The sequence below is a fragment of the Streptomyces sp. NPDC055955 genome (genome assembly GCF_042270245.1).
Taxonomy (GTDB): domain Bacteria; phylum Actinomycetota; class Actinomycetes; order Streptomycetales; family Streptomycetaceae; genus Streptomyces.
The window spans coordinates 1-230,686 of sequence record NZ_JBHJYS010000008.1; the positions used below are offsets into that span (position 1 = coordinate 1).

The 230,686-nt window shown below is 70.4% G+C and carries 197 protein-coding genes, 5 tRNA genes, 2 pseudogenes and 1 riboswitch (1 of these 205 cut by a window edge); of the genes and pseudogenes, 71 read left to right on the top strand and 133 right to left on the bottom strand.

Annotated elements, in window-relative coordinates:
- Positions 1-120 precede the first annotated feature (120 nt).
- From ACFC96_RS17660 to thyX, 3 genes are all read right to left on the bottom strand, one after another.
- Complete coding sequence (locus tag ACFC96_RS17660) at positions 121-1,806, bottom strand: ribonuclease J (protein WP_376258955.1); 1,686 nt, start codon at positions 1,804-1,806, stop codon at positions 121-123.
- A 135-nt stretch (positions 1,807-1,941) separates the two neighbouring features.
- A complete protein-coding gene (dapA, locus tag ACFC96_RS17665; protein ID WP_376613026.1) occupies positions 1,942-2,841 on the bottom strand; it encodes a 4-hydroxy-tetrahydrodipicolinate synthase in 900 nt (299 codons plus the stop codon).
- A gap of 208 nt (positions 2,842-3,049) precedes the next feature.
- Complete coding sequence (thyX, locus tag ACFC96_RS17670; protein WP_376258957.1) at positions 3,050-3,790, bottom strand: FAD-dependent thymidylate synthase; 741 nt, start codon at positions 3,788-3,790, stop codon at positions 3,050-3,052.
- A gap of 256 nt (positions 3,791-4,046) precedes the next feature.
- On the opposite strand from thyX, the gene ACFC96_RS17675 reads away from it, so the two are divergent.
- Together ACFC96_RS17675 and ACFC96_RS17680 are read left to right on the top strand one after the other, a co-directional pair.
- Entirely contained in the window at positions 4,047-4,286 is a 240-nt protein-coding gene (locus ACFC96_RS17675) for a hypothetical protein (RefSeq protein ID WP_376258959.1), read from the top strand.
- Positions 4,287-4,389: 103 nt separating this feature from the next.
- Entirely contained in the window at positions 4,390-4,950 is a 561-nt protein-coding gene (locus ACFC96_RS17680; protein WP_376613028.1) for a PH domain-containing protein, read from the top strand.
- A gap of 72 nt (positions 4,951-5,022) precedes the next feature.
- On the opposite strand, the gene ACFC96_RS17685 is transcribed toward ACFC96_RS17680, so the two are convergent.
- The 6 genes from ACFC96_RS17685 to eccD form a co-directional block, all read right to left on the bottom strand.
- Positions 5,023-5,475, bottom strand: a complete 453-nt coding sequence (locus tag ACFC96_RS17685) for a hypothetical protein (RefSeq protein WP_376258963.1) — start codon at positions 5,473-5,475, stop codon at positions 5,023-5,025.
- Between the two features lie 8 nt (positions 5,476-5,483).
- Positions 5,484-6,239 carry a 4-hydroxy-tetrahydrodipicolinate reductase gene (gene dapB / locus ACFC96_RS17690; protein ID WP_376258965.1) on the bottom strand — a complete coding sequence of 252 codons (756 nt, stop codon included), beginning with the start codon at positions 6,237-6,239 and terminating at the stop codon, positions 5,484-5,486.
- 36 nt (positions 6,240-6,275) lie between these two features.
- Positions 6,276-7,655: a M16 family metallopeptidase gene (locus ACFC96_RS17695; RefSeq protein ID WP_376613030.1), complete on the bottom strand. Its 1,380-nt coding sequence runs from the start codon at positions 7,653-7,655 to the stop codon at positions 6,276-6,278.
- Positions 7,652-9,868, bottom strand: coding sequence for a polyribonucleotide nucleotidyltransferase (locus ACFC96_RS17700; protein ID WP_376258969.1), 2,217 nt, complete (start codon positions 9,866-9,868; stop codon positions 7,652-7,654). Before ACFC96_RS17700 ends, ACFC96_RS17695 begins: the two co-directional genes overlap by 4 nt.
- 377 nt (positions 9,869-10,245) lie before the next feature.
- On the bottom strand, positions 10,246-10,533 hold the full coding sequence (gene rpsO / locus ACFC96_RS17705; RefSeq protein ID WP_116509164.1) for a 30S ribosomal protein S15: 288 nt from the start codon (positions 10,531-10,533) through the stop codon (positions 10,246-10,248).
- A gap of 192 nt (positions 10,534-10,725) precedes the next feature.
- A complete protein-coding gene (eccD, locus tag ACFC96_RS17710; RefSeq protein WP_376258971.1) occupies positions 10,726-12,240 on the bottom strand; it encodes a type VII secretion integral membrane protein EccD in 1,515 nt (504 codons plus the stop codon).
- Positions 12,241-12,554: 314 nt separating this feature from the next.
- Here eccD and eccCa point away from each other — a divergent pair, with 314 nt between their 5' ends.
- The 4 genes from eccCa to ACFC96_RS17730 all read left to right on the top strand — a co-directional run bounded on the left by eccCa (position 12,555) and on the right by ACFC96_RS17730 (position 18,165).
- Positions 12,555-16,523, top strand: a complete 3,969-nt coding sequence (gene eccCa, locus ACFC96_RS17715; protein ID WP_376613032.1) for a type VII secretion protein EccCa — start codon at positions 12,555-12,557, stop codon at positions 16,521-16,523.
- Between the two features lie 195 nt (positions 16,524-16,718).
- Positions 16,719-17,138: a hypothetical protein gene (locus ACFC96_RS17720; protein ID WP_376613033.1), complete on the top strand. Its 420-nt coding sequence runs from the start codon at positions 16,719-16,721 to the stop codon at positions 17,136-17,138.
- Positions 17,139-17,260: 122 nt separating this feature from the next.
- The gene (locus ACFC96_RS17725) at positions 17,261-17,674 is read left to right on the top strand and encodes a hypothetical protein (protein WP_376613035.1); all 414 of its coding nucleotides are present in this window, start codon (positions 17,261-17,263) and stop codon (positions 17,672-17,674) included.
- A 158-nt stretch (positions 17,675-17,832) separates the two neighbouring features.
- Entirely contained in the window at positions 17,833-18,165 is a 333-nt protein-coding gene (locus ACFC96_RS17730; protein ID WP_376258977.1) for a DUF397 domain-containing protein, read from the top strand.
- A 351-nt stretch (positions 18,166-18,516) separates the two neighbouring features.
- Here ACFC96_RS17730 and ACFC96_RS17735 read toward each other — a convergent pair whose 3' ends face one another.
- The 9 genes from ACFC96_RS17735 to ACFC96_RS17775 form a co-directional block, all read right to left on the bottom strand.
- Positions 18,517-19,980, bottom strand: coding sequence for a PQQ-binding-like beta-propeller repeat protein (locus ACFC96_RS17735; protein WP_376613037.1), 1,464 nt, complete (start codon positions 19,978-19,980; stop codon positions 18,517-18,519).
- A gap of 140 nt (positions 19,981-20,120) precedes the next feature.
- Entirely contained in the window at positions 20,121-20,420 is a 300-nt protein-coding gene (locus ACFC96_RS17740; RefSeq protein WP_376613039.1) for a WXG100 family type VII secretion target, read from the bottom strand.
- Between the two features lie 57 nt (positions 20,421-20,477).
- Positions 20,478-20,783 carry a WXG100 family type VII secretion target gene (locus ACFC96_RS17745; protein ID WP_376613041.1) on the bottom strand — a complete coding sequence of 102 codons (306 nt, stop codon included), beginning with the start codon at positions 20,781-20,783 and terminating at the stop codon, positions 20,478-20,480.
- A gap of 139 nt (positions 20,784-20,922) precedes the next feature.
- A complete protein-coding gene (locus ACFC96_RS17750) occupies positions 20,923-22,095 on the bottom strand; it encodes a S8 family serine peptidase (RefSeq protein WP_376613043.1) in 1,173 nt (390 codons plus the stop codon).
- A 128-nt stretch (positions 22,096-22,223) separates the two neighbouring features.
- Positions 22,224-23,954 (bottom strand): hypothetical protein, encoded by a 1,731-nt coding sequence (locus ACFC96_RS17755; protein ID WP_376613044.1) that lies wholly within the window; start codon positions 23,952-23,954, stop codon positions 22,224-22,226.
- Positions 23,951-24,427 (bottom strand): hypothetical protein, encoded by a 477-nt coding sequence (locus ACFC96_RS17760; RefSeq protein ID WP_376613046.1) that lies wholly within the window; start codon positions 24,425-24,427, stop codon positions 23,951-23,953. Before ACFC96_RS17760 ends, ACFC96_RS17755 begins: the two co-directional genes overlap by 4 nt.
- Positions 24,428-24,778: 351 nt before the next feature.
- Positions 24,779-25,345 (bottom strand): hypothetical protein, encoded by a 567-nt coding sequence (locus ACFC96_RS17765; protein ID WP_376613048.1) that lies wholly within the window; start codon positions 25,343-25,345, stop codon positions 24,779-24,781.
- Positions 25,321-27,606 (bottom strand): hypothetical protein, encoded by a 2,286-nt coding sequence (locus tag ACFC96_RS17770; RefSeq protein WP_376613049.1) that lies wholly within the window; start codon positions 27,604-27,606, stop codon positions 25,321-25,323. The genes ACFC96_RS17765 and ACFC96_RS17770 overlap by 25 nt, the downstream gene beginning before the upstream one ends.
- A gap of 12 nt (positions 27,607-27,618) precedes the next feature.
- Entirely contained in the window at positions 27,619-28,101 is a 483-nt protein-coding gene (locus ACFC96_RS17775) for a hypothetical protein (protein WP_340459770.1), read from the bottom strand.
- A gap of 411 nt (positions 28,102-28,512) precedes the next feature.
- On the opposite strand from ACFC96_RS17775, the gene ACFC96_RS17780 reads away from it, so the two are divergent.
- The 3 genes from ACFC96_RS17780 to ACFC96_RS17790 are packed head-to-tail and all read left to right on the top strand — an operon-like array spanning position 28,513 to position 31,867.
- Positions 28,513-29,016: a hypothetical protein gene (locus ACFC96_RS17780; protein WP_116509192.1), complete on the top strand. Its 504-nt coding sequence runs from the start codon at positions 28,513-28,515 to the stop codon at positions 29,014-29,016.
- Positions 29,016-31,277 (top strand): hypothetical protein, encoded by a 2,262-nt coding sequence (locus ACFC96_RS17785; protein ID WP_376613050.1) that lies wholly within the window; start codon positions 29,016-29,018, stop codon positions 31,275-31,277. Before ACFC96_RS17780 ends, ACFC96_RS17785 begins: the two co-directional genes overlap by 1 nt.
- A gap of 47 nt (positions 31,278-31,324) precedes the next feature.
- Positions 31,325-31,867, top strand: a complete 543-nt coding sequence (locus tag ACFC96_RS17790) for a hypothetical protein (RefSeq protein ID WP_376613052.1) — start codon at positions 31,325-31,327, stop codon at positions 31,865-31,867.
- Positions 31,868-32,143: 276 nt separating this feature from the next.
- On the opposite strand, the gene ACFC96_RS17795 is transcribed toward ACFC96_RS17790, so the two are convergent.
- A complete protein-coding gene (locus ACFC96_RS17795; protein WP_376613054.1) occupies positions 32,144-32,497 on the bottom strand; it encodes a DUF4333 domain-containing protein in 354 nt (117 codons plus the stop codon).
- Between the two features lie 246 nt (positions 32,498-32,743).
- Between ACFC96_RS17795 and ACFC96_RS17800 the strand changes: the two genes are divergently transcribed.
- On the top strand, positions 32,744-33,460 hold the full coding sequence (locus ACFC96_RS17800; RefSeq protein WP_376613056.1) for a hypothetical protein: 717 nt from the start codon (positions 32,744-32,746) through the stop codon (positions 33,458-33,460).
- Between the two features lie 71 nt (positions 33,461-33,531).
- Here ACFC96_RS17800 and ACFC96_RS17805 read toward each other — a convergent pair whose 3' ends face one another.
- The 6 genes from ACFC96_RS17805 to eccB all read right to left on the bottom strand — a co-directional run bounded on the left by ACFC96_RS17805 (position 33,532) and on the right by eccB (position 39,529).
- A complete protein-coding gene (locus tag ACFC96_RS17805; protein ID WP_376613058.1) occupies positions 33,532-34,056 on the bottom strand; it encodes a hypothetical protein in 525 nt (174 codons plus the stop codon).
- 35 nt (positions 34,057-34,091) lie between these two features.
- Positions 34,092-35,387, bottom strand: coding sequence for a putative T7SS-secreted protein (locus ACFC96_RS17810; RefSeq protein WP_376613059.1), 1,296 nt, complete (start codon positions 35,385-35,387; stop codon positions 34,092-34,094).
- Positions 35,388-35,449: 62 nt separating this feature from the next.
- A complete protein-coding gene (locus ACFC96_RS17815; protein WP_329569749.1) occupies positions 35,450-35,755 on the bottom strand; it encodes a hypothetical protein in 306 nt (101 codons plus the stop codon).
- A gap of 350 nt (positions 35,756-36,105) precedes the next feature.
- Complete coding sequence (locus tag ACFC96_RS17820; protein WP_376613061.1) at positions 36,106-36,708, bottom strand: hypothetical protein; 603 nt, start codon at positions 36,706-36,708, stop codon at positions 36,106-36,108.
- The gene (gene mycP / locus ACFC96_RS17825) at positions 36,705-37,979 is read right to left on the bottom strand and encodes a type VII secretion-associated serine protease mycosin (protein WP_376613063.1); all 1,275 of its coding nucleotides are present in this window, start codon (positions 37,977-37,979) and stop codon (positions 36,705-36,707) included. Before mycP ends, ACFC96_RS17820 begins: the two co-directional genes overlap by 4 nt.
- 14 nt (positions 37,980-37,993) lie before the next feature.
- Positions 37,994-39,529 carry a type VII secretion protein EccB gene (eccB, locus tag ACFC96_RS17830; RefSeq protein ID WP_376259005.1) on the bottom strand — a complete coding sequence of 512 codons (1,536 nt, stop codon included), beginning with the start codon at positions 39,527-39,529 and terminating at the stop codon, positions 37,994-37,996.
- Between the two features lie 179 nt (positions 39,530-39,708).
- On the opposite strand from eccB, the gene eccE reads away from it, so the two are divergent.
- From eccE to ACFC96_RS17870, 8 genes are all read left to right on the top strand, one after another.
- Entirely contained in the window at positions 39,709-41,070 is a 1,362-nt protein-coding gene (gene eccE / locus ACFC96_RS17835; RefSeq protein ID WP_376613065.1) for a type VII secretion protein EccE, read from the top strand.
- Positions 41,070-41,894: a hypothetical protein gene (locus ACFC96_RS17840; RefSeq protein WP_376613067.1), complete on the top strand. Its 825-nt coding sequence runs from the start codon at positions 41,070-41,072 to the stop codon at positions 41,892-41,894. The genes eccE and ACFC96_RS17840 overlap by 1 nt, the downstream gene beginning before the upstream one ends.
- 337 nt (positions 41,895-42,231) lie before the next feature.
- On the top strand, positions 42,232-45,129 hold the full coding sequence (locus ACFC96_RS17845; protein WP_376613068.1) for an SCO5717 family growth-regulating ATPase: 2,898 nt from the start codon (positions 42,232-42,234) through the stop codon (positions 45,127-45,129).
- Positions 45,130-45,459: 330 nt separating this feature from the next.
- Positions 45,460-47,361: an ABC transporter substrate-binding protein gene (locus tag ACFC96_RS17850; protein WP_376613070.1), complete on the top strand. Its 1,902-nt coding sequence runs from the start codon at positions 45,460-45,462 to the stop codon at positions 47,359-47,361.
- Between the two features lie 77 nt (positions 47,362-47,438).
- Complete coding sequence (locus tag ACFC96_RS17855; RefSeq protein WP_376259015.1) at positions 47,439-48,512, top strand: ABC transporter permease; 1,074 nt, start codon at positions 47,439-47,441, stop codon at positions 48,510-48,512.
- Positions 48,509-49,453 carry an ABC transporter permease gene (locus ACFC96_RS17860; RefSeq protein ID WP_376613072.1) on the top strand — a complete coding sequence of 315 codons (945 nt, stop codon included), beginning with the start codon at positions 48,509-48,511 and terminating at the stop codon, positions 49,451-49,453. Before ACFC96_RS17855 ends, ACFC96_RS17860 begins: the two co-directional genes overlap by 4 nt.
- Positions 49,450-50,451, top strand: coding sequence for an ABC transporter ATP-binding protein (locus tag ACFC96_RS17865; protein WP_376613073.1), 1,002 nt, complete (start codon positions 49,450-49,452; stop codon positions 50,449-50,451). Before ACFC96_RS17860 ends, ACFC96_RS17865 begins: the two co-directional genes overlap by 4 nt.
- Positions 50,448-51,452: an ABC transporter ATP-binding protein gene (locus ACFC96_RS17870; protein WP_376259024.1), complete on the top strand. Its 1,005-nt coding sequence runs from the start codon at positions 50,448-50,450 to the stop codon at positions 51,450-51,452. Before ACFC96_RS17865 ends, ACFC96_RS17870 begins: the two co-directional genes overlap by 4 nt.
- 48 nt (positions 51,453-51,500) lie before the next feature.
- On the opposite strand, the gene ACFC96_RS17875 is transcribed toward ACFC96_RS17870, so the two are convergent.
- The 9 genes and pseudogenes from ACFC96_RS17875 to rimP all read right to left on the bottom strand — a co-directional run bounded on the left by ACFC96_RS17875 (position 51,501) and on the right by rimP (position 63,205).
- Positions 51,501-52,454 carry a bifunctional riboflavin kinase/FAD synthetase gene (locus ACFC96_RS17875; protein WP_376259026.1) on the bottom strand — a complete coding sequence of 318 codons (954 nt, stop codon included), beginning with the start codon at positions 52,452-52,454 and terminating at the stop codon, positions 51,501-51,503.
- Between the two features lie 123 nt (positions 52,455-52,577).
- A pseudogene (locus ACFC96_RS17880) lies at positions 52,578-56,037 on the bottom strand (serine protease).
- Positions 56,038-56,264: 227 nt separating this feature from the next.
- The gene (truB, locus tag ACFC96_RS17885) at positions 56,265-57,173 is read right to left on the bottom strand and encodes a tRNA pseudouridine(55) synthase TruB (RefSeq protein WP_376613074.1); all 909 of its coding nucleotides are present in this window, start codon (positions 57,171-57,173) and stop codon (positions 56,265-56,267) included.
- A complete protein-coding gene (gene rbfA / locus ACFC96_RS17890) occupies positions 57,170-57,631 on the bottom strand; it encodes a 30S ribosome-binding factor RbfA (RefSeq protein ID WP_376259033.1) in 462 nt (153 codons plus the stop codon). The genes truB and rbfA overlap by 4 nt, the downstream gene beginning before the upstream one ends.
- Before the next feature lie 33 nt (positions 57,632-57,664).
- A complete protein-coding gene (locus ACFC96_RS17895) occupies positions 57,665-57,958 on the bottom strand; it encodes a DUF503 domain-containing protein (protein WP_116509238.1) in 294 nt (97 codons plus the stop codon).
- Positions 57,959-58,100: 142 nt separating this feature from the next.
- Positions 58,101-61,196 (bottom strand): translation initiation factor IF-2, encoded by a 3,096-nt coding sequence (gene infB / locus ACFC96_RS17900; protein WP_376259036.1) that lies wholly within the window; start codon positions 61,194-61,196, stop codon positions 58,101-58,103.
- Between the two features lie 146 nt (positions 61,197-61,342).
- Positions 61,343-61,621 carry a YlxR family protein gene (locus tag ACFC96_RS17905; RefSeq protein ID WP_116509242.1) on the bottom strand — a complete coding sequence of 93 codons (279 nt, stop codon included), beginning with the start codon at positions 61,619-61,621 and terminating at the stop codon, positions 61,343-61,345.
- 79 nt (positions 61,622-61,700) lie between these two features.
- Complete coding sequence (gene nusA, locus ACFC96_RS17910) at positions 61,701-62,690, bottom strand: transcription termination factor NusA (RefSeq protein ID WP_376259040.1); 990 nt, start codon at positions 62,688-62,690, stop codon at positions 61,701-61,703.
- Between the two features lie 2 nt (positions 62,691-62,692).
- Positions 62,693-63,205 carry a ribosome maturation factor RimP gene (rimP, locus tag ACFC96_RS17915; protein WP_376259041.1) on the bottom strand — a complete coding sequence of 171 codons (513 nt, stop codon included), beginning with the start codon at positions 63,203-63,205 and terminating at the stop codon, positions 62,693-62,695.
- 183 nt (positions 63,206-63,388) lie between these two features.
- On the opposite strand from rimP, the gene ACFC96_RS17920 reads away from it, so the two are divergent.
- From ACFC96_RS17920 to ACFC96_RS17930, 3 genes are all read left to right on the top strand, one after another.
- Positions 63,389-63,895 carry a hypothetical protein gene (locus tag ACFC96_RS17920; RefSeq protein ID WP_376613075.1) on the top strand — a complete coding sequence of 169 codons (507 nt, stop codon included), beginning with the start codon at positions 63,389-63,391 and terminating at the stop codon, positions 63,893-63,895.
- Position 63,896: 1 nt separating this feature from the next.
- The gene (locus ACFC96_RS17925) at positions 63,897-64,379 is read left to right on the top strand and encodes a ferritin-like domain-containing protein (RefSeq protein ID WP_376259045.1); all 483 of its coding nucleotides are present in this window, start codon (positions 63,897-63,899) and stop codon (positions 64,377-64,379) included.
- Positions 64,380-64,444: 65 nt separating this feature from the next.
- Positions 64,445-65,338, top strand: coding sequence for an aminoglycoside phosphotransferase family protein (locus tag ACFC96_RS17930; RefSeq protein ID WP_376613076.1), 894 nt, complete (start codon positions 64,445-64,447; stop codon positions 65,336-65,338).
- 84 nt (positions 65,339-65,422) lie between these two features.
- Here the strand turns inward: ACFC96_RS17930 and ACFC96_RS17935 are convergent, their stop codons facing one another.
- From ACFC96_RS17935 to ACFC96_RS18015, 17 genes are all read right to left on the bottom strand, one after another.
- Complete coding sequence (locus ACFC96_RS17935; RefSeq protein ID WP_376613078.1) at positions 65,423-67,117, bottom strand: proline--tRNA ligase; 1,695 nt, start codon at positions 67,115-67,117, stop codon at positions 65,423-65,425.
- A gap of 79 nt (positions 67,118-67,196) precedes the next feature.
- On the bottom strand, positions 67,197-67,739 hold the full coding sequence (locus ACFC96_RS17940; RefSeq protein ID WP_376259050.1) for a GNAT family N-acetyltransferase: 543 nt from the start codon (positions 67,737-67,739) through the stop codon (positions 67,197-67,199).
- Positions 67,740-67,779: 40 nt separating this feature from the next.
- Positions 67,780-68,544 carry an ABC transporter ATP-binding protein gene (locus ACFC96_RS17945; RefSeq protein ID WP_376259052.1) on the bottom strand — a complete coding sequence of 255 codons (765 nt, stop codon included), beginning with the start codon at positions 68,542-68,544 and terminating at the stop codon, positions 67,780-67,782.
- Complete coding sequence (locus ACFC96_RS17950; RefSeq protein ID WP_376613080.1) at positions 68,541-69,341, bottom strand: ATP-binding cassette domain-containing protein; 801 nt, start codon at positions 69,339-69,341, stop codon at positions 68,541-68,543. The genes ACFC96_RS17945 and ACFC96_RS17950 overlap by 4 nt, the downstream gene beginning before the upstream one ends.
- Entirely contained in the window at positions 69,338-70,156 is an 819-nt protein-coding gene (locus ACFC96_RS17955; protein WP_376259056.1) for an ABC transporter permease, read from the bottom strand. The genes ACFC96_RS17950 and ACFC96_RS17955 overlap by 4 nt, the downstream gene beginning before the upstream one ends.
- Complete coding sequence (locus ACFC96_RS17960) at positions 70,153-71,118, bottom strand: ABC transporter permease (RefSeq protein WP_376613082.1); 966 nt, start codon at positions 71,116-71,118, stop codon at positions 70,153-70,155. Before ACFC96_RS17960 ends, ACFC96_RS17955 begins: the two co-directional genes overlap by 4 nt.
- Complete coding sequence (locus tag ACFC96_RS17965; protein WP_376613083.1) at positions 71,118-72,641, bottom strand: ABC transporter substrate-binding protein; 1,524 nt, start codon at positions 72,639-72,641, stop codon at positions 71,118-71,120. Before ACFC96_RS17965 ends, ACFC96_RS17960 begins: the two co-directional genes overlap by 1 nt.
- Before the next feature lie 44 nt (positions 72,642-72,685).
- Positions 72,686-73,396 (bottom strand): DUF1684 domain-containing protein, encoded by a 711-nt coding sequence (locus ACFC96_RS17970; protein ID WP_376613085.1) that lies wholly within the window; start codon positions 73,394-73,396, stop codon positions 72,686-72,688.
- Between the two features lie 173 nt (positions 73,397-73,569).
- Complete coding sequence (locus tag ACFC96_RS17975; protein WP_376259063.1) at positions 73,570-74,418, bottom strand: GNAT family N-acetyltransferase; 849 nt, start codon at positions 74,416-74,418, stop codon at positions 73,570-73,572.
- 250 nt (positions 74,419-74,668) lie between these two features.
- The gene (gene ispG, locus ACFC96_RS17980; RefSeq protein ID WP_376259066.1) at positions 74,669-75,823 is read right to left on the bottom strand and encodes a flavodoxin-dependent (E)-4-hydroxy-3-methylbut-2-enyl-diphosphate synthase; all 1,155 of its coding nucleotides are present in this window, start codon (positions 75,821-75,823) and stop codon (positions 74,669-74,671) included.
- A 244-nt stretch (positions 75,824-76,067) separates the two neighbouring features.
- A complete protein-coding gene (locus ACFC96_RS17985) occupies positions 76,068-77,360 on the bottom strand; it encodes an RIP metalloprotease (RefSeq protein ID WP_376259427.1) in 1,293 nt (430 codons plus the stop codon).
- 8 nt (positions 77,361-77,368) lie between these two features.
- The gene (dxr, locus tag ACFC96_RS17990; protein WP_376259068.1) at positions 77,369-78,643 is read right to left on the bottom strand and encodes a 1-deoxy-D-xylulose-5-phosphate reductoisomerase; all 1,275 of its coding nucleotides are present in this window, start codon (positions 78,641-78,643) and stop codon (positions 77,369-77,371) included.
- Between the two features lie 58 nt (positions 78,644-78,701).
- Positions 78,702-81,428 carry a preprotein translocase subunit SecA gene (gene secA, locus ACFC96_RS17995; protein ID WP_376613269.1) on the bottom strand — a complete coding sequence of 909 codons (2,727 nt, stop codon included), beginning with the start codon at positions 81,426-81,428 and terminating at the stop codon, positions 78,702-78,704.
- 305 nt (positions 81,429-81,733) lie between these two features.
- Positions 81,734-83,674 carry an acyl-CoA dehydrogenase family protein gene (locus ACFC96_RS18000; protein ID WP_376613087.1) on the bottom strand — a complete coding sequence of 647 codons (1,941 nt, stop codon included), beginning with the start codon at positions 83,672-83,674 and terminating at the stop codon, positions 81,734-81,736.
- Between the two features lie 265 nt (positions 83,675-83,939).
- Positions 83,940-85,385: an aldehyde dehydrogenase family protein gene (locus ACFC96_RS18005; protein ID WP_376259073.1), complete on the bottom strand. Its 1,446-nt coding sequence runs from the start codon at positions 85,383-85,385 to the stop codon at positions 83,940-83,942.
- 170 nt (positions 85,386-85,555) lie between these two features.
- Positions 85,556-87,253: a PucR family transcriptional regulator gene (locus ACFC96_RS18010; RefSeq protein ID WP_376259075.1), complete on the bottom strand. Its 1,698-nt coding sequence runs from the start codon at positions 87,251-87,253 to the stop codon at positions 85,556-85,558.
- 140 nt (positions 87,254-87,393) lie between these two features.
- On the bottom strand, positions 87,394-89,610 hold the full coding sequence (locus tag ACFC96_RS18015; protein ID WP_376259077.1) for an ATP-binding protein: 2,217 nt from the start codon (positions 89,608-89,610) through the stop codon (positions 87,394-87,396).
- Between the two features lie 229 nt (positions 89,611-89,839).
- Here ACFC96_RS18015 and gabT point away from each other — a divergent pair, with 229 nt between their 5' ends.
- Positions 89,840-91,174, top strand: a complete 1,335-nt coding sequence (gene gabT, locus ACFC96_RS18020; protein WP_376613088.1) for a 4-aminobutyrate--2-oxoglutarate transaminase — start codon at positions 89,840-89,842, stop codon at positions 91,172-91,174.
- Between the two features lie 271 nt (positions 91,175-91,445).
- Positions 91,446-92,132, top strand: a complete 687-nt coding sequence (locus ACFC96_RS18025; RefSeq protein ID WP_376613090.1) for a phosphatase PAP2 family protein — start codon at positions 91,446-91,448, stop codon at positions 92,130-92,132.
- Between the two features lie 18 nt (positions 92,133-92,150).
- On the opposite strand, the gene ACFC96_RS18030 is transcribed toward ACFC96_RS18025, so the two are convergent.
- From ACFC96_RS18030 to ACFC96_RS18060, 7 genes are all read right to left on the bottom strand, one after another.
- Positions 92,151-92,609: a hypothetical protein gene (locus tag ACFC96_RS18030; protein ID WP_376259084.1), complete on the bottom strand. Its 459-nt coding sequence runs from the start codon at positions 92,607-92,609 to the stop codon at positions 92,151-92,153.
- A 116-nt stretch (positions 92,610-92,725) separates the two neighbouring features.
- A complete protein-coding gene (locus tag ACFC96_RS18035) occupies positions 92,726-94,153 on the bottom strand; it encodes an NAD(P)/FAD-dependent oxidoreductase (protein WP_376613091.1) in 1,428 nt (475 codons plus the stop codon).
- A gap of 13 nt (positions 94,154-94,166) precedes the next feature.
- Positions 94,167-94,964 carry an ABC transporter permease gene (locus ACFC96_RS18040; RefSeq protein WP_376259087.1) on the bottom strand — a complete coding sequence of 266 codons (798 nt, stop codon included), beginning with the start codon at positions 94,962-94,964 and terminating at the stop codon, positions 94,167-94,169.
- The gene (locus tag ACFC96_RS18045; RefSeq protein ID WP_376259089.1) at positions 94,964-95,908 is read right to left on the bottom strand and encodes an ABC transporter permease; all 945 of its coding nucleotides are present in this window, start codon (positions 95,906-95,908) and stop codon (positions 94,964-94,966) included. The genes ACFC96_RS18040 and ACFC96_RS18045 overlap by 1 nt, the downstream gene beginning before the upstream one ends.
- Entirely contained in the window at positions 95,905-97,059 is a 1,155-nt protein-coding gene (locus tag ACFC96_RS18050; protein WP_376259091.1) for an ABC transporter ATP-binding protein, read from the bottom strand. The genes ACFC96_RS18045 and ACFC96_RS18050 overlap by 4 nt, the downstream gene beginning before the upstream one ends.
- Positions 97,060-97,107: 48 nt before the next feature.
- Complete coding sequence (locus ACFC96_RS18055; protein WP_376259094.1) at positions 97,108-98,355, bottom strand: spermidine/putrescine ABC transporter substrate-binding protein; 1,248 nt, start codon at positions 98,353-98,355, stop codon at positions 97,108-97,110.
- Positions 98,356-98,425: 70 nt separating this feature from the next.
- Positions 98,426-99,955 (bottom strand): gamma-aminobutyraldehyde dehydrogenase, encoded by a 1,530-nt coding sequence (locus ACFC96_RS18060; protein WP_376613093.1) that lies wholly within the window; start codon positions 99,953-99,955, stop codon positions 98,426-98,428.
- 206 nt (positions 99,956-100,161) lie between these two features.
- Here ACFC96_RS18060 and ACFC96_RS18065 point away from each other — a divergent pair, with 206 nt between their 5' ends.
- The gene (locus ACFC96_RS18065) at positions 100,162-100,749 is read left to right on the top strand and encodes an NADAR family protein (RefSeq protein WP_376613095.1); all 588 of its coding nucleotides are present in this window, start codon (positions 100,162-100,164) and stop codon (positions 100,747-100,749) included.
- A 49-nt stretch (positions 100,750-100,798) separates the two neighbouring features.
- Here ACFC96_RS18065 and ACFC96_RS18070 read toward each other — a convergent pair whose 3' ends face one another.
- On the bottom strand, positions 100,799-101,809 hold the full coding sequence (locus tag ACFC96_RS18070) for a hypothetical protein (protein ID WP_376613097.1): 1,011 nt from the start codon (positions 101,807-101,809) through the stop codon (positions 100,799-100,801).
- A gap of 135 nt (positions 101,810-101,944) precedes the next feature.
- On the opposite strand from ACFC96_RS18070, the gene ACFC96_RS18075 reads away from it, so the two are divergent.
- From ACFC96_RS18075 to ACFC96_RS18085, 3 genes are all read left to right on the top strand, one after another.
- Positions 101,945-102,979: an adenosine deaminase gene (locus ACFC96_RS18075; RefSeq protein ID WP_376259102.1), complete on the top strand. Its 1,035-nt coding sequence runs from the start codon at positions 101,945-101,947 to the stop codon at positions 102,977-102,979.
- 21 nt (positions 102,980-103,000) lie between these two features.
- Positions 103,001-103,681, top strand: a complete 681-nt coding sequence (locus ACFC96_RS18080) for a glycerophosphodiester phosphodiesterase (protein WP_376613099.1) — start codon at positions 103,001-103,003, stop codon at positions 103,679-103,681.
- A gap of 183 nt (positions 103,682-103,864) precedes the next feature.
- The gene (locus ACFC96_RS18085) at positions 103,865-104,317 is read left to right on the top strand and encodes a hypothetical protein (protein WP_376613101.1); all 453 of its coding nucleotides are present in this window, start codon (positions 103,865-103,867) and stop codon (positions 104,315-104,317) included.
- A gap of 42 nt (positions 104,318-104,359) precedes the next feature.
- Here the strand turns inward: ACFC96_RS18085 and ACFC96_RS18090 are convergent, their stop codons facing one another.
- Both ACFC96_RS18090 and ACFC96_RS18095 read right to left on the bottom strand, forming a co-directional pair.
- Positions 104,360-105,553 carry a spermidine/putrescine ABC transporter substrate-binding protein gene (locus tag ACFC96_RS18090; RefSeq protein ID WP_376613271.1) on the bottom strand — a complete coding sequence of 398 codons (1,194 nt, stop codon included), beginning with the start codon at positions 105,551-105,553 and terminating at the stop codon, positions 104,360-104,362.
- Positions 105,554-105,751: 198 nt separating this feature from the next.
- Complete coding sequence (locus ACFC96_RS18095) at positions 105,752-107,191, bottom strand: gamma-aminobutyraldehyde dehydrogenase (RefSeq protein WP_227297499.1); 1,440 nt, start codon at positions 107,189-107,191, stop codon at positions 105,752-105,754.
- Positions 107,192-107,356: 165 nt separating this feature from the next.
- Here ACFC96_RS18095 and ACFC96_RS18100 point away from each other — a divergent pair, with 165 nt between their 5' ends.
- The 6 genes from ACFC96_RS18100 to ACFC96_RS18125 all read left to right on the top strand — a co-directional run bounded on the left by ACFC96_RS18100 (position 107,357) and on the right by ACFC96_RS18125 (position 113,053).
- Positions 107,357-107,869, top strand: a complete 513-nt coding sequence (locus tag ACFC96_RS18100; RefSeq protein WP_376259108.1) for an Lrp/AsnC family transcriptional regulator — start codon at positions 107,357-107,359, stop codon at positions 107,867-107,869.
- Complete coding sequence (locus ACFC96_RS18105) at positions 107,854-109,233, top strand: aspartate aminotransferase family protein (protein WP_116509314.1); 1,380 nt, start codon at positions 107,854-107,856, stop codon at positions 109,231-109,233. Before ACFC96_RS18100 ends, ACFC96_RS18105 begins: the two co-directional genes overlap by 16 nt.
- A 194-nt stretch (positions 109,234-109,427) precedes the next feature.
- Entirely contained in the window at positions 109,428-110,174 is a 747-nt protein-coding gene (locus ACFC96_RS18110; RefSeq protein WP_376259111.1) for an ABC transporter ATP-binding protein, read from the top strand.
- The gene (locus ACFC96_RS18115; protein ID WP_376613102.1) at positions 110,156-111,322 is read left to right on the top strand and encodes a hypothetical protein; all 1,167 of its coding nucleotides are present in this window, start codon (positions 110,156-110,158) and stop codon (positions 111,320-111,322) included. Before ACFC96_RS18110 ends, ACFC96_RS18115 begins: the two co-directional genes overlap by 19 nt.
- A 151-nt stretch (positions 111,323-111,473) precedes the next feature.
- Positions 111,474-111,881: a VOC family protein gene (locus ACFC96_RS18120; RefSeq protein WP_376613104.1), complete on the top strand. Its 408-nt coding sequence runs from the start codon at positions 111,474-111,476 to the stop codon at positions 111,879-111,881.
- A 32-nt stretch (positions 111,882-111,913) separates the two neighbouring features.
- Positions 111,914-113,053 carry an LOG family protein gene (locus ACFC96_RS18125; protein ID WP_376613105.1) on the top strand — a complete coding sequence of 380 codons (1,140 nt, stop codon included), beginning with the start codon at positions 111,914-111,916 and terminating at the stop codon, positions 113,051-113,053.
- Positions 113,054-113,155: 102 nt separating this feature from the next.
- Here ACFC96_RS18125 and ACFC96_RS18130 read toward each other — a convergent pair whose 3' ends face one another.
- The 5 genes from ACFC96_RS18130 to rlmN all read right to left on the bottom strand — a co-directional run bounded on the left by ACFC96_RS18130 (position 113,156) and on the right by rlmN (position 119,188).
- Positions 113,156-113,968: a maleylpyruvate isomerase family mycothiol-dependent enzyme gene (locus tag ACFC96_RS18130; protein WP_376613107.1), complete on the bottom strand. Its 813-nt coding sequence runs from the start codon at positions 113,966-113,968 to the stop codon at positions 113,156-113,158.
- 10 nt (positions 113,969-113,978) lie between these two features.
- Entirely contained in the window at positions 113,979-115,034 is a 1,056-nt protein-coding gene (locus ACFC96_RS18135; RefSeq protein ID WP_376613109.1) for an ABC transporter ATP-binding protein, read from the bottom strand.
- Complete coding sequence (locus ACFC96_RS18140; protein WP_376613111.1) at positions 115,034-116,644, bottom strand: ABC transporter permease; 1,611 nt, start codon at positions 116,642-116,644, stop codon at positions 115,034-115,036. The genes ACFC96_RS18135 and ACFC96_RS18140 overlap by 1 nt, the downstream gene beginning before the upstream one ends.
- 107 nt (positions 116,645-116,751) lie before the next feature.
- Positions 116,752-117,873: a thiamine ABC transporter substrate binding subunit gene (locus ACFC96_RS18145; RefSeq protein ID WP_376613113.1), complete on the bottom strand. Its 1,122-nt coding sequence runs from the start codon at positions 117,871-117,873 to the stop codon at positions 116,752-116,754.
- A 78-nt stretch (positions 117,874-117,951) separates the two neighbouring features.
- Positions 117,952-118,057, bottom strand: a riboswitch (TPP riboswitch).
- Positions 118,058-118,081: 24 nt separating this feature from the next.
- Positions 118,082-119,188, bottom strand: a complete 1,107-nt coding sequence (rlmN, locus tag ACFC96_RS18150; protein WP_376259128.1) for a 23S rRNA (adenine(2503)-C(2))-methyltransferase RlmN — start codon at positions 119,186-119,188, stop codon at positions 118,082-118,084.
- A 276-nt stretch (positions 119,189-119,464) separates the two neighbouring features.
- Between rlmN and ACFC96_RS18155 the strand changes: the two genes are divergently transcribed.
- From ACFC96_RS18155 to ACFC96_RS18165, 3 genes are all read left to right on the top strand, one after another.
- Positions 119,465-119,668 (top strand): hypothetical protein, encoded by a 204-nt coding sequence (locus tag ACFC96_RS18155; protein WP_376613115.1) that lies wholly within the window; start codon positions 119,465-119,467, stop codon positions 119,666-119,668.
- Entirely contained in the window at positions 119,665-119,880 is a 216-nt protein-coding gene (locus tag ACFC96_RS18160; protein ID WP_376227483.1) for a hypothetical protein, read from the top strand. The genes ACFC96_RS18155 and ACFC96_RS18160 overlap by 4 nt, the downstream gene beginning before the upstream one ends.
- 291 nt (positions 119,881-120,171) lie before the next feature.
- Positions 120,172-120,735, top strand: coding sequence for a hypothetical protein (locus ACFC96_RS18165; protein WP_376227481.1), 564 nt, complete (start codon positions 120,172-120,174; stop codon positions 120,733-120,735).
- Between the two features lie 362 nt (positions 120,736-121,097).
- On the opposite strand, the gene ACFC96_RS18170 is transcribed toward ACFC96_RS18165, so the two are convergent.
- From ACFC96_RS18170 to rpsB, 5 genes are all read right to left on the bottom strand, one after another.
- On the bottom strand, positions 121,098-122,399 hold the full coding sequence (locus tag ACFC96_RS18170; protein ID WP_376259130.1) for a phosphatidate cytidylyltransferase: 1,302 nt from the start codon (positions 122,397-122,399) through the stop codon (positions 121,098-121,100).
- Between the two features lie 7 nt (positions 122,400-122,406).
- Positions 122,407-122,964: a ribosome recycling factor gene (frr, locus tag ACFC96_RS18175; protein WP_093780078.1), complete on the bottom strand. Its 558-nt coding sequence runs from the start codon at positions 122,962-122,964 to the stop codon at positions 122,407-122,409.
- Between the two features lie 125 nt (positions 122,965-123,089).
- Entirely contained in the window at positions 123,090-123,860 is a 771-nt protein-coding gene (pyrH, locus tag ACFC96_RS18180) for a UMP kinase (protein ID WP_100595086.1), read from the bottom strand.
- A gap of 207 nt (positions 123,861-124,067) precedes the next feature.
- On the bottom strand, positions 124,068-124,904 hold the full coding sequence (gene tsf / locus ACFC96_RS18185) for a translation elongation factor Ts (RefSeq protein WP_376259132.1): 837 nt from the start codon (positions 124,902-124,904) through the stop codon (positions 124,068-124,070).
- A gap of 93 nt (positions 124,905-124,997) precedes the next feature.
- On the bottom strand, positions 124,998-125,900 hold the full coding sequence (rpsB, locus tag ACFC96_RS18190; RefSeq protein ID WP_376259134.1) for a 30S ribosomal protein S2: 903 nt from the start codon (positions 125,898-125,900) through the stop codon (positions 124,998-125,000).
- A gap of 284 nt (positions 125,901-126,184) precedes the next feature.
- On the opposite strand from rpsB, the pseudogene ACFC96_RS18195 reads away from it, so the two are divergent.
- Positions 126,185-126,679: pseudogene (locus ACFC96_RS18195) on the top strand (murein hydrolase activator EnvC family protein); the annotation flags it as partial.
- Positions 126,680-126,863: 184 nt separating this feature from the next.
- Here ACFC96_RS18195 and ACFC96_RS18200 read toward each other — a convergent pair.
- The 18 genes from ACFC96_RS18200 to proS form a co-directional block, all read right to left on the bottom strand.
- Entirely contained in the window at positions 126,864-127,421 is a 558-nt protein-coding gene (locus ACFC96_RS18200) for a TetR/AcrR family transcriptional regulator (RefSeq protein WP_376613272.1), read from the bottom strand.
- 104 nt (positions 127,422-127,525) lie between these two features.
- Positions 127,526-128,362 carry an RNA polymerase sigma factor WhiG gene (whiG, locus tag ACFC96_RS18205; RefSeq protein WP_376259136.1) on the bottom strand — a complete coding sequence of 279 codons (837 nt, stop codon included), beginning with the start codon at positions 128,360-128,362 and terminating at the stop codon, positions 127,526-127,528.
- Positions 128,363-128,709: 347 nt separating this feature from the next.
- Positions 128,710-129,870 carry a DNA-processing protein DprA gene (dprA, locus tag ACFC96_RS18210; protein WP_376613117.1) on the bottom strand — a complete coding sequence of 387 codons (1,161 nt, stop codon included), beginning with the start codon at positions 129,868-129,870 and terminating at the stop codon, positions 128,710-128,712.
- A complete protein-coding gene (locus ACFC96_RS18215) occupies positions 129,867-131,486 on the bottom strand; it encodes a YifB family Mg chelatase-like AAA ATPase (RefSeq protein WP_376613119.1) in 1,620 nt (539 codons plus the stop codon). The genes dprA and ACFC96_RS18215 overlap by 4 nt, the downstream gene beginning before the upstream one ends.
- Positions 131,486-131,869 (bottom strand): YraN family protein, encoded by a 384-nt coding sequence (locus tag ACFC96_RS18220; RefSeq protein WP_376259144.1) that lies wholly within the window; start codon positions 131,867-131,869, stop codon positions 131,486-131,488. The genes ACFC96_RS18215 and ACFC96_RS18220 overlap by 1 nt, the downstream gene beginning before the upstream one ends.
- A 129-nt stretch (positions 131,870-131,998) precedes the next feature.
- Positions 131,999-132,307 (bottom strand): DUF2469 domain-containing protein, encoded by a 309-nt coding sequence (locus ACFC96_RS18225; protein WP_003965949.1) that lies wholly within the window; start codon positions 132,305-132,307, stop codon positions 131,999-132,001.
- 55 nt (positions 132,308-132,362) lie between these two features.
- The gene (locus tag ACFC96_RS18230) at positions 132,363-132,884 is read right to left on the bottom strand and encodes an NUDIX hydrolase (RefSeq protein ID WP_116509352.1); all 522 of its coding nucleotides are present in this window, start codon (positions 132,882-132,884) and stop codon (positions 132,363-132,365) included.
- Entirely contained in the window at positions 132,874-133,629 is a 756-nt protein-coding gene (lepB, locus tag ACFC96_RS18235) for a signal peptidase I (protein WP_376613121.1), read from the bottom strand. Before lepB (ACFC96_RS18235) ends, ACFC96_RS18230 begins: the two co-directional genes overlap by 11 nt.
- 59 nt (positions 133,630-133,688) lie before the next feature.
- Positions 133,689-134,678, bottom strand: coding sequence for a signal peptidase I (gene lepB, locus ACFC96_RS18240; protein WP_376259147.1), 990 nt, complete (start codon positions 134,676-134,678; stop codon positions 133,689-133,691).
- Positions 134,566-135,651 carry a signal peptidase I gene (lepB, locus tag ACFC96_RS18245; protein ID WP_376613122.1) on the bottom strand — a complete coding sequence of 362 codons (1,086 nt, stop codon included), beginning with the start codon at positions 135,649-135,651 and terminating at the stop codon, positions 134,566-134,568. Before lepB (ACFC96_RS18245) ends, lepB (ACFC96_RS18240) begins: the two co-directional genes overlap by 113 nt.
- Positions 135,644-136,342, bottom strand: a complete 699-nt coding sequence (gene lepB / locus ACFC96_RS18250; RefSeq protein WP_376613124.1) for a signal peptidase I — start codon at positions 136,340-136,342, stop codon at positions 135,644-135,646. Before lepB (ACFC96_RS18250) ends, lepB (ACFC96_RS18245) begins: the two co-directional genes overlap by 8 nt.
- A 45-nt stretch (positions 136,343-136,387) precedes the next feature.
- The gene (gene rplS / locus ACFC96_RS18255) at positions 136,388-136,738 is read right to left on the bottom strand and encodes a 50S ribosomal protein L19 (RefSeq protein WP_054235359.1); all 351 of its coding nucleotides are present in this window, start codon (positions 136,736-136,738) and stop codon (positions 136,388-136,390) included.
- A gap of 133 nt (positions 136,739-136,871) precedes the next feature.
- A complete protein-coding gene (gene trmD / locus ACFC96_RS18260) occupies positions 136,872-137,693 on the bottom strand; it encodes a tRNA (guanosine(37)-N1)-methyltransferase TrmD (protein ID WP_376259154.1) in 822 nt (273 codons plus the stop codon).
- On the bottom strand, positions 137,693-138,283 hold the full coding sequence (gene rimM, locus ACFC96_RS18265; RefSeq protein ID WP_376259157.1) for a ribosome maturation factor RimM: 591 nt from the start codon (positions 138,281-138,283) through the stop codon (positions 137,693-137,695). Before rimM ends, trmD begins: the two co-directional genes overlap by 1 nt.
- Before the next feature lie 101 nt (positions 138,284-138,384).
- Positions 138,385-138,624, bottom strand: a complete 240-nt coding sequence (locus tag ACFC96_RS18270) for an RNA-binding protein (RefSeq protein ID WP_376259160.1) — start codon at positions 138,622-138,624, stop codon at positions 138,385-138,387.
- Between the two features lie 2 nt (positions 138,625-138,626).
- Positions 138,627-139,064: a 30S ribosomal protein S16 gene (gene rpsP / locus ACFC96_RS18275; RefSeq protein ID WP_116509370.1), complete on the bottom strand. Its 438-nt coding sequence runs from the start codon at positions 139,062-139,064 to the stop codon at positions 138,627-138,629.
- A 254-nt stretch (positions 139,065-139,318) separates the two neighbouring features.
- Complete coding sequence (locus ACFC96_RS18280) at positions 139,319-139,915, bottom strand: hypothetical protein (protein ID WP_266559563.1); 597 nt, start codon at positions 139,913-139,915, stop codon at positions 139,319-139,321.
- A gap of 270 nt (positions 139,916-140,185) precedes the next feature.
- Complete coding sequence (gene proS, locus ACFC96_RS18285) at positions 140,186-141,601, bottom strand: proline--tRNA ligase (RefSeq protein ID WP_376259162.1); 1,416 nt, start codon at positions 141,599-141,601, stop codon at positions 140,186-140,188.
- A 220-nt stretch (positions 141,602-141,821) separates the two neighbouring features.
- On the opposite strand from proS, the gene ACFC96_RS18290 reads away from it, so the two are divergent.
- Positions 141,822-142,685: an SAM-dependent methyltransferase gene (locus ACFC96_RS18290; protein ID WP_376259164.1), complete on the top strand. Its 864-nt coding sequence runs from the start codon at positions 141,822-141,824 to the stop codon at positions 142,683-142,685.
- A gap of 6 nt (positions 142,686-142,691) precedes the next feature.
- On the opposite strand, the gene ftsH is transcribed toward ACFC96_RS18290, so the two are convergent.
- Positions 142,692-144,710 (bottom strand): ATP-dependent zinc metalloprotease FtsH, encoded by a 2,019-nt coding sequence (gene ftsH, locus ACFC96_RS18295; protein ID WP_376613126.1) that lies wholly within the window; start codon positions 144,708-144,710, stop codon positions 142,692-142,694.
- Between the two features lie 92 nt (positions 144,711-144,802).
- On the opposite strand from ftsH, the gene yhfZ reads away from it, so the two are divergent.
- The 8 genes from yhfZ to ACFC96_RS18335 all read left to right on the top strand — a co-directional run bounded on the left by yhfZ (position 144,803) and on the right by ACFC96_RS18335 (position 152,513).
- A complete protein-coding gene (gene yhfZ, locus ACFC96_RS18300; protein ID WP_376613128.1) occupies positions 144,803-145,741 on the top strand; it encodes a GntR family transcriptional regulator YhfZ in 939 nt (312 codons plus the stop codon).
- A gap of 98 nt (positions 145,742-145,839) precedes the next feature.
- Positions 145,840-146,241 (top strand): PRD domain-containing protein, encoded by a 402-nt coding sequence (locus tag ACFC96_RS18305; protein WP_376259170.1) that lies wholly within the window; start codon positions 145,840-145,842, stop codon positions 146,239-146,241.
- Entirely contained in the window at positions 146,238-146,594 is a 357-nt protein-coding gene (locus tag ACFC96_RS18310; protein ID WP_376259171.1) for a DUF2620 domain-containing protein, read from the top strand. The genes ACFC96_RS18305 and ACFC96_RS18310 overlap by 4 nt, the downstream gene beginning before the upstream one ends.
- A 49-nt stretch (positions 146,595-146,643) precedes the next feature.
- Entirely contained in the window at positions 146,644-147,984 is a 1,341-nt protein-coding gene (locus ACFC96_RS18315) for a YhfT family protein (protein WP_376259433.1), read from the top strand.
- Between the two features lie 38 nt (positions 147,985-148,022).
- Positions 148,023-148,973 (top strand): phosphotriesterase, encoded by a 951-nt coding sequence (locus ACFC96_RS18320; RefSeq protein ID WP_376259173.1) that lies wholly within the window; start codon positions 148,023-148,025, stop codon positions 148,971-148,973.
- Positions 148,974-148,975: 2 nt separating this feature from the next.
- Entirely contained in the window at positions 148,976-150,112 is a 1,137-nt protein-coding gene (locus ACFC96_RS18325; RefSeq protein ID WP_376613130.1) for an aminotransferase class V-fold PLP-dependent enzyme, read from the top strand.
- A 2-nt stretch (positions 150,113-150,114) separates the two neighbouring features.
- Positions 150,115-151,278, top strand: coding sequence for an alanine racemase (locus ACFC96_RS18330; RefSeq protein ID WP_376613131.1), 1,164 nt, complete (start codon positions 150,115-150,117; stop codon positions 151,276-151,278).
- Positions 151,278-152,513 carry a phosphopentomutase gene (locus tag ACFC96_RS18335; protein WP_376613132.1) on the top strand — a complete coding sequence of 412 codons (1,236 nt, stop codon included), beginning with the start codon at positions 151,278-151,280 and terminating at the stop codon, positions 152,511-152,513. Before ACFC96_RS18330 ends, ACFC96_RS18335 begins: the two co-directional genes overlap by 1 nt.
- 66 nt (positions 152,514-152,579) lie before the next feature.
- Here ACFC96_RS18335 and ffh read toward each other — a convergent pair whose 3' ends face one another.
- The 5 genes from ffh to ACFC96_RS18360 all read right to left on the bottom strand — a co-directional run bounded on the left by ffh (position 152,580) and on the right by ACFC96_RS18360 (position 160,268).
- Positions 152,580-154,133, bottom strand: a complete 1,554-nt coding sequence (gene ffh, locus ACFC96_RS18340; protein WP_376613134.1) for a signal recognition particle protein — start codon at positions 154,131-154,133, stop codon at positions 152,580-152,582.
- A 169-nt stretch (positions 154,134-154,302) separates the two neighbouring features.
- On the bottom strand, positions 154,303-156,792 hold the full coding sequence (locus ACFC96_RS18345; protein ID WP_376259180.1) for a [protein-PII] uridylyltransferase: 2,490 nt from the start codon (positions 156,790-156,792) through the stop codon (positions 154,303-154,305).
- Positions 156,793-156,813: 21 nt separating this feature from the next.
- The gene (locus ACFC96_RS18350; RefSeq protein WP_116509391.1) at positions 156,814-157,152 is read right to left on the bottom strand and encodes a P-II family nitrogen regulator; all 339 of its coding nucleotides are present in this window, start codon (positions 157,150-157,152) and stop codon (positions 156,814-156,816) included.
- Positions 157,149-158,492 (bottom strand): ammonium transporter, encoded by a 1,344-nt coding sequence (locus ACFC96_RS18355; RefSeq protein ID WP_376259182.1) that lies wholly within the window; start codon positions 158,490-158,492, stop codon positions 157,149-157,151. The genes ACFC96_RS18350 and ACFC96_RS18355 overlap by 4 nt, the downstream gene beginning before the upstream one ends.
- A 303-nt stretch (positions 158,493-158,795) precedes the next feature.
- Positions 158,796-160,268, bottom strand: a complete 1,473-nt coding sequence (locus tag ACFC96_RS18360) for a hypothetical protein (RefSeq protein WP_376613135.1) — start codon at positions 160,266-160,268, stop codon at positions 158,796-158,798.
- 468 nt (positions 160,269-160,736) lie between these two features.
- Here ACFC96_RS18360 and ACFC96_RS18365 point away from each other — a divergent pair, with 468 nt between their 5' ends.
- Complete coding sequence (locus ACFC96_RS18365) at positions 160,737-161,414, top strand: bifunctional DNA primase/polymerase (RefSeq protein ID WP_376259185.1); 678 nt, start codon at positions 160,737-160,739, stop codon at positions 161,412-161,414.
- 628 nt (positions 161,415-162,042) lie between these two features.
- Here the strand turns inward: ACFC96_RS18365 and ftsY are convergent.
- Positions 162,043-163,257, bottom strand: a complete 1,215-nt coding sequence (gene ftsY / locus ACFC96_RS18370; RefSeq protein ID WP_376259187.1) for a signal recognition particle-docking protein FtsY — start codon at positions 163,255-163,257, stop codon at positions 162,043-162,045.
- 387 nt (positions 163,258-163,644) lie between these two features.
- Here ftsY and ACFC96_RS18375 point away from each other — a divergent pair, with 387 nt between their 5' ends.
- Together ACFC96_RS18375 and ACFC96_RS18380 are read left to right on the top strand one after the other, a co-directional pair.
- On the top strand, positions 163,645-165,093 hold the full coding sequence (locus ACFC96_RS18375) for a cytosine permease (protein WP_376259188.1): 1,449 nt from the start codon (positions 163,645-163,647) through the stop codon (positions 165,091-165,093).
- A gap of 65 nt (positions 165,094-165,158) precedes the next feature.
- Positions 165,159-166,139: an LLM class flavin-dependent oxidoreductase gene (locus ACFC96_RS18380; RefSeq protein WP_376259190.1), complete on the top strand. Its 981-nt coding sequence runs from the start codon at positions 165,159-165,161 to the stop codon at positions 166,137-166,139.
- A gap of 40 nt (positions 166,140-166,179) precedes the next feature.
- Here ACFC96_RS18380 and ACFC96_RS18385 read toward each other — a convergent pair whose 3' ends face one another.
- The 4 genes from ACFC96_RS18385 to ACFC96_RS18400 all read right to left on the bottom strand — a co-directional run bounded on the left by ACFC96_RS18385 (position 166,180) and on the right by ACFC96_RS18400 (position 172,802).
- On the bottom strand, positions 166,180-167,604 hold the full coding sequence (locus tag ACFC96_RS18385; RefSeq protein ID WP_376259192.1) for a sugar porter family MFS transporter: 1,425 nt from the start codon (positions 167,602-167,604) through the stop codon (positions 166,180-166,182).
- 320 nt (positions 167,605-167,924) lie between these two features.
- Positions 167,925-171,668, bottom strand: coding sequence for an AAA family ATPase (locus ACFC96_RS18390; RefSeq protein ID WP_376613136.1), 3,744 nt, complete (start codon positions 171,666-171,668; stop codon positions 167,925-167,927).
- A 267-nt stretch (positions 171,669-171,935) separates the two neighbouring features.
- Positions 171,936-172,139, bottom strand: a complete 204-nt coding sequence (locus ACFC96_RS18395; protein WP_100595048.1) for a hypothetical protein — start codon at positions 172,137-172,139, stop codon at positions 171,936-171,938.
- 381 nt (positions 172,140-172,520) lie between these two features.
- Positions 172,521-172,802, bottom strand: a complete 282-nt coding sequence (locus ACFC96_RS18400; RefSeq protein ID WP_227297422.1) for an acylphosphatase — start codon at positions 172,800-172,802, stop codon at positions 172,521-172,523.
- A 134-nt stretch (positions 172,803-172,936) separates the two neighbouring features.
- On the opposite strand from ACFC96_RS18400, the gene ACFC96_RS18405 reads away from it, so the two are divergent.
- Together ACFC96_RS18405 and ACFC96_RS18410 are read left to right on the top strand one after the other, a co-directional pair.
- Complete coding sequence (locus ACFC96_RS18405; RefSeq protein ID WP_376613138.1) at positions 172,937-174,037, top strand: CAP domain-containing protein; 1,101 nt, start codon at positions 172,937-172,939, stop codon at positions 174,035-174,037.
- A gap of 72 nt (positions 174,038-174,109) precedes the next feature.
- Positions 174,110-174,502, top strand: coding sequence for a winged helix-turn-helix transcriptional regulator (locus ACFC96_RS18410; RefSeq protein WP_376613139.1), 393 nt, complete (start codon positions 174,110-174,112; stop codon positions 174,500-174,502).
- On the opposite strand, the gene mutM is transcribed toward ACFC96_RS18410, so the two are convergent.
- From mutM to ACFC96_RS18455, 9 genes are all read right to left on the bottom strand, one after another.
- Complete coding sequence (mutM, locus tag ACFC96_RS18415; protein ID WP_376259199.1) at positions 174,469-175,335, bottom strand: bifunctional DNA-formamidopyrimidine glycosylase/DNA-(apurinic or apyrimidinic site) lyase; 867 nt, start codon at positions 175,333-175,335, stop codon at positions 174,469-174,471. The genes ACFC96_RS18410 and mutM overlap by 34 nt on opposite strands.
- Positions 175,336-175,432: 97 nt before the next feature.
- Positions 175,433-176,233 carry a ribonuclease III gene (gene rnc / locus ACFC96_RS18420; RefSeq protein WP_376259200.1) on the bottom strand — a complete coding sequence of 267 codons (801 nt, stop codon included), beginning with the start codon at positions 176,231-176,233 and terminating at the stop codon, positions 175,433-175,435.
- A 19-nt stretch (positions 176,234-176,252) separates the two neighbouring features.
- Positions 176,253-176,426, bottom strand: coding sequence for a 50S ribosomal protein L32 (gene rpmF, locus ACFC96_RS18425; protein ID WP_006139588.1), 174 nt, complete (start codon positions 176,424-176,426; stop codon positions 176,253-176,255).
- Positions 176,427-176,428: 2 nt separating this feature from the next.
- Positions 176,429-177,064 (bottom strand): DUF177 domain-containing protein, encoded by a 636-nt coding sequence (locus ACFC96_RS18430; protein ID WP_376259435.1) that lies wholly within the window; start codon positions 177,062-177,064, stop codon positions 176,429-176,431.
- A gap of 153 nt (positions 177,065-177,217) precedes the next feature.
- Positions 177,218-178,279, bottom strand: a complete 1,062-nt coding sequence (locus ACFC96_RS18435; protein ID WP_376613140.1) for an ATP synthase F0 subunit B — start codon at positions 178,277-178,279, stop codon at positions 177,218-177,220.
- A gap of 73 nt (positions 178,280-178,352) precedes the next feature.
- Positions 178,353-178,832: a pantetheine-phosphate adenylyltransferase gene (gene coaD, locus ACFC96_RS18440; protein WP_227300596.1), complete on the bottom strand. Its 480-nt coding sequence runs from the start codon at positions 178,830-178,832 to the stop codon at positions 178,353-178,355.
- A 26-nt stretch (positions 178,833-178,858) separates the two neighbouring features.
- Complete coding sequence (rsmD, locus tag ACFC96_RS18445; RefSeq protein WP_116509421.1) at positions 178,859-179,461, bottom strand: 16S rRNA (guanine(966)-N(2))-methyltransferase RsmD; 603 nt, start codon at positions 179,459-179,461, stop codon at positions 178,859-178,861.
- Positions 179,462-179,521: 60 nt separating this feature from the next.
- On the bottom strand, positions 179,522-181,735 hold the full coding sequence (recG, locus tag ACFC96_RS18450; RefSeq protein WP_376613142.1) for an ATP-dependent DNA helicase RecG: 2,214 nt from the start codon (positions 181,733-181,735) through the stop codon (positions 179,522-179,524).
- 234 nt (positions 181,736-181,969) lie between these two features.
- Positions 181,970-183,631: a DAK2 domain-containing protein gene (locus ACFC96_RS18455; RefSeq protein ID WP_376613144.1), complete on the bottom strand. Its 1,662-nt coding sequence runs from the start codon at positions 183,629-183,631 to the stop codon at positions 181,970-181,972.
- A 247-nt stretch (positions 183,632-183,878) separates the two neighbouring features.
- Between ACFC96_RS18455 and rpmB the strand changes: the two genes are divergently transcribed.
- From rpmB to ACFC96_RS18470, 3 genes are all read left to right on the top strand, one after another.
- Positions 183,879-184,064, top strand: coding sequence for a 50S ribosomal protein L28 (gene rpmB, locus ACFC96_RS18460; protein WP_003951095.1), 186 nt, complete (start codon positions 183,879-183,881; stop codon positions 184,062-184,064).
- A 206-nt stretch (positions 184,065-184,270) separates the two neighbouring features.
- Positions 184,271-187,291, top strand: a complete 3,021-nt coding sequence (locus ACFC96_RS18465; RefSeq protein ID WP_376613146.1) for a BTAD domain-containing putative transcriptional regulator — start codon at positions 184,271-184,273, stop codon at positions 187,289-187,291.
- Between the two features lie 35 nt (positions 187,292-187,326).
- The gene (locus ACFC96_RS18470; protein WP_376613148.1) at positions 187,327-188,583 is read left to right on the top strand and encodes an FAD-dependent monooxygenase; all 1,257 of its coding nucleotides are present in this window, start codon (positions 187,327-187,329) and stop codon (positions 188,581-188,583) included.
- Between the two features lie 5 nt (positions 188,584-188,588).
- Here ACFC96_RS18470 and ACFC96_RS18475 read toward each other — a convergent pair whose 3' ends face one another.
- On the bottom strand, positions 188,589-189,554 hold the full coding sequence (locus ACFC96_RS18475; RefSeq protein ID WP_376259214.1) for a thiamine-phosphate kinase: 966 nt from the start codon (positions 189,552-189,554) through the stop codon (positions 188,589-188,591).
- A gap of 224 nt (positions 189,555-189,778) precedes the next feature.
- On the opposite strand from ACFC96_RS18475, the gene ACFC96_RS18480 reads away from it, so the two are divergent.
- Together ACFC96_RS18480 and ACFC96_RS18485 are read left to right on the top strand one after the other, a co-directional pair.
- Positions 189,779-190,012, top strand: coding sequence for an Lrp/AsnC family transcriptional regulator (locus ACFC96_RS18480; RefSeq protein WP_016642988.1), 234 nt, complete (start codon positions 189,779-189,781; stop codon positions 190,010-190,012).
- Between the two features lie 20 nt (positions 190,013-190,032).
- Entirely contained in the window at positions 190,033-190,524 is a 492-nt protein-coding gene (locus tag ACFC96_RS18485) for a DUF3515 domain-containing protein (RefSeq protein WP_266559633.1), read from the top strand.
- Between the two features lie 26 nt (positions 190,525-190,550).
- Here ACFC96_RS18485 and ACFC96_RS18490 read toward each other — a convergent pair whose 3' ends face one another.
- The 3 genes from ACFC96_RS18490 to ACFC96_RS18500 are packed head-to-tail and all read right to left on the bottom strand — an operon-like array spanning position 190,551 to position 193,572.
- On the bottom strand, positions 190,551-191,708 hold the full coding sequence (locus ACFC96_RS18490) for a D-alanine--D-alanine ligase family protein (RefSeq protein WP_376259216.1): 1,158 nt from the start codon (positions 191,706-191,708) through the stop codon (positions 190,551-190,553).
- Positions 191,709-191,764: 56 nt separating this feature from the next.
- Complete coding sequence (locus tag ACFC96_RS18495) at positions 191,765-192,775, bottom strand: NAD(P)H-dependent glycerol-3-phosphate dehydrogenase (RefSeq protein WP_376613150.1); 1,011 nt, start codon at positions 192,773-192,775, stop codon at positions 191,765-191,767.
- Positions 192,772-193,572: a lysophospholipid acyltransferase family protein gene (locus tag ACFC96_RS18500; protein WP_376259219.1), complete on the bottom strand. Its 801-nt coding sequence runs from the start codon at positions 193,570-193,572 to the stop codon at positions 192,772-192,774. The genes ACFC96_RS18495 and ACFC96_RS18500 overlap by 4 nt, the downstream gene beginning before the upstream one ends.
- Before the next feature lie 164 nt (positions 193,573-193,736).
- Between ACFC96_RS18500 and cofC the strand changes: the two genes are divergently transcribed.
- Together cofC and ACFC96_RS18510 are read left to right on the top strand one after the other, a co-directional pair.
- The gene (gene cofC / locus ACFC96_RS18505; protein ID WP_376259221.1) at positions 193,737-194,372 is read left to right on the top strand and encodes a 2-phospho-L-lactate guanylyltransferase; all 636 of its coding nucleotides are present in this window, start codon (positions 193,737-193,739) and stop codon (positions 194,370-194,372) included.
- A 13-nt stretch (positions 194,373-194,385) separates the two neighbouring features.
- Positions 194,386-194,589 carry a hypothetical protein gene (locus ACFC96_RS18510; protein WP_376259223.1) on the top strand — a complete coding sequence of 68 codons (204 nt, stop codon included), beginning with the start codon at positions 194,386-194,388 and terminating at the stop codon, positions 194,587-194,589.
- A 95-nt stretch (positions 194,590-194,684) separates the two neighbouring features.
- On the opposite strand, the gene ACFC96_RS18515 is transcribed toward ACFC96_RS18510, so the two are convergent.
- The 4 genes from ACFC96_RS18515 to leuC form a co-directional block, all read right to left on the bottom strand.
- Entirely contained in the window at positions 194,685-195,353 is a 669-nt protein-coding gene (locus tag ACFC96_RS18515) for an HU family DNA-binding protein (protein ID WP_376259224.1), read from the bottom strand.
- Between the two features lie 138 nt (positions 195,354-195,491).
- The gene (locus ACFC96_RS18520; RefSeq protein WP_266559656.1) at positions 195,492-195,722 is read right to left on the bottom strand and encodes a hypothetical protein; all 231 of its coding nucleotides are present in this window, start codon (positions 195,720-195,722) and stop codon (positions 195,492-195,494) included.
- 269 nt (positions 195,723-195,991) lie between these two features.
- On the bottom strand, positions 195,992-196,585 hold the full coding sequence (leuD, locus tag ACFC96_RS18525) for a 3-isopropylmalate dehydratase small subunit (protein WP_376259226.1): 594 nt from the start codon (positions 196,583-196,585) through the stop codon (positions 195,992-195,994).
- A gap of 6 nt (positions 196,586-196,591) precedes the next feature.
- Entirely contained in the window at positions 196,592-198,022 is a 1,431-nt protein-coding gene (gene leuC, locus ACFC96_RS18530; RefSeq protein ID WP_376259228.1) for a 3-isopropylmalate dehydratase large subunit, read from the bottom strand.
- 185 nt (positions 198,023-198,207) lie between these two features.
- On the opposite strand from leuC, the gene ndgR reads away from it, so the two are divergent.
- Positions 198,208-198,924, top strand: coding sequence for an IclR family transcriptional regulator NdgR (ndgR, locus tag ACFC96_RS18535; RefSeq protein WP_100595026.1), 717 nt, complete (start codon positions 198,208-198,210; stop codon positions 198,922-198,924).
- A gap of 152 nt (positions 198,925-199,076) precedes the next feature.
- Here ndgR and ACFC96_RS18540 read toward each other — a convergent pair.
- The 9 genes from ACFC96_RS18540 to ACFC96_RS18580 all read right to left on the bottom strand — a co-directional run bounded on the left by ACFC96_RS18540 (position 199,077) and on the right by ACFC96_RS18580 (position 202,973).
- Positions 199,077-199,149: transfer RNA gene (locus tag ACFC96_RS18540), tRNA-Glu, on the bottom strand.
- Between the two features lie 28 nt (positions 199,150-199,177).
- A tRNA-Gln gene (locus tag ACFC96_RS18545) sits at positions 199,178-199,249 on the bottom strand.
- Positions 199,250-199,279: 30 nt separating this feature from the next.
- A tRNA-Glu gene (locus tag ACFC96_RS18550) sits at positions 199,280-199,352 on the bottom strand.
- A 62-nt stretch (positions 199,353-199,414) separates the two neighbouring features.
- Positions 199,415-199,487: transfer RNA gene (locus tag ACFC96_RS18555), tRNA-Glu, on the bottom strand.
- A 41-nt stretch (positions 199,488-199,528) separates the two neighbouring features.
- Positions 199,529-199,600: transfer RNA gene (locus ACFC96_RS18560), tRNA-Gln, on the bottom strand.
- An 88-nt stretch (positions 199,601-199,688) separates the two neighbouring features.
- The gene (locus ACFC96_RS18565; RefSeq protein WP_376613152.1) at positions 199,689-200,417 is read right to left on the bottom strand and encodes an HAD family hydrolase; all 729 of its coding nucleotides are present in this window, start codon (positions 200,415-200,417) and stop codon (positions 199,689-199,691) included.
- 10 nt (positions 200,418-200,427) lie between these two features.
- Complete coding sequence (gene gltX, locus ACFC96_RS18570) at positions 200,428-201,903, bottom strand: glutamate--tRNA ligase (protein ID WP_376613154.1); 1,476 nt, start codon at positions 201,901-201,903, stop codon at positions 200,428-200,430.
- Positions 201,896-202,684, bottom strand: a complete 789-nt coding sequence (locus tag ACFC96_RS18575) for a fumarylacetoacetate hydrolase family protein (protein ID WP_376613156.1) — start codon at positions 202,682-202,684, stop codon at positions 201,896-201,898. The genes gltX and ACFC96_RS18575 overlap by 8 nt, the downstream gene beginning before the upstream one ends.
- A 91-nt stretch (positions 202,685-202,775) precedes the next feature.
- Positions 202,776-202,973 carry a hypothetical protein gene (locus ACFC96_RS18580; RefSeq protein ID WP_116509458.1) on the bottom strand — a complete coding sequence of 66 codons (198 nt, stop codon included), beginning with the start codon at positions 202,971-202,973 and terminating at the stop codon, positions 202,776-202,778.
- 579 nt (positions 202,974-203,552) lie between these two features.
- Between ACFC96_RS18580 and ACFC96_RS18585 the strand changes: the two genes are divergently transcribed.
- From ACFC96_RS18585 to ACFC96_RS18620, 8 genes are all read left to right on the top strand, one after another.
- A complete protein-coding gene (locus ACFC96_RS18585; RefSeq protein WP_376613158.1) occupies positions 203,553-207,401 on the top strand; it encodes a nitrate- and nitrite sensing domain-containing protein in 3,849 nt (1,282 codons plus the stop codon).
- Positions 207,402-207,410: 9 nt separating this feature from the next.
- Entirely contained in the window at positions 207,411-207,824 is a 414-nt protein-coding gene (locus tag ACFC96_RS18590; protein WP_067164664.1) for a roadblock/LC7 domain-containing protein, read from the top strand.
- A gap of 107 nt (positions 207,825-207,931) precedes the next feature.
- Positions 207,932-208,342 (top strand): DUF742 domain-containing protein, encoded by a 411-nt coding sequence (locus ACFC96_RS18595; protein WP_227297383.1) that lies wholly within the window; start codon positions 207,932-207,934, stop codon positions 208,340-208,342.
- A complete protein-coding gene (locus tag ACFC96_RS18600) occupies positions 208,323-208,904 on the top strand; it encodes an ATP/GTP-binding protein (RefSeq protein WP_100595019.1) in 582 nt (193 codons plus the stop codon). Before ACFC96_RS18595 ends, ACFC96_RS18600 begins: the two co-directional genes overlap by 20 nt.
- Before the next feature lie 367 nt (positions 208,905-209,271).
- Positions 209,272-212,514: a nitrate- and nitrite sensing domain-containing protein gene (locus tag ACFC96_RS18605; protein ID WP_376613160.1), complete on the top strand. Its 3,243-nt coding sequence runs from the start codon at positions 209,272-209,274 to the stop codon at positions 212,512-212,514.
- 10 nt (positions 212,515-212,524) lie between these two features.
- The gene (locus tag ACFC96_RS18610; protein ID WP_033321188.1) at positions 212,525-212,938 is read left to right on the top strand and encodes a roadblock/LC7 domain-containing protein; all 414 of its coding nucleotides are present in this window, start codon (positions 212,525-212,527) and stop codon (positions 212,936-212,938) included.
- 93 nt (positions 212,939-213,031) lie between these two features.
- Complete coding sequence (locus ACFC96_RS18615; protein WP_376259239.1) at positions 213,032-213,634, top strand: DUF742 domain-containing protein; 603 nt, start codon at positions 213,032-213,034, stop codon at positions 213,632-213,634.
- Complete coding sequence (locus ACFC96_RS18620) at positions 213,615-214,196, top strand: ATP/GTP-binding protein (protein WP_054239772.1); 582 nt, start codon at positions 213,615-213,617, stop codon at positions 214,194-214,196. The genes ACFC96_RS18615 and ACFC96_RS18620 overlap by 20 nt, the downstream gene beginning before the upstream one ends.
- A gap of 149 nt (positions 214,197-214,345) precedes the next feature.
- Here ACFC96_RS18620 and ACFC96_RS18625 read toward each other — a convergent pair whose 3' ends face one another.
- The 5 genes from ACFC96_RS18625 to ACFC96_RS18645 all read right to left on the bottom strand — a co-directional run bounded on the left by ACFC96_RS18625 (position 214,346) and on the right by ACFC96_RS18645 (position 223,235).
- Positions 214,346-214,540 (bottom strand): acyl-CoA carboxylase epsilon subunit, encoded by a 195-nt coding sequence (locus tag ACFC96_RS18625; RefSeq protein ID WP_116509484.1) that lies wholly within the window; start codon positions 214,538-214,540, stop codon positions 214,346-214,348.
- A 22-nt stretch (positions 214,541-214,562) separates the two neighbouring features.
- On the bottom strand, positions 214,563-216,164 hold the full coding sequence (locus tag ACFC96_RS18630) for an acyl-CoA carboxylase subunit beta (RefSeq protein WP_376613162.1): 1,602 nt from the start codon (positions 216,162-216,164) through the stop codon (positions 214,563-214,565).
- Positions 216,165-216,318: 154 nt separating this feature from the next.
- The gene (locus ACFC96_RS18635) at positions 216,319-218,670 is read right to left on the bottom strand and encodes a polysaccharide lyase 8 family protein (protein WP_376613164.1); all 2,352 of its coding nucleotides are present in this window, start codon (positions 218,668-218,670) and stop codon (positions 216,319-216,321) included.
- Between the two features lie 91 nt (positions 218,671-218,761).
- Complete coding sequence (locus ACFC96_RS18640; RefSeq protein WP_376613166.1) at positions 218,762-222,607, bottom strand: endo-alpha-N-acetylgalactosaminidase family protein; 3,846 nt, start codon at positions 222,605-222,607, stop codon at positions 218,762-218,764.
- Positions 222,608-222,725: 118 nt separating this feature from the next.
- A complete protein-coding gene (locus ACFC96_RS18645) occupies positions 222,726-223,235 on the bottom strand; it encodes a hypothetical protein (RefSeq protein WP_376259244.1) in 510 nt (169 codons plus the stop codon).
- 245 nt (positions 223,236-223,480) lie between these two features.
- Here ACFC96_RS18645 and ACFC96_RS18650 point away from each other — a divergent pair, with 245 nt between their 5' ends.
- From ACFC96_RS18650 to ACFC96_RS18665, 4 genes are all read left to right on the top strand, one after another.
- Positions 223,481-224,089, top strand: a complete 609-nt coding sequence (locus ACFC96_RS18650) for a YceI family protein (RefSeq protein WP_376613168.1) — start codon at positions 223,481-223,483, stop codon at positions 224,087-224,089.
- A 354-nt stretch (positions 224,090-224,443) separates the two neighbouring features.
- On the top strand, positions 224,444-225,910 hold the full coding sequence (locus ACFC96_RS18655; protein WP_376613169.1) for an APC family permease: 1,467 nt from the start codon (positions 224,444-224,446) through the stop codon (positions 225,908-225,910).
- Between the two features lie 76 nt (positions 225,911-225,986).
- A complete protein-coding gene (locus tag ACFC96_RS18660) occupies positions 225,987-226,907 on the top strand; it encodes a hypothetical protein (RefSeq protein ID WP_376613171.1) in 921 nt (306 codons plus the stop codon).
- Between the two features lie 122 nt (positions 226,908-227,029).
- Positions 227,030-228,673 carry a cytochrome bc complex cytochrome b subunit gene (locus tag ACFC96_RS18665; protein ID WP_376613173.1) on the top strand — a complete coding sequence of 548 codons (1,644 nt, stop codon included), beginning with the start codon at positions 227,030-227,032 and terminating at the stop codon, positions 228,671-228,673.
- 15 nt (positions 228,674-228,688) lie between these two features.
- Here ACFC96_RS18665 and ACFC96_RS18670 read toward each other — a convergent pair whose 3' ends face one another.
- Both ACFC96_RS18670 and ACFC96_RS18675 read right to left on the bottom strand, forming a co-directional pair.
- Complete coding sequence (locus tag ACFC96_RS18670; protein ID WP_376613175.1) at positions 228,689-229,564, bottom strand: LLM class flavin-dependent oxidoreductase; 876 nt, start codon at positions 229,562-229,564, stop codon at positions 228,689-228,691.
- Positions 229,565-229,750: 186 nt separating this feature from the next.
- Positions 229,751-230,686: the 3' portion of a hypothetical protein gene (locus ACFC96_RS18675; protein WP_376613177.1), read on the bottom strand. The gene runs 435 nt beyond the window's last position; the window shows 936 of its 1,371 coding nt (coding positions 436-1,371); its start codon lies beyond the right edge, outside the window; it ends in the stop codon at positions 229,751-229,753.

The following is a 230,686-nucleotide window of genomic DNA, read 5'->3' on the forward strand; positions in this document are numbered from 1 at the left end:
GCCCTGCGGGTGCCAAGCGGGGGTGCGTTTGCGGGCGGTGCCGCCGGGGCCGGCCCCTACTCCTGCGGGGGGGGGGGGCCCTTTTCCCCCCCCGCCCCCCCCCCCCGCTCCTCAGGTGCTTCAGACCTCTACGACGACCGGGAGGATCATCGGGCGCCGGCGGTAGGTGTCGGAGACCCACTTGCCCAGCGTGCGGCGGATGAGCTGCTGCAGCTGGTGGGGTTCGACGACACCGTCCTGGGCCGACTTGTCCAGGACTTCCTGGATCCGCGGCATGACGGCACTGAACGCCGAATCGTCGATACCGGATCCGCGCGCCTGGATGGTCGGGCCGCTGGTGATCTTGCCGGTGCTGGAGTCCACCACCACGAAGACCGAGATGATGCCCTCGTCGCCGAGGATCTTGCGGTCCTTGAGCGCGGGTTCGCCGACGTCGCCGACCGAGAGGCCGTCCACGTAGACGTAACCGGCCTGGACCTTGCCGACGATCTTGGCCTTGCCCCCGACGAGGTCGACGACGACGCCGTCCTCGGCGATCACGATGCGGTCGTGCGGGACGCCGGTGAGGGCGCCGAGCTCGGCGTTGGCCCGCAGGTGGCGCCATTCGCCGTGGACCGGCATCAGGTTCTTCGGCTTGCAGATGTTGTAGAAGTACAGCAGCTCGCCGGCCGAGGCGTGGCCCGAGACGTGGACCTTGGCGTTGCCCTTGTGGACGACGTTCGCGCCCCAGCGGGTCAGACCGTTGATGACGCGGTAGACCGCGTTCTCGTTGCCCGGGATCAGGGACGACGCCAGGATCACCGTGTCGCCGGAGACGATCCGGATCTGGTGGTCGCGGTTGGCCATGCGGGACAGCGCGGCCATCGGCTCGCCCTGCGAGCCGGTGCAGACGAGGACGATCTCGTTGTCCGGGAGGTCGTCGAGCGTCTTGACGTCCACGACCAGGCCCGGCGGGACCTTCAGGTAGCCGAGATCGCGGGCGATGCCCATGTTGCGCACCATCGAGCGGCCGACGAAGGCGACCCGGCGGCCGTACTCGTGGGCGGCGTCCAGGATCTGCTGGATGCGGTGCACATGGCTGGCGAAGGAGGCGACGATGATGCGCTTCTGCGCGCCCGCGAAGACGCCGCGGATCACGTTCGAGATGTCGCGCTCGGGCGGGACGAAGCCCGGGACCTCGGCGTTCGTCGAGTCGGTGAGGAGAAGGTCGATGCCTTCCTCGCCGAGCTTGGCGAACGTGGGGAGGTCGGTGAGGCGGCGGTCCAGCGGGAGCTGGTCCATCTTGAAGTCGCCCGTGTGGACCACCATGCCGGCCGGCGTGCGGATGGCTACCGCGAGCGCGTCGGGGATGGAGTGGTTGACCGCCACGAACTGGCAGTCGAAGGGGCCCAGGCGTTCGCGGTCACCCTCGGCGACCTCGAGCGTGTACGGGCGGATGCGGTGCTCCTGGAGCTTCGCCTCGATGAGGGCGAGCGTCAGCTTGGAGCCGATCAACGGGATGTCCGGCTTCTCGCGCAGGAGGTACGGAACGCCGCCGATGTGGTCCTCGTGTCCGTGCGTGAGCACGATGCCGTCGATGTCGTCGAGGCGGTCCCTGATGGACGTGAAGTCCGGCAGGATCAGGTCGATGCCGGGCTGCTCCTCCTCGGGGAAGAGCACGCCGCAGTCGACGATCAGCAGGCGGCCGTCGTACTCGAAGACCGTCATGTTGCGGCCGATCTCACCGAGGCCGCCGAGCGGGGTGACGCGCAGACCACCCTTCGGGAGCTTCGGCGGGGCGCCGAGTTCAGGATGCGGATGACTCAAAAGACTCTCCTCACCACGCGCGCCACGTACCTGTAAGGCACGTGGCGCGCGTGACGTTCGTGCAGTAGCAGTTGTCTGGTGTGGGTGCAGGAGCTGTGTCCCGCGGTCGTGCGTATTCAGTTGTGAAGTCTGTGTTTAGAGCTGTACCCCGCCCGCGGCGAGATCGATCTTGAGCTGGGCGGTCTCGTCGGGCGTCAGCTCCACGAGGGGCAGGCGCAGCGGTCCGGCGGGCTGGCCCTGGAGGGCGAGTGCCGCCTTGGTCGTGATGACGCCCTGCGTGCGGAACATGCCGGTGAAGACCGGGAGCAGCTTCTGGTGGATCTCGGTGGCCTTCTGCACATCGCCGCTGACGAACGCGTCGAGCATGGCGCGCAGCTCGGGGGTGACGACGTGGCCGACGACGGAGACGAAGCCGACCGCGCCCACGGAGAGCAGCGGCAGGTTGAGCATGTCGTCGCCGGAGTACCAGGCGAGGCCGGAGCGGGCGATGGCCCAGCTGGCGCGGCCGAGGTCGCCCTTGGCGTCCTTGTTGGCGACGATGCGCGGGTGCTCGGCGAGGCGGACGATCGTCTCGGTGTTGATGGGTACGCCGCTACGGCCCGGGATGTCGTACAGCATCACCGGCAGCTCGGTGGCGTCGGCGATCGCAGTGAAGTGCCGCAGGAGGCCTTCCTGCGGGGGCTTGTTGTAGTACGGCGTCACCGTGAGCAGGCCGTGCGATCCGGCCTTTTCGGCGGCGCGGGCGAGCTCGATGCTGTGGCGGGTGTCGTTCGTACCGACGCCGGCGATGACGTGGGCGCGGTCACCGACCGCCTGCCGTACGGCTCGTACGAGATCCGATTTCTCCGCGTCGCTGGTGGTCGGGGACTCGCCGGTGGTGCCGTTGACGACGAGTCCGTCGTTGCCTGCGTCCACCAGGTGGGCGGCGAGTCGCTGCGCGCCGTCGAGGTCGAGTGCGCCGTCCGCCGTGAACGGCGTGACCATTGCGGTGAGGACCCGCCCGAAGGGGGTCTGCGGAGTGGAGGTCGGAGCCATGGGTAATACGCTACTCGCTGCTCAGCGCGCGGTCCCCCCTCGGGGGATGTCAGGAGGTGTGGCGGAGATGGATCCCGGCACTGCCTGCTCGGGGGTTCAAGCAGTGCCGGGTCCGTTTGATCAGGCTAGATGAACTTTCCGAAATGCCGCAATACGGACACTTCACACGGCTGAACCGTACATCTGTGCCGCATCCATGCTTCTCCGGCTACGGAGCGACGCGGCCGTTCCCGTTGAACGCGGCGTAGGTGAGCGGCATGAGCTTGGCCCATTCCGCCTCCATCTTCTCGCCGACCATCTCGATCTCCCGCTGCGGGAAGGACGGCACCTTGGCCAGCTCGTGCTGGGTGCGCAGGCCGAGGAAGTGCATCAGGGAGCGCGCGTTGCACGTCGCGTACATCGAGGAGAAGAGGCCCACCGGCAGGACCGAACGGGCCACCTCGCGGGCCACGCCCGCGGCGAGCATCTCCTGGTACGCCTCGTACGCCTGGCGGTAGGAGTCCTCCATCACGCGCCCGGTGAGCTCCTGCTGACCCTGCGTGCCCTCGACGAACTGGTACTTGCCGGGGCGGCCCTGCTGCACCAGCTTGCGGGACGCCTCCGGGACGTAGAAGACCGGCTGGAGCTCCCTGTAGCGGCCCGACTCCTCGTTGTACGACCAGCCCGCGCGGTGGCGCATGAACTCGCGGAACACGAAGATCGGGGCGTTGATGAAGAACGTCATCGAGTTGTGCTCGAAGGGGCTGCCGTGACGGTCCCGCATCAGGAAGTTGATCAGGCCCTTGGAACGCTCCGGGTCCTTGGTCAGCTCGTCGAGGGACTGCTCTCCCGCGGTGGAGACGCGGGCGGCGAACAGCACGTCGGTGTCGCTCGCGGTGTGCTTGACCAGCTCGACCGTCACGTCGCCGCGGAAGGTCGGCTTGAGGTCGTCGGCAGGGGTGTCGGTCACGGTTCGAGGGGTCCTTCCATCACTTCACTCGGGCGGCGCCCACTCTACGGGCAGGTACTGACAACGGGGCATTCGGTCGTGCCTCGCGACATTCCGATCCGAACATCGCCGAACTTCAGTGAATTCGGCAAAACAGGGCACCTTTTGGTGCATCCGTGCGTCTCTATGGGTAACGGGGCGGTTCGTTCGCCGCTCCCCGCGCTCCCAGCGCCTCGATGACCTGAACGTTCGATCTTGACAAGGAGAAGCAGCACCCATGTTCCGTCGGCGCGAGCCAGTTCCGTTCGCCTTCATCGCCGAAGCCGACAAGTTCCGCAGTAACGTCACTCCACCCCCGCGCGAACGCGCGTCGGCCGGCCAGATCGCCGGGCGCTCGCTCGTCGGTCTCACCGTCGTCGCCGGGCTCGTGGGCGCCCTGCTCCTGGGAATGCCCGCCCTGTCGCCCGACCAGGCACCGGCGCACACCCAGCGGTCCGAAGCGTCCGACGGCCGCTGACACCTCTGCTCCGTCCGGCCCCCGGGGGTGGAAGGCAGGCGCACGCCTGGGTAGCCTCACCGGGCACAGCCCGAATACAGCGTGGATTGAGTGAGGACCAGCCGTGCCCCTGCCCTTCCTGACGGCCGACCGCGCTTTTGACGAGGTGGCCGACGATGTCGCGCTGCCTTTCGACGATCGCGACCAATGGCGGCGTCCCTACCGGCCGGGCCCGTGGCGCGTGGGATTCGCCGCGCTGCTCCTGCTGCTCGCCTCGTACGTCATGTTCGCCGCGGTGATCATCGCCTTCACGGGCGGTCTCGGCGGCGGCTCGGCGATCGGCCTCCTGGCTCTGCTCATCATCGGGGCGGCCCTGCGCCTGCTGCGGATGGGCACGTGGGTGAGCGCGCACGGCCTGCGCCGTGTGGCCTTCTTCCAGACCCGGACGGTCCCGTGGGCCGAGGTCGTGACGGTCCGTACCGTCCAGCAGCCGGTCCGCTGGCTCGGACTCCCTCGCACAGTGCAGGGGCAGGCGCTGCTCCTCGTACGGCGGGACAAGGCCGATGAGAAGTGCGCCCTGGTCACCAGTCACGGCGCGGACTTCCTCGCGCGGACCGAGGCCTTCGACCGGGCGTCCGACACCATCGAGGTGTGGGCCGAGGAGTACCGGCCGCACCAGGCCTGAACCAGACATGCCCGAAGGGCCGCGCCGGATCACCGGCGCGGCCCTTCGCGCGTCCTCGGGACGCGCACGTCCTCAGGCGCTGAGCACCCGGCCTTCCTGGAGGGCGATGGCGCGCTGCATCGCCTTGCGGGCGCGCGGGGTGTCCCGGGCGTCGCGGTAGGCCACGGCGAGGCGGAACCAGCAGCGCCAGTCCCCCGGTGTGTCCTCGGCCTCCGCCTTGCGCCGGGCGAAGACCTCGTCGGCGGAGTCGCGGTCGATGCGGCCGTACTGGTCACGGCGCAGCTCGTCCACGGGCAGGCCGCCCTCGGCCTCCAGGAGGTCGGCGAGACGGTTCGCCTTGCGGACGAACTGGGTGTTGGCCCAGAGGAACCAGAGGCCGATCACCGGCAGGATCAGCACGGCCACGCCGAACGTGACGGTGAGCAGCGTGCCGTGCTCGATGAGGAGCAGGCCGCGGCTACCGACCAGGACGAAGTAGAAGACCAGGACGAGGGCGGTGACGAGGTAGGTGAGCTTTGCGCGCATGAGGTCCGTCAGACGTTCAGGTCGAGGAAGTGTTCCAGGCCGAAGGTGAGGCCGGGAGTGGTCACGACGCGGCGGGCGCCGAGCAGGATGCCCGGCATGAAGCTGCTGTGGTGCAGCGAGTCGTGCCGGATGGTCAGGGTCTCGCCCTCTCCGCCCAGGAGGACCTCCTGGTGGGCGAGGAGGCCGCGCATGCGCACGGAGTGGACCGGGACGCCGTCGACGTCCGCGCCGCGGGCGCCGTCGAGCGCGGTGGCCGTGGCGTCCGGCTGCGGGGCGCTGCCAGCCTTCTCGCGGGCGGCCGCGATGAGCTGCGCCGTACGGGCGGCCGTGCCGCTGGGCGCGTCCACCTTCTTCGGGTGGTGCAGCTCGATGACCTCGACGGACTCGAAGTACGGCGCCGCAGCCTCGGCGAACTTCATGGTGAGGACGGCACCGATGGAGAAGTTCGGGGCGATGAGCACACCGGTCCGCGGGGAGTCCGCGAGCCAAGTGGTGAGCTGGGCGAGGCGGTCGTCGGTCCAGCCGGTGGTGCCGACGACGGCGTGGATGCCGTGACGTACGCAGAAGTCGAGGTTGTCCATCACCGAGTCGGGCGTGGTCAGTTCGACCGCGACCTGGGCGCCGGACTCCGTGAGGGCCTCCAGCTTGTCGCCCCGGCCGAGGGCCGCGACCAGTTCCATGTCTTCGGCGGCCTCGACGGCCCGTACGGCCTCGGAGCCGATGCGGCCCCCGGCGCCGAGGACCGCCACGCGCAGCTTGCTCATCTTCTTCGTTCCTTACGCGAGTTGCGAACGGGTGGGCTACGCCACCGCTTCGTGCAGGCGCGCCGCCTGCTTGTCCTTGAGCGGACCGATGACCGACAGCGAGGGGCGCTGCCCCAGGATGTCGCGGGCCACCGCGCGCACCTCGTCGGGGGTGACCGAGGCGATCTCCTCCAGCATGTCGCTGACGGACATCTGCTCGCCCCAGCAGAGCTCGCTCTTGCCGATGCGGTTCATGAGCGCGCCGGTGTCCTCGAGGCCGAGGACCGTGGAGCCGGAGAGCTGGCCGATGGCGCGGCTGATCTCGTCGTCGGACAGACCGTGCTCCGCGACGTGGGTGAGCTCGTCGCGGCAGATCTTGAGCACGTCGTGGACCTGGCTCGGCCGGCAGCCCGCGTAGACCCCGAAGAGGCCGCAGTCCGCGAAGCCCGAGGTGTACGAGTACACGCTGTAGGCGAGGCCGCGCTTCTCCCTGACCTCCTGGAAGAGGCGGGACGACATGCCTCCGCCCAGGGCGGTGTTCAGGACGCCCATGGCCCAGCGGCGCTCGTCGGTGCGGGCGAGGCCCGGCATGCCGAGGATGACGTGGGCCTGCTCGGTCTTGCGGCCGAGGAGCTCCATACGGCCCGCCGCGCGCACGGGCTTGCGGCCGTCACGCGGGGCCGTGGGGACGGCGTCGGTCCGGGTGAGGGCGCCGGCCTTCTCGAAGGCGGCACGCACCTGGCGTACGACCTTGTTGTGGTCGACGTTGCCCGCGGCCGCGACGACGAGGTGCGTCGGGTCGTAGTGCTTCTTGTAGAAGCGGGCGATCTGGCCGCGGCTCAGCGCGTTGATCGTGTCGACCGTGCCGAGGACCGGGCGGCCGAGCGGGGTGTCGCCGAGCATGGTGTGCGCGAACAGGTCGTGCACGCAGTCGCCCGGGTCGTCCTCCGTCATGGCGATCTCTTCGAGGATCACGCCGCGCTCGGCGTCGACGTCGGACTCCTCGATGAGGGAGCCGGTCAGCATGTCGCAGACGACGTCGATCGCGAGGGGGAGGTCGGTGTCGAGCACGCGCGCGTAGTAGCACGTGTACTCCTTCGCCGTGAAGGCGTTCATCTCGCCGCCGACCGCGTCGATCGTCGAGGAGATGTCGAGGGCGCTCCGGCGGGAGGTGCCCTTGAAGAGGAGGTGCTCGAGGTAGTGCGTCGCGCCGTTCAGCGTGGGCGTCTCGTCGCGGGAGCCGACGTTCGCCCAGATCCCGAAGGTCGCGGAGCGCACGGAGGGCAGCGTCTCGGTGACGATCCGCAGTCCGCCGGGGAGGGTGGTCCTGCGGACCGTGCCGATGCCGTTCTCGCCCTTGATCAGGGTTTGGGTACGGGCGACGGCCCGCGCCTCCGAGGAGGTGCGGGCCGTCGCCTTGGAGCTACGGGACGTCACTTGTCGGTGTCGTCCTTCGTCTCGTCGCCCTCTTCGCCCTCGATGACGGGGATGAGGGAGAGCTTGCCGCGGGAGTCGATCTCGGCGATCTCGACCTGGACCTTGGCGCCCACGCCGAGAACGTCCTCGACGTTCTCCACGCGCTTGCCGCCGGCCAGCTTGCGGATCTGCGAGATGTGCAGCAGGCCGTCCTTGCCCGGGAGCAGGGACACGAACGCACCGAAGGTCGTCGTCTTCACGACGGTGCCCAGGTAGCGCTCGCCGACCTCCGGCATGGTCGGGTTGGCGATCGAGTTGATCGTGGCGCGCGCGGCCTCGGCCTGCGAGCCCTGCTGGGCACCGATGTAGATGGTGCCGTCGTCCTCGATCGTGATGTCGGCGCCGGTGTCCTCCTGGATCTGGTTGATCATCTTGCCCTTCGGGCCGATGACCTCACCGATCTTGTCCACGGGGATCTTGACCGTGATGATCCGCGGGGCGTTCGGGGACATCTCGTCCGGCGTGTCGATCGCTTCCATCATCACGTCGAGGATGTGGAGGCGGGCGTCGCGGGCCTGCTTGAGGGCCGCGGCCAGGACGGAGGCCGGGATGCCGTCCAGCTTGGTGTCGAGCTGGAGAGCGGTGACGAAGTCCTTGGTACCGGCGACCTTGAAGTCCATGTCACCGAAGGCGTCCTCCGCACCGAGGATGTCGGTGAGGGCGACGTAGTGCGTCTCGCCGTTGATCTCCTGGGAGATCAGGCCCATGGCGATACCGGCGACGGGAGCCTTCAGCGGCACACCGGCGTTCAGCAGCGACATGGTGGAGGCGCAGACCGAGCCCATGGACGTCGAGCCGTTGGAACCGAGGGCCTCGGAGACCTGACGGATCGCGTACGGGAACTCCTCGCGCGTCGGCAGGACCGGCACGATGGCGCGCTCGGCGAGCGCGCCGTGGCCGATCTCGCGGCGCTTCGGGGCGCCGACGCGGCCCGTCTCGCCGACCGAGTAGGGCGGGAAGTTGTAGTTGTGCATGTAGCGCTTGCGGGTCACCGGGGAAAGGGTGTCCAGCTGCTGCTCCATGCGGAGCATGTTGAGGGTGGTGACGCCCAGGATCTGGGTCTCGCCACGCTCGAAGAGCGCCGAGCCGTGCACGCGCGGGATGGCCTCGACCTCGGCGGCGAGCGTACGGATGTCCGTGACGCCACGGCCGTCGATGCGGACCTTGTCCTTGATGACGCGCTCGCGGACCAGGGACTTCGTCAGCGCGCGGTACGCCGCCGAGATCTCCTTCTCGCGGCCCTCGAACTGCGGGAGCAGCTTCTCGGCGGCCAGACCCTTGACGCGGTCCAGCTCGGCCTCGCGGTCCTGCTTGCCGGCGATGGTGAGCGCCTGGGCGAGCTCGGTCTTGACGGCGGCCGTGAGGGCCTCGAGCACGTCGTCCTCGAAGTCGAGGAAGATCGGGAACTCGCCGGTCGGCTTGGCGGCCTTGGCGGCCAGCTCCGACTGGGCCTTGCAGAGCACCTTGATGAAGGGCTTCGCGGCCTCGAGACCGGCGGCCACGACCTCTTCGGTCGGCGCCTGGGCGCCGCCCTTGACGAGCTCGATGGTCTTCTCGGTGGCCTCGGCCTCGACCATCATGATCGCGACGTCGCCGTCCTCGAGGACGCGACCGGCGACGACCATGTCGAAGACGGCGTCCTCGAGCTCGGTGTGCGTCGGGAACGCGACCCACTGGCCCTTGATCAGCGCGACACGGGTGCCGCCGACCGGGCCGGAGAAGGGCAGGCCGGCCAGCTGCGTGGAGCAGGAGGCGGCGTTGATGGCGATCACGTCGTACAGGTGATCGGGGTTGAGCGCCATGACCGTCTCGACGACCTGGATCTCGTTGCGAAGGCCCTTCTTGAAGGACGGACGCAGCGGGCGGTCGATGAGGCGGCAGGTCAGGACCGCGTCCTCGGAGGGACGGCCTTCACGGCGGAAGAAGGAGCCGGGGATCTTGCCGGCCGAGTACATCCGCTCCTCGACGTCCACCGTGAGGGGGAAGAAGTCGAGCTGGTCCTTGGGCTTCTTGGAAGCGCTCGTGGCCGACAGCACCATGGTGTCGTCGTCCAGGTACGCCACGGCGGAGCCGGCGGCCTGACGGGCCAGACGGCCCGTCTCGAAGCGGATGGTGCGGGTGCCGAAAGTGCCGTTGTCGATGACGGCCTCGGCGTAGTGGGTCTCGTTCTCCACTAGCGTTTTCTCCGTTACTTTTCGTCTTTTGTCCCGTTCCGCCCGTGTGGCGGAGGGACGGGGCCGGAGAAGCGCGCCTTGTGTGCGGGCCGGTCTTCGATCGAAGCACCCGGGGTGGACGGGATCCGTCTCCCGGGGGCCACTACCGAGGACCGGCGGCGGCGAGGATGCGCTTCTCCTCGTGCGGTGATGCGTCGCGGTGATGCGGTGCAACTGGGTGCGGCACATCGAAGCGGTGCATGCATGCGGTGATGCGTGCGTGGTGCGTGCGGTGGTGCTTTTGTCGTGCGTCCAGACTACAAAGCGTCTGTGACACTTCGCACGTACAGCAAAGGGAGCGGCCCCCTGTTGGTGGGAACCGCTCCCTTCACGACGTCTTAGCGGGCGCCGGCCGCACCGCGGCGGATGCCGAGGCGCTCGACCAGCGTACGGAAGCGCTGGATGTCCTTCTTGGCCAGGTACTGCAGAAGGCGGCGACGCTGGCCGACCAGGATCAGCAGACCACGACGGGAGTGGTGGTCGTGCTTGTGCGTCTTGAGGTGCTCGGTCAGGTCCGAGATCCGGCGGGACAGCATGGCGACCTGGACCTCGGGGGAGCCGGTGTCGCCCTCCTTCTGGCCGAACTCGGTGATGATCTGCTTCTTCGTAGCGGCGTCGAGCGACACGCGTACTCCTCGTAGTCTTTTCGTGGCCACCGAGTGCCCCTGGTCCACATCTCAGGGGAGCTTCCGTTACTCGGGAGGCGAGGTCCGCTGGGCGCAGTCTTCAGGTTCCGGGGAAACCGGAGACCTGAGGGCGCGTACACAAACGGCCGTCACACAGCGTACCAGCCGCTCCGTGTGCACCCGACCGTCAGGTCAGCCGGTCATCGCGCGGGCCTGCGCGTACACATCGAAGACGGCGAGCGTCAGCGGGACCAGCGTGAGCAGGACGAACGTCTCCGCGATCTCCATGAAGCGTCCCCAGAAGGGGCTGACTCCGCGACGGGGCGTGATCAGCCCGATCGACGTGATCAGCGCCGTGGCCGCCGCGATCACCGCCACGAGCCAGACCGTGCGGATGTCGAGGGGAGTGCTGTCGCCCTTCCTGAAGAAGTCGTCCAGGTAGTCCAGCGGCGGGTGCAGAGAGAGGCCGAGGCCCAGCAGGACGAGGGAGGCGAGGCCGGCGGCGAGGAGGGAGGCCACCTGCGCGGTGTACCGGAAGAGCTGGGCGCGCATCAGCATCGCGACCCCGGTGGCGAAGGCGAGGAGCTGGCCCCACACGTCGTGCGAGAAGCCGAGGACGGCCGTGGCGCCGACGGACACCAGGGCGCAGCCGCCGACCAGGCCGACGAGCAGCTCGTGGCCGCGGCGGGCCTGGGCGGCGATGCGGTCGGCCTCGACGGGCTCCTGGTTCGCGGGGTCGTTGCCGTACTCGCCGCGGGCCATGCTCGGGGGCTCGAAGCCGATGGGGAGACGGGCGAAGCGCATGGAGAGGCCCGGCAGGAAGGCGAGGGCTCCCACGGAGAGCGGCGCGCACAGGCCGGCGGTCTCCACGGCCGTCAGGTTCGTGAGGATGGCGATGAACGTGGTGAGCACCCCGACGGCCGACGCGAAGACGAAGGCCACGAAGGGACCGTCGCCGCCCGGCGAGACCAGTGTGAGGACCACGGAGGCGAGCAGTACGGCCGTGCAGGCCAGCAGGAACTGAAGCCGTCCGATCCCCTCGTGGTCGGCGAGGGGCAGCAGACCGGAGCCCGCCACCGCCACGTTCGGCAGGGCGCCGAGTCCCAGGGCCACGGCCGAGCCGCGGTCGTCGTAGACCCTGGCGCGGACGCAGGCGAGGACGACGAGGAGGAGGCCGGCCACGGCCGCGAGGACGCCTTGGAGGCTGTTCATGTCGTGGTGCGGCTCGGCCGTCCACGTGACGAAGGCCAGGAGGGCGGGCAGGACGCCGCCGCCGATGAGTCCGGCGCCGCGGGTCAGGTCGCCGTTCCACAGGGTGCGGTCGCGGGTGACGGCCGAGGCGACCGCTTCGGAGACGTCGTCGAAGACGGCCGGCGGCAGCGACTCGGAGAACGGGCGCAGGGTGAGCAGCTCGCCGTCGAGGATGCGCTGCGCGGCGAAGGACCGGGCGCTGTCGAGGACGGTGCCGTCGCGGCGTACGAGGTGGTAGCCGACCGGCGCGCCCTCGGCGGGGCTCTGCTGGGAGAGCCGCAGGATCTCCGGGTTGAGGTCGGCGACCGGGACGTCGTCGGGCAGTGCGACATCGATCCGGCTGTCGGGCGCGACGATGGTGACGCGGCAGAAGCCGAGGCCCGTGCCGGCCCCCGAAGGGGCTCCGGTGCCCGCTCCGCCGGTCGCGCCGGCCGTCGCGGAAGCGGAAGCCGTCATGCTCACCTGCTGTTCCCCCTCGATTGGTGTGTCCGGTGATGCAGCCGGATGTGGAGGTGTTGTGTACGTCGCTCGCACGCACCCCCGCCGCCTGTCAACGAGGCTTCCAGGACCGGCTTTCGCGGCCGCACTCGCTCCCGACCGCGTGAAATGCCCTGTTTACCGGGCGGATCCGCGGTGCTCGGCTGCACCTCCGGCACCCTACCGCCCACCGTTGTCAGTGACCGTCAGTAGGATCGCAAATCACGATCGACGTCCGCCTGACACGGGGCGGCGGACGGAACACCTCGGTCCGGCAAGGGAATTGGTGCTAAGTGAGTCACATCGTCGTGAAGCGCCCGCCTCGGGCGCTGCCGTCCGAAGTGCCCACGGAAGAGGTGGTCCTGCAGCCTCCGCCAGAGCTGCCTCGTGGGCAGCAGGAAGGCGCGATGATGCAGCTCCTGCCGATGCTCGGCATGGGCGGATCCGTCGTGTTCTTCTTCAATCCCAGCGCGCAGCCGTTCATGAAGATCATGGGCATGGTGATGATCGCGTCGACCCTGGGCATGGGCATCGCGATGCTGGTCCGCTACCGGCGCGGTTCGCAGGGCCAGATGTCTGACATGCGCCGCGACTATCTGCGTTATCTGTCGCAAACCCGGCGCGACGCCACGAAGACCGCGCGGAAGCAGCGCGACGCGCAGTACTACCTGCACCCCTCCCCCGAGCAGCTGTGGGCGCTCGTCGCCGAGGGCAGCCGCGTCTGGGAGCGGCGCACGGGCGACGAGGACTTCGGGCAGGTGCGCGTCGGTCTCGGCCCGCAGGGACTCGCCACGCCGCTGGTGCCCCCGCAGACCGCGCCCGTCGACGAGTTGGAGCCGCTGACGGCGGGCGCCATGCAGCGCTTCCTCGCCGTGCACGGCACGCTCGAGGACCTGCCGATGGCGGTCTCGCTGCGGGCCTTCTACCACGTGACGGTCAGCGGTGAGCCGCAGACGGTGCGCGGCACGGCCCGCGCCGTCGTCGCCTCGCTCGCGTCGCTGCACTCCCCCGAGGACCTGGTGATCGCCGTGGCGACGGGCCGGGAGGCCGCGCCGCAGTGGGAGTGGGCCAAGTGGCTGCCGCACAGCCAGGCCGCGGGCCAGACGGACGGCGCCGGCAGCCGCCGTCTGATCACCACCGACCCCATGGAGCTGGAGGCGATGCTGACCACGCGCCTCCAGGGCCGTCCGCGCTTCCACCCCGGTGGGGCGCCCGTCCCCGAGCAACCGCACCTCGTCGTCGTGCTCGACGGCGTCTCCCTGCCGCCGGTGTCGATGCTGGCCAGCCCCGAGGGCCTGCAGGGTGTGTCCGTCGTCGAGGTCGTCCCCGGCGAGCTGACGACGGGTCGCGGCGACCTCTCGATCGTCGTGCAGCCCCGTTCCCTGACGCTGGAGTCGGCGCACGGCGTGGTCTACGAGGGCACGCCCGACCTGCTCTCCTACGAGGCCGCGGACGCGCTGGCGCGGCAGTTGGCGCCGCTGCGCATGGCCTCGGGCGGCGACGACGACGAACCGCTGCTGGCGAACCTGGACTTCACGGATCTGCTGAGCCTCGGCGACGCCGCGTCCGTGGACACCAAGCGCACCTGGCGCCCGCGCTCGCAGGCGGAGCGGCTGCGCGTGCCGATCGGCGTCGGCGAGGACGGCCGGCCCGTCATGCTCGACCTCAAGGAAGCGGCCCAGGAGGGCATGGGCCCGCACGGCCTGTGTGTCGGTGCGACGGGTTCCGGAAAGTCGGAGCTCCTGCGCACCCTCGTCCTCGGCCTCGCGGTCACGCACTCCTCCGAGACGCTGAACTTCGTACTCGCCGACTTCAAGGGCGGTGCGACGTTCGCGGGCATGGCCCAGATGCCGCACGTCGCGGCCGTCATCACGAACCTCGCGGACGACCTGACGCTCGTCGACCGCATGGGTGACTCCATCCGCGGTGAGCTCAACCGCCGCCAGGAGATGCTCCGCGACGCGGGCAACTACGCGAACATCCACGACTACGAGAAGGCGCGCGCGGCCGGCGCCCCGCTCCAGCCGATCCCGTCGCTCGTCCTGGTGATCGACGAGTTCAGCGAGCTGTTGACGGCCAAGCCCGACTTCATCGAGATGTTCGTGCAGATCGGCCGCATCGGCCGTTCGCTGGGCGTGCATCTGCTTCTCGCCTCGCAGCGCCTCGAAGAGGGCCGGCTGCGCGGCCTGGAGACCTACCTCTCGTACCGGATCGGTCTGCGGACGTTCTCCGCCGCCGAGTCCCGCGCGGCGCTCGGCGTGCCCGACGCGTACGAGCTGCCGAACGTGCCGGGTTCCGGCTTCCTGAAGTACGGCACGGACGAGATGGTCCGCTTCAAGGCGGCGTACGTGTCCGGGACCTACCGCTCCGGTTCCGCGCAGACGGCGGTGGCGGGCGGGCCGCTTCCGATGGACCGTCGGCCGGTGCTGTTCACGGCGGCCGAGGTGCCGGTGCAGTACGTGGCCGTGCCCCAGCAGCGCGCCGAGACCGCGCCCACGACCGACGACGCGCTCGCGGACACCGTGCTCGACGTGATCGTGCGCCGCCTCGAGGCCCAGGGTCCGGCGGCTCACCAGGTGTGGCTGCCGCCCCTGGACAGCCCGCCGTCGCTCGACAGTCTCCTTCCCGGCCTCGCCGCCGTGCAGGGCCGCGGTCTCACACAGCCCGGCTACGAGGGCGCGGGACGCCTCATCGTCCCGGCGGGCCTCGTCGACAAGCCTTACGAGCAGCGGCGCGACCCCCTGTGGTGCGACTTCTCGGGCGCGGCCGGCCATATGCAGATCCTGGGCGGCCCGCAGTCCGGCAAGTCGACGCTGCTGCGGTCGCTCATCGCCTCGTTCGCGCTGACACACACCCCGTACGAAGTGCAGTTCTACGGGCTCGACTTCGGTGGTGGCGGTCTGTCGGCCGTCGCCGGCCTGCCGCACGTCGGCGGCGTGGCCTCGCGCCTCGACCCCGAGAAGGTGCGACGCACGGTCGCCGAGGTCTACGGCGTGATGATGCGCCGTGAGGAGTACTTCCGCTCCTCCGGCATCGCCTCCATCGGCGACTTCCGCGCGCGCAGGGCGCGCGGCGACATCTCGGTCACCGACCAGCCGTGGGGTGACGTCTTCCTCGTCATCGACGGCTGGGGCAACTTCCGTACGGACTACGAGGGTCTGGAGCCGGCGGTGCTCGACATCGCGGCCCGAGGCCTGGGCTACGGCATCCACCTGGTGCTCACGGCCTCGCGGTCCATGGAGGTCAGGGCGAACATGAAGGACCACCTCATGAACCGCCTCGAGCTGCGGCTCGGCGACACGATGGACTCCGAGTTCGACCGCAAGGTCGCGGCGAACGTGCCGACGGGCGTGCCCGGCCGCGGCCAGTCGCCGCAGAAGCAGCACTTCATGGCGGCGGTCCCGCGGATCGACGGCCTCTCGTCGGACACGGACCTGGCCGAGGCCACGGCGGCGCTGACCGCCGAGGTGACCCGGCACTGGACGGCGCCCGGCGCCCCCGAAGTGCGGCTGCTCCCCCGCGAGTTCGCGGCGGACCGGCTGCCCCCGGGCAACCTGTTCCCCGACCGCGGTGTCTCCTTCGCGCTCGACGAGGACAATCTGGAGCCGGTGTTCCTCGACTTCGAACAGGACCCGTTCTTCCTCATCTTCGGAGAGAGCGAGTCCGGCAAGTCGAACCTGCTGCGCCTGCTCATCAAGCGCCTCACCGAGCGTTACGACGGCGACTCGTGCAAGCTCTTCGTGGTCGACAACCGACGCGCCCTGCTGGACGTGACCCCGCCCTCTCACCTGGCGGAGTACATCCCCATGTCGAACTCCATGGGGCACCACATGGACGCGCTCGCCGACCTGATGCAGCGGCGTACACCGACGGCGGAGGTGACGGCGCAGCAGCTGCGCGACCGCAGCTGGTGGCGTGGCCCGAACGTCTTCGTGATCATCGACGACTACGACCTGGTGTCCACGTCGAGCGGCAACCCGCTCTCGGGCCTGACGGAACTGCTCCCGTTCGCGCGGGACGTCGGCGTCCGCTTCATCATCGCCCGCTCCTCGGCGGGCGGCGGCCGGGCCGCGTACGAGCCGTTCATCCAGCGCATGAAGGAACTCGGCGCCCAGGGCCTGGTCCTGGCCGGCGACCCGGGCGAGGGCGAGCTCCTCGGCGGCGTGCGGCCACGGCCGATGCCGGCGGGCCGAGGCGTCTTCGTCTCGCGCAAGCGGGGGAAGCCGTTGGTCCAGACGGGACTGATGCCCTCCGATCAGTGACGTATAAAGGTCGTCATGATTTCGCAGGGTCGGTTGAACTGGCCGAATCGCCCTGATGATGTGGCTACGCCCGTCGCCCTCTATGAGGGCGACGGGCGTAGCCACATCAGTCACACGGGGGAAGACGTCATTAGGTGCCCTCGGACGAGTGGGAACAGCTCAAGGCGGAAGCCCTGCACAAGGGGGACCACGAAGATGCAGTTGAACCGGCTTGCCGACCCGGGCGGAGGCGGCGGGGGAAATCCTCAGGGCGACCTGACGGTCAACTTCCCTGACCTGGCCTCAATCGGCGATGCCGCGTTCCGGCTAAGCACCCGCATGGACCGGGAGAGCGACCATGCCCGGATCTCCTCGATGAAGACCGCCAGTGGTCTCACGTCGGAGTTCGCCGTCGGCAAGGCTCTGAACCATGTGGCTGAGCGCCGGGTGGACCAGGTGGTCCTTCCTCGATGCCTGCGCCCGCATCTCAAAGGTCAGCTGGAATCACTGGCGAAGATCTGGACCGCCGCCCATCCCGGCCAGACGGAGAACAATTCCTACACCGTGACCAACGAGATCGACGCGGCTGCCTTTGACGGCAACGCACGGGCTCGAGGACTGGCAGGCGACCAGTGAGGCGGAGCGCACTGTCGACACCGTTGGGTGCCGCGGCGATCCTGGCGATGTTGACCGCCACGGCATGCACCGGCTCATCGGGGAGGGACTATGCCGTACCGAAGGCGGCATGCGGAGTCGAGGTGGGATCGGAGCTGCTGTCCCCTCTCCTCCCCGACGGCGAGAAGCTGACTCAGCGCGACTACAAGTTCGGTCCCGCGCAGCCCCGTTGTGAACTGAAGGTCGATGGGAATCTTGTCGTCCACTTCTCCGGCGACGTGGTTCCGGCCAGCACCGATGTCATCGCGGTGAACGAACGCGGCATGCGGGGACTGGGCCACTCGGAAGCCGCGAACATCGGTCAGGACTCCCGTATCGCAGACCGCGGAGCCCTGGCTGTGGACAGCTGTGCGTACGGCGGGAAGCAGCAGAAGTTCGTCGCGGAGATCGAGTTGAAACAACAGGCAGTCCAGGATGTGTCCGAGCGGCGCGATGCGCTGCGTTCACTCCTGAAGGCCTATCTTCCTGCGGCGATGAAGGACGTGGGCTGCAGCTGAGCTCTCCGGTGCAGCTGCGGCGAGCCCGGCGCCGGGCTGCACCAGGGGTGCTTTGCCGGATCAGGCGGGTGCAAGTGGTCCGACGCCCCGCGCACCTTCGACTGTCCCAAGTACGCTGGCCACACGGCATGTACGTACATCGGGAAGGGGCCCGGATCATGGCCAAGGCTGCACAGGGCGCCGCGCAGGGCGTGGGAAGCGATGGCGCCGGGGAGTCCCCCGAAGAGATCAAGGCGCGCAAGGAGCGGGAGAAGAACGAGCTCTACGCACTCGACATCTCCGGCGCCGAATGGCACAGCGCCCCTGGCACCGAGGATCACGAGGAGCGCGTCGAGATCGCCTACCTGCCGGCCGGCGCCGTGGCGATGCGCTCCTCGATGGACCCCGAGACCGTGCTCCGCTACACGGAGGCGGAATGGACGGCGTTCGTGCTGGGGGCTCGGGACGGGGAGTTCGATCTGGAGGATGTGGCGGGGGACGCAGGCGAGTAGGGCCGGCTGTCAGCCGGTTTGATCCCGGCTGACCGTCGACCTGACCCGCAGTCAGCCACCTGGACGCACGGGGCGGCGGATTGCAAGGTCCGAAGACGGGCAACGCGTACGCCCAGCCACCGACGTTGACGAAGACAGACTCAGTTGCCTTCACCAGCGTCTGCCTCCTGACCGGTGGCATCGAGGAGGTGCACGGGGGAACGGGATGCTCGATCGTCGAGGCCTGTAATGACCGCATGCGGGCCGATCCGCCCGCCCGTGGTCATCGCATCTGGCGGGCGCATACGCGACTGCTCCCCTCCAGCACCATGGTCAGCCACACCTACTTGCGGGCCTGCAGAACCCTGCTGATCAGCCGGCGCTGCCCACCCCAAAGGCCAGCCACTGGGGTACCGACTTCCCCTTGATCGCTTCGCCTCGCACCATGTTGCTACCGAAGAAGATCCGTCCGTTCTCCACGACAACATCGCTGAACTTCGTGTACGTAAGCGACTTGGCCTCGTTGAGAACTGTGAAGTAGAAGAACGCCTTTTCTCTCCCTGTGCGCGGATCGAGACTCATCAGCGAGAAAGGGGCGTAATTATCGGTGCCGGCCCTGAACGCGAGAAGCTCGTCTCCGCTCATGCGCACGGGATAAATCAACTGGTCCGGACCTGCCTCAAACTTCACCACCGGCTTCGCCGTACCGAGATCGAAGGAGACGATGCGATTCGTGTGGTGGCTGGATCCACCAATCTCTTCACCACTGGTGATGAAGACCTGGTCTCCCCCGACAACGATGTTGTCACAGTCGTCGACAGCCGAATAGATCGCGCCGGCATCGCAGTTCACCTCGTAGTGACCACCGTCCAGACGAACCGTTGCCCGGTACTTCCCTCTCTCATCGAGTGAGATCAGGTCAGAAACTTCATCCTCACCTGCGGCGACGGCAAGAACGGGCGGCTCGGAAGAGACAATGAAAACGAGACGGACACTTTCAGCAACGCCGTATATCCACTTTTCCTCACCTGTACGTGGATCGATCTTTGCGATCTTACGCAGCGGCTCGTAGTCCGATGTTGTGCAATCAAGCCGAAGCAGCAGAGCCTTCCCCCCAGCGAATCCACCCTCGCGGCATTTGGCAGTCTTCTTTCGCTCCCAGAGGCGCTTACCAGACTTCATGTCATAGCCGGATGAACCACTCTCCCAGGCCGACGAAACGACGCCACGCGTCATTGCCACATTTGGGAGATTACCGAAGACAGATTTCTTCCAGGGAATGACTACTTGCCAAAGCTTCTTTCCCGTACCGAGATCGAAGAATGCCAACTGATTACAGGCACCGTCTTTCCCTTTATCTCTGAACACAATGGCCGTGCGGCCATCGACAGTAACGTGCTTCGTCCAGGCACAGATGGAGCCGCTCAGGTCCTGACGCCATGCCTCGTCCCCTGAATTGATCTCGACGGCTTCGAGGGCATCGTCGTTGCCCTTGACCAGCACCCTGTCCGTCGCCCAGGTTCCCGGAGTCTCTTGGTCCTGATTCGGCTTGACTCCACGGTCCTGAATCGACGTCACCAGGTGACCGGCAGTACCACGCGGGCGCCTCTCCACGGTCTCCCGGATGTCATCGGGAGCCTGCTGACCAACCGTCGCCTTGTTGTCCGTTCCTGAACCGCCTCCCGGCGACCCCGCCATCAGAAACCAACCGCCAACACCGACCACCGCAACCAGGGCCAGCACCGCGCAAACCCATACCCTCACGCGCCGACTCCGGCGCTCCTCTGCGACACGCTGCGACTGCGTGAAAGGTGATGGCGGTGGTCCGAAACTCATGTCCGTCTTCCTGTTCAGATAAGCGAGGGCACCACATGGTCCGTGCCCCCGCCCAGTTACTGGAATTCATGGCTGCGCAGGCACAACTGCGGGGTGGGCGCCTCCCGCGCGCGCCCACCCCGCAGTTGTTGCTCTTCGCTTTACAGGAAGAAGCTGGCGGCCTTCTTGTCGCCGCCCATGTAGTCACCGCCGGCCTGGTGCACCACGTGGCCGATGCTCTGCAGGGCCTGGTGGATGTCGCGGGCTTCGTCGTCCCACTTCTTCTGCTCAGTGCCGTACGCGTCCTGGGCGTCGCCCTCCCAGTAAGCGACCGTGCCCGCGACCAACTGCTTGATCTCCTGCAGGTCGGCCTCGAGTTGCTTGGCCATGTTTCCGATTTCGGTGGCCGCGGTGTCGAGAGCGCCGTACTTGACGATCATCTCGTCGTGGTTCATGCCCATGATCTACTCCATCTCCCCTGGGGTTCCAGACCTACTACTGATGCGTGGCCGGTTCGCTCAGTAGCCGCTGAGCGTGGACTTCGGGGCACCGTCGTACACGTTGATCTTGTTGACCGCCTGGCGCACCTGGTCCTCGGAGTCGTCCTTGATCTTCCGCGTACCGCTCATCGCGTCGAGGAACTTCACGAGGATGTTGCCGATGTTCTTCATCGACGTGTTGATCTCGTGCTGCTTCGTGTTGAAAGCGTTGGCACCAATACCCTGCCACTGGCCCTCGAGGCTGTCGATCGTCCCCTGAAGGCGGTGCACCGTCGACTTGATGTTGTCGAACTTGTCCGCGATCTTGCGCTCGAGCGCAACCATCTCGGAATCTGAGAGCCGCTGCCCCTGTGCCATGTTCGGCCTTCCTCTCCTGAATTACTGATGGAACTTTCCGGATTCCCGTCTGGCCGGGGCAAGCATCTGGCCCCCTGCTCGACGGGCGTCGAACGATGAAGCGGGCTCAGCCGGAGCGCCGAGCTCGTAGCACCGCGAACGCCCCGCCCCCGATCACCACCACCGCGGCAGCGGCTCCGAGGACAATCCACAACTGGTCATTGTTGTCGGAAGACTTCGCACTAGATCCTGCCGCCGAGGTCTCGCCACCTGAAGTGGATTTCGGCGGCTGTGACGAGGCTGGTACGGAAGCGGAGGGAGTAGCGCCGTTAGTGGAACCGGCAACTGACGTCTTTTGGTTGGTGATCGGATCGACATCGGGGGCGCCGGGGTTCCCCTTGCCTGCGATCAAGTTCTGGGCGGGCCTGATCAGTCCGTAGCCGAGATACTTGCTCGGCTGGTTCTTGGGCCAGTCACGACCGGCAGTATCGATCATCACCCGGAGGACCTGGCTGGCCGTCCACTTGGGGTGCGCCGACCAGATGAGGGCGGCGGAGGCCGAGGCTATGGCGGTGGCCTGGCTCGTTCCCTTGCCTTGGCAGTACCGCTTGAAGGTCGCGTCGCACCAGGTGGGGACGTTCACACCCGGCGACGCCAGATCGATGTAGTCACCGGACTGGGAGAACTTGGCTACTGTTCCCGTCGCATCGGAGGCACCGACCCCAACCACTTCGGGGAGTGCGGCTGGGAAACCGATGAAGTTGTCCTGGTCGCCGGAGTTCCCAGCCGCGGCAAACATGAGCTTGCCCTTTTGGGCCGCGTACTTAATCGCGCTTGTCTCTTCGGCGTCCGAGTACTCGGCACCGAAGGACATGCTGATGATCTGCGCGTCTGAGTCGGCAGCAGCCCTGATCGCCTGAGGAATCGAGGCGGTCTTCTTGCGCTCGGCCTTGTCCGTCAGCGTGGTGAGCGCCGTTCGGACCGGAATGATCCTGGCTCCGGGGGCAAGCCCCTGAAGTCCGCCTCCGGCCCCGGACCCGGCGATCAGCTCCGCCATGGACGTGCCGTGACCGCCGTAGTCACGTGTCGCTCCGTACGAGGCAGCAGCGGGAACATCGTCCGTCAGAACCTTTCCCTTCAGGGAAGGGGTCGCAGGGTTGACGCCTGAGTCGATAACCGCGACCTTGATGCCCTTGCCTGTGCTCACCTTCCACAACCGCTCAGCCAGCATGTCGTCCAAGTACCACTGCTTGGAGTGCACGTCGTCGGCTGTGGCGCTCGGGGCCAGTCCGGTGGACATGACGGCAAGAGCGCCAACCGCTGCGCCCACCACTGACGCGCGTCTCCCGACTTGCCCCAGGAAGGGCACAGTCAATCTGCCGCGTCGGCTGATCCCTGACTTCATGCTTCGTCTGTCCTCGCTCGTGCTTAGTCGATCACCGGCGGCACATCGCGCTGCGGCTTCTTGGGGAGATGGGTCTGCTCGTCCGCGGTCAGGTAGTCGGGCCGTTGTGCGTCTTCGCCCTCTTCCTGGTCGGAACTCCCACGGCCCTCGGGACCTCTCACGAGGCCGGAGCCGCCGGCGGTGAAGCCGTTTCTGCCCGCGCGGGAGGCGGAGTTGCGCCCTGATGGAGCACCCGTCACACCGTCGGAGTTACCCATGGAACCGCGGGGCATCTGGTTCCTGGCAGCGCCGTTCGTCGCGCTCGGGGCCCCCATGACTCCTCGCTGGCTGATCCCGCCACTCGAAGTCCGTGAACCGGCAGCTCCCTCGCCCCCGATGACCGTGCCCCTCGGCATCTTGGGACCCGACTTCGCGGACGCACCGGTCGAGGTGGGCCTTCCCCCTACGACACCACTGTTGCTCCGGCCCGCGCCCCTCGGTCCCAGGCCCTGGCGACCGGCTGACGTGCCTGCCTGCTTGGGCGTGCCTCCGGTTACGCCGTGACCCATGGAGGCCGGGCGGCCGCCCGGCATACCGCCCTTGACGCCCGGCTGGCCGGTCGCGTTCGGGCGCCCCATCGGGTTCGTGCCGCTCTGTCCCAGGCCCCGAGCCGTAGCCGGTCCTGTGGTACCAGGTCGTCCCTGTGCGGTCGCCGGATTCTTCGGCATGCCGGTCGTACCGAGCGCCCGTCCCACAGGGCCCTTGCCCAGGGCATTTGGCACCCCCTGGACATACGAAGGAAAGGGGACTCCTTGCGGGCCAGTTGTCGGTGTCGTCGTCGGGGTAGTGGTGCTGGTCACCGGAATCGACGTCTGCTGAGGAAGTGTGTCGACACTGTTGATCTCCGTGCCGACAGGTCGGTCGGGGAGGGTGACATCGCCGTGAACTTCCTTGACAGGCGTCGTAGTCACATCCGTGGGCTGGGCGATCGTGCGCTCGTGTGCGACCCCACCTTCGGTCACTTCCGCATGCCGCTGCGTCGCGCCGGTCGTGTTGTTCCCGGACCAATCGGTCGGCGCGGAACCGCGCTCCGACGGCTTCGGCACCCCCACATTAGGCATCGCCTCGAACGTGGGAGGTTCCAGGCTCTTGAGCGACTCCTCGGAGACGACGTAGTACGACGACAGGCGGTTCATCTGGTTGATGGCCTCTTGACGATGGCCCTCGACCTTCGTAGCCGCGGTGTACTCGTCGTTGGTCTCGACCCGCGCAACCACCGGGATGTCGCTGACCGGCTTCCGTACGAGACGACTGTCCCGGGGCGGCATGGCGCTGCGAACGGATGCCAGGCCCGTACCGGCGGACGTGATCTGAACGCCTGCGGCTTTCGCGTAGTCGGCGAGAGCGTCCGCGTGTCCGGCGAGTCCCTTGCCCCAGATCTGGAAGGCCTTGCCCGCTTCACCTTTCCAGTCGTCCTCGGCAGCCGTCAGGTGGCCGCGGAGTTCGGTCGCCGCGTCCGAGATGGCCTTCTGCGCCTTCCACAGGGCCTCACCGGCGCTTTCGAGGTCCGACGGGTTCGTGTTCTCAACGATGTCGATCATGTCGTTGAGTTCGTGGTCCTCGAAGTTCGACTTCTGCCCTGGGGTACGAACCCTGCTGAAGCCGAACGCGTCGTGCATGACCTCGGAGATCCGACTGGTCATGTCGGTGACGCCGGCCTGGATGTTGCTCTGCTCCTGGCCGGACAGCTTGTCCCAGTCGTCCTTCCCAGTCACAGCCCGAATCCCTTCTTCGACTGCTTCTTGTCGTTCCGCGGCTGGTCAGGCGCGCCCGCCTTCTCGCGCTCCGCAGCCTGCTGGTCATGCTCGATCTTCGACTGGATGGCCCAGAACCGGCGTCGCTGTTCGTCCTCGAGGTTGCCGTAGCCGACCTCCGCGCCGTGCGCGGCGATTCCCATCGCCTCGATCTGGAGACTGAGCGTCTTCGACAGCGAGGTGAGTCGTTCGTGAACGATGTTGTACTGCTCGTAGAGACCGTCGGCTTCCGGGAACTTCGTACCCGCGCCCCGCAGGGAGGTCGGCGCGATCCGCTGGCCACCGACCTTGGACGGCGCTCCGTCCGAGCCCTCGAACTCGCTCAACAGCGTGTCGACGCGCTGCTTGAACGTCTTGAGGACCCCCGCGCCGACCTTCAGGTCCGCGGCAGTCGCAGCCGAGACCCCGCCCATCGCCATGTCCGCAGGAAGCATGACGTGCCCCCTTCCCCGTTCCCCGTCTGCCCTTCAGTCCGCGCCCGGAGCGCGGTGGCGCGAGCGTCCCTCATCGCGCCTTTACCACTGTAGTCACCCTGTACAACCGAACCAACTGGCCTATGTGTTAAGTCAGTTACGAAGCGCTCTCCCCGTATCGCGCTTTCGGGTGCAATCTTCTCATCTCGCCGACGCGCACCCGACGCCTGGTCGGGGGTCGTGACACTCGCCCGCAGGCACTGCCCGCACGGGGCCTGACGCACTCTCCGACCGGCGAACATTTCCTCCATGAAATCTTCACCGCCATGACTACGAGGAAGGCGGGGAAGCAGCGTTCAAAGATTCAACAATTCAGCCTGATTTCACCTCGCAAGGCGAAGACTTCTTCAGCGCCGCCGTATATTCCGTGATCACGTTCTTGAGCGCCGACTCGCCCTTGTGTCCCGGTTCGAAGACCCTGATGACCGTGGAGATGTCCTCCTTGACCACGTTCTGGGCGGTGCACCGGGTGATGGATACGGCGGCCGAGTTCGTGTACGCGATCGAGCGGGCCGCCGCGGATTTGGGGTCGTGGGCGGAGAGTTGGTCCACGGCGATGTCGCGCGCCGCCGCGCCCGGCTCACGTCGCTCGCGTTCGACGGAGAGCACGACCTTCTTGTCCACGGCGACCTCGCAGGTCGTGATGGCGTCGGGGACGGGGTCGTCCGGCTTCACGGCGATGTGCTTCCCGGGCGGCAGCAAAGGCGTGAGCGTTGCCGCCTTGATGTGGATGCCGCACAGCGAGGACGGCACGGCGTACTCCCGCTCGGCCGAGTCGCCGCATCCCGCTGCCGCCACCACCAACACGGCGGTGACGGCGGCCAGAGGCAGGAGCCGCGCCGGGCGGGCCGGCCTCAGTGATGGCTTTCCGAGTTCCACTGTGCTCCGTCCGAATGGCTGATGCCGGCTGCCGTGCGTGCGGCGCGTTGCAGGTCGTCCGCCGTCTGCATGTCGATCTTCGAGTTGTGGCGCACGGCGTTGTCGACGGCGTCCTGGGCGGAGCGGATCGCCTCCGAGCGGCCGTGCGCGTACTCGCCGCCGGCCTGGTGCTCCGCGTCCGTCGTCGTGTCCTGCTCGATGCTCTTCATGACGCTCTCCTGGATGTCCTCCGACGCCCATCCGATGGGCGCGCCCAGGATCGGAACGTGTTCGGCCGCCTTGTCGACGCCCATGCCCAGGATGCGGCTCACCCACTTCGCCTTGTCGGCCGCGGCCTCGTTGAAATCCGCGTCGGACGCCGCGTGGTACTGGTAGATGGCGTCCGCGCGCGAGTCGCTCATGATGCCCGCGATGGCCGCCCCAGGAGCCACCGCGTCACGCACGCGGCCGTCCATGGACGTCGTCGACGTGGTGGGGTCGTTGACGACGCCGTTCACCACATCCGCCGTGTACGCCTGCTGCGCCGCGGTGATCGCCGAGTACGCATGCGGGTCCTGGCCCACTTCGCTGAGGAACTTCTGGGCGTGCCCCGGGTCGAGCCCCGCGGCCGCGCCGAACGTCGGGAACATGTCGCTGCCGGCGTTCTCCTCGTACATGGCCTGCTGGAAGTCGCCCATGTACTCGGAGGTGATGTCGCCGAGGCTGTCCTTCATGGCGTACAGAGGCCCGCTCTCGCCCCCGTCGCCGTTGTGCTTGAGCAGTTCGGGGTCGCTGCCGAACTTGTCGACGATGTCGTGCACGAGCCCGGCGCGCTCCGGTGTGTGCCGCACCGCGTCGCCCATGTCGTCGCTGTCGTACGGCCGTCCCGTCGTGGCGGATTCCAGGGCGTGGCCGAGTGCTTCAGGTCCTACGTTGTGTGCGGCCCGGTTCGCGTCCTCGTCGCCGTAGAGGTACGCGTTGTTCGAGTCGGCGTTCCACTGGAAGTCCTTGTCGGTGAAGACGTCCAGGTAGGACTTGAAGCCCAGTTTTCCGTCCTGCTTCACCGTCCCGTCGTCGTTGTACGCGGTGGGCGGGTCGGTGAAGAACTTCTCCGAGGCCTCGGGACTGTGGCCCAGGGCTTCGAGGACGCTGTTCAGCGGGTCCTCGCCGGAGCCGAGCTTTCCCGACGGATTGAAACCGTAGCCGTCACCCTGCCCGTGGCCCACGTGGGTGAGGAGCTTGTCCGGGTCTTCCTGGTGGAGTTGCGTGAGGTGTTCGGCGATGGGGTTGATGAAGGACGGGTCGTAGTTTCCGTACCGCATCAGGCCGCCGAGCACCTGGTAGCCGTAAGGCTTCGTCATCTGGTGCGGCATCCAGGAGATCTGCTGCGTGCCGAGCCTGCGGAACTCGTCGCCCCAGCTGGCGGGGAGGTGGTTCTTCGTGTCCGGGTCCGTGGCGTTGGCCAGCGCCGGACCCATCACCTGCTGGAAGTCCTTGACGGCGTCGAGACGGACCTTGCCCGTGTCCTTCTCCGTGCCGTCCGTCGTGATGTCCGCGTAGAACTCGAGCGTCTTCTCGGGACCGCCGAGGCCCTTGTAGAACCCTGTGGCGAACTGGCCGTCCTTCTCGCCGCCGTTGAACTTCATGATGCGGTTGAATTCGCGGAGTTCGACGTCACTCATGTTGTGGCCCTTTTTGGCGAGTTCGAGGGCGCGCTCGACCTGGGCGTCGTTGAGTGATCCGTATTCCTTGTGACCTGCGTTGTTCGGGTCATTGCCGTGGCTGCGGGTGAGTGCGAGCTTGACCGACTGGTCGATGTCGTCGGCGCGGCCGACGTTGGCCGTGATCTGGTCGGCGTAGTGCTGGAGTTCCTTTTCCGGGACACCCTTGGGGGGCTCGCCGGGTCCGACGTATTCGATGACGGAGACGCTGGTGTCGCCGTTGTCGAATACGCGGTATCCCTTGCCGATGGCCTCGGAGACGAGTGTCTTCGTGCTGCGCTGGAGCTGTGTCAGCTCCTGGTGGGCGTCGTCGAGCACTTGGAAGATGCTGTTGGCCTCACCGTGCAGGTCCTGGAATTCCTTGGTGGTCTTGCCGATGAGCACGCGCACCACGTCGGCGTTCTGGCCGGCCCATCGGGCCCCGTCCGATTTCGCCTGCATTCCTGTCCTGGCGTTCTCCGCCAGGGTCTTGAGGTGATCGACGGCCGCTTTCCAGTCGGCGACGGACGCGCCGAGCTTGGCGAGGTCGACCTCGGTCAGATCTGTGTACTTGAGCGTCATGGCCTGCCCCTCCTACTTGAGCAGGTCGTTCAGCCGGGACACGGGCACGGCCGAGCCGTCTCGCTGGTGGAGGTCGACCGCGATGGTCGCGTCGTCCTGGGCGTGCAGCTTCTTGCTGTAGTCCAGGTGGTTGGAGATGTGGGCGCAGGCCTGAAGGACCGTTTTGACCTGGGTCGTCCAGACGCTGACGGTCGTCTCGAGGGCCGAGCCCATCTCGAAGTTGCTGACCTTGAGGGCCGTCGCGGCCTGCATCGTGGATCCCGAGCCGTGCTTGTCGGCGCCGGCTCCCGCGATGTCGGCCTGCGAGTGCAGATGGTCGTGGAGGATGAAGGCCTCATGCCCCACGGCGCCGAGATCGTCCTGGTTGACCACCAGGTCGGCGCCGCCCGTCGAACCACCGCCGCCGGGTTCCGGGGCCAGTTGATTGAGCTGCATCTTCTCGCTCCGGCGGGCGGCAGCGTCGGACTTCAGCCGCTCCCATTCGTCCCAAGCCATGCCGTGACCTCTTCCCCGTCGACCCGGCATCCGCCGGCTCGGATGGAACAGGCCCCGTTCCGACGGATCAATGCGCGGCTCGAGCCTCCTACAGAAGAGGTGCACGGGCGGAGATGACGACGGGTAAAAACCTCCACAACTCTGGGTAGCGCACTCGTCGCCGAAATTGCGATCGCGGAAATTGCCGAAGATCCGGCAGGGAGGGGTTGAAGCGGATGGGGACCAAACGTGCAAGATCCGCTGTTACGGACACACGACTACAACTCACCCTGCCCACAAGACCTTCACTCGTGCAGCATCTCGAGCATCGGTGCAAGGGGGCCACTCCTCACGACCGAGTTGCTAATTTGAACCGGACGACTGCCGTCCATCGGCAGGATCCGGCACGCACACGGGGGAAGGAGCTCACTCATGGCGTGGGACGAGTGGGAGCAGCTGAAGACCGAGGCGGCGGGGCGTCAGTCGACGCAGATGCAGCTGAACCGCGTACCGGACGACGAGGGTGGCGGACCGCCCCCTTCCCAGTACGGCGACCTCGCGGTCGGGCACGGCGACCTCGAGAAGGTCGGTTCGGATGCCCACAAGCTGTACAGCCAGATGTGGGACAAGGCCCGCGTGGCCGTACCCAGCAGCGACTCGGCGGCGTCGGACCTCACGAAGCAGGGCTTCTCGCTGGGCGGGGGCCTGCAGGAGGTGTCGAACCGCTGGGAGGAGCAGCTCCGTTCACTGATGGACGCCACCGCGCAGATCGCCAACCACATGCACCGCACCAAGAAGCTGCACGGTGACGACGAGGACTTCATCCGGCGCCAGATGAGCAGCATCGACATGCTCGACGCCGGTTTCGACGAGCGCGTCGGCGACCCCGGCAAGAAGAACCCGGTGTACGGCGAGCCGAAGAAGAAGGACGACTGATGCATTTCGAGGCGCTCCTCCACGCCAACTTCAAGCTCCTCGACGATGCCGTCGAGGACTGGTCGACGATGGTCAAGAATCTCGACGCGCTCGCGAAGGAAGCCCGTACGGGCATGAAGGCGTCCGCGAGCAAGGCCGTCTGGGCCGGCGCGAATGCCACGGTCTCCAAGGAATTCATCGGCAAAACGGTCGGTGAGTTCGACGACGCGCACACCCAGGCGAAGTCGATCTACGACATTCTCCGGGACACCGCGGGCGAACTCAGGACGTACCACGGCAATCTCACGACGGCGATACAGAACGCGGGCACGAAGGACATCAGCGTCACGGCGTCGGGCGACGGCGGCTTCACCGTCCGCGCCAAGGACGACGCCAAGGACCCCAAACCGACCGACGGCGACGTCACCGGGGTCCGCAACGAGATCCAGAAGATCGTCGACGGGGCGAGCGAGAGCGACAACACGGCCACCACGGTCCTGAAGCTGTTGGTCAACCAGACATCCATGGGCTTCTCCGACGCGAACTACTCGGACCGCGACTCCGCGGCCGCGGCCGTCAAGGAAGCCGACGAGCTGGCGAAGCTCGCGCAGAAGGATCCGAAGGATCTGTCGGTCGAGGAGTTCGACCGGCTCAACGCCGGGTTCAAGAAGTACGCCGACGACGAGCTGTTCTCCGAGCGGTTCGCCACGAAGGTCGGCCCGCAGAAGATCCTCGAGTTCTGGACGGGGATCAACGACCCGGCCCGCGGCAACTACGAGCTGGGGCACGAGCGGCTCGACCAGTTCGACGACCTCCAGCGCAACCTCGGCATGTCACTGGCCCACGCGACGCAGAGCGACTCGGCCGCGATGTACGACTGGAAGTCCAAGATGATCGACTTGGGCGACAAGCCGCTCTACGGCGATCGTGGCGGACCGATGGGCTTCCAGGTCATGAGCAACCTCATGCGGACCGGCGACTACGACGACCGGTTCATGGAGGACTACGGCACCAAGCTCATGGCCACCGAGCGCAAGCTCACCGGCGACGGCGAGCACCGCAACCTGGCATGGCAGCACATGGGGATGGACCCCTGGCTCAACCGGATCGGCGAGGACAGCGGTTCCGATCCGCTCACGGGCTATCTGAAGGGCCTGTCCAACAGCCCCGACGCGGCCACCTCGTTCTTCAACGAGGAGTACACGCCGAAGGACGGCGACAAGGCGGCGGCCAGCAACTTCAAGTACCTCTTCGAGGACCGGGAGTGGCCGCAGGAGTCCGACATGCACGGCGACGACCTCAACACCGGGCGCAACAACCTCGCCCTGGCGCTCGAGGCCGGGACGACCGGGCATCCGGCGGGCGAGCTGCCCACGGCGGACACTCCGGCGCACACCGCCGACCAGGCCGGGCTGATGCGGGACCTCGTCAACTCCATCTCCGAGGACCCGAACCGTCTCAAGGACCACGACTACATGTCGGACAGCATCGGGCAGATCGGGTCCGAGTACCTGCCCGACATCCACCGGGCGATGGCCGACGGCCCGTCGGTCGGCAACGGCGACAAGTCCGGATGGAACCTGCTGTACCCGAACGACGGCGCGGACGCGAAGCTCGATCACAGCGCCGTGTCCCGCTTCCTGGTCACCGCCAGCCAGAACCCGGAGGGGTACAGCGCGTTGAGCGTCGGTGAGAAGGCGTACACCGCCAACCTCATGGACTACCACCTGAACCCCGACCTCCCCGAGGACCAGCGCTACCCGCACGACGCGAAGGACACGATCACCAGCCTGTCGCGCAAGTCCGGGGAGTTCAGCGGTCTGCTCGCCCAGGGCCGGCAGGAAGCGGTGCTCGGCCCGGCGAACGAGAAGGACGGCGACTTCGACTACGCCGTCAGCCAGAAGAAGAACGTCATCTCGGGCATCGTCGGTACGGGTGTCGGCATCGGTACGAGCTTCATCGCCTCTCCCGTGGTCGGCGCGGCCGCGGGCGGCGCCGCGGGCACCGTGACATCGGTGGTGATGGAGGCGTTCTTCAAGGACGACTCCGGCCAGTACCGCTCGGAAGCCGGCCACGACATCGCGACGCGGTGGGAGACGATCAAGGACACCACCACGAACGTCAACTACGCGGCGGCCACCGAGGCCGCCAAGGCGCACCACGCGGGCTACTCGGACCAGATCGACACCTGGGTCAGTGAGGGCACCGCGACGGGCTTCAACGACGCCAACACCGACATCCACGCGATGGCCAAGGACCTCGACACCGAGATCCCCGACTGATGCGTCACGACTCACCGGCACGATCACCGAAGGCGATGGAAGACGTCATGCAGGGACTCCCGCGGGGCAGAGCACGTTCGGGCTGGGCGGCGGCGATCGGCGCGGCGTTGCTCGTCGCTACGGCGGCCGGCTGTTCGTCGTCCGAGCCCCGACGTGAATACGCCACCCCGAAGGAGCTGTGCGGCACTGAGGTGTCCGCCGGTTCCCTGGAACCACTGCTGCCGCCGGGGAAGAAGATCGCGGTCAAACCCACGTCGGCGGTCGGCGTGAAGCGCTGTCGCCTCGAGGTCGACGGGAAGGTCGTGTTCTCCACCAGTGTGGAGAAGCTGGGCGCCGACAGCTCGGCCCGTGATGTCGCCACGTCCGCGCTGGGGGTCGATCCCAACGACACCAGCGCGGACAGCGGGCGGTTCATCTACTCGAAGACCGGGGCCGTCGGTCGGGTGGAGTGCCCGAAGTCGGCCGGTGCGGACAGCTCGTTCTGGGTGACGGCACGCGTCTCGGGTGATGCTGTCGCGGCGGACATGCTTCGGTTCATCAAGGAGTACGCGACGGCGGCGGCCGGGTCGGGGGCCTGCGCCGAGAGGTGAGTGCCGCCCCCAGCAGAACCCCCTTGAGACTCGTCGTCGCGAGCTCGTGCAGAGCTTACGGGGGCCCACTTCCCCTCTCCGCCTGGAAGGGGGCACGGCGGACGGGGCGGCTCAGGCGCGACTGGAACTCGACGGTTCGGCAGCTCGGTGCGGGAGGGCGCCGGCCTGACGCCGCGTGCAGGCGTGAGGGCTGATCCGCCGCTGCCAGGCCCGCCCGAGCACCTGGCAGCGACTCTCCTGTTTCGCTTCGCGAGGAGCGCGGTGGAGTCGAAAGGGTCAGCTCGCAGCCGGGGAAGGCGTCTCGTCGGCCTTGATGTCGAAGTTGACGTTGTCTCCGTCGACCGAGGAAACCTTGACCGTCACGCCCAGCGTGCTGCCGTCACTCGCGGTCAGCGTGCAGCGGCCGGTGTTGCCGACCTTCCCGACGAGGTCCTCGGGGCAGGTGACGTCCGGCTTCGGCTGGCCCGTGGTGGCGGCGAGCTTTTCGGCGACCGTATCGGCCAACTTGCTCTTGGACACCTTCGGGTCGGACTTCCCCGCACTCACCGACCCCGAGCAGCCGACGAGCAGCGCACCCGCGGCTACGGCCGACAGGGCCCACGTTGCGGCGGAGAGGCGGGACTTGATCATGGGGTGGAATCCGTTCCGGTGGCGGGAGAAGAAGCCGGAGGGGCTGGCCACCCCTTCGGCACGCCCAGCATATGGCGCACGGGGGACACCAATTTGGCACATCTTTCCGAAATCAGGGCATATTTGAATGCTCTACGGACTTTTCGCCTGACCAGCAAACAATCTTCACGGTTGCGATGGCGAGGTGCGGTCACGAGGCCAACCTCGGTTCACAGGAGCACACGACGTCCGCAATAATCTCGACCCATGGAACAGCTGGTTGGGATCCTGTTGAAGCTCCTCGTGTACGCGATCATTTTGGGATTGGTCGCGCTCGCCATCAGGGCGATGATGCGCGGCAACCGAGAGGACAAGCGGATCCAGAAGGAATGGGCGGAACTCGAAGCGGTGGCCGCCACCCGCGGCTGGACCTATGAGCGGCGCGCACCCGGACGCGCCACCGAGTATTGCGGTGTGGGCCCGATGCCCGGTAAAGGCTCGAACCTGACCGCCTGGCACTACATCACAGGGGAGTTCCGCGGCCGCTCCTTCAAATGCTTCGAGTACCGGTACACGAATCCCCTGTCGAGCACGACTCAGAGCGGGGGCAAGAGTCTCACGTTCGAGTCTGTGTTCCTCGTATCGGCGCCAGGTTCGGGGCCGTTCATGCAGATAGGGCGGCCGAGCAAGCTGGATACGGTGATGGGTCGACGGCCCAGGACACTGCTCGACGCACCGGAATTCGATAAGAAGTTTCGAGTTGCCACGGATGAGGAATCATTCGTCCGGAATGTACTCACTGAGGATGTAAGGGCGTTCCTCCTCTCCGATCAGCGTGCCGAGGCAAATCCTCTTCGCGTACGCGACGACGAACTGTTCACGTGGTACACCGGGTACCTGTCCCAGCAGGCGATCGAAGACCGGTTGAACTACCTGTGCGACGTCATGGACCGGATTCCCGAGCATGCATGGACATCCGCCTGAGGAAAAGCAAAGTGCCCCTTGCCCCGGATCGAGAAAACCGGGGCCAAGGGGCATTTTGCGCGCGCCGAAGCCTAGTCGGCCTCGCCGGCGGAGTCACCGGCCGGCCGCACCGTTCGCAAGAATTCCTTGTAGTCCTCGATGACTTGACCGAGCTGGTACTGCGTCGCGGTGAGGACGATCTCGATCACCGCCCGCTGAGCCGGGTTCCGCACGTCCTCCATGCCGAGGTACACCTGGCTCTGGCACAGCTCGATGGGCTCCCCTCGCAGCGTGGTCGAGAGAACGAGGTCCTGCGCGATACCCGGAGAGTCCGTGAGCCCGGGGAGGTCCGGCGTCCCGATCTCGGTCTTCTTGAGGACGCGCACGGGCCCGCCCTGCTCAAGCCGAGGTACTGACTCGTCGGCGATCTGCGAGATGGTGGCGCCATCGTTGCGCATCTCGCCGGAGATGGCGATATTCGCCGTGAATCCGTCGTCGACGGAGCCCGTGTGGAGCGCGACGAACGCGACGTTCGGGGCGCCGACCTCGTCCGGCGGCGCCGCCTGCCAGCCGTCCGGCAGCGAAAAGGAAATCTTGACCGGCAACGTGGCCGCCATGGTGGATCCAATCCTTCGTCGAACTTCAGCGCGGGCTAGAGCCAGCTGCCGACTGTGCTGTCCCAGGCATCGCCCACGGCGTCGGCACCATCGCTGACCGCGTCGGTCAGCTTGCCGGTATCGACGGTGACATTGAATCCGACCTTGCCGCCGAGACCCAAACCCACTCCGGCGTCGCCGCCGATGGTGAACTTGCCGTCCTTCATGCCCAGATCGGCATGTGCTTCGGCTCCCACGCCTGCCCAGGCCTCGCCGGTCGCACCAGCGCCGATACCGGCGACGTCGGCAGAGGCGGATCCCGTCGCCTTGGCTCCGGCGAACGCCTCCGCGCCGCCGTGCACGCCGTCCTTGCCGACGGAGACGTTCGCCGACGCATCGGCACCCACGAATGCCTTCGCCTCGCCCTGGGCCGCGGCGACTCCGTACTCCACGCTGCCATTCGCGGACGCCTGGGCGAGATACGCCGTTCCCGAAACGCCAGCCTTGAACCGTCCGTCGGTGACACTCAGGCCGGCCGAACCGTCCATGCCCAGGGCCTGGGCACCCGCGGCGTACTTGTACTTGGCGTCGCCCCACTTACCGTCGCCGTCGATGCCGTCCGACCATACGCTGGCCTTGTCCGACCACTCGGCGAGCTTGATGCTCACCTCGGCCTTCTTCCCGGGGCCGGCCGCATCGTCGGCCCCGGCCGCATCGGCCTTGTCCCGGAAGTACCACTTTCCGTCCTCGCCCTTGCCCCACTCCTTCTCCCTGTGGCGTGGGTTGGTCTCGTCACCGAACCATGACACCCTCTCCTTCTTCCACGCCTCGGGCGCGATGGCGCTCTTGCCGACGCCGTGGTCCTCCAGCCACTTCTTGGCGTCCACGCCACTTCGGATCGCGGTAAGCCAGTCAGGGCTGTCCTTGGAGTCGCCCGCGAGGTCGTGCAGCTTTTTGGTGAGCTTCTCGGCCTCTTCCTTGAGCTGCTTCTGCGCACCCTTCAGGAGGGTTTCGGCGCCCTCGTGGTCCCCGGCCTTCCACTTGTCGATCGCGGTTCCGGCCTGCCCCTGTGCCCAGGTCAGCGTGGAGACATACGAGTGGACGGCCTTGGCCGCGCCCGACATCGCGTCGCTCGCGAAGTACCAGTTGGTCTTCTCCTTGCCCAGGGTGGGCCAGAAGGCTTCACTCGCCTGACCGACCCAGCCCTTGATGCGCAGGTCGCGCAAGCCGTCGCCGATCTTCTCGAACTTGTCCGACCAGTTGTTGAAGGCGGTCTCGACGTCGCCGAGCTTGCCGGCTTCCCCCGGGATGAGATCCTTCGGGTCGTCAGTCGACCCGAGCGTCGCTGCCATTGAGTGCGGAATCCCTGTTCTGTTCTTGTTCTCGAGCTTGGGTCAGTGCTGGATCGACACCGTCAGGCAAGCGCGGTCTTGACGGACTTCACGGCGTCACGAATGGCCTCGTCAGTGTCCTCGTAGTTGCCGTTGGCCGCTTCAAGTCCGTCTGCCAGAGTCGCCGCGCAGTCGGCCAGGAACGCTCCCCCCGACTCCCACGTCGCGCAGAACGTCACCAGGGACGCGGCCACGTCGTCGTTCCCCATCTTGGTGGACAGGTCTGCTGCGTCCCCAAGGTCCACCTTCTTGACCGGTTTGAGGATTTCCACCATGTCTTTCGCGCCCTGCTTCAAGACGCCTGGGCCGACTCCGAGGTCCGCAGCCACGGCAACTCCCCCTCTTGCACATCCACTTGTACGCACGGTCGACAGCACCGGGCAAAGGCACGCTACCAGCGGAAACGCGCCTCACCGCGCCCTCTCACCGCCTCTTCACCACTCCGCCCCAGGACCCTTCTGGCGCCGAAGAGCTTCCCGTTCGCCCTACGCCGGAAAGCCAACTCCAGGGCGGCCGCAAGAAAGCGATCCGCCGGCCACAGGACGGGCGCGGGCCGCGTGAGTGGTGGCGATCGACCGGTGCCGGCTGGTGGTCGCCGCTTAGGCTGCGTTCTCCAGCAGCGTGGATGGGCAGGCGAACTCCAGCTCCAGGAGCGGCGGTTGCAGCGGGCCCCGACGCCTCAGCACTCGCCCTGCTGCGAGGTCACCGCCAGCCGATACGCGCGCTCGGTGATGGTTCCTTCGCCGCCCGCGATGCCCGGCGGCGTGTAGTCGTCCTTCGCCCGCCGGGTGCGCACCAGGTGCGTGCAGAACGCCACGTCCGCGCCCTTCGCGCGCACCGTGAAGTACGCGTCGGTGTCCGTGTTCGCGTCGGCGGGGTCGGCGCCCACGCCGGACTGGGGTGCTCCCCCGCCGCCGTACCGGATGACCTTGCCCTCGAGCAGGGACGCGTAGTCGTCGAAGTAGGCGGAGTCCGTGGTGAGTCCGTCGTCGCGGTACATCCAGCCGTCCAGGTCGCCCGTGGCCCGGTGTACCGCGCTGGTCAGTTCGTCGTCGCTCCAGCCCGAGTCGGCGGAGACCCTCAGCAGGTTGAACCCCTCGAACACCATGACGCCGGCCATGACCAGGAAGATCACGCGGCCCACGACGAAGGAGGCGTCGGGGACGTCGGGCGCCGACGGGTTGAGGCTCTGGCGCCAGCCGCGCACCCGGTCCGCTTTGACACACGCGGCGAGCACCAGCACGGCGGCGATGCCGAAGCTCAGCGCGATCATCGCGTTCATGCTCCGCGGACCACGTTCCGGCGCCTGCGCCGCGCGTCGCGTACGGCGACGGCCGTCCCTCCCAGGCCCGCCACCAGCACCGCCGTCCCGACGACCGTGTACGTGGCCAGGCGGGTGTTGCGCTGTTCCGCCGTCTCTCCGAAGTGGAGTTTCGCCGCCGTAGGAGCCTTCGCCCGGGCGACCCCCTCGTCGGGGGACGGGGACTCGATCGGGTGATCCGGATCCTCCGTGACCGCGCGGACGGGGTCGACGACGCCCCAGCCGACCAGGCGGTCGTGGCCCACGGTCGAGCGTTCCGCGGTCTGTTCGATCTGGGCGACCACCTCCGCCGACGTCCAGTCGGGGTGCTTCGCCTTGACGAGGGCCGCGACTCCGGCGACGTAGGGGGCGGAGAAGCTGGTGCCGTTGTCCGAACAGTGGCCGGCGCCCGGGACCGTGGAGACCATGTCCACGCCCGGCGCCGCCACGCCCACGAAGTAGCCCTCCTGGGAGAACGCGGCGCGTTCGTTGTTGCGGTCCGAGGCCGCGACCGCCAGGACGCCGGGGAACGACGCCGGATAGGTCTTCTGCACCTTGCCGTCCAGGCCGTCGTTGCCTGCCGAGGCGACGACCACGATCTTGGCGGCCAACGCCGAGTCGACCGCGTCCTGCAGCACCTGGTCGGGCTTGACCGCGTTCGCCGTGTCCTGGGAGATGTTGATGACCTGGGCGCCGGCCTGCTTCGCGTACAGGATGGCCGATGCGAGGCTCGCGGCCGTGCCGTGGCCCTCCGCGTCGTTCTGCTGGATCGGGATGATCGTGGCTTCGGGGGCCAGGCCGACGAAGCCGGTGCCCTTGGCCGGGCGCGCGGCGATGATGCCCGCGACGCGGGTGCCGTGGCCCACGGTGTCGGTGGTGCCGTTCTCCTTGCCGCGCGCGATCTTCTGGCCGTTGTCATCCTTGAGGTTCCTGGGCAGCAGGTTCTTGCCCTTGGACGCGTCAACGGCGTGTGTGAGCTGCGGGTTCTTGACGTCGACGCCCGTGTCGATGACGGCGACCTTGACGCCCTTGCCCTTGGTCTCGCTCCACAGGTCGTCCAGGAGGACGCGCTGGAGCGACCAGGGACGGCCCGCGTACTTCGGGTTCTTCGGGCCGAAGGTGCACTGCTCACCGTCGGCCGCCGCGGGCCCGGCGGGCAGGAGCGCGGTGGTCGTCACGGTCACGGTCAGCGCGGCGACGAGCGCCGCCCTGCGCGGCCACGTGGCTACGGGTTCCCCTGATGCGTACGTCATCGTGTCCCCCGGCCCTAGGAGCCCTGCGGCTGGCTGGCCGCCGTCGTCGACAGACGCGGGCCCGTGGGCAGGAACTGCGACCAGGCGTACGGGATCGGCGCCGGGTCGACCTTGTCGTAGCCGAGCCTGGTCACCGCCTGCTTGGCCTCCTGGAGCCGGGCCTTGCGCTCCTTCGCGGTGGTGCCGATGCCCGCGTCGTCGGCGCCGCTGTCACTGTTGGACTGCATCGCGTAGCGCAGGCCCGTGTCGGTGACCAGGAAGACGGGGCCCGCGGTGGTCTCGGTGCCCTGGAACTGGCGGTAGAGCTGGCCCGATCCGGCGGTGACGTAGGCGCTGGAGGAGCCGGTGGGCAGGGGCGCGGGGAACTTGGTGCCCGCCCAAGTGCTCAGCGTGGTGCGGCCGTTGTCGCCGTCGACCTTGTTCAGGACGTTGCAGACGGTGTTGCGGCCGCCGGTCCCGGTGGAGGCGTCGTTGACCGTCTTCGGGGTGTACGTCGGCCAGTTGCCGGGGCCGAAGCCCTGGCCGGCGACCACGGCGCCGGGGCTCACCTTGAGCGGCTCGCCGCCCTGAGCGAGGGGAACCAGCGCGGGGCTGTACAGGAGCAGGTGCGCGGTGAAGTCGGTGACCGGGGCGACCTTGCCCGGCAGGACGACGTAGTACTGGTCCGGGGTCTTGAGGACCATGCCGACCCGGTTCGCGGAGTCGTCGAGCGTGCTGTTCGCACCGGCGGGGTCACCGGGGTTGCCGTCGAGCGTCGGGAAGGAGATCGGCGTGCCCTGGTGGAGGGTGTCGAGCCAGTCCCTGGAGACGCGCTGCGGCTCCTGGGTCGCGCCGGTGATGTCGAGCGCGCGCAGGAGCTGCTGCTTCTCCTTCGTGGTCCGGGCGACGATGCGGTAGGCCGTACCGCGGGCGTCGACGACGTACTCGGTCTTGGCCTTGTCCGGGCCGACGACGTACATCAGGTCGCCGCCGTGCAGTTTCGCGTCGCTGCCCTCGGTCTTCATCTCGTCCCGCTTGGCGAGGACGAACGCCGCCTTCTGGATGGCGCGGCCGCCCTCGCCCGGGCGCTCGCAGACGGCCCAGCGCTTGGCGGACTCCGCCTCGGAGTCCGGCGGCAGGCGGTCGGGGGCGTACGGGATGCCGATCGTGGCGCCGTGCGGGATCTTGCCGCTGTCGAGCACCTTCTCCGACACCGTCACGATGGGGTTGTCGCTCGGGGCGACGAGGAGCTTGGCCGACGCCATGTTGAGGACGGGGTGCAGCTGGACCTTGCCGTCCGTCTTCAGGACCACGTAACGCGTCGTCGACTTGCTCGCGACGATCACGTTCTTCGCCGTTTCGTCCCACTTGGGCGGCGCTGTCGGCTTGAACATCCCCCACGCCCCGAACACCGCGAGGACGACGATGCCGACGATGACGCCCGGCAGCACCGCACGCAGCGGCTTCGGTGCCCCTTCCTCCGAACCGGAGGGTGAGGGCTGGAGGAAGGACGCGAGCGTACGACGCTTCGCGAAGGTGTAGGCGTTGAGTTCGTCCCGCCGTGATGCCATCTGTGTCCGCTTCTCCCCGTGCAGCACTCGGGGGTACGTGCGTCCCCCGCCCTCCGTTGTCAGATGCGGCCCCTACTATGCCTGTTGCGTGGTTGTGCGTGTGGGACGGGTAGGGTGCTGGGGCCTTCAAGAGCCCTGTACATCAGGGATTTTCGGGAGAGTTCGGGGGGTTTGGAGTGATGGCTTCCGCAACGCGGACCCGATCGCGGTCGCAATCCCGGTCGCGGTCGAGCGGTCGGCCGGGGCCGGGAGACGGTGCGCCGGCGGCTCGGTCGGGCGGTGGGGCCGGCTCTCCGGCGGCACCCGCCGGTCCGGTCTCGCTTCATCTGAAGTCGCGTTCCGGACGGGCCGGGTCGTTCCGGCTCCAGCAGATGGTGATGATCGAGATGGCCGCCGCGCTGGTCGTCGGCGCCGCGGTCGTCGACAAGCTGGCACTGGTGCCCGCGGGCGTCGTCGCCGTGATCCTCGTCCTGTTCGCCGTCGTACGCCGGCGGGGGCGGTCGCTGCCCGAGTGGCTCGGCACCGTCCTGACGCTGCGCGCGCGCAAGCGCCGTGCGGCGAGCACACCGGTCCCGCCCGGCACGGAGCCGGGCCTCGCGCCCGCCGTCGAGTGCGACCCCTCGCTGCGGACGTACAGCTACAGCCGCGGTGACGACCGCGACCAGCGGCCCATCGGCATGGTCGGCGACGGCGGCTTCCTGACCGCCGTGCTCCAGGTCGAGTCGGACGCCACCGCCCTGCGGGCCGAGCGCTCCCGGCGTCCGCTGCCGATAGGGATCGTGCGGGACGCCCTCGACGTCGACGGGATCCAGCTCGAATCGGCGCAGATCGTGCTGCACACGCAGCCCGCGCCCGCGCTGCACCTGCCGCAGCAGTCCGTGGCGGTGAGCAATTACGCGCCGTTGCAGGCCCAGACCGGCTCCCCCGCCGTCCGCATCACGTGGATCGCCCTGAAGCTCGACCCGGAGCTGTGCCCGGAGGCCGTGGCCGCGCGCGGTGGCGGCACCGCGGGAGCGCAGAAGTGCGTGGCCCGCGCGGCCCAGCATCTGGCGAGCCGGCTGACCGGCGCAGGCTTCCGCGCCAGCGTGCTGACGGAGGAGGAGCTCACGGCCGCCGTCGCCACGTCGGCGTGCGCCAACCCCATGGTGACGGCGCAGGCCGGGCGGAGCGAGCTGCCGCAGCGCAGGACCGAGGAGTCCGGCCGCAGCTGGCGCTGCGACAACCGCAGACACACCACGTACTGGGTGCGGCGCTGGCCGCAGCTCGGCGGATCCGGGCCCGCTCTGCACCAGTTGGTCGCACTCTTGACCACGGTGCCGGCGCTGGCCACGACGTTCAGCCTGACGCTGTCCCGCGGTGACCAGCGGGACATCCAGCTCTGCGGGCACATGCGGATCACGGGACGCAGCGAGAGCGAGCTGACCACGGCCCGGCGGTCCCTGGAGACCGCCGCCCGGCAGGCCAAGACGGGTCTCGTCCGGCTCGACCGCGAACAACTGCCCGGAGTTCTCGCCACGTTGCCCCTCGGAGGTGCGCGCTGATGGCCATGACGTCATCTCCCCCGACCGGGGCAGGTTCCTGGGACGGAAACTCCTGGAACGGCAACGGGAACGGCAACGGGAACGGCGATGCGGGCGCGGCCCCCACGCCCGTCGCCGGTGACCGGCCCCGCACCGGGTTCGGGCTCTTCGGGCCGCGGCACCAGCGCCACACTCTCTCCGTGGAACAGGTGGACTCGCTCGCGCTGCCCATCGGGGACGACGGTGTCGTCGTCGGTGTCGACGCCGACGGCCAGCCCGCCGTGCTCGGGGTGAACCGGCCGACTCCCTACGACATGGTGCTCATCGGCGGCCTGTGGACGGCGCAGGTGCTCGCGCTGCGGGCCGCCGCGACGGGCGCGCGGGTCGCGGTGGAGACCGGGCGGGCGCAGGCCTGGGCGCAGTTGGTGCAGGCGGTCGGTGGCGGTCAGTCCGGGATGACGGTGCACGACGTCGGGCGGGTGCCGCCGCAGGGCGCGTCCGCCGGCGGTCCGGTGCTCGTGGTGCGGGACTGCGGGATGCGGCCGCCGCGCGGGCGGGTGGCCTCCGCGCCGTGGCAGTCCGTGCTGACGCTGCTGCCCTATCTGAGCCCGGTGGCGCCCCGGTTGATGCGCCAGGCGCGGCTCGTCGGCGTCCAGCGGGTTTCGCCGGACGAGGCGGCGGAGATCGGCCGTGTCATCGGACTGCCGCGCGGCGAGTGGGAGTCCCTGCCGACCCTCGCGGACGGCGTCACTCTGTGGTGCACCGACCGCGACCGGCAGTACGTGATGACCCGGGCGACGGATGCCGAGACCGGATTGTTGGGTAACGCACGCCGGATGGACTGAGACCGGCACGAAGCCCGCCGCGGAGCGATTCAGCGATCGAACTCGGTCCCCTTTGCGGCTTATTCGGACCGTTTGCGCGTGGCGGACTGAGGGGTGTTCGTCACTTCCGCATCGCTTGGGCATCACTTGTTGGCCGGGTGTGACCTCCCGGACGGGGTCGGCGCGACGGACGGGCCTGCCGTGCTCGTGGTTTTGGTGATTAGGCTGGGACCAGGACGCGCGTGAGAACCCACGAACAACTCGTACGCGTCCCAGGGGAAGAGCGCGGCGGATCGGACGACAGGAACGGTCGCCCCCCACCACGGCACGAGGGTGCTCGACCACACCAGGAGGCATTGTGAACAGCGATCGGGACGAGATCCGCGGGGGCTGGGACACACCCGTCGATGATCACTCCGACGCGGAGTCCGCCACTGAGACGACGGGCGAGTTCACCATCGACTACGCCCCACCGGCCTGGTACACGCAGAACGCGTCGTCGGGCACGGGCGAGACCCCCTCGGCCGCCACTCCTCCACCGCCGGTTCCGCCGGCCCCCGCGCCGGTGACGCCCCCGGCGCCGCCCGCGCCCTACACCCCGTACACGCCCGCCGCTTCGGCCCCTGAGCCGGACGCCGGTTCGGGGAACGGGGATCTGGAGAGCGGCGCGACGATGCGGTTCTCCGCGGCCGCGCTGAAGCGGGAGTTCGCCGAGCGGGCCGCGCAGGACGAGTCGAAGGCCGAGCCGACAGCCGAGGAGCGGGGCGGGGACGCCGCGTCCGGCGGCTCCGACTCGGGTGACTCCGGCGACTTCGCCGTGGTCGCCGCAGCCGGGCCCGCCGAGGACGACGAGGGGACGAGCGCCTCCGCGGACTCCGCGCAGGACGGGGACACCGACACCGCTCAGGCCTCGGCCGACAGCACCGACTCCGCAACCGCCTCTGACGGCGCGCCCCAGGCGGAGGGCTCGGAAGGTTCGGACGGCATCGGTTCCGACACCACCGAAGCAGCCGAAGCCGCTGCCACTGGCGCATCGGCGGACGCGGGCGCGGACACCGGCGCCAGCAGCACCGACACACCCGCGACGCCGGACGCACAGGACGCTCCCGCCGCCTGGGCCCCGCAGCCCGTGGCGCAGGACGGCATCCCGCCGCTGCCCCCGGCGTTCCAGCCCGCCGCCCCCACGTCGGCCCCGCAGTGGCCCGCGCAGCAGCAGCCGCAGCCCGGCGCGCCGGTTCCGGCCCAGGCCGCACCGCCGACCTGGCCCGCTCAGAACACCCCGCCCGCGCCGCAGGGTGGTTACGGCTTCCCGCAGCAGTCGGCCCCCGGCGACCCGCAGCAGCCCGCACCTCCGGCACCGCCGCAGCAGGGCTACGGGTTCCCGCAGCCGACGCCGCCCGCGCCCGCCGCACCGAACCAGCCCGCCCCGCAGGGTGGTTACGGGTTCCCGCAGCAGCCCCAGCCCGGCACGCCCAACCAGCCTGCCCCGCAAGGCGGTTACGGATTCCCGCAGCAGCCCCAGCCCGGCACGGGCTACGGGTTCCCGCAGCCCCAGCCCGGAGCCCCCGCCCAGGGACAGCCGGCCGCGCCCGCCCCGCACCTCCCGGCGCAACAGAACCCCCAGCAGCCGCCGGCACCGCACACACAGCAGCCCGGCCCCCAGCCCCCGGTCGGGCAGCAGCCGCACCAGCAGCCGCCCGCTCCACAGGGCCCGCAGGCCCCGGCTCCGGCCCCGCACCCCGGACAGCCCGATCAGCAGTACCAGGGCCAGCCCGGTCAGCCCTTCCCGGGGCAGGTGCCCCCCGCCGACCCGCGTGCAGGCGGCGCCTGGCCGCAGCCCATTCAGCACGACCAGCGCACGCCCACGAACGTCGGCGGTGCGCCGCTCGGCTACACGGCGGCCGTGGAGCTGTCGGCCGACCGGCTGCTCAACAACAAGAAGCAGAAGGCGAAGAGCACCCGCCCCGGCGGCGGCAACTCGCGTTTCAAGCTCGGCGGCAAGAAGGAGGAGGTCGAGCGGCAGCGGAAGCTGGACCTGATCCGCACGCCGGTCCTGTCCTGCTACCGGATCGCCGTCATCAGCCTCAAGGGCGGCGTGGGCAAGACGACCACGACGACGGCGCTCGGCTCGACGCTCGCCACGGAGCGCCAGGACAAGATCCTCGCGATCGACGCCAACCCGGACGCCGGCACGCTCGGCCGCCGTGTGCGCCGTGAGACCGGGGCGACCATCCGAGACCTGGTGCAGGCGATCCCGCACCTCAACTCGTACATGGACATCCGGCGGTTCACCTCGCAGGCTCCGTCCGGCCTGGAGATCATCGCGAACGACGTGGACCCGGCGGTCTCGACGACGTTCAACGACACGGACTACCGCAGCGCGATCGACGTGCTCGGCAAGCAGTACCCGATCATCCTGACCGACTCCGGCACCGGTCTGCTGTACTCCGCGATGCGCGGAGTCCTCGACCTCGCCGACCAGTTGATCATCATCTCGACGCCGTCCGTGGACGGCGCGAGCAGCGCCAGTACGACGCTCGACTGGCTGTCGGCGCACGGGTACGCGGACCTGGTGTCGCGTTCCATCACCGTCATCTCCGGCGTCCGCGAGACGGGCAAGATGATCAAGGTCGACGACATCGTGTCGCACTTCGAGACGCGGTGCCGCGGCGTCGTGGTGGTGCCGTTCGACGAGCACCTCGCGGCCGGCGCCGAGGTCGACCTCGACATGATGCGGCCCAAGGTGCGCGAGGCGTACTTCAACCTCTCGGCGATGGTCGCGGAGGACTTCGCGCGGGCCCAGCAACAGCAGGGCCTGTGGACATCGGACGGCAATCCGCCGCCCACCATGGCACCCCCGGTGCCGGGGCACCAGCAGCAGCCGTATCCCGCGCAGCAGCCCTACCCGGGCCAGCCGTATCCCGGGCAGCCGGGCGCTCCCCAGCCGCCCGCGCCGGGGCAACAGCCCGCGCCGGGGCAGCAGTTCCCGGGCCAGCCCTACCCCGGCCAGCCGTATCCGCAGCAGCCCGGCCAGGCGCAGGCCGGCGCCCCCGGCCAAGCCCAGCAACCCGGTCAGCCCCCGCAGCCGGGTCAGCAGCCGGGTCAGCCGAGCCAGTCCGGACCCCCGCAGATGTGGCAGCAGCCCCCGGGCCAGCCCGCACCCGGGCAGCCCCCCGCCCCCGGCCAGGCCGCCCCCGGTCAGCCCGGTCAGCCCCTCCCCCCGTACACCGCACAGCCCCAGCCGCCTCAGCAGTAACAACTGCTGAATCCCGGCCCTCAGGGCACACGAAAGGCCCGCACCCACACCACGGTGCGGGCCTTTTCCGTGCCTGCCGAAATTCCGCCAAATCCCCACCAGACACCCAGAGTTGAACGCAACGGGCATCACGCCCTGGCCTGCAAAGCGTCAGAGGTCTCGACCAATGTGCGTGAAATGCGGGTCAACTCGTTATTTCCGCAGGCCACATGGGGTTCATGTGCCGTTGACGTGCGCAGACTGCCGCTGGTAGACACACACATCAACCAGCTGGCGTCCCATGATCAACCTGCCACTCCTGCGCGAGCAACGACGCGAGGTCACCGACCCATGGACACAAAAGATCAGCCCAAGAGAGCACACGCCCTCTTCTCCCGTTTTCCACGGCGCGCACCCCGCCGGACCCTGCGGGTCCTCCTGGCGGCCGGCGCCGCGGCGTTCACCCTGACGGCCGGCCTCGCCACGCCGCTCAACCCCGCACCCCAAGAGGCCAAGGCGGCGGACGGCGGCAAGAAGGTCCTCACCGTCGCCCTCGCCCAGAGCGTCGACTCGCTGAGTCCGTTCCTGGCCCAGCGACTGGTCAGTACGAGCATCCACCGGATGATGTACGAGTACCTGACCAACTACGACCCCAAGGACAACCACACCGTCCCGGGCTTCGCCACCGCGTGGAAGCCGTCCGCGGACAAGCTCACCTGGACCTACACCATCAGGTCCGACTCGAAGTGGTCCGACGGCCGGCAGGCCACCGCCGCCGACGCCGCCTTCACCTTCAACAAGATGATGACGGACGAGGGCGCCGCGACCGCGAACGGCAGCTTCGTCTCCAACTTCAAGAAGGTCACCGCCCCCAGCGCCACCAAGCTGGTCATCGAGCTGAAGAAGCCGCAGGCCACGATGGCCGCGCTCGACGTCCCGATCGTGCCCGAGCACATCTGGAAGAACGTCAAGGACTTCTCGAAGTTCAACAACGACAAGACCTTCCCGGTCGTCGGCAACGGCCCGTTCGTGCTGACCGACTACAAGGTCGACCAGTACGTGAAGCTGAAGGCCAACAAGAACTTCTGGCGCGGCGCGCCCAAGTTCGACGAGGTCGTCTTCAAGACGTACAAGGACCAGGACGCCGCGGTCGCCGCCCTGCGCAAGGGCGAGGTCTCCTTCGTGGCCGGCTCTCCCGCCCTGACGCCCGCTCAGGCGGCGTCCCTCAAGGGCGAGCCGAACATCAAGGTCAACGAGGGCCCCGGCCGCCGCTTCTTCGCACTCGCCACGAACCCGGGCGCGCAGACCAAGGACCACAAGAAGTTCGGCAACGGCAACAAGGCCCTTCTCGACCAGAAGGTCCGCCAGGCGCTGTTCCTGTCGATCGACCGCAAGACGATCGTCGACAAGGTCTTCCAGGGCCACGCCGTCGAGGGCGAGGGCTACATCCCGCCGCGCTTCACCGACTACTTCTGGAAGCCGTCCGGCAGCCAGGCCCTCGGGTACGACCCCGACAAGGCGGGCAAGCTGCTCGACCAGGCCGGTTACAAGATGAAGGGCAGCGAGCGCGTCGGCAAGGACGGCAAGCCGCTGAACCTCCGTATCCTGTGCCACGCCACGGACCCGAACGACAAGGCGATCGGCAAGTACCTCAAGGAGTGGTGGGGCAAGCTCGGAATCGGCCTGAAGGTCGACTGCCTCGACGACGTCTCGGTGCCCTGGTACGCAGGTGAGTACGACCTCGCGTTCGACGGCTGGTCGGTCAACCCCGACCCGGACTTCGTCCTCGGCATCCACACCTGCGCCGCGCTGCCCGCCAAGGCCAAGGAGAGCGCCCAGACCGACAACTTCATCTGCGACAAGACGTACGACGACCTGTACAAGAAGCAGCTCGCCGAGTACGACCCGGCCAAGCGCGCGGACATCGTCAAGCAGATGGAGTCGTGGCTGTACGACTCCGGGTACATGAACGTCATCGCGTACCCGAACGCCGTCGAGGCCTACCGCACCGACCAGATCAAGTCGATCCAGACCATGCCCACCGCGGCCGGCAACATCTACGGCCAGGACGGGTACTGGAGCTGGTGGTCGGCCGTTCCGGCGGACGGCACGAGCGACTCGAAGGGCAGTGACGGCGGCGGTTCCGGCTCGACCGGCGTGATCATCGGTATCGTCGCGGCCGTCGTCGTCCTGGGCGGTGGCGGGCTGCTCCTCGCGCGGCGCCGCCGCACGTCGGCGGACGACCGCGAGTAGCAGCACCCGGTCGACAGAACATGCGTCACGTCCGTCCGCAGGCGTCGCAAGTACCGCACGAGTAACGAGAGTTCCACATGACAGCAGAGAGCACTCCGGCGCTCGTGCAGAGTGCGGACACCGACGGCCCGGCGCAAGCCGGGCCGTCGGCCCGCGGTCCACGGGCGCGCAACACGAAGGCCTATCTCCAATACGTGGCGGGCAAGATCGCGGGGGCGATCGTGTCGCTCTTCGCGGTCCTGGTCACCAGCTTCTTCCTGTTCCGCCTGATCCCCAGCGATCCGGTGAAGCAGATGACCGGCGGCCGCCGCGTCTCGGCGCAGCAGCTCGACGCGCTCCGCCACCAGTTCGGCCTCGACCTGCCGATGTGGCAGCAGTTCACCAACTACATCGGTGACGCGCTGACCGGTGACTTCGGCATGTCGTACCAGTACCACACCCCGGTCATCGACAAGATCACCGAGGCGCTCCCGGCGACGCTGCTCCTGACCGGCACGGCGTACGTCCTCTACACCGCGCTCGGCATCTGGCTCGGCACGCGCACCGCGTGGCGCAACGGATCGCGCAGCGACCGCTTCAACACCGCGTTCGCCCTCACGCTCTACTCGATCCCGTCGTTCTGGCTCGGTCTGCTGCTCATCATCGTCTTCTCCGTGGGGCTGGGCCCCATCCCGGGCCTGTTCCCGACGGGCGGTCTGGAGTCGGGCGGCGAGAGCGGCTTCGCGTACGTCATGGACGTCGCGCACCACCTGGTCCTGCCGGTGGTCACGCTGGTGGCGGTCGGCTACGCGCAGACCCTCCTCGTGATGCGCTCCTCGCTCCTCGACGAGATGGGCAGCGACTATCTGACGACGGCGCGCGCGAAGGGCCTGCGCGACGACGTCGTACGCCGCAAGCACGCCGTCCCGAACGCGATGCTGCCCACGTTCACGCTGATGTTCGTGAACCTCGGGCACGTCGTGGCCGGCCAGATCCTCGTCGAGACGGTCTTCTCCTGGCCCGGCCTCGGCGGCCTCTTCTACTCGGCACTCAGCGTGCCCGACCTGCCGCTCGTCCAAGGGCTGTTCTTCGTCTTCGCCACCGCGGTGATCCTGGCGAACACCCTCGCCGACGTGCTGTATCCGCTGCTCGATCCCCGGGTGGGCCGATGACTGCCGACACGAACGACCTCGACACCGCGCAGCTCCCGCCGCCGGCCGAGAAGAGCGCGCGGGCCCTGGCACGCGCCCGCAAGCGCCAATCCGCCGCCCGCTTCTGGCGCGAGTACCGCACCCACCGGAGCGGACTGTGGGGTCTGGCGGGGCTGATCCTGATCGCCCTCATCGCGCTCTGCGCGCCCCTGCTCGTCGGCGCGGACTCGCAGAGCGTGACCGACGCGCCCGGCGGTGCCCTCGAGGCGCCCAGCGGTGAATTCCCGCTCGGCACCGACCAGTTCGGTCGCAGCGTGCTCGCCCTGCTGGTGTGGGGCGCGCGCGTGTCCCTCACCGTGGGTCTGCTGGCCGCGTTCCTGTGCGTGGCGATCGGCACCGTCGTCGGCATCGTCGCCGGCCACTTCCGTGGCTGGTACTCGACGGTCCTGATGCGGGTCACCGACTGGTTCCTGGTGATGCCGACGCTGGTCCTCGCGATCGCGCTCGCCACCGTGATGTCCCGCTCCATCTGGACGGTCATCCTGGCCATCGGCGTGACGACGTGGCCGACGACGGCCCGCCTGGTCCGCGCCCAGACGCTCGCCGTCGAGTCGCGGCCGTACATCGAGCGGGCCCGCGCGCTCGGCGGCGGGCACCGGCACATCATGCTGCGCCACGTCCTGCCGAACGTGATGCCGCTCGTCCTCGCGCAGACCACGCTCGTGATCTCCAGCGCGATCCTGACCGAGGCCACCCTCGCCTTCCTCGGCCTCGGCGACCCCACCATCACGTCCTGGGGCGGCATGCTCCAGGACGCGCGCGAGGCGGGCGCGGTCAGCGCGGGCGACTGGTGGTATCTCGCGCCTCCCGGACTCGCCATCGCGCTGGTCGCGCTCGCGTTCACGCTGTGCGGCCGCGCCATCGAAGCCGTCCTCAATCCGAAACTGGGGGTGGCCCGGTGAGCCTTCTCGACGTCAGAAACCTCGAAGTGACGTACGCCGGCGGGGCACGCGCCGTCCGCGGTGTGAACCTCAGCGTCGACGCGGGCCAGAAGCTCGGCATCGCCGGCGAGTCCGGCTGCGGCAAGTCGACGCTCGCGCTCGCGCTGCTGCGTCTGCTGCCGGCCGGCACGAAGGTGTCCGGCGAGATCCTCCTCAACGGCGAGGACGTCCTCACCATGAAGTGGGGCCAGGTCAGGGCGGTCCGCTGGGCCGGCGCCTCGATCGTGTTCCAGGGCGCGATGCACTCGCTCAACGCGGTGCACCGCATCGGCGACCAGATCGCCGAGCCGATCCTGCTCCACAAGAAGGCGACGCCCGCGGGCGCGAAGAAGAAGGTCTCGGAGCTCCTGGAGCACGTCGGCCTGCCCGCCGCGCGCGCGGACGCGTATCCGCACGAGCTGTCCGGCGGCCAGCGCCAGCGCGTGATGATCGCGATGGCCCTCGCCTGCGACCCGGGCCTGATCATCGCGGACGAGCCGACGACGGCGCTCGACGTGATGATCCAGGCGCAGATCCTGCGCCTGATCGAGCAGCTCGTGTCCGAGCAGGACCTCGGCCTCATCATGATCAGCCACGACCTCGCGGTCCTCTCGGACACCTGCGACCGTCTCGCGGTGATGTACGCGGGCCGCGTCGTCGAGGAGGGCCCCGCCTCCGAGGTCTACGAGAACGCCCATCACCCGTACGGGAAGGCTCTGTCGGCGGCGTTCCCGCGGATCGGCGACGCCGCGTCCCGGTTCGCGCCGCGCGGTCTGCCCGGCGACCCGCCCGACCCGTCGGCGCTGCCCACGGGCTGCACGTTCCACCCGCGCTGCCCGGTGGCGCTCGACAGCTGCATCACCGAGGACCCGGCGCTACGGGCCGCGGCCACGGACCGGCGGGCGGCCTGTGTGCACGTGGGCGGCGCCACCGATCCCGACGACGCCGCCGGCGCCGAGGCAAGGAGCACCACAGCATGACCAGTACGTCCCCCCTGCTCACGGCCGGCGCGCTGCACGTCACCTTCCCCGGCCGCCGTGGCGCGGACCCCGCGCGGGCCGTGGACGGCGTCGACCTCGACATCGCGCCCGGCGAGATCGTGGCGCTGGTGGGCGAGTCGGGCTGTGGCAAGACGACGCTCGCCCGCTCCCTGCTCGGCCTGGTGCCGCCGACGTCCGGCCGCGTCACGTTCGACGGGAAGCCCCTCGACTACTCCTCGCGCGCCCTCAAGGCGTACCGCAAGCGCGTGCAGCTGGTCCTCCAGGACCCCAGCGGTTCGCTGAACCCGCGGCACACGGTGTACGACGCGGTGGCCGAGGGCCTGCGCATCCACGGGTACGCGGGCGACGAGCGCGAGGCGGTGGCGAACGCCTTGTCACGAGCGGGACTTCGCCCGCCGGAGCGCTTCTTCCTGCGCTACCCGCACGAGCTGTCGGGCGGCCAGCGGCAGCGCGTGGTGATCGCCGGCGCGCTGGTCCTCGACCCCGAACTGATCGTCGCGGACGAGCCCGTGGCGTCCCTCGACGCATCGGTGCGCGGCGAGATCCTCGCGCTGCTGCTCAGGCTGCGCGACGAACTGGGCCTGTCCGCCCTCGTGGTGACGCACGACCTGGGTCTCGCCTGGAACATCGCGGACCGGGTCGCGGTGATGTACCTGGGCCGGATCGTGGAGACGGGCACGGTGGAGGAGGTCCTGACGGCACCTCAGCACCCGTACACACAGGCCCTGTTGTCCGTTCTGCCGGAGGCGCCGGGTGATCCGGTCGTCCTCACGGGTGAGCCGCCGGACCCGTCGCGCATCCCGTCCGGGTGCCGTTTCCACGCCCGCTGCCAGATCCTGGCGTCGGGCGAGGCGCAGCGGTCCGGTGTCGCGGACCGCTGCCGGGGGGAGGACCTGCCGGTGCTGTCGGGCGCGAGCACGACCCAGGTGGCCTGCCACTGGGCGTCGGCCCGGGCCGACGACAGCCCCTCGGGCGCCTGAGGTCAGGGGGTCCGGGGGCAGCGCCCCCGCGACCCCGCCGAGGCCCGCCTACTGCCCGTCGTACGCCTCGATGAGCTCCCGCGACCGCTTCACGTCGTCCGCGATGGCGATCAGCAGCGCGTCGATGGAGTCGAACTTGGCCATCCCGCGCACATAGGCGAGGAAGTCCACGGCCACGTGCAGGCCGTACAGGTCGAGGCCGACGCGGTCGATGGCGTACGCCTCGACCGTGCGCTCGGTGCCGTCGAACTGCGGGTTGGTGCCCACCGAGATCGCGGCGGGCATCGCCTCGTCCCCGACGTGCAGCCAGCCCGCGTAGACGCCGTCCGCCGGGATCGCGGTGTGCGGGAGCGTCTCGACGTTGGCGGTCGGGAAGCCCAGCTCACGGCCGCGCTGGGCGCCGCGCACGACCACGCCCTCGACGCGGTGCGGGCGGCCGAGGATCTCGCGCGCGCCCTCCATGTCCCCTTCGGCGACGAGCCGCCGGGTCAGCGTGGACGAGAAGGGCTCGCCGCCGCCCGCCGAGCCGCTCACGTACAGGTCGACGACCTCGACCTCGAAGTCGTACGTCGTGCCCTGCTCGGCGAGGAACGCGACATTTCCCGCGGCGCGGTGGCCGAAGCGGAAGTTCGGTCCCTCGACGACGAGGCGCGCGTGCAGCTTGTCGACCAGGACCTTCGCGACGAACTCGGCCGGCGACAGCTTCGAGAACTCGGTGGTGAACGGCAGGATCAGCACGGCGTCGACGCCGAGCTCGGCCATCAGCTCCGCGCGCCGGTGGTGCGGGGCGAGCAGCGGAGGGTGGCTGCCGGGGCGCACGACCTCGCTGGGGTGCGGGTCGAAGGTGACGACGACGGCGGGCACACCGAGCTCACGGGCCCGTTCGACGGCCCGGCCGATGATCAACTGATGGCCGCGGTGCACTCCGTCGTAGGAGCCGATGGTGACGACGCTGCGCCCCCAGTCCTGGGGGATGTCCTCCAAGCCACGCCAGCGCTGCACGGTGATTGCTCCTCGCGAACCTGTGTACGACTGTTACGTCTCTTTGCCGAATACGCAGGTCTAAGAGTGCCATGCCGAGCGCCCACGCCCCGCATCGGGAGGCGCCGTACCGGCCGGGGCAGGTCAGGCGGGTACGCGCACCCCGGCCAGACCCCCGATCACACGGCGGGCGCTCGGCCCGACGAGGGCGGCCCACTCGCGCGGCGCCCCCGCCAGCCACTGGACGAGAAGGGCGGCGAACCCCGGCACCGAGTCGGCGAACTCGACGAGGGCGCGGTCGAAGCGGGCGGCTCCCTCCGGGGTGCGGACGAGCCGTTGTCCGGTGCGCCGCACAAGGTCGCGGGTACGGGTCGCTCCGGCGCCCCCGGCGCCGTGGGCGGCGGTCCGCAGGACGGCGTCGAGCACGTCCGGGTCGTCCTCACGGGCGAGCAGTACGTCGAGGAGTTCGCCGCGCAGGGCGCGTGAGGCGCCGGTGCCGGGTGCGGCGAGCACGGGCGCGAGCGCGGCCCGTCCGGCGGCCGGGCAGGTCCGGAGCAGCCCTGTGACGAGGGGAAAGAGCACCGCCCGCCCGGCCGGCCCGTGCTCCAGGCACCGGTCGACGTAGGCGGCGATGTCCCGGGCGGCGTCGGGCCGGTCCGCCGAGAGGTCCTCGACGAGGACGGCCGTCCGCCGCGCGAGCGCGGGCGCGGTCACATCGGCGAGTGTCCTCAGCACGTCGGCCGCACCGTCCGGCTCCCGCACCCGGGCCCGGAAGGCGCTCAGAACCGGCTCCGGGTGCGTGGCAAGCGCGGCGGCGAGCGCGCCGGCGGGCAACTGGGCATCGCCCTGTGCGAACCGCTCCAGGGCGCGCGCCAGATAGGTGTCGCGGGTCTGCGGGTCGCGCACGAGGAGGGCGAGCGCGGCACCGTGCCGGGCGCTGTCGGTGGCGCGGGCGAGCAGGGCGAGCGCGGCATAGCGCAGCAGGCCGCGATCGGCGTCGGTGGTGACGTGCGGGGCGACCCGCAGCGCGTAGGTGACGGCGCACGCGCGGCGCGCGGGACGCTCGTCGCGGACCCAGCGGTCGACGGCGCGGCACAGCGCGGACGGCTCCTCGTCGGCGAGTACGGAGAGCAGTTCGTCGGCGCGCGGGTGCGCGCAGCCGGCGAGGGCCTCGGTGAGGTCGTCGACGGCTGCGTGCCGGTGGGTGTGCAGGAGCGCCTGGGCCGCGGTCGCGACGGTCGCGTCGGGCAGGGCGGGCAGCGGCCGCGCGTCGTCGAACCAGCGGGTGAGGTGGACCTGGACGCCGGCCGGGTCCGCGGTGAGCAGGTCGGCGACGGTGTCCAGGTGGCGGTCGTCGCTCCCGGGCGGCGGATCGTGCACGACGAGGCGGCGCAGGAGGCCGAGGCGGTCGGCGTCCGAGACGGGGATCCGGCGCCAGAACGACGCGTCGAGGCGTCCTCGGTCGGCGAGCGGTTCGAGCACCCCGAGGTAGGGAGTGGCGTCGGGCACGCGCAGGAGCACCTCCTCGACGAGGTGGGACGCCCACCAGGAGGCGTCGGCGTCGCCGGGCGTGAGGGACCTGAGCGCCAACTCGGCCAGGTGTGCGCCGAGTCGGGCCGGTCCCTGCTGGCGTTCGACGAGGAGGAGTGCCTGGACGACGGGGCCCGCGCGGTGCCGGGGCACAGGCACCGCGAGCGCGGCCCGGCCGGCGTCCCGTTCGCGGTACACGAGCGCCCGCAGCGCCTCGTCCAGGTCCAGGTGCATGCCCTGGATCCAGTCGGCGACCTCCTCGTGCGCGAACCGGTAGCCGCGCCCCGCAGGGACGAGTACGCCTTCGGTGAGGACGGCCGGGGCCCACGCCGTGACGCCCCCGCCGCGCCGCCCCGGCAGCGCGCCCCAGGGGAACACCTCCTCGAACGCCTCCCGGTCCAGCTCGCCCTGCCCCGGCCAGACAGCGCCGCGCCGCCTCGTGGACCTGACCGGACACCCGGGCGGCGAGCCTGCGCACGGCCGTGCCGCGCAGCCCGTTCACCGCGGCGAGGCGCACCGCCACCCGCAGGCACATGAGGTCGAGATACGCGGCGAACACGGCGTCCCGGTCGGCGCTGCCCGGCACGGGCCCCGGCAGCGCGGCCCTGACCTCGGCGAGGAGCCGCAGCGCGAGCGGATGCCGTGCGTCCCGGCCGGCGAGCGCGTCCTTGGGCAGCCCGTACCGTTCCCGCGCCACACGGGCCTGGTCGCCGGTCAGCTCCCCCAGCGGGACACAGGCGGGCAGCCGCCCGGTCCGCCCGTACAGCACACCGGGCGGGAACAGTTCGCCCGCGCGCTCCCAGTACTCCCCCCGGCACGCCACGACGAGCCGCACGCCGGTCTCCCGCAGCCAGCGCGTCGTGCCCTCGGTCCACTCCGCCAGCCGGTGCGCCAGGACGGGCGGCATCTCCTCGGGCCCGTCGAGCAGCAGTACGAGGGGCCGGCCGGCGGCGCGTGCGCACGCCGCGATCCGCTCCGGCGACACATCGCCGGCACCGCCACCGCCGGGCTCCGGGCCCCCTGGCTCGCCGGTCTGTCCGGGGACGGCCCCGGGCAGTGACGCCGCGACGATGCGCCCGGCCCTGACCAGCGCCCGCCTCGCGGCGTCGGCCACGCTCCGGTCGCCGCCGAGCAGGTCCGCGCCGCGCAGCCAGAGGGTGGGCGCGGGGTGGGCACCGCGGCCGCGTCGCGCGGCACAGGCCGCGAGCTCCGCCGTACGGCCACTGCCCGGCGCTCCCACGAGGGCCAGGACCGCCGCGCCGGACTCCTCGAACGCGGCGAACTCCCTTGCCACTTCGGGCCGTTCGACCGGCTCCGGGTCGAGGAGCGCACCCGGCCCGTCGGACCCGACCGACGTGGCCGTCAGCTGGAGCGCGCCCGCCAGATTGAGATCGTCCCCGTACACCGGCACGGTGGCCGCGTTCCGCGCGAGGAGGGCGGCGAGCGGTCCCTCCGGGTCGGCGGCAGCGGCCTCCCGCAGCGGCACGGCGAATCCGGCGGCGGCCCGATGCCCGGCCTCGAGGGCCGTGCCGAGAACGGCGAGGACGGCGCCCGAAGCGGCGTCGACGACCGGTCCCCCGGCCGCCCCTCCCCCGAGCCGCAGCGCGTCGCGGCCGTCCGTGCCGATGGCCAGCTCCATGGCCCCGGGAACGATGTGGAAGCGGTCGGTCGCGGTGTACGTGACGTCGGCACGGCCGAGGACGCGCGCCTCGCGCCAGCCCCCGGCGGCGATCCGCACATAGGCCCCCGCTCCGGCGGGGCCCCGGACGGCCACCGGCAGCGGCCGCATCCCCAGGCCCTCCGTCGCGTCGGTGCGGATGAGCGCGAGGGCCGATTCGGGCAGGGGGACGACGTCGGCGGCGCCCACGACACAGGTGATCCCGTCGGGCGCGCGCAGCACGACGCGGCCGAGTCCGTCGACCACTTCATGGCTGGTGACGACGGTGCCGTGGTCGTCGGCGACGAAGCCGGCGCCGCGCGGGCGTCCGGCCAGATCGAAGACATGGACGAGGGGCGGCCCGGACCCGGGATCCGTCGCGTCCCCGTCGCCGGCCCGGGGGCCACGTCCCGCCATCGTCGCACCTCCCGCCACGCCCCGTAGGACCGACGGTAGGCGCGCGGTGATCAGCGGAACAGGCGCCGGAGCGAACGCGCCCCCTTCCACTCCCTCGGTTCACTCCGAGCGCCCGCCCGAAGGGGTGAACAGATCGGGGGTGATGGACAGACCCTTGGAGGGGGGATCGTGGAGCGGCACGCGACTGACTGCGCGCGCCGCTCCACGGCGGGGGGGCGGCGAAGAGATCAGCCGAAGACGGCGAGGCTCTTCGCCTTGCCCCTCGACTCCTCCACGAGCGCGAGGAACACGCCCTCGGGGTCGAACACGGCGACGGGCCCGGCGCCCGCGTACTCGCCGGGCACCTCCAGACGGACGCCGTTGAGCAACAGCTTGGCGCGCTTGGCATCCACGTCCCAGCGGGGGAACGCGGCGGTGGCGGCGTCCGCGACGGGCATCACGGTCAGCTCCTCCTGGAGCTGGTCGAGGGTGCGCGCCGAGTCCAGCTTGTAGGGGCCGACCCGCGTGCGCCGCAGCGCCGTGAGGTGACCACCGACACCCAGGTCCGCGCCCAGGTCCCGGGCGAGGGCCCGGATGTACGTCCCGGACGAGCAGACCACCGAGACGACCAGGTCGAGGACCGGGGTGCCGTCCTCGGCGACCTCGTCCCTGATGTCGTAGACGGTGAAGGACGAGACGGTGACCGGCCGCGCCGGGATCTCGAACTCCTCGCCCTCACGGGCCCGCTTGTAGGAACGCACGCCGTTGATCTTGATGGCGCTGACCTTGGACGGCACCTGCATGATGGCGCCGGTCAGCTTGGCGACCGCGGTGTCGATCGCGTCGCGGCGTACGCCGGACGCGTCCGTGGACGACGTGAGGTCGCCCTCGGCGTCGTCGGTCAGCGTGTTCTGGCCGAGCCGGATCGTGCCCAGGTACTCCTTCTCGGTCAGCGCGAGATGGCCGAGCAGCTTGGTCGCCCGCTCCACGCCGAGGACCAGGACACCGGTCGCCATGGGGTCGAGCGTGCCCGCGTGGCCGACGCGACGGGTCTTCGCGATCCCGCGCATCTTGGCCACCACGTCGTGCGAAGTGAAGCCCGACGGCTTGTCGACAATGACAAGACCGTCGGGCGTCGGGGTGTTCTTCTGCGTCATTCCGAGGCTTCGCCGTCCTCGTCCGCGCCGTCCTCGTCCTCGGGCCTGCGGTACGGGTCCGCGCCCCCGGCGAACTCGGCGCCGGCGGACACCTCCCGGACCTTCGCGTCCGAGATCCGGGCCTTGTCGAGGAGGTCCTCGATGGCCCGTGCGTTGTCCGGCAGGGCGTCCGCCACGAAGGCCAGGGTCGGCGTGAACTTCACACCGGCCGCCTGGCCCACCGCCGAACGGAGTACGCCCTTGGCGCTCTCGAGGCCGGCCGCCGCGGCGGCACGCTCCTCGTCGTCGCCGTAGACCGTGTAGAAGACGGTCGCCTCCCGCAGGTCACCCGTCACCCGGGTGTCCGTGATGGTCACATGCGTACCGAGCCGCGGGTCCTTGATCCCGCGCTGGAGCTTCTGGGCCACCACCTCTCGGATGAGGTCCGCCAGCCTTTTCGCCCGCGCGTTGTCGGCCACTGCGCCGTCTCCTTCTTCGCCTTGCTCTTAAAGTCAGTCTTCGTCGCCGTGGAGCCTGCGTCGAACGGAGAGCAGCTCCACCTCGGGACGGGCGGCGATCAGACGCTCGCACCGGTCCAGTACGTCGGTGAGGTGCCCCGTGTCCCCGGAGACCATCGCCAGGCCGATCTCGGCCCTGCGGTGAAGTTCCTGGTTCCCGGTCTCCGCCGCACTCACCGCGTACTTGCGCTGGAGTTCGGCCACGATCGGGCGGATCACGGAGCGTTTCTCCTTCAGCGAGTGGACGTCGCCGAGGAGCAGATCAAAGGACAGAGTCCCCACATACATGTGTGTCCGGATGTCCCGCCGGTTCGGGTTCGTGGCCCCGCCAACCACTTGGCAGGGACACCAGAACCGTACACGGAACGGCCGGGGCCGATCGACGGGATTTCGTCCCGCCGACCGGCCCCGAACCTTCACCGTGCGCGGATCAGGCGCGCGGCTTCTCGCGCATCTCGTACGTCGCGATGACGTCGTCGATCTTGATGTCGTTGAAGTTTCCGAGGTTGATACCGCCCTCGAAGCCTTCGCGGATCTCGGTGACGTCGTCCTTGAAGCGACGCAGACCGGAGATGTTGAGGTTCTCCGCGATGACCTTGCCATCGCGCAGCAGGCGCGCCTTGGTGTTGCGCTTGACCTCGCCGGACCGGACGAGCACACCGGCGATGTTGCCCAGCTTGGACGAGCGGAAGATCTCGCGGATCTCCGCCGTGCCGAGCTCGACCTCTTCGTACTCCGGCTTGAGCATGCCCTTGAGGGCCGCCTCGATCTCCTCGATGGCCTGGTAGATCACCGAGTAGTAGCGGACGTCGACGCCCTCGCGGTCCGCCATCTGGGCCGCACGGCCCGCAGCGCGGACGTTGAAGCCGATGACGATCGCGTCGGAGCCGGTCGCCAGGTCGATGTCCGACTCGGTGACGGCACCCACGCCGCGGTGCAGGACGCGGATGTCGACCTCTTCGCCGACGTCGAGCTGGAGCAGCGAGGACTCGAGAGCCTCCACCGAACCGGACGCGTCGCCCTTGATGATGAGGTTGAGTTCCTGCACCAGACCGGCCTTGAGGGCCTCGTCCAGGTTCTCCAGGGAGAACCGGACGCCACGCCGCGCGAAGTTGGCGTTGCGCTCGCGAGCGGCACGCTTCTCGGCGATCTGACGGGCCGTACGGTCCTCGTCGACCACCAGGAAGTTGTCGCCGGCACCCGGGACGTTGGTGAGACCGAGGACGAGGACCGGAGTCGAGGGACCCGCCTCTTCCACGTTCTCGCCCTTGTCGTCGAGCATCGCGCGGACACGGCCGTACGCGTCGCCGACCACCATCGTGTCGCCGACCCGCAGCGTGCCTCGCTGGACGAGGACGGTCGCCACGGCACCGCGGCCACGGTCGAGGTGCGACTCGATCGCAATACCCTGCGCGTCCTGCTCCGGGTTGGCCCGCAGGTCGAGCGAGGCGTCCGCGGTCAGGACCACGGCCTCGAGCAGGGAGTCGATGTTGAGACCCTGCTTGGCGGAGATGTCGACGAACATCGTGTCGCCGCCGTACTCCTCGGCCACCAGACCGAACTCGGTGAGCTGACCGCGCACCTTGGTCGGGTCGGCACCCTCGACGTCGATCTTGTTGACCGCGACGACGATCGGCACGCCGGCCGCCTTCGCGTGGTTGAGCGCCTCGACCGTCTGCGGCATGACGCCGTCGTTGGCCGCGACCACGAGGATCGCGATGTCGGTCGACTTGGCACCGCGGGCACGCATGGCGGTGAACGCCTCGTGACCCGGGGTGTCGATGAAGGTGATGCGGCGCTCTTCGTCGTTGACCTCGGTGGAGACCTGGTACGCACCGATGTGCTGCGTGATACCGCCGGCCTCGCCCGCGACGACGTTCGTCTTGCGGATGGTGTCGAGCAGTCGGGTCTTACCGTGGTCGACGTGACCCATGACGGTCACGACCGGCGGACGCGCGACGAGGAACTCCTCGCCACCCTCGTCCTCGCCGAACTCGATGTCGAAGGACTCGAGCAGCTCGCGGTCCTCCTCCTCGGGGCTGACGATCTCGAGGATGTAGTTCATCTCATCCGCGAGGAGCTTCAGCGTCTCGTCGGAGACGGACTGCGTGGCAGTGACCATCTCGCCGAGGTTCATCATCACGGCGACGAGCGACGCCGGGTTGGCGTTGATCTTCTCCGCGAAGTCGGTGAGGGAGGCACCGCGCGACAGACGGACGGACTGTCCGTTGCCGCGAGGCAGCATGACGCCGCCGACCGACGGGGCCTGCATGGCCTCGTACTCCTGGCGCCTCTGCCGCTTCGACTTACGGCCACGACGGGCGGGCCCGCCGGGACGGCCGAACGCACCCTGTGTTCCACCGCGGGCACCCGGACCACCGGGACGGCCGCCGAAGCCGGGACGGCCACCGCCGCCACCGGGACGACCGGCGAAACCGCCGCCGCCACCGGCACCGGGGGCACCGGGACGACCGGCGAAGCCGCCGCCACCACCGGGACGACCGGCGAAACCGCCGCCGCCACCGGGACGACCGCCGCCACCCGGGCGACCGCCGCCGCCGGGACCACGGCCACCGCCGGGGCCACCACCGGGACGCGGGCTGCCGGCAGCAGGACGCTGCGGCATCATGCCCGGGTTCGGACGGTTACCACCGGGGGCACCGCCCGGACGCGGAGCGCCGGCCTGCGGACGGGGCATGCCGCCCGGAGTCGGACGGGCGCCGCCCTGACCCTGGGGACGCGGGGCGCCACCGGGGCCACCCTGCGGGCGCGGGCCGCCGGGGCCACCCTGGCCGCCGCCGGGACGCGGGGCACCGCCGGGACGGGGCGCCTGGGGGCGCGCCATGCCGGTGGAGCCACCAGAGGTGAACGGGTTGTTACCGGGACGCGGGCCGGCGGGACGACCGCCGGGACGCTGGCCCTGACCCTGGCCGCCGGGGCGCGGGGCGCCCTGACGGTCGCCGCGGTCGCCACGGCCCTGACCCTGAGCACCCTGGCCGGGACCGGCCGGACGGGCGCCACCGGGCTTGGGGGCACCGGGACGGGCACCCGGACGCGGACCGGCTGCCGGGGAGGCCGCGGGGGCCTGGGCAGCGGGAGCGGCCGGAGCCGCGGGCGGCGCCGTGAACTCGGGCGCGGCCGGGGCCGGAGCCGCGGGACGCGGAGCCGGCTTCGGGCCGGGCGTCGGACGCTGACCGGCGGCCGGGGTCACCGGGGCGGGGGCAGCGGGCTTCTCCGCGGCGGCGGGCTTGGGAGCCGGCGGGCGCGGAGCAGCAGGCTTCGCGGCCTGCGCCGGAGACGGGGTCGGACGGGCCGGCGAGGGCTTCGCGGGCGCGGCCTTGCGGGCGGCGGGCTTGCCGCCGCCACTGCCCTGCTGGAGGGCGTCAGTCAGCTTGCGTACTACAGGCGCCTCGATCGTCGAGGACGCCGAACGGACAAATTCACCGAGTTCTTGGAGCTTGGCCATGACGACCTTGCTCTCCACCCCGAACTCCTTGGCGAGTTCGTATACCCGGACCTTAGCCACTTCGCTCCTTTTAGGTCCGGGTTACGCCGGACCGTCGCTACTTCATGGGCGTACTCATCGCGTGCTCATCGAGTGCTCATCGCAATCTCGACCTACTTCCAACTCGCGGGGGTACCAGGACCGCACGGGGTCCCGCACGGCACGTTCTACGGTGTTACCTGCTCGACGCGGTGGCGCAGTGCCTCCGTATCGAACGGTCCAGGGGCTTTGAACGCCCGCTGGAACGCCCGGCGGCGGACCGCCAGGTCGAGACAGACCAGGGCGGGATGCACATACGCACCCCGGCCGGGCAGCGTACCGCGATGATCGGGGACACATTCACCCTCGATCACCACGATGCGCAGCAGATCGCTCTTGGCCGTTCGCTCCCGGCATCCCACACACGTGCGCTCTGGGCATGCACGGGCATGCGTCCGGCCAGACACGCTTAAGTCTACCTCCCCGCACCGACCTCACCCCTTTGGGGCAAAAATCGAACGGTTGTTGTCGTGATCTTTGTGGTGGCTACTCCGCCGGCTGCTGCTCGGTGTCCGGGCGGATGTCGATCCGCCAGCCCGTGAGCCGCGCGGCGAGGCGGGCGTTCTGGCCCTCCTTGCCGATGGCGAGCGACAGCTGGTAGTCCGGCACGATCACCCGCGCCGAGCGGGCGGCCATGTCCACGACCTCGACCTTGGACACCCGCGCCGGGGACAGGGCGTTGGCCACCATGTCGGCCGGGTCGTCGGACCAGTCGACGATGTCGATCTTCTCGCCGTTGAGCTCGGCCATGACATTGCGCACACGGCCGCCCATCGGGCCGATGCACGCGCCCTTGGCGTTCAGGCCGGAGCGGGTCGAGCGGACCGCGATCTTGGTGCGGTGCCCGGCCTCGCGCGCGATGGCGGAGATCTCCACGGAACCGTCGGCGATCTCGGGGACCTCGAGCGCGAACAGCTTCTTCACCAGGTTCGGGTGCGTGCGCGACAGGGTCACGGAAGGACCGCGCACACCCTTCGCCACGCGCACCACGTACGAGCGAAGGCGCATCCCGTGCTGGTAGTCCTCACCCGGGACCTGCTCCTGCACCGGCAGGATGGCCTCGAGCTTGCCGATGTCGACGAGCACGTTCTTCGGGTCGCGGCCCTGCTGGACCACGCCCGTCACGATGTCGCCCTCGCGGCCGGCGTACTCGCCGAGCGTCGCGTCGTCCTCGGCGTCGCGCAGCCGCTGCAGGATGACCTGCTTCGCGGTCGTCGCGGCGATACGGCCGAAGTCGGACGGGGTGTCGTCGAACTCCCGGGCCTCCTGGCCCTCTTCGAGGTCCGCCGGGTCCTCCTTCGCCCACACCGTCACATGTCCGCTCTCACGGTCGAGGCGCACGCGCGCGTGGCGACGGCTTCCCTCGGTGCGGTGGTAGGCGATGAGGAGGGCCGACTCGATCGCTTCGACCAGCAGGTCGAAGGAGATCTCCTTCTCTCGCACCAGACCCCGCAGGGCGCTCATGTCGATGTCCACGGCTACGCCTCCTCTGCATTCTCTTCGTTCTTGTTCTTACGGTTGAACTCGACCTGGACACGCGCCTTGGCGATGTCGTCGAAGGTGAGCCTGCGGGCGGTGGGCTTGCGCCCCTTCACGCCGGGCACCTCGAGGTCCAGGCCCTCGTCGTCGACCTTCAGGATCCGCGCGACGAGCTCGGTGTCGGCGGCGTCGGCCAGCTGGAACTTCACCAGGCGGTCGACCGCACGCAGGTAGTGCCGGTGCTCGGTCAGCGGCCGCTCGGCGCCCGGGGTGCCGACCTCGAGGTCGTACTCGCCCTCGCCCATGGCGTCCGTCTCGTCGAGCTTCGCCGAGAGCGCGCGGCTCACATCGGCGACCTGGTCCAGATCGGCTCCGGAATCGGAGTCGACGACGACTCGCAGCACTCGCTTACGTCCGACCGATGCCACTTCGATCTCTTCGAGATCGAGGCCCTGGGAGCTCACGAGCGGTTCCAGTAGTGACCGCAGCCTCTCGCTCTGGGTGGTGCTCATCCGGGTGACTCCTCGGCCGCGTGTGCTGTTGTGGTCTCGTCGTGCGTCAGGTCAAAGGGTATCCGGTCCAGGGGGGTGTTGCCGTCCACCAGGCATGGGCCAAAGGTACGGTGATCACCGGGCCTGCCGCCCGCCGCTCCTGCTGAAACCTTCCTGCCTTCCTTCCTGCCGAGGACGTCTGCCGTGTCGTTGACCACTGGGGCCCCCGCGGGGCCGCGTAGAAGGAGCCTGCTGGCCTCGGTGGCCGGGGCCGCGCTCCTGACGGGCTGTTCCGACGCCGACGACCCCGCGTCGGACGGTGCCAGGGACGCCCGCAGCGCCTCCGCCGCACAGCGGATCAAGGCACGCGCCGCCCGTGACAGCGGCGACCTGCTCGACCGTTACGAGACCGCGCTCGCGACCCATCCGGCCCTCGCCGCACGGCTCGGCCCGCTGCGCGACGAGGTGGCCCGGCACGTGAAGGCCTTCGGTGCGTCGGCCCGCCCGGCCGCACCGGCCTCCCCCTCACCGTCGCCGTCCGCCTCACCCGCCTCCGAGAAGGACACGGTGAGCGCACTGGCCAAGGCCGAGCGGGAACTCGCCGACCGCCGTGCGGCCGCCCTGGTCGAAGCCCCCGCCGAACTGGCCCGCCTGCTGGCCTCGGTGGCCGCCGCGGGCGCCGGCCACGCGTATCTGCTGACGAAGGACTGACATGGCCGACATGCGCGACAAGGACGACAGCGACAAGCAGCTCCTGACCGCGGTCCAGGCCGCACTGGCCGCCGAGCACGCGGCCGTGTACGGCTACGGCGTCGTGGGCGGCCGGATCAGCGAGGCCCGCAAGCCCGAGGCGCGCACCGCGTACGACTCCCACCGTGCGCGCCGCGACGACCTGCGGCGCACGGTCCGCGACCTCGGCGGCGACCCCCAGCCGTCCGCGGGCGCCTACGCGCTGCCCTTCCCCGTGCCGGACTCGGCGGCGGCCGCGCGGCTCGCGGCGGACATCGAGGACCGCGTCGCCGGGGTCTACTCGGACCTGGTGCGGGCCTCCGAGGGCGCGCGGCGCAGGAGGGCGGCGGACGCGCTGCGGGAGGCGGCGGTGCGGGCGGTGCGGTGGCGGGGCGGCAGCGTAGCCTTCCCTGGTCTCGCCGAGCGGTCGGCGGCGCCCGAAGCGTCCGCGACACCGCAGGCGTAGCCGGCACGGTCACACGTACGGTCCGCGGTCACGGGGACGGTCACGGGGAAGGGAGTTACTCACGCATGTCTTTCGAACCGCCGAAGCGGCTGGTCAACGCGCTCGGCGAGGTGCGGGACGACGGGGCGTCCGCGTGGCTGGCGAGGCTGCCGGAGATTCTTCGAGAGGCCGTGGAACGGCTTGAGCTGACGGTCGAGCGGGTGCATGTGCCGGGCGGGCGCAGCAGCCTCGTCGTCCTGGTGCGGCGGGCCGACGGATCGCCCGCCGTGCTCAAACTGGCGCCGGAGCGCTTCCGCCCGGAGGCCGAGCACGCGGCGCTCACACACTGGAACGGCTTCGGGGCGGTGCAACTCCTCGGCGACGGGGGCGACCTGCTCCTGGAGCGGCTGCATCCCGAGGTGTCGGTGCGCTCGCTGCCCGAGGCGAAGGCGCTGCTGGAGGCGGCCGGCACGCTGCGCAGGCTGTGGGTGGAACCGCCGTCCTGGCGTTCCTGCGAGACGGTCGCCGACCGGACGGGCCGTCAGGCCGAGGCGATGCGGGCCACCGCCGCCGCGGAGCCGGACGTCGTGCCCCTGGTCGACGCGGCGCTCACGGCGCGGGACGAGCTGCTCGTGGCTCCGCCGGAGGTGCGGCTGCTGCACGGGACGTTCCGGCAGAGCAAGGTGCTGGCCGGGGAGCGGACGCCGTGGCTCGCGGTCGGGCCGGACCCGGTCGTCGGCGAGTGCGCCTTCGATCTCGCGCGGCTCGTCAGGGACCGGGTGGAGGATCTGATCGCGTCGCCGTCCGGTGCGGCGACGACGCGGCGGCGCGTGAAGCGGCTCGCGGAGTCCCTCGACGTGGACCAGGAGCGGCTGCGCGGCTGGACGCTGTTCCGTGCGGTGGAGTCCGGTGTACGGGCACTGCGCGTGGGGCGTGGGCGGGACGCGGAGTTGTTGCTGGAGTTCGCGGGCTGGCTCTGACGGTTGTCGCGTGCGGGCCGGCGGCTCGTCGCCGGACACGACCGAGGGCCGGGACATCACGTCCCGGCCCTCGGCGCTCGTGTGTCAGGCCGTGAGGCGCGCGATGGCCTCTTCGACCGTCACTTCCTCGCGCTCGCCGGTCTTGCGGTCCTTCAGTTCCACGATGCCCTCGGCCGAACGGCGGCCGGCCACGAGGATCTGCGGCACACCGATCAGCTCGGCGTCGGTGAACTTCACGCCCGGGGAGACACCGGCGCGGTCGTCGACCAGGACGCGGACCCCGGCGGCGCCCAGCTTCTGGGAGACCTCCAGCGCCAGCTCCGTCTGGAGGGCCTTGCCGGCGGCGACCACGTGGACGTCGGCCGGAGCGATCTCCTTGGGCCAGCACAGGCCCTTGTCGTCCGCGGTCTGCTCGGCGAGGGCGGCCACCGCGCGGGAGACGCCGATGCCGTACGAGCCCATGGTCACGCGGACCGGCTTGCCCTGGTTGCCGAGGACGTCGAGCTGGAAGGCGTCGGCGTACTTGCGGCCGAGCTGGAAGATGTGGCCGATCTCGATGGCACGGTCCAGGCGCAGGCCGGTGCCGCACTTGGGGCAGGGGTCGCCCGCCTCGACCACGACGACGTCGAGGTAGTCGTCGACCTCGAAGTCGCGGCCCGCGACGACGTTCTTCGCGTGCTTGCCGGGCTTGTTGGCACCGGTGATCCAGGCCGTGCCGGCGGCGATGCGCGGGTCGGCGATGTAGCGGACCTTCTCCAGGCCCTGCGGGCCCACGTAGCCGCGTACGAGGTCGTCGCGACCCTCGAAGTCCTCGGCCGTGACGAGCTCGACGACGGCCGGGGAGAGGTGCTCGCCGAGCTTGCCGAGGTCCACCTCGCGGTCGCCGGGCACGCCCACGGCGACGATCTCGCCGTCGACCTTGACCAGGAGGTTCTTCAGCGTCTGCGAGGCCTGGACGCCGAGGTGGGCGGCGAGGGTCTCGATGGTCGGGGTGTCGGGGGTGTCGAGCTCCTCGACGGCCGGGTGCTCGGCGCTCGCGGGGACCGGGGCGGCGAAGGTGACGGCCTCGGTGTTGGCGGCGTAGTCGCAGGCCGGGCAGTCGACGAAGGTGTCCTCGCCGGCCGGGGCCGGGGCGAGGAACTCCTCGGAGGCCGAGCCGCCCATCGCGCCGGAGACGGCGGAGACGATGCGGTGGTCGAGGCCGAGGCGCTCGAAGATCTTGATGTACGCGTCGCGGTGCAGGGCGTACGACTCGGCCAGGCCCTCGTCGCTGGTGTCGAAGGAGTACGAGTCCTTCATGAGGAACTCGCGGCCGCGCAGGATGCCGGCGCGCGGGCGGGCCTCGTCACGGTACTTCGCCTGGATCTGGTAGAGGATCACGGGCAGGTCCTTGTAGGACGAGCACTGGTCCTTGACCAGCTGCGTGAAGATCTCCTCGTGGGTCGGGCCGAGGAGGTACTCCGCGCCCTTGCGGTCCTTGAGGCGGAACAGCTCGGGGCCGTACTCCTCCCAGCGTCCCGTCGCCTCGTAGGGCTCCTTGGGCAGCAGGGCGGGGAGCAGGACCTCCTGGCCGCCCATGTCGTCCATCTCCTCGCGGACCACGCGGGCGACGTTCTCGAGGACCTTCTTGCCCAGCGGCAGCCAGGACCAGATGCCCGCGGCCGTACGGCGCACGTACCCGGCACGGACGAGCAGCTTGTGGTTGAGCGTCTCCGCGTCGGCCGGGTCGTCACGCAGTGTCTTGACCATCAACCGGGACATGCGCTGGACCTGGGCCATGATTTTGACTCCTGCTGCGAAAGGTAGGGATGTGCAGGAGGTTAGCCGGGTCCGTCCCGCGCCCGGAAATCGGCTGCCTTCAGCGACGCAGCGGGAGCGGTGCGCCCATGACGGCGTAGGGCCGGGGAGCGCTGGGGAAGAGGACCCGCCGGGCGAGGTCCTCGTAGCCGAGCGAGTGGTACAGGCCGCGGGCCGGGCTGTCGAAGTCGATGGCCGACAGGATCGACCTGGGCTCGTCGGCGCCGTCCGTGATGGTCGTGATGAGGGACCGGCCGATCCCGCGGTTCTGGTAGCGGGGGTGGACGTGCAGCTCGGTGATCACGAAGGAGTCGTCGAGCCATCCGTCCAGCGAGCGCGACCGCAGATAGGGCTCCACCACGGTGGACCACCAGTGGGCGCGGTCGTTCGGCATGCCGTAGACGAAGCCGACGAGCCGGCCGCCCTCGGTGTGGGCGCCGAGGGCGCGCGCTCCGGGGTAGGTGAGGTGCCGCAGCACGATCTGACGGCGCACGGCGATCTCGTCGTCGCTCAGGCCGAAGGCGTACGCCTGCACGGCCAGTGCCTCGTCCACGTGTTCCGCGAGGTCGAGAGGCCCGATGGTGACGACGTCGTCCTGGGTCATGACGGGGAGACTACAGGGCCGTCCGGCGGCCCTCATCCGATCAGACGGGCAGCCTGGGAACGCTGTCGAGCAGCCTCCGCGTGTAGGGGTGTTCGGGCGATCCGAGCACGTCACGGGTCTCGCCCTGCTCGACGACGCGTCCGCGTTCGAGTACGGCGGTCCGTTCGCACAGGGCGGCCACCACGGACAGGTCGTGGGAGACCATGACGATGGTCAGGCCCCGCTCCCGCTTGAGCTCGCCGAGCAGGTCGACGACCTTGACGCGGGTGGTGACGTCCAGCGCGCTGACGGGTTCGTCGGCGAGCAGGACGCGCGGGTCGCACACGGTGGCCCGGGCGATGGCGATGCGCTGGCGCTGGCCGCCGGAGAACTCGTGCGGGTAGCGCGACGCCGCGTCCGCCGGGAGCCCGACCTGTTCGAGGGCCTCGACGACCTTCGCGTGCGCGGCGGCGCCGGTCGCCACGCCGAGCGAGCGCAGCGGCTCGGCGACGATGCGGCTCACGCGCTGGCGCGGGTCGAGGGAGGCGTACGGGTCCTGGAAGACGCACTGGACGGCGCGCCGGAAGCGCCGCATCTGCTCACGGTCGCCGAGCCGCAACGGATCCCCGTCGAAGCGGACCGTGCCCGTGCCGGGGGCGGCGAGGCCGAGCAGCAGCCGGAGCAGGGTCGTCTTGCCGGCCCCCGACTCGCCGACGAGCGCGAGGCTGTGGCCCGCGTCGACCGTGAGGGAGACGTCCTCGACGACGGGCGCCGCGCTCCCCCGGTAGGTGTGTCCGACCGAGTCGAGTTCCAGTACGGCGGTCATCGGGGCTCTCCCAGGTCGAGGGCGGATTCGAGCTTCCGCGCGCTGTCGACGAGCGCCTTCGTGTACGCCTGCCGGGGTGCGCGCACCAGGTCGCGTACCGTTCCGTCCTCGACGGCGCGCCCGTCCTTCATCACGAGGACGCGGTCGGTGACGCGCGAGACGACGGCCAGGTCGTGGCTGACGAAGAGGACGGCCATGCCGCGCTCGCCGACGAGGGTGTCGAGCAGGGCGAGCATCTCGGACTGCACGGTGACGTCGAGCGCGGTGGTCGGTTCGTCGGCGATGAGCAGGCCGGGGTCGCAGGCGAGCGCCATGGCGAGGGCCACGCGCTGGCGCTGGCCACCGGAGATCTCGTGCGGGAACGCGCGGGCGATGCGCCCGGGTTCGGGCAACCGGACCTGTTCGAGGGCTTCGGCGACGGCCTTGCGGAGCGCGTCGCCCTTGAGGCCCCGGCGCCGGCGCAGCGGTTCGGCGAGCTGTCTGCCCACGCGCATGAGCGGGTCGAGCGCGGTCAGCGGTTCCTGGAAGACGATCGCGGCGGCGCTGCCGCGTACGTCGACGAGCCGCTTCTCGCTCGCGCCGACGATCTGGGTGCCGTCGAGTTCGACACTGCCCGTGGCGGTCATCCCGTCGGGAAGCAGGCCGAGCACGGCGAGGGTGGTGAGTGACTTGCCGGACCCGGACTCGCCGATGAGGCCGAGCCGTTCGCCCCGGTCGACGCGGAAGCTGAGGCCGGAGACGAGGTCGCGGCCGTCGCCGGTGCGGATGGTGAGGTCGCGTACGTCGAGCAGGCTCATGCCGCTGTCCTCCTGCGCCGGGCCGGGTCGAAGGTGTCGCGCAGGCCGTCGGCGACGAGGTTGACGCCGATGACGAGCAGGACGAGGAGGATGCCGGGCGCGAGGGCGCCCGCCGGCGCGGTCGTGAACGTCGCCTGGGCCTCCTGGAGCATGCGCCCCCACGAGGCGTTGGGCGGCGGGGCGCCGAGGCCGAGGTAGGACAGGCTCGCCTCGGCGAGGACGGCGAGTCCGAACTGGAGCGCCAGGTTGACCGAGAGCGTCGGCCAGATGTTGGGCAGCACGTGCTCCCCGACGATCCGCGGCCAGGACGTGCCGGAGGTGCGGGAGGCGGTGATGTAGTCCTGCGCGAGGACGCGTTTGGCCAGGATCCGGGTGAGGCGCGCGACGATCGCGCTCTGGGCGAGGCCGATCGCGATGATCGCCGAGGTGAGGGTCGCCGAGCGGGCGGAGACGATCAGCATGGCGAGCAGCAGCGTCGGGAACGCGATGAGGATGTCGAGCAGGGCCGAGACGGTGTCGTCGAACCAGCCCTGCGCGAACGCCGCGAAGAGGCCGAGCGTGATGCCGACGAGGGCCGCGATCAGAACGGACCCGAGCCCGGCCGCGATCGCGATCCTGGACCCGGTCATGAGCTGTGTCAGCAGGTCGCGGCCGAGTTTGTCGGTGCCGATCAGATGTCCGTCGCCCGGCCCGGCGAGCCGTCCGCCGGAGGTGTCCGAGGGGTCGTACGGCAGCCAGAAGAGGGAGACGAGTGCGATGAGGGCGATGAGTCCGGCGAGGACGCACCCCGTCCACAGGGTTGCGGAACGCTTCATCGGGCGCCTCCCGAGAGCCGGTCGCGCAGCCGTGGGTCGATGATCCGCTGCACGAGGTCGGCGGCGAAGCCGATGAGCAGCACGGCGAGGGTGGAGACGAACAGGACGCCCTGGATGACGGGGTAGTCGTGCTGGGCGATGCCGGTGGCGAGCAGGGAGCCGAGCCCCGGCAGCGCGAACACGGACTCGACGACGACCGCACCGAGCAGGGTCGACGCCAGTTCGATGCCGAGGATCGAGATGACCGGCACGGAGGCGTTGCGCAGTCCGTGGCGCCACATGGCCTGTCCGAAGGACGAGCCGAGGGCGCGCGAGGTGCGCAGGAAGTCGCTGTCGAGGACGTCGAGCGTCGCCGATCTGACGTAGCGGATCAGGGACGCCGACATGACGAGGGCGATGGTGACGACGGGGAGCACGAGGGAGCGGATCGCCTGTGCGGGGTCGGACCAGCCGTCCTGCGGGAAGCCGCCGGACGGCAGCCAGCCCGCGTTCAGCGCGAACACGACGATGAGGATCATGCCGAGCCAGAACACCGGTACGGCGATGCCCAGTTGGGACACCCCGCTGAGCAGGGCGCCGTACCAGGTCCGGCGCCTGTACGCGGCGACGAAGCCGGCCGGGACCGCGATCAGCACCGCGAGCACGAACGCGGCCAGGGTCAGCGGCACGGTCACGCTCAGGCGATGGACGACCTCGGGTCCGACGGGCAGCGAGCTGACGAAGGACGTGCCGAGGTCGCCGGTCGCGAGCTGCCCCACCCAGTGGGTGAACTGCTCGGGCAGCGGTCGGTCGGATCCGATGGAGTGCCGTGCCGCGGCTATCTGCTCCGGCGAAGCGCCCACGGAGGTGAGGGCGTTCGCCGGATCGCCGGGCAGCATCCTCAGGAGCACGAACAGGACGATGCTCGCGAGGACCAGGGAGACGACGAGGAAGGCGAGGCGGCGCAGGAGATAGCCGGTCATCAGCCCTTCTTGATGTCGTACGCGAAGAACTGCGAGTTCAGGCCGTTGAGCGGGTAGCCGGACAGCTTGCTGTTGGCGACGACGATCTGCGGGTACAGGTACAGCCAGTCGCTGGCGGCGTCCTCGGCGGTCTTGCGGTTGACCTTCTTGAGGATGTCGGTCTGCTGCTGGGTGGACGACGCCTTCTCGGCGTCCTCGACCCACTGGGTGACCTGCTTGTTGTCGTAGCCCCAGTAGAAGTCGGGGTTGCCGTACCAGACGACGTCACGGTCGTTGACGTGCTCCTGGAGCGTGGCCGAGAAGTCGTGGTTCTTGTAGACCTTCGTGTACCACTCGTCGGGCGTGATCGTGTTGATCTTGACGGTGATGCCGACCTTGGCGAGCTGCGACTTGATGAAGGTGGCGGCCGTCGGGTGCGGGTCGTAGTTCGGGGTGTCCAGCGTGAAGCTGAAGCCCTTCGCGTAACCGGCTTCCTTGAGCAGCTTCTTGGCCTCGGCCGGGTCGTACCCGTTGACCTTGGTCAGGTCCTCGTACCAGGGGTCGGTGGGCGGCACCATCGACCCGATCTCCTTGCCGTAGCCGCCCCAGACGGACTCGAGGAGCTTCTTGTCGTCGATCGCGGACGAGACGGCCCTGCGGACCTTGACGTCCGTGAAGGGCTTGGCCTTGTCGTTGAAGGCGAGCAGGAGCTTGGTCGTCGAGTCGCCGTCGTTGACCTTGTAGCTCTGGTTGGACTTGAACTGGTCGAGGGCGTCGGGCGACTGCTCGCTGGTGACGACGTCCACGGCGTTCGTCAGAAGCGCGTTGTTCAGCGCGGTCGCGTCCTTGTAGTAGTGGAAGACGACCTGCTTGTTCGTGGCGGCGGTGCCCCAGTAACCGGGGAAGCGGTCGAGGCCGAGCGCGGAGCCGCGCGTCCACTTGCCGAGCTTGTACGGGCCGGTGCCGTCCTCGGCCGTCTTCAGGTTCTTCGCCTGGTCGTTGATGATCCAGACGTAGGAGAGGTTGTAGACGAAGGAGATCGACTTCTGCTTCAGCGTGACCTTCACGGTCTTCGCGTCGGGGGTCTCGACCTTCTTGATGACCTGGAGGTTGGTCTTGCGCGCGGACTGCGAGTCCGGCGCCATCACCTTCTCCAGGCTGTACTTGACGTCCTTGCTGGTCAGCGTCTTGCCGCTGTGGAACTTCACGCCGTCGCGCAGGGTGAAGGTGTAGGTGAGGCCGTCACCGGAGACCTTGTAGTCCTTGGCGAGGAGCTTGTCGACCTTGCCGTCGTCGGTGAGCTTGAACAGGCCCTCGTAGACATTGCCGTTGAGCGCCTCGGTGACGCCCTGGCCGCCGCCTCCGGTGTTGTCCAGGTTCTGCGGCTCGTACAGGGAGCCGATGTTGACCGTGGCGTTCTTGTCGTACGCGCCACTGCCGCCGCCGCTGTTGCTGTTGTCGGCGGAGCCGCCGCACGCGGCGAGGGTCACGGCGAGGGCGACGGTGAGCACACCGGCGGACAGGGGCTTCTTGGGGAGGTTCATGGAGGCTGCCTTCGTGCGGGACGCGGGGAGGGGGAGCGCGGGGATCAGTGCTGGTCGGCGAAGCCGTCGCGGAAGACAGGGAGCTTCTCGCCCGCTTCCACGGGCAGATGGAAGCGGTTCTGCCGCGGCGGCATCGGACAGTTGTACTGATCGGAGAAGCCGCACGGCGGGACGAACGCACGGTTGAAGTCGAGCCGCACCTGCCCCTCTCCCGTGTGCTCGACGAAGAGGAACCGGCCCGCGCCGTAGGTGGCCGTCCCGTTGGTCGGGTCGCCGAAGACGAGCAGCAGCGTGCCGTCGTCGTCGAAGGCGCTGAGCGTGTAGTCGGTGCCGTCGACGGTGAGCGCGATGTCGCCGGGGACGGCGAGGTCGCGGGTGCCGCCGTTGTCCCGGATGTGCTCGAAGGCGACGCGGCGGCCGTCCTCGACGGGGGTGTACGTGGCGTCCAGGACCCAGGCCGGGTCGAACGGGAACGCGTCGGTGCGCTCGAAGTTCCGGATCGCGGGAGACTCGGCGTCCCAGAACCGCAGCGCGTACTCGGGCTCGCCGGTCACCAGGTCGGTGCGCTCGACGGTGGTGACGGTCACACCGTCGCGCTGTCCGGCGCGGGCCGCCGTGAGGTCGGGGCGCTCGCCCGCGGTCAGCCAGCGGGTCTCGACGAGGGCGAGGTTCCCGGTGGGACCGGTGACGGAGCGGTGCCGCTCTGCTCGCCACCCCTCCCATGCCTGGGAGGGGTCACTGGCACGGTCGGGCATGGTGGCACTCATTCGCTCAGAAACTCATCAGCATCCACACCGGTGCGCACACGGAGGGTGTTCACACTGGGTGAAGCTTGAACCAAAGGAGCTTCTTTATCTTCCATAAGGGGCGCTAATGTCAACTGGCGCCAAATATGTGAGACAGGTGCCACAGCGAGCGCGTGAGCGCGTCAGAACAGGACGCTCATGAAGGCGCCGACTTCCTCGAATCCGACCCGGCGGTACGCGGCCCGCGCCGGGGTGTTGAAGTCGTTCACGTACAGGCTGACCAGCGGCGCGACATCCGCGAGCGCATAGCGCAGGACCGCCGCCATCCCCGGGGCGGCGAGGCCGCGGCCGCGGTGCTCGGGGGCGATCCACACGCCCTGGATCTGGCAGGCCAGCGTCGTCGCGGCACCGATCTCGGCCTTGAAGATCACCTTGCCCTGCTCGTCGAGCCGGGCGAACGAACGCCCCGAGCCGACCAGCTCGGCCACCCTCGCCTGGTACAGCAGGCCTCCGTCACCGGCGAGCGGCGAGACGCCGACCTCCTCCGTGAACATCGCCACGCACGCCGGCATGATCGTCTCCATCTCGTCCTTGCGGACGCGACGGACGTACGGATCGGGGGCGATGTCGTCGGGGAGCCGGTCGGTGACCATGAGGGGCTGATGGGCGCGTACGTCCCTGGCCGGGCCCCAGTTCGGTTCGAGCAGGCGCCACAGCTGGGCGGTGGGTCCGGCGGGGCCGACGATGGAGGAGCAGCGGCGCCCGGCCCTGCGGGCCCGGTCGGCGAACCCGCGCACGGCCCTCGGGGAGGCGCAGATCGGGACCAGGTTCGCGCCCGCGTAGCAGAGGGACTCGAGCATCCCGTCCTCGTACCAGCCCCACATCTCGCCGCCCAGACGCCACGGGTCGAGGCCCGCCACCTGGACGCGGGACGCCACGAAGGCATTGGCAACCGGCTCGCGGTCCAGCACCGCGAGCGCGGCGTCGAGGTCACTCGGTTCGAGGACCCGGGTGGTGGTCTGAGTCAACAACGGGACGGCTCCATCACTCCTTGCGGGCAACGACAACCCGTCGAACGCCCTGCTAGCGTCGCCGCGTGCTCGCTCGCGAGCATCGGTCAGGGCTTGACCGTCGCGTCACGGCGAGAAGCCCCTCGGGGCGGAGTCACGCGGTCTGCTGATCTCCGTACTTTAGCCGGAGAAACTGAGCAGCACACCGCGCGCAAGGGACCCGGGCGCCACCTCCGGAGGGGCACCCAGGTCCCTTGCGCCACGTTGTGCGTCAGCTGACGGAGACCTCGGGCTCACCGCTCATGACGCCGTCCCGTTCCATCTGCTCGGCGATCTTCAGCGCCTCTTCGATGAGGGTCTCGACGATCTTCGACTCGGGGACGGTCTTGATGACCTCACCCTTCACGAAGATCTGGCCCTTGCCGTTGCCCGAGGCGACGCCGAGGTCGGCCTCGCGCGCCTCGCCCGGTCCGTTCACGACGCAGCCCATGACGGCGACGCGCAGCGGCACCTCCATGCCGTCGAGGCCCGCGGTGACCTCTTCGGCCAGCTTGTAGACGTCGACCTGGGCCCGTCCGCAGGACGGGCAGGAGACGATCTCCAGGCGGCGCGGCTTGAGGTTGAGCGACTCCAGGATCTGGTTGCCCACCTTGATCTCCTCGACCGGCGGGGCCGACAGGGAGACGCGGATGGTGTCGCCGATGCCCTCGGACAGCAGCGCGCCGAACGCGACAGCCGACTTGATGGTGCCCTGGAAGGCCGGGCCCGCCTCGGTGACGCCGAGGTGCAGCGGGTAGTCACAGGCCGCGGCGAGCTGCCGGTAGGCGTTCACCATCACGACCGGGTCGTTGTGCTTGACCGAGATCTTGATGTCGCGGAACCCGTGCTCCTCGAAGAGCGACGCCTCCCACAGCGCCGACTCGACGAGCGCCTCGGGGGTCGCCTTGCCGTACTTCTTCAGCAGCCGGGCGTCGAGCGAGCCCGCGTTCACGCCGATACGGATCGGGGTGCCGTGGTCCTTGGCCGCCTGCGCGATCTCCTTGACCTTGTCGTCGAACTGCTTGATGTTGCCCGGGTTCACCCGGACCGCGGCGCAGCCCGCCTCGATGGCGGCGAAGACGTACTTCGGCTGGAAGTGGATGTCCGCGATCACGGGGATCTGCGACTTCTTCGCGATGACGGGCAGCGCGTCCGCGTCGTCCTGCGTGGGGCACGCCACCCGCACGATCTGACAGCCGGACGCGGTGAGCTCGGCGATCTGCTGGAGCGTGGCGCCGATGTCGGACGTACGGGTCGTCGTCATGGACTGCACCGACACCGGTGCGTCTCCGCCGACCGCCACGGTGCCGACCTGGATCTGCCGGCTCCTGCGGCGCTCGGCGAGCTTGGTCGGAACGGACGGCATGCCGAGAGAAATCGCAGTCATCTGCTGTGCAACCCCAAGGTGTGGAATCGAGACCCGAGAAGAAGACACGGATCGGGGTCCCGTGGTGAGCGGGCTCCAGGTTTCGAGATTACGGCACCGGCCTGGCGGCGAGCACATCACGTCCGGAAGTCCACCCGAAGGCAGGCGGCCGGGCACAGTGCATGCCCGGCCGCCCTTCCGTCTTCCGCCACCGCCCCGCTCGACGGGCTGTACGTGGCTCCTGCTGTCTCCGAACAGTCGGTGACTACGTGATCTTGACCGGGTTGACGACGTCCGCGATCAGTACCAGGACGGTGAAGCAGACGAAGATCCCGGCCACGACGTAGGCGACGGGCATCAGCTTCGCCACGTCGAACGGGCCGGGGTCGGGTCGCTTGAAGACCTTCGCCACGTTCCGTCGCAGGGACTCCCACAGGGCGCCGGCGATGTGCCCGCCGTCCAGGGGCAGCAGCGGCAGCATGTTGAAGAGGAACAGCGACAGGTTGAAGCCCGCGACGAGCATCAGGGCCATGCCGAGCTGCTGGGTCGCCGGGATGTCCAGGTTGAAGATCTCCCCGCCGACACGGGCGGCGCCGACCACACCCATCGGCGAGTCCGGCTCACGCGGGCCGTCGCCGAAGGCCGCGTCCCACAGGGCCGGGATCTTGCCGGGCAGGGCGGCGAGCGAGTTGACGGCGTCGCCGACCCGGTCGCCCATCCACGTCACCGAGTCGCCGAAGTCCTGGCGCACGACACCGGTCGAGGCACTGAAGCCGAGGAATCCGGCGTTGACGTACTCGCCCTGGACGATCTGGCCGCTGCTGTCCTTCTTCGCCACCTGGTTGGTGGCGATCTTGGCGTGCAGGACCTTCTCCCGGCCGTCGCGCTGGACGACGATGTCGACGGTCCTGCCGGGGTTGGCGCGGATCTCGTCGGACAGGGTGTTCCACTGGTCGGTCTTCACACCGTTGAACGAGACGATCTTGTCCTTGGCCCGCAGGCCGGCCGCGGCGGCCGGGGACGCGGGGTCGGACTTCTTGCACGTGTCGCGGTTCTCGCTCTGCTTGACCACGCACTGCTGGACCGAGCTGACCGTGGTGGTCTGCTGCGTGATGCCGAAGCCCATCAGGACGGTGAAGAAGAGGCCGACCGCGAGGATCAGGTTCATGAAGGGACCCGCGAACATCACGATGACCCTCTTCCACGGCTTGCGCGTGTAGAAGAGCCGCGTCTCGTCGCCCGGCTGGAGCTCCTCGAAGGCCGCCGCCCGCGCGTCCTCGACCATGCTGCGGAACGGCGAGGTGGAGCGGGACTGGATCTTCCCGTCCGGGCCGGGCGGGAACATGCCGATCATGCGGATGTAGCCGCCCAGCGGGATCGCCTTGACGCCGTACTCCGTGTCGCCCTTCTTGCGCGACCAGATGGTCGGGCCGAAGCCGACCATGTACTGCGGCACGCGGATCTTGAAGAGCTTCGCGGTCGACAGATGCCCCAGCTCGTGCCAGGCGATCGAGACGAGGAGTCCGATCGCGAAGACGACTATGCCGAGGATCATCATCAGGGTCGTCATGCACGAGCCTCCGCGGTCGATGTCGCCTGTGCCGTCAGTTCACGGGCCCGGGCACGTGCCCAGGTCTCCGCTTCGAGGACGTCCGCGACGGTCAGGGAAGTTCCCGACGTCGCGGTCGAAGGTACGCCGTGTTCCTCGACGACCTTCGTGACGGTGTCCATGATGCCGTTGAACGGCAGCGCGCCGTTCAAGAACGCGTCCACGCACTCCTCGTTTGCGGCATTGAACACTGCCGGGGCCGTGCCCGCGAGCTCGCCGACGTGCCGGGCGAGTCCTACCGAGGGGAAGGCCTCGGTGTCGAGAGGGAAGAACTCCCAGCTCGACGCCTTCGTCCAGTCGAACGCGGGCGCCGCGTCGGGGATCCGCTCGGGCCAGCCGAGGCCGATGGCGATGGGTCCGCGCATGTCGGGCGGCGTGGCCTGGGCGAGGGTGGAGCCGTCCGTGAACTCGACCATGGAGTGCACGTACGACTGCGGGTGCACGACCACCTCGATCCGCTCGAACGGGATGTCGTAGAGGAGGTGCGCCTCGATCACCTCCAGGCCCTTGTTGACGAGAGTCGCCGAGTTGACGGTGATGACCGGTCCCATCGCCCAGGTCGGGTGCGCGAGCGCGTCCTCGGGCGTGACGTGTGCGAGGTCCGCCCTGGTCCGTCCCCGGAAGGGCCCGCCGGACGCGGTGACCACGAGCTTGCGGACGTCGGCGCGCTTGCCGGCCGCGAGGCCCTGGAAGAGCGCGGCGTGCTCGGAGTCGACCGGGATGATCTGGCCCGGCTTCGCGAGCGCCTTGACCAGGGGGCCGCCGACGATGAGCGACTCCTTGTTGGCGAGGGCGAGGGTGCGTCCGGCCTCCAGGGCGGCGAGTGTCGGGGCGAGGCCGATGGATCCGGTGATGCCGTTGAGCACCGTGTGGCAGGGGGAGGCGGCGAGCTGGGTGGCCGCGTCGGGTCCCGCCAGGATCTCGGGGAGCGGCTCGCCGTCGGCGTACTGCGCCCTCAGTGCCTCGCGCAGGGCGGGCACCACGTCTTCGCGCGCGACCGCGACGGTACGTACGCGCAGCTGCCTGGCCTGTTCGGCGAGCAGGCCGACCCGGCCGCCCGCGGCGGACAGCGCCGTGACCGCGAACCGGTCGGGGTTGCGCAGCACCAGGTCGATGGCCTGGGTGCCGATCGAGCCCGTGGAGCCGAGGATGACGACGTCCCGCGGGCCGTCCGAGCCGGCGGGGTCGAAGACGAGGTGCGGGTCCGCGAGGGGGGATGCGCTGTCGCTCATACCCCCCATTGTGGCGTGGCCTCCGGTCCTCCTGGACAGCGCGTCCCCCGGCGGTTCGTCATGGCTCGCGCCGGCGGCGGCCCTTCGGCGGGGCGGGCGGCTGCGGGGAGCCTGCGGGCGGCTCCGCCTCGCCCGGTGCGCCCTCGGCGGGGGCGGCTTCGAAGAGGCCTTCCTGCAGGCCCGCGGCGGTGTCCAGGGTGGGCGCGCTGAAGTGGAGACGTTCGGGGCGCCGGGCCGCGTCGAGGGCGTCGGAGGGGGGTGCGTCGGCGGTGGTGTCGAGGTTGAAGACGTAGCCGACGGACTCCTCCTTGATGGCGTCCATCATGGCCGCGAACAGGTCGAACCCCTCGCGTTCGTACTCGAAGATCGGCTCGCGGCCCAGCGTGTAGCGCAGCCCGATGCCCTCGCGGAGGTAGTCCATCTCGTAGAGGTGTTCGCGCCACTTGCGGTCCAGGACGGCGAGGACCACGACGCGCTCCAGCTCGCGCAGGGCGTCGGCGCCGAGTTCGCTCTCGCGCTCCTCGAAGCGCGCGTGGATGTCGTCGGTGACGGCTTCGACAAGACGGCCGGCGGTCAGGTCGGCACGCCCGCCCGCCTCCTCGTCGAGCTCCTCGGGGGTGACGCCGCACGGGTAGAGCTCGTGGAAGGCGGCCCAGAGCACGTCGAGATCCCACTCCTCCGGGTAGCCCTCGGCGGTCTCCTCGGTGATGTACGCCTTGATGGTGTCGTCCATGAACTGGAGGATCTGGGCGCGCAGGTCCTCGCCCTCCAGGACGCGGCGCCGCTCGCGGTAGATGAGGGTGCGCTGCCGGTTGAGGACCTCGTCGAACTTGAGGACGTCCTTACGGGCCTCGAAGTGCTGCTGCTCGACCTGGGACTGGGCGGAGGCGATGGCACGGGTGACCATCTTGGTCTCGATGGGCACGGACGCGGGGACGTCCGCCATCGCCATGACCCGGTCGACGAGCTGGGCGCGGAACAGGCGCATCAGGTCGTCCTCCAGGGACAGGTAGAAGCGGGACTGCCCGGGGTCGCCCTGGCGTCCCGAGCGGCCGCGCAGCTGGTTGTCGATGCGCCGGGACTCGTGCCGTTCGGTGCCGAGGACGTAGAGCCCGCCGAGCTCCGTCACCTCGGCGTGCTCGGCGGCGGCGGAGGCGGCGACGCTCTCCTCGACGGCGCGTCGCCGGTCGGGGTCGTCGTCCTCGCCGCCGCGTTCTCCGAGCGCGGCGGCGGTCATGGCCTCCGGGTTGCCGCCGAGCATGATGTCGGTGCCGCGGCCCGCCATGTTCGTGGCGACGGTGACGGCGCCCTTGCGGCCGGCCTGCGCGACGATCTGGGCCTCGCCGCGGTGGTTCTTGGCGTTGAGGACCTCGTGCCGGATGCCGTGCCTGCTGAGTTGCTCGGACAGGAGCTCGGACTTCTCGACGGAGGTGGTGCCGACGAGGACGGGCTGGCCGGCGGCGTGCTTCTCGGCGATGTCCTCGACGATCGCATCGAGTTTGGCGCGCTCGGTGCGGTAGATCAGGTCGGGTTCGTCGCGCCGGACCATCGGCCGGTTGGTGGGAATGGGCACGACGTGCAGCTTGTAGATCTGGTGGAATTCGGCGGCCTCGGTCATGGCGGTGCCGGTCATGCCACCGAGCTTGGAGTAGAGGCGGAAGAAGTTCTGCAGGGTGATCGTGGCGAGCGTCTGGTTCTCGGCCATGATGTCCACCCCTTCCTTGGCCTCGATGGCCTGGTGCAGGCCCTCGTTGTAGCGGCGGCCCGGCAGGAGGCGGCCGGTGTGCTCGTCGACGATGAGGACCTCGCCGTCGATGACGACGTAGTCCTTGTCGTTCTTGAAGTGCTCCTTGGCCTTGAGCGCGTTGTTCAGGTGCCCGATGAGCGGGGTGTGGGCCGCCTCGTAGAAGTTCTCGATGCCGAGCTGGTCCTCCAGGTAGGCGACCCCGCGGTCCAGGATCGCCACGGTCCGCTTCTTCGGGTCGTACTCGTAGTCGTACGTGGCCCGCAGCCCGGCGAGCCGGTCCTTGTCGGCCTGGGTGGTGAAGTGCTCGTCCTGGACCTTGACGCCGCTCATGTGCTGGACCAGGCCCGCGAAGACGCTGTACCAGCGGGTGGGCTGGTCGGCCGGTCCGGAGATGATCAGCGGCGTGCGGGCCTCGTCGATGAGGATCGAGTCCGCCTCGTCGACGATCGCGAAGTGGTGGCCGCGCTGCACCAGTTCGTCCTTCGTCCAGGCCATGTTGTCGCGCAGGTAGTCGAAGCCGAACTCGGTGTTGGTGCCGTACGTGATGTCGCAGGCGTACGCGGCACGGCGGTCGGCCGGGTCCATGTCGTTCTTGACCACACCGACGGTGAGGCCCATGAAGCGGTAGGCCCGGCCCATCCAGGCGGCGTCGCGCTCGGCGAGGTAGTCGTTGACGGTGACGAGGTGGACGCCCTTCCCGGCCAGGGCGTTGAGGTAGACGGGCAGGGTCGCGGCCAGGGTCTTGCCCTCGCCGGTCTGCATCTCGGCGATGTTGCCGAGGTGGAGCGCGGCGCCACCCATGAGCTGTACGTCGAAGTGGCGCATGCCGAGCGTGCGGCGCGCGGCCTCGCGGACGGCGGCGAAGGCCTCGGGCATGAGGTCGTCCAGGCTCTCGCCGTCGCTGTGGCGCTGCCTGAACTCCGTGGTGAGGGCCTGGAGCTCGGCGTCGGTGAGCGCGCGGATCTCCTCCTCGACCGAGTTGACCTGGTCGACGACGCGCTGGAGCCTGCGCAGGATCCTGCCTTCGCCGGCGCGCATGATCCTGGAGGTGATGCGGTTGAGTCCGGTACCTGCCACAGGAGCCTCCCCCCTGTACCCAATGTCTGCCTCGTGGGCCTTTGAGGCAAGGAGGCAGGACCGGTCACCATCCGGTCATGGTCCGGATGCAGTGAGTGAGGTGGGCGCTGAGGGTGCCGCGCCCGTAAAAGATCGCGCTCTGTCTCCGGGTCGGGAGACAGAGCGCGAGGACGGCGAAGACCACCGGCCAGAGTCCGAGGGGCCGTCTCTCCCGGGGCCTGTGGGCTTTGCGGTGGCCAAGACACCTGCGGGCCCCGGGGCGCGGTTCAGCGGATGGGACGGCGGACGTTCTCCCGCTTCGAGGGGCCGGGGGTCGCGTCCGCGATCCACGCGCCGTCGCCGCTCGGGTCGATGACACCCTCCTCCAGCCAGGTGTAGGACCCGCCGAGGACTCCCTTGGTGACCTTGCGGTCGCGTTCGTCGGTGTTGTGCCACAGACGCCCGAAGAGTTCGTCGACGCGGACGCGGGACTGGCTGCAGAACACGTCGGCGAGCTGGTAGGCCTCGCGGCCGTGTTCGCCGGTGGCGCGCAGGTGCTCGGCCCGCACGCAGGCCGCGCTCATCGCGAAGAGTTCGGCGCCGATGTCGACGATCCGGCCGAGGAAGCCCTGCTTGGTCTCCATCTTCCCCTGCCAGCGGGACATGGCGTAGAAGGTGGAACGGGCCAGCTTGCGCGCCGAGCGCTCCACGTAGCGCAGATGGCCGGAGAGGTCGACGTGGCCGTCGGGGTGGAACTCGCCGTAGGAGTTGGGGAGCTGGCCGGGCCCTGCGACGAGCTTCGGCAGCCAGCGTGCGTAGAAGCCGCCGGCCTTCGCGCCCGCCTTCGCCTTGTCGGACAGGGACTTCTCGGGGTCGATCAGGTCACCTGCGACCGACAGGTGCGCGTCCACGGCCTCGCGGGCGATGAGGAGATGCATGATCTCCGTCGAGCCCTCGAAGATGCGGTTGATCCGCAGGTCGCGCAGGAGCTGCTCGGCGGGGACGGCGCGTTCGCCGCGCGCGGCGAGGGACTCGGCGGTCTCGAAGCCGCGGCCGCCGCGGATCTGGACCAGCTCGTCGGCCATCAGACAGCCCATCTCGGAGCCGAAGAGCTTGGCGAGGGCGGCCTCGATACGGATGTCGTTGCGGTCCTCGTCGGCCATCTGGGAGGACAGGTCGACCACGGCTTCGAGCGCGAAGGTCGTGGCGGCGATGAACGAGATCTTCTGGCCGACCGCCTCGTGGAACGCGACCGGCTTGCCCCACTGCTCGCGGGCGCCCGACCACTCGCGGGCGATCTTCAGGCACCACTTGCCCGCGCCCACGCACATCGCGGGCAGCGAGAGCCGGCCCGTGTTGAGGGTGGTGAGGGCGATCTTGAGGCCGGCGCCCTCGGGGCCGATGCGGTTCGCGGCCGGGACCCGGACCCGGTGGAAGCGGGTCACACCGTTCTCCAGGCCGCGCAGGCCCATGAAGGCGTTGCGGTTCTCCACCGTGATCCCCTCGGAGTCGGCCTCGACGACGAAGGCCGTGATGCCGCCCTTGCTCCCCTCCGTCTTCGGCACCCGCGCCATGACGACGAGCAGGTCGGCGACCACGCCGTTCGTCGTCCACAGCTTCACGCCGTCGAGGACGTACGAGTCCCCGTCGGGCACCGCGGTCGTGGCGAGGCGCGCCGGGTCCGAGCCGACGTCGGGCTCGGTCAGCAGGAACGCGGTGATGTCGGTGCGGGCGCAGCGCGGCAGGAAGGCGTCCTTCTGCTCCTGTGTTCCGAAGATCTTCAGCGGCTGCGGCACACCGATGGACTGGTGGGCCGACAGGAGGGCGCCGATCGCGGGGTTCGCGGAGCCGACCAGGGCGAGGGCCTTGTTGTAGTAGACCTGCGTGAGGCCGAGGCCGCCGTACTTGATGTCGATCTTCATGCCGAGGGCGCCGAGCTCCTTGAGCCCGTTGATCACCTCGTCGGGGATCCGCGCCTCACGCTCGATGCGGGCCGAGTCGATGCGCGTCTCGCAGAAGTCGCGCAGTTTGGCGAGGAACTCCTCGCCGCGCCGGACGTCCTCGCCCGCCGGCTGTGGATGGGGGTGGATCAGGTCCAGCCTGAAGCGCCCGAGGAAGAGCTCCTTGGCGAAGCTCGGCTTGCGCCAGCCCTGTTCGCGCGCCGCCTCGGCGACCTGCCGGGCTTCACGTTCCGTCACGGATGGCTGCTGGGAAGTTGGGGCCGCCATGGGGATCACCTCGCCGCGAGTAGGGGCCGTTCGGCATCGACTACCGACGGGTGCTACTCGGTCGTATGTACCCGAAAACCGGCAACCCGACCACCCCTCGCGCACCGATCGGGTCATCGGCGGCGGCATCCGGGGGACATGGGTCAGCCGGGCCTGTCGTCAAACGAAGGCCCGGGAACGCGGACGGCCGGAGCCCCCGCACAGTGGGCTCCGGCCGTCCATGGCCGGCGTACGGATCAGGCGTACGCCGGAGTCTTGCTGGGTCCTACAGGGCGAGGCCCGTCAGGACGAGCACGCGCTCGTACGTGTAGTCGTCCATCGCGTAGCGCACGCCCTCGCGGCCCACGCCGGACTGCTTGGCGCCGCCGTACGGCATCTGGTCCGCGCGGTAGGACGGGACGTCGCCGATGACCACACCGCCGACCTCGAGGGCACGGTGGGCGCGGAACGCGGTCTGCAGGTCGTGCGTGAACACGCCCGCCTGGAGGCCGTACTTGGAGTCGTTGACCGCGGCGAAGGCCTCGGCCTCGCCGTCGACCTTCTTCACCGTGAGGACCGGCCCGAAGACCTCCTCGCAGGAGATCGTCACGTCGGCCGGCACGTCGGCGAGGACGGTCGGGGCGTACGTGGCGCCCTCGCGCTTGCCGCCCGCGAGCAGCGAGGCGCCCGCGGCGACGGCCTCGTCGACCCAGGCCTCCACGCGCTTGGCGGCGTCCTCGCTGACCAGCGGGCCGACGTCGGTGGCGTCGTCCGCGGGGTCACCGGTGACCTGCGCCTCGACGGCCGCGACGATCTTCGGCAGGAGCCGCTCGTACAGGGAGGCGTCGGCGATGACGCGCTGCACGGAGATGCAGGACTGGCCGCCCTGGTAGTTGGAGAAGGTGGCGATGCGGGTCGCCGCCCAGTCCAGGTCCTCGTCGGAGGCCCAGTCGCCGAGGACGACGGCCGCGCCGTTGCCGCCGAGCTCCAGCGTGCAGTGCTTGCGCGGCACGCTGTCCATGATCGCGTAGCCGACCGGGCCCGAGCCGGTGAAGGAGATGACCGGCAGGCGCTCGTCCTGGACCAGGGCGGGCATGCGGTCGTTCGGGACCGTGAGGACGGACCAGGAACCGGCCGGGAGGTCCGTCTCGGCGAGCAGCTCGCCGAGGATCAGCGAGGAGATCGGCGTGGCCGGGGCCGGCTTGAGGATGATCGGGGCGCCGACGGCGATGGCCGGGGCGACCTTGTGTGCGCTGAGGTTCAGCGGGAAGTTGAACGGCGCGATGCCGAGGACCACGCCGTGCGGAATGCGGCGGGTCAGGGCGAGCCGGCCGGTGCCGCCCGCGTCGGTGTCCAGGCGCTGGGCCTCGCCGCCGTTGAAGCGGCGGGCCTCTTCGGCGGAGAAGCGGAAGACGGAGACGGCACGGCCGACCTCGCCGCGCGCCCACTTGATGGGCTTGCCGTTCTCGGCGGAGATCAGCTGGGCGATCTCCTCGGTGCGCTCGGTCAGCCGGTCGGCCACGTGGTTGAGGGCCTTGGCCCGTACGTGGGCGGGGGTGGCGGCGAACTCGTCGCGGACGGCGTACGCGGCGGCGACGGCTTCCTCGACCTGCGCGTCCGTGGGCACGCTGACCTTGCCGACCAGCCGACCGTCGTAGGAGTTGGTGACGTCGAAGGTGGCGTCACCGGTGGCCTCGCGGCCCGCGAGCCAGAAGGCGTGAGTGGCGGTCATAGTCGGTCCCGGCCCTTCCGCAGTGGGTGTGTACTGGGGTCTTTCCGGACCAACGGTAGGCGGGCCCGGCCGGAGCCGTGTTTGTCCGACGTGTCGGAGTCCGCGAGCGCGGCGCGCCTCTTTGGCAGAGGCGGGTGCGGGTTCTGTCCTGAAGGGCGGGCCGAGGGGGCCTATTCGCCGCCCGCGCCCGTCGCCTTGAGGGCCAGCCACAGCTCCATGCGCACGTCCGGGTCGTCGAGCGAACGGCCGAGGATCTCCTCGACCCGGCGCATCCGGTAGCGCAGGGTGTGGCGGTGCACGCCGAGGTCGGCGGCGGCCGCGTCCCACTGGCCGTGCCGCGACAGCCAGGCGCGCAGCGACGCCACGAGGTCGCCACGGCCGGTCGCGTCGTGGTCCTTCAGGGCCCGCAGGAGGCCGTCGGCGAAGGCGCGTACGGCGTCGTCGGCGAGCAGCGGCACGACGGAGCCGGCCGCGACCTCCTCGTGCTCGACGAGGGCGCGCCCGCGCCGCCGGGCGACCGACAGGGCCTGCTCGGCCTGCTTGTACGCGGTCGCGGCGGCGATCGGCCCGGCCGGTGCGGACAGGCCGACCACGAGTTCGTCGTCCTCGCCCGTGCCGCCCTGCTCGCGCTGGGTCAGGCGGGCGGTCTCCAGAGCCTCGGCGTACTGGGTGCAGGCTCCCGTGGCCGCGCCGCCGTCGGCGGCGAGCAGGACGAGCCGGTCCCCGTCGGGCACCACGAGGACGGCCTCGCCGGAGCGGGCCGCGGCGGCCTCCACGACGTCGGCGAGCCCCGTGAGCGGGTCGCCGGGGGCGGCGACGGCCGCCGTCCCCGTGCCCGGCGCGGGCCGCTCCGGCTTGTCGAGGGCCACGCGCGCGTGCCCGTCGGCGTGCGCACGGCCCGCCGACGCGGACGCGACCTCGGCGACGATCATCCGGAAGGGCGCGTCGAGCAGCCCTCCGTACAGGTCTCCCGCGACGGTCCTGGCGTGCTCGGGCTCCCCGGCGAGGAGCATCCGCAGGACCGCGGCACCGATGCGCTGCTCGGCGGAGTGCAGCGAACGGGAGCGCTCGGTGGTGAGGGTGAGCAGGGCGATGGCGGAGTGCAGCGCGTAGCGCTCGGCGGTGCCGAGGGCCGCGGCGGTGCCCACGGCGAGCGCGGCGCGGGGCCTGCGTCCGGTGCCGAGCGAGTGCAGTTCCACGCGGTCCTCGTCGCCGCCGTCCTGCTGGTCGCTGCCGCCCACCACGGCGCTGGCCGGGGCGGGCCGCTCGCGCAGCCGCTCGACGTCGGCGACGAGCCGGGCCGCCCGGCGCCCGGCCCACTCCGGCGCGGCGGCGACGACGGCGCCCGAGGCGTCGTACAGCGCGGCCCAGCCGTCGACCTGGCCGGCGAGCGCGCCGAGCAGCCCCTCGGGGCCGCCGCTCAGTGCCTGCTTGGTCAGCTCGCGCTGGGCGGCGAACCCCGCGGTGACGGCGCGGTACTGGTCGGCGGCGATGGCGGCGGAGACGGCCTTGCTGATGGCGATGAAGGGGGTGCGGCGCGGCACTTCGAGGAGCGGGAACCCCTCCTCTCGCGCCGCGTCGACGAGAGCCTGCGGCACCGCGTCGTAGTTGACGCCGACGGCGAAGCCGAGCCCGACGACCCCGGCGCCGGCGAGCCGCTTCACATAGCGACGCATCGCGTCCGGGTCCTCCGCGTCCAGTTTGAGCGCGGTGAACAGGAGCAGCTCGCCGCCTTCCATGTACGGCACGGGGTCGGCGAGCTCACTGACGTGGGCCCAGCGCACGGCGGTGTCCAGCCGTTCCTCCCCGGCGCGCACGGTCAGCTTGAGCGCGGAGTGGTGGACGAGGGAGGCGAGCGTGGGCGGCATGAGGCCTTCAGGTGTGGGACAGATGGTGCTCGGGTGGGGGGTGGATCCTGTGGATCTTTTGGCCGGTACGTATGAACGACCAGTGTCGATTCTGCCTCACCGTACGTACGTCCGCGGCCTCCCCCACTCACCGGGCCGCCTCAGTCGCGCAGGTCCACCAGGAGCGGCGGCGCGTGCTCGCCCCGCACCGTCGTCAGGGACAGGACGGCGTGGCCGGGCGGAACGGCGTGCGCCAGTTCGGAGGCGGACCAGCGCTCGCGCTCGACCTGGCGGACGGTGACGGCCCGTGCGGTCGGCGCGTTGCCGGTGATGACGCGGCGCAGCATGTGGACGGTCTTGCCGAGCGGGGTCTCCGCGATGATCTGCCGGTCGGTGACGTCCCGGGTCTCGGTCCACTCCTTGCCCCACACCTCGGCGAAGTCCTGGCCGTCCCACGGGGTGAGGCCGGACAGGGCCATGCGGCAGCCGACGGCGCCGAGCAGGGGTCCGCGCAGGGGCCGCGGCACGTCGTCGAGGGTGCGCAGGGTCAGGACGGCGCCCGCGTTCGCGGACCGCAGCCGCTGGATGCCGCGCACGGCCTGCGGGGTCACGGCGCCGGTCGCGTCGTCCAGGATCAGGCAGGCGAAGAGCGAGCGGTCGTCGCGGACGGACGCGCTGGCGACGAACTGGGCGAGCACGAGGCGCGCGAGGATCCGCGACGCGTCGGCGTGCCCGCGTTCGGGCAGGTCGATGCGGACGCGTACGGGGTGGTCGAGGGCGCGCAGGGAGAACGGCCTGCCCCGGCCCGTCGTGTCGAAGAACGAGGCGAACGCGGGCCGGTCGAGGAGTGCCACCCGGTCGGCGAGCACCGCGCCCACGTCTCCCGGGTGCCCCAGCTGCCGCTCGCGTGCGTCGAGCTCGCGGATCATCGCCTCGTGCCCCGCGTCGGTGAGCGCCTGCCGCAGCGCGGCGAGCGGCTCCGGGGCGCCGTCGAGGAGGCGGCGCAGCTCGGGCACGGAGGGGAAGCAGCCGTGGACGGCGTGGTACGGCCCGATGAGCTGGGCGATGACGGTGGTGGAGCGGCGGCTGTCGCCGCCGGGGTGCGGGTCGGCGAGGTCTCCGACGAGGGCCTCGGCGAGCACCGCCGCGGCCTCGTCCGGGTCGCTCGTGCCGCCGTACAGGTCCAGGTCGTGGACGGACTCGGGGTGGCCGATGCGGATGACGACGTCGTAGCCGTCGGCGGCGCCCAGGCCGGCCCCCGCGGGGCCGACGACCACGACGGCGGCGCGGCCGGCCAGGGCGCCCAGACACAGGGACTCGGCGAGCGGCCAGACGACGCTGCCGGTCTTGCCGGCCCCCGCGGGGCCGACGGCGAGGAGCGAGGTGCCGAGCAGATCGGGCCCGAACGCGAGGCCCGTGCCGCGATAGGCGTAGGGGTTGCGCGGGTCGTCGGCGGTCGTGCCGATCCTGACCTGGGCGGTGGCGAGGTCGTGGCGGGCGGAGCGGGCGGGCAGGTCGCGTGCGCCGGAGGGGTGCAGGCAGGCGGCGGCGCCGTCCTTCACGACGGCCGCGCTGAACGAGGCGAGGGGGTGGCTGCCGCGGCGCACGCCCTGCCAGGCACGGGCGATCCGGGCCTGGTCCACGTCGCGCATCAGCCCGGCGCGGGCGTCGGCGGCGAGCCGGTCGGCGGCGGCGTCGGCGCCCGCGGCCCGGAGCTGGGGCCAGCGTGCCGGGTCCTCCTCGGGCGCGGGCGGGCGTTCCTGGGCGACGGGGACGGCCTTGCGCCAGGCCGGCAGGCCGTAGCGGCGCCAGACCTCACCCCAGCGGCCCAGCCGGCCGACGGCGATCATGATGCCGACGGCGAACACGGCGTAGTACAGGTAGACCACGACGACCGAGCCGACGGAGTGCGGCTGGGCCCAGGAGTCGGGGATCATCGCGTACAGCGGGAGCAGCCACCAGCCGCCGAGGTAGCCGTTCCAGAGCAGCGACCACACGAGCCACCCCACGAGGAACGCGATCACCGCTCCGCCGAGGAGCTGCCGGGCCGGGATCACCTCGGGTTCCTGCGCGGGCCTCGGCCGGTGCGCGAACCGCCAGATGCCCGGTTCGGCCGCGGGCCGCGGGGCTCGCAGCCACCCGAGGAAGGCGGCCCCGACAGCCCCGCCGGACGCTCCGGCGGCGCCGGGGGCGTGCGTGGGGCGGGGCGGCGGGGCGGCGGGGCCCGCGGGCGAACCGATGCCCGCTCCCCCGCCGGTTCCCCCATCGGCCGATAGCGCCGGAGGCGTCGCCGGCCCCGCGGGGCGCGGCACCGGTGTGGCGTGTGTGCCACGAGCGTCGTGCGTGCCGCCAGCGCCCTGCGTGCCGTCGGTGTCCATTGCCCTTGCCCCCTGACCTGCCGGTCTGCGTGTCCGCGGGTCAATCTAGTGCCCCCGCAGGGGGAGTTCACCGGTTACGCGGCCGGACCTGGGGCGATCCCCGCGGCGCGGCCCTATGTCCACGGCGGACAACGCAATCCGCGAACCGCGCCCGGATGGAGCATGCCCCACCCCGCCCCTCGCCCCTAACCTGCGAAGAAAGCACCCGAAACACCCCCAGGAGCCCCGCATGAGCGCAGTCCCGCAGGAGCGCCGCGTCGTCACCGCCATCCCCGGTCCGAAGTCGCAGGAGCTGCAGGCCCGACGTAACGCCGTGGTCGCGGCCGGCGTGGGCTCCACGCTGCCGGTCTTCACCGCCCGCGCCGGCGGCGGCATCATCGAGGACGTCGACGGCAACCGCCTGATCGACTTCGGTTCCGGCATCGCCGTGACCTCGGTCGGCGCCTCCGCCGAGGCCGTCGTGCGCCGCGCCTCCGCCCAGCTGCAGGACTTCACCCACACCTGTTTCATGGTCACGCCGTACGAGGGCTACGTGGCCGTCGCCGAGGCGCTGGCCGAGCTCACGCCGGGTGACCACGCCAAGAAGTCCGCGCTGTTCAACTCCGGCGCCGAGGCCGTCGAGAACGCCGTCAAGATCGCCCGTGCGTACACCAAGCGCCAGGCCGTCGTCGTCTTCGACCACGGCTACCACGGCCGTACGAACCTGACGATGGCGCTGACCAGCAAGAACATGCCGTACAAGAACGGCTTCGGCCCGTTCGCGCCCGAGGTCTACCGCGTGCCGGTGGCCTACGGCTACCGCTGGCTGACCGGCGCCGAGAACGCGGGCGCCGAGGCCTCCGCCCAGGCGATCGACCAGATCACCAAGCAGATCGGCGCCGACAACGTCGCCGCGATCATCATCGAGCCGGTCCTCGGCGAGGGCGGCTTCATCGAGCCGGCGAAGGGCTTCCTGCCCGCGATCCGCCAGTTCGCCGCGGACAACGGCATCGTCTTCGTCGCGGACGAGATCCAGTCCGGCTTCTGCCGCACCGGCCAGTGGTTCGCGTGCGAGGACGAGGGCATCGTCCCCGACCTGATCACGACCGCCAAGGGCATCGCGGGCGGCCTGCCGCTCGCCGCCGTGACGGGCCGCGCCGAGATCATGGACGCCGCGCACGCGGGCGGCCTCGGCGGCACCTACGGCGGTAACCCGGTGGCCTGCGCCGGTGCGCTCGGCGCCATCGAGACCATGAAGGAGCTCGACCTCAACGCCAAGGCGAAGAACATCGAGGCCATCATGAAGGCCCGCCTCGCCACCATGGCCGAGAAGTTCGACATCATCGGCGACATCCGTGGCCGTGGCGCGATGATCGCCATCGAGCTCGTCAAGGACAAGGACACCAAGGAGCCGCACCCGGCGGCCGCCGCCGCGCTCGCCAAGGCCTGCCACGCCGAGGGTCTGCTGGTCCTCACCTGCGGCACCTACGGCAACGTGCTGCGCTTCCTTCCCCCGCTCGTCATCGGTGACGACCTGCTCAACGAGGGCCTGGACATCATCGAGACCGCGCTCGCGGGCGTCTGAGCCGCTCCGGCGACTTCGGGCAACGGTCAGGGCGTGTGAAGAACGTGTGCGGGGCCGATGACGGGTTGCCGTTCCGGCTGTCGGACACCCACGCCCTGCCGTACGGTTTCTGCAGATGAGAGAAACACCCCGCCCACAGGGGACTGTGGGCGAAACCGGGACGGAGCCTCCCCAGCCCCGCCCTGGTCGTGCCCTCGCGCACACACCCGGAGCTTCCGGCTCCGGAACTCCTCACCGATCGGATGGCCGCCCGCCCCAAACCCCCCGGGGCGTGCGGCAAACCGATCAGATCGGCCGCCTCGGAACTACCCCCCCTGTTCCGGGGCGGCCGGCCATTTTCCGCTGGGCCGCCGTTCTGAGCGCCCTGCTCTTCCTCTTCCTCACCTGGCAGATCGCCGCCGGCGGTGCTGTGCGCCGCGCGGACGAACGCCTCGGTGACGTGATCGGATCCAGCTCCGGCCGCCTGCCGCAGCGGGCCGCCGAGCTCCTCGCCGACCTCGGCAACATCACCGTCGCCCTCCCGGTCCTCGCCGCCGTCCTCGGCTACGCCGCCTGGCGCGCCCGCCGCGCCGGCGCGCCCCGCTGGTGGACTCGCCCCGTCACCGCCGCGCTCACGATGGCCGCCGTCCCACTCCTGGTCGTCCCGATCAAGGAGACCGTCGCCCGGACGGGCCCGGCCGTGATGGGACCCGGCACCGGCTTCTACCCGTCGGGACACGCGACGACGGCAGCCGTCGCGTACGGCGCCTGTCTGCTCCTCCTGCTGCCGTACGTACGCGGTGCCTACGTGCGCCGCGAACTCGTCATCGGCTACACCGTCCTGAACGCGGCCGTGGGCCTCGGTCTGGTGCGGCGCGGCTACCACTGGCCGCTGGACGTCGTCGGCGGCTGGTGCCTCTCGGTGGTGCTGCTGTACGCGATGTGCGCGGTGTGGGCGGGCCGGGCGCCGCGCGGCTGACCCGGCCGGCCCGCCGGACTAGTCGTCCCGCGCGAGCCGCGCCGCCGCCTCGTGCATCGCCAGCTCCAGGACGGTCGGGTCGGTGAGGGTGCCCGAGCCGTCGGGCGGGATCAGCCAGCGGACCCCGCCGGCGGCGCGGCCCGGATGGGGATGCGGCACGACGATCCAGGTGCCGCGACCGGCGCCCCGCACCCCTGTGCCGAGCCAGCGGGTGGCCGTGCCGGAGGGCACGAAGAAGCCCATACGGGCGTCACCGAAGTCGGCGAGCACGGGGCCCGGGCGGTCTATGACGCGGGTGAGCACGTCCAGCGTCGGATACCCCAGCTCGCCGGGGAGGATCAGTACGTCCCAGAGCCTGCCCGCGGGAAGGAGCGCGACCCCGAGGGGGTTGCGCTCCCATTCCCAGCGGCAGGCGTCCGGATCAGGCGCCACGGACGCCAGCCACTCGACCGCCGACTTCGCCCCCGAGCCAGTCATGGCGGGACCTCCTCTTCCTGGTACGCAACCGCCGAAAGCTGTGCGTGTCACCAGGGAGAGGAGGCCGGGGCGCGAGCATTACGCGGGTTCGGCCCACGAGTTGTCGCGGACTCGGGTCAGCTGTCGAAGCCGAGGCCCACCTTGTCCATCGCCTTCAGCCACAGGTTGCGCCGGCCGCCGTTGTCGTCGGCGCGCGCCAGGGACCACTTGGTGAGCGCGATCCCGGTGTAGGCGAACGGCTCGGGCGGGAAGGGCAGCGGCTTCGTGCGGACCATCTCCAGTTCCGTGCGCTCCGTGCGCTCGCCGGAGAGCAGGTCGAGCATCACGTCCGCGCCGAAGCGGGTCGCGCCCACGCCGAGGCCGGTGTACCCGGCGGCGTACGCGACGCGGCCCTTGTGGGCCGTACCGAAGAACGCCGAGAAGCGGGAGCACGTGTCGATGGCGCCGCCCCACGCATGGCTGAAGCGCACTCCCTCCAGCTGCGGGAAGCACGTGAAGAACTGGCCGGCGAGTTTCGCGTACGTCTCGGGCCTGTGGTCGTACTCGGCGCGCACCCGGCCGCCGTAGGGATAGATCGCGTCGTAGCCGCCCCACAGGATCCGGTTGTCCGCGGACAGCCGGAAGTAGTGGAACTGGTTGGCCGAGTCGCCGAGGCCCTGGCGGTTCTTCCAGCCGATGGAGGCCAGCTGGTCGTCGGTCAGGGGCTCGGTCATCAGCGCGTAGTCGTAGACCGGGACGGTGTACGCGCGCACGCGCTTGACCAGGGACGGGAAGACGTTCGTGCCGAGCGCGACGTGCTGGGCGAAGACGCGCCCGTAGGGGGTGCGGACCGCGGTCCCGGCGCCGGACGAGGAGAGTTCGAGCGCGGGGGTGTGCTCGTGGATGCGCACGCCGAGGTCGAGGCAGGCCTGCTTGAGGCCCCAGGCGAGCTTGGCGGGGTGCAGCATCGCGACGCCGCGCCGGTCGTACAGGGCGCCGAGGAAGGTCGGCGAGTCGACCTGTTCGCGGGTCGCGTCGGCGTCGAGCAGCTCGGTGCCGCCGGCGAGCCCGGCCTCGGTCAGTTCCTGGTGGAACTCCTGGAGTTCCGTGACCTGGTGCGGCTCGGTGGCCACGTCCAGTTCGCCGGTGCGCTCGAAGTCGCAGTCGATGGAGTAGCGGGCGACCGCGTCCTCGATCGCGTCGAGGTTGCGGTTGCCGAGCTCCTCCAGCTTCCCGATCTCGCCCGGCCAGCGGGCCAGTCCGTTCGCGACGCCGTGGGTGAGGGAGGCGGCACAGAAGCCTCCGTTGCGGCCGGACGCCGCCCAGCCCACCTCCTGCCCTTCGAGCAGGACCACATCGCGCCCGGGGTCGCGCTCCTTGGCGAGGAGCGCGGTCCACAGGCCGCTGTAGCCACCGCCGACGACCAGCAGGTCGCAGCGCTCGTCACCGGTGAGCGCCGGCCGGGCCTCGGGCCTGCCGGGGTCGTCCAGCCAGTAGGACAGCGGCTTGGCGTCCGCCAGTGACTTGATCCAGTCGTTACCACGGTTCATGGCACGTGCGGCCATGATTTCAACTCCCTCAAACTGCCTTGTTCTTACGCTTGCCGACCAGCATCGCGGCAAGGACGAGCAGCACGGCGACGACGAACATCGCCGTACCGATGACATTGATCTGAACGGGCGTGCCGCGCTGCGCCGATCCCCAGACGAACATGGGGAAGGTCACGGTCGAGCCCGCGTTGAAGTTGGTGATGATGAAGTCGTCGAAGGAGAGCGCGAAGGCGAGCAGCGCGCCCGCCGCGATGCCCGGCGCGGCGATCGGCAGGGTGACCCGTACGAAGGTCTGGACGGGACCGGCGTAGAGGTCCTGGGCGGCCTGTTCGAGGCGCGGGTCCATCGACATGACGCGCGCCTTGACGGCCGTCACGACGAAGCTGAGGCAGAACATGATGTGGGCGATCAGGATCGTCCAGAAGCCGAGCTGCGCGCCCATGTTGAGGAAGAGCGTGAGCAGCGAGGCGGCCATGACGACCTCGGGCATCGCCATCGGCAGGAAGATCAGTGAGTTCACGGCGCCGCGGGCGCGGAAGCGGTATCGGACCAGGGCGAAGGCGATCATCGTGCCGAGGACGGTGGCGCCGATCGTCGCCCACAGGGCGATCTGGAGGCTCAGCGACAGTGAGCCGCACATGTCGGCGACGCCGCAGGGGTTCGTCCACGCGTCGAGCGAGAACGCCTGCCACTCGTAGTTGAAGCGCCCCTTCGGCTTGTTGAAGGAGAACACCGTCACGATGACGTTGGGCAGGAGCAGATAGCCGAGGGTGACCAGACCCGCGATGACGACGAGATTGCGGCGCAGCCAGCGTACGAAGGGCATCAGACCAAGTCCTCCGTTCCGGACCGGCGGATATAGACGGTGACCATGATCAGGATCGCGGCCATCAGGATGAAGGAGAGCGCCGCCGCCGTCGGGTAGTCCAGGATGCGCAGGAACTGCGTCTGGATGACGTTGCCGACCATGCGGGTGTCGGTGGAGCCGAGCAGGTCCGCGTTGACGTAGTCACCGGCGGCGGGGATGAAGGTGAGCAGCGTGCCGGAGACGACGCCCGGCATGGACAGCGGGAACGTCACCTTGCGGAAGGTGGTGGCGGGCGTGGCGTACAGGTCGCCCGCGGCCTCGTGCAGCCGTCCGTCGATGCGCTCCAGCGAGGTGTAGAGCGGCAGGATCATGAACGGCAGGAAGTTGTACGTGAGTCCGCAGATCACGGCGAGCGGGGTCGCGAGGACGCGGTCGCCGTCCGTCATGCCGATCCAGCTCGTGACGTCCAGGACGTGCAGGGCGTTCAGCGTGCTGACGACCGGGCCGCTGTCGGACAGGATCGTCTTCCAGGCCAGCGTGCGGATCAGGAAGCTGGTGAAGAACGGCGCGATGACGAGGATGAGGACGACGTTGCGCCAGCGTCCCGCGCGAAAGGCGATGAGGTAGGCCAGCGGGTAGCCGAGCGCCAGGCACAGGATCGTGGCGGCGCCCGCGTACAGCACCGAGCGCAGGAACTGCGGCCAGTAGTCACCGAGCGCGTCCCAGTAGGTCGCGAAGTGCCAGGTGACCTTGAAGCCGTCCTCCAGGGAGCCCGTCTGGATCGACGTCGACGCCTGGTAGACCATCGGCAGGGCGAAGAAGACGACCAGCCACAGGAGGCCGGGCAGCAGCAGCCAGTACGGGACGAGGCGGCCGCGCTTGCGCGGCGGGCGCGCGGTCTTGCCGGCCGGCGCCGCGGGGTTGTCCGCCGGCGCCGCGGGGGTGTCGGTGACGGTCGTCATGCGGCGGCGTCCTCCTCGACCTTCGCGGCGCCCGCCTCGATGTCCTGGGTGGCGTCGAGGCCGAAGGTGTGCGCCGGGTTCCAGTGCAGGACGACCTCGGCGCCGGGGGCGAGCCGGCTGTCGCGCTCGATGTTCTGGGAGTAGACCTCGAAGGCGTCGCAGAGCGGGCTGTCGACGACGTACTGCGTGGAGACGCCGATGAAGCTGCTGTCGGCGACGCGGCCGGTGATGCGGTTGCGGCCGTCGGGTATGGAGCCCGCGTCGTCGGCGTGGGTGAGGGAGATCTTCTCGGGGCGCACGCCGACGAGGACCTTCCCGCCGGTGGTGGTGGCGGCCGTACAGCGGGCGGCGGGCAGGACGAGCTTGCCGTCACCGGCCTTCAGGATGAGGTCCTCGCCACTGCGGCCCGCCACCTCGGCCTCGATGAAGTTCGACGTGCCGAGGAAGTTGGCGACGAACGTGGAGCCCGGGTTCTCGTACAGGTCGGCCGGGGCGCCCAGCTGTTCGACGCGGCCCGCGTTCATCACGGCGACGGTGTCGGCCATGGTCATGGCCTCCTCCTGGTCGTGCGTGACATGGACGAACGTGATGCCCACCTCGGTCTGGATGCGCTTGAGTTCGAGCTGCATCTGGCGGCGCAGCTTGAGGTCGAGAGCGCCCAGCGGCTCGTCGAGGAGCAGCACCTTGGGGTGGTTGATCAGGGCGCGCGCCACGGCGACGCGCTGCTGCTGGCCGCCGGAGAGCTGGTGCGGCTTCTTGCGGGCCTGCTCGCCGAGCTGGACCAGGTCGAGCATCTCACCGACCTGCTTCTTCACGGACTTGATGCCGCGTCGGCGCAGGCCGAAGGCGACGTTCTCGAAGATGTCGAGGTGCGGGAAGAGCGCGTACGACTGGAAGACGGTGTTCACCGGGCGCTTGTAGGGAGGCAGCGCGGTGACGTCCTGGTCGCCGAGCATGACCGTGCCGGAGCTGGGCTCCTCGAGCCCCGCGATCATCCGCAGGGTCGTGGTCTTGCCGCAGCCCGAGGCGCCGAGGAGGGCGAAGAAGGAGCCCTGCGGCACGGTCAGGTCCAGCGGCTTGACGGCGGTGAAGGAGCCGTAGGTCTTGCTGATCCCGGCAAGGCGGACGTCGCCGCCGTGGTCTGTCGTCATGGTGCAGTCCAGGGAGTCGTGGGGTCAGGGGGCTCGGTGCTGCGGTTCTCACGCGCCGGTGAGCTGGGCGAACTTCTCCTCGAACGCCTTGTCTTCCTTGGACGTGAGCGAGCGGAAGCCGTGCGCCTTGGCACTCATGGTCTTGTCGGGAACGATCAGCGGGTCGTTCGCGATCTTCTTGTCGATCTTGGCGAGTTCGGGCTTCACGCCGTCGACGGGGGTGACGTAGTTGATCCAGGCGGCCAGCTCGGCGGCGACCGGAGGCTCGTAGTAGTAGTCGATGAGCCGTTCGGCGTTCGTCTTGTGACGGGCCTTGTTGGGGATCAGCATGTTGTCCGTCCCGTACATGAAGCCGCTGTCGGGGATGTGGAACTTGATGTCGGGGTTGTCCACCTGGAGTTGCACGATGTCGCCCGACCAGGCGAGACAGGCCGCGAGGTCGCCCTTGCTCAGGTCGGAGATGTAGTCGTTGCCGGTGAAGCGGCGGACCTGCTTGCTGTCGACGGCCTTCTGCATCCGGGCTATCGCCGCGTCGAAGTCGTCGGCGGTGAAGGTGCCCGGGTCCTTGCCCATGTCGAGCAGCATCATCCCGACGGTGTCGCGCATCTCGGAGAGCAGGCCGACCTTGCCCTTCAGCTTGGGGTCGTCGAGCAGCTGCGAGACCGAGGTGACCTCCCGGCCGTTCGTGGCCTTGGTGTTGTACGCGACGACCACGGCGATGCCCTGCCACGGGTACGAGTAGGCCCGGCCCGGGTCCCAGTCGGGGCTGCGGAACTGGGAGGACAGGTTGGCGTACGCGTGGGGCAGGTTGGCGGGGTCGAGCTTCTGGACCCAGCCGAAGCGGATCAGCCGCGCGGCCAGCCAGTCGGTCAGGACGATGATGTCCCGGCCGGTGTCCTGGCCCGCCGCGAGCTGGGGCTTGATCTTGCCGAAGAACTCGACGTTGTCGTTGATGTCCTCGGTGTACTTGACCTGGATCCCGGTGCGCTTGGTGAACGCGTCCAGGGTGGGCCGGTGCTTCTCGTCGTCGCTGAGGTCGATGTACTCGGTCCAGTTGGAGAAGTTGACCACCTTCTCCTTGTCCGAGTGGTCCTCGGACGAGACGCCGCCCTGGGTCTTGCTCGCCGCGGGGATGCCGCAGGCGCTCAGCGACCCGATCCCGCCGACGGCGAGCGCGCCGCCCGCGGAGGCGCGCAGCAGGGAACGGCGGGTCATGGCCGCCCTGCCGTTGCGGAAACTGCGCCGCATGGCGGCGAGTTGTACCGGGGACAGGCTGTCGGGCTCGTACTGCTCCATGCGCTTGGATGCCCTTTCGGGAGGGTCCCTTGCGGGAGGGTGTGCGGCCGCCCTGTGGGCGGCCCGATGACTATCGGTCCCCGAAGATCGTGCGGTGCCAGTCCTTGCGGGCGACCGCGGTGTTGTCGAACATGACGTGCTTGATCTGCGTGTACTCCTCGAAGGAGTAGGCAGACATGTCCTTGCCGAAGCCGGACGCCTTGTAGCCGCCGTGCGGCATCTCGCTGAGGATCGGGATGTGGTCGTTGACCCAGACGCAGCCCGCCTTGATGTCGCGGGTGGCGCGGTTCGCCCGGAACACGTCCCTCGTCCAGGCCGAGGCGGCCAGGCCGTAGGGGGTGTCGTTGGCGAGGCGGATGCCTTCGTCGTCGCTGTCGAAGGGCAGCACGACGAGCACCGGGCCGAAGATCTCGGCCTGGACGATCTCACTGTCCTGGGCGGCGTCCGCGACGAGGGTCGGCCGGTAGTACGCGCCCTTCTCGAGGTCGCCCCGGGGGACGACGCCGCCGGCGACCACGCGCGCGTAGGAGCGGGCCCGGTCGACGAATCCGGCGACGCGGTCGCGCTGGGCGTGCGAGATCAGGGGACCGAGGTCGGTGTCCGGGGCGAACGGGTCACCGACCCGGATGCCCTCCATGAGGTCCGCCACGCCCTGCACGAAGGCGTCGTAGAGGGGGCGTTGCACGTACGCGCGCGTGGCGGCGGTGCAGTCCTGGCCCGTGTTGATGAGGGCGCCCGCGACCGCGCCGTGCACGGCGGCCTCCAGGTCGGCGTCGTCGAACACGACGAACGGCGCCTTGCCGCCGAGCTCCAGGTGCAGCCGCTTCACGGTGGAGGTGGCGATCTCGGCGACACGCTTGCCGACGCCCGTCGACCCGGTGAAGGAGGTCATGGCGACATCGGGGTGGGCGACGAGGTGCTCGCCGGCGTCCCTGCCCGCGCCCGTGACGATGTTGACGACACCGTCGGGGATGCCCGCCTCTGTCGCGGCCTGCGCGAACAGGAGGGAGGTGAGCGGGGTCAGCTCGGCGGGCTTGAGCACGATGGTGTTGCCCGCCGCGATCGCCGGGAGGACCTTCCAGGCGGCCATCTGGAGCGGGTAGTTCCAGGGAGCGATGGACCCGACGACACCGATGGCCTCGCGCCGCACGTACGAGGTGTGGTCGCCGCTGTACTCGCCGGCGGACTGGCCCTGGAGATGCCGGGCGGCGCCCGCGAAGAACGCGGTGTTGTCGACGGTCCCGGGGACGTCGAACTCGCGGCTCAGCTTGAGGGGCTTGCCGCACTGCAGGGACTCGGCCTGGGCGAGGTCCTCGGCGCGCTCGGCCAGGACTCCCGCGAAGCGGTGCATCGCGTCGGAGCGCTCGCCGGGGGTGGCGCCGGCCCAGCCGGGGAAGGCCTCGCGGGCGGCCTCGACGGCGGCGTCGACGTCCTCGGTGCCGGCCAGTTCGTACGTGTAGACGTCCTGGCCCGTGGCCGGGTCGACGACTGCGTGGGTGCGGCCGGATGTGCCCTTGGTGAGGCGGCCCGCGATGTACTGGGCGCCGTCGGCGAACCGGTCCTGGGCCTGGAAGCGGGTGCTGTTGCCAGGGTTGTGCATTATCGCTCTCCTCCGCCGGAGCCCCGTCACGCGGGGCCGGCGTAGCTCCAGCTCGATTTGAGTGCCGATCCTGGCAGAGGCGATGTACCGCAACAAGTGATTCCGTTGTTGCCTTTTGGTTACGCGACGGAATCTGTCGACCAGGTGTCGAGTCCCCCCGAAAAACCAAGGACGGAGTGTCCGTGGTGCGTGCCAGACTCGCGTGCATGGGGAAGATCGACAAGCCTGAGGGGAACGCGACCATCCACGATCGGGACTCGCTGGTCAGGGCCGTGGAAGCGGGTGTACGGGTCAAGTACCTGTACTTCTGGGGGCACACACCGCGGGCGGACGGCACGATCGGGGCGAGCTGCCTCAGTCAGTGGTGGGTGGCGCCGTTCACGGTGGACGGGGTCGAGTACGCGACGGCCGAGCACTGGATGATGGCCGCGAAGGCCCGGCTGTTCGGGGACGCGGAGGCCGAGCGCAGAGCCGTCGGGGCGGCGCATCCCTCGCAGGCCAAGAAGGCGGGGCGCCTCGTGCGCGGCTTCGACGAGGACACCTGGGCGCGCGAGCGGTTCGGGATCGTCGTCGAGGGCAGCGTGCACAAGTTCGCGGCGCACGCGGATCTGCGGGAGTTCCTGCTCGGGACGGGCGAGCACGTCCTGGTCGAGGCGAGCCCGCTCGACCGCGTGTGGGGCATCGGACTCGCGGCCGACGCGGAGGCCGCCGGCGACCCCCGGCGGTGGCGGGGGCCCAATCTGCTCGGGTTCGCGCTGATGGCGGCGCGTGAGCGACTGGCGGACCGGGCCTGACGGCCCGGCCCGGTCCCGCCCCCGTTGCCGGTGTCCGACAGGCGGTGTTCTACAGGACGGCGTCCTGCAACAGGGATGCGGAGTAGCCGCTGTCGTCGCTGCTGTCGCTGCCGCTCGACGAGCCGCTGTCGGCGATGACGAAGAACATCAGGACCAGCGCGAGCACCAGACCGCCGATGCCGCAGATCACTCCGGCCAGCGCCTGGCCACGGTTCGTGGCCTCGCCCCGCGTCGCCTTCGCGCGACCGATGGCGCCGAAGATGATGGCGAGGATCCCGACCACGATCGCGATCGGCCACAGGATGAAGCCGACGGCCGAGATGATCCCGAGCGTCAGAGCGGCGACGCCCATGCCGTTCGCGGGGCGTGGCTGCATCCCGGGCCAGCCGTAGCCGGGACCTCCGTAGGGCATCGGGGCCGGGCCGGTCGCCGCGTGGCGTCCGTAGCCGTACGCGGCGGCCGGGTGGCCGTAGTGCATCTGCCCGGGCCCGTCGGGCGAGACGGGCGGCGGGGGCACGGGTTCCCCGGGCGGCGCGAAGGGGTTGGCCCCCGGTGCCCAGGGGGCCCCGGCCTGCGTCGCCGGGTAGCCGGGGGGTATCGCATAAGGGGCACCCGGCGGCTGGGCGTACGGGTAAGGGTGCTGCGGCTGTGGCGACCAGGGCCCGGGGGCCGGCGCGGAGCCCTGGGAGGGCGGAGCGAACGGGTTGTACGGCTCGCCGGGCGGAGTGGGTGAGGACGGGGACGACGGCGCGGCGAAGGCGTCCACCTGCGTCTCGGCATGGGGCGGCGGCGTGAACGGGTCCACCGGCGTCTCCCCCAGCGACGGCGGGGCGAACGGATGCGCGGGCGCCGGACCGGCGGGACCGGCGGCATTCCGCGGCACCCCGTCCCGCGGGCCCGGGTCCGCCGGGGCCGCCCACGGGTCCGTCTCCCGTTTCCCCAGCGACACCCTGCCCTCGGGCGCGTCCCCCGCTCCCCGGTCCCCCGTCCCGCGCTCCGGCGAAGGGGCCGGACCGTCGGCGCCCTCGGCGCCCTCTCTGCCCTCTGTGTCCTCGGACATCGCTCGCTCGTCCCCTTCTTCTCCCACCCAGACGTCCCGTCATGCTACGGCCGCCGCCGGGGCACGGCCGGGGCACGCCTACGATGACTGCGACCCACCGATCAGCCGATCAACCAAGTTCCTGGGGAGGAATCCGTGACCGATCTGCATGCCTTCATCGCCGGACTGCCGAAGGCAGAGCTGCATGTGCACCACGTCGGCTCGGCGTCCCCCCGGATCGTCTCCACCCTCGCGGCCCGCCACCCGGACTCCAAGGTCCCCACGGACCCCGAGGCGCTGGCCGACTACTTCACGTTCACGGACTTCGCGCACTTCATCGACGTATACCTCTCGGTCGTCGACCTCGTGCGCACTCCCGAGGACGTCCGCCTCCTCACCTTCGAGGTCGCGCGGGACATGGCCCGGCAGAACGTTCGCTACGCCGAGCTGACCATCACCCCGTACTCCTCCGTCCGCCGCGGCATCGACGAGTACGCCTTCATGGAGGCGATCGAGGACGCCCGCAAGGCGGCCGAGGCAGAGTTCGGCACCGTGCTGCGCTGGTGCTTCGACATCCCCGGCGAGGCGGGGCTCGAGTCCGCCGAGGAGACCGTGCGGCTCGCGACCACCGACACGATCCGCCCGGAGGGCCTGGTCTCCTTCGGGCTCGGCGGACCCGAAATCGGCGTGCCGCGCCCCCAGTTCAAGCCCTACTTCGACCGCGCGATCGCCGCGGGCCTGCACTCCGTGCCGCACGCGGGCGAGACGACGGGCCCGGAGACGGTCTGGGACGCGCTGGTCCACCTCGGCGCCGAACGCATCGGCCACGGCACGACGTCCGCCCAGGACCCGAAGCTCCTCGCCCACCTCGCCGAGCACCGCATCCCGCTCGAGGTCTGCCCGACGTCGAACATCGCGACGCGTGCCGTGAAGACCCTCGAGGAGCACCCCATCAGGCAGTTCGTCGACGCCGGGGTCGTCGTCACCGTCAACTCCGACGACCCGCCGATGTTCGGCACGGACCTCAACACCGAGTACGCCGTGGCCGCCCGCCTCCTCGACCTCGACGAGCGGGGCGTGGCCGCGCTCGCCAGGAACGCGGTGGACGCGTCGTTCCTCGACGAGCCGGGCAAGGCCCGCATCGCCGCGGAGATCGACACCTACACGGACACGTGGCTCGCCCGGGCATGACCGGCTGACCACAATGGGGCCATGCGTACCGTGACTGCCGTGGCCCACCGGGGTGACCCCTACCGCGTCCGTGAGAACACCCTCGCCTCCCTTCGCTCCGCGCTGGAGCAGGGGGCGGACGCGGTCGAGATCGACGTCCGTCTGACCCGGGACGGCGTGCCCGTGCTGCTGCACGACTCCACGCTCAAGCGGCTGTGGGACCACGACCGCCCGCTCTCCGCGCTCTCGTACGACGAGGTGCGCGGCGTCACCGCGGGCGGCGTGCCCACCCTCGAACAGGCCCTTGAGGTGCTGGCCGAGCGGCGGGTGATGGTGGACCTGCCGGACGCGGACGCGCGCACGGTCCGTACGGTCGTCGGCGCCGTCCGTGACTGCGGCGCCGACGAGCGTGCCTACTACTGCGCGGGCGCGGAGACGATGCTGGCGGTGCGGCGCGCGGACCCGGCCGCCGAGATCGCGCTGACCTGGACGTCGCTGGCCCCGCCGCGGCCCGGCGTGCTCGAAGCGATCAGGCCCGCCTGGCTCAACTACCGCTTCCCGCTGGTCGGTCGGGAGCTGACGGCCCAGGTGCACCGTCAGGGCCTGCTGGTCTCCGCGTGGACCCCGGACACGAAGTCGGCGATGCGGCGTCTGCTCGACCTCGGCGTCGACTCGATCACGACGAACCGCATCGACGTCCTGCGCGGGCTGCGCGGCGCCTGATCGCCCGGCCCCCGCACGACCTGTCGCGGGGGCCTCGGCATGGTGGCGATCAAGCGCTGACCTGCCCGCCTGCACCCGTCCGAGCGACGTTAGCCTGTTCGAGTGGCGCATCTCACGTCGCGGCTCTAGCGTCGGAACGAGCACCACGGGGCCCAGAGCCCCCCGATCGGCCGGGAGCTTACTTTGCGGAGCAACACACTGAAGGCAGCGCTCGCACTCTGTGCCACCGCGTCCCTCGCAGCAGCCATGGCGCCGGCCTCCGCCTCCGCCGCGGCGCCGAAGCCGCAGCATGGGACCGGCGGCCCCGTGATCGTCAGCTGCACCTGGCAGCCCCAGGTGCGCCCCACGGACTTCCTGCTCGCGTGCGGGGACGGCAACAGCCGCCTCACCTCGCTCCACTGGTCGCAATGGGGCCCGAGCAAGGCGGTGGCCACGGGCACGAGCTGGGTGAACGACTGCAAGCCGTACTGCGCCGCGGGCAAGTTCCGCTCGTACCGCGTCACGGTCCGCCTCGACCACCCGCAGTCCTGGACCAAGCACCAGGACACCCAGCACTACTCCCGCATCACGCTCACCTACCCGAACGGCCACCCGGAGGCGTTCCAGCAGGTCACGACCACTCCGCTGTGGAACTGACCGGGCCGGAACCGACCGGCCCGCCCGCACCGCCCTGCGAACTCACAACCCCGCGATCGTGTTCCACCGCTTGGCGAGTTCCGGGCGCTCCTCGGACGTGATGTCGCGCGCGATCGCGAGCCGTCGTCGCATCGTGTCGTCGGGGAAGATCAGCGGGTCCTCGGCGAGTGCCGCGGTGTCCTTGTCCTTCGAGTCGGCGAGGATCTCGCGGGCGGCCGGCACGGGGCTCACGTAGTTGACCCATGCGGCCAGCTCTGCGGCGACCTCCGGCCGGTAGTAGTAGTCGATGAGGGTCTCGGCGTTGCGCTTGTGGTCGGCGAGGTTGGGGATCATCAGCGACTCGGCCCACAGCTCGCCGCCCTCCTCGGGCACGACGAACTCGATGTCTGGGTCGTCGGCCTTGAGCTGGATGACGTCACCGCTGTAGGCCTGGCAGGCGAGGACGTCGCCGCTGGAGAGGTCCTTGATGTAGTCGTTGCCGGTGAAGCGGCGGATGTGATGGCTCTTGACGAGCTTCTCGACCTGGTCGCACACGCGGTGGAAGTCGTCCGGGGTCCACCGGGTGATGTCGACGCCGTTGCCCTGCATGAGCAGAGCGAACGACTCGTCGAGCCCGGACAGCAGCGTGACCTTGCCCTTGAGGTCGGCCGCCCACAGGTCGGACACGTGCTTGATCTCGCGCCCGACCCTGCGCTTGTTGTACGCGATGCCGGTGATACCCGACTGCCACGGCACGGTGTACTTGCGGCCGGGGTCGAAGTGCGGTGAACGCAGCAGCGGGTCGAGGTACTTGGCGACGTGCGGCTGCCGGGCACGGTCCATCTCCTGGACCCAGCCGAGCGTCACGAACTTGGCGCACATCCAGTCGCTGATGACGATGAGGTCCCGGCCAGTCTTCTGATGGTTCATCAGGGACGGGCTGATCTTGCCGAAGAACTCGTCGTTGTCGTTGATCTCCTCGATGTACTTGACGTCGATCCCGGACTGCTTGCCGAAGGCGTCGAGCGTGGGCCGCTTCGACGGATCGTCGTCGTCGACGTCGATGTAGAGCGGCCAGTTGGCGAAGACGAGTCGCTTGTCGCTGCCGGAGCGGTCGGTCGCGGCGCGGTCCCCCGGCGCGACGTAGGCGGCGGGCACACCGCATCCCGAGGCGAGCGCGCCGACCGCCGCGGCCGTGGCACCTCCGCCCAGGGCGCGCATCAGGGAACGGCGGGACAGGGACGGCTTGAGGTTCATCGGGGTCGCTCGCACGTGAGCAGGATGCCCGCGGCCGGCCGGGCCGGACAATGGACGCTGCGTCAAGCCGACGGGGTGAGAGCCGACACACTGTCGATCACCCGGCGCCCCGCCGATCACCCGCCTGCCCCGGACACGCGACCGCCCCCGCGCGGCCGGAGCCACGCGGGGGCGGGTGGTGCGGGTCGGTACCGCCGATCAGCCCTCGATCGACGTCATGACGTGCTTGATGCGCGTGTAGTCGTCGAAGCCGTACGCCGACAGGTCCTTGCCGTAGCCGGACTTCTTGAAGCCGCCGTGCGGCATCTCGGCGACCAGCGGGATGTGGGTGTTGATCCACACACAGCCGAAGTCGAGGATCTTGGACATGCGCATCGCGCGCGCGTGGTCCTTCGTCCAGACCGAGGAGGCCAGCGCGTACTCCACGCCGTTCGCCCACTCGACGGCCTGCGCCTCGTCCGCGAAGGACTGGACGGTGATGACCGGGCCGAAGACCTCGTTCTGGATGATCTCGTCGTCCTGCTTGACGCCCGAGACGACGGTCGGGGCGTAGAAGTAGCCCTTGTCGCCGACACGGTGGCCGCCGGCCTCGACCTTCGCGTGCGCGGGCAGGCGCTCGATGAAGCCGGTGACCTGGGCGAGCTGGTTCGGGTTGTTGAGAGGCCCGTAGAGCACGTCCTCGTCGTCCGGCTGACCGGTCTTCGTGTCGGCCGCCGCCTTGGCGAGGGCCTGGACGAACTCGTCGTGGATGGACTCGTGGACGAGGACGCGGGTGGCGGCCGTGCAGTCCTGGCCCGCGTTGAAGAAGCCCGCCGTCGAGATGTCCTCGACGGCCTTGGCGATGTCGGTGTCCTCGAAGACGACGACCGGGGCCTTGCCGCCGAGCTCCAGGTGGACGCGCTTGACGTCCTTGGCGGCGGACTCGGCCACCGAGATGCCGGCGCGCACGGAGCCGGTGATGGAGGCCATCGCCGGGGTCTTGTGCTCGACCATCGCGCGGCCGGTCTCGCGGTCACCGCAGATGACGTTGAAGACGCCCTTGGGGACGATGGAGCCGATGATCTCGGCGATCAGAACCGTGGAGGCCGGGGTGGTGTCCGACGGCTTCAGGACGACCGTGTTGCCCGCGGCGAGCGCCGGGGCGAACTTCCACACGGCCATCATCATCGGGTAGTTCCACGGCGCGACCTGGGCGCAGACGCCGATGGGCTCGCGGCGGATGATCGAGGTCAGGCCCTCCATGTACTCGCCGGCCGAGCGGCCCTCGAGCATGCGCGCCGCACCCGCGAAGAAGCGGATCTGGTCGACCATGGGCGGGATTTCCTCGGACCGGGTCAGGCCGGTCGGCTTGCCGGTGTTCTCGACCTCGGCGGCGATGAGCTCCTCGGCCCGCTCCTCGAACGCGTCCGCGATCTTGAGGAGGGCCTTCTGGCGCTCACTGGGGGTGAGGTCGCGCCAGGCGGGGAACGCGGCCGCGGCGGCGGCCATGGCGGCGTCCACGTCGGCGTCGCCGGACAGGGGGGCGGTTGCGTACGCCTCACCGTTGGCCGGGTTGACCACCTCGGTGGTCCGTCCGTCGGCGGCGTCCCGGAACTCACCGTCGATGTAATTGCGCAGACGACGCAGCTCGCTGGTCACTGAGGCGGCCCTCCTGGTCGGATGTCCATTGGATGAGATACCACCCTAATCCGTAGTCCCACGCTTTCAACACCCCCCGCCCCGCCAGATCTGCGAAATCCGTGAACATCGAGCCCTCAAACAACGAATTTCATCGCTTCGGGCTTGCACAACTGTCGACTCCTCGTGCATGGTGGGGGCGTGGCCAGTCGCAGCGCAGACCCAAAGGGATCGAGGAACGGCACCGGCACCCCGCCGCTCGACGCCGTTTCCCTCGCCATCATCGAACAGCTCCAGGAAGACGGCCGTAGGCCCTACGCCGCCATCGGCAAGGCCGTGGGCCTCTCCGAAGCGGCCGTGCGACAGCGCGTCCAGAAGCTGCTCGACCAGGGCGTGATGCAGATCGTCGCCGTCACGGACCCGCTCACCGTGGGTTTCCGTCGGCAGGCGATGGTCGGTATCAACGCGGAGGGTGACCTCGATCCTGTCGCCGAAGCGCTGACGGCCATGCCGGAAGTCGAGTACGTGGTCATGACCGCGGGCTCGTTCGACCTCCTCGCGGAGGTCGTGTGTGAGGACGACGACCAACTCCTGGACGTCATCAACAAACGCATCCGGGCCCTTCCCGGCGTGCGCTCCACCGAGAGCTTCGTCTACCTCAAGCTCAAGAAGCAGACCTATATGTGGGGAACCCGATAGCCGTGAGCAAGGACCTCAGCCGAACCGCGTACGACCACCTGTGGATGCACTTCACCCGCATGTCGTCGTACGAGAACGCGCCCGTTCCCACCATCGTGCGTGGCGAGGGCACCTACATCTACGACGACAAGGGCAAGAAGTACCTCGACGGGCTCGCGGGCCTGTTCGTCGTGCAGGCCGGCCACGGACGCAGGGAGCTCGCCGAGGTCGCCGCCAAGCAGGCGTCCGAGCTGGCCTTCTTCCCCGTGTGGTCGTACGCCCACCCGAAGGCCGTGGAGCTGGCCGAGCGCCTCGCCCACTACGCCCCGGGTGACCTCAACAAGGTCTTCTTCTCCACCGGTGGTGGCGAGGCCGTCGAGACCGCCTGGAAGCTTGCGAAGCAGTACCACAAGCTGAACGGCAACCACACCAAGTACAAGGTGATCTCCCGCGCGGTGGCCTACCACGGCACCCCGCAGGGCGCGCTGTCCATCACCGGCCTGCCGGGCCTGAAGGCCCCGTTCGAGCCGCTGGTGCCGGGCGCGCACAAGGTCCCGAACACCAACATCTACCGCGCCCCGATCCACGGCGACGACCCCGAGGCCTTCGGCCGCTGGGCCGCCGACCAGATCGAGCAGGAGATCCTCTTCGAGGGCCCCGAGACGGTCGCCGCGGTCTTCCTCGAGCCCGTGCAGAACGCCGGTGGCTGCTTCCCGCCGCCGCCCGGCTACTTCCAGCGCGTGCGCGAGATCTGCGACCAGTACGACGTGCTGCTCGTCTCGGACGAGGTCATCTGCGCCTTCGGCCGCCTCGGCACGATGTTCGCCTGTGACAAGTTCGGCTACATCCCGGACATCATCACCTGCGCCAAGGGCATGACCTCGGGCTACTCCCCGATCGGTGCGACCATCGTCTCCGACCGGATCGCGGCGCCGTTCTACAAGGGTGACAACACCTTCCTGCACGGCTACACCTTCGGTGGCCACCCGGTCTCCTCGGCCGTGGCGCTCGCCAACCTCGACCTGTTCGAGCGCGAGGGTCTCAACCAGCACGTGCTCGACAACGAGGCCAACTTCCTCAAGACGCTGCAGAAGCTGCACGACCTGCCGATCGTCGGCGACGTCCGCGGCAACGGCTTCTTCTACGGCATCGAGCTCGTCAAGGACAAGGACACCAAGGAGTCCTTCACGGACGAGGAGTCGGAGCGCGTGCTCTACGGCTTCGTGTCCAAGAAGCTCTACGAGTACGGCCTGTACTGCCGCGCCGACGACCGTGGTGACCCGGTCATCCAGCTGTCGCCGCCGCTGATCTCGGACCAGTCCACCTTCGACGAGATAGAGGGCATCATCCGCCAGGTCCTCACGGAGGCCTGGAGCAAGATCTGAGCCTGACGGCTCCCGCGGCCCGGCTGCGCCCATCCGAGTGAGATGGGGGCGGCCGGGCCGCGTCCTTTCCCGACGCGCGCCGGCGAATACCTAGCGTGCCCAGTGACCGATCGGCCCTGCCTTCGTTCCCCCGTAAGGGGGACGGATCGTCTTACGGCATTTCTGATCTGCAGTCTCTGAGCGAGGTGTTCGCCATGGTGGCCCCACCGGACAACGACGTAATCTGGGCACGCGCCCTGCACTTCTCCCACAACGGCTCCCCCGCGCTCGCCGGCGTCTCGCTCGGTGTCCGCGAGGGCGAGGTCCTCGCCGTCACCGGGCCGCGCGGCAGCGGCAAGACGACGCTCCTGCAGTGCCTCTCCGGCCAGCTCCTGCCACAGCAGGGCGAGGTCTGGTTCAACAGCACCCCCGTGCACACCATGGGCGCGCTCGTCAGGGAACGGCTGCGCCGCGACCGCTTCGCCTGGATCGACCCCGAGCCTCACCTCGTGCCCGAGCTGAACGCCTGGGAGAACACGGCGCTCGCCCTGATGATGCGCGGCGGCAGCCGCCGCGCCGCCAAGGCCAGTGCCCTGGAGTGGCTGGAGCGTCTCGACATCGGCATGTGCGCCCGCAAGCGGCCGCACGCCCTGATCCAGTCGGAACGCCAGCGCGTCGCCATCGCCCGCGCCCTGGTGACCGCGCCCTCGGTGCTCTTCGCCGACGAGCCCACGGCGCCCCTGCACCGCGCCGACCGCGCCCACGTCCTGCGCACCCTGATGGCCGCGTCCCGCTCGCACGGCATCACCGTCGTCCTCGCCACGCACGACACCGAGGTGGCCGCCCTGGCCGACCGCACGATGGCGCTCCTCGACGGGCGCCGCGTGAACACGGTCCATCTGCCCGGGGCATCCGGCGGCACCGACGCGGAAGGCCGGGCCGCGTGCTCGCTCTCCGTCTAGCCCGCGGGGGCCAGCCCGTCGTCCAGCTGCGCAGGCTCCTGGTCACGGCCGCCTCCGCCGGCACCGGGTTCCTTCTGCTGTGCACACTCGGCCACGCGATGGGCCACCCCGAAGCCTCCACCGGATCCGTACTGCGGCTGGCCTGGTGCGTGGTGCCGATCGCCGCGACCGTCCACCTCGCCGTCGCCGTCGCCCGCACCGACCCGGGCACCAAACCGCGTCCCGGCCTGTCCGCGGTCGGCCTCGGCCCGGCACGCCTGACGCTCATCTCGGCGACCTCCACCGCGGTCGCCTGCACGCTCGGCTCGATGCTGGCGCTGCTGGTCTTCCTGCACCTGCGCGGCGACCTCTCCGGGCTGCCCTTCGACGGGGCGGCCCGCGGTCTCCTCGCCGCAGACCAGCCCCTGCCCATGGCCGCCACCCTGACCCTGCTCGCCCTGGTCCCGCTCGCCGCGTCCGGCGTCTGTGCCCTCGTGCTGCGCCCGCGCGCCGCCAAGGCCGGCGAGCCCCAGCCGGACCCACGCGATCCCGCCGCCCCGGTTCCCGCACCGACCGGCCTGCCCTGGGGCGTGGCGCTGCTGGCCATGGGCCTCGCCGTGGAGACATACGCCTCCCGCGCGCCCGGCACCGCGGGGTTCCCGATGCCGGGCGGTCTCGGCGGCAGCCCGGCGGGCGTGCTGGCCGGCTGGACACTGACCGCCCTCGGCCTCGCGCTCGCGGGTCCCGGACTGACGTACCAGTGCGGCCGGGCCCTTCAGTCGGTGCGGCCCGGGGCGGCGCGGCTCCTGGCGGGCCGGGTGCTTCAGGAGGAGGCCCGTCGTATCGGCCGCCCCCTGGGCGTGGTCTGCGCGGTGGCCTCCGGCGTGTACGCGGGGCTCACCCTCTGGTCGGGACGTCAGCCCGACCTCGGCCCGCTGTCCGCGCTCGGCGCCGTCCTCGTCATGGGCTGCACGGTCGCCACACTCCTGACGGCCGCGGTCGAGGCCAAGCACGCCCGCTCCGACACCACGGCCGCCCTGCTCCGGCTCGGCGCCCCCACGAGTCTCCTCCGCGGCGCGGCCGGGTTGCGCGCGGCGACGCTGCTCGCCGTGTTCGGGCTGCTGACGTGGACCGTCGCGGAACTGGCGGCGCTCCCGCTCGCCGCCTGAGCGGGGCCCGAGCCCTCTCCCCGCGGGCCCCGAAAGAGATCGCAAGAAAGTTCGCCGCGGGCGATGAGTTACGCGCGAGCGGCACGTCTAACTCTGCGTACGGCACAGCGACGCACCACCGAAACCAGCGAGCGAAAGCGACGGCCCCACCATGTACCAGCAGATGATCTTCCCGAACCTCGCCGTGAACGACCTCGACGCGTCGAAGAAGTTCTTCACCGAGCTCGGGTACTCGATCAACCCGCAGTTCTCCGACGAGACCTGCGCCTCCGTGGTGGTCAGCGAGCACATCGTGGTCATGCTGCTCACCAAGGAGAAGTACGCCGGCTTCACGCAGAAGACGATCGTCGACTCGACCAAGAACACCGAGGTGCTGCTGTGTCTGAGCGCCGAGAGCCGCGAGAAGGTCGACGAGCTCGTCGACAAGGCGATCGCCGCGGGCGGCACCGAGACCGGCGAGAAGCAGGACCACGGCTTCATGTACGGCCGGGCCTTCGACGACCCGGACGGCCACACCTGGGAGATCATGTGGATGGACCCGGCGGTGGTCCAGGGCTGATCTTCACGGGTACGGCCCCCTAGCATGGGCGGGTGCTGACCTCTGAACCCGCCCCGCGCAGGCCCGCGATCCCGCACACGGACGCCGGCCGTGAGATCGAGTCCCTCGACGAGTTCGACGAGGTCGTGGCCGCGCACGGCTCGCTCGCCGGACGCCGCGTGCAGGCCGTCGACCTGACGGAGCGTACGGACGAGCTGCTCGCCCTGGACGCCGAGGGCGCCGTCTTCCTCGGCTGTCCGATGGGGCCCGACGCCGCGGCCCGGATCCGCGCCACCGGCGCCCTGGTCTTCCCGCCGGTCCCCGGCCTTCCCTTCGACCCGTACCGGGGCCGTCTCTACTCCCCCGACGAGCTGTTCACGGGCCTGACGGAGGGCGGGTACGAGTCCACGCCGGATGCCCACGCGTACGACTGGTTCCAGCGGACCAAGACCGACCGCGACGTCTTCACGTCGATGCTGCGAGCCGTGCACGACGACTCCGTCTCCGACGCCCTCGACGAACTCCTCGTCGACACAAGGGTGGTGGGGGTCATGGGCGGTCACGCGATGACGCGCGGCACGGACGGGTACGCCGGCGCGGCGCGGCTCGGCAGGACGCTCGCGCGCTCCGGGGTCACCGTCGCCACGGGCGGCGGACCGGGCGCGATGGAGGCGGCGAACCTGGGCGCGTACGCGGCACGGTTCGACGACGGGATGCTGACCGAGGCGCTCCGGCTCCTGTCCGCCGCCCCCTCGTTCACCCCGTCCGTCACGGCGTGGGCGTCGGCCGCCTTCGAGGTTCGCTCCCGCTGGCCGGACGGCGGCGACTCGGTCGGCATGCCCACCTGGTTCTACGGGCACGAGCCGCCGAACGTCTTCGCCGGGCACATAGCGAAGTACTTCGCGAACGCCACCCGCGAGGACGGGCTCCTGGCCCGCTCGAACGCGGGAGTGGTCTTCCTGCCGGGCGCGGCCGGCACCGTCCAGGAGATATTCGACAACGCGACGCCGAACTACTACGAGTCCCGGGGTGCGCCCACCCCCATGGTCCTCGTCGGCCGCGCCCACTGGACGGAGCGCCTGCCCGCCTGGCCCCTGCTCACCGCCTTGGCCCACGAACGCTCGATGGACGCGCGGATCGCTCTGGTGGACACCGTGGAGGAAGCCGCGGACGCGCTGGCGAAGCTGAGCTGAAGCCTTCGGAGGCTGAACCCCTTCACGGGCTGAACTCTGCGGTCGGCTGAACTCCGCGGCAGGCTGAACTCCTCGGCGGACGGCACGGAAGCCGGGTCCGGGCTACCCGAACGTCGCTCGTTCCAGCCAGAAGTCCAGCAGTTCCCGCTCTCCCAGGACCTCCACCCGTCCGCCGTCGAGCGGCGCGCGCCGATAGAACGCGAGCAGCACATCGGTCAGCGGCCCCCGAAGGGCGACGGTCGCCTTCTCGTGGCCGCGGCGCCAGGTGAACCCGTCCTCGCCCAGCTCGACCAGCCATTCGGCGTTCAGCTCCGCCGGTGCGCCGGTGGCGTGGAGGTGCAGGCTGCGCCCGCCGCCGCGCAGCTCCGCCGCAGCGTCGGACGGGTCCGACCGCTGGGCGTACGCGACGATCTGCAGCCATTCGTCGATCGCGTCGGCGGCGAGTTCGGGCGCCACCTCGTACGCGGCCCGCGCCGTGAGCGCCGCGTCCGCCCGGTGGATCACGGTCTCGTGCGTCATGCGGCGCGCCCAGAACCCCGTGGTCCGCTGCCAGGACCAGGTCCAGACGCGAGTGTCGGGGCCGGCTGCCCGCAGTGCCCGCGCGGTCAGTTCGGCGCCTTCCGCGAGCCAGGCCGCCAGCTCGGCCGGGTCGTCGCTGGCGGGCCCTTCGAAGCCCGGTACCTTCTCGTCGGGGATCTCCTCGGTGGCCCCGGTCCGTACGATCGCCTCGACCCAGCGGTGCGCGCCGCCGAGGTGCACGACGAGGTCGCGCAGGGTCCAGTCGGGGCAGGTCGGCACCGTCGCCGTGAGGTCGGCGCCGACGAGATGCCCGGCCAGCAGGGCGCTCTGCGCGACGACTTCGTCGCAGTAGCGGTCATGGGCGAGCTGTCCGGATGCCGCTGTCTCCGTCGTCATACGGCGGACCCTATGCGGCGGGCGGGCCGTCCAGCACCACGATTTCGCCCGCGTCGAACGCCACCCCGACCTCGTCCCCCGGCTCGGGCGCGTCCCGCAGCGCGCAGGCCGCTTCGAGGCGGGGCGCCCTCGTGGCCTGGAGGTGTACGGCCACATGCGTGCCGCGGAAGGTGCGCGCGGTGACCGCGCACGTCAACTGAGCCTCGGCGGCGGGCACGAGGCGTACGCCCGCGGGCCTGACGAGGATCTCGGCGCGGCCCTGCGGGGACCCCGCGGGCACCGGCAGCTTTCCCCAGGGCGTGTCGGCCACCTCCCCGACGACCGTGGCGTCGACCACGTTGTCGAATCCGAGGAAGCGTGCCACGAACGCGTCGGCCGGGTGCTGCCACACCTCAAGTGGCGTACCGGACTGGGCTATCCGTCCGTCGCGCATCACCACGACGCGGTCGGCGAGCGCGAAGGCCTCGCCCTGGTCGTGGGTCACGGCCAGCACCGTCGTGCCCAACTCGCCGAAGAGCTCCCTGAGTTCGACGACGAGACGCTCCCGCAGCGAGCGGTCGAGCTGGCCGAGCGGCTCGTCGAGCATGAGCAGGCGGGGTCGCGGGGCGAGCGCCCTGGCGAGGGCCACGCGCTGCTGCTCGCCGCCGGACAGCGAGCCCACGGCGCGCCCGTCGGCCCCGGGCAACCCGACCAGCGCCAGCAACTCGCCCACGCGGAGCTGCTGTTCGGAGCGCGTGGCGCCGTGCATCCGCAGCCCGAAGGCGACGTTGCCGCCCACGTCGCGCTGCGGGAACAGCTGGTGGTCCTGGAACATGAGGCCGACGCCCCGCCGGTGCGCGGGCACGCCCGACTGGTCACGGCCGTCGAGGAACACACGTCCCCCGTCGAGCGCCTGGAGCCCGGCCACGACCCTCAGCAGCGTCGACTTGCCGCTGCCGCTGGGGCCGAGCACACACACGATCTCGTGCTCGGCGACCTCCAGATCGATCCGGTCGAGCGCCGCATGCGCCGCTGCGGACGGACCGTCGAACCGCACGGTCGCGTCGTCCAGGGTCAGCAGGGCCATCAGAACTCTCCCGTCGTACGGTCCGTGCGGATGCGTTCGAGCAGCAGCAGCGACACCGCGCACACCACCATGAGAATCGTCGAAAGGGCCATTGCCTGGCCGTAGTTGAGGTCACCGGCGCGGCCGAGGAGCCGCGCCACGGCGACCGGCAGGGTCGGGTGGTCCGGGCGGGCGATGAACACGGTCGCCCCGAACTCGCCGAGCGACACGGCGAACGCGAATCCGGCCGCGATCAGCAGAGCCCTGCGCACCATCGGCAGATCGACCTCGCGCCAGGCCCGCAGCGGCGAGGCACCGAGGACGGCGGCGGCCTCGCGCAACCGCCCGTCGACCGCGCGCAGGACCGGCAGCATGGTGCGGACGACGAAGGGCACCCCGACGAGGGCCTGGGCCAGCGGAACCAGGATCCAGGTGCCGCGCAGGTCGAGGGGCGGCTTGTCCAGAGTGATCAGGAAGCCGAAGCCGACGGTGACGGCGGAGACGCCGAGCGGCAGCATGAGGAGCGCGTCGAAGCCCCGTACGAGACGCCCGGCCCTGCGCGTCAGGGCCGCGGCGGCGAGTCCGCCGATCACGACCGCGAGGGCGGTGGCGGCGAGCGCGTACGTGAGGGAGTTTCCGATCGCCTCGATCGGCGGCACCAGGAACGCACCGCTGTCGGACGAGGTGAGCGCCGTGTAGTAGGAGAAGCCGAAGCCGTCCGGCCCCTCGAAGGACCTCTGGATCAGCACACCGAGCGGCAGCAGGATCAGTACCGCGACGGTGGCGACCACCCCGGCGAGCAGCGCCCACTGGCCCGGGCCGCGCGGGCGTCGGGCGGTGTGCGCCGCGTCCACGAGGCGCAGCGCGCTCTCCTGCCGGCGAACGCTCCATGCGTGCACGGCGAGAATGATCCCCACGGCGGCGAACTGCACGATCGTGAGGACGGCCGCCGTGGAGAGGTCGAAGATCTGCGCGGTCTGCCGGTAGATCTCGACCTCGAGAGTGGAGAACGTCGGCCCGCCGAGGATCTGGACCACGCCGAACGACGTGAACGCGAAGAGGAAGACCATCAGCGCGGCGGCCGCGACGGCCGGCCCGAGCGCGGGCAGCGTCACCTTCCGCCAGGCCGTCCAGCGGGAGGCGCCCAGCATCCGGGCGGCCTCCTCCTGCCGCGGGTCGAGCTGCGACCACAGTCCGCCCACGGTGCGCACGACGACGGCGTAGTTGAAGAAGACATGGGCGAGCAGGATCGCCCACACCGTGGTGTCGAGGCGTACGCCCCACAGGCCGTCGAGCAGCCCGCCGCGGCCCACCAGCGCCAGGAACGCCGTGCCGACGACGACGGTCGGCAGCACGAACGGCACGGTGACGGCGGCTCTCAGAACCTGCTTGCCCCTGAACTCGAAGCGCGCGAAGACGTACGCGCCGGGGAGCGCGATCAGCAGCGTGAGCACGGTCGAGGCGAACGCCTGCCAGGTCGTGAACCACAGGACGTGCTGGATGTCGGGCTGCCCGAGCACGTCGGTGATCCGCCCGAACTGCCAGTGGCCGCCCGCCTTCAGGCCGCGCGAGACGATCGCCGCGACCGGATAGGCGAAGAAGACCGCGAAGAACGCGACGGGCACGGCCATGAGGCCGAGCCGAGCCGCGCTCCCGCGCCGACGGCCCTTACGGGGAGTCACCGCAGGCGTGCCCGGGCGCGATGCCGGGCGCTTCACCGGAGGTTCCCCGGGGGACGTCACTTCAGTACGAGTGAGGTCCACGACTTGACCCAGGCGTCACGGTTGTCGGCGATCTTCTTCGGCGCCATGGTCTTCGGGGCGTCGACCTCGACGTCGTACTTCGCGTAGTCGGCGGGCAGGGCCGCGTCCTTCGTCACCGGGTCCACGAACATGTTCAGCGGCATGTCCTGCTGGAACTCCTTCGCGATCAGGAAGTCGAGGAGCGCCTTGCCGCCCTTCTCGTTCTTCGCGTTGCTCAGCAGGCCGGCGAACTCGGTCTGGCGGAAGCAGGTGCCGGTCGCCACCCCGGTCGGGGCGGTCTTCGGCTGCGGGTCCGAGTAGATCGCCTCGGCCGGCGGCGACGACGCGTACGACACGACGAGCGGCCGGTCACCGCCCGCCTTCCTGCCGCCGGCTGAGCCCGAGAACTCCTCGTTGTAGGCCTGCTCCCAACCGTCGACGACCTTCACGCCGTTGGCCTTGAGCTTCTTCCAGTAGCCCTGCCAGCCTTCCCCGCTCCCGGCTTCACCCGAGCGGGAGGTGCCGCCGTCGCCGTACTGCGCGGCACTGCCGAGCAGGAAGCCGAGGCCGGGCGACGACGTCGACACGTTCTCGGTGACCAGCAGGTTCTTGTACGCGGGCTTGGCGAGGTCGTCGAACGAGGCGGGCGGCGTCAGCTTGTGATCGGCGAAGTACTTCTTGTCGTAGTTGACGCAGATGTTGCCGGTGTCGATCGGGGTGACCCGGTGCTTGTCCTTGTCGAGCTGGAACTCGGACCCCACCTGGTCCAGGCCCTTGGCCGCGTACGGCTGGAAGAGCCCGTTGTCGAGGGCGCGCGACAGGAGCGTGTTGTCGACGCCGAAGAGGACGTCGCCCTGCGGGTTGTCCTTGGACAGGATGGCCTTGTTCACGGCCTCGCCCGCGTCACCGTCCTTCAGGACCGTGACCTTGTAGCCGGAGCGCTTCTCGAAGTCCTTGAGCACGTTCTTGGAGACGGCCCACGAGTCATGGCTGACGAGAGTGACGGTCTTGGAGTCCGCCGCGTCCTTGCCGGAGTCGGATCCCCCGCACGCGGAGAGCGTGACGAGTCCGAGACCGGCCGCCACGGCGACGGCCGTGGCCTTGATGATGGTGCTCACTGAGTTCCCTCCTGGGTGACCAGGAAGAGACGCGGCCCTGCCCGGGATCGCGGACGATTCCCGGGCAGGACACAACAGCTTGAGTGGCGACCGAACTTCCTACCCAGAATGACCTGGGCAAGGTTCAGAGGGTCTGCGGCCGATGCCGCACTCTCAGCGCTGTGGCGCTCCCCTGTCGGAATATGAAGATGTAAGTACGCCCGTCAGATTACCGCTCGGTGGCGGCGAGCTGACCGCATGCCCCGTCGATCTCCTGGCCACGGGTGTCGCGGACGGTGACCGGCACGCCGTGGGCCGCGATGGCCTCGACGAACGCCTTCTCGTCCTCGGGGCGCGAGGCCGTCCACTTCGAGCCCGGCGTCGGGTTCAGCGGGATCAGGTTGACGTGGACGCGCTTGCCCTTGAGCAGGCGGCCGAGCCGGTCACCACGCCAGGCCTGGTCGTTGATGTCCCGGATGAGCGCGTACTCGATCGAGATGCGGCGGCCCGACTTCTCCGCGTACTCCCACGCCGCGTCGAGGACCTCGCGGACCTTCCAGCGCGTATTGACCGGGACGAGGGTGTCGCGCAGCTCGTCGTCGGGAGCGTGCAGCGAGACGGCGAGGCGGCACTTGAGTCCCTCGTCGGCGAACCGGTGCATGGCGGGCACCAGACCGACGGTCGAGACGGTGATCCCACGCTGCGAGAGGCCGACGCCGTCCGGCTCGGGGTCGGTGAGCGCGCGGATGGCACCCACGACCCGCTTGTAGTTGGCCAGGGGCTCGCCCATGCCCATGAAGACGATGTTGCTCAGGCGCGCCGGGCCGCCCGGGATCTCGCCGTCGCGCAGCGCGCGCATGCCGTCGACGATCTGGTGCACGATCTCGCCCGTCGACAGGTTCCGGTCGAGGCCGGCCTGTCCCGTGGCGCAGAACGGGCAGTTCATCCCGCAGCCGGCCTGCGAGCTGATGCACATGGTGACCCGGTCCGGGTAGCGCATCAGTACGGACTCGACGAGCGTGCCGTCGAAGAGCCGCCACAGGGTCTTGCGGGTGGTGTCCTGGTCCGTCGACAGATGCCGGACGACCGTCATCAGCTCCGGAAGCAGCGCCTCCTGCAGCTTGCTGCGCGAGGCGGCGGGGATGTCGGTCCACTCCGCGGGGTCGTGCGCGAACCGCGAGAAGTAGTGCTGCGACAGCTGCTTGGCGCGGAACGGCTTCTCACCGATCGCGGCGACGGCCTCCTTCCGCTCGGCGGGCGAGAGGTCGGCGAGGTGCCGCGGCGGCTTCTTGGCTCCGCGCGGGGCGACGAAAGTGAGTTCTCCGGGCTTAGGCATATCTCGTCCAGTGTCGCAGATCCATTCGCGTGACCTGGAGGCCGAGAAGGGAGGGGTGGTCGTCGCCGGTCGCCATCGGCTGCGGCGGGCCGCCTCGGCGGCCCATGAACGGCCCGGCCTCTCGGCCCACGCGGCGGCATCCGTGCAGGCCGGCGCGCTACCAGCCACCGCACACCCAGGGTCTCCCGCACGCAGCGGGGCGCAGCCGTACGCGTCCGGCCGGAGTCCGGTGAGTCCACTTGCCGAGAAAATCGAACACGCGCTCTAATTCGAGACATGGACCACCCCCTCCCCGATGACGTTCTGAACACACAGCGCGAGTGGGCCGTCACGTACGAGCGGCTCGCCGAGCAACCGGGCCGCACCGCACTGCGACGCCGCTTGTACCGCCTGTCCGTGCGACTGGCGGCCTACCCCCTCAGCCCCGCGGAGCGCGTGGAACTGCGGCGGCAGGCCCGAGGCGAGGGAGGCCCGCAGTGATCGACCATCTGACCGAGCGCCAGGAGCGCATCGTGCGATGCATCCGCGAGTGGGTCGCGGAAACCGGGGAGTACCCGACGGTCCGCGAGATCGGCGCCGGTGTCGGACTCAGCAGCCCCTCGAGCGTGCTGTACCACCTTCGCCGGATGGAGGCCCAGGGAATCCTGGTGCACGACGACCGACGACAGCGCTCGTACCGCCCCGCCGGGTGAGCCGCTTTCCCTCCGGACGGAGCCTGCCGCCGGCTGATGTGCGGCAGGCGGGCCGTACCGCCGCCCCGGCCGCACCGCGGCTGCCCTCTCGGCCCCACCGCCGCCCCGCCCTGACCAGGATTCCGGCGCTGCGCCGGAAAGCCCCGAGATATGCACCGAGCGCAGGGATTCCACTCGCTCAGCAGCCTGATGTCACACCTTGAGCCGTCCTGAAATGACAGCCGATGAGCCGATTACTACGTTCGTCGCAGGTCGGCTGTCCAGCTGGCGTCTCTGCAAGAGAGGAGTGACATGCCCACGCGAATCTTCATCGTGTCCGCCGCCGCGGTGGGGGCAGCGGTTCTTGCCACCACCGGCATCACCTATGCCGCACAGTCCGAATCGACCCAGGCCGCCCCGCCGGCCAAGCACGTCGCACCACCGGCCAAGCGGGCCGCCCCGCCCGTCAAGCAGGCCGCCCCCGCGGCGGCTCGCGCCGGTACCGACCGCACCGACGGCGGGGGGAACAAGGGCCGCGGCCACGAGGACCGCGACCGTGGCTACGGCGGAAAGAAGGAGGGAAGAATCCAGTTCAACGAACGCACGTACTCCGCCTTCACGGAGGGCTGCGTCCCCGCTGCCAGTGGACTGGGCTCGACCAGTTTCAGCATCGACAACGACAGCGACGCGATCGTCGAGGTCTACCGCGGGTTCAACTGCGACAACGGTGCGCCGGTGGCCACGGTCGGCCCTTACGGCGCCACTTATGGTGTCGCGCCCCAAACCGACCGAGGGAGCCGCTGGGGAGGAGGCGTCTTCGTCGACGACGGGGTCGTGGGCAGCTTCCGGGTGATCCGCTACCACGACGAGTGGTGACGCCACCGCCCTGAGCACGGGGCATCGCCGGCCCGTCGGAATCGGGCCGGCGATGCGGCCTCGTCGCACTGGCGTCCGTCCACAGCGGCGCCCGGCTCCGCCCGCTCCACGTCACACCTGGGGCACAGCACGCCGACCGACCAGGGCATCGGGCACAAGCGGACCCGTCCCTACCGAGCGGCGCGAGTCATTCCCCTTCTCGCCATCACCACCGCGGACAGACCGCGCCCAACAACCGGCCACCCGTCGGCCGCGCCCCGGCCCCTTCCAGTGGCGCAGACATACGACAACGGGCCCGTCGTCCCGTGGACAACGAGCCCGTCACCTGAATCCGCCGAGGCCAGCCGCGACTTCCGGGTCGGTCAGCCGGCTCCGACGAAGATCACCAGGAGCAGCCAGACCACCGGCGCCGTCGGAAGCAGCGAGTCGAGGCGGTCCATGATCCCGCCGTGCCCGGGGAGGAGCGTGCCCATGTCCTTGATCCCGAGGTCGCGCTTGATCATCGACTCTCCGAGGTCGCCGAGCGTGGCGCTGGCCGCGACGGCGAGCCCGAGCAGCAGCCCCTGCCACCAGGCACCGTCGTCGATCAGGAACTGCATGCACAGCGCGCCGGCCGCCATCGCGAACGTCACCGCGCCGACCAGGCCCTCGCGGGTCTTGCCGGGGCTGATGCGCGGGGCGAGCTTGTGCTTGCCGAAGCGCCAGCCGATCGCATACGCGCCGGTGTCGCTGACGACCGTGAGCAGCAGGAACGTCAGGACACGCTGCGGTCCGTCGTCCGCGGTGAGCATCAGCGCCACGAACGTCGCGAGGAACGGCACGTAGAACGCGGCGAAGACACCGGCCGTGACGTCCCTGAGGTAGCCCTCGGGGGGCTCCGTCATGCGCCAGACCAGCACCGCGAGCGCGGTGAGCGCCATCGCCACCCAGGCACCCTCGGTGCCACGGACGTATCCGGCGACGATCATCGCCGCGCCGCCGATCGCGAGCGGCACGAGGGGCGCCTTGATGCCCTTGCGCTCCTCGAGCCGCGAGGTGAGCTCCCAGAGGCCGACGACGACGGCCACCGCTATCACGCCGATGAACACGGCCTTGACGATGAAGAGCGACGCGACGATCACCGCGCCGAGCCCCACCCCGACTCCTATGGCTGCCCCGAGGTCACGGCCCGCGCTCTTCTTCGGCGGTGCGGGGACGGGCTGTGCGGCGCTTGGCATGGGCTCCTGCCGGCTCTCGTGCTGCTGCGCCTCGTGCGGCGTCACATACGGCGTCTGGTGCTGCGTCTGATGCTGTGTCGGATGCTGCGATTCGTGCTGCGCCCCTCGCGGCTGCCCGTACGGAGAGTCCCCGCTCGGCTGCCCGTGAGGAGAGTCCCCGCTCGGCTGCCCGTGCCGGGGCCCATGAGGGTGCTCGTGCTGCGTCCCGCCCGGCGACTCGTCGCGGAACAGGGGACCGCTCGGCCGAGCAGCCCCCCGATCGTCGTCCTGGTCACGACCACCGGCGGGTACGTCGGGCATTTCGGGCACGATGGGCATGGGCCGAGTCTCCTCAACCGCATGCTGTTCGTACGCGGGACCCGCCGGGGAAGCCCCCTGGGAAGGCCCCTGGTCGGGCGGCCCCCAGTACCCGGCTCCGGTCGGCGCTCCCCAGGAAGAGTCGTTCACGGATTCCTCAGACCTCGAGCAGCTCGGCTTCCTTGTGCTTGAGCAGCTCGTCCACCTGGGCGACGTACTTCGCGGTGGTGTCGTCGAGCTCCTTCTCGGCGCGGCGGCCCTCGTCCTCGCCGACCTCGCCGTCCTTGACGAGCTTGTCGATCGTCTCCTTGGCCTTGCGGCGGATGGAGCGGATCGAGATCTTGGAGTCCTCGGCCTTGGTCTTGGCGACCTTGATGTACTCCTTGCGACGGTCCTGGGTCAGCTCCGGGAACGTCACACGGATGATGTTGCCGTCGTTGCTCGGGTTGACGCCGAGGTCGGAGTCGCGGATCGCCTGCTCGATGTTGCGCAGCGCGCTCTTGTCGAACGGGGTCACCACGGCCATCCGCGGCTCGGGCACGGAGAACGAGGCCAGCTGGTTGATCGGGGTCAGCGCGCCGTAGTAGTCCGCCACGATCTTGTTGAACATCGCCGGGTGCGCACGGCCGGTGCGGATCGCGGCGAAGTCCTCCTTGGCGACCACGACGGCCTTCTCCATCTTCTCCTCGGCCTCGAGGAGGGTCTCTTCGATCACCACTTGCTCCTGCGTGTCTTGAGTGAGGCCCGGCATGCGCCCAGGGCGGCCGGCTGCGTCGTGTGTCTTTCCTGCACGGTGTCCGACCGGCAGGACATTGTCCATCCCCTGGCGGGGGGGGCGTGTCAGGCCCGCGTTCCGTGGTCGCCCACGAGCGTGCCGATCTTCTCACCCTTGACCGCTCGCGCGATATTGCCCTCGGCGAGCAGTTCGAAGACGAGGATGGGCAGCTTGTTGTCGCGGCACAGGGTGATCGCGGTCATGTCGGCGACCTTGAGGTCGCGGGTGATGACCTCGCCGTAGCTGAGCGCGTCGAACTTCACGGCCTCGGGGTTGGTCTTCGGGTCGGAGTCGTAGACCCCGTCCACCCCGTTCTTACCCATGAGCAGCGCCTCGGCGTCGATCTCCAGGGCGCGCTGGGCGGCGGTCGTGTCGGTGGAGAAGTACGGCATGCCCATACCGGCGCCGAAGATGACGACGCGGCCCTTCTCCAGGTGGCGCACGGCGCGCAGCGGGATGTACGGCTCGGCGACCTGCCCCATGGTGATGGCGGTCTGTACGCGGCTGTCGATGCCCTCCTTCTCCAGGAAGTCCTGGAGCGCGAGGCAGTTCATGACGGTGCCGAGCATGCCCATGTAGTCGGAGCGGGCCCGGTCCATGCCGCGCTGCTGGAGCTCGGCGCCGCGGAAGAAGTTGCCGCCGCCGATGACGACGGCGATCTGCGCGCCGTCGCGCACGACTGCCGCGATCTCACGGGCGATCTTGTGCACCACGTCGGGGTCGACGCCCAGACCCCCGCCACCGGCGAACGCCTCGCCGGACAGCTTCAGCAAAAAGCGCCCCGCGCCTTTGCCGTCGTCGCTCTTGTCGCCCTTGTCGGCCTTGGTGGTGGTCATGGTGATCTCGCCTCTTTACTTGGCACACATACAAAGAAGGCCATTGCCGGTGGGGTGTTGTTCGCATCCCATACTCGGCAATGGCCTCCTCGTCACATCTGCGGTCACCCGACGCGCACGCGCGTGCGGCGTACGCGGGAGACTGCTGTCGACCCTACTGGGATCTCGTCGACCCTAGCGGTGTCTTCCGGCTGTCGCGGTACGGACTCAGATGCCGACCTTGATGCGCGAGAAGCGCTTCAGGGTGACACCGGCCTCGTCCAGGACCTTCTGCACGGACTTCTTGTTGTCCAGCGCGTACGGCTGGCCGAGGAGCGTGGCCTCCTTGAAGAAGCCGTTGACGCGACCCTCGACGATCTTCGGGAGCGCGGCCTCGGGCTTGCCCTCGGCGCGGGTGGTCTCCTCGGCGACACGACGCTCGGACTCGACGACCTCGGCCGGGACGTCCTCACGGGAGAGGTACTTCGGCGCGAAGGCGGCGATGTGCTGCGCGATGCCCTTGGCGAGGTCGGCGTCGGCCTTGTCCAGCTCGACCAGAACACCGATCTGCGGGGGCAGGTCGGGCATGGTGCGGTGCATGTACGCGGTGACGTACGCGCCGGAGAACTGGGCGAAGCGGTCGAGGACGATCTTCTCGCCGAGGTTGGCGTTGGCCTCGTCGACGTACGCCTGGACGGTCTTGCCGGGCTCGATCTCGGACGCGAGCAGCGCCGCGATGTCGGCCGGGTTCGTCTTGGCGACGTGGGCGGCGAGGGAGTTCGCGACGGCCTGGAACTTCTCACCCTTGGCGACGAAGTCCGTCTCGCACTTCAGCTCGAGGATGACACCGGAGGTGTTGTCGTCGGCGATGAGGGAGACCACGGCGCCGTTCTCGGCGGAGCGGCCCTCGCGCTTGGCGACGCCCTTCTGGCCCTTGATGCGCAGGGCCTCGACGGCCTTGTCGACGCTGCCGTCGGCCTCGTCGAGCGCCTTCTTGCAGTCCATCATGCCGGCGCCCGTGAGCTCGCGGAGCTTCTTGACGTCAGCGGCGGTGTAGTTCGCCATGATCCTGAAATTCTCTCTCGAAGTCTGGAAGATCTACGGGTGAACGGCGGGGGCCGACTCGGCCCCCGCCGTCAACTACCGAACCGGTGAGGTTCAGGCCTGCTCGGCGTCCGCGGCCGGAGCCTCGGCGACAACCTCGGCCTCGGCGTCGGCGACCTTCTCCGTCTCGGCGGAGGTCTGGACCTCAGCCTCGGCGGCCGGCTGCTCGTCAGCCTTCTTCTCACCCTCGAGCAGGTCGCGCTCCCACTCGGCGAGCGGCTCGCCGGCGGCCTTCTCGCCCGGCTTCTGGTCGCCGGTGGCGGCACCGGAGCGGGCGATGAGGCCCTCGGCGACGGCGTCGGCGATCACGCGGGTGAGCAGGGTGACGGAGCGGATCGCGTCGTCGTTGCCCGGGATCTTGTAGTCGACCTCGTCGGGGTCGCAGTTGGTGTCGAGGATGGCGACGACCGGGATGTTGAGCTTCCGGGCCTCACCGACCGCGATGTGCTCCTTCTTGGTGTCCACGATCCAGACGGCGCTGGGCACCTTGGACATCTCGCGGATACCGCCGAGGGTCTTCTCCAGCTTGGCCTTCTCGCGGGAGAGGACGAGCAGCTCCTTCTTGGTGAGGCCGGACGCGGCCACATCCTCGAAGTCGATCTGCTCAAGCTCCTTGAGGCGCTGCAGACGCTTGTAGACGGTCGAGAAGTTGGTGAGCATGCCGCCCAGCCAGCGCTGGTTGACGTAGGGCATGCCGACGCGGGTCGCCTGCTCGGCGATCGCCTCCTGCGCCTGCTTCTTCGTACCGACGAACATGACCGTGCCGCCGTGGGCGACGGTCTCCTTGACGAACTCGTAGGCGCGGTCGATGTACGACAGCGACTGGAGCAGGTCGATGATGTAGATGCCGTTGCGCTCGGTGAAGATGAAGCGCTTCATCTTCGGGTTCCAGCGACGGGTCTGGTGACCGAAGTGGACGCCGCTTTCCAGCAGCTCCCGCATCGTGACGACGGCCATGGCCGTACTCCTTGGGTTCTCGGTTGCCGCGACCGCAGGATTGCTGTCGCGCCTGACGCCCCGCGCGCTGTGCCACGAGGGACCGAGGAGCGCGGACACCGTCACGAATGAACTGGTGTTGGGGCGTGCGAAGTCGATCCGGTGACCCGGATCGCCATCAGAAGTGTACGGGACCCGCGAGGTGCCGGGTGACGCCGCTGTCCACAACCGGCCGGTGGTCCACAGTTGCGGTCCATGATCCCCGCGGATCGCGCCGGGAAGGGACCGTTCGGTGCATGCGACTGATGCTGATGCTGACGATGACCGCGGCGCTGTCCGGCCTCGTGCCGCCCCCGCCGGTACCCGCCGTGGGCACCGCCTGGCCGGTGGGGACGCGGCCACCGATCGTACGGGGCTGGGCCCCGCCCGCGACGGAGTACGGGCCGGGCCACCGCGGCGTGGATCTGGCCGCGCCCGTCGGCGCCCCGGTCAGAGCGGTGGCGCCCGGCCGGGTGTCCTTCGCGGGGCGCGTGGCGGGCACCGGGGTGGTGGCGGTGGAACTGTCCGGAACGGGCGACCCGCCTCTGCGCACCACGTACGAACCGGTGACGCCATCGGTGAAGAAGGGCGCCCGGGTGGCGCCGGGCGAGTTGCTGGGTGTGCTGGAACCCCCGGCGAACCACTGCGGCCCTACGCCATGCCTGCACTGGGGCTTGCTGCGCGGCGACACGTATCTGGACCCGCTGTCACTGCTGCCCCCGCGACTGCTGCGACAAGGTCCGTCGCGGCTGCTGCCGGTGCCCCCGACTGCCGCCGCACCGGGACGGGTCCCGCCCGGGACCGACCCACCACCGGCGCTCCCACCACTGGCCCCACGACTACCGCCCCGATCCGGCGCCGTCACCGGTACGACGCCAGGCACCGCACCGAGGCCGGTTCCGCCGCCGCTCGTCCCGGCGCCGTCTCCAGGGCTCGCGCCCGGGATCAGCCGCTGACGCCCCGCAGGGCCATGCCCACGGCCGCCTCGGTGATCGCCGAGGGGTCTTCCGCCGCGCCCAGTTCGATCCGGCGGACCGCCGCATCCACGACTCCCTGAAGGAGCATCGCCGCGAGGCGTGGTTCCGTGTGGCCCATGTCGGCGAGCGCCTCGACGATCATCGCGACCAGACCGCCGTGCGCGGCGCGGATCTTCTCGCGCGCCCCTGAGTCGAGCTCGCTCGCCGAGATGGCCACGACGGCGCGGTGTCGCCGATCGCCCACCAGCGAGAGCTGCTCCCGCACATACGCCTCGACCTTGCCCTCGGGCGTACCCGCACGCTCCATCGCCGTGGAGACCTCCGCCGCCCAGGCGGGGAAGTCGACCTCACAGAGCTCTTCGACGACCGCGGCCCGTGACCGGAAGTACTCGTACACGGAGGACCGGGCGAGCCCGGTGCGCTCGGCGAGCGCGGGGAAGGTCAGCGCCTCCGTCCCGCCCTCGGACAACAGGGAGCGCGCCGCGTCCAGAAGGGCGCCGCGCTGCATCGACCGGTGCTCGGCCACTGAGGCCGCTCGAATCCTTGGCACGCCACCACTTTACGGACGGGACGCGCGCCGCGGGAGTCGTCCCGCCCCGCGCACGGCCCGGCAGGGACGATTCCGCATCGTCAGCGCCGGAAGCCGGCCAGCTTCGCGCGGAGCTGGAGGACGGACTTGGTGTGGATCTGGCTGACGCGGCTCTCGGTCACCCCGAGCACATTGCCGATCTCCGCGAGGGTCAGGCCCTCGTAGTAGTAGAGCGTCACCACGGTCTTCTCACGCTCCGGCAGCGTATTGATCGCGCGCGCCAGATACCGCCGCAGCTCGCGGTCCTCGGCGACCTCGACCGGGTCGTCGGCGGACTGGTCCTCGAGCGTGTCCATCAGGCTGAGCCGGTCGCCGCTCTCGCCGCCGGCGTGCAGCAGCTCTTCGAGGGCCACCACGTTCGCGAGGGACAACTGGCTGAAGACCGCGTGCAGTTCCTCGATCTTGATGCCGAGCTCGGCGGCGACCTCGCTCTCCGACGGGGTCCGCCGCAACTTCGCCTCGAGCGTGGCGTACGCCCGCTCGACATTGCGCGCCTTCTGCCGTACGGAGCGCGGAATCCAGTCGAGCGCCCGGAGTTCGTCGATCATGGCGCCGCGGATCCGGGTGATCGCGTACGTCTCGAACTTGATCTCGCGCTCGATGTCGAACTTCTCGATCGCGTCGATCAGCCCGAAGACGCCCGAGGACACGAAGTCGGCCTGTTCGACATTGGGCGGCAGCCCGACGCTGACGCGTCCCGCGACGTATTTGACCAGCGGCGAGTAGTGCAGGATGAGCTGCTCGCGCAATCGCCCGTCACCCGTCGCCTTGTACGACCTCCACAGCTCCTCGAGCGAAGAGGGAGCAGGAGGCCGCACGCCGCCACGGGCAGCGGGGGGAACCGCAGCCCGGTCAGACCCGGAGGTGTGCTGGGGCATTCGTCGCCTTGTGCCGTTCTGCCGTGAACTTGTGTTTTGTTCGCCTGAGGCCGGACTGAGGGTAAAGATCCCAAGGTAACTGTCTGATGCTCGGTTGCCCATCTGATCGTGGTTGCTCTTCGTTGCCGGGCTGATTCCGGATTGAACCGAACGAGCCGGAATCCAGGTGAGCGTAGCGTGACTGCGGTGTCGCAGTGTGCGAAGGCTATGGGATCGCGCGTGCGCAGATACGTTCCGTTGGGCGACTTGCGAGATCACATCTGTCGCTGTAAGTGACCAGGGCGAAACGCCAACGCCCCGTAATGCCAAGGGGTTCGGCCGTCATCCGGACGGCTCAATACCCTCCGTCACCGATTATCCTCGGGCGGCCGGACAGGCCGGATCGCCTGGCGTGTCAACTGCCAGCCATCGCTGTGTCGTTCGACGAACCCCAGTGAGTGCAGTTCGTACAACCTCCCGATTGTGTCGTCGACTCCGATGCCCACGGCCCGGGCGATGTCCCCCGCACCGACAGCTCTGCCGACGGGCAGCGCCGCCAGGACCGCCGCGGCGCCCGGCGCGAGCAGATCGTGCGGCAGTACGGGACCGCGCCGCCTCGGCGCGAGCTCCCCCATGTCCCCGACCAGCTCCATGACTTCCGCCGCGTCGGTGACGAGAGCGGCTTCCCCGCGCAGCAGTTCGTGCACCCCTGCGGAACGGGTGCTCGTGACCGGCCCGGGAACCCCCATCGTGTGACGGCCCAGACGCTGAGCCCAGCGCGCCGTACCGAGAGCACCGCTGCGGTACGCGGCCTCCACGACGACGGTCCCCCGGGTGAGCGCGGCGATCAGGCGGTTGCGGAGGATGAATCTGCTCCGCGTCGGATGATCACCGGGTGGCAACTCCGCGATGACGAGACCCTGTTCCGCGATCCGGTCGATCAGCTGGACGTGGCCGCGTGGATAGGGCCGGTCGACCCCGCAGGCAAGGACCGCCACGGTGGCACCGCTCGCGCCCAGGGTCCCTCGGTGCGCGGCTGCGTCCACTCCGTACGCCCCGCCCGACACGACGACGCCGCCGCGCTCCGCGAGCCCCGCTCCGAGGCTCGCCGCCACCCGCGCCCCGTAGTCCGTGCAGGCCCGCGCCCCCACGACCCCGACGGACCGCAACGCCCACATCCGCAGGGAGGGCCGCCCCCGCACCCACAGGGCGACGGGCCGCGCGTCGCCGAGATCGTCCAGCTGGGCCGGCCACTCGGCGTCCCCGGGACACACGATCCGCGCCCCCACGCCCGCCGCCCGCTCCAGGTCACGCTCGGGCGACACGCCGGCCGCCCTGGCCCGCAGCCCCGCCCACCGGCCCTCGCTCACCTGGGGCAACGGCTCCCCGTCCTCGACGATGCGCCGCACGACGTCCACCGCTCCGAACTCCCTGATCCACCGCCCCGCCCTCTCGTCTCCGGGCTCGACGATCCGGGTGAGGGCGGCCCTGGCCAGCCGGATTCCGTCGGAGACCTCCGCCCCGCTCACGCCGACCCCCCGATGGCCATGGCCACACCCCGCGAGATCCCGGTGCGCAGCTGAAGGGCGAGCGCCACGTCCTGCGCGCGTGGCCGGTCGTGGCCGCACAGGTCGGCGACGGTCCAGGCGACCCGCAGCACACGGTCGACGCCCCGGGCGGTCAGGAAGCCGCGCTCCAGGTCGTTCTCGACCTCGTCCATGACTCCCGGTCCCGCGGGCCACCGGGTGCGCAGGGCGTGCCCGGGCACCTCGCTGTTCGTCCGCCACGGCGTCTGAGCGAGCCGCGCCGCGGCCCGCTCCCTGGCGGCCCTCACGCGCTCGCGCACGACGGCGGTGGTCTCGCCCTGTGTGCCGCTCCCGGTCAGCTCGGCCCGCGTGACGGGCTCCACGTCCACCCTGAGGTCGACGCGGTCGAGCAGGGGACCGGAGAGGCGCGCCTGATAGCGGCGGACCGCCGCCGGAGGACACTCACAGCCGCCGCCCACGAGCGCGTGGTTGCCGCACGGGCACGGGTTGGCTGCCAGCGCCATCAGAAAGCGGGCGGGCAGCCGCACCACCCCGGCGCTGCGGGCGATGACCACGTGGCCCGACTCCAGCGGCTGGCGCAGTGCGTCGAGTGCCTGCCCGCTGAACTCCGGCGCCTCGTCCAGAAAAAGCACTCCTCTGTGGGACAACGACACCGCGCCCGGTCGCGGCATCCCCTGTCCGCCGCCGACGAGCGACTGCATCGTCGCCGAGTGGTGGGGCGCGCAGTAGGGGGCGGCGTCGACCATCGGTTTGCCCGGCGGAAGCATGCCCGCCACCGAGTGAATGGCCGTCACTTCGAGGGCTTCCTCGCGGGTGAGCGGCGGCATGACCAGCGGCAGCCGCTCGGCGAGCATGGTCTTGCCGGCACCTGGCGGTCCCTGGAGGAGGACGTGATGGGCGCCGGCGGCCGCGACCTCGATCGCCGTGCGTGCCGCGCGCTGGCCGACGACATCGGCCAGATCGAGGGCGTGGGCGTCGTGCGGCATCCCGGCGAGGCCCACACCGAGACCCTGGCCCGGAATGCTCAGGCCGGCGAGCATCGAGTCAGGGCGCCCGGTCTCGTCGGGCGGCTCGTCCGGGACCGGCTCGTCCGTGAGGACCGCGATGAGCTGGCGCAGACTCCGTACGCCGAGGACCGAGACACCCGGGACGAGAGCGGCCTCGCCTGCCGAACACTCGGGGACCACGACCTGCTCGTAGCCCGCGTCGGCCGCCGCCAGGACGGCCGGCAGCACCCCGCGAACGGGCCGGACCCGGCCGTCGAGCCCCAGCTCGCCGATCATCACGATCTCGCAGAGGACCCGTGGATCGATCCGCTCGGCAGCGCCCAGCACCGCGCTGGCGATGGCCAGGTCGAATCCGCTGCCGCTCTTGGGTACGGACGCCGGGCTCAGCCCCACCGTGAGCTTCTTCTGCGGCCACTCCCCGCCGGAGTTGACGACCGCCGCCCTGACCCGGTCGCGGCTCTCCGACAGGCTCTTGTCGGGCAGTCCGACCAGTGTGAAGGCGGCGACCCCGGGCTCCAGGTCGGCCTGGACCTCGACGACCACGCCCTCGACCCCGACGAGGGCCACGGAGCAGGTGCGCGCGAACCCCATCAGGCCACCCCCCGCGCGTGCTCGACGACGGGGGCGCCGCGCTCCGGCAGAAGGACCCCGACCACATCGATGCGTACGCCGCCGGGTGGCGCTCCCCCGTGTTCCTGCACCCAGCGCTCCGCGAGGTCCCGCAGCCGCTGGGTCTTGGCGGGTGTGACCGCGGCCATCGGGTGCTCGAAGGACCCGGCCGGGCCGGACGCCCTGCGGGTCTTCACCTCGCAGACGACGAGGGCGTCGCCCTCCCGGGCGACGATGTCGATCTCACCGGTCCTGCCCGCGCGCCAGTTGCGCTCGATGACCGTCAGTCCGGACTCGGCCAGCCGCCGTGCGGCCAGCTCCTCGCCGTACTTTCCGAGTGCGCTGCGCGCCTTGGACGCCTTCATGTCGGCACCACCTCCGACGCCCACGCTGAGGCATGGGCGCCGAAGAAGTGGATCTTGGTGCACTACTCACGGGTTGTGGACAACCCAGCCACCCGATCCAGCGAGCCTCACCTACTCAAGGACGCCGGATCACCCGCCCGGCAGCTCCAGATCGCTCTTGTTCAGCTCCTCGATGTTCACGTCCTTGAACGTGAGCACCCGGACCTGCTTCACGAACCGTGCGGGCCTGTACATGTCCCACACCCAGGCATCCGCCATGGACACCTCGAAAAAAACCTCACCCTGGACCGAGTGCACCTGCATCTCGTAGTCGTTGGTGAGGTAGAAGCGCCGTTCGGTCTCGATCACGTATTTGAACAGACCGACGACGTCGCGGTACTCCCGGTAGAGCTTCAGCTCCATCTCGGTCTCGTACTTCTCGAGGTCCTCGGCGCTCATGGCATGTTCCCCTTCAGCCGTGCGTCCCCCTATTGTGCGTCAGCCCCGTACGCCTCTAGACGATTTCCGTGTCGAGGACTTGGGGACGACTCGGGGGACCCTCGTCGAGCAGCCGTTCCAGCAGCCCGGCGAGCCTGGTCGGATACACCGTCTCATGTGCCTCGGTCAGTTCCCGGCACGTCCACCAACGTGCTCCGGCGACGCTGCGCCGTTCCAGCTCGGTCAGGCCCGCCCCGGCGATCTCCGCCCCGGCCACAGCGGCCGTCGTACGGGCCAGGAAGTACCACTCGTCCTGGTCCCAGCGCCGCCCGTCGAACGGGAAGGAGCAGGTGCGCCGCCACAGGACCGGGCCGAGCTCGACGTCGGTGATGCCCGTCTCCTCCGCGAGCTCGCGCAGTGCGGCCTGCTCACGGGTCTCGTCGCCCTCCAGTCCGCCGCCCGGGGTGAACCACCAGTCGTCGGCGGTGTCGCCGGGCTCGTGCCCGTGGAGCAGCAGAATGCGGTCGTCGGGGTCGAGCAGTACGACCCGCGCCACCTTCCGCAGCTCCCGGCCGGCGCCGGGCGGCTCAGCCCGCAAGGGCCCGCTCCCGCGCCGACGTCTGCGACCGGCCGCCGCTCCTGCTCGCGCGCTTGGCGATCGGCCCGTACGCGGCCCCGCCGAGCACCAGGACGGCTCCCGCGACCACGGCGGCCAGAACCAGCCTCAGGGGACCCGGCTGGGAGAGCCCGCCCGGCAGCGCCTCGAAGCCCGTGGGCCGCGCGAGCATGCCGTCCATGGGCCAGGCCACGGCGTCGACCCGGGCGGCCACGGCGCTGCGCGGCACCGTTCCGTGGTTGGAGTCGCCGATGTGGACGCTGGAGTCGAGAGAGCCGCTGCGCTCGTCACCGAGCAGGAAGAGCCGACCCTCGGGAACCGTGGTGGCCGGGATGCCCGTGGCCGAGGGGCCCTGCCCCTTGGGGAGATACGGTTCGTCGATCCCCTTGCCGTTCACGGTCAGCTTGCCGGCCTCGCAGCAGGCGATCTTGTCGCCGCCGATGCCGACGACCCGCTTGACCATCGGCATGTCGCCCCACACCGAATCCGTGAAGACGACGACGTCGCCGCGCTTGACCTCACTGCCGTCGATGCGCTGCGCGAGAACCCGGTCGCCGGCGCCGATCGTCGGCGTCATCGACTCGGTGGGCACCGTGTACGGCTGGTACACGATGGCGCCCCACACGAACCCGCCCAGGAACAGCACACAGCCAAGGGCCACGGCCAACCCCGACAGCATGCTGCCGAGCCGGCCATGGCCCTCGTCCGTACGACGCGTCCTGCTCATCCCAGTTGCTCCCCGCCTCGGAGATTCGCCGCGGAAGATCGGCGATCTGGGACGGCACCCTACCCGGCGGTCTTCACCTCAGAAACCCTGGTGTTCCCCTGGGTAAGCCGACGCCTGCGCCACAGGACGAGCGGCGCGGCGCCCGCGAGCCCGAGCGCGCCCGGGGCCGCTCCCATCGCGGCGTTCAGGCCCGGCTGGTCGAAGGTCTCCGGCACAGGCAGGGTCGTCCAGCGGGTGGGCGGCCAGGCGACCACGATCGCGCGGCCCACGACGTTGTCCACGGGGACGAAGCCCTGGTTGCTGTCCTGCTGGTGGTACCGGGAGTCCATCGAGTCCTGACGGTGGTCACCCATGACCCAAACTTTGCCAATGGGTACGGTGACCTTGAACTTGCCGCCCACATTGTCGTCGCTGCACGGGGTGTTCCCCGGGTAGACGTACGGCTCGTTGAGCGCCTTGCCGTTGACCTGGAGCGGTCCCGTCCCGTTGCACTCGATGGTGTCGCCGCCGACGCCGATGACGCGCTTGATGAGGTCCTTTTCGTTCGTGGACGGCATGAGCCCGATCCAGCCGAGGAGCCGCTGCACCGGATTCGGCTCGGCCGTCGGCTCGTCCTTCAGCCAGCCGTCCGGGTCGTGGAAGACGATGACCTCGCCGCGCCCGGGCTCGGAGCCGAACCACGGCGTCAGCTTGTCGACGAGCACGCGGTCGCCGATCTGCAGGGTGTTCTCCATGGACGCCGACGGAATCGAGAACGCCTGTACCAGGAACGTCTTGATGACCAGCGCCAGAACCAGCGCGATGACGATGAGGAGCGGAAGCTCCTTCCAGAAGGAGCGGGGCTTCTTCGCCCGACCGCCCGACCTGCTGGCGCCCTCGGCGCCGCCTCCCGGACCGTCGCCGCGGCCACCACTGTGTCCGTTGCCGTCCGCGCCGTTACTCTCGAGGTTCACGGCGCCCGTCGCGGCCGCTGCCGCTCCGTCGTCGGATCGCCCGGGCTGCTCGTCGGGCCCGTGCCCTGACCGTGCGCCGACCGCCAAGTCCCCCACATCCACTCCTCACTCCGTGCCGCCGCCTGTCGTCCCATACGCGATGCAGGCCCACCACTCCCATAACGAGCGGGAGTTCCGCAGGGCTCGGGAGAGGGATCAATCCGTTCAGATCCTCGGAGGCCACCCTATGCGACGGTTGCCTGGCTGCGGCCGACCTGTTCTGCGCGGCGCCCACAGTCGCATAGGTGCCCGGCTCCGGGAGCGTGCTCCAGTGACCGACCGGCCAGGCGATGACGCGGGCCCGGCCGACGACCGACTTCTCCGAGACGGTGCCGCTGAATGCCTCGGTGCGGTGGAAGCGGGAGTCGGCCGAGTTGGAGCGGTGGTCGCCCATCACGAACAGGCGCCCCTCGGGCACCTTGACCTCGAACTCGAACTTTGACGGCACGTCACCCGGGTGGATGTACGGCTCGTTCAGGGGCGTCCCGTTGACCGTGACGCGGCCCTGCTTGTCGCAGCACTTGACGGTGTCACCGCCGACCGCGACGACCCTCTTGATGAGGTCGCGCTCGTCGTCCGAGGGCAACAGGCCGATCCAGCTGAGCCCTTCCTTCACCTGTTTGACGCCGACAGGGGCGTCCTTCTTCGTGCCCTGTTCCTGTTCCAGCCATTTGCCGGGGTCCTTGAAGACGACGACATCGCCGCGGTGCGGCTTCGCGCCGAACCACGGGGTGAACTTGTCGACGAGGACCCGGTCGCCGATCCTGATCGTCTGCTCCATGGAGCCGGACGGGATCACGAAGGCCTGGACGAGGAACGTCTTCAGGACGAGTGCTATCAGCAGCGCGACCCCTATGAGGAGCGGGATCTCCTTGAGCGCGGAGCGCTGTCGGCGTCGCTTGACCTTGCGCGCCAGCCTGCGCCGCTCGGCACGGCCCGGCAGCGGCGGGCTGCCGGCGCGCCGCGTCCCGGTGGGCAGGCGGGTGTCGCCGCCGCCCCTGCGCGAGGGGGAGCGTCCACGGTTACCCATGGGCCCCGCCAGGTGCGGGCACGCGCGCGTAGACGTCGTTTCGGGACAGGGAGCCCCAGTGACCCGTCGGCCAGGCGATCCACTGGGCCTTGCCGATCACTTCACCCACGGGGACCATGCCGCCGCCGGGCGCGCCCAGGTAGTCGCGTGAGTCCCGCGAGTCGCCCCGGTGATCACCGAGCAGGAAGAGGGTGCCGTCGGGCACGACGAGGTCGAAGGGGGCCTCGGAAGGGGTGTTTCCGGGGTACAGGAACGTGCTCTCGTCCACCGGTTCGCCGTTCACCCCGATCCTCCCCTTGCTGTCGCAGCAGACCACATGGTCTCCCCCCACGCCCACGACCCGCTTGATGTAGTCGGCGTCACCGAAGTACCCGGTCCCGTCGAAGACCACGACGTCGCCCCGCTGCGGCTCAGCACCGAAACGGTACGCCAACTTGTTTACGAGAACGCGGTCCCCGACCCTCAATGCGGGCTCCATGGAACCGCTGGGGATCTGGAAGGGCTGCATCACGAAGACGCTCAGCAGGAGCAGCAGAACGAGGCCGAGCAGCGCCGACAGAGTCAGGCGGCCGCCGGGAAGCCAGGACGCGACCCACGACACAAACGCGAAACGCGACCGCTCCTCCCCACCCTCGTGTACGGAGGGACGGGAGGCGCGATCGCGTTCCGTTGTCTGTGCTTCGGTGTCCATCGAGGCCAGATGTTATCCGGCCCGGCTGTGACCCCGTGCGCGAGCTCAGTTGTCGCGCTTCTCCTTGATCTTCGCGGCCTTGCCGCGCAGGTCGCGCAGGTAGTAGAGCTTCGCGCGACGCACGTCACCGCGGGTGACGAGCTCGATCTTCTCGACGATCGGGGTGTGCACCGGGAAGGTGCGCTCGACGCCGACGGAGAAGGAGACCTTGCGGACCGTGAAGGTCTCGCGGACACCGGCGCCCTGGCGGCGGATGACTACGCCCTTGAACTGCTGCACACGGGAGCGGTTGCCCTCGATGACGCGGACGTGGACGTTGACGGTGTCACCCGGGCGGAAGGCCGGGATGTCGCTGCGCAGCGACGCGCTGTCGACGGAGTCGAGCAGGTGAGACATGATCGTCTGCTTTCTTCACCGATGCCACAGGTCATCGGCGGGAATGTTCGGAATGAGGATTCGGTAGCTGATCGCGTCGGGCGGGCGTCGTTCCCCCTGTGGCAGGGGCGCACGCTGGACGTACAGCAGCGGCCTATTGTTCCACGGCTTCCGGGTCTCGCCCAAATCGGCCGTCGGGGCCGGGCCGCCAGCCCAGGATGGAGAGCATCTCGCGGTCCTTCTTGTCGAAGACCGACGGGTCGCAACGCTCCACGAGATCGGGCCTGTTGCGGGTGGTGCGCCGCAGCGCCTCGTCCCTGCGCCAGCGCGCGATCTTGCCGTGGTGGCCGCTGAGCAGCACGTCGGGAATGCCCTGGCCGCGCCACTCGGGGGGCTTGGTGTAGACGGGCCCTTCGAGGAGGTTGGCCATGGCCCCGGGCGCGAAGGAGTCGTCCCGGTGGGACTCGGCGTTCCCGAGGACACCGGGCAGCAGTCGCGCGACGGCCTCCGTGATGACGAGCACGGCGGCCTCCCCGCCGGCCAGCACGTAGTCGCCGATGGAGACCTCGTAGACCGGCATCCGGGTCGCGTACTCGTCGATGACGCGGCGGTCGATGCCCTCGTAGCGCGCGGGCGTGAAGACCAGCCAGGGGCGCTCGGAGAGCTCGACGGCGAGCTCCTGGGTGAAGGGGCGGCCGCTGGGCGTGGGGACGACGAGGGCGGGGCCGTGGGACCCGGACTCGTAGCCGTCGGCGAGCACGTCGTCGAGGGCGTCGCCCCAGGGGCCGGTCTTCATGACCATGCCGGGGCCGCCGCCGTACGGGGTGTCGTCGACCGTGTTGTGCCGGTCGTACGTCCACTCCCTGAGGTCGTGCACCCGTACGTCGAGTTGCCCGCGCGCGCGGGCCTTGCCGACGAGGGAGACGTTCAGCGGGTCGAGGTACTCGGGGAAGATCGTGACGACGTCGAGCCGCATCAGACGCCGCCCGCCTCAGAGCGCTTGCCGGAGCCGTCGCCGGAGTCCTCGTCCGCGTCGCGACTGGAGACGATCTCGGCGCGGTCGTCGATGAGCCCGGGCGGCGGGTCGATGATCGCCCGCTGCTCCTCGAGGTCGATCTCGGTGACGATCTCCTCGACGAAGGGGATCATCACCTCGCTGCCGTCGGGGCGCTCCACGATGAACAGGTCCTGCGAGGGCAGGTGCGAGATCTCGGTGATCCGGCCGACCTCGACCCCGTCCGTGGTGACCACGTCCAGGTCCATCAGCTGGTGGTCGTAGAACTCGTCCTCGTCCTCCGGCAGTTCCTCCGGGTCGACCTCGGCGATGAGGAGCGTGTTGCGCAGCGCCTCGGCGGCCGTACGGTCGCGAACGCCCTCGAAACGGAGCAGGAGGCGGCCGCTGTGCACGCGGCCGGTCTCGATCGTCAACGGCCCCGCGGAGGCGGGGTCGGTGGCGAGCACGGCACCGGGGCCGAGCCGCAGCTCGGGCTCGTCGGTGCGTACCTCGACGGTGACCTCGCCCTTGATGCCGTGGGCGCGGCCGATGCGCGCGACTACCAGCTGCACGTGAACAACTCTCCTGTCATACGGCCACGGGCCGGGGACGGCCCTGAGGCCCTCCCCGGCCCGAGCCGGTGCTTCATGTGTCGCCGAACCGTTGGTCCGGCTCAGCGAACCTGGTCCACGTCGACGAGGTCGACGCGGACACCGCGGCCGCCGATGGCGCCCACGACGGTACGCAGGGCACGCGCGGTGCGGCCGTTGCGGCCGATCACCTTGCCGAGGTCCTCGGGATGAACCCGGACCTCGAGAACGCGCCCACGGCGCAGGTTGCGCGAGGCGACCTGCACATCGTCGGGGTTGTCGACGATGCCCTTCACGAGGTGCTCAAGAGCCTCCTCGAGCATGCTCAGGCCTCGGTGGACTCGGTGGACTCGGCCGGGGCCTCGTCCGCCTTCTTGTCAGCCTTCTTGGCCTTCGGGGTGATGGCCTCACCCTTGGCGTCGTCGCCCTCGAGACCCTTGGTGAAGGCCTCGAACGCGGCGCGCTTGTCCTTGGGCTCCGCGACGAGCAGCGGCGCGGGGGCCGGCAGGCCCTTGTGCTTCTGCCAGTCACCGGTGAGCTTCAGGATGGCCATGACCGGCTCGGTCGGCTGGGCGCCGACGGACAGCCAGTACTGGGCACGCTCCGAGTTGACCTCGATGCGCGAGGGGTTCTGCACCGGGTGGTACAGGCCGATCTCCTCGATGGCCCGGCCGTCACGGCGGGTACGGGAGTCGGCGACGACGATGCGGTAGTGAGGCGAACGGATCTTGCCCAGACGCTTCAGCTTGATCTTGACTGCCACTGGAGTGGTGTCTCCTGGTCTTGACGTGGTTGGGCACAACGGGATGCCACGTGGGGTTGCGGTACTCGGAGTGCCCGATGGACGCGTCAGCCGGAGGCGAGAGGGTTCCTATGCGGCTGTCGAGTACAGCTAGCCATTGTGCCATACGCCGACGGGGCGGCCGAACCCTCCCCCGAGCTCTGAACGAGCAGGGAGGTGCCCCCATCGAACGCCCCGCAGCAGGTCGCGCACCCTCACCGAAGACCGGCCGGAGATCACCCGACGCCCGCGCCCACGGCCTCCGGGATGCGGAACGGTTTGCCGCAGCCGCCGCAGACGATCGGGGCCTGGGCGAGGACCGAGGGCACCACGCGCACATTGCGCCCGCAGTCGCAGACCGCCTTGACGCGGACGCCGCCCCCGGAGGAGCCGTGCCGCGCGGCCGGGCCGCGGAAGCTGCGCTTGGTGTCCGCGGCCGTGGCCACGGTGTGCGCCTTGAGGGCGCTCTTGAGCCGCTCGATCGTCGGACGGTAACGCTGCTTCGCCTCGGGGTTCAGTGTCACCAGCGAGAAGCCGCTGCTGGGGTGCGGCTCCTCGGGGTGGTCGAGGCCCAGCTCTTCGGCGATCGCGAGGAATCTGCGGTTGTGGTACCGGCCGGCGCGGGAGGTGTCGCGGACTCCTCGGGCGGCGGCGATGCCATGGACTGCCTCATGGAGGAGTCGCTCGAAGGAGAGCTCGTGTCCGCAGGCGGACGACGACTCCCCGATCAGGGATTCGGGCGCGGCTAGATCTGGCAGCTCAGGGTGGTGCCGCTGAATATCGGCCCACGCCTGTGCCAGCTCTGCGGCGAGAACAGGTGGTGTCGTGCTCACGTCGTGACAACGAGCCGGGATGCCTCTGTGTTCCTATTCCGGGGCATCCCAAATAATTTGCACGTACCAGTCAGTTGCCGCTCATGCGTCCGGACGAGGGCGGGTGCGCTGATCTGCGGAGAAGCCTCACAGCTCACACCAAGGTGGTGCGTAGGTATACGTACGCCCCGGCGCGTAGACGATGTCCGCACGCCGGGGCGACTGTGTCCCTCTGATGCGCAAGGGGCCTTTCGGCCTCTCTCGCGCCGCTCGCTTCGTAGGTGCGGTGGCTCAGTACGCGCGCGCCACGACGGCGACGTTACCCGGCGCGTCATCCGCGTCCGGCACCGCCCCGTCCTCGGTGACCAGACACCGTACGGAGACGGAGTGCTCGGCCAGCGCGGCCTCGCCCGCCTCGCCGAGCACGGCCCACGGGATGCGGGCCCAGCCGCCCGAAGCGGCGGCCTCGACGGCCTCGTCGACCGTCGTCACCTCGGTCGTACGGGACTCACGGCGCTCGCGGGCCTGCTTCAGGAGCAGCGCCTGGTCCTCCTCCAGGACGGTGGGCAGCAGCGCGGCGAGCGCCTCTACGGCCACCGGCTCCTTGCCGCCCGGGATGCGCCTGGCCAGCATCGCCGTGCCGTTCTCCAGGTCGCGCGGGCCGATCTCGACGCGTACGGGCACTCCCTTGAGCTCCCAGTCGACGGCACGGCGGCCGAACGGGGTGTCCGTGCGGTCGTCGACATGGACACGGATGCCGGCCGCCTCCAGGGCGCCGCCGATCTCGTGGACCTTGGCCAGAACCGCGTCGTCCCCTTTGATGGCCAGCACCACGACCTGGGTGGGGGCGAGCCGGGGCGGGATCCTCAGGCCGTTGTCGTCGCCGTGCATCATCACGAGCGCGCCGATCATGCGGGTGGTCGATCCCCAGGAGGTCTGCCAGACCAGTTCCTGCTTGCCCTCCTTGGACAGGTACTGGGTGTGGAAGGCCCTGGCGAAGTTCTGGCCGAGTTCGTGGCTGGTGCCCAGCTGGAGGGCCTTGCCGTCGCCCATCATGCCTTCGAGCGTGAGGGTGTTGATGGCGCCGGCGAAGCGCTCCTCGGCGGTCTTGCGGCCGAGGACGACGTCCATCGCGAGGACCTCCCGCATGAAGTCCGCGTACACGTGCCGGTGGATGCGGGCCGCGAAGTCGCGGGCCTCCTCGTACGTGGCGTGCGCGGTGTGCCCCTCCTGCCAGAGGAACTCCGTGGTGCGCAGGAAGAGTCGGGGGCGCAGCTCCCAGCGGACGACGTTCGCCCACTGGTTGATGAGAAGGGGCAGGTCGCGGTAGCTCTGCACCCACTTGGCGAAGTACTCGTTGATGATCATCTCGGAGGTGGGGCGGACGACGGCGGGCTCCTCCAGCTCCTTGCCGCCGCCGTGCGTGACCACGGCGAGTTCGGGCGCGAACCCCTCGACGTGCTCGGCCTCCTTGTGGAGGTACGACTGCGGGATCAGGAGCGGGAAGTACGCGTTCTGGGTGCCCGTCTCCTTGATGCGGGCGTCCATGTCCTGCTGCATCCGCTCCCACAGGCCGTAGCCGTACGGTCGGATGACCATCGTGCCGCGCACCGGACCGTTGTCGGCCAGTTCGGCCTTGTTGACGATGTCCTGGTACCAGCGCGGGAAGTCCTCTGCCTGAGGCGTGAGAACGGGTGTCTTGGCCATGGCGCGCATGCTACGGCGCGATTACGCCCGGTCGGCAATCTTTTTTCCCCCGTCCGGCCGCGCGGCCCGGCGCGCGAAGGCCCTTGGGAACACCCCCTAGACGGAACGACGGATGCGGAGTTCTCTGGCATACGGGGGAACTACGAGCGCACATGTACGGGGCGGACGAACCGCAGGAACACGCCACAGCAGTAACTCTCGGCGGATTGGGGCGCTTTCGATGACACCTACGCTCGTGCAGCGGCACCTCCCCCACGCGGGGCGCGTGCCCCGAGTGGACCTGTGCGCACGCGCGCGTGACTGGGCGGAGATACAGGAACGGATGCTGGTCCCGCTCTACGAAGCGGTCTACGAACGGCTGGAGGTCGGCGCGGCGGCCGGTACCCGGCTTCTCGGCCTCGGCTGCGGCTCGGGGCTCGCCCTTTTGATGGCGGCGTCGCGCGGCGCGGCGGTCACGGGCGTCGAGGCGGCCGCGCCCGAGCGGCTCGCACTGGCCAGAGAGCGTCTCCAGGGCGAGACGTGGGGCACGCGCGCGCGTGGCGACACGCGACTGGCGGAAGGGGGCCCCGGGGACGCGGCGGAGCCGGACGATCCGCCGTACAACCTGATCACCGCGTTCCAGCCGATCGGCTGCATGGCGGGTGACTCCGAGGGGCTCGGCGCGCTCCTGGAGTCGGCGTCGCCGTTCGCCGAGCGGGGTACTCCCGTGGTGCTGGCCGGCTGGGGCCCGCCGGAGCGGTGCGCGACGTCGTCGGTCCTGCGGGTCGCGACGAAACTCGCCGATCCGCTGCGCAGCGCGGGCAGCTGGCGGCCCGCGCTCCGCGACGACCTGGAGGAGGTCACGCACCGGGCCGGGCTGAGGCCGGACGGCTCGGGCCGGGTCGCCTGTCCGTTCGGCTACGCGGACGTGGACAGCGCCGTGCGCGGGCTGCTGTCGACGGGCTTGTTCGACGCGGCGATCGGCGCGACGGACCGGTCCCAGGTCGAGAAGGAGATGACGGAGGCGCTGCATCCGCATCAGCGGCAGGACGGGACGGTGTGGATGCCGAACGTGTTCCGCTACGTGATCGCGCGCACCCCGTGACGGTCGCTAGTCGTCCGTCGCCGTCCCCTGGCCGTCGGTGTCCTGAGTCCCGTGAGTCCCCTGAGTCCCCTGCGCCTCCTCGTCCTTGGTGAGGCGGATGACGCCGGCGACGCGGTAGGCCTCCGCCTCGTCCAGGGTCTCGTTCGCGAGGAGTGCCGCGGCCAGGGCGTCCAACTGGCCGCGGTGGTCGCTGAGTTTGGTGCAGGCCTCCTCGTAGCACTCGTCGACGATCCGGCGCATCTCGTGGTCGATGGTGTCGAGGGTGTGCGGCGCGGCGGAGAGCCCGTACGCCTGCTGGGCGTCGCTCGGCAGGGCGGAGAGGCGGCCGATCCGGTCGCTCATGCCCCAGCGGGCGACCATGCCGCGCGCGATGTTCGTGACCTGTTCGAGGTCGTTCTCGGCGCCGGTGGTGACGACCCCGTATACGACCTGCTCGGCCGCCATGCCGCCGAGCGCGCCGATGATGCGGCCGCGCAGGTACTCCTCCGTGTAGGCGTATCTGTCGATTTCGGGCGTGGAGAGGGTGACGCCGAGTGCGCGGCCGCGCGGCACGATGGTGATCTTGCGGACGGGGTCGGCGCCGGGCTGGAGCATGCCGAGCAGGGCGTGGCCGCTCTCGTGGTAGGCGGTGCGGCGGCGTTCCTCGTCCGGCATGACGAGGGGCCGTTCGGCGCCCAGCTGGACCTTTTCCAGGGCCTGGGAGAGGTCGGCCTGGGTGACTTCCCTCTGCCGGCGTTTGACGGCGATGAGGGCGGCCTCGTTGGTGAGGTTGGCGAGGTCGGCGCCGGTCATGCCCGGGGTCGTGCGGGCGACCTGCAGCAGGTCCACGTCCGGGGCGAGCGGGATCTGCCGGGTGTGGATCCTGAGGATGGCCTCGCGGCCGCCGCGGTCGGGCGGGCTGACGGTCACGACGCGGTCGAAGCGGCCGGGACGGGTGAGGGCCGGGTCGAGGACGTCCGCGCGGTTGGTGGCAGCGATGACGACGACGCCCTCGGATCCCGAGAAGCCGTCCATCTCGGTGAGGATCTGGTTGAGGGTCTGTTCGCGCTCGTCGTGGCCGCCCATGGCGGAGCCTCCGCCGCGGGCCCGCCCGATGGTGTCGATCTCGTCGATGAAGATGATCGAGGGCGCCACCTTGCGGGCCTCGGCGAAGAGTTCACGTACGCGCGAGGCGCCGACCCCGACGATCATCTCGATGAACTCGGAGGCGGACGCCGAGAAGAACGGGACCCCGGCCTCGCCCGCGACGGCCCTGGCCAGGAGCGTCTTGCCGGTTCCCGGCGGGCCCGAAAGCAGGACGCCGCGAGGCATCTTCGCGCCCATCTCGCGATAGGCGTCGGGGTTCTTGAGGAAGTCGACGACGTCGCTGAGCTCGCCCTGCACCTCGTCGATGCCGGCGACGTCCGCGAACGTCGTGCGCTGCACGCCGGGCTGCAGCTCGACCGGCTTGGGCGGCTGTTTGCGCCCGAGCATGCCTCCCCCCATGCCGCCGCCCATGCCCTGGCGCATCCGCCGCGCGATGAAGATCCACAGCACGACGAGCAGGAACATCGGGGCGAGGGAGAGGAGGAGGTTGGCGAGGAAGCTGCGCTCCTGGACGACCGGTGAGGCCGTCACGGTGACGTTGTGCTTCTCCAGGTTCGCCCAGAGGTTGTCGTCCGCGAAGGACGGCCGCTGGGTCTTGAACTTGGTGTACGTCTTGCTCGAGCTGTCGCTGTCGCCGGGCGTGGGCTGCTCCTTCTTGAGCTGACCCTGGATCGCGTCGCCCTTGGAGTAGATCTTGGAGACGTTGTTGTCGGCGACCTGCTTGCTGAACTCGGTGTACGAGATCGTCGGCTCGTTGCCCCGGTTGAAGAACGACAGCACGAGGTTGGCGATGAGGTAGACGATCAGGGCGGTCAGGACGAGGCCGCCCCAGCCGCCTGGCATCTTCTTCCGCGGCGGTTTGGCGGGCGATGGAGGCGGAGCCCCCTCGGAGCGCCACGGCTGGTCCGTCCGGTCGCGCGGGGGTACGGGGTTGGCCACGCCTGCTCTCCTCCTGCCGTCACGCCTCCCGCCCATGACCGCACACATCCGGGACCCTTGCCAGTATCCAGAATCCTGGTTACTGTCCGGCTGTGAACGGTTTCGACGAGCGCCTCCTGACGCGCAACGGCCTCGCGGCCCGCCAGCTCGCGGTCCTGCTGCTCGACCACGAGCCCGACACACGACTGCCCCGGGTCCGCGACTTCGCCGAGGAACTGGGGTGCGGGAACGGCACGGTCCAGGCCGCCCTGCGGCTCCTGGAGGAGTCCGGTGCCATCGAGACCGCCGCGCGCGGCCACCTGGGCACCTTCCTGGTGCGCTCCGAGCGCTCCATCCTGTGGCGCCTCTCCGGCCTCGGCACCCTGCTCGCCGCGATGCCCCTCCCCTACTCCCGCCGCTACGAGGGCCTGGCCACCGGTCTGCGTACCGCCTTCGAGGAGGCGGGCACGCCGTTCGCGATCACGTTCATGCGCGGCGCGGGCGCCCGGACCACGGCCCTGCTCGAGGGCAAGGCCGACCTGGTGGTGCTTTCGCGCTTCGCCGCCGACCGGCTGATCGAGGAGCATCCGGTGGAACTCGTCGCCGACCTGGGCCCGGCCACGTACGTGGGCGCCCACGGGCTGCTGCTGCGCGAGGGTGCCTCGCTCGACGCGCCCGGCCTGCGGGTCGCCGTGGACCCCACCTCGGAGGACCAGCGGATGCTCGCCGAGCGCGCGTTCGCCGGGCGCACCGACATCGAGTGGATCGAGTCCTCGTACATGCAGCTGCGCGACCTGTTCGCGCAGAACCTGGCCGACGCCACGGTCTGGAACCTCGACGAGGTGCAGGGCCGGACAGGGATGGGCGGGGAGGTGCTGCCGCTCGGCGACGAGGTCACCCGCGATCTGTCGCTGCGCAACTCCAGCGCGGCGATCATCGGCAGGACCGAGGGCGCCAAGGCGCTCTCCGCGGTGCGGGACGCGGTGGACCTGTCGACCGTGACGGCACTGCAGGCCGAGGTGCTGCGGGGCGAGCGCGTGCCGTCCTACTGAGCCGGCGGGGTGGGGCCGGAAGAATCCGCCCGCCCTTCAGGGTGAATATCCAGAATCCTGATTATTGTCGAATTGCCCCGACCCCGGAAGGAGATCCCATGGACGACCAACTCGCCCTCCGCATCAGGCTGTTCCGCGAAGGCGGCCAGGTCAGGCCCGAGGTCGCCGACTTCGTGACCGCCGAACTCACCGCCCTCGCCGAACGCGGCAACGAGGTCACCGAGCAGACCGCCGGCATGCTCACCAGCCATCTGATGATGGCGCTCACCCGCCTCGTCGACGGAGAGCCGATCGAGCAGTTCCTCACCGACGAGCAGGTGGCCGCGGAACTGGCCGGCCACCCCCACGCCGTGGCCGGCGCCCGCGAGGTCGCCTCCCGCGCCCGCGAGCAGCTCGGCGCCACCCTGCCCGACTCCGAGGTCAACTTCCTGGCCATGCATCTCGCGGTGCTGGCGGGACAGCCATCAACCGACTCCCGACCCCCAAGGAGCACCCCATGAAGAAGATCCTCACCGGTGGCGTAGGCAAGGTCGAGGTCACCGCGACCGTCAAGGCGCTCGCCCTGGACGGCATCGACATCGTCGCCTCCAGCGACATGGACGCCGCGATGAAGCTCCGCGTGGGCCAGGCCGACTTCTACCTCGGCACCTGTCACACCGGCGCCGGCGCCTCGCTCGGCGTCCTCGTCGGGCTCATGGGCCGGCCCGCGTGCCACACCTTCGGGCGTTCCGTACCGACCGAGGACCAGGTCGGCTCCCTGCTCGACGAGGGCAAGAAGGTCTTCGGCTTCTCCATGGACCAGATCGACGTCATCGCTCCGCTGCTCGCCCGCGCCATCGCCGCGCGCCCCTGATCACACCAGGCACCTCCGCCCCGGGCACGAAGGAGATCCCGTGAGCCCCGTGAACACCACTCTCGCCGCAGGTGCGAACCTCGACTTCTCTCTGGCGCAGCAGTTGACCGTGATCGCCCTGTGCGCGCTGACCGCGTTCATCTCGCACATGGCACTGGCCGTCTTCAACGACGGTGTACGCCCGTTCATGCTGGACTTCATCCAGGGCCGGTCCACCCGCGGCGCCACCACCGCGGTCTCCTTCGGGCTCTCCGCCGGGTTCATCTTCGGTCTCGGCGCGCCGATGGCCCTGTCCACCGGCGTGCTCAACCCGTGGCTGCTGTTCCTGCCCACGGACATCCTCGGTCTGCTCGCCCCGAAGAAGTGGATCGCGCCGATCCTCGGCGGTGCCTGGGGCGCCGTCGTCGTGTTCGGCCTGAACGGCGCGAACAACGTGGCCCACGACCTGCCGGTCGACTTCCTCACCGCGATGCAGCAGATGTCGACGCCGATCCTGTTCCTGTTCACGCTGTTCCCGGTGCTGGCGATCACCAAGCAGTTCGGGCGCGTGTGGGGCGGCGTCGCGGGCGTCCTCGAACTGGCCCTGGTCGTGATGACCATGAAGATCTGGCCGAACATGTTCGCGGGCGCGCTCGCCATGGCGGTCGGTGTCCTGATGCTCATCGGTCTCGCGATCGCCAAGGACGTCCGGGAGCGCAAGGCGGCGCGGGCCGAGGGCGGCGGCGTCGAGGAAGTGGTCCTCGCGGACGACCCGATGGCGTCGCTGTTCAGCGCCAGCGCGGCGCGACTGCGCACGTTCCTGCCGCTGTTCATGGTGCTCGGCGCGGGTGTCTGCGTGCTCGCGCAGATGCACATATTCGGCGGTGGTGAGGCCACCAGCTTCCTGATCGCCAAGGGGCACTACAGCGAGGCCGCCCAGGTGGACTTCTACCGGGTGTTCGGCTTCGTCCCGCTGATCGCCACGACGGCGCTCGCCTCGGGGGCGTACGGCATCGCGGGCTTCACGCTCGTCTATCCCATCGGCTATCTGCTGCCGAACCCGTTCCTCGCGGCGATCGTCGGCGCGGCCGTGTTCGCCGTGGAGGTGCTCGCCCTCTCCTACATCGGCAGGTTCCTCGGCAAGCTGCCGAGCGTGCGCGACTCGTCGGAGCATCTGCGCAGCGCCATCACCGACACGCTCCAGCTGGCGATCCTCTTCGGTTCGCTGATGGCGGCCAACGCCATGGGCGCCGGGCTCGGCATCCTCGTCGTCGGCGGGCTCTATCTGCTGAACGAGGCGATGGGCCGGCCGGTCGTACGGATGGCGGCCGCTCCCGCCGCGGTGATCGTCGGCGGCATCCTGCTCAACCTCCTGTACTGGCTCGACCTGTTCACCCCGGTCAAGGGCTGAGGCCGGGTACGTACGCCGGGAAGGAAACCCATCGCACCATGCACACCCCGCCCCTCATCCACACCGTCACCGGCCCGCTTTCCCCGGCCGCCGTACGTGGCCCGGCGCTCGCCCACGAGCATCTGGTGCTCGACCTCGACCGGCGCGGGGACGGCGGCGCGGTCCTCGACCCGCAGACGCACGGGCCGGCCGTCACGGCCGAACTGGCCGCTCTGCGCGAGGAGTTCGGCCTCGCCCTGGTGATCGAGCTGACCTGCCGCGGCATGGGGCGAGACCCGCGCGCCCTGGCCCGGATCTCCCGGGACGCGCAGGTCGCCGTCGTCGCGGCCACCGGCTGGTACTACGAGCCGTTCCACCCGCCCGAGCTGGCCGGCGCGGGGGTCGGACAGCTGGCCGACACGCTGGTCCGCGAGATCGACGGAGGCCTCGGGTCCACCGGCGTCCGGCCGGGCGTCCTCGGCGAGGTCGGCAGCCATGGTGACGTGCCCGGCGAGCCGGAGTCGCGTGCGCTGCGCGCCGCGGCGCGGGCCGCCGTCGCCACGGGCCTGTCGGTCGCCACGCACGCGCAGCTCGGCCGCGGCGGGCTCGCCCAGCTGGAGCTGCTCACCGCCGAGGGCCTCGCCCCGCACCGGATCTCGATCGGCCACCAGGACCTCCTCGACGATCCGGCCGTGCACAAGGAGCTGGCCGCGAGCGGCGCGTACGTCGCGTTCGACACCGTCGGCAAGGAGAGCTACCAGAGCGACGACGTCCGGCTCCGGCTGCTGCTCGCTCTCCTCGAGGCCGGCTACGCCGACCGTGTCCTGCTCAGCTGCGACATCTCGCGCCACGGCTATCTGGAGCGCGAGGGCGGTCAGGGTTACGGGCATCTGTTCCGGTCGTTCCTGCCCCGGGCGCGGGCCGCGGGCGTGGACGACGCCCTGGTGGACCTGATGACACGCCGCAACCCGCTGCGCTTCCTGACCGGCGCGAGCGTGGAGGAGATCTGACGATGACGCCCACCCACCCGGCCGCACCCGCGCTCCCCGAGACGTTCCCGCTCGCCACGATCCCGGTCGACGAGGCGATGGCCCGGCAGTTCCGGCTGATCGAGTGCACGACCGCGCACTTCGCCGGCGAGGAGCTGTTCGGCGCCGACGCGGGCGTCGTGCCCGGTCTCGGCCGGCCCCGCACGACCGCCAGGGCCGAGGCCGTGCTCGCCGACTTCTTCGGGGCCGAGGACGCCGCCTTCGTCCAGGGGGCGGGGACCGGAGCGATCCGTGCCGCGCTGAACGCCGCCGTGAGCGCGGGCGATCCGCTGCTGATCCACAGGGCGCCTGTGTACCGGACCACCGAGGTCACGCTGCGCGGCATCGGTGTACACACCGAAGAGGTCGACTTCAACGACCTGGGCGCGCTGCGCGAGGCCCTCGCTTCGGGGCGCTTCCCGTGGGCGTACGTCCAGCACACCCGGCAGCGGCTCGGCGACTCGTACGACCCGGGCGAGGTGCTCGCCGCGTGCCGGGCGGCCGGGGTGCGCACGGTCGTCGACGACAACTACGCCGTGCTGCGCGTGCCCGCGTCGGGCGTCGAACTCGGCGCGGACGCCTCCTGCTTCTCGCTGTTCAAGCTGCACGGTCCCGAAGGCGTGGGCATCGTCGTCGGAGCGCGTGACCTCGTCGCACGGGTCCGGGCGGACAACTACTCGGGCGGTGGTCAGGTCCAGGGCCATCAGGCGTTGGACGTGCTGCGCGCCCTGACGCACGTGCCGGTGATGTGGGCGGTGCAGTCGCGGGTGGGCGCCCAGGTCGCCGAGCGGCTCACCGCCGGCGAGGTGGACGGTGTCGCCGAGGTCCGGCTCGCGAACGCGCAGGACCGGTGTCTGCTCGTGCGCCTCGACCGGCCCGTCGCGCGTGAACTCCCCGCCGTCGCCGCCCGGTTCGGTGCCGCGCCCTACCCCGTCGGCTCCAACTCCCGTTACGAGATCGCGCCGCTTTTCTACCGCATGTCCAGCTCGTCCCTCGACGACTCCCCCGGGCTCGCGGACTGGACGGTGCGGATCAACCCGATGCGGGCGGGCGCCGACCTCGTGATCGACATCCTGCGCCGCTCCCTCGACGTGCTGAAGCACCACGCAAAGGACGACTGACCGTGTTCCTCGACAGTCTGCTCACCCGCAACCCCGGGCTCGTCGACGCCGCGGCCGACCTCCACCGACGGGGCGCGATCCCGCCCGACACGTACGTCATGGATCTCGACGCGATCGAGTCGAACGCCGCGCTGCTCGCCGCCGAGGCCGGCCGGCTCGGGCTCACCCTCTGGTTCGTCGTGAAGCAGCTCGGCCGCAACCCGGAGCTGATCAGGGCCATCGCCCGGCACATCCCGAAGTACGCGGCCATCGACGCGCCCGAGGCCCGCACCCTGCACGCGGCGGGGGCGCGGGCGGGCAATCTCGGCCACCTCGTGCAGATCCCGCGCCGCGCGCTGCCCGAGATGCTGGCCTGGCGCCCGGAGACCGTGACCGTCCTCGACGTCGACAACGCCCGCGCGGTCTCGGACGCGGCCCGCGCGCAGGGCTTCGTACAGGACGTCCTCGTCCGCCTCGAAGGAGCGGAGGGCGCGGTCTATCCCGGGCAGGAAGGCGGCGTTCCGCTCGGCGCGCTCGACGACTTCGCGGCCGTCGTCGAACAGTTGCCGGGCGTGCGGATCGCGGGCGTCACCGCGTTCCCGTGTGTCCTGTGCGACCCGGCGACGGGCACGCCACGCCCCACCGCCAACTTCGAACTCGCCCTCAAGGCAAGCGAGTTGCTCACCTCGCGCGGCCACGAGAGCCTGAAGCTGAGCGCCCCGAGCGCCACCTCCATGGCCAGTCTCCCCCTGATCGCCGAACACGGCGCGACCCACGGCGAGCCGGGCCACTCGCTCACCGGCACCACGCCCCTGCACGCACGTGACGCCGGCCAGCCCGAGAAGCCCGCGTGCGTCTACGTCACCGAGGTCGCCCACACCCTCGCCGACGGCCGGCTCGCCGTGTTCGGCGGCGGCTTCTACGCCCGCGCGCACATCGGTTCGGCGCTGCTGCCCCGCTCGGAGCAGCGTCTCGCGGTGCAGGACGCGCCCGCGGAGAACATCGACTACTACCGGCTCCTCGACGCGCCCGCCCCCGGCCGCGCCGTCGCGGCGGGCGACACGGCGCTGCTCGCGTTCCGCACACAGATCTTCGTGACCCGCTCGACGGTCGCCGTGGTGGCGGGCCTGTCGTCCGGGTCGCCGCGCCTGACCGGCCTGTACGACGCGCAAGGAAGGGCCCTGTGATGAGCAAGACCGTCATCGTCGTCATCGACGGATTCGGGGTCGGCGCCATGCCGGACGCGGGCGCCCTGCGCCCGGGCGACCTGGCGGCGGACACCTGCGGCCACGTGCTCGACCGGTGCCGCGAGGCGTTCGGGCGGCCGCTGCGACTGCCCTCGCTCGGCGCGCTCGGGCTGGGCCTGGTGCACCCGCACCCGGATCTCGCGCGCCGCACCCATCTGCCGGTGGCGGCGGGCCGGGCCGGGCTCGGCTACCCCGGCGCGGACACGTACGCGGGCCACCAGACGATGATGGGCGCCGACTTCAGCAGGGTGACGGTGGCGCGGCTCGGCGACCACCTCGACGAGGTCACCTCGGCCCTGGAGGCCGCGGGCCACCGGGTCGAACTCCTCGATGGCAGGCCCCTGGTGGTGGTCGACGGGGCCGTGCTCGTGCACGACAACCTGGAGGCCGACCCCGGTATCAACTGGAACACCTCGGGCCGCCTCGACGACGTGGGCTTCGACGGGATCCTCTCCGTCGCACGCACGGTGCGTGCGGTGGCACCCGTCGCACGGGTGATCGCGGTGGGCGGCCACGCGAGCGCTCCGCTCTCCGGCTTCGTACGCGAAGGGGACGGCGGCACGGTCGGCCTCGACACCCCGGCGAGCGGCTTCTACCGCAACGGTGGCCTCGAGGTGCGGCACCTCGGCGCGGGCCTCGACCACACGCGCCAGCTCCCGGACCTGGCGGCGCGGGCCGGGATCCCCGTCACCCTCGTCGGGAAGGCCGCGGACATCCTGGCCTGCGACGACGCCGTGCGGCGCCCGGCCGTGCCGACGGCGGACGTGCTCGCGTACACGCTCGAAGCCGTTCGCGCGGAGGGCGAGGCGCTGGTCGTGGCCAATGTGCAGGAGAGCGATCTGGCCGGGCACCAGCAGGACGTGGAGCGCTACGGGCACGTCCTGGAGCAGGTCGACGCGGGCCTCGCGGCGCTCGTCTCGCTGCTCGACGCGGACGGCGACCGGCTGATCGTGACCGGCGACCACGGCAACGACCCGACGATCGGCCACGCCTTCCACACCCGGGAGTTCGTGCCGGTCCTCGTCCACCGCCCGGGTGCGGCCGGTGTCGAACTGCTGCCGGACGCGGGCAGCCTGGCGGACGTGGGCGCGACGGCCGCGGCGGCGCTCGGCCTCGATCCGGCGGGGCTCGCCAACGGCACGCAGATCAGTCGGGCGGCGGCGCGAGCCGCGTGACCCGCCCATGCGTGAGGGGCGCCCGCCAGAGCGGGCGCCCCTCACGCATGACGGCGAAGTGGCCGGTCAGCCCATGAACTTCTTGAACTCGTCGGGCAGTTCGAAGTTCTTGCCCTGGTCGGCGGCGGGCAGGCCGAACGCGTTGCCGCTCTGACCGGCGGCCTCGCGGCGCACCGCCTCTTCCTCTTCCTGCTGCTTGCGCTTCATCGGGTTCCCGGAGCGCTGCTTGCCCTTGGCCTGCTTCTGCTTCTTCTTCTGCCGGCCGGGGCCACCGCCCATGCCCGGCATCCCGGGCATCCCCGGCATGCCGCCGCCCTGCGCCATACGGGACATCATCTTGCGGGCCTCGAAGAACCGCTCGACGAGGTTCTTCACCGCGCTGACCTCGACGCCCGAACCACGGGCGATACGGGCGCGGCGCGAGCCGTTGATGATCGTGGCGTCCGCGCGCTCGGCCGGGGTCATCGACTTGATGATGGCGGCCGTGCGGTCGACGTCACGCTCGTCGAGGTTGTTGATCTGGTCCTTCATCTGCGCCATGCCGGGCAGCATCCCGAGCAGCTTGGAGATGGAGCCCATCTTCCTGACCTGCTCCATCTGGGCCAGGAAGTCGTCGAGCGTGAAGTCCTGGCCCTTCTTGGAGGCCAGCTTGGAGGCCATCTTCTCGGCCTCCTGCTGCGAGAAGGTCTGCTCGGCCTTCTCGATCAGCGTGAGCATGTCGCCCATGCCGAGGATGCGGGACGCCATGCGGTCCGGGTGGAACGCGTCGAAGTCGTCCAGCTTCTCGCCGTTCGAGGCGAACATGACCTGGCGGCCGGTGACGTGCGCGATCGACAGGGCGGCACCACCACGGGCGTCACCGTCGAGCTTGGAGAGCACCACGCCGTCGAAGCCGACACCGTCACGGAAGGCCTCGGCGGTGTTGACCGCGTCCTGACCGATCATGGCGTCGACGACGAAGAGGACCTCGTCGGGCGAGACGGCGTCGCGGATGTCCGCGGCCTGCTGCATGAGCTCCTGGTCGATGCCCAGGCGGCCGGCGGTGTCGACGATGACGACGTCGTACTGCTTCTGCCGGGCGAACTCGACGGAGTCCTTGGCGACCTGGACCGGGTCGCCCACGCCGTTGCCGGGCTCGGGCGCGTAGATGCCGACGCCGGCGCGCTCGGCGACGACGCTCAGCTGGTTCACGGCGTTGGGGCGCTGGAGGTCACAGGCGACGAGCAGCGGCGCGTGGCCCTGCCCCTTCAGCCAGTGGCCGAGCTTTCCGGCGAGGGTCGTCTTACCGGCACCCTGGAGACCCGCGAGCATGATCACGGTGGGCGGGTTCTTGGCGAACCGCAGGCGCCGGGTCTCGCCGCCGAGGATGCCGATGAGCTCCTCGTTGACGATCTTGATGACCTGCTGGGCGGGGTTCAGCGCCTGGGAGACCTCCGCGCCGGCCGCACGCTCCTTGACCTGCTTGATGAAGGCGCGGACGACGGGCAGGGCCACGTCCGCTTCGAGCAGGGCGATGCGGATCTCGCGCGCCGTGGCGTCGATGTCCGCCTCGCTGAGGCGCCCCTTGCCGCGGAGGTTCTTGAATGTCGCTGCGAGGCGGTCGGAAAGAGTGTCGAACACGGCGGTCGCGAATCCTCGGGTTGGTGGGCGGGCGGACAGGTCGTCCTCCAGGGTATCCGGAGGTGTCCAGTGGGGTCTCCACCCCATTCGTACGAACCGTTCCCGAGGCCCTGAGCAGCGCTCCCGGGGAGACCGGCGCTCCCGCCCGCCGGCCTCCCCCTCGGCCCCGCTACCCCCGCAGCGCCCCTTCCAGCGCGCCCGCCACCGCGGCCGCGTCCGCCGCGGGGAGCGGCTCTCCCTCGGCCCGCGTGACATAGAACGCGTCCACCGCGTTCGCCCCGAGGGTCGACACATGCGCGGACCGCACCCACACGTCCGCGGTCTCCAGCGCCCGGCCGATGCGGTGCAGCAGGCCCGGGGCGTCCTGCGCCCGGACCTCGATCACCGTCGCGTGCCGCGAGGCGGCGGGGGCGACCGTCACCCGGGGCGGCGGCGCCACGGTGCCGCGCCGCCGGGGATACGCGGCGTCCCGCTCCGCGAGCCGGGCAGCGATGTCCAGGGAGCCGTCCAGGGCCCGTACGAGATCCGCGCGCAGCCGGGCGGCCTGGGGCAGGGAGCCGTACTCTGCGGCGACCCGCCAGTCGAGGAGCAGCACCGAGCCCGGCACCTGGGCGGGCAGGTCGAGGGCGCGCAGCTCCGCCGTGCGCACGGTGAGCCGGTGCATGGCGAGCACCCCGGCGACGGCGGGCAGCACGCCGGGCTGGTCGGGGACGGCGATGAGCAGTTCGACGCCGAGGGGCTCCGGGTCGGCGGGCGCGGCCTCGGCGCCTTCGGCGTCCCGGTCGACGGGCGCCTCGGTCTGCGCGCGCAGGGACAGCACCGGGCCGCCCGTGCGGAACGCCTCCAGGGCCAGCCGCTCCTGTTCGGCCGTGGGCTCGGCCGCGGCGGGGCCGTCGCCGGCCTCGGGGTCCTCTCCCGCGAGGACGGCGGCGACCCGCTGGACGAGGTCGGTGACGAGCGACCCGCGCCACGAGGACCATGCTGCGGGCCCGGTGGCGAGCGCGTCCGCCTCCGTCAGGGCGTGCAGCAGTTCGAGCGTCCCCACGGAGCCGACGGCGTCCGCGACGGCCCGCACCGTCGCCGGGTCCTCCAGGTCACGCCGCGTCGCCGTCTCGACGAGCAGCAGATGGTGGCGTACGAGGGTGGCGACGACGGCGACGTCCGCGCGGTCGAAGCCGATGCGCGCGGCCACGTCCTTCGCGATGATCTCGCCGGCCACGGAGTGGTCGCCCGGCCAGCCCTTGCCGATGTCGTGCAGGAGCGCGGCGACGAGCAGCAGGTCGGGGCGGCCGACGCGGCGCGTGAGTTCGGCGGCGCGCACGGCGGTCTCGACGAGGTGCCGGTCGACGGTCCAGGTGTGCACGGCGTTGCGCTGCGGCCTGCACCGCACCCGCTCCCAGTCGGGCAGCAGCCGCGTGATCAGGCCCTCGGCCTCCAGCGCCTCCCACACCTCGACGGTCGGCCGGCCCGCGCCGAGGAGCGTCACGAGCTGTTCGCGGGCCTCGGCGGGCCACGGTGTGGGCAGGGGGCGCGCCGCGGCGGCCATCCTGCGAACGGCGTGCAGGGACAGCGGCAGTCCGGCCTGCGCGGCGGCCGCGGCCGCTCGCAGCGGCAGCACGGGGTCACGCTCGGGCCTGGCCGCACGGGCGAGAACCGCCTCGCCGTCCTGCTCGACGACGCCTTCGGCGAGCGGTGACCGCTCGGTGACGGGCTTGCTCCCGCCGCCCAGCATGGCGCGCAGCCGGGGTCGCACGGCCCGCGACTTGAGCACGCGCCCGACCTCGCGCCAGGTGACGTCGCTGGCGTACGACACGGTGCGCGCGGCCTCGTAGACCTGGCGGAGCAGGGTGTCGGCGTCGAGGAGGCCGAGTTCCGCCGCGACCTGGTCCTGCTCCTGGAGGGCGAGGCGGTCGGTGGCGCGGCCGGTGGTCAGGTGCAGGGCGTCGCGTACGTCGAGGAGCCTGCGCCGCGCGTCGGCGAGGCCTTCCCTGGGGGCGTCCGCGAGCCACGACGCGGCGACGGCGCGCAGCGCGGTGGCGTCCCTGAGCCCGCCCCTGGCTTCCTTGAGGTCGGGTTCGAGGAGGTACTGCAACTCGCCCTGACGCTCGGCCCGTTCGTCGCACAGGTCGCGCAGTTCGGGCAGGCGTCTGGGCGCCTGGTTGCGCCAGTCGGCGAGGACGGCGGTGCGCAGGCCCGCCGTCAGGCCGAGGTCGCCGGCGATGTGCCGGGCGTCGAGGAGGCCGAGCTGCACCTTGAGGTCCTCGGCCGCCGTCTTACGGGCCTCCGCGGGCGTTCGCACGGAGTGGTCGAGGGCGAGCCCCAGGTCCCACACGGGGTACCAGACGTGGTCCGCGAGCGAGGCGATGGCACCCGGGGCGGCGTTGCCGTCGTGCAGGAGCAGCAGGTCGAGGTCGCTGCGCGGGGACAGCTCGCCGCGTCCGTAGCCGCCGACGGCGACGAGGGACACCCCGGTCAGCTCGCGCGCCCCGGCGGTGAACAGCTCGCCGAGCCAGCCGTCGGTCAGCTCGGCGAGCGCCGAACGGCGCGGCGGCCCGGACCGCGCCTCCCCGTGGAGGAGGCGCAGCCGGGCCGCCGCATAGCCGCTGGGTGCTGAATCGTCATCGTCCGATTTTCCGGTCTGCACATCCACACTCGTCACCCAGCGACTCCTCTGTTCCGTTTACAGCGCGTCCGGCCCGCGCTCACCGGTGCGGACCCTGACGGCGGTCTCCACCGGGACGGCCCAGACCTTGCCGTCCCCGATCTTGCCGGTCCTGGCGGCCTTGACCACGACGTCGATGAGCTGCTCGGCGTCGTCGTCCTCGACGAGGACCTCTATGCGGATCTTCGGCACGAGGTCGACGGTGTACTCGGCGCCGCGGTAGACCTCGGTGTGGCCGCGCTGGCGGCCGTAGCCGCTGGCCTCGGTGACGGTCAGGCCCTGGACGCCGAAGGCCTGGAGGGCTTCCTTGATCTCGTCCAGCCGGTGGGGCTTGACGACCGCCGTGATGAGCTTCATGCGTCCACCTTCTTGGTCTGCGCTGCCGGCTCCTGGACCGGGCCGGCCGAACGGGGGGCCGTGCCGCCGCCCGCGCCGCTGAAGTCGTACGCGGTCTCGGCGTGCTCGACCTGGTCGATGCCGGACACCTCGTCGTCCTCGCTGACCCGCATGCCGATCGCCTTGTCGACCAGGAAGGCCAGGATCGCGGAGGCGACGAGCGAGTACGCGAGGACCGCGCCGACGCCGGCGAGCTGCTTCCACAGCTGGGTCAGGCCGCCGCCGTAGAAGAGGCCCTGCGCGTCGGACTGGCCGCCTCCGGTGGCGAAGAAGCCGATGAGGAGCGACCCGATGACCCCGCCGACGAGGTGGACGCCGACGACGTCGAGCGAGTCGTCGTAGCCGAACCTGTACTTGAGGCCGACGGCCATGGCGCACAGGACACCCGCGATGGCGCCGATGGCGATCGCGCCGAGCGGCGAGCAGGAGCCGCCGGACGGGGTGATCGCGACGAGGCCGGCGACCGCGCCGGAGGCGGCGCCGAGAGTGGTGAACGCGCCGTGCCGGATCTTCTCGTAGATCAGCCAGGCGAGCATCGCGGCGGCGGTGGCGACCTGCGTGTTGACGAACATCAGCGCGCCGACGCCGTCGTCGTTGCCGAGCCAGGAGCCCGCGTTGAACCCGAACCAGCCGAACCACAGCAGACCGGCGCCGAGCATCACGAGCGGCAGCGAGTGGGGCCGCATCGGGTCCTTCTTGAAGCCGACGCGCTTGCCGATCACGAGGATCACACCGAGAGCGGCCGCGCCCGCGTTGATGTGGACCGCGGTACCGCCGGCGAAGTCGATGACGCCGAGGTCGAACGCCCAGCCGCCGGTCCCCCAGACCCAGTGCGCGACGGGGAAGTACACGAGCGTGGCCCACAGCGTGATGAACAGCGCCCAGGCGCTGAACTTCACGCGGTCGGCGAGCGCACCGCTGATCAGGGCGGGCGTGATGATCGCGAACATCAGCTGGAACACGGCGAAGACGTAGACCGGGATGGTGTAGCCGTCCCACAGCTGCGTCAGGCCGATGCCGCTGAGCCCTACGTAGTCCGAGGACCAGCCGATCAGGCTGCCGTGATCGGTGCCGAAGGCGGCGGAGAAGCCGTAGAGGACCCAGAGGATCGTGACGATCCCGAGGCTGATGAAGCTCATCATCAGCATGTTCAGGGTGGACTTGACGCGGACCATGCCTCCGTAGAAGAAGGCGAGTCCCGGCGTCATGATCATCACCAGGGCGGAACAGATCAGCATGAACCCTGTGTTGGCGGCAGACAGCGTGGGCGTGTCTGCGGCAAGCGTGATGCCTGGGGGCATCGGCGTCTCCTCGTCGTTGGTACGGCCCCGTGCGGGCGAAGCCTGTGCGGTCATGAGGGGTGGGCCGGTTATGCGCCAAGAGAATGGTGCAGCGCCGTTTCCGTGGACGCCCCTCGATGTTTCGCCGCAGTGACGAAGAGGTCGTGCGTGTTACGCGTCAATGAACTGTCTGATACGGGGTGAGGCGATCGTTATCGTGACGCAACCAACGAAGACCGGCCGCGGCGGCCATCCGGTTGACCTGGCAATGGGGGAGCCGAGTCGGGCAGTCCGGGAGGGCCGGCCGCGGCCGGGGACAAGGGTTCAGACCGCTTCGGCGGTCTCCGGCAGGTGGATCGCGAGCTGGTCGGTGAGGTGCGTGACCTCGGCGACGTCCCCGAACTCACGGACCGCGGTGTCCACGGTCTTGCGGATACGGGTGTTGACCCGCTCGGAGCGCACCTTCTTGGCGATGATCATGGCCTGCTCGGCGAGCACCGTGGACTGCTCGGGTTCACGCTGGAGCAGATGCACCGTGGCCATCCCGATCAGGTTCAGCGCGTACGACCGCTGGTGCTCGGCGTCCTTCTCGAAGAGCTCGACGGCGCGCCGCATGAGGGGCTCGGACATCGAGGCGTACGTGGGGCTGCGGCCCGCCACATAGGCGAGGTCGCGGTACGAGTGGGAGTTCTCCCCGTGCAGCTCGGCCTCGGAGAAGAAGCGGATCCAGTCGGGGTCCGGATCGTCCCAGTCGTCGGCGTCGTGGAAGGTCTCCTCGGCCATCCGGACCGCCCGCTTGCACTTGCCGGGCTGCCCGATGTTCGCGTACGCGCGGGCCTCCATCGCATACAGCATGGCCTGCGTGCGCGGACTGGCGCAGTCGCGACTGCCGTACTGCGCGAGATGGATGAGTTCCAGCGCGTCGTCGGGCCGGCCGAGGTGGATCATCTGCCGGCTCATGCTGGACAGGACGTACGAGCCGAGCGGCTTGTCGCCGGCTTCCTTTGCCGCGTGGAGGGCGAGGACGAAGTACTTCTGGGCGGTGGGCTGGAGGCCCACGTCGTAGCTCATCCAGCCCGCCAGCTCGGCCAGTTCGGCCGCGACCTTGAAGAGCCGCTTCGTCGTGGCCTCCGGCTGGGGCTCCTGGAGCAGGTCGGTCACCTCGTGCAGCTGGCCGACCACGGCCTTGCGGCGCAGCCCGCCGCCGCACTGCGCGTCCCACTGACGGAACATGACCGTCGTGGACTCCAGGAGGTCGAGCTCGGGCTTCGAGAGCCGGTTCCCCCGGCGCAGGGCCGTCGGGTCGGGCTCCGCCGCGGGGGTCCCGGGCGTGGGCACGAGCCAGCGCTGCATGGGCTCGATGAGCGCGGGGCCCGCGGAGAGCGCGAGCGCGCTGCCGAGGAATCCGCGGCGCGCCAGCATCAGGTCGCTGCGGGAGAACTCACCGATCAGCGCCACCGTCTGCGGGCCCGTCCACGGCAGGTCGACGCCGGACACGGAGGGCGACTGGTGCGCGGCGCGCAGCCCGAGGTCCTCGACCGCCACGACACAGCCGAAGCGCTCGGAGAACAGCTCGGACAGGATGCGCGGGATCGGCTCACGCGGATTCTCGCCGTCGAGCCAGCGGCGCACGCGCGAGGTGTCCGTCGAGATGTGGTTGGCGCCCAACTGCCGTGCCCGGCGGTTCACTTGGCGCGCAAGCTCACCCTTGGACCAGCCGCTGCGCAGGAACCATGAGCTCAGCAGCTCATTGGGGCGCTTCTCAGCGTTCGTCACGCTTCCGTCGCTGCCGCCCACTGGAACGCCCCCATCCCTGAAGCCACCTCTTCGCCACCCCGCCGCTGCGGGGTGCGATGTGCGTCAAGCCCTACCAGCATGCCGTCAACGACGGCCGCCCGTCCGGTGGTTGTCACTCCTCGAACAGGAAACCGACTTGCCTGCGGCATACCCAGGAGTGCATAGGCCCCAGAGGCTCGTGTACTGAAAGTAATCCTACGATCACCCCTCCGGCCATGGCGAACCCGGAAACGCCACCATTCGCCACCCCTTCGAATGAACTAGGAGAGTGCCACACGCGATTCACTTGACATAGGACGGCCGAAAGTGGGCGGAGCGGTGTACGCCGGGGCGTGCGGCACCGGGCGCACCACCCCCGTAGCCATCGAGAGCCGCTCCGAGTCGGAGGTTCACGGCCCCGGGAAGACAGAGGGTCACGATCCGATTCCGTCTCGTAACCACCGGCGCGCAGGACCCGTTGGAGGGGGCATGGGCTTCACGATCGGCGGCAGCCGCGGGATTCTCGACATCCGGTCCGGTGCGCGTCGCCGCGGCCGCACTGCGGGCCGCGCGTCGGACTGCACTTCGGTGGCCGAGTTCACCGGACTCTGGGGCTGGGAGGCGGTGCCGGGCACACGTGCCTCGGCCGGCGCCTGCTCCTGCGGCAAGGCGGACTGCCCCTCACCCGGCGCCCACCCCATCGACCACGCGCCGACCGTCCCCGCCGGGGCCACGCTCGACGAGGTCACCGAGACCTGGGAGCAGTTCCCCGGCGCCACGGTGATGCTGCCCGTCGGCAGCGCGTTCGACATCATCGACGTACCCGAGGCGACCGGCCGTCGCGCACTCGTCCGCCTGGAGCGGATGGGGCTGCCGCTGGGCCCCGTGACGGTGACCCCCGAGGGGCGCGCCCACTTCTTCGTGGCGCCGGGTTCCGCCGCCGAACTCGGCTCACTGCTGTACCGGATGGGCTGGGACGACGCGGCCCTCGACCTGCACGCGCTCGGCCCGGGCACCCACATCACCGCCCCGCCCTCCGACCGCGGCGGTCTGGGCCCGGTCCGGTGGCTGCGCTCCCCCGGACTCGACTCGGCGACCCAGCCCCCGCAGGCCCGCCTCGTCCTCGGCACCCTGGCGTACGTGGCCCATCGCTCGCCCGCGGTCTAGGGCCTGTCGTCACATTCCCGTCGTCCGCCCGAGGGGCGGGCCCGGCGGCGTCTGGTGCGTGCGATCGCAAGGCGCCGGAGAGCCCTTGTAGCGGAGCCACCAGGGCTTTTCGGCAACGCCGCATGGGGGTCCCCCCTGCTCGAGCAGAGCCGAGAGCTAGCGGGAGTGCGTGCCAGACGCCGCCGGGCAGACGGCAATTTGACGACAGGCCCTAGGGCCTTCCGTCCGGATCAGGCGGGACCGGGGAGCGGGTGCCGGTGCCAGTGCCGGTGCCGTGCGTCGCAAGGCGGAGGAAGGAGCCCATGCGGAGCGTCGGGGCGACCGACCGCAACGCCGCGAGGCGCGGTGCCAGGCCCCGCGAGCCCGGCATGAGGTGAACGACCGGCCCTGGCGCCCCTCGTTCGCCCGGTCCGGCCGAGAGGCCCTGGCGGCGGCCCGCGCACAGGGAAGCGGGCGCGCGCCGCGGGGGGGGGGCGTGCCGGGGCAAAAACACCGACCTCCGGGCACGCACCCCACCCCGCCCCCCCCACCCCCGCCCCCGCCCGCCCCCCCCACGGACGAGCCGCCCACCCAGCCCCCCCCGCCCGCCGCCCCCCCCGCTTCCCTGTGCAAAGACACGTCCGTCCGGCTACTCGCCGATCAGCGCGTCCACGAACGCCTCCGGCTCGAACGGAGCCAGGTCGTCGGGGCCCTCGCCCAGGCCGATCAGCTTCACCGGCACGCCCAGCTCGCGCTGCACGGCGATGACGATGCCGCCCTTGGCCGTGCCGTCGAGCTTGGTGAGCACGATGCCGGTGATGTCCACGACCTCGGCGAAGACGCGGGCCTGGACCAGGCCGTTCTGCCCGGTCGTCGCGTCGAGCACGAGGAGGACCTCGTCGAGCGGGGCGTGCTTCTCGACGACGCGCTTGACCTTGCCGAGCTCGTCCATGAGGCCGGTCTTGGTGTGCAGCCGTCCCGCGGTGTCGATGAGGACCACGTCGGCGCCCTCATCGATGCCCTCCTTGACGGCGTCGAAGGCGATGGACGCGGGGTCGCCGCCCTCGGGGCCGCGCACGGTGCGGGCACCGACGCGCTCGCCCCAGGTCTGGAGCTGGTCGGCGGCGGCGGCGCGGAAGGTGTCGGCGGCGCCGAGCACCACGTTCCTGCCGTCGGCCACCAGGACGCGGGCGAGCTTGCCGGTGGTGGTGGTCTTACCGGTGCCGTTGACCCCGACGACCATCACGATGCCCGGGGTGTCGAGGTTCGAGTCGGTCTTGACCGAGCGGTCGAACTCCGGGACGAGGAGCTGGACCAGCTCCTCGCGCAGCAGCGCGCGCAGCTCGTCGGGCGTGCGGGTGCCGAGCACCTTCACGCGCTCGCGCAGCCGGTCGACGAGTTCCTGCGTGGGCTGCACGCCGACATCGGCGGTGAGCAGGGTGTCCTCGATCTCCTCCCAGGTGTCCTCGTCCAGGTGCTCGCGCGACAGGAGCGTGAGCAGCCCCTTGCCGAGCGCGTTCTGCGAGCGGGAGAGCCGGGAGCGCAGACGTACGAGACGCCCCGCGGTCGGCTCCGGAACCTCGATCTCGGGCGCGGCCGGAGCCGGGGGCTCCTCCACCGCGATGGGCGCGGACGGCTCCGGCTCGACGAGCGGGAGGTCGACCTCCTCGATCGTGCGGCGGGGTTCGTCGCGCGGCGTCTCGGCCTCTTCGCCGACATGCGGCTCGGCCGGAGGTGCGGTGATGTCGGGCACGGTGGGGGGCGGCGGGGGCAGCTGCTTCTTTCTGCGGCTGCCGACCACGAGCCCGCCGAGTGCGCCGATCACGACCACGGCGATGACTACAGCAAGGATGACGATTTCCATAACCACACCAGTATGGCGTGACCGGGCGCCGGACCCCCTCGTGTCCGCGCGGGGCTGCGCGCCCTGCGGGTGGGGCCGGTCCACCGTCCCCACCGTGCGTCGACGACAAGCCACCGGGGTGGGGTCACCACCCGTCCGGCATCAGCGCGGGTCCGGGTGCGCCCAGCGCACCCGGGGCGCGTGTGACGGCCCCTTTCACGGACCGCCGCACGCACCTTTGTAGCTTCCTCCGAAGAACATAAGCCACTTGAGTGTATTACTCGGACTAAAGTACGATGGAAGAGGCTGCATCAACGCGCGTAGAGTCCAACGCGTCCCCTCCCCACACCCCACCGGCTCCCCCACCACCCCCCATGGAGCCGAGCGAGAGGCACGGAACCCCACCGCATGAGCAAGACCGCCGAATCCGAAGGCGCACTCGAGACCCGCGGCATCGAGCCCGTCCCCGAGTCCGAGCGCACCGCCAGGACCCGTGAGCTGTTCCCCACCTGGGTCGCCGCCAACATCAGTGTGCTGCTGCTCACGATGGGCGCGAGCCTGGTCGTCTCGTACAAGCTCAACTTCTGGCAGGCGCTCGTCGTCGCGATCGCCGCCCCCATCGTCTCGTACGGCCTCGTCGGCCTGATCGGCATCGCCGGCAAGCGCGGCGGCGCGCCGGGCATGGCGCTGTCCCGCGCGGTCTTCGGCCAGCGCGGCAATCTGCTGCCCGGTTCGCTCATCTGGGTCGCCCGCTGGGGCTGGGAGACGATCAACGCGGTGACCGGCGCCTACGCCGTGCTCACCGTCCTGGACATCCTCTTCGGCGTGAAGAGCAACAACGTCCTGGTGATCGTCACGCTGCTGCTCTTCGTCGTCACGACGTTCGTGATCTCGGGCCTCGGGATCACCGCCGTACAGAAGTGCAACAAGTACGCGACGTACCTCTTCGGTCTCTTCTCCGTGCTCGTGCTGGTCTACCTGATCGCCAACACCGACTGGACCCGTGTCTTCGACCAGCCCGCGGGCAAGATGTCGCTGATGGTCGCCGGCATCGGCCTGATCGCCGCGGGCGGCGTCAGCTGGATCCCCTCGTCGCCGGACTTCACGCGCTACCTGCCGCGCACGGCCTCGTCGGTGGCGATCGTGCGCAACTCCGTCGGCGGCGCCGGCATCGTCGTCCTGCCGATGGTCCTGATGGGCGCCGTCATGGCGGTCTCCACCCCGGACCTGGCCTCGGCCGCCGACCCGGTCTCGTTCCTCGGCGAGATCCTGCCGCTGTGGATCGCGGTCCCCTACCTCCTGATCGCCCTGGTCGGCATGCTGCTGATCAACTCGATGTCGATGTACTCGGCGGGCTTCACCGCCCAGACCCTCGGCTTCAAGGTCCCGCGCCACTGGGCCGTCTCGATCAACGCACTGATCTCGCTGATCTTCGGCGGCATCCTGATGCTCGTCGCGACCAGCTTCATGGGCTCGTTCATCGCCTTCCTGTCGCTGCTCGCGGTGGCGTTCTCCGCCTGGGTCGGCGTCTTCGGCGCCGACATGCTGCGACGCAAGGAGTACGACGCCGAGGCCCTCGTCGACACGACGCGCACCAGCGCCTACTGGTACAAGGGCGGCTTCAGCCCCGCGGCCGTCGCCTCCTGGGCCATCGGCCTGGTCGCCGGCCTGATGTTCACCACGTCCGACTGGTTCACCGGCCCGCTCGCCGCGAACAACCCGATCGGCGAGTACGGCCTCGGCTGGGTCGCCACGATCGTGATCTCCGGCCTGCTGTACGTCGTCCTGCCGAAGCCCGCCGTCGCCGTCCCGTCCGAGGTCTCCGCCGAAGAGGAGCGCGAAACCCTGGCTGTCTGACGCTCCGTCAGCTACCGTCCCCCTTCACCAGCGGCCCCACTCCGCCCTGTGAAGGGGGACTTCTCATGCCCGTCACGGTCGTGCGCTTCAACCTCGTGGACCCCGCGGCGACGCCCGCATCGCTGAGCGCCCGCTACAGGGCGGCCGTCGAGATGGCGGCGTACGCCGACGACCGCGGCATCTCCACCGTCCAGACCGAGGAGCACCACGGCGTGGCCAACAACTGGCTGCCCTCGCCCTTCACCTTCGCGGGCGCCGTCTTCGGCGCGACCCGGCGCATCGCCGTCACGGTCTCCGCGATCATCGGCCCGCTGCACGATCCGCTGCGCCTCGCGGAGGACATCGCCGTACTCGACCTGCTCAGCGGCGGCCGGCTCGTCACCGTGGCCGGGATCGGCTACCGGCCCGAGGAGTACGGCCAGTTCGACGTCGAGTGGAAGCAGCGGGGCAAGCTCCAGGACGAGCTCCTCGACACCCTGCTCAAGGCGTGGACGGGCGAGGAGTTCAGCTTCCGCGGCCGCACGGTCCGCGTCACGCCACGCCCGTTCACCCAGCCCCACCCGCTGCTCCTGGTCGGCGGCTCCTCGCGGGCGGCGGCGCGGCGCGCGGCCCGCCTCGGTCTGCCGTTCTTCCCGAGCGCGCATCTGCCGGAACTCGAGGCGTACTACAAGGAACAGCTCGTCGAGCACGGCACCGAGGGCTGGACCATGATGCCCGCGGCGGTCACCCCGCTGCTGCACGTCGCCGAGGACCCCGACCGCGTGTGGGCCGAGCACGGGGAGCACTTCCTGCACGAGGCGCGGACGTACGCGTCCTGGCAGTCCGGCGACATCAAGTCGGCCGTGAAGTCGGGGGCCACGACGGTCGACGAGCTGCGCGCCGAGGGCGTCTACCGGATCCTCACGCCCGACGAGTGCGTGGAGCAGGCCCTCGACAGCTATGTGCTGCACCCGCTGTCGGGCGGCATGCCGGTCGACGAGGGATGGCGCAGCCTGCATCTGTTCTGCGAAAACGTACTGCCCCGGCTCGAAGACCTTGCGGTCTGAGCCGGGGCAGTGACGAGGTTGAGGAGATGGCAGCGGGGACTTAACCCATCTCCTCCAACGCCTTGCCCTTGGTCTCCTTCACGAACTTGAGCACGAAGGGGATCGAGAGCGCGGCGAAGATTGTGTAGATGACGTACGTCCCGGAGAGGTTCCAGTCGGCCAGCGACGGGAAGCTCGCGGTGATGGCCCAGTTGGCGATCCACTGCGCGGACGCGGCCACGCCGAGCGCCGCGGCACGGATCTTGTTCGGGAACATCTCGCCGAGGAAGACCCAGACGACGACACCCCACGACAGGGCGAAGAACAGGACGAAGAAGTGGGCGGCGATCAGGGCGACCCAGCCCTGCGTGGCCGGCAGCTTGCCGTCCACGAGGTCGTACGAGAACGCCCAGGCCTCCAGCGCGAGGCCGATGACCATACCGGCGGAACCGACCAGGGCCAGCGGCTTACGGCCGACGCGGTCCACCAGGAGCATCGCGATCACGGTGCCGATGATGTTGATGATCGACGTGGTGAACGAGTAGAAGAACGAGTCCGTCGGGTTCACGCCGACCGACTGCCACAGCGTCGAGGAGTAGTAGAACGCGACGTTGATGCCGACGAACTGCTGGAAGACCGAGAGGCCGATACCGATCCAGACGATCGGCTTGAAGTAGAGACCGCTGTTGCCCTTGCCGGAGAGCAGGTCCTTGAACGTGGACTTGTGCTCGCTCTTCATCGCGTGCTCGATCTCGGCGACGCGGGCGTCCAGGTCGACCTTCGTGCCCTCGACCTCGGCGAGGATCTCCTTGGCCTTGGCCTCGCGGCCGACCGAGATGAGGAAGCGCGGCGACTCGGGGATCGCGAAGGACAGCATGCCGTAGAGAACGGCCGGGATGACCATCACGCCGAGCATGACCTGCCAGGCCTCGAGGCCGAGGACATCACCGCGCTGGTCGCCTCCGGCGGCCTGCAGGATGCCGTAGTTGACGAGCTGCGAGATGGCGATGCCGACGACGATCGCGGCCTGCTGGAAGGAGCCGAGGCGGCCACGGTAGGCGGGCGGCGAGACCTCGGCGATGTAGGCGGGGCCGATGACGGAGGCCATGCCGATGCCGAAGCCGCCGACGATCCGCCAGAAGGCCAGGTCCCAGAGGGCGAAGGGCAGTGCCGAGCCGACGGCGCTGATCGTGAAGAGGACGGCCGCGATCTGCATGCAGCGGATACGGCCGATGCGGTCCGCGATCCGGCCGGCGGTGGCCGCACCGATCGCACAGCCGATCAGGGCGATGGCGATGACCTGGGCGAGCGTTCCGGAGCCGATGTCGTACCGGTCACGGATGGCCTCGACGGCTCCGTTGATCACGGAACTGTCGTAGCCGAAGAGAAAGCCGCCCATCGCGGCCGCCGCCGTGATGAAGATGACATGGCCGAGATGGTCGGGGTGGGCCTCTCGGGCGCTCGGCGGCTTCGCTGTGCTGGTCACGTGTACTCCTCGGGCCACCGGCAGCGGTGCCGGGGGTGGGGGTGAGAGCCCTTCCAGTGGCGCACAACTTCACGCCGCCCACCACCTGAAGGTAAAAGCAACGTTGCAGAGACTATGCCTTCAAGTTTCGAAGTCAATAGGTGGGTAACTGTGAATCTCAACCGCCCAGGTGAGATGAATCATTCAAGTCTTGAACGAGTGCCTACGGTTGATCTTGTGGTTGGCTCTGCGGCCGACGCCGCGTCGCAGGTCGGCTCGCGGGTGGGCCGGAGATCGGTTCCCGAGCGGATCGCAGCCGGGCCCGGGCGCCCCGCGTGCGGCTAGCGCAGCCGCTGACTGATCACCTTCGACACACCATCGCCCTGCATCGACACCCCGTAGAGCGCGTCGGCGACTTCCATCGTGCGCTTCTGGTGCGTGATCACGATGAGCTGGGAGGCCTCCTGGAGCTCCTGCATGATGCGGATGAGCCGCTGGAGGTTGGTGTCGTCGAGCGCGGCCTCGACCTCGTCCATCACGTAGAAGGGGCTCGGCCGCGCCTTGAAGATCGAGACGAGCAGCGCCACCGCGGTCAGGGAGCGCTCGCCACCGGAGAGCAACGACAGCCGCTTGACCTTCTTGCCCGGGGGACGGGCCTCCACATCGACACCCGTGGTGAGCATGTTGTCGGGATCGGTCAGGATCAGCCGTCCGTCGCCGCCGGGGAAGAGCCGGCTGAAGACGCCCTCGAACTCCCTGGCCGTGTCCCGGTACGCCTCGGTGAAGACCTGCTCGACGCGCTCGTCGACCTCCTTCACCACCTGAAGGAGATCGCTCCGTGTCTTCTTCAGGTCCTCGAGCTGCTCGCTGAGGAACTTGTGGCGCTCCTCCAGCGCGGCGAACTCCTCAAGAGCCAGCGGATTCACTTTTCCAAGCTGCTGGTACGCCCGTTCGGCTGACTTGAGCCGCTTCTCCTGCTCCGCGCGCACGAACGGCCGCGGCTGGTTGCGGGGGTGCTCGGGGTCGTCGGGCAGGTCCTCGCCCTCGGCCGGGAGCGAGGGCGGTACGGGCTGCTGCGGCCCGTACTCCGCCACGAGTCCCGCGGGTTCGACACCGAGTTCCTCCAGCGCCTTGGCCTCCAACTGCTCGATCCTCAGCCGCTTCTCCGCGCCGAGCACCTCCCCCCGGTGCACCGAGTCCGTCAGCTTGTCGAGCTCCGCCTTCAGGTCACGGCCCCGGGCCCGCTCGGCGACGAGCTCCCGCTCCCGCTCACCCTTGGCGCTCTCGGCGGACACCCGCTCCCGCTCGGCCCGTCCGACCGAGACCTCCACATGCGCGAGCAGCTGCCGGGCTCCGGAGGCCACCGCGTCGGCCACGGCCGCCTCGTGGCGCAGCCGGGAGCGCTGGCGCTCCGCACGCGCGCGTGCCTCGCGCTCCGCACGGGCCGCCCGGTCGAGCGAATCGGCGCGTCCGGCAAGGCCCTTCACCCGCTCCTCGTGCGTACGCGCCTGGAGCCGGGCTTCCATCTCGGTCTGGCGGGCATTGGCACCGTCGGCGGCGAGCCGGTCGCGTACCGCGGTGTCCGGCTCCTCGTCGGCCGGCATCTCCTCGGCGACGGCCAGCCGTTCGGCCAGCTCCTCGGCGTCCTGTACGGCCTTCTCCAGCGCGTCCTGCGCCTTGGCGGCCGCGGCGGCGCTGCGCTCGGCCTCCCCGGCGGCGCCCCGCGCCTGTCCGGACAGGCGGCCGAGCTGCTGCGCCACGGACGACTTCTCCCGGTCGGCGGCCCGGCGCAGCTCCCCCAGCTCCTCCACGAGCGCGGCCGCCTCCGCGCGCCGCGCGACCGCGCTGTGCTGCGCCTCGGCCAGCTCCTCGCACCGCACCCCGAGCTCGGTCAGCTCGCCCGCGGCCTCGTCGACGGAGGCCTGCACCTCGAGAAGGCTGGGCGCCCCGGCGGAACCGCCCTGGGCGAAGTGCGCCCCGAGCAGGTCCCCTTCGGCGGTGACCGCGGTCAGCTCGGGCCGCGCGTAGACGAGATCCTCGGCGTCCTCGAGCGTCCCGACGACCACGATCCCCCGCAGCAACCGCCGCACGGCAGGCATCAGCTCGCCGGGCCCTCGCACGAAATCGGCCACGAGGGGCAGCCCGTCCCCGCCCCGTGCGGGCCGTCCCGGGTACGCACTGCCGAAACCACCGGGCCCGTCGCCGTCACCGGCCGCCGACGCACCCCTGTCCGCGTCGGCCACGCCATCGTGACCACCGGCCCCGGGCTCACCACCCGCGAACCCGCCACCCCGAGGGCCGCCGCCACGAGGGGACCCCCCGGCCGGCGACGCGGGCACGCCGCCGTCCACACCGGACGCGTCCTCCTGCCCCGCCAGCAGCAGTGCCGCGCGCCCCGCGTCCTGTTTACGCAGGAGGCGGATCGCTTCCGCGGCGGAGGCGGGTGTGCTCACGGCGACGGCGTCGGCCGCGGCACCGAACGCCGCGGCGACCGGGACCTCGAAGCCGGGGGTGACGGAGAGCAGTTCGGCCGCGGGGCCGAGCACTCCCGTCAGCCGGTCGCGGGCGCCGAGCAGCGCGCCGGTGCCGTCCTTGCGGCGCAGCCCGAGCGCGAGGGCGTCGTGCCGGGCCGAAACCGCCGCCCGCTTGCGTTCCGCGGACGTCAGGGCCTCCCGGGCCGCCGTCAGTGCGGACTCCGCGTCGGCGAGAGCGGCCCTGGCCGTGTCGTGCCGGTCCCCGAGCTCCGCGTCCCCGGCGTCGAGCCCGTCGACCTCGGCCTTCAGCTGCTCGTACTCCTCCTGTGCCGCGACGGCCCGCTCCCGGGCCTCGTCCCGCGCGGCGGCAAGCCGGTCGATCTCGGCCTGCGCCGCGGCGGCCCGTGAACGGGCCGCGTTGACCTGCCCGTTCAGCCGCGCGAGCCCCTCACGCCGGTCGGCGATGGCCCGGGCGGCGTCCTTGAGCCGGCGCTCCTCGGCCGCCAACTCCCGTTCCAGGTCGGCCCGGTGGGCCACCGTGTCGTCGAGGGCGCGCTCAGCCGCTTCGAGGGCGGCCTCCAGCTCGGCCTCCTGCTCGCGGATCCGGGCGGCCTCGCGCTCCATGTCCTCGGGGTCGCGCCCGCGCCGTTCCTCCGCGGGGGCGGACGTCGCGCTCTTGACCCGCGCGTCGGCCAGCGAGACGGTGCCGCGCACCCGCTCGGCCAGCTGCGACAGCTCGTACCAGGTCTGCTGGGCGCGCTGGAGCCGCGGTGTGAGCTGCCGGACCTCGGCCTCCAGGAGCGCCTCGCGCTGGAGTGCCTTCTTCAGCTCGGCCTCGGCCGCGTCCTTGCGTTCCTTGAGCGCCGCTTCGTCCTCGATCTCGGCGCGCAGCGCACCCCGCATGCGCACGAGGTCGTCGGCGAGGAGCCGCAGCCGCGCGTCGCGGAGGTCTGCCTGGATGACGGCGGCGCGGCGGGCGACGGCGGCCTGGCGCCCGAGCGGCTTCAACTGCCGCCGCAACTCGTCGTTGAGGTCCTGCACGCGCGCGAGGTTGGCCCGCATCGCGTCCAGCTTCCGCAGCGCCTTCTCCTTGCGCTTGCGGTGCTTGAGGACACCGGCGGCCTCCTCGATGAAGGCGCGGCGTCCCATCGGGTCGGCATGCAGCACGGAGTCGAGCTGGCCCTGGCCGACGATGACGTGCATCTCGCGCCCGATGCCGGAGTCAGAAAGCAACTCCTGGATGTCGAGCAGCCGGCATGTGTCGCCGTTGATCTGGTATTCGCTGCCGCCGTTGCGGAACATGATCCGCGTGATGGTGACCTCGGCGTACTCGATGGGCAGCGCGCCGTCGGAGTTGTCGATGGTCAGCGACACCTCGGCGCGGCCGAGCGGTGGGCGCCCGGTCGTGCCGGCGAAGATGACGTCTTCCATCTTGCCGCCGCGCAGCGACTTCGCACCCTGCTCGCCCATGACCCAGCTGAGGGCGTCCACGACATTGGACTTGCCCGAACCATTGGGACCGACGACGCAGGTGATGCCCGGCTCGAACCGCAGAGTGGTGGCCGAGGCGAACGATTTGAACCCGCGCAGGGTCAGGGCCTTGAGGTGCACGCCGCCGGACTCTACCCGCCGCGTGTGTCTCACTCCATGAACCCGCGGTTTCGCCCAGGAAAGTGCAGGGCACATCAGACGTTAAAGAAAGACGTCGACGCGCGGAGCATTGACGGGGCATTCACGGGGGCGCGGTACGGGGCGGCGCATGCGGAGCGGAAATTCAGAAAGAAGGGACGCAAAGGCGTCCCTTGCAGATCTGAGAAATCTGATCAAGCGGCTTGATGAAAGGGCTGCCTGACCACTGGTGTCGTGTGCGGGATGTGGTCAGGTGAGCGCAGGCTCCGCCTGGGGTACGTCGATGCTCTCGAGGAGCGAGTCGTGAGAAGCGGCAGCCGCGAGCGCGTCGTTCTCGGACTGGATCCGAACGAGTTCGGACTCAAGGTCCTGGACGCGCTGCTGGAGCCGTCGCATCTCGGCGAGGAGTCGCGGGTCGGAACCGCCGACGTAACCGAGAAGCGCCTTTGCCATGATGGATGGTCCTCCACAATGAGTGACCGACCGAAGCGGTGTGGGTCGTGAGGGAATCGCACCCGCGGTGCCTGGCACTCGTTGTCTTGCTGCCGTTCATACATGCCAAACAGCTAAGGTGCGCGGGGCTTCCAGAGTCTCACCAAAAAGTTTGACGGTCAACACGATCACACCCCGTATCGACGGGTAAGCCCGGGGGCTCGGCGCCGTGAAAACTTCGGCGCGGCCTCACTTCGGGCCCCTTGGGGCGTGGAGATCATCCTTACTTCGCGAGCCTGCCACGACAAGCTCTTATTGGCAACCACCAGGTCATTCATGCCCGGCGCAGTTGCCCGGGGCATGTCAGGAACACTGCTCGGGTCGCTGGCCTGCGCGTCCTTCTCAGCGAATGGCGAAGTCGGCGTATCCGCCGCGCGGGGCGTCCCAGATCTCCGTGACACCGTCGACCCTCCCGGGAGTGTCGCCGTCGCGGAGCCAGTCGAGAAGGCCCTGACAACTCTCGCGCGGCCCCTCCGCGACGACCTGGACCCGACCGTCGTCCAAATTGAGAGCAAAGCCACTCAGGCCGCCGATCTCGAGCGCCTTAGCCCGCGTGAACCAGCGAAAACCCACACGTTGGACGCGTCCGCGCACCCAGGCGGTGATGCGTACGTCTTCGTTCATAGGGGCACGCTAACCGGCCAATTGCACTCGGAGCACTTCGCCCCCTTGCGTCGTGGGGTACCGTCCCGGACCAATGTGCCTCACCCGTACGGGTGAGTCCCATTGACCACAGCCAGGACGAGGAAGGCCACAAGATGGGACGCCACCGACGCTCCGACGCCGGCCGCGCCGCCACGGGTCGCGCCACGGACAGCACGGCCGGTTCGTATCCCGGGCACGACGGTACGCACGGGGCCGGGAGCACCGGTGCGTACGACGGCACGCACGAGGAGTGGTACGCCGCCGCCGGATTCGCCGGTCCGCGCGACACGGCGAACGGCGACCTGGGCCGGGCCTTCGACGAAGCCTGGCCGGACGGACCCGAGGCCGCGTACACACCTTCCGGGAGCCCGGGCAGCGGCTCGCACCGACGCAGGAAGCGCGTCGCCCGGCCGGTGCGGGCGGGGCTCCTCGGAGTCTCGGCCGCTGTGGCGGTGGGGGCCGTCGCGGTGGCCTCCGGGGTGATCCCCGGCCTGGACAACTACTCACTGGGCGGCGGCAACGGCGCCGACAAGGTGCGCGCCGCCGACTCCCCCTCCGGGCTCCAGACGCAGGGCGGCACGGACGGCAGTGCCGACCGCGCCCCGTCCTCCGCGAGCCGCGGCGCGAAGCGCACGGACTCGCCCTCCGCCTCTCCTTCGCAATCTTCGTCGAAGGCGTCTTCGAGCCCGTCGAGGACGGCGTCACCGAGCAGGTCCTCCGATTCCGCCTCGCATTCCGGCACGGCGACCTCTCCCAGGACCGCGACCCCTTCGAGGACCGCCACCTCCGACCCCAAGCCCCCGGCGGCCGCGCCCAGCCTGAAGGCTCCGTCCGGCGAGGCGGCCGCCGAGGCCCAGGTGCTCGCGCTGGTCAACACGGAGCGGGCCAAGGTCGGCTGCAGCCCGGTGACCGCGGACAGCGCCCTGGCCTCCCTCGCTGGGAACTTCAGCGAGGACATGGCGGCGCGCGGCTTCTTCGACCACACGGACCCGGATGGTGCGACACCCTGGGACCGCGCGAAGAAGGCCGGCATAACGGACCTCGGCGGCGAGAACATAGCCCGCGGCCAGGCCAACGCCCAGTCCGTCATGGACGCCTGGATGAACAGCCCCGGCCACCGCGCGAACATCCTCAACTGCGACTACAAGACGCTGGGGGTCGGCGTGCACTTCGGGTCGGGCGGCCCGTGGTGGACGCAGGACTTCGGCTTCTGACGCCAAGTCCCAGCACTAACCACGGGTTAGCGCACCCCTGAGGTTCGCGCTGTGCCGGAGTACGCTTGCCGCATGGAATCGAGCGACGGCGATCTCGCGTACGACGTGTTCTCCCGGCAGTGCCCGTCCCGCGGCACGCTCGAGCACGTGACGGGCCGCTGGGGTGCGCTCACGCTCGGGGCGCTGCACGAGGGCAGCTTCCGCTTCAACGAGCTGCGGCGCCGGGTGGACGGCGTGAGCGAGAAGATGCTGTCGCAGACCCTGCACGCGCTGGAGCGCGACGGCCTCGTGCACCGCGAGGCGCAGCCGACCAACCCGCCGCGCGTGGACTACGAGCTGACGCCGCTCGGGCGCGAGATCTCCGAACGGCTGCTGGCCCTCATCCAGTTCGTCGAGGGCCGGATGGACGACGTGCTCGCCTCGCGCTGCCGTTACGACGCGGACGGGGCGCGCGGCGGACGCTGACAGCGCGGGCAGAAGTAGCTGGAGCGGTTCATCCAGGGACGCCGGCGAATGATCGTGCCGCAGCGTCGGCAGGGCTCGCCCTCGCGCCCGTAGGCGTCGAGCGAGCGGTCGAAGTAGCCGGACTCGCCGTTCACATTCACGTAGAGGCTGTCGAAGCTGGTGCCTCCGACGGCGAGGGCCGCGTTCATCACGTCCCGTACGTGGCCCAGGAGTTCGGCCGTGCGCGGGCGCGTGAAGCCGGTGGTCGGCCGCTCGTAGTGGAGCCGCGAGCGCCACAGCGCCTCGTCCGCGTAGATGTTGCCGACGCCACTGATCAGGGACTGGTCGAGCAGGGCCCGCTTGATGGTCGTACGGCGCCTGCGCAGCGCCTCGTGGAACGCCTCGTCGTCGAACTTCGGGTCCAGCGGGTCGCGCGCGATGTGCGCGATGACGTCCGGCAGCCCGTCGGGGCCCGTCTCGTGCAGCGAGAGGCCGCCGAAGGTGCGCTGGTCGATGAAGCGCAGCTCCGTACCCAGCTCGTCGGCGAAGCGGACGCGGATGCGCAGATGCTTCTCGTCCGGCGCCTCGGCCGGCTGCACCAGGAGCTGTCCGCTCATGCCGAGGTGTGCGAGGATCGCGCCGCCCGTCGGCTCCAGCGGAAGCCACAGATACTTCCCGCGCCGCTCGGGTACGCCGATGCGCTGGTCCTTCAGCCGGTTCGCGAAGTCCTCGCCGCCCCCGATGTGACGGCGCACGGCACGCGGGTGCAGGACCTCCACGTCGGCGACGGTGCGGTGGGCGACCCAGCGCTCGAGTCCGCGCCGTACGACCTCGACCTCGGGCAGCTCGGGCACGGTGTCTCCTTGTGAGGGCTCTGGAAGCTCTGGAACGAAACGAACGGTGCCGACCGCCCCTCAGGACGGTCGGCACCGGACAGTTCGGATGCGGGCGTCAGGCAGACGCCGAGGAGGAGTCGGCGTTCCCCTCGGCTGCCGCGGCGGCCTCGACGACGTCAGCCGTCTTCGCCGCCTCGGCGCGCTCGTCGGCAGCCGCGCGGATCGCGCGCCATGCCGATTCAGCGGCCTGCTGCTCCGCTTCCTTCTTGCTGCGGCCGGTGCCGGTGCCGTACGAGACGCCTCCGACGCGGGCGGCAGCAGTAAAGGTCTTCTCGTGGTCGGGGCCGGTCTCCGAGACCAGGTACTCGGGAACGCCGAGCCCTTCGGTCGCGGTGAGCTCCTGGAGACTGGTCTTCCAGTCCAGGCCCGCACCCAGATTCGAGGACTTCTCGATCAGGGGATCGAAGAGACGGTGGACGAGTTCGCCCGCCGCGTCCAGACCCTGGTCGAGATAGACGGCGCCGATCACCGCTTCAAGCGTGTCGGCGAGGATGGACGCCTTGTCCCGGCCGCCCGTGCCCTCTTCGCCCCGGCCGAGCCGGATGAAGGAACCCAGGTCGAGCCCACGGCTGACCTCCGCAAGTGCACGCGAATTGACCACCGCGGCCCGCAGCTTGGCCAGCTGGCCTTCGGGCAGGTCGGGGTGGGTGGTGTACAGCGTGTCCGTGACGACGAGACCGAGCACGGAGTCCCCGAGGAACTCGAGCCGCTCGTTCGTCGGGAGACCGCCGTTCTCGTACGCGTACGAACGGTGGGTCAGTGCACGCACCAGAAGGGCGGACTCGAGCTTGTACCCGAGCCGCCCTTCCAGAAGCGTGTGGGACGAGGCATTGTCCGTCTTGTTCGACTCAGACATTGCGCCTCTCACCAGCCGCTCAGACCTCGAGGACCTGGCGCTTGTTGTAAGTGCCGCAAGCCGGGCACGCGATGTGCTGCAGCTTGGGCTCGTGGCAGCGCTCGCACGCAACCAGGGTGGGGACCGCAGCCTTCCACTGCGACCGGCGGTGGCGCGTGTTGCTGCGCGACATCTTCCGCTTCGGAACAGCCACGGCTACTTCTCCTGCTTCTCGTCGACGCCAGCTTCGGCGCCGCTCATCTCGTCCTTCTCGCCGTCCTGGATGGTCCCGGCGAGTCCCTGCAGTGCCGCCCAACGGATGTCGACGGCGTCGTGGTGGTGGTCCGGATCGTCCGCGAGCCGAGCTCCGCACTGGGAGCACAGACCCGGGCAGTCGTCCTGGCACACCGGCTGCATCGGCAGTGCGAGCACCACCGCATCACGCAGCACAGGCTCGAGGTCGAACATGCCGTCCTCGAGAAAGAGCATGTCCTCGTCTTCCTCGGCGTCGTCGGCCGGTTCCGCGGTGCGGCCCCGGTCGTCGGCGTCAGGGTACGAGAACATCTCCTGGAAGTCCGCGTCGACCTCGAGGCCGAGCGGCTCCAGACACCTTACGCACTCCCCCTGAGCCGATGCACGGGCGGTGCCTGTGACAAGCACCCCTTCCATGACCGACTCGAGGCGGACCTCGAGCTCCACCGGCGCGCCTTCCGGCACTCCGATGACCCCTTCGATACCGAAGTCCTTGGGGGCGTCGACCGTGCGGGTCAGGCGCTGCTGGGCACCAGGACGCCGTCCCAGCTCGTGCGTATCGAACACGAGAGGGTTGCGGTGGTCGAGGTGCGTGCTCAGGGCCGGTCCTGCTTTCGGTCTTCGATGCTCAGGTTGTTCAAGCTGCTCAAGGGGATCGCTGTCCCGAAATGAACCCGGGCAGCTGTGATCGCGGACGTACGCGCGACCGAAGAACCAGGATACTGGACCTTTCGCTCACGGCCCAATCCGGAGTCAGCGCCCCTGTTCGTACTGCCTCAGCTGCTCCGTGCTGATCATGCTCGTGTCGAAGAGGCTGGTCTCGTCGAGCGCCGCCGCCTCGTGCGCCACCTGCGGCTGCGCATAGCCCGCCTGGGCCTGGTCGTAGCCCTGCTGCTGGTGCTGCTGGTAGGCGTACGGGTCCTGCTGCTGGTACGCGTACGGGTCCTGCTGGTACACCGCGTACGGATCCTGCTGGCCGTAGGGCTGCTGCTGGTAGCCGTACACGTCCTGCTGCGGGTCCTGCTGCTGGGCGTACACCGGCTGCTGAGCCGGGATCTGCGGGGCCTGGGGGATCTCCCGCTCCGGCTCGGCGGGGGCGTTGCCGATCTCGGCGAGGCCGGCGAGGTAGTCGGCGTCACTGGTGTGCTGGGCGCCCGTGTCGTCGCCGAGAGTGCCGAGCTCGTCACTGGCGACCCGGCCCTGGAGCGTGTGCCGGCCGCGGCCGACCGCCTCCAGGGTCTTGGCCAGGACCGCCTCGAAGGCACCGAGCTTCACGTCGACGTACGCGTCGGCGTCACGGCGCAGGGTCTCGGGGTCGTGGCTGCGCTCGGGGGCGTCCTCGTCCTCGTAGCCCTGGTCGTCGACGCCCGGGCCGGTGCCGAGGAGCTTCTCGCGGCCGCGGCCCACGGAGCCGAGGGTCTTGGTGAGGACGACCTCGAAGTTGGCGAGCTTGGAGTCGACGTAGTCGTCGGCCTCCGCGCGGATCTCCTCGGCCTCCTTGCGGGCCTCGGCGAGGATCCGCTCCCCCTCGTCCTGCGAGCGGCGCGCGACCTCGGTGTCGGAGATCAGCGAACCGCGCTCGGCGTGCGCCGTCTCGATGATCCGCTCGGCCTCCTGGCGGGCCTGCTCGACCATCTGCGCGCGTCCGCCGATCAGCTCCTCGGCCTGCGCGAGGGAGCCGGGCAGCGCCTGGCGCACCTCTTCGAGCATCGCGAGCAGGTCGGCGCGATTGACCACGCACGACGCCGACATGGGCATGGACCGGGCACTGCCGACCGCGGCGACGATCTCGTCGAGCTTCTTCTGGACGTCCACCGTGTGCTCGCCACTCTCTACAGGGGTGTTGGAGACGGACGGAACGACTGTACGGCCAACTGGCGCCCGGATGTCACTTCTTGGGGAGGCGCTGGGTGAGCGCCTCGAAGACCGCCGGCGGCACCAGGTGGGAGACGTCGCCGCCCCAGGCCGCGACCTCCTTCACCAGGGACGAGGAGAGGAAGCTGTACGTCGGGTTGGTGGGGACGAAGAGGGTCTCCACGCCCGTGAGGCCGTTGTTCATCTGCGCCATCTGCAGCTCGTAGTCGAAGTCGCTGACGGCGCGCAGGCCCTTCACGATGGCCGGGATGTCGCGCTGCTTGCAGAAGTCGACGAGCAGTCCGTGGAACGACTCGACCTCGACGTTGCCGAACTCCGCGGTGACCTCGCGGATCAGCTCGATCCGCTCCTCGATCTCGAAGAGGCCCTTCTTCGACTGGTTGATCATCACCGCGACGTGCACGACGTCGTACAGCTTGGACGCTCGGCCGATGATGTCGAGGTGGCCATTGGTGATGGGGTCGAACGACCCCGGACAGACGGCGCGGCGCAACGTGAGTCCCTCGCTCTCCGGTCCGGTCACGGTGCTTCCTCGCACGTGACGGTGCTCTTCAGGGCGGCGCGACCGTACCAAAACGTTCCCTCGCCGTAGCGACGGGACCTCAGTGCCTCGAATCCGTCCGGCCACGGGAAAACACCGCCCCTGGTGCTTCGCTCCACGGTGACGAGCGCTTCGTCCGCGAGCCAGCCCCCAGAAGCGAGTGTGAGCAGAATCTCCCGAAGATCGTCGTCCGGGACGACATACGGAGGGTCGAGAAAGACCAGGTCGTACGGGGTGGCGGGGGCCGGGCCCCGGACGATCTGTTCCGCTTTGCCCGCTCTGACCTCGGCGCCGGGGAGGCCGAGGGACTTCACGTTCTCGCGGATGGTGCGGACCGCGCGGGCGTCGGCCTCCACCAGGAGCGCGTGTCCCGCGCCGCGCGACAGCGCCTCCAGACCCACGGCGCCCGAGCCGCCGTACAGGTCGAGCACGCGCTCGCCGTCCAGCGGGCCGCCGCCGAGCAGCGACTGCCAGGTGGAGAAGAGGGCTTCGCGCGCCCGGTCGGAGGTGGGGCGGGTGCCGTTGCCCGGCGGGACGGACAGGCGACGTCCGCCGGCCCGGCCGGCGATCACGCGGGTCATCTGAGTCCTAGTGGAGAAGGGGCTGAAGAGACGTGTGAGGTGGTGAGGACCTCCAGTTTGTCAGCCCTTGTCGAGGTACTGCTCGCGCTCCTCGTCCAGGAGCGCGTCCAGGGCCGTACGCAGGCCCGGCAGGTGCTCCAGGTCCGGGTCGCCGGCGACGACGGCCGTCGCCTCCTGCCGGGCCTCGGCGATGATCTCCTCGTCCTCGATGACGGCGAGCATGCGCAGGGACGAGCGCACACCGGACTGGGCCTGGCCGAGGACGTCGCCCTCGCGGCGCTGCTCCAGGTCGATACGGGAGAGCTCGAACCCGTCGAGCGTGGCGGCGACGGCGCCGAGACGGGCGCGCGCGGGGCTCGCCTCCGGCATCTCGCTGACCAGGAGACACAGGCCGGCCGCCGAGCCACGGCCGACGCGGCCGCGCAGCTGATGGAGCTGGGAGACGCCGAAACGGTCGGCGTCCATGATCACCATGGCTGTGGCGTTCGGCACGTTCACACCGACCTCGATGACCGTGGTCGCGACCAGGACGTCCGTCTCGCCCGCGGCGAAGCGGCGCATCACGGCGTCCTTGTCGTCGGGCTGCATCCTGCCGTGCAGAACCTCCACCTTCAGCCCGCGCAGGGCGCCGTGGGCCAGCTCCTCCGCGACCTCGAGGACGGCGAGCGGAGGCCGCTTCTCCGCCGCGTCCTCGGGAGACTCCTTCTTGCCCTTGCCCTTCTTGCCCTGCTCCTCCTCGTCTCCGATGCGGGGGCAGACGACGTACGCCTGATGCCCGTTCTCCACTTCCTCGCGTACGCGCTCCCAGGCGCGCGCGAGGAAGTGCGGCTTGTCGGCGGCGGGCACGACGTGGGTGGCGATCGGCGAGCGCCCGGCGGGCAGCTGATCGAGGACGGAGGTCTCCAGGTCGCCGAAGACCGTCATCGCGACCGTACGGGGAATGGGGGTGGCCGTCATGACCAGCAGGTGCGGGGGCTGCTTGCCCTTGCCGCGCAGGGCGTCGCGCTGCTCGACGCCGAAGCGGTGCTGCTCGTCTACGACGACCAGTCCCAGGTCGTGGAACTGGACCTTGTCCTCGATCAGGGCGTGCGTCCCGATGACGATGCCCGCGTCACCCGTGACGAGGTCGAGCAGGGCCTGGCGTCGGGCCGCGACGCCCATGGAACCGGTGAGCAGGACGACCTTGGTGGAGTGCTCGGCGCCCCCGAGCATCCCACCCTCGGCGAGCTCGCCCATCATCTCGGTGATGGAGCGGTGGTGCTGCTGGGCGAGGACCTCCGTCGGCGCGAGCATCGCGGCCTGTCCGCCCGCGTCGACGACGGCGAGCATGGCGCGCAGGGCGACCATCGTCTTCCCGGAACCGACCTCTCCCTGGAGCAGGCGGTGCATCGGGTGTTCGGTGGCGAGGCCGTCGAAGATCTCCTTGGAGACCTTCTGCTGGCCGTCGGTGAGGGTGAAGGGGAGCTTCGCGTCGAACGCCGTGAGCAGGCCGTCGCCGCGGGGGACGCGGGCCACGGCGGGCAGCTGCGCGTCGGCGAACCTCCGCCTGGCGAGGGCGACTTGGAGGACGAACGCCTCGTCCCACTTGAGGCGGGCGCGGGCGTCGGCGATGTCCGCCTTCGTGTGGGGCCGGTGGACCTTCAGGAGTGCTTCGGGCAGCGGGACGAGGCCGCGGCCCTCACGCAGCGAGTCCGGCAGGGGGTCGAGTGCCTCCTGGGCGCTGGGCAGCACCATGTCGACGGCCTTGGCGATCTTCCACGACTCCAGCTTGGCCGTGGCCGGGTAGATCGGGATGAGGGCGCCGGCCCAGGAGCCGATCGCCTCGTCGGCCTCGCCGGCGTCCAGAGCGTCGGCCCGCAGCAGCTCGTACGCCGGGTGCGCGAGCTGCATCTTGCGGTTGAAGACGGAGGCCTTGCCCGCGAACATCGCGCGCGTGCCGGGCAGGAGGTCCTTGTGCGGCTTGTGGATGCCCCGGCCGAAGAAGACCAGCTGGAGCTGGCCGCTGCCGTCCGTGATGGTCACTTCGAGGCGCTGGCCGGTGCCTCCGTTGAACTTCAGGATGCGGGCGCTCGCGACCTGGGCGACCACGGTGACGTGCTCGTCGAGGGGCAGGTCGGCGAGGCGGGTGAGCTCGCCGCGCTCCGCGTATCTGCGCGGATAGTGGTGGAGCAGATCACCCACCGTGTGCAGGTCCAGGTGCTCGGCCATCACCTTCGCGGTGGCGGGACCGAGCGCTTTCTTCAGCGGTTCTTCGAGCGCGGGCACGGAATTCATTTCACACCATGGCTCTGACATCGGCGGCCGGCGATCCCGCGATCCGCGACGTCGGGCGTCGGCAGAACGCCGGAGTCACGGCGTGCCCTTCAGGCACCGGACAGGGCTCGTCCGTCATGCATCCGCGTCAGCGGACGGGTGAGAAGCGGTCGCGTCTGCGCACGGCGGAGTCAACCGCACATCACGCCACTGACGTCTCAGGCTCGTCGAGACGTGAACGCTTTCCCGACGACCTCATTCGACGCCGATGAGCATGAGCGCGGAGTTCCGTCCGCCCCGGTAGACCACGGTGTCGACGGCCAGGTACGTCTCGCGTACGTGCTGTTCGAGCCGGTCGGCGATCTCGTCGGGCACCTCGTCGCCGAGGACGAGGGTGACCATCTCGCCGCCCGCGGCCAGCATCCTGTCGAGGGTCGTGCGGGCCGTCCGCGTCACCTCTTCGCCGATCACGGCGACGTCCCCGTCGATGAGACCGAGGTAGTCCCCGGCCTGGCAGATGCCGGCCATCGTCCACGACTGCCGCTCGGCGACGGCCAGTTCGGCGTAGCGGGTCGCGCCGGCCGCCGACGTCATCGCGACGACGTCCTCGTCGAAGCGGCGCTCCTTCTCGTGGACGGCGAGCGCGGCGATGCCCTGGATCGCGGACCGGGTGGGGATGAGGGCGACCCGCACGCCTTCGGTGCGGGCCTGCTCGGCCGCTGCCGCCGCGGTGTGACGCAGCTCGGCGTCGTTCGGCAGGAGCACCACTTCGCGCGCGTGCGCCCGCCGGATCGCCTCGACCAGTTCACCGCTGCCGGGCACCTCGCCGGGTCGCTCGGGTACGACGGTGGCGCCCGCCTCGCTGTACAGACCGGCGAGCCCCTCTCCGGGGACGACGGCGACGATCGCACGCTGGGCGGGTTCCCCGGTCGGCGCGGAGCCGGACGTGGGGTGCGTCATATGGGCGTCACCGACGGCGAAGTGCGTGATGCGGATGCGGTACGGGCGGCCGGCCTCGACGCCCGCCTCGACGGCGGCGCCCGCGTCGTCGACGTGCACATGGACGTTCCACAGTCCGTCGCCGCCGACGACCACGAGGGAGTCGCCGAGGCCGTCGAGCCGGGTCCGCAGCCGTGCCACGGCCCGGTCGTCGGCCTCCAGGAGGTAGATGACCTCGAAGGCGGGCCCTTCGCCGTCCGCGCAGTCCAGCGACGGCTCGGCGGGCACGCGCGCGTGGTGCACGCCCCGGCCGGCCGGAGGTGCCACCGGGTCGCCCGAGAGTGCCTGCGTCAGCGCACCGAGCACGGCCACGAGCCCGCGCCCGCCCGCGTCCACGACACCCGCGCGCCCCAGGACCGCGAGCTGTCCCGGCGTCGCGTCGAGCGCGGCACGGGCACCGTCGTACGCGGCGCGGGCCACGTCACCGCAGTCTCCCGGGTGACCGTCGGCGGTGTCGGCGGCGGCGGCGGCCACCGTCAGGACCGTGCCCTCGACGGGGTGGGCGACCGCCTCCCGGGCCGACTCGGCGGCTCGGCGCAGTGCGCGCCGCAGGGTGTCCCCGTCGGCGCCTTCGCTGTGATCCGCCTCACCGCCGGCGTCGCCGGCGAGGACCTGGGCCATACCGCGCAGGAGCTGCGCGAGGATCGTTCCGGAGTTTCCGCGGGCCCCTATCAGAGCTCCGTGAGCCATCGCGTGGACGACGTCGGGCAGCGCGGGCGGTGCGGGTTCGAGGCCCGTGAAGACCGCTTCCACCGCCTGTACCGCGGACTCGACGGTCAGGTACAGATTGGTGCCTGTGTCCCCGTCCGCGACGGGATAGACATTGATCGCGTCGATCTCCTCGCGGTCCCGCCCGAGCGCCTCCAGGGCCAGTGCGCACCAGGCGCGCACCGCGTGGACGTCGAGCACCTGCGGCACCTGCGCCTCCTAGAGCAGCCGAACTGGCATCGCAGCGTAGACCCCGGAGGGGGTGCCTCCGGAAGAGGGCCCGGGACGGCAACCGGGGCAACCATGGTAGTTTCGTTCTACCGAAGCAGCCGTTGTATGCTGCTCCGGTTGCCCGATATCCATCGGGCCTTCCCCTGGCACCGCCACTCAGATCCTCCGATCCGATCCCGGCATGCCGGGATCAACCGTAAGTGCATCTGAAGTCTTGGAGTGACCCGTGGCTGCCAACTGCGACGTCTGCGGCAAGGGGCCGAGCTTCGGCAACAACATTTCGCACTCGCACCGCCGTACGTCCCGTCGCTGGAACCCGAACATCCAGCGTGTGCGTGCAGTGGTCGGGCGGACGCCGAAGCGGCTCAACGTCTGCACCTCGTGCATCAAGGCCGGCAAGGTCTCGCGCTGACGTAACGCGTAGCGCGGCCACCTAGCTGGTTGCTTGAAGGACCGGTCCCCTCGGGGGCCGGTCCTTTTTCATGCCGTTTCCATGTGGCTTCCCTGCGGCTTCCATGCTGTTCTCACGCCATTTGATGCTGTTTCATGCAGGGCGGAGTCCGCGGAGCACCGCACAGACCCGGGACGCTCGCCCCGCCCCCTGCCACAATCTGACCAATGCGCTTCGGCATCCTCGGCCCTCTGGACGTACGCGCCCCCGACGGCACCCCAATGGATCCCGGCGGTCCGCGCCCGCGGGCGTTGCTGACGCTGCTGCTCCTTCAGGCGGGCCGGACCGTTCCGGCGGAGCGCCTGATCGACGGCCTGTACGGGGACGAGCCGCCGGCCGGCGCCGCGAACGCCCTCCAGTCGCAGGTCTCACGGCTGCGCAAGCGGCTCTCCCTCGACATCGAGGCCACCCCCGCGGGCTACCGGCTGTCCGTCGGCCCGGACGACGTGGACGTGCACCGTTTCGAGCGGCTGGCCGCCGAGGGCGAGCGGGCGCTCACCGCCGGGGACCCTTCCCGGGCATCCGCACTCCTCGGGGAGGCACTCGGGCTCTGGCGCGGTCCCGCGCTCGCCGACCTGCCTGCCACCTTCCCCGGCCGTCTCGACGAGATCAGGCTCACCGCCGCCCAGACCCGCATCGAGGCGGAACTCGCGCTCGGGTCGGCCGGCGGTCTCGTCCCCGAGCTGCGGGAGCTCATCTCCGCCCACCCCCTCGGCGAACGCCTCTACGGTCAGCTGATGCGCGCCCTCCACGCGGACGGGCGGCCCGCCGAGGCGCTCGCCGTGTACGAGGAGGTGCGGCGCGTCCTCGCCGACGAGCTGGGGGCCGATCCGTCGGCGGAGCTCTCCGCGCTGCACCGGGAACTCCTGCGGGGGCGGGAACCCGCGCGCGGACGGGGCGTTCCGGCGCAGCTGACCCGGTTCGTCGGACGGACCGACGAGCTGTCGCGGATCGACGCCCTGCTCGCCGGGGCGCGGCTCGTGACGCTGACGGGTCCGGGCGGGGCGGGCAAGACCCGGCTCGCGGCCGAGGCCGCGCGGGACAGGGCCGACGTGTGCTGGGCCGAGCTGGCGCCCCTCGCCGGCGGGGAGCAGGTGCCGTACGCGCTGCTCGTGGCGCTCGGGGTGCGTGAGGGGTTCCGAGGGTCGCAGGGGGATCCGGTCGAGCGGCTGATCGACGCGCTGGAGGGGCGCGAGGTGCTGCTCGTGCTCGACAACTGCGAGCACCTCGTAGACGACGCGGCCCGCACCGCCGGCGTGCTCCTCGGCGCGTGTCCCGGGCTGCGGATCCTTGCCACGAGCCGGGAGGCGCTCGGCATCACCGGTGAGGCGCTGTGCCCCGTGCCGCCCCTCGCGGCCGGACCCGCGGCGCGTCTGTTCATGGACCGGGCGGCCGCCGTACGGCCCGACGCCGATCTGCACGCGCGCGTGGAGGCCGTTCACGCGATCTGCGAGGCCCTCGACGGGCTGCCGCTGGCGATCGAACTCGCCGCGGCCAGGCTGCGCACTCTCACGGTGGACGAGCTCGCCGACCGCCTCGGCGACCGCTTCCGGCTGCTGTCCCGCGGCGACCGCACCAAGGCGCCCCGGCACCGCACGCTGCGCGCGGTCGTCGAGTGGAGCTGGGAGCTGCTCGACGAGGAGGAACGGGATCTCGCGCGGCGGATGGCCGTGTTCGCCGGAGGGTCGTCCGGGGGCGCGACGCTCGCCGCGGTCGAGGCGGTGTGCGGGGTGCCGTACCCGGAGGACCTGCTGGCCTCGCTCACGGAGAAGTCCTTCCTGGAAGCGACCGGTGGGCGCTACCGGATGCTGCAGACGATCCGCGCGTTCTGCGCGGAGCACCTGGCCGACGAGGGCGAGCTGTCGCGGCTGCGGGACGCGCACGCCGCGTACTTCCGGGGGCTGGCGGCGCAGGCCGAGCCGTATCTGCGCGGCGGCGGGCAGCTGCCGCGGCTGGCCACGCTCGGGGCCGAGCGGGACAACCTGTCGGCGGCCCTGCGTCATCTCGTGGGCGCGGACCCGCGCGCGGCACTGCGGCTGATGGCGGACCTGTCCTGGTTCTGGCGGCTGCGCGGGCTGCACGGCGCGCATGTGCCGCTGGCCCGCGAACTGCTCGCGGCGCTCGGGGACGAGCCGCCGGAGGACCTTGCCGAGGAGTACGTCCTGTGTGTGATCAACACGGTCGCGGGCGACGGGAGCGACCCGCGCGAACCGCAGCGCCTGGCCCGCGCGGAGGCCGTGCTCGCGTCCCGGGAGCACGCGCTGCGGCGGCCGTTCGTGGTGGTCCTGTGGTCGGTGACGTACGGGCCGCAGTACGCCGTGCAGGAGCGGGTGCGCCGGCAGGTCGGCGAAGCGCCCTGGGGGCTCGCGCTGCTCGATGTCGGCCTGGGCTTCCAGGAGTGGTTCGCGGGGCGGCCCGCCACGTCGGAGGAGCATTTCGAGCGGGCGCTCGCCGGCTTCCGGGCGACCGGCGACCGGTGGGGCATGGCCAACTGCCTGGATCCGCTGGGCATGTTCGCCGACTGGCGGGGTGATCGGGAACGGGCCCTGGCTCTGCTCGACGAGGGTCTCGCGCACGTGGCCGCGCTCGAAGCCCCGGAGGAGACCGCCGATCTGCTGCACCGGCGCGCGTACGTCCTGCTCCACCAGGGCCGACTCCCGGACTCGGCCGACCACTTCACGCGGTCGGCCGCGATGGCCCGCACGGCGGCCGTTCCCGACAAGGTGGCGAGCGCGCGGCGCGGGCTCGGCGATGTGGCCCGGATCGGCGGGGACACGGAGCACGCGCGCGTGCACTACGAAGCAGCTCTCGAACTGTGCGCGGCGAACTGGTTCAGCGTCGGCGAGACCGTGCGGACCCTCATCGGTCTGGGCCGCGTCGCGCTCGCCGCGTCACGGCCCGACGAGGCGCGCGACTGGTTCGAGCAGGGCATCGCGCTCTGCGAGGGGCCCACGCGCGTCCTCGAACTCGCCGATGCGGCCGAGGCGTTGGCCTCCGTGGCGCAGGATCCGCGCGAGGCCGCGGTGCTGCTCGGGGCCGGTGCGGGCCTGCGCGGGGTCGCGCTCGCCGGGGACCCGGACGTCGCCCCCGTGGAGGCGCGGGTCCGTGCGGCGCTCGCTCCGGAGACGTACGAGAAGGCGTACGAGGAGGGCCGGACGATGCGGTCAGCGGCGGTCAGCGGACGGTAAGCGAGTGGTCAGGGCCGCCCGCGAGGCTCGGGGACATGAAGAACTCACACACCCCGTACGCGTCGACCCGGCTGTCCCACCTCGATGTCCTCGTCTCCGGCGCCAGCGTCGCCGGCCCCGCCGTCGCCCTCGCCCTGTCCCTCCACGGAGCCCGCGTCACCGTCGTCGAGAAGGCCGCCGCCCTGCGCGAGGGCGGATTCGCGGTCGACTTCCGCGGCCGGGTGCACCGCACGGTCCTGACCGCCCTCGGCATCCACGACGACATCCACGCGCGCCAGACCCGCATGGGCCGCCAGACGGTCGTCGACGCCGACGGCACCCCGCGCGTCGATCTGCCGGCGGAGCTGATGAGCGGCGACGTGGAGATCTTCCGCGGCGACCTCGCCCACATCCTGTACGAGCACGGCAGGGACAGGGTGGAGTACGTCTTCGGGGACTCGATCGCCACCCTGGCCGAGGGTGACCGCGGGGTCGACGTCACCTTCGAGCGCGCGGCACCCCGCCGCTTCGACCTCGTCGTGGCCGCCGACGGACTGCACTCCCCCACCCGCCGCCTCGTGTTCGGCGACGAGTCCCGCTACCTGCGGTTCCTCGACCACTACGTGGCCGGCTTCGGGATCCCCAACCACCTGGGCCTCGACCGCACCGGCCGGCTGTACAGCGACCCGGGCCGGGCGGTCTGCGTCGGCAACTACGACGGTGACCCGGACCGCGCGGGCGCGCTCCTGGTGTTCCGCTCCGAGCGTCTCGACCACGACCGCAGGGACGTGGACCAGCAGAAGCGGATCCTCGCGGAGCGGTTCGCGGGGATGGGCTGGGAGGCACCGCGGGTCCTCGAGGCGCTGGAGGACGCGGACGACCTGTACTTCGACGCCATCGCGCAGATCCACGTCGACCGGCTCAGCGAGGGCCGCGTGGTCCTGCTCGGCGACGCCGGGTACGGCGCCACGATGGGCGGCATGGGCACCGGCGTCGCGATCGTCGGCGCGTACGTCCTGGCGGGTGAACTGGCCCTGGCCGGCGGCGATCACCGCACCGCGTTCGCCGCCTACGAGGCGCAGATCGGGGACTTCGCGAAGGGCTGCCAGAAGATCTCGGGCAACGCGGGCCCGTTCTTCGCCCCGCCCACCGAGCGCAAGATCCGCAGCCGCGACCGGATGTACCGGTTGCTCAGCTCCCGCCTGATGGCCGGGTTCTTCAAGCGCCTGACGGAGAAGGCAGCGACCGCGCTCGATCTGAAGGACTACCCGGCCCTGCTGGACGCACCGGCCGCGGCGGTACGCGACCGGTGAGCCCGTCAGGCCTCCACGTCCCCGAAGTGGTCCCAGCCGCCCTTGTTCGTCCACGGGGCGCCGTCGACCGTCACCTGGGGCAGCGCCGAGGGGTTGAGGACCTCGCCGATCACCTTCCAGCGGGCGGGCAGCTTCACGTCCGGCGGAAACGTGGCCACGATCGCGTGGTCCTCTCCCCCGGTGAGCACCCACTGGATCGGGTCGACGCCGACGGCCTGCCCGATGTCGTTCATCTGCGAAGGCACGTCGACCTTGCCGGACTTGATGTCGATACGGACCTTGCTGGCCTCCGCGATGTGCCCCAGGTCGGCGATGAGGCCGTCGCTGACGTCGCACATGGCGGTGGCGCCGAGCCCGGCGGCCGCGGGGCCCGCGTGGTACGGCGGCTCGGGCCGGCGGTGGGCCTCGACGAAGGCGCGGGGCGAGCGGAAGCCGCGCGAGAGGACCGCGTGCCCGGCCGCGGACCAGCCGAGCCAGCCGGTCACCGCGACGACGTCGCCGGGCTGTGCGCCGGCGCGCGTGACCGGCTCGTGGTTGCGCATGTCGCCGAGCGCGGTGATCGCGACGGTGATGGTGTCGCCGCGCACGACATCGCCTCCGACGACGGCGGCGCCCGCGACCTGGCACTCGTCGCGCAGACCGTCCATCAGCTCGTTCGGCCAGCTGGCCGGGAGTTCGGCGGGGACCACGAGGCCGAGCAGGAGCGCGGTCGGTACGGCGCCCATGGCGGCGATGTCCGCGAGGTTCTGCGCGGCCGCCTTGCGCCCGACGTCGTAGGCCGTGGACCAGTCGCGGCGGAAGTGCCGCCCTTCGAGGAGGACGTCCGTGCTGACGACGACCCTGCGGTCCGGCGCGGCCACCACGGCCGCGTCGTCGCCCGGGCCCAGTCGTACGGCCGGGGTGGTGGTGAGCCGGGAGGTGAGCTCTCGGATGAGCCCGAACTCGCCCAGCTCGCCGACGGTGCCCTTCATGCGCGTACTACCCCTTCTGCCCCGGTCCGCTTGCGGTCGCGAGCCGTCTCTGTCATCGGTACGGTCATTGTCGTGGGCGGGACCGTCGCGTGGACCGGTGCCCGCCGCCCTTCAGTCGCAGTGTGTACGCCACAGTCACCGCGGGTCTCCCCGCGGCGAGCGGCGACGCGATACCGTGGCGTCTCTTCTCCCCACATGATCCTCGTGGCCGCCCTGGAGGTTCCGTGGTACAGGCGTACATCCTGATTCAGACCGAAGTCGGCAAGGCGTCGACCGTAGCCGAGCTGATCGGCAAGATCCCGGGGGTGATCCAGGCCGAGGACGTGACAGGTCCCTACGACGTCATCGTGCGCGCACAGGCCGACACAGTCGACGAGCTGGGCCGCATGGTGGTCGCCAAGGTCCAGCAAGTGGACGGCATCACCCGCACCCTGACCTGCCCGGTCGTGCACTTGTAGCCCCCGTCTAACCTTGGCCGGTGAACTTCTTCCGTCACCGGCCCCGCCTTGCCACCGGGCTCCCCGCCCTGGCCCTGCTGCTCGCCGTCTCGGGCTGCTCCTCGGCAGACGACACGGCACACGCAGCGGTTCCCACCCCTGACGCCAAGGTCACGGACCTCTGCCGGAACCTGCACAAAAGGCTTCCGGACACGGTGGACGGGCACGGAAGGAACGACCCCTCTCCGCGGTCCGAGCTGACCGCGGGGTGGGGAGATCCGGCGATCATACTGCGCTGCGGTGTCGCACGGCCCGCGCTGATGGACGACCCCCAGGCTCTGCCGGTGAAGGTGAACGGCGTGGGCTGGGCGTACGAGAAGCGGGACGACGGCACGCAGGTGCTCACGACGACGCTGCGGGTCGCCTACGTGGAGGTCACCCTGCCCAAGGAGCTGGCCGCCGAGGGGGCCTCGCCCCTGGTCGACTTCGCCGGGCCCGTCAAGAAGGCGATCCCCGAAGGGATCGCCGACTGACGTGCGCGGATCGGATCGCTACGTGACTAGCGCAGCCCCGTCGACCGGTTCAGCGCCGCCTCGATGAGGCGGTCCACCAGCTCCTGGTAGCTCACGCCGCTCTCCTGCCACATCCGCGGGTACATGGAGATCGGGGTGAAGCCGGGCAGCGTGTTGATCTCGTTGATCACGAACTCGCCGTCCTCGGTGAGGAAGAAGTCGGCGCGCACGAGGCCCTCGCAGGACGCCGCGTCGAACGCCTCGACCGCGAGCCGCTGCACCTCGGCCGTCTGCTCGTCGGTGAGCGGCGCGGGCACGATGCCGGACGCCGAGTCGATGTACTTGGCCTCGAAGTCGTAGAAGTCGTGGGCCTGGACCGGCGGGATCTCGGCCGGCACGCTCGCGCGCGGCCCGTCCTCGAACTCCAGGACTCCGCACTCGATCTCGCGGCCGACGAGCGCCGCCTCCACGATGATCTTCGGGTCGTGGCTGCGGGCCTCCTCGATCGCCTCGTCGAGACCTTCGAAGGAGTCGACCTTGGTGATGCCGATCGACGAGCCCGCGCGCGCGGGCTTGATGAACAGCGGCCAGCCCTGCTCGCCGACGAAGTCCGCGATGCGGCGCCGCGCGCCCTCGCGGTCGTTCTCCCACTCGCGCGGCCGGATCACCAGGTAGGGGCCGACCTTCAGCCCGAACGAGGTGAACACCCGCTTCATGTAGTCCTTGTCCTGGCCGACGGCCGAGGACAGGACGCCACAGCCGACGTACGGCGTCCCGGACAGGTCGAGCAGGCCCTGGATGGTGCCGTCCTCGCCGTACGGGCCGTGCAGGACGGGGAACACGACGTCGACGTCGCCGAGGACCTTGGGCACGGAGCCGGGCTCCGTGTAGACGACCTCGCGGCTCGACGGGTCGACGGGCAGCACGACCCCGCCCTCGGCGGACTCGGCGAGCTCGGCGACGTCCGGCACCTTGCGGTCGGTGATGGCCATCCGCTCGGGATCGTCGGCCGTCAGCGCCCAACGCCCCTCCCGCGTGATGCCGATCGGCAGCACGTCGTACTTGGTGCGGTCGATGGCCCGCAGCACGGCGCCTGCGGTGACGACGGACACGCCGTGCTCGGAGCTGCGACCGCCGAAGACGACGGCCACACGGGGCTTCTGGCCCGACGGGCGGCTGCTCTGGGGAAGGTTCTCGCTGCTCATATCGCGTTGAGCGTACCTGCTGGTAGCAGCGGAGTCAGCGTCCGGCGACGCCCGCGTCAGCGCCGTTCGGCCTTGGCGCTGCGTGACATGAGCTCCTTCAGGGCGACGACCGGGGGCTTCCCCTCGTGCACGATGCCGACGACGGTCTCGGTGATCGGCATGTCGACGCCGTGCCGGCGCGCCAGGTCGAGCACCGACTCGCAGGACTTGACGCCCTCGGCGGTCTGCTTGGTGACCGCGATGGTCTCCTGGAGGGTCATGCCCTTGCCCAGGTTCGTGCCGAAGGTGTGGTTGCGCGACAGGGGCGAGGAGCAGGTGGCGACGAGGTCGCCGAGGCCCGCGAGCCCGGAGAAGGTGAGCGGGTCGGCGCCCATCGCGAGGCCGAGCCGGGTGGTCTCGGCGAGGCCGCGCGTGATGAGCGAACCCTTCGCGTTGTCGCCGAGGCCCATGCCGTCGGCGATGCCGACGGCGAGCCCGATGACGTTCTTCACGGCTCCGCCGAGCTCGCAGCCGATCACGTCGGTGTTCGTGTACGGCCGGAAGTACGGCGTGTGGCAGGCGGTCTGGAGGCGCTGCGCAACCGATTCGTCACGGGAGGCGACGACGGCGGCGGCGGGCATCCGGGCGGCGATCTCGCGGGCGAGGTTGGGGCCCGTGACGATCGCGATGCGGTCCTCGCCGACCTTGGTGACGTCCTCGATGACCTCGCTCATCCGCATGGCGGAGCCGAGTTCGACGCCCTTCATGAGGGAGACGAGGACCGTGCCGGGCGCGAGCAGCGGCGTCCACTCGGCGAGGTTGGCGCGCAGCGTCTGCGAGGGCACGGCGAGCACCGTGAACTCGGCGCCGTCCGCGGCCCCGGCGGCGTCGGTCGTCGCCCTGACGTTGGCGGGAAGTTCGACGCCGGGGAGGTAATCGGGGTTCTTGCGCGTGGAGTTGACCGCTTCGGCCAGTTCGGGCCTGCGTGCCCACAGGGTGACGTCGCACCCCGCGTCGGCGAGCACCATGGCAAAGGCCGTACCCCAGGAGCCGGTTCCGAAGACGGCCGCCTTGACGGGTGGGGTCACTTGCTCTCCTCAGGACTTCCGTGCTGGACGGCGGCCGAACCGGCCTGCTCCGTAAGGGCGTTGACGTCGGCGGCCTTGCGGCGCTGCGCGATGCGCGCCTCACGGGGGTCGTAACGCCGCTGCGGCGGCTGCTCGCCGCGCAGTTCACCGAGCAGTCCGGTGATCGCCGTCATGATGACCTCGGTGGCCTCCTTGAGGAGTTCCGGGGTCATCTCCCTGTCGTAGAAGCGCTCCAGGTCGACCGGCGGTCCGGCGAGGACGTGGTGCGTCTTGCGCGGCAGCAGGTCGGGCTTCTTCGCGTACGGCGCGAGCACGAGGTTGGCGCCCCACTGGGCGACGGGAATGACGGGGCACTTGGTCTGCAGTGCCACGCGCGCGACGCCCGTCTTGGCGGTCATGGGCCACAGGTCCGGATCGCGGGTGAGGGTGCCCTCGGGGTAGAAGGCGACGCACTCCCCGCGCTCGACGGCGTCGATGGCGGCACGGAACGCGCTGAGCGCATTCGTGGTCTCGCGGTAGACGGGGATCTGCCCGGTGCCGCGCATGACGGCCCCGATGAACCCCTTCTTGAAGAGCCCGTGCTTGGCGAGGAATCGCGGAACGCGTCCGGTGTTGTACTGGAAGTGCGCGTACGCGAACGGATCAAGATGCGAATTGTGGTTCACCGCGGTGATAAAGCCGCCGTCAGCCGGAATGTTCTCCATTCCGCGCCAGTCCCGCTTGATCAGAACCACGAGCGGCGGTTTAGCGATGACCGCCGCCAGGCGGTACCAGAAGCCGATTCTGCGGCGGGACACTCGGACACCTTCCTCTATGGACCGTGAAGGCCCTCTCGGACCTGGTCGGCCGCACAAGTGTCGCCCCGGGCCGCCGGTCTGTCGAGAACACCGTACGCCCGCGCGTTTATGCCCACCTCATGCGCCGGGCCACAATGAGCGCGACCCGAAGGGACGGACCTCACGTGCAGTGGACCCTCGTGATACCGCTGAAACCCCTGGTGCGGGCCAAGAGCAGGCTGGCGCCCACCGCGGGTGACGGGGTGCGCCCCGGGCTCGCGCTGGCGTTCGCGCAGGACACCGTGGCCGCCGCGACCGCCTCGGCCGGGGTACGGGATGTGGTGGTAGTCACGGACGACGCGCTCGCCGGGAGGGAGCTGGCCGCCCTGGGCGCCCTGATCGTCCCCGATGCGCCGGGGGCGGGCCTGAACGCCGCCCTGGCGCACGGTGCGGCGGCGGCGCGGGCCCGGCGCCCGGACGCGGCGGTGGCGGCGCTCAACGCCGATCTGCCGGCCCTGCGGTCGGCGGAATTGTCCCGGGTTCTCGCGGAGGCCGCGCTATTTCCCCGCGCATTTCTCCCCGATGCGGCGGGAATCGGGACCACACTTCTCAGTGCGGGTTGCGGTACTCAATTGCGTCCCGCATTCGGCACCGCGTCCCGCGCCCGTCATGCCGCGTCCGGCGCGGTGGAACTCCCGCTGACGGGCGTCGACTCCGTACGCCAGGACGTGGACACCGGCGAGGACCTGCGGGTGGCGCTGTCGCTCGGCGTCGGCCCGCGCACGGCGGGGGCGGCCGCCGGGCTGCTGATCCCGGACTGAGTACGCTGGCTGTATGCAGGCGACCGCGTACACATACGACCCCGACTCCCGCTCCGGCAGCGTGCTGCTCGACGACGGCACCCCCGTGCCGTTCGACGGCCCGGCGTTCGACGCGGGCGGCCTCCGGCTGCTGCGCCCCGGGCAGCGGGTCCGTATCGAGGTCGAGGGTGAGGGCGAGGACCGGCGCATCACGCTGGTGACGCTGCAGACGCTCTGAGCCTGCGCCGCACCGGGCTTTCGCGCACACACCGCGGGCCGGGCTCCCCGAGGGGAGCCCGGCCCGGCGCGTGAGGGGCCCTTGAGGCCGTCGCCCTACTTCTTGCGGGCGGTGGTCTTCTTGGCGGTCGTCTTGCGCGCAGTGGACTTCTTGGCGGGCGCCTTCTTGGCCGTGGCCTTCTTGGCGGGCGCCGTCTTCTTCGCGGTGGCCTTCTTCGCGGCGGTCTTCGCCGGGGCGGCCTTCTTCGCGGTGGCCTTCTTCGCCGTGGCGGTGGTCTTCTTGGCGGTGGCCTTCTTCGCCGTCGCCGTGGTCTTCTTCGCCGTCGTCTTCTTGGCGGTGGCCTTCTTGGCGGTGGTCTTCTTCGCCGTCGCCTTCTTGGCGGTCGTGGCCTTCTTGGCCGCGGCCTTCTTGACCGTCGCCGCGGCGCCGCCGGTCAGGCTGCCCTTGGGCGCCTTCTTGACCGCGACCTCCCCACCACGCGGGAGCTTCTTCGAACCCGCGACGAGGTCCTTGAAGCCCTGACCGGCACGGAAACGCGGAACGGAGGTCTTCTTGACCCGTACGCGCTCACCCGTCTGCGGGTTACGGGCGTAGCGGGCGGGGCGGTCGACCTTCTCGAACGAGCCGAAGCCGGTGACCGAGACCCGGTCCCCGCTGACGACGGCACGGACGATGGCGTCCAGGACCGCGTCGACGGCGTCCGCGGCCTGCTGACGGCCGCCGACCTTGTCGGCAATCGCTTCTACGAGCTGCGCCTTGTTCACGTCTTCCCCTTCGGAGACATTGCCGGAACGTATCCGGTCCGGCTTTTTCGCACGTTAGGCAGATATATACCGCAAATCAAACACGAAACGGGCTAATCACCCTTGTGCCGCAACGAACTCGGGCTGTCGCGAAGTTCTTCAGTGGTCCTCTTGTGAGAATCGGCCCTCGTCGAGGTCCACCATGAATCGGTCCAGTCGCCTTGCCGCATCGGCGAGATCGTGCTTGGCCGCGGCCGTAATGACCAGCAGCTTCCGGGTCAGCGCCATCCGTACGCCCTCCGGGACTTGCAGTGCGCGCACCCTGGAGTGCGCTTCCTTGAGTTGGTCCGCGACCGCCGCATAGAGCTGGAGTTGGCCGTCGTGTTCCATGCACAGATTGTGCCATCTGGGGCGAGTTGTCGCCTCCGCAGGGGGTAACTGCCGTCCCTGGCGGGCCTCCTGGGCCCCTTCGAGAGACCTGCGCGCAGGGGCGCACCAAGGCGCGCGTACCCGGTGAACACCCTTGAAAACACAGGGAGTTGAGAGCTCCGGAACGGCACTTGGGGAGCGTTCCGGGGCCGGACACAGCTGTACCCCCAACCGTCCACGATTGGGGGTACAGAGGCTTGTTGCGATGGCCGGAATCAGCCTTGCAGAGTTCAGATCTGCACGGTCTGCGGCTTGAACGCGGGACGCTTGGACTCGTACTCCGCGATGTCGGCCTCGTTCTGGAGCGTGATGCTGATGTCGTCCAGGCCGTTCAGCAGCCGCCAGCGCGCGTTCTCGTCGAGTTCGAAGGCGGCGGTGACGCCCTCGGCCCGTACTTCACGCGCCTCGAGGTCGACCGTGATCTCGGCCTGGGGGTCGTTCTCCACCAGGTTCTGGAGCGCGTCCACGACCTTCTGGTCGAGCACCACCGTGAGCAGGCCGTTCTTGAGCGAGTTGCCGCGGAAGATGTCGGCGAACCGCGAGGAGATGACGGCCTTGAAGCCGTAGTTCTGCAGCGCCCACACCGCGTGCTCACGGGAGGATCCGGTGCCGAAGTCGGGACCTGCCACCAGGACCGTGGCGCCCTCGCGTTCGGCCTTGTTCAGCACGAACTCGGGGTCCTTGCGCCAGGCCTCGAAGAGCCCGTCCTCGAAACCGTCCCTGGTGACCTTCTTGAGCCAGTGGGCGGGGATGATCTGGTCGGTGTCGACGTTGCTGCGGCGCAGCGGGACGGCCCGGCCGGTGTGCGTGGTGAATGCTTCCATGGCTGATCAGACTCCAGCGGGCGTACGGGCGTCAGTGTCGGACAGGTCGGCCGGAGAGGCCAGGCGGCCAAGCACGGCGGTGGCGGCGGCGACCTGGGGCGAGACCAGGTGCGTACGGCCACCCTTGCCCTGCCGTCCCTCGAAGTTGCGGTTCGAGGTGGACGCGGAGCGCTCGCCGGGGGCGAGTTGGTCGGGGTTCATGCCCAGACACATCGAGCAGCCCGCGTGCCGCCATTCGGCGCCGGCCTCCTTGAAGACCTTGTCCAGGCCCTCGGAGACGGCCTGCAGACCCACCCGCGCGGAGCCGGGAACGACCAGCATCCGTACGCCGTCGGCGACTTTGCGGCCCCCGACGATCTCGGCGGCGGCGCGCAGGTCCTCGATGCGGCCGTTGGTGCACGAACCTACGAAGACGGTGTCGACCTTGATGTCGCGCAGCGGCTGCCCGGCGGTCAACCCCATGTATTCCAGGGCCTTTTCGGCGGCGAGGCGCTCCGAAGCGTCCTCGTACGAAGCAGGGTCGGGGACCTGCGACGACAGGGGCGAACCCTGGCCGGGGTTGGTGCCCCAGGTGACGAACGGCGACAGCGCGGCGGCGTCGATGACGACCTCGGCGTCGAATTCCGCGTCGTCGTCCGACTTCAGCGTCTTCCAGTACGCCACCGCGGCGTCCCAGTCCTCGCCCTTGGGGGCGTGTGCGCGGCCCTCCAGGTAGGCGAAGGTGGTCTCGTCGGGGGCGATCATGCCCGCGCGGGCACCGGCCTCGATCGACATGTTGCAGATGGTCATGCGGGCTTCCATCGAGAGCTTCTCGATGGCGGAGCCGCGGTACTCCAGGATGTAGCCCTGGCCGCCGCCCGTACCGATCTTCGCGATGATCGCGAGGATCAGGTCCTTGGCGGTGACGCCGTCGGGCAGCTCGCCGTCGACGGTGATGGCCATCGTGCGCGGGCGGGCCAGCGGCAGCGTCTGGGTCGCCAGGACGTGCTCGACCTGGGAGGTGCCGATACCGAAGGCCAGCGCGCCGAACGCGCCGTGCGTGGACGTGTGGGAGTCACCGCAGACGACCGTGGTGCCCGGCTGGGTCAGGCCCAGCTGCGGGCCGACGACATGCACGACGCCCTGCTCGACATCACCCAGCGAGTGCAGGCGCACACCGAAGTCGGCACAGTTCTTGCGCAGCGTCTCCAGCTGGGCGCGCGAGACCGGGTCCGCGATCGGCTTGTCGATGTCGAGGGTCGGGGTGTTGTGATCCTCGGTCGCGATGGTGAGGTCGAGGCGCCGCACCTGGCGACCGGTCTGACGCAGGCCGTCGAAGGCCTGCGGGCTGGTCACCTCGTGCAGCAGGTGCAGATCGATGAAGAGGAGGTCGGGCTCGCCCTCGGCGCGCCGGACGACGTGGTCGTCCCAGACCTTCTCCGCGAGTGTCCTACCCATCGCTTTCCCTCCGGCCGGCATCGTGAGCCGGCCCAACTAGAGATCGTGGTCGCCGACGTCCGTACCCCTCGTACCGGACGTGGACGTCCCGGCCCGTTGGTCTGCGGGCCGCTGTAAGTACAGGGTGTCAAGTTTCACGGGAAATTGAACTTGCGTTTCACAGAGTGAGACGCGAGTATCGACGCATGGACAACTCTAGCGGCGTCGGCGTTCTGGACAAGGCGGCCCTTGTTCTCAGCGCCCTGGAGTCCGGTCCGGCCACCCTCGCGGGACTGGTCGCGGCGACCGGACTGGCAAGACCCACGGCACACCGTCTCGCCGTGGCACTGGAACACCACCGCATGGTGGCGCGTGACATGCAGGGCCGATTCATCCTCGGCCCGCGCATGGCCGAGCTGGCCGCGGCGGCGGGCGAGGACCGCCTGCTCGCCACGGCGGGCCCGGTGCTCACCCACCTCCGTGACGTGACGGGCGAGAGCGCGCAGCTCTATCGCCGGCAGGGCGACATGCGCATCTGCGTCGCGGCCGCCGAGCGCCTCTCGGGCCTCAGGGACACCGTCCCCGTGGGTTCCACGCTCACGATGAAGGCGGGCTCGTCGGCGCAGATCCTGATGGCCTGGGAGGAGCCCGAGCGCCTCCACCGCGGCCTCCAGGGCGCCCGCTTCACGGCGACGGCCCTGTCGGGCGTACGGCGCCGCGGCTGGGCCCAGTCGATCGGCGAGCGGGAGCCGGGCGTCGCGTCCGTCTCCGCGCCGGTGCGCGGCCCCTCGAACCGTGTCGTCGCGGCGGTCTCGGTCTCCGGACCGATCGAGCGCCTGACGCGCCACCCGGGCCGCATGCACGCGCAGGCCGTCATCGACGCGGCGGGCCGCCTCTCCGAGGCCCTTCGCCGCACCGGCTGACCCTCTCCCACCACACACCGTCCCCCTCGGGCCGGTCGCTTCAACGCCGCAGCGACCGGCCCGAGTTGAGACCTCGGCGACATGTCACGGCCACGCGCTCCGGGCAACGCGAAGAGGCCCTCCCCTGCTGGGGAGGGCCTCTTGTCGTGTTGTACCCCCGACCGGATTCGAACCGGCGCTACCGCCTTGAGAGGGCGGCGTGCTAGGCCGCTACACAACGGGGGCAAGGATCTTGTGTTGCCACGCGATCCAGCTGGGCTACCAGGACTCGAACCTAGAACAACGGAACCAGAAACCGTCGTGTTGCCAATTACACCATAGCCCAATGCGATCCAGGCCTGGATGGCCCGATCAGTACCCCCGACCGGATTCGAACCGGCGCTACCGCCTTGAGAGGGCGGCGTGCTAGGCCGCTACACAACGGGGGCCCTAGCGATCCTGCATGAAAAACAGCGGGTGCGACCCGGACTGTCCCCCTGGGAAGGATCTGTACCCCCGACCGGATTCGAACCGGCGCTACTGCCTTGAGAGGGCAGCGTGCTAGGCCGCTACACAACGGGGGCTTTGCGGATCTGGAATCCGCGATGCAGATAAGCTCTGCGAGCTGGCCTACCAGGACTCGAACCTAGACTAACGGAACCAGAAACCGTCGTGCTGCCAATTACACCATAGGCCATCAAAAAGCAACCCCTTGCGAGGGTTCTGTTTGATTTACGCTTTCGGGTCCGGCCTGTCGGCCCGTTTCCCTCGGCGCAGGAAGAACATTACCCGAAGGTGGACGGCGCTCCAAAACGGGTATCCGGGGCCAGCAGGGCGGGGAGCTGATCGAGCGCTGTGATGCGGGTGAGTTCGGGACGGCCGCCGGCGTGCGCGCGGTCCAGCCAGATGCCGGTGAGCCCCGCCTCCTCGGCGCCGCGGGCGTCGGTGTCGGGCTGGTCGCCGACGTACGCGACCTCGTGCGGGGGCAGTTCCAGGGCCTCGCACGCGGCGTGGAAGGCGGCGGCCTGCGGTTTGGCCACGCCGAGTTCGGCGGCGCAGACGACGGCCTCGAAGCGGTCCCTGACGCCGAGGACGCGCAGCTTGCGGTCCTGGTTGTGCAGCGAGGAGTTGGACAGGACCGCGTGCCGGTGGCTCTCCGCGAGCAGGTCGAGCACGGGGACGGTGTCGGGGAAGAGCGCCCAGGCGGCCTCGTAGTGGACGATGTAGCGCCCGAACCAGGCATCCGCCTCGGCGTCGTCCATGTCGTCGGCGCCGCGCCCCACGAAGGCCCGTACGCGATTGCGGCGCTGGTCCTCCCAGTCGGTCTCGCCCGACTCGAAGCGCGCCCAGTGCTCCCGGGTCAGGGTCCGCCAACGGGCGAGGGCCTGGCCGACGGAGGTGAATCCGTCGGCCAGGCCCTCGGCCCGAAGGTGGTCCCGCATTCCCGCGCGGTCCGCGTTCGCGTAGTCGAAGATCGTGTCGTCTACGTCCCACAGGACCGCGCGGATCGGCATGTGCCCGAGTTTAGGCCGTGAGCTTGGCCAGGGCGGCGTCGATGCGGGTCAGGGTCTTGTCCTTGCCCAGGATCTCCAGGGACTCGAAGAGGGGCAGGCCGACCGTGCGGCCGGTGACGGCCACGCGGACCGGGGCCTGCGCCTTGCCGAGCTTGAGGCCGTGCTCCTCGCCGGCGGCCAGGACGGCCTCCTTGAGGGAGTCGGCCGACGCCCAGTCGGCGGCCTCGAGCTTCGCGCGGGCCGAGGTCAGGAGGCCGACCGGGTCGCCCTTCATGGCCTTGGTCCAGGACGCCTCGTCCTCCACCGGCTCCTTGAGGAACAGGAAGTCGACGTTGGCCGTGATGTCGGACAGGACCGTCACGCGGGTCTGCGCGTGGGGGGCGATGGCCTCCCAGGCCGCCTGGTCGAAGTCCTCGGGCGCCCAGTTGGCGAACGGGGCGCGCAGCCACGGCGCGCAGGCCGCCGCGAACGCCTTCGCGTCCAGCATCCGGATGTGGTCGCCGTTGATCGACTCGGCCTTCTTCAGGTCGAAGCGCGCCGGGTTCGAGTTGACGTCCGCGAGGTCGAACTTCGCGACCATGTCCTCGATGGAGAAGACGTCCTGGTCGGCCGAGAAGGACCAGCCGAGCAGGGACAGGTAGTTGAGCAGGCCCTCGGGCAGGAAGCCGCGCTCGCGGTAGAGGTTGAGCGACGCCTGCGGGTCACGCTTCGAGAGCTTCTTGTTGCCCTCGCCCATCACGTACGGCAGGTGGCCGAAGGCGGGCGTGAGCTTCGCGATGCCGAGCTCGGTGAGCGCCTTGTAGAGGGCGATCTGGCGGGGCGTGGAGGAGAGCAGGTCCTCGCCGCGCAGGACGTGGGTGATCTCCATCAGGGCGTCGTCGACCGGGTTGACCAGCGTGTACAGCGGGGCGCCGTTCGCGCGGACGATGCCGAAGTCCGGGACGTTCTCCGGCTGGTAGGTGATCTCGCCGCGGACCAGGTCCTCGAAGGTGATCGCCTCGTCGGGCATGCGGAAACGGACGATGGGCTGCCGGCCCTCGGCCTCGTACGCGGCGGTCTGCTCGGCGCTCAGGTCGCGGCAGTGGCCGTCGTAACCGGAGGGCTTGCCGGCGGCGCGGGCGGCGTCGCGGCGGGTGTCGAGCTCCTCGGTGGAGCAGTAGCAGCGGTAGGCGTGGCCTGCGGCGAGGAGCTTCTCGGCGACGTCCTTGTAGATGTCCATGCGCTGCGACTGGCGGTACGGCGCGTGGGGGCCGCCGATCTCGGGGCCCTCGTCCCAGTCGAAGCCGAGCCAGCGCATCGAGTCGAGGAGCTGCTCGTACGACTCCTCGGAGTCGCGGGCCGCGTCGGTGTCCTCGATGCGGAAGACCAGGGTGCCCTGGTTGTGCCGGGCGTAGGCCCAGTTGAACAGCGCCGTGCGGACCAGGCCCACGTGGGGGTTGCCGGTCGGGGACGGACAGAAACGTACGCGGACGTTCGCGTTAGCCACGCTTGATCACCTTGTTGGTGAGAGTGCCGATGCCTTCGATGGTGACGGCGACCTCGTCGCCGACGTTGAGCGGGCCGACCCCTTCCGGGGTGCCCGTGAGGATCACGTCGCCGGGGAGCAGCGTCATGGCCTCGGAGATGTTGACGACCAGGTCCTCGATCGAGTGGATCATCTGGGACGTGCGGCCGAGCTGGCGCTGCTGTCCGTTGACCGTGCACTGGATCGTCAGGTCGCCGGGGTCGAGGTCCGTCTCCACCCAGGGGCCGAGGGGGCAGGAGGTGTCGAAGCCCTTGGCCCTGGCCCACTGTTTCTCGCGCTTCTGCACGTCACGCGCGGTGACGTCGTTCGCGCAGGTGTAGCCGAGGATGACGTCCTTGACGCGCTCGCGCGGGACCTCGCGGCACATGCGGCCGATGACCACGGCGAGTTCGGCCTCGTAGTGCAGTTCCTGCGAGAAGGAGGGGTACGCGATCTCGTCGCCGGAGCCGATCACCGAGGTGGACGGCTTGAAGAACGCGAAGGGGGCGTCCGGGACCTCGTTGCCCAGTTCCTTCGCGTGTTCCGCGTAGTTGCGGCCGAAGGCGACGACCTTGTTCGGGAGCACCGGCGGCAGAAGCCTGACCTTGCTCAGCGGGACCTTCGTGCCGGAGAGTTCGAAGTCCGCGAACGGGATGCCCTTGATGATGTCGAGGACAAGCCCATCGGTCGTTCCGGGGGGACTGTCGCCCTCGACCGCGCCGAAGGCGACATTGCCGTCGATGGAGAATCTGGCGATGCGCACGGGTGCCTTGCGCCCCTCTACTTCCGCTGGCTGGAATCTGACGCCCCAGGCTAACGCGGCTCGGGCACCCGGCCTCGCGGATTGCCGCGCGTCAGGAGGCGACGGGCGTCTGCTCCGGGGCTTCCATCAGGATGGCGCGGCGCGGGTTGGCCGTCTGCGCGGGGAGCTCGACGGAGTACTCCGGCAGCTCCGGGGCCGTCTGCAGCTCGTCGGCGTCCTTCAGGTGCATCAGCGTCGTACGCCGCGGGTTGGCGATGTTGCGGAACATCGTGGACTTCACAGTCTTCATGTGTCGCTCGTGACCTCGTCGGTGCGGGCGCCTGCGGGGCGCCGGTTGTCGGATTCGCCATCCCTGTAAAGCGTCAGGCTAAACATCTGATTCCCGTCGAAAGCGAGGAAGGGGCGAAGTTCTTCATGTGAGTTTGCTCACCAGAGGGCGGGCAAAAGTTTCAATTCGGACCTGAAGCGCGACACACGGAAACGGGCATTCCGCCATTGAAGCCATCATTCCGCTCCCGATCATGGCGACTGGGACACCCCCGGGGTGTAGGTGGAACGTCAGTAAAAGTCCGTTATCGATGAGATCACTTTCTACGTCTCGTGACACACCCCTCACAAGGCGTCACACTGGTCCGGTCCTGGCCCTCGGCCCTTGTTGGAGATCCTGCACTGTGCTGGAATTCGCGGGACCGCCGCGAGATCGAGCCGGCGCGCACGGGGCGCAACGCAGCGCCGAAGTCGCGGCGGGAAGGGGGAGCAGCGCCGGTCACCGACGACCGAAGGGGGCGTGTCAGCTCGCCCCCGAACTACGCCGACACCGTCCTGTCCGCGCACGCGGGGGACGCCTGGTCCAGAGGTTGCGACGCTAGTGCAGGGACGTAAGAACAGGGATGGCAGCGCTGCGGCGGAGCCGGAGCCGCGCGGCGGGACTGGCCCGATGACAGGCAGTTCCTCGCCCCAGCACGCCCAGAACCCGGGCCGGACCGCCTCCGTCGAGGGCAGTACGACGGCCTCGGCCGCCCCCAAGACCACCGCGAAGCCGAAGGGCCCGACCGGCCCCGGCTCGCGAATAGCTCTTCGCAACTGGCGTATCTCCACCCGCCTGGTGTCGCTGCTCGCCCTCCCCGTGGTCGCCGCGACCTCCCTCGGCGCGCTGCGTATCGGCGAGTCGATGAGCGACATCCAGCAGCTCGACAACATGAAGCTGCTGACCGACATGACCAAGCAGGCCACCGAGCTCGCGTCGGCGCTCCAGGAGGAGCGTGACCAGTCGGCGGGCCCCCTGGCCAACGGCGGCAAGGCGACCGAGGACTACACCGTCAAGGGAGCGCGCCAGAAGACCGACCGCGCGCGCAAGGCCTTCATGGAAGGCACGTACGAGATCACCGACGGGTCCAACAACAGCGGCCTCGACGGTGTGCAGGACCACGTCACCCAGATCGCCGGCCAGCTCAACAACCTCAAGGGCATCCGGCAGGACGCGTTCAAGGACCGCAGCACCTCGTCCCAGACGATCGACGCCTACAGCCGCCTCGTCGAGCAGCTCCTGTCCCTGTCCACCGACATGGCGCAGGCGACCAGCAACCCCGAGATGATCAAGCGCACTCGCGCGCTGGCGTCGTTCTCCTCCGCCAAGGAGTACGCGTCCGTCCAGCGCGCCGTCATCGCGGCCGCCCTGCCCCCGAACGACCGTGACTTCGGCAAGCTCTCCGAGACCGACCGCCGCTACGGTGAGTCCGCGCTGGAGAACCAGGAGTCCGACCTCAAGGGCTTCAGCTCCGTCTACGGAAACGTCGCCGCCACCGAGCTGATGAAGCCCATCGACTCGGGCAACGCGACGATCAAGGCCGCCGACCAGTACGCCCGCCGCGCCCTCAGCCAGGAGGGCGGCATCAGGATCCAGGACAAGCGGTCCTACAAGGACTGGGTCGACGCGGACAGCCAGCGTCTGCAGGAAATGTCCAAGATCGAGCTGACGCTGCTCAACCAGATGGAGCAGCAGGCCCGCGAGCTGCGCAACGAGTCCGAGCGCACGGCCATCATCAACGGTGCGCTGATCCTGCTCGTCCTCGGCGTCTCGCTGGTCGGCGCGTTCGTCGTGGCCCGGTCCATGATCCGCTCGCTGCGCCGGCTCCAGGACACCGCCACCAAGGTCGCCCAGGACCGCCTGCCCGAGCTGGTCAAGCAGCTGTCCGAGTCGGACCCGCAGGACGTCGACACCTCCGTCGAGTCCGTCGGTGTGCACTCGCGCGACGAGATCGGCCAGGTGGCCTCGGCCTTCGACGACGTGCACCGCGAGGCGGTCCGTCTGGCCGCCGAGCAGGCCCTCCTGCGGGGCAACGTCAACGCGATGTTCACCAACCTCTCGCGCCGTTCCCAGGGTCTTATCCAGCGCCAGCTCTCGCTCATCTCCGAGCTGGAGTCCCGCGAGGCCGACCCCGACCAGCTGTCCTCGCTGTTCAAGCTCGACCACCTCGCGACCCGCATGCGCCGTAACGGTGAGAACCTCCTCGTTCTCGCCGGTGAAGAGCCCGGCCGCCGCTGGACCCGCCCGGTCCCGCTGGTCGACGTCCTGCGCGCCGCCGCCTCCGAGGTGGAGCAGTACGAGCGCATCGAACTGGCCTCGGTCCCCTCGACCGAGGTCGCCGGACGCGTCGTCAACGACCTCGTGCACCTGCTCGCCGAGCTGCTCGAGAACGCGACCTCCTTCTCCTCGCCGCAGACCAAGGTCAAGGTCACCGGTCACGCGCTGCCCGACGGCCGTGTGCTCATCGAGATCCACGACACCGGCATCGGCCTCTCCCCCGAGGACCTCGCCGCGATCAACGAGCGGCTCGCGTCGCCGCCCACCGTGGACGTGTCGGTCTCGCGCCGCATGGGTCTGTTCGTGGTCGGCCGTCTGTCCCAGCGTCACGGCATCCGTATCCAGCTCCGCCCGTCCGACTCCGGTGGTACGACGGCGCTCGTCATGCTGCCCGTCGACGTCGCCCAGGGCGGCAAGAAGGCTCCCGGCAAGCCCGGTCCCGGTGCCGCCTCCGGTGGCCCCGCCGCCGCGCAGGCCGCCGCCGGTGTGGCAGCGGCACGGCGCGGGGTCGGCGCGGGCGCGGCTCCGCAGGGCGGTCCCGGCGGTGCGGGTCGGCTCGGTGCCGGTCCCGGCGCGGCGCGTCCGCAGGTCGCGGGCTCGGGTCCGCGCGCGGCGCTGCCCAGCCGTGACGGCAACGGGCAGCAGGCCGGTGGTCCGCAGGCGCCTCAGTCCCAGCAGCCGCAGCAGTCCCCTCAGCAGGGGCGTCCGGCCCCGGCCGGCATGTTCGGCGCGCAGGGCCTGCAGGGTGGTCCCGGCCAGGGTCAGCCGCAGGGGCAGGGCCCGGGCCAGAACGGTCCCGTGCCGCCCCAGCAGCGTGCGAACCAGGCGCCCGAGCAGGGCCGCAGGCCGGTCCTGCCGCCGCGTGGCGGTCCCCGCGCCGAGCTGCCCGGGGGCAACCCCCAGCCGCGCGTGCCGAGTTGGGGCAACGACGACGCGCAGCCGCCGGTGCCGCGCGCCTCGCTCGACGCGCCTCGCGGGCACGAGGAGCCGGACTCCACGGCGCAGTTCCCCCAGGTGGACGACCGTCAGGGCCCCGGCTCGACGGCCGAGTTCCCGCGTCCCGACTTCGACGGGCCCCGCCCCGGCGCGCCGGCCCCGCTCGACCAGGGTCAGGGCCAGGGACAGGACACGGGGGCGTTCGTCCGTAACGACGTCTTCGGCGGGCAGCACGGCCAGTCGCAGAACCCGAACCACTTCCAGCCCCAGAACCAGGCGCCCGGCCAGTCGCAGAACCCGAACCACCAGACCGGCCAGTTCGCGGCGCCCGGCTTCGACGACGCTCTGCGCCCCGGCGCTCAGGACCCGTCCGCCACCGGCCAGTTCGCGGCCCCCGGCCAGAACACCCCGGGGCGTCCGCGCCAGGACGGCCCGTTCCCCGGCGGCGACGGCTTCGGCCAGGCACAGAACCAGGGACAGGGGCAGTCGCAGCCGCAGGGCCTCCGCGGCGGTCCCGCGCGCGACCTGCCGCAGCTCGGCTCCCGGGACGCGGCGGACTTCTCCATGCCGCGCCCGCCGGCCCAGGGCGGCCAGGAGCAGGGGTTCCCGGCGCAGCCGCAGGGCCCCGGCCGGCAGGACGAGCTGCCGCCCGCCGGACCCGGCGACGGCCGCACGCCGCTGTTCGACACGCTCGAGACCAACTGGTTCCACGGCCAGCAGTCGGGCCAGCAGGCCCCGCAGCAGCAGGACCGGCCGCAGGCATCCACCCCTCAGCACAACAACGGCCGTCCGGGCGGCCTGCCGCAGCGCTCGCCGCAGCAGCCCCAGTCGCCCAACGGCACCCCCGCGCCCGCCCGCCCGGCGGCCGCCGCACCCGCGGCGCCCCAGCAGGCTCAGGCGCCCGCCAACTGGCGCCAGTCGCCCAACGACGAGCTCGGCCGCCAGGCCGAGCGGGTCCGCCAGCCCTCGGCCGGCGGAGTCACCGTCTCCGGGCTCCCGCGTCGCGTCCCGCGTGCGAACCTCGTCGCGGGTACGGCTCAGCAGCAACAGCACCAAACCGGTCCGCAGGTCTCGCGTTCGCCTGATGACGTTCGCGGCCGGCTGACCAATCTCCGTCGGGGCATTCAGCAGGGTCGCCAGGCCGGTACGGGCCAGACCGGCAGCTTCCCCAGCCCCACTCACCAGCAGGAGCGTTAGTTGACCCAGATGAGCCAGGCGGCACAGAACCTGAACTGGTTGATCACCAACTTCGTGGACAACACGCCGGGGGTCTCCCACACCGTCGTCGTGTCCGCGGACGGCCTGCTGCTCGCCATGTCGGAGGGGTTCCCCCGGGACCGCGCCGACCAGCTGGCCGCCGTCGCCTCGGGCCTCACCTCGCTGACCGCGGGTGCGTCCCGGATCTTCGAGGGCGGCACCGTGGCCCAGACCGTGGTGGAGATGGAGCGTGGGTTCCTCTTCCTCATGTCGGTCTCGGACGGTTCGTCCCTCGCGGTGCTCGCGCACCCCGAGTGCGACATCGGCCTCGTCGGCTACGAGATGGCGCTGCTCGTGGACCGCGCGGGTTCCGTGCTCACCCCTGATCTTCGCGCCGAACTGCAGGGCAGCCTGCTGCACTAGTCACGACCTCCCCCACACGCACGTATGACCGCACCGTCAGGCCGCCACCGCCCCCACCGGCCCGTCAGACGGCACGCAGACCACCTGCTGTCCCGCCCGGAGGATCCATGACCCCGCCCACCGCCTCTCACGACCCGTACGGCGTATCTCCGCACGCCGCGTACGGTCCTGAGGGCGACCAGCCGCTGGTGCGTCCTTACGCGATGACCGGTGGCCGGACACGGCCGCGCTACCAGCTCGCCATCGAGGCGCTCGTCAGCACGACCGCCGACCCGGCCCAGCTGATAGGGCTGCTCCCCGAGCACCAGCGCATCTGCCACCTGTGCCGCGAGGTCAAGTCGGTGGCCGAGGTGTCGGCACTGCTGTCCATGCCCCTCGGTGTGGCCCGGATCCTCGTCGCGGACCTGGCGGAAGCGGGAATGGTGGCCATCCACCAGCCCGGTGGCGACGAGAACGCAGGCGGCCAGCCCGACGTGACACTGCTCGAAAGGGTGCTCAGTGGACTTCGCAAGCTCTAACGGCGGAGGCGGCCGTTCCACCACGTCCGCGAAGATCGTGGTGGCAGGCGGCTTCGGCGTCGGCAAAACCACGTTCGTGGGCGCCGTCTCGGAGATCAACCCGCTGCGCACCGAGGCCGTCATGACGTCCGCGTCCGCGGGCATCGACGACCTCACCCACACCGGGGACAAGACCACCACGACGGTGGCGATGGACTTCGGCCGCATCACGCTCGACCAGGACCTGATCCTGTACCTCTTCGGTACGCCCGGTCAGGACCGCTTCTGGTTCATGTGGGACGACCTGGTCCGCGGCGCGATCGGCGCGATCGTCCTCGTCGACACCCGCCGTCTCGCCGACTGCTTCCCGGCCGTCGACTACTTCGAGAACTCCGGGCTGCCCTTCGTCGTCGCCCTCAACGGCTTCGAGGGACACCAGCCCTACACGCCCGACGAGGTGCGCGAGGCGCTCCAGATCGGCCCGGACACCCCGATCATCACCACGGACGCCCGACACCGTGCGGATGCAAAGAGTGGCCTGATCACGCTGGTCGAGCACGCCCTGATGGCGCGCCTGAAGTAGCTCAACCGCCGGAAATCCGGCCACCAAGTGGCCAGATGCATACGGCAGTTGTCGTAGCGCACCCGGAGGCCGCTGTGTCCTTTGACACGGTCGGCCTCCGTGTTCATAACGTTTCGACAGAGAATTCCAGCGCCTCAGACACAGGTCGCGCACACCCGGTTCCACTGTGCGCACAAGAGCCCCGCCTTTTGGCGGGGCTCGCTCTTTATGACCGTTTTATCTGGGGCATCCGTCACTCGGAGGTTCCGGTTCCCAGTGTTTGGAAGAGAACCGCCTGACGTGCTGGAATGCGCTGAACTGCCCAGTAGGTAAGGGCCTGGAGACAGCGGCACAGCGTAGGTGCCGACGCCGAGAGGTTGTTGGTCGAGTGAGGCGAAGCAAGAACAGTCCCGAGCCGTCGTCGGCACGGGGCAACTTCACCCCGCCGCCGCGTGCAGCGGCGCCGGCCGCGCATGTGCCACGGGCCGAGGCGGCCCCGGCATCGTCCGGCGGCCGGATGTCGCCGCGTAACTGGCGTGTGCCCACCAAGCTGAACGCGATCCTGCTCATACCCGTGCTCGTGGGTCTGATCATGGGTGGCTTCCAGGTGAAGGGCTCGATCGACACCTGGAACGAGGCCGAGGACGCGGAGAACACCGCCCGTCTCGTGCAGGCGTCCTTGACGTACGCCAACAGCCTGATCGAGGAGCGCGACATCTCCGCGGCTCCTCTCCTGCTCGGCAAGAAGAACGACCCGAAGGTCGTCAAGGCCCGCGAGACGACGAACGAGGCCGCCGACGCCTTCGACGCCGCCGCGAAGAACATGCCGGCCAAGGAAGGCCTCGAGCGCCGCCTCGCGCAGTTCCGGCAGGTCGAGCCCGGTCTGGAGAAGCTCCGGGCCGCCGCGTACACGAGCAAGCTCCCCGCCGTGCAGACCGAAGAGGGCTACGTCGGCATCCAGCACCCGCTGATGGAGTTCGCGAACGAGCTCGGCCTCGGCACCGGAAACATCACGAGCTACGGCCGCACGGTCTACGCGATCTCGCTGTCCAAGGCCGCGCTCTCGCTCGAGCGGTCCATCGGTATGCACCTGCTGGTCAAGCCGGGCCCCACGGCCACGACCTTCGGCAAGCAGAAGATCGCGCTCTCCTCCTACGCGTACCTCGAGGGCATCGCCGTCGAGGAGTACAAGGGCGGCGGCACGCAGGCCGACGTCGACAAGCTCGACGCCGCCCAGAAGCAGCTGACGATCGACGGCGCGAAGCAGGCCAAGCAGGCCGTCGCGGCCGCGAAGGCGCAGGGCAAGACCTACGTCCCGCCGCCGACCGACCCCACGGAGATGGTGTCCGAGATCGCCCAGCTGCCCACCACGCAGCCGAGCGCGCGCTACGCCATCGCGCAGAAGGGCGTCACCGCGCAGAACTGGTGGGCGGTCAACACCGCCAAGTTCAACGCGTACCGCACCATCGAGTCCGACCTCGCCGACAAGGCGGTGAACGAGGCCGCCGGCATCGCCGACGACGCCAAGCAGTCCACGTTCGTCACCGGTGCGGTCGTCCTGGTCGCCCTGCTCGCCGCGTTCGCGCTGGCCGGGATGATGGCGCGTCAGATGAGCCGCTCGATGCGCCGACTGCGCACCGCCGCGTTCGACGTCGCCGAGCAGCGCCTGCCGATGCTCGTCGACCAGCTCTCGCGCACCGACCCGGGCCGCGTCGACACCCGTGTCCAGCCCATCCCGATCAACTCCACGGACGAGATCGGCGAGGTCGCCCGCGCCTTCGACCAGGTGCACCGCGAGGCCGTCCGGCTCGCCGCCGAGCAGGCCCTGCTCCGCGGCAACATCAACGCGATCTTCACCAACCTGTCGCGCCGCAACCAGTCCCTGATCGAGGGCCAGCTGACCCTCATCACGGACCTGGAGAACAACGAGGCCGAGCCGGACCAGCTGGAGAACCTCTTCCGCCTGGACCACCTCGCGACCCGTATGCGCCGCAACGGCGAGAACCTCCTCGTCCTCGCCGGCGAGGAGCCGGGCCGCCGCTGGGACCAGCCGGTCCCGTTGGTCGACGTCCTGCGCGCCGCCTCCTCCGAGGTGGAGCAGTACGAGCGCATCGAACTGTCGGGCGTGCCGGATGCCGAGATCCACGGCCGTTCGGTGACCGACCTCGTGCACCTGCTCGCCGAGCTCCTGGAGAACGCCACCACGTTCTCCTCGCCGCAGACCAAGGTCCGCGTCACCGCGACCCGTCTCCCCGACGGCCGCGTCATGGTCGAGATCCACGACAAGGGCATCGGCCTGACCGCCGAGGACTTCGCGGACATCAACCACAAGCTGGCCAACCCGCCGACGGTGGACGCCGCGATCTCGCAGCGCATGGGCCTGTTCGTGGTCGGCCGCCTGTCCGACCGGCACGGCATCCGCGTCCAGCTGCGCCCCTCGGGCGAGCAGGCCGGCACGACGTCGCTCGTCATGCTGCCCGACGCCATCACGCACGGTGGCAGCGGCGACCAGCTCCCCGAGTCCGAGTTCACTGTCTCGTCGATGATCCCGTCGCAGTCCGCGTACGAGCCCGCTCCGCTGCGCACCGCCGCGGAGCTCGGCTTCGACGACAGCCGCTACGGCGAGGTCCCGGACGACCTGCGCGACCTGGACCCGGTCGGCCGTTCGCTGATGCGCGAGGAGCGCCGCGCGGCCCTGGAGGCCCAGGCGCACACCGGTGACGACCGCCCGCTGTTCCGCGACGAGATCGAGGGTGCGCAGGGGCAGGACCCGTACGAGCAGCAGCAGACCACTTACGCTCCCGCTCAGCCCGCGTACGACGACCGTCAGCAGCAGACGTACGAGGACACCTCGTCCGTCTACGCGCAGGACCGCCAGGCGTACGACGAGCAGCCGCAGAACGGCTCCTACAACGACTCGTTCTTCGCGCCGCAGGACGGCTACGCGTCGCAGGACACCTATGCGGAACCCGTCCAGGAGACGTACTCGGCCTTCGGTAACGGTCCGATGCGCGGCTCGCAGCAGGACGACTGGCCGGGGCGGGACGGCTACCAGGAGTCCTACCGGGCCGAGCACAACGCTCAAGCGGAATCCGCGCAGCACGCTGACGCCGGTCAGCAGGAACGCGTAGGCTTCGACCCGCACGGTCCCGCGGCGCCGGCCGGGCCCAGCCCGTCCGCCACCCGTTCGCTCACCGACACCGGACTTCCGATACGTGGTTCGGGCGGGCAGCAGCGCCAGGCCCCGGCGGCGACGCCGGCGCCCGGCCGTGGTGACAACACCACCCAGGACAACGGCAGCGGCAGCGGCAGCGGCAGCGGCTCCGACGACTGGCGTTCGTCGAACGACGAGCGCTGGGTCCGCGCGGAGCAGCTCCGGAAGCCCAAGGCCGGCGGAGTCACCTCCTCCGGTCTGCCGCGCCGGGTGCCCAAGGCCAACCTGGTCGAGGGCACGGCGGAATCGACCCCGCAGGGCGGCCCCCAGGTCTCCCGCGCGCCTGAGGACGTCAGGGGCAGGCTGAGCAACCTGCGCCGTGGCGTGCAGCGGGGACGCGAAGCAGGAAGTGACACGAACGGCCAGGCCACGAATCAGCACAGTGGTCCTGACAGCACCTACAACCAGGAGCGTTAGTGTGAGCCCGATGAGCCAGGCGGCACAGAACCTGAACTGGTTGATCACCAACTTCGTGGACAACACCCCAGGGGTGTCCCACACGGTGGTGGTCTCCGCCGACGGACTCCTTCTGGCGATGTCCGAAGGGTTCCCGCGTGACCGTGCCGACCAGCTGGCGGCCGTCGCGTCGGGTCTTACCTCGCTGACCGCGGGCGCGTCCCGCATCTTCGAGGGCGGCAGCGTGAACCAGACAGTTGTGGAGATGGAGCGAGGATTCCTCTTCATCATGTCCATCTCCGACGGTTCTTCCCTCGCTGTCCTCGCACACCCGGAGGCGGACATTGGCCTCGTCGGGTACGAGATGGCACTTCTTGTCGACCGCGCAGGTACGGTTCTCACTCCCGACCTGCGGGCCGAGCTTCAGGGGAGCCTTCTCAACTGACAGACAAGCGGTGCGATTTCGCGTCCCGTGGCCGTAAGGTTTCGGGACGCGGCTCCACGGTGATGGTGCCCGGCACAGTTGGAGGAGGAAAGCGTGGCTGGTTCTGCAACACCCCCGAGCGGTTCATCGGCGAACTGGTCCTACGGCCCTGGCCAGGGCCAGGGCCAGGGCCAGGGGCAGGGTGACGCGCCGAACCGGTACAACTTCCCCTCCGCGCCGAGCCACCGGCGACAGCCGTACGCGCCCCCGCACCCGCCGCAGCCGCGGCAGCCGGGGCCGTACGACCAGCCGTCGGCACCGCGCATCCAGCCCGTGCAGCCGCAGCGGCGTCCCGACACCCCTGCGCCGGCTGCCAACAACCCCCTGGTGCGTCCCTACGCCATGACGGGTGGCCGCACCAGGCCGCGCTACCAGCTCGCCATCGAGGCGCTGGTGCACACCACCGCGCAGCCGCACCAGTTGCAGGGCCAGTTGCCCGAGCACCAGCGGATCTGCACCCTCTGCCGAGAGATCAAGTCAGTGGCCGAAGTCTCGGCCCTGCTCAGCATCCCCCTCGGTGTGGCCAGGATCCTCGTCGCCGACTTGGCGGAGGCGGGCCTGGTCGCCATTCATCAGCCCGGCGGCGAAGAGAACGCCGGCGGCCAGCCAGACGTGACACTGCTCGAAAGGGTGCTCAGTGGACTTCGCAAGCTCTAGCGGAGGGCCTTCCCGCTCCACCACGTCCGCGAAGATCGTGGTGGCGGGCGGATTCGGCGTCGGCAAGACGACCTTCGTGGGCGCCGTCTCGGAGATCAACCCTCTGCGCACCGAGGCCGTCATGACGTCCGCGTCCGCGGGCATCGACGACCTCACCCACACCGGGGACAAGACGACGACCACCGTCGCCATGGACTTCGGCCGCATCACGCTCGACCAGGACCTGATCCTGTACCTCTTCGGTACACCCGGTCAGGACCGCTTCTGGTTCATGTGGGACGACCTGGTCCGCGGCGCGATCGGCGCGATCGTCCTCGTCGACACCCGCCGTCTCGCCGACTGCTTCCCGGCCGTCGACTACTTCGAGAACTCCGGGCTGCCCTTCGTCGTCGCCCTCAACGGCTTCGACGGCAGTCAGCCCTACCAGCCGGACGAGGTGCGCGAGGCGCTCCAGATCGGCCCGGACACCCCGATCATCACGACCGACGCCCGCCACCGCGCGGACGCGAAGTCGGCGCTCATCACGCTCGTGGAACACGCGCTGATGGCCCGCCTCCGCTAGCCTCCGGCGCCTTTGGTCATGAAGAAGCCCCCGGGACCCTTTGGGTCACCGGGGGCTTCTTCACGCTGGGGACTCGTCCTGCGAGGCCGGACGGGCCGATCGAACCTGACGGGCCCGCCGCCTCCTGCCCCAGCCCTGCCGGCCCTTGCCTAGCCCTGCCAGCTGTGCGGGGCGCGGAAGCCGTGCTGGCGCTCCAGGCGGCGCCAGCCGGCCTTGTCGCGGCCGCGCAGGGCGGGGCTGTCGGTCGGTGCGGCTGCGGCGCGGGCCAGCAGGATCGCGGTCAGGGCCGCGACCTCCTCGGGCTCGGCGTGGCCCTTCTCAACGCGGATGTCGTGTGCAGACATGTGCAGTGATCTCCTTGTGGGGTTACTGCGGGGGGTTGCCGTGCTTGCGCGAGGGCAGGTCGGCGTGCTTAGTGCGCAGCATCGCGAGGGAGCAGATGAGCACCTCGCGGGTCTCGGCGGGGTCGATGACGTCGTCGACAAGGCCCCGCTCGGCCGCGTAGTACGGGTGCATCAGCTCGGCCTTGTACTCCTTCACCATGCGGGTGCGCATGGCCTCGGGGTCCTCGGCCTCGGCGATCTGACGGCGGAAGATGACGTTGGCGGCGCCCTCGGCGCCCATCACGGCGATCTCGTTGGTGGGCCAGGCGTAGGTGAGGTCGGCACCGATCGACTGCGAGTCCATCACGATGTAAGCACCTCCGTACGCCTTGCGCAGGATGAGCGAGATCCGCGGCACGGTGGCGTTGCAGTACGCGTACAGCAGCTTGGCGCCGTGCCGGATGATCCCGCCGTGCTCCTGGTCGACACCGGGCAGGAAGCCGGGAACGTCCAGGAGGGTGACGATGGGAATGTTGAAAGCGTCGCACATCTGGACGAAGCGGGCAGCTTTTTCGCTGGCCTCGATGTCCAGGACGCCCGCGAGGGACGAGGGCTGGTTGGCGACGATGCCGACGACCTGGCCGTCCAGACGGGCCAGGGCGCAGATGATGTTGCGGGCCCAGCGCTCGTGGATCTCGAGGTAGTCGCCGTCGTCGACGAGCTCCTCGATGACCTTGGTCATGTCGTACGGGCGGTTGCCGTCGGCCGGGACCAGGTCGAGCAGGACGTCCGAGCGGCGCTCGGCGGGGTCCTCGGAGGCCACGGTCGGCGGGTTCTCGCGGTTGTTGGAGGGCAGCATCGAGATGAGGTAGCGGACCTCGGCGATGCAGGTCTCCTCGTCGTCGTACGCGAAGTGGCAGACGCCCGAGGTCTCGGCGTGCACGTCCGCGCCACCGAGGCCGTTCTGGGTGATCTCCTCGCCGGTGACCGCCTTGACGACGTCCGGTCCGGTGATGAACATCTGCGAGGTCTCGCGGACCATGAAGACGAAGTCGGTGAGGGCGGGGCTGTAGGCCGCGCCGCCGGCGCACGGGCCGAGCATCACGCTGATCTGCGGGATGACGCCGGAGGCCTTGGTGTTGCGCTGGAAGATGCCGCCGTAGCCGGCCAGCGCGGAGACGCCCTCCTGGATACGGGCGCCCGCGCCGTCGTTCAGGGAGACCAGCGGGGCACCGGCCGCGATGGCCATGTCCATGATCTTGTGGATCTTGGTGGCGTGGGCCTCACCGAGGGCGCCGCCGAAGATGCGGAAGTCGTGCGCGTAGACGAAGACCGTGCGGCCCTCGACCGTGCCCCAGCCGGTGATGACACCGTCGGTGTAGGGCTTCTTGGCCTCCAGGCCGAAGCCGGTCGCCCGGTGCCGGCGCAGCTGCTCGACCTCGTTGAACGATCCCGCGTCGAGCAGCAGCTCGATCCGCTCGCGTGCGGTCAGCTTGCCCTTCGCGTGCTGAGCCTCGGTCGCCTTGTCACTGGGCCCGCGCAGCGCCTCCTCACGGATCGCGTGCAGCTCGGCGACGCGTCCGCGCGCGTCGGTGGGCTCGTCCCCGGCGGAACCGGCTGAGGCGGTGTCGTCCAAAACGGTCATGTAGCGACCTTACGAAGACGACCAAGCAAAACGGGCCGTCGACTCCGTACAGTCTCCGGCCCGTTTTCCTGGTACCCCCGAACAGAACGTCGTCGCCATGCAGGCGAAGTGACTGCTCAGGGCCCCGCTGTCTTGTAGAGGTCACACAAATGGCTCAGCTGAGAGTCACCTCACACCGATGGCTCACACATGCCGCCCCCGGAGTGACGCGCAGCCGCAGCCTACGGCCCGTGGCCACCACTTCGACCGAGGGGTCGTGGCTGACGACGCGGCGCACGGGCCGGTCCCAGGTGATGTCCACGGGCTCCCCCGTGCGCGGCGGTTCGCTGACGGTCAGCGTCGCGGTGTGCCCCTGCCTGCGCAGGAGGACGCTCGCGGGAGCCGACGCCGTGAACTCCCCCGCGCTCCCGGCCTGCCAGAAGTTCGCCGCGCTCACGCCGAGGGAGGGCACGGCGACGGCCTGGGCGGCGGCCGTGTTGGCGAGGACGGACAGCCAGTGGCGGTCGCCCGCGCGCCGCGCGAGGTCGTGCTTCGAGGCACCCGGCATCAGCAGATAGACGTAGGCGGCGTCGGTGGGGTCCGTGCCGTGGTCGAGCCAGAGCGTCTGCCAGCGGCGGGTGCGGCGCTCGGTGGAACTGGTGGAGTTGATGTCGGACCAGGCACCGGTGCGGTCCTCGCGCAGGTGGCGCAACGGGGCACCGCCGGGGAAGACCCAGCCGCCGTGGCCCTCCAGGTGGGCCCAGCGGGCGCGGGCGGCGCCGTCGACGGTGAAGGCCTGGGTGCCGCCCTCGCCGAGGTTGCGGTTGTCGACGACGGTCTCGACGGGAACACCGTCGGCCGCCGTGATCCCCGCGCCCAGGCACACGACGGTGTCGGCGAGGCAGAACCACGACTTGCGGGCCTGGAGCGTCGAGTCGAGGCCCTTGACGTGCTGTCCCACCGCCGCGAACTCGCCGTCGGTGGCGCCGCCGACCCACTTCACGTCGGGCCGGGCCGCGCCCCACTCCCCGCCGGCCTTGTCGGCCAGGCGCTTGGTGGAGACGGTCGTACCGGGCAGCCGGTAGAAGTCGACGGTCGGCCAGAACCAGTCGGTGTACTGATCGCTCCGGCCGCCGCGCCTGCCCGCGGCCCACCAGCTGAGCATGCCGGCGCCGGTGTGCCAGCCGCGCGGGTTCTCGCCGTTGCCGCACTCGTAGTACGCGATCCGGTCCGAGGACATGGAGATGTTCGCGGCGAAGCCGGGGCGCTTGTGCACCGCGCGGTCCATGGCGGCGAACAGCTGGTGTCCTACGGGCTCGGGCGCGGCCTTGACCGCGGAGTCCGCGATCGCGTGCAGCCGGGACAGGTCGGCGACCCCGAACTGCCGGGCGGTCAGCAGGGGCGTGACCGTGTCCCGCTCGATCCAGCCCTTGATCCGCCCGTGCCAGCGCTCGCGCTCGGCCGCGCTCGCTCCGGCGGCGAGCTGCGCCATGGCGGCGATCAGGCCCTGGCCGTGGAAATGGTCGCTGCGCATGACCTTGAGGTCGTCGCTGTTGAGGTAACCGCGGCTGATGGCGCGGCCGTTGACGCTGTCCATCACGAGGCCGTCGAACAGGAGCGGGGCGTAGGCGTGCTCGACGCTGTCGAGGATGATCTGCCGGTTGGGGTCGGTGACGGCCCAGGTGGACCCGGCGAGCAGCGCGAAGAGGCGGCCGAGCCCGTCGAGCATGACCTGTCCGTAGGTGCCCGAGTAGGCGATGTACGTGTGCTGGATGAACGAGCCGTCGGCGTAGAGGCCGTCCCCCTCGGTGACGTAGGGGAAGACGGGCGAGAGGGCGTCGCGGGCCAGGGCCGTCTTGTCGGCGTTCCTGCCGAGGATGCCGCGCAGGGCGACCGAGCGGCACAGGTCGACGCGGTTGGCCCCGGTGGAGGTGCCCGAGTAGTCGCGCAGGACCGCGTCGGGGATGAAGTGGTCGACGGCGGCGAAGGCGGCGTCACGCCGGTCCTGTGTGAGGTGCTGGTGGAGGACGGCGACGATGTCCATCAGGAGGCGGGGGCTGCCGATCTGCCACTCCCACCAGTTCCCGTATCGCGTGGTGGTCGCGTTGTAGACGGTCGCGGAGAGGTGGTCGAGGCCCGTGACGATGTCGGCGAGGAGGCCCGCGTCGCCGGTGGATCCCGTGCCCTCCTGGGCGTAGGCCTGGGTCATCGTCCACAGGCGGTTGTAGGCCTGGGTGATGCCGGCCGGCGGGTCGAAGGGGTAGCCGGGCCACAGGGACGTGGCGGTCGGGGCCATCGTCGCTCTGAAGCCGCGGGCGAGTTCTCCGAGTTCCTTCAGGCGCGAGGCGTAGGGCTCGGCGGTGGCGTCGTAGCCGGTGCCGAGGGAGATCTCCAGCCATCGCTCGCGCAGGGTGTCGAACTCGTCGCCGGCGGCGCCCGGAGCGTCGGCGGCACGGGCGGGCGGGGCAAGTGCCGCCCCGGCGAGAAGAGTTGACGCGATGAGGAACGTGCGGCGCGTGGGTGTCATGAGGTTGCACCCAATCAGTCGTAGAAAGCGCTGTCTACGGTGCGCACGGAAGGGGCCCCGCCACTGACAGCGGGGCCCCGGGCGCGGTGGATCAGCTACCGCAGTGGAAGCGGGCGTCGCCCCAGTCGGCGTGGTCGTTGCCCGGACCGTCGCCTCCGTCGCCCGTGATCAGGTCGACGTACTTGGCGCCGGTCACGTCCGCGGTCAGCGACCAGGCGTCGTCGGCGGCCTTGAGGACCGGCGACTGGACCTTCCGGGTACCGTCCGCCTCGACGGAGAACTGCACGCTGCCGCGCGTCCCCTGCGAGTCGTCCTGGCCGACCTCGGCGGTGAACGAGGTGCAGCGGCCGCCCAGGTAGTAGCGGATCGTCCCGGGGGACGCGGTGCCGAGGCCCTTGGCGTAGACGGTGCCGTTGACGGTCAGCGGCTTGCCGTCACCGGCGCCGGTCTCGCCGTTCTCCATGTCCTTCTCGGCGGGACCCCAGCCGTTGTCCATGGCCGTCCAGTCCAGGTCGCTGGCGTAGGTGTCCGTGGTCGGCGGCGGCGGAAGCGTGCGCACGGTGGCGCCCGCGGTCAGCGTCCGCGCGCTGTCCCCGACGGTGTATGCCGCCTTCGAACTCAGCTGGTACGGCTGGTACTTGGCGTCGACCGGCGGAGTGACCTGCCAGGTGGCCGTCGCCTTGGCGCCGGGTGCGACCGGGTCGAGCGCGACGGGGCCCGCGGGCTCGGCCTGCCAGCCCTCGGGAAGGTCGAGCGAGAGGGACGCGCCCTTGACCTCACTCGCCTCGTAGTTGGTGAAGGTGGCCTCGACCTTGTTCTTTTGGCCGGGCTCCAGCGTCTCGTCCGACTTCAGGGTGAGCGTGCCGCAGGCCGCCTTCTTCTCGGCCGGGCCGAGGTCGGTGACGGTGAAGTCGTCCAGGACGAAGTCGGCTCCGTCCGGGGCCCCTTCGAGCTTGCGCAGGCCGGTCCAGGTGTCGCCGCAGCCGGCCGTGACGGTGCCCTCGTAGTGGCCCGTGGTGCGCTGCTGCCCGATCGGGGTGCTCGCGGTCTCGACCTGGTCGGGCGTGCCGTCGGCGGCGATCCGGTCGTAGCCGCTGACCCACTGGTAGGCGCCCGCGTGGCTGGACTGGTAGTCGAACGCGACCTTGTAGGCGTGCCCGTCCGCCATCGGCACGTCGGCCGGGGACGTGCGGTAGACGACGCCCGCGTTCTCCTCGTGGGACTTCAGGGACTCGCCGCCGCCGATGACGTCGTCGATGAGCTTCCCGTTCCAGCCGGACTGGGTGTACGGGGCGTTCTTCTGCGCGATGTGCGTGCGCGGATCCGTGACGCCGCCGGCGTCACCCTTGTCGAAGGGGCCCCAGCCCTGGTCGACGCCCTCGAAGTCCTCGTGCACGACGGTGCCGGGCTTCGTCGACGGGGCATTGCTCACCAGACGTACGTCGTCGACACGGACCTTCGCGGACGAGCCCTTGGCGGCCTCGATCCGCAGCGTGGTGCGGCCGTTCGCGGGCGCCGTGAAGGTGGCCTTCACGCGCTGCATGTAGGTGCCGCCCCAGTCGCTGGAGGCGACGCTGTTCCGCAGCGTGGAGCGCTCGACGGCGACCGACGCGCCGCCCGCGCTGAGCGTCGTGCGGCGGGACGTGCCGGGTTCGACCTCGACCCAGGCGGAGGCGGTGTAGCGCTTGCCCGCGTCGAGTCCGCTCACCCGCTGCTCGATCGCGGCGGTGCCGCTCCCGCTCAGGGCGGCGCTGTTGCGGCCGTGGTCGTCGGTGTCGCGCCCGACCGTGCCGTCCTTGTCCCAGGCGGCGAGGCGGGCGTCGTTGAAGCCGGGGTCCTTGAGGTGGGTGCCCTCACCCCAGGCCGGGTCGACCGCGTGCGGGGTCTTGTCCGCCGGGTAGAGCACGTACGGCTGCCCGGCGTCGGCCTTCAGCGTGATCTTGCCGCCGGAGGCCCGCACGGTGCCGGTCTTCACGCGGCCGTTGTCGGTGAGCCGGTAGACGGTGTACGTGGATCCGGGCACGGCCCAGCTCGTCGTACCGCCGTCCTTGTTGTAGTGGTACAGCTTCTTGCCGCCGTCCCACGGGAGCAGATAGGCCGTCCCGTCGAGGACCTTTTCGCCGTGGTCGTAGAAGGTGCGCCGGCCGTCCTCGACGGTGCCGCGGAGCCCGCCGGTGAAGGTGATGTCGTTGCCGTTCCAGCGGGTGATCTGCTGGTGCTGGAGGAACTTGGCGGGCAGGTCACGCTGCCAGACGTTGTCGTAGAAGGTGTTCCAGTCGTTCTCGCCGGTCCAGCCCTCGAACTCGTCGATGGCGCTCTGGCCGAGGACCGGGTCGCTGTTCCAGACGTCCTTCTCGCCGTTGCGGATGAAGCGGATGATCTTCGAGTTGAGGCCCTTGTCGGTCTTGGGCCCGTAGTCGAGGTCGTTGGCCCAGTGCGACCACAGCGACTCGCGCTCGAACTTGTCGGCCCACTCGGAGGCCAGGCTCCAGCCCTGGGCGCGGACGGCCTCGGCGGTCTTCTCCGCGATCCAGCCGTGCGTGTAGTAGACGTCGAGGTAGATCGTCGTGAGGTTCGGGTCGGTCTCCTCGCGCAGCTGCTTGAACCGGGCGGCGAGGTCCCCGCTGTTGATGTCGCGGCGCTGGTCGATGTAGTAGCTCTGGTCGAGCCAGTTCCAGCCCGGGGCCTTGGGGTCGACGAGGTCGCCGGTGAAGTGCTTGGCGACGGGGTACGCCTCGGTGGCGTTCACGTGCACGCCGAAGCCGGCGCCGAACTTCTTGCCGACCTTGAGCAGCTTGTTGAGGTCCTTCAGGCCGCCGGCGCGTTTGTTGATGTTGCCGCCGTAGTCGGGGTGCGCGGAGTCGTGTCCCTCGGAGGCGTAGCCCTTGAGCAGGGCGAACTGGCCGAGGTTGTCGGTCGCGAGCGAGATCCGCTTGACGTCGTCGAGCGTGCGCAGGAAGGGGTGCGTGGCCTGGCTGGCGAAGTTGAACGGGATGTGCGTGATGACCCGGTCGGGGGTGCCGTCACTGCCCTTCGCCTTCACACCGATCGAGTGGAAGGCGACCGCACCGTCCTGCCAGTCGACCTTGCCGTCGCCGTTGGCGTCCGGAGTGACGACGACCTTGGCCCACGGCAGGTCATCGCCGGTCGCGGGTTCGGGGGCGCCGTCACCGCGATAGGTCCACTGGCCCGACCAGACGCCCACGCGGGTGGAGCCGTCGGCCGACTTGCGGGCCTGGTGCCAGAAGCGGGCGTCGTCGCCGCCGGTCTTGCCGCTCGGCTTGTCGTACGTGGAGTTGGACTCGACGGCCGCGGCGAGCCGCCCCGTGTTGACGATGGCGTACGAGGCGCCGACGGGCGAGGCGTCGGCCGGGGTGTCCGCCGCGACCTTGCCGAAGACGTCGGCGGTGCGCGTCGAGTCGTTGTCCAGTGTCGTGAACGCGGTCTCGGCGCCGCCGTCCGCACTGCCCACGGAGACGAGGTCGTGCCCGGGTATGTCGATCGTGCCGACCCGGAACGCCGCGGTGTCGCGCACGGCGGTCACCTTGAAGGTCGTCGCGCGCCCGCTCACGCTCAGCGAGGCGTCGATCTCGACGCCGGCGAGGTCCGGGAAGGTCAGCGTGTACGAGGCCTTGGACCCGGTGAGCACCGGGGAGCTCTTCACGGCGACCGCGTACGCCTTGCCGTTCAGGGTGACCTGGTCCACCGGGTTCGTACTGCCGAGGAGCTCGGCCCCCGAGGCGCGGTCGGTGTACGCGAGGACGCGCGGGAAGTCGTCGGCGACGGCGACGGACAACTGCGCGGATCCGATGACGGCCTGCGCCACGGCGGGCGCGGGGTCGGCGGCGGCCGGCAGTACGGGGCCCGTGAGGGCGAACACGGCGGACGATGCGGCGGCGACCGCGACGGCGCATGCGGCGCGAGATCTTCGTGACATAGGGGACTGGGTATCCGGCGCGGGCGCGGCCGGTCAACGGACTCGGCGCTTCCGGGCGGCGGCAGTCCAACAACCACCGCCCGGAAGTCCAAGTCACCGCGCGCGGAGGCCGGTTCGCTCAGCAGCCGCCGCAGTTGTAGTAGAGGACGTCCCAGTGGTTGCCCTCGTCGGCGTAGATGTTGCCGGAGCCCGACTGGTACTGCGGGGCTCCGTCGCCGCGCAGACCGATGTACGCGAACGTGTTCTTGATGTAGTTCGTGACGCAGGTGTTCTTGCCGTAGTCGAGCTTGTAGCCGTTCCAGTGCGAGTAGGTGCCGCTCGCGTGGCCGGTCTCGGTGCCGCCGGTGATGTTCAGGGCGCAGCCGGTGGCGCGCTTGAGGGTCTGCGCGCCCTGGGCGGTGGCGAGGTTGAGCTGGTCGAAGGACGTACAGGTGGAGTTGTTGCGGTCGGAGCAACCGCCGGACGACGACCAGGTGATGCCGACCTGGCTGAACATGGAGGTCGCGGTGGCGTGGCTGATCTTGGTGGCGGCCTGGGCGTCGGTGGCGGAGCTGAACACACCGAAGCCGGGGGCGAAGAGGGCACCGAGTACGAGCGCGAGGGCGCTCACGACCGAGCGGATTCTCATGGGGAGGAGGTTCCTTCCTGCTGGTGACCGTGCTGGCTGTGAGACGGCTGTGCAGGTGGAGCAAGGAGATAGTGCCCGAGTTCTACGCGCGTCCGCCAGAGCGCGTCGGACAGCGACGCGGTGTAATCGAGACGACACCAGGTGTTGGATGTTGAAAGTTGAACAGAACGTCGCTACAGTCGGTCCCGTTGAACGTTAAACATTCAACGAACTCCCCCGCCACGCCCCGTCCCCAAGGAGCAGTCATGGGCCTCTTCAGCCGCAAGAACGACGACGCCACCCCCGCCGCCACCGGCGCGGTCAACCCCGACCTCGCCGCCCTGACCGGCGACTACACCGTCGACCCCGCGCACACCACGATCGGCTTCGTGGCCCGCCACGCCATGGTCACCAACGTCAAGGGCTCGTTCACCCAGTCGTCGGGCACCCTGCACCTGGACGGCGCGGACCCGTCGAAGTCGACCGCGTCGATCGACATCACCATGGCCAGCATCGACACCGGCTCCGCCGACCGTGACACTCACCTGAAGAGCTCCGACTTCTTCAAGACGGACGAGTTCCCGACGATGACGTTCCGCTCCACCTCCGCCGAGGCCCTGGGCGGCGACGACTACCGGATGACCGGCGACCTGACGATCCTCGGCACCACGAAGCCGCTCACGATCGACCTCGAGTTCAACGGCGCGGCCACGGACCCGTTCGGCAACGAGCGCGTCGGCTTCGAGGGCAAGTCCGAGATCCTGCGCTCCGAGTGGGGCCTGACCTGGAACGCGGCCCTGGAGACCGGTGGCGTCCTCGTCTCGGACAAGATCAAGCTGACCTTCGACATCTCGGCGATCAAGAACGCCGCCTGACGCCACACCGCGAGCCCGCACCTCAGGGCTCCCGCACCACGAGCACGCCCGCCCTTGCCGTCCCCCGCGGACGGAGGGCGGGCTCTCGTCGTACACGGGGGTCCGCGCGAGCGGCAACATGGGCCGCAGCAAAGGAAATTGAAGGCTACCTTCCGGTAATCCCGGCACGTGAGACGACTCATTACTCTCCCTTCACTTGGGCATCACGCGGCGCTACGCTGCGTGCGACTGCCGAGCGATCGACTCCGCTCGAATCGACTCCGCTCGCCCCCAGAGGTCTCCCTCTCCCCGTCGCGCCCCGGTGGCGCCGCAGGGCAGGCCTTCTGCCGTTCCCGGAAAGGCGCCACCGATCCCATGAGCACGAACAGAGGGCTTCAGGCCAATGCCCTCGGCACCTCCGACAGCATCGTGATGGCCGTGGCGGGCAGCGCGCCCGCCTACTCGATCGCCGCCACCACCGCCGTGCTGATCGGCACGGTGGGCCTCGCCGCACCGGCCGCGCTCCTCTACTGCGCGATACCCATGCTCGGCATCGCCTGGGCCTTCAACTACCTGGGCCGCCTCGACGTGAACGCGGGCGCCAGCTACTCGTGGGTCGGGCGCGCCCTGCACCCCTTCCTCGGCTTCATCAGCGGCTGGTCCCTGGTGATCTCGGCGACCATCTTCATGGTCGCGGGCTCGCTCCCGGCCGGCGCCATGACGCTCGAACTCGTCGCCCCCTCCCACGCCGACAACACCGCGCTCGCCGCGGCCGTGGGCGCGGTCTGGTTCCTGGCCATGCTGGTCGTCGTGCTCATGGGCGCCAAACTGACCGTCCACGCCCAGCTCCTGATGTCCGGGATCGAGCTGGTCATCCTGCTCGCGGTGGCCGTCGCCGCCGTGTTCAGCGACAAGCGGGTCAACGAATTCTCCTGGTCCTGGCTGGGGTTCGGGCACTTCGACGGCGCGTCCGGGTTCGCCGCGGGAGCGCTGATCGCCGCGTTCTACTACTGGGGCTGGGACGTCACCAGCAACCTCAGCGAGGAGACCCGTAACAGCCGCAAGACCTCGGGGCTCGCCGGACTGATCGGCGTCGGCATCGTGTTCGTGCTCTTCGAAGTGTTCACGATCACCACCAACATGCTGCTCACGCCCAAGGAGATCGCGACCAGCGACAACATCCTGGGGCTGCTCGGCGAGCGCGTACTGCCGGGCCCCGGCGGCGAGTTGCTGATCGTCGCGGTGATGCTGTCCACCATCGCCACCCTGGAGACCACCCTGATCCAGGTGACGCGCTCCCTCTTCGCCATGGGCCGCGACCGCACGCTGCCCGCCGCCCTCGGCAGGTCGCACCCGCGCCGGCAGACGCCGTGGGTCGCGATCGTCGTCGTCGGTGTCGTCGCCCTCGCCCTCTTCGTGGCGTCGACCGCGCTCGGATCGGTCTCGGCCGTCCTGGCGGACGCCGTCGCCGCGATCGGTCTGCAGATCGCGGTCTACTACGGCCTCGCGGGCCTCGCCGTCGTCGTGGCGTACCGCAAGCTGCTGTTCACGTCGGCGGCCAACTTCTTCTTCGGCGGTCTGTGGCCGCTGACCGGCTCGCTCTTCATGATCTGGGTGTTCGTCGAGTCCCTCGGCAGCCTGTCGGGCACGGCCGTCTCGATCGGCGTCGGCGGCATCGCCGTGGGTCTCGTCCCGATGCTCTGGTACCGCGCCAAGGGCTCCGCCTACTACCGGCCCGCCCGCCTGGACGCGGCGCGCTCGGAGCAGGTGCACGCCGAGTACGGGCACCAGGCGCCGGTGTACGCGGCATCGTCCGGCGACACCCTGTCCACGGACTTCTGAGCAGCGCCCACCCCCGCCGGCGGATCCGCCGACCGCACCCAGGACCATCACCGACTACTGACTGGCGAGGACGCCGATGACCGTCCGTTTCGATCCCACGAACGGCGACCGGGCCCTGGCGGAGGCCCGCGCGGACATCACGATCGGGCGCTGGCAGGGACTGCCCGGGCTGTGCGCGGCGGCCGGCTCCGACTGGGACCGGCGGACGTTCCGGATGCGGCTGCTCGCCCAGGCCACCGCGGGCACGTCCGTCGCCGAGTCCTGGCACGAGTCACAGCCGCGGAACGCCGACGCGCTGGTCCTGCGGGCCGAGACCGAGGTGATGCGGGCGTTCAACCTGGCGATGGCGGCCGGCCCGGGAAACGCGGTCGACCCGGACCAGCTGGAGCGGGCCGTGCGCACCGCACTGCGGGCGGCCGAGGCGTTTCCCGCGGATCCGGTGCCCTGGGTCTCGCTCCTGACGGTCGCCCGCCTGTTTCCCGGCGGGCACCCGTCCATGGAGCTCTGGTGGAAGGAACTGCACCAGCGTGACCCGTACAACCGTGAGGGCAACCATCAGGTGCTGCGCCACCTTTCGGCGCGCTGGCACGGCTCGCACGGCGTCATGTACAACTTCGCGCAGGACGTGACGGCGACCCTCCCGCCCGGGTCGCCCCTCGCCGTGCTGCCGCAGGTCGCCCGGATCGAGGAGTACCGCCACCGCGTCGAGCGCGAGGGCTCCCAGGCTATCGGCCTGCTCCAGTTCTGGAACAACGAGAACAGCGCGTCGCAGGCCCGGCGTGCGTGGCACCTGTGGATCACGCAGCGGCGATACACGTACGCGCAGGACATCGCGGACCTCAACACCCTGGCTCACGCCTCCTGTTACGCCGACCTGACCGGCGAGGCCGCGCACCTCTTCCGGCTTCTCGACGGGCACGCGACCCGCGTCCCGTGGTCGTGCCACGGCGTCCCGGAGGAGATCTTCACGCGCTGGCAGTCGAAGCTTCTGGGCTGACCGGACCCACGCGCACGTGATGTGGGTCACCCGAAGCCTCCGTGATGTCACATTCCGGCCCTCCCCTTCCGTCCAAGTGACGAGCACCCATGCGGTGAGCGCCCAGGGGAGGAGCGAGCCTGATGTCCGAGAGGGTCGCGGAAGGCAGTACGGGGACGGCGCGGGAGAGAGGGCCGGCACCGGCCGGTGAGCGGCTCGCGGACTGGGCGGACGGCCGCCTCGGTCTGCACACCCTGTCCAGGAAGTACCTGCGCAAGGTCTTCCCGGACCACTGGTCGTTCCTGCTCGGCGAGGTCTGCCTCTACACGTTCGTGATCCTGGTCCTCACCGGGGTCTATCTCACCCTGTTCTTCCACCCGTCGATGAACGAGGTGGAGTACCACGGCAGTTACGTCCCGCTGAACGGGATCCGGATGTCCGAGGCGTACGCCTCCACGCTCGACATCAGCTTCGACGTCCGGGGCGGACTGCTGATCCGGCAGATCCACCACTGGGCGGCACTGATCTTCGTCGCGGCGATGCTCCTCCACATGATGCGGCACTTCTTCACGGGCTCGTTCCGCAGACCGCGCGAGCTGAACTGGGTGTTCGGCTGGACACTGCTCCTGCTCGGCCTGTTCGAGGGCCTGTTGGGATACTCGCTGCCGGACGACCTGCTCTCCGGGACGGGTATGCGCTTCCTCGACGGGGCGATCCTGTCCGTGCCCGTCGTCGGGACGTATCTGTCGATGTTCCTCTTCGGCGGGGAGTTCCCCGGGCACGACATCGTGGGGCGGTTCTACTCGGTGCACGTGCTGCTGTTCCCCGGCATCATGGCGGCGCTCGTGGTGGCCCATCTGATCCTGGTCGTCCATCACAAGCACACGCAGTTCCCGGGACCGGGAAAGACCGAGCGCAATGTCGTGGGGGCGCCGTTCTTCCCCGTCTACCTCGCCAAGGCCGGCGGCTTCTTCTTCCTGGTGTTCGGCGTCGTCGCGTTCCTCGCGGCGGTCGCGTCCATCAACCCCGTCTGGAACTACGGGCCTTACCGCGTCGACCAGGTGTCCACGGGAGCGCAGCCCGACTGGTACCTGGGCTTCGCGGAGGGGCTGCTGCGGGTGATGCCGGGCTGGGAGATCACGCTGTGGGGGCACACGCTGGCTCTCGGCGTGCTCGTCCCGCTGGTCGTCTTCCCCGCGGTGCTCGTCGTGATCGGCGTGTATCCGTTTCTGGAGGCCTGGGTCACGGGCGACCGGCGCGAGCACCACCTCCTGGACCGGCCGCGCAACCGGCCGGTGCGCACCGGGCTCGGGGTGGCCTGGCTGACGTTCTTCCTCGTGGCCCTGGTGGGCGGCGGCAACGACATCTGGGCCACGCGCTTCCATGTGTCGCTGAACGCGGTCACCTGGTTCGTGCGCGTCGCACTCGTCGTGGGCCCGGTGATCACCTTCGTCGTCACGCGGCGGATCTGCCTCGGTCTCCAGCACCGGGACCGCGAACTGGTGCTGCACGGAAAGGAGTCGGGCCGTGTCAAGCGCCTTCCGCACGGCGAGTACGTCGAGATCCACGAGCCGCTCACCCAGGCCGAGCTGCACACCCTGACCGCGCACGAGCAGCCCCCGGCCCTGGAGAGCGGGCCGGAGACCGACGTGAACGGCGTGCGGCGGCGCACACCCCGGGCCGAGCGGCTCCGGGTACGCCTCTCGCGTGCCCTCCACGGAGAGGGCGCGCAGGTGCCGAAGCCGACCGCGCGGGAGTACGAGGAGGCGCGGCGCGAGCACCGGTGAGGCGCGAAAGCGGCGTCAGAACACCGCGTCGGCCAGGCGGTCGACCTGGTCGGGGTCACTCCCCCAGCAGTAGAGCATCACCTCGTCCGCGCCGATGTCCCTGAAGCCGGCGACGGCCTCGCGGATCCGGGCGGGCGTGGCGAGCATGCGCTCGGCGGATCCCGCGGCGCGCGGGTCGAAGCCGTAGTACGCGGTGATGGCGTCGCGGGCGCGGGCGGTCAGGTCGTCCGGGCCGAGCGCCACATTGACCTGGGCGACCAGGCGCGGGCGGCCCGGGCGGCCGTGCTCGTCCCACAGCCGCTCCACGTCACGGAACATCGGGTCCATCCACTGCGGGGGCAGCGCGGCGCCGAGGAAGCCGTCGCCGAAGCGGGCCACGCGGGCGAGGGCCGCCGGTGCGAAGCCCCCGAACAGGACCTCGGGGCCGCCGGGGGTGACGGGGGCGGGGCCGATCGGGCCGACGCCCTCGGCGTCGCTGTAGGGGCGGCCCGCCCAGGTGCGGCGCAGGGTCTCCATCTGCTCGTCGAGGCGGCGGCCGCGGCGGCGGATGTCGACGCCCGCTGCACGGCAGTCGTCCTCACGGCCGCCGACGCCGATGCCGAGCGTGAAGCGGCCGCCGGACATCCGGTCGAGGGTCGCGGTCTGCTTGGCGAGCAGGGCGGTGGCGTGGTGCGGGGCGAGCAGGACCTCGGTCTGGACGCGGACGCGGGAGGTGGCTCCGGCGAGTGCGGCGAGGGTGATCAGGGGCTCCGGGTTGTCGTACACGAGCCGGTCGAGGAGGCCGAGCGTGGAGAAGGGGGTCGCGTCGGCGCGACGGGCCCAGTCGAGCAGGACGGCGGGGTCGTCGACGGGCAGGCCGAGGCCGATACGCGGGGTGCGCGCGGTACGCATGGGGTGGTGCTCCTTCGGAAGGGGGCATGCGGAATCTCGCTGCCGCCCCTCCGGGACCGCGCACGGTGTGTACGTGCCGGCTTGCTTCCCGTCTGCGGCGTACTTCTGGGGAAGCGGTTCGTAAGAGTGCGGTCAGACTAGCGGGGGCGCCGGCCCTCGCGCCTCCCCGTTCTCGGACCGCGGCGCTCAGAACCCGCCGCCGAAGTCCCCGCCTCCCCCGAAGTCGCCTCCGCCGCCGAAGTCCCCACCGCCCCCGAAGTCCCCGAAGTCGTTCGAATCGAAGTCCGCCCCCGAGTAGTCCCCGCCGTCGTATCCGGCTCCCGCGCCGAAGTCGCCGTATCCGGAGCCGTAGTCGGCGGCATAGGCGGGGCTCGACATCATCGAGCCGAGCAACGTGCCGAGGAGGAGACCGGGCAGGATGCCGCCGCCGAAGTAGCCACCCGCCCAGGGGCCGTAGGCCGGGCCCGCGTCGTAGTAGGGGCGCCGCTCGCCGTACCCCGTGTCGACCGTGCGGACCATGGGGTCGGCGCCGTCCTTGAGGCGGGTCGCGTCGGCCGCGCAGACGGGGACCTCGCGCTCGGCGCCGGACGGGGGCGACCACAGCGCGTCCGTCACGGAGGGCCCGTGCCGCGGGTCGAAGAAGCAGGGCACCCGGCGCTCGGGCAGCGGCCGGCCCTCGCGGCGCGCGGCGAGCATGGCCAGCGAGAACCGCCCGTCGTCCAGGGCCTCGGTCACCCCGCGCACCTCCTCGGGGCGCTGGGCGGCGGCCATGAACTGTTTCGCCTTCTCGTACGAGTCGAGCGCCCGCTCGTAGTCGGCGCGCATCGCGTCGTCGGCACCGGGCTCGGCGGGGTGGAAGTCGAGGCGGTCCAGCTCCTCGCCGAACGCCGTGATGTCCTCGTCGACGACCACGCGGAGCTGCTCCAGGGCGGCCCGCTGCTCGTCCTCCCGCTGCCGGCGCCGCCTGCGGGACACGGCGTACGCGGCGCCGCCGCCCGCGACGACGACCGCGCCGATACCGATCAGGGCGCCGACCGGGGCGCCGCTGTCGCCGCCGCCCGCGCCCCACGTGGAGGGCGCCGAGCCGCGCGCGTTGCGGACGGCCGTGTCGACGAAGTCGTT

What these genes read in the sequence shown, in the direction of transcription:
- ACFC96_RS17805 (WP_376613058.1), bottom strand. Translation starts at nt 34,056, where the DNA reads ATGGCGGCCACGTTGCCGGTCAAGATTTCCTTTTCGCTGCCGGACGGC.
- ACFC96_RS17750 (WP_376613043.1), bottom strand. Translation starts at nt 22,095, where the DNA reads ATGTCCACCGGACTGGCCCCGAGCGCCACAGCCGACGACGTGCACTCC.
- ACFC96_RS18270 (WP_376259160.1), bottom strand. Translation starts at nt 138,624, where the DNA reads ATGCTCGAGGAGGCTCTTGAGCACCTCGTGAAGGGCATCGTCGACAAC.
- ACFC96_RS18475 (WP_376259214.1), bottom strand. Translation starts at nt 189,554, where the DNA reads ATGAAGGGCACCGTCGGCGAGCTGGGCGAGTTCGGGCTCATCCGAGAG.
- ACFC96_RS18155 (WP_376613115.1), top strand. Translation starts at nt 119,465, where the DNA reads ATGGACCACCCCCTCCCCGATGACGTTCTGAACACACAGCGCGAGTGG.
- ACFC96_RS18635 (WP_376613164.1), bottom strand. Translation starts at nt 218,670, where the DNA reads ATGACACCCACGCGCCGCACGTTCCTCATCGCGTCAACTCTTCTCGCC.
- ACFC96_RS18510 (WP_376259223.1), top strand. Translation starts at nt 194,386, where the DNA reads ATGCAGGCGACCGCGTACACATACGACCCCGACTCCCGCTCCGGCAGC.
- ACFC96_RS17955 (WP_376259056.1), bottom strand. Translation starts at nt 70,156, where the DNA reads ATGAAGCGTTCCGCAACCCTGTGGACGGGGTGCGTCCTCGCCGGACTC.
- ispG (WP_376259066.1), bottom strand. Translation starts at nt 75,823, where the DNA reads ATGACTGCGATTTCTCTCGGCATGCCGTCCGTTCCGACCAAGCTCGCC.
- rimP (WP_376259041.1), bottom strand. Translation starts at nt 63,205, where the DNA reads ATGAGCACCACCCAGAGCGAGAGGCTGCGGTCACTACTGGAACCGCTC.
- ACFC96_RS17720 (WP_376613033.1), top strand. Translation starts at nt 16,719, where the DNA reads ATGCAGTTGAACCGGCTTGCCGACCCGGGCGGAGGCGGCGGGGGAAAT.
- ACFC96_RS18290 (WP_376259164.1), top strand. Translation starts at nt 141,822, where the DNA reads ATGACACCTACGCTCGTGCAGCGGCACCTCCCCCACGCGGGGCGCGTG.
- ACFC96_RS17685 (WP_376258963.1), bottom strand. Translation starts at nt 5,475, where the DNA reads ATGCGCGCAAAGCTCACCTACCTCGTCACCGCCCTCGTCCTGGTCTTC.
- eccE (WP_376613065.1), top strand. Translation starts at nt 39,709, where the DNA reads ATGGCTTCCGCAACGCGGACCCGATCGCGGTCGCAATCCCGGTCGCGG.
- ACFC96_RS17850 (WP_376613070.1), top strand. Translation starts at nt 45,460, where the DNA reads ATGGACACAAAAGATCAGCCCAAGAGAGCACACGCCCTCTTCTCCCGT.
- ACFC96_RS17965 (WP_376613083.1), bottom strand. Translation starts at nt 72,641, where the DNA reads ATGAACCTCCCCAAGAAGCCCCTGTCCGCCGGTGTGCTCACCGTCGCC.
- ACFC96_RS17800 (WP_376613056.1), top strand. Translation starts at nt 32,744, where the DNA reads ATGGAACAGCTGGTTGGGATCCTGTTGAAGCTCCTCGTGTACGCGATC.
- ACFC96_RS18215 (WP_376613119.1), bottom strand. Translation starts at nt 131,486, where the DNA reads ATGGGGTTCGCGCGCACCTGCTCCGTGGCCCTCGTCGGGGTCGAGGGC.
- ndgR (WP_100595026.1), top strand. Translation starts at nt 198,208, where the DNA reads ATGGACAACTCTAGCGGCGTCGGCGTTCTGGACAAGGCGGCCCTTGTT.
- ftsY (WP_376259187.1), bottom strand. Translation starts at nt 163,257, where the DNA reads ATGGAAATCGTCATCCTTGCTGTAGTCATCGCCGTGGTCGTGATCGGC.
- ACFC96_RS18090 (WP_376613271.1), bottom strand. Translation starts at nt 105,553, where the DNA reads ATGAACCTCAAGCCGTCCCTGTCCCGCCGTTCCCTGATGCGCGCCCTG.
- ACFC96_RS18050 (WP_376259091.1), bottom strand. Translation starts at nt 97,059, where the DNA reads ATGACGACAGACCACGGCGGCGACGTCCGCCTTGCCGGGATCAGCAAG.
- ACFC96_RS18305 (WP_376259170.1), top strand. Translation starts at nt 145,840, where the DNA reads ATGGACGACCAACTCGCCCTCCGCATCAGGCTGTTCCGCGAAGGCGGC.
- gabT (WP_376613088.1), top strand. Translation starts at nt 89,840, where the DNA reads ATGAGCGCAGTCCCGCAGGAGCGCCGCGTCGTCACCGCCATCCCCGGT.
- ACFC96_RS18490 (WP_376259216.1), bottom strand. Translation starts at nt 191,708, where the DNA reads ATGAGCAGCGAGAACCTTCCCCAGAGCAGCCGCCCGTCGGGCCAGAAG.
- lepB (WP_376613121.1), bottom strand. Translation starts at nt 133,629, where the DNA reads ATGAGCAGGACGCGTCGTACGGACGAGGGCCATGGCCGGCTCGGCAGC.
- ACFC96_RS17860 (WP_376613072.1), top strand. Translation starts at nt 48,509, where the DNA reads ATGACTGCCGACACGAACGACCTCGACACCGCGCAGCTCCCGCCGCCG.
- ACFC96_RS18650 (WP_376613168.1), top strand. Translation starts at nt 223,481, where the DNA reads ATGGGCCTCTTCAGCCGCAAGAACGACGACGCCACCCCCGCCGCCACC.
- ACFC96_RS18640 (WP_376613166.1), bottom strand. Translation starts at nt 222,607, where the DNA reads ATGTCACGAAGATCTCGCGCCGCATGCGCCGTCGCGGTCGCCGCCGCA.
- ACFC96_RS18110 (WP_376259111.1), top strand. Translation starts at nt 109,428, where the DNA reads ATGGTGGCCCCACCGGACAACGACGTAATCTGGGCACGCGCCCTGCAC.
- ACFC96_RS18580 (WP_116509458.1), bottom strand. Translation starts at nt 202,973, where the DNA reads ATGAAGACTGTGAAGTCCACGATGTTCCGCAACATCGCCAACCCGCGG.
- ACFC96_RS18045 (WP_376259089.1), bottom strand. Translation starts at nt 95,908, where the DNA reads ATGACGACCGTCACCGACACCCCCGCGGCGCCGGCGGACAACCCCGCG.
- ACFC96_RS18030 (WP_376259084.1), bottom strand. Translation starts at nt 92,609, where the DNA reads ATGACTGGCTCGGGGGCGAAGTCGGCGGTCGAGTGGCTGGCGTCCGTG.
- ACFC96_RS18595 (WP_227297383.1), top strand. Translation starts at nt 207,932, where the DNA reads ATGACCCCGCCCACCGCCTCTCACGACCCGTACGGCGTATCTCCGCAC.
- eccB (WP_376259005.1), bottom strand. Translation starts at nt 39,529, where the DNA reads ATGGCATCACGGCGGGACGAACTCAACGCCTACACCTTCGCGAAGCGT.
- lepB (WP_376613124.1), bottom strand. Translation starts at nt 136,342, where the DNA reads ATGGACACCGAAGCACAGACAACGGAACGCGATCGCGCCTCCCGTCCC.
- whiG (WP_376259136.1), bottom strand. Translation starts at nt 128,362, where the DNA reads ATGCCCCAGCACACCTCCGGGTCTGACCGGGCTGCGGTTCCCCCCGCT.
- ACFC96_RS17775 (WP_340459770.1), bottom strand. Translation starts at nt 28,101, where the DNA reads ATGGCTTGGGACGAATGGGAGCGGCTGAAGTCCGACGCTGCCGCCCGC.
- ACFC96_RS17935 (WP_376613078.1), bottom strand. Translation starts at nt 67,117, where the DNA reads ATGGCCCAGGTCCAGCGCATGTCCCGGTTGATGGTCAAGACACTGCGT.
- ACFC96_RS18380 (WP_376259190.1), top strand. Translation starts at nt 165,159, where the DNA reads ATGCCCGTCACGGTCGTGCGCTTCAACCTCGTGGACCCCGCGGCGACG.
- secA (WP_376613269.1), bottom strand. Translation starts at nt 81,428, where the DNA reads ATGCGCGCCGGCGAAGGCAGGATCCTGCGCAGGCTCCAGCGCGTCGTC.
- ACFC96_RS18655 (WP_376613169.1), top strand. Translation starts at nt 224,444, where the DNA reads ATGAGCACGAACAGAGGGCTTCAGGCCAATGCCCTCGGCACCTCCGAC.
- ACFC96_RS18015 (WP_376259077.1), bottom strand. Translation starts at nt 89,610, where the DNA reads ATGGACACCGACGGCACGCAGGGCGCTGGCGGCACGCACGACGCTCGT.
- ACFC96_RS18220 (WP_376259144.1), bottom strand. Translation starts at nt 131,869, where the DNA reads ATGAAGGCGTCCAAGGCGCGCAGCGCACTCGGAAAGTACGGCGAGGAG.
- dapB (WP_376258965.1), bottom strand. Translation starts at nt 6,239, where the DNA reads ATGAGCAAGCTGCGCGTGGCGGTCCTCGGCGCCGGGGGCCGCATCGGC.
- ACFC96_RS17925 (WP_376259045.1), top strand. Translation starts at nt 63,897, where the DNA reads ATGGCCGACATGCGCGACAAGGACGACAGCGACAAGCAGCTCCTGACC.
- rsmD (WP_116509421.1), bottom strand. Translation starts at nt 179,461, where the DNA reads ATGACCCGCGTGATCGCCGGCCGGGCCGGCGGACGTCGCCTGTCCGTC.
- dxr (WP_376259068.1), bottom strand. Translation starts at nt 78,643, where the DNA reads ATGAGCGACAGCGCATCCCCCCTCGCGGACCCGCACCTCGTCTTCGAC.
- ACFC96_RS17840 (WP_376613067.1), top strand. Translation starts at nt 41,070, where the DNA reads ATGGCCATGACGTCATCTCCCCCGACCGGGGCAGGTTCCTGGGACGGA.
- ACFC96_RS18320 (WP_376259173.1), top strand. Translation starts at nt 148,023, where the DNA reads ATGCACACCCCGCCCCTCATCCACACCGTCACCGGCCCGCTTTCCCCG.
- ACFC96_RS18035 (WP_376613091.1), bottom strand. Translation starts at nt 94,153, where the DNA reads ATGGCCGCACGTGCCATGAACCGTGGTAACGACTGGATCAAGTCACTG.
- ACFC96_RS17870 (WP_376259024.1), top strand. Translation starts at nt 50,448, where the DNA reads ATGACCAGTACGTCCCCCCTGCTCACGGCCGGCGCGCTGCACGTCACC.
- ACFC96_RS18000 (WP_376613087.1), bottom strand. Translation starts at nt 83,674, where the DNA reads ATGGCGGCCCCAACTTCCCAGCAGCCATCCGTGACGGAACGTGAAGCC.
- ACFC96_RS17785 (WP_376613050.1), top strand. Translation starts at nt 29,016, where the DNA reads ATGCATTTCGAGGCGCTCCTCCACGCCAACTTCAAGCTCCTCGACGAT.
- leuC (WP_376259228.1), bottom strand. Translation starts at nt 198,022, where the DNA reads ATGGGTAGGACACTCGCGGAGAAGGTCTGGGACGACCACGTCGTCCGG.
- ACFC96_RS18625 (WP_116509484.1), bottom strand. Translation starts at nt 214,540, where the DNA reads ATGTCTGCACACGACATCCGCGTTGAGAAGGGCCACGCCGAGCCCGAG.
- ACFC96_RS17970 (WP_376613085.1), bottom strand. Translation starts at nt 73,396, where the DNA reads ATGCCCGACCGTGCCAGTGACCCCTCCCAGGCATGGGAGGGGTGGCGA.
- ACFC96_RS18040 (WP_376259087.1), bottom strand. Translation starts at nt 94,964, where the DNA reads ATGCCCTTCGTACGCTGGCTGCGCCGCAATCTCGTCGTCATCGCGGGT.
- trmD (WP_376259154.1), bottom strand. Translation starts at nt 137,693, where the DNA reads ATGCGGCTCGACGTCGTCACGATCTTCCCCGAGTACCTCGACCCGCTG.
- ACFC96_RS18610 (WP_033321188.1), top strand. Translation starts at nt 212,525, where the DNA reads ATGAGCCAGGCGGCACAGAACCTGAACTGGTTGATCACCAACTTCGTG.
- ACFC96_RS18565 (WP_376613152.1), bottom strand. Translation starts at nt 200,417, where the DNA reads ATGCCGATCCGCGCGGTCCTGTGGGACGTAGACGACACGATCTTCGAC.
- ACFC96_RS18005 (WP_376259073.1), bottom strand. Translation starts at nt 85,385, where the DNA reads ATGACCGCCACTCACGCCTTCTGGCTCGCGGGCCGCGAGGCCACCGGT.
- ACFC96_RS17945 (WP_376259052.1), bottom strand. Translation starts at nt 68,544, where the DNA reads ATGACCGCCGTACTGGAACTCGACTCGGTCGGACACACCTACCGGGGG.
- ACFC96_RS18225 (WP_003965949.1), bottom strand. Translation starts at nt 132,307, where the DNA reads ATGAGCGCCGAGGACCTCGAGAAGTACGAGACCGAGATGGAGCTGAAG.
- ACFC96_RS18405 (WP_376613138.1), top strand. Translation starts at nt 172,937, where the DNA reads ATGGGACGCCACCGACGCTCCGACGCCGGCCGCGCCGCCACGGGTCGC.
- rlmN (WP_376259128.1), bottom strand. Translation starts at nt 119,188, where the DNA reads ATGCCTAAGCCCGGAGAACTCACTTTCGTCGCCCCGCGCGGAGCCAAG.
- eccD (WP_376258971.1), bottom strand. Translation starts at nt 12,240, where the DNA reads ATGACGGCTTCCGCTTCCGCGACGGCCGGCGCGACCGGCGGAGCGGGC.
- truB (WP_376613074.1), bottom strand. Translation starts at nt 57,173, where the DNA reads ATGACGCAGAAGAACACCCCGACGCCCGACGGTCTTGTCATTGTCGAC.
- ACFC96_RS18355 (WP_376259182.1), bottom strand. Translation starts at nt 158,492, where the DNA reads ATGCCCCCAGGCATCACGCTTGCCGCAGACACGCCCACGCTGTCTGCC.
- mycP (WP_376613063.1), bottom strand. Translation starts at nt 37,979, where the DNA reads ATGACGTACGCATCAGGGGAACCCGTAGCCACGTGGCCGCGCAGGGCG.
- ACFC96_RS18055 (WP_376259094.1), bottom strand. Translation starts at nt 98,355, where the DNA reads ATGGAGCAGTACGAGCCCGACAGCCTGTCCCCGGTACAACTCGCCGCC.
- ACFC96_RS18470 (WP_376613148.1), top strand. Translation starts at nt 187,327, where the DNA reads ATGAAGAACTCACACACCCCGTACGCGTCGACCCGGCTGTCCCACCTC.
- ACFC96_RS17930 (WP_376613076.1), top strand. Translation starts at nt 64,445, where the DNA reads ATGTCTTTCGAACCGCCGAAGCGGCTGGTCAACGCGCTCGGCGAGGTG.
- ACFC96_RS18010 (WP_376259075.1), bottom strand. Translation starts at nt 87,253, where the DNA reads ATGCCGCCCACGCTCGCCTCCCTCGTCCACCACTCCGCGCTCAAGCTG.
- ACFC96_RS17745 (WP_376613041.1), bottom strand. Translation starts at nt 20,783, where the DNA reads ATGGTTGCGCTCGAGCGCAAGATCGCGGACAAGTTCGACAACATCAAG.
- rplS (WP_054235359.1), bottom strand. Translation starts at nt 136,738, where the DNA reads ATGTCTCACCTGCTCGACTCCGTCGACAGCGCGTCGCTGCGCAGCGAC.
- ACFC96_RS17730 (WP_376258977.1), top strand. Translation starts at nt 17,833, where the DNA reads ATGGCCAAGGCTGCACAGGGCGCCGCGCAGGGCGTGGGAAGCGATGGC.
- ACFC96_RS18395 (WP_100595048.1), bottom strand. Translation starts at nt 172,139, where the DNA reads ATGGCAAAGGCGCTTCTCGGTTACGTCGGCGGTTCCGACCCGCGACTC.
- lepB (WP_376613122.1), bottom strand. Translation starts at nt 135,651, where the DNA reads ATGGGTAACCGTGGACGCTCCCCCTCGCGCAGGGGCGGCGGCGACACC.
- ACFC96_RS17780 (WP_116509192.1), top strand. Translation starts at nt 28,513, where the DNA reads ATGGCGTGGGACGAGTGGGAGCAGCTGAAGACCGAGGCGGCGGGGCGT.
- ACFC96_RS18365 (WP_376259185.1), top strand. Translation starts at nt 160,737, where the DNA reads ATGGGCTTCACGATCGGCGGCAGCCGCGGGATTCTCGACATCCGGTCC.
- ACFC96_RS18410 (WP_376613139.1), top strand. Translation starts at nt 174,110, where the DNA reads ATGGAATCGAGCGACGGCGATCTCGCGTACGACGTGTTCTCCCGGCAG.
- rpsB (WP_376259134.1), bottom strand. Translation starts at nt 125,900, where the DNA reads ATGGCCGTCGTCACGATGCGGGAGCTGCTGGAAAGCGGCGTCCACTTC.
- ACFC96_RS18070 (WP_376613097.1), bottom strand. Translation starts at nt 101,809, where the DNA reads ATGTCCGAGGACACAGAGGGCAGAGAGGGCGCCGAGGGCGCCGACGGT.
- ACFC96_RS17985 (WP_376259427.1), bottom strand. Translation starts at nt 77,360, where the DNA reads ATGATGATCCTCGGCATAGTCGTCTTCGCGATCGGACTCCTCGTCTCG.
- ACFC96_RS17770 (WP_376613049.1), bottom strand. Translation starts at nt 27,606, where the DNA reads ATGACGCTCAAGTACACAGATCTGACCGAGGTCGACCTCGCCAAGCTC.
- ACFC96_RS18590 (WP_067164664.1), top strand. Translation starts at nt 207,411, where the DNA reads ATGAGCCAGGCGGCACAGAACCTGAACTGGTTGATCACCAACTTCGTG.
- ACFC96_RS17740 (WP_376613039.1), bottom strand. Translation starts at nt 20,420, where the DNA reads ATGGGCATGAACCACGACGAGATGATCGTCAAGTACGGCGCTCTCGAC.
- ACFC96_RS18135 (WP_376613109.1), bottom strand. Translation starts at nt 115,034, where the DNA reads ATGGCCCTGCTGACCCTGGACGACGCGACCGTGCGGTTCGACGGTCCG.
- ACFC96_RS17940 (WP_376259050.1), bottom strand. Translation starts at nt 67,739, where the DNA reads ATGACCCAGGACGACGTCGTCACCATCGGGCCTCTCGACCTCGCGGAA.
- ACFC96_RS18335 (WP_376613132.1), top strand. Translation starts at nt 151,278, where the DNA reads ATGAGCAAGACCGTCATCGTCGTCATCGACGGATTCGGGGTCGGCGCC.
- ACFC96_RS17950 (WP_376613080.1), bottom strand. Translation starts at nt 69,341, where the DNA reads ATGAGCCTGCTCGACGTACGCGACCTCACCATCCGCACCGGCGACGGC.
- ACFC96_RS17855 (WP_376259015.1), top strand. Translation starts at nt 47,439, where the DNA reads ATGACAGCAGAGAGCACTCCGGCGCTCGTGCAGAGTGCGGACACCGAC.
- ACFC96_RS18140 (WP_376613111.1), bottom strand. Translation starts at nt 116,644, where the DNA reads ATGGCCGTGCCCGTCGCGTTCTTCGCGGTCTTCTTCGCCTATCCGGTC.
- ACFC96_RS17790 (WP_376613052.1), top strand. Translation starts at nt 31,325, where the DNA reads ATGCAGGGACTCCCGCGGGGCAGAGCACGTTCGGGCTGGGCGGCGGCG.
- ACFC96_RS17760 (WP_376613046.1), bottom strand. Translation starts at nt 24,427, where the DNA reads ATGCTTCCTGCGGACATGGCGATGGGCGGGGTCTCGGCTGCGACTGCC.
- ACFC96_RS18065 (WP_376613095.1), top strand. Translation starts at nt 100,162, where the DNA reads ATGGGGAAGATCGACAAGCCTGAGGGGAACGCGACCATCCACGATCGG.
- ACFC96_RS18645 (WP_376259244.1), bottom strand. Translation starts at nt 223,235, where the DNA reads ATGAGAATCCGCTCGGTCGTGAGCGCCCTCGCGCTCGTACTCGGTGCC.
- dapA (WP_376613026.1), bottom strand. Translation starts at nt 2,841, where the DNA reads ATGGCTCCGACCTCCACTCCGCAGACCCCCTTCGGGCGGGTCCTCACC.
- ACFC96_RS18120 (WP_376613104.1), top strand. Translation starts at nt 111,474, where the DNA reads ATGTACCAGCAGATGATCTTCCCGAACCTCGCCGTGAACGACCTCGAC.
- rnc (WP_376259200.1), bottom strand. Translation starts at nt 176,233, where the DNA reads ATGTCTGAGTCGAACAAGACGGACAATGCCTCGTCCCACACGCTTCTG.
- ACFC96_RS18310 (WP_376259171.1), top strand. Translation starts at nt 146,238, where the DNA reads ATGAAGAAGATCCTCACCGGTGGCGTAGGCAAGGTCGAGGTCACCGCG.
- ACFC96_RS18520 (WP_266559656.1), bottom strand. Translation starts at nt 195,722, where the DNA reads ATGGAACACGACGGCCAACTCCAGCTCTATGCGGCGGTCGCGGACCAA.
- ACFC96_RS17960 (WP_376613082.1), bottom strand. Translation starts at nt 71,118, where the DNA reads ATGACCGGCTATCTCCTGCGCCGCCTCGCCTTCCTCGTCGTCTCCCTG.
- ACFC96_RS17735 (WP_376613037.1), bottom strand. Translation starts at nt 19,980, where the DNA reads ATGAGTTTCGGACCACCGCCATCACCTTTCACGCAGTCGCAGCGTGTC.
- ACFC96_RS17810 (WP_376613059.1), bottom strand. Translation starts at nt 35,387, where the DNA reads ATGGCAGCGACGCTCGGGTCGACTGACGACCCGAAGGATCTCATCCCG.
- ACFC96_RS18325 (WP_376613130.1), top strand. Translation starts at nt 148,976, where the DNA reads ATGACGCCCACCCACCCGGCCGCACCCGCGCTCCCCGAGACGTTCCCG.
- ACFC96_RS18375 (WP_376259188.1), top strand. Translation starts at nt 163,645, where the DNA reads ATGAGCAAGACCGCCGAATCCGAAGGCGCACTCGAGACCCGCGGCATC.
- ACFC96_RS18630 (WP_376613162.1), bottom strand. Translation starts at nt 216,164, where the DNA reads ATGACCGTTTTGGACGACACCGCCTCAGCCGGTTCCGCCGGGGACGAG.
- ACFC96_RS18060 (WP_376613093.1), bottom strand. Translation starts at nt 99,955, where the DNA reads ATGCACAACCCTGGCAACAGCACCCGCTTCCAGGCCCAGGACCGGTTC.
- ACFC96_RS17895 (WP_116509238.1), bottom strand. Translation starts at nt 57,958, where the DNA reads ATGTATGTGGGGACTCTGTCCTTTGATCTGCTCCTCGGCGACGTCCAC.
- ACFC96_RS17795 (WP_376613054.1), bottom strand. Translation starts at nt 32,497, where the DNA reads ATGATCAAGTCCCGCCTCTCCGCCGCAACGTGGGCCCTGTCGGCCGTA.
- proS (WP_376259162.1), bottom strand. Translation starts at nt 141,601, where the DNA reads ATGGCCAAGACACCCGTTCTCACGCCTCAGGCAGAGGACTTCCCGCGC.
- recG (WP_376613142.1), bottom strand. Translation starts at nt 181,735, where the DNA reads ATGAATTCCGTGCCCGCGCTCGAAGAACCGCTGAAGAAAGCGCTCGGT.
- ACFC96_RS17820 (WP_376613061.1), bottom strand. Translation starts at nt 36,708, where the DNA reads ATGAACGCGATGATCGCGCTGAGCTTCGGCATCGCCGCCGTGCTGGTG.
- ACFC96_RS18465 (WP_376613146.1), top strand. Translation starts at nt 184,271, where the DNA reads ATGCGCTTCGGCATCCTCGGCCCTCTGGACGTACGCGCCCCCGACGGC.
- ACFC96_RS18660 (WP_376613171.1), top strand. Translation starts at nt 225,987, where the DNA reads ATGACCGTCCGTTTCGATCCCACGAACGGCGACCGGGCCCTGGCGGAG.
- ACFC96_RS18080 (WP_376613099.1), top strand. Translation starts at nt 103,001, where the DNA reads ATGCGTACCGTGACTGCCGTGGCCCACCGGGGTGACCCCTACCGCGTC.
- ACFC96_RS17675 (WP_376258959.1), top strand. Translation starts at nt 4,047, where the DNA reads ATGTTCCGTCGGCGCGAGCCAGTTCCGTTCGCCTTCATCGCCGAAGCC.
- ACFC96_RS18165 (WP_376227481.1), top strand. Translation starts at nt 120,172, where the DNA reads ATGCCCACGCGAATCTTCATCGTGTCCGCCGCCGCGGTGGGGGCAGCG.
- ACFC96_RS18350 (WP_116509391.1), bottom strand. Translation starts at nt 157,152, where the DNA reads ATGAAGCTCATCACGGCGGTCGTCAAGCCCCACCGGCTGGACGAGATC.
- pyrH (WP_100595086.1), bottom strand. Translation starts at nt 123,860, where the DNA reads ATGACCACCACCAAGGCCGACAAGGGCGACAAGAGCGACGACGGCAAA.
- ACFC96_RS18670 (WP_376613175.1), bottom strand. Translation starts at nt 229,564, where the DNA reads ATGCGTACCGCGCGCACCCCGCGTATCGGCCTCGGCCTGCCCGTCGAC.
- tsf (WP_376259132.1), bottom strand. Translation starts at nt 124,904, where the DNA reads ATGGCGAACTACACCGCCGCTGACGTCAAGAAGCTCCGCGAGCTCACG.
- leuD (WP_376259226.1), bottom strand. Translation starts at nt 196,585, where the DNA reads ATGGAAGCATTCACCACGCACACCGGCCGGGCCGTCCCGCTGCGCCGC.
- ACFC96_RS18665 (WP_376613173.1), top strand. Translation starts at nt 227,030, where the DNA reads ATGTCCGAGAGGGTCGCGGAAGGCAGTACGGGGACGGCGCGGGAGAGA.
- ACFC96_RS18400 (WP_227297422.1), bottom strand. Translation starts at nt 172,802, where the DNA reads ATGAACGAAGACGTACGCATCACCGCCTGGGTGCGCGGACGCGTCCAA.
- ACFC96_RS18130 (WP_376613107.1), bottom strand. Translation starts at nt 113,968, where the DNA reads ATGACGACGGAGACAGCGGCATCCGGACAGCTCGCCCATGACCGCTAC.